184 protein-coding genes and 1 pseudogene (1 of these 185 cut by a window edge) are annotated in these 230,686 nt (G+C 69.4%); 85 read left to right on the top strand and 100 right to left on the bottom strand.

All coding sequences use genetic code 11. From position 1 onward, the window contains the following. The 3 genes from PV762_RS06950 to PV762_RS06940 form a co-directional block, all read right to left on the bottom strand. A protein-coding gene (locus PV762_RS06950; RefSeq protein WP_421034296.1) for a hypothetical protein crosses the window boundary here: on the bottom strand, positions 1-519 show its 5' portion. Its footprint begins 12 nt before the window's first position; only the first 519 of its 531 coding nucleotides appear in the window; the start codon lies at positions 517-519; the stop codon falls past the left edge of the window. 331 nt (positions 520-850) lie between these two features. Next, positions 851-1,252, bottom strand: a complete 402-nt coding sequence (locus PV762_RS06945) for a hypothetical protein (RefSeq protein ID WP_421034295.1) — start codon at positions 1,250-1,252, stop codon at positions 851-853. A gap of 273 nt (positions 1,253-1,525) precedes the next feature. Next, the gene (locus PV762_RS06940) at positions 1,526-1,930 is read right to left on the bottom strand and encodes a hypothetical protein (RefSeq protein WP_421034294.1); all 405 of its coding nucleotides are present in this window, start codon (positions 1,928-1,930) and stop codon (positions 1,526-1,528) included. Positions 1,931-2,109: 179 nt separating this feature from the next. Between PV762_RS06940 and PV762_RS06935 the strand changes: the two genes are divergently transcribed. The 3 genes from PV762_RS06935 (at position 2,110) to PV762_RS06925 (ending at position 7,555) form a co-directional block, all read left to right on the top strand. Next, entirely contained in the window at positions 2,110-4,272 is a 2,163-nt protein-coding gene (locus tag PV762_RS06935) for an ATP-binding protein (protein ID WP_421034293.1), read from the top strand. 278 nt (positions 4,273-4,550) lie between these two features. After that, positions 4,551-6,494 carry a S8 family serine peptidase gene (locus tag PV762_RS06930; RefSeq protein WP_421034292.1) on the top strand — a complete coding sequence of 648 codons (1,944 nt, stop codon included), beginning with the start codon at positions 4,551-4,553 and terminating at the stop codon, positions 6,492-6,494. A 56-nt stretch (positions 6,495-6,550) separates the two neighbouring features. After that, positions 6,551-7,555 (top strand): alpha/beta hydrolase, encoded by a 1,005-nt coding sequence (locus PV762_RS06925; RefSeq protein WP_421034291.1) that lies wholly within the window; start codon positions 6,551-6,553, stop codon positions 7,553-7,555. Positions 7,556-7,706: 151 nt separating this feature from the next. Here the strand turns inward: PV762_RS06925 and PV762_RS06920 are convergent, their stop codons facing one another. Together PV762_RS06920 and PV762_RS06915 are read right to left on the bottom strand one after the other, a co-directional pair. Next, complete coding sequence (locus PV762_RS06920) at positions 7,707-9,146, bottom strand: beta/gamma crystallin-related protein (protein WP_421034290.1); 1,440 nt, start codon at positions 9,144-9,146, stop codon at positions 7,707-7,709. A 189-nt stretch (positions 9,147-9,335) separates the two neighbouring features. Continuing rightward, complete coding sequence (locus PV762_RS06915) at positions 9,336-9,989, bottom strand: mechanosensitive ion channel domain-containing protein (protein ID WP_421034289.1); 654 nt, start codon at positions 9,987-9,989, stop codon at positions 9,336-9,338. Positions 9,990-10,136: 147 nt separating this feature from the next. Between PV762_RS06915 and PV762_RS06910 the strand changes: the two genes are divergently transcribed. From PV762_RS06910 to PV762_RS06880, 7 genes and pseudogenes are all read left to right on the top strand, one after another. After that, positions 10,137-10,430, top strand: a complete 294-nt coding sequence (locus PV762_RS06910) for a hypothetical protein (RefSeq protein ID WP_421034288.1) — start codon at positions 10,137-10,139, stop codon at positions 10,428-10,430. 289 nt (positions 10,431-10,719) lie between these two features. Further along, positions 10,720-13,044 (top strand): ATP-dependent DNA helicase, encoded by a 2,325-nt coding sequence (locus PV762_RS06905; RefSeq protein ID WP_421034287.1) that lies wholly within the window; start codon positions 10,720-10,722, stop codon positions 13,042-13,044. A 43-nt stretch (positions 13,045-13,087) separates the two neighbouring features. Then, a complete protein-coding gene (locus PV762_RS06900) occupies positions 13,088-14,170 on the top strand; it encodes a zinc-binding metallopeptidase family protein (RefSeq protein ID WP_421034286.1) in 1,083 nt (360 codons plus the stop codon). After that, entirely contained in the window at positions 14,167-15,060 is an 894-nt protein-coding gene (locus PV762_RS06895; RefSeq protein WP_421034285.1) for a transglutaminase-like domain-containing protein, read from the top strand. Before PV762_RS06900 ends, PV762_RS06895 begins: the two co-directional genes overlap by 4 nt. Positions 15,061-15,102: 42 nt before the next feature. Beyond that, positions 15,103-15,207 (top strand): hypothetical protein, encoded by a 105-nt coding sequence (locus PV762_RS06890; RefSeq protein ID WP_421034445.1) that lies wholly within the window; start codon positions 15,103-15,105, stop codon positions 15,205-15,207. Between the two features lie 46 nt (positions 15,208-15,253). After that, positions 15,254-15,886, top strand: a pseudogene (locus tag PV762_RS06885) (transporter substrate-binding domain-containing protein); the annotation flags it as partial. Positions 15,887-15,961: 75 nt separating this feature from the next. Continuing rightward, a complete protein-coding gene (locus PV762_RS06880; protein WP_421034284.1) occupies positions 15,962-16,192 on the top strand; it encodes a DUF2789 domain-containing protein in 231 nt (76 codons plus the stop codon). A gap of 91 nt (positions 16,193-16,283) precedes the next feature. On the opposite strand, the gene PV762_RS06875 is transcribed toward PV762_RS06880, so the two are convergent. Both PV762_RS06875 and PV762_RS06870 read right to left on the bottom strand, forming a co-directional pair. Continuing rightward, entirely contained in the window at positions 16,284-16,541 is a 258-nt protein-coding gene (locus PV762_RS06875) for a MerR family transcriptional regulator (protein ID WP_421034283.1), read from the bottom strand. A gap of 30 nt (positions 16,542-16,571) precedes the next feature. Next, positions 16,572-17,546 (bottom strand): YihY/virulence factor BrkB family protein, encoded by a 975-nt coding sequence (locus tag PV762_RS06870; protein WP_421034282.1) that lies wholly within the window; start codon positions 17,544-17,546, stop codon positions 16,572-16,574. Positions 17,547-17,729: 183 nt separating this feature from the next. Here PV762_RS06870 and yqhD point away from each other — a divergent pair, with 183 nt between their 5' ends. The 3 genes from yqhD (at position 17,730) to PV762_RS06855 (ending at position 20,398) form a co-directional block, all read left to right on the top strand. After that, entirely contained in the window at positions 17,730-18,893 is a 1,164-nt protein-coding gene (gene yqhD, locus PV762_RS06865) for an alcohol dehydrogenase (RefSeq protein ID WP_421034281.1), read from the top strand. A gap of 9 nt (positions 18,894-18,902) precedes the next feature. Then, positions 18,903-19,820 (top strand): AraC family transcriptional regulator, encoded by a 918-nt coding sequence (locus tag PV762_RS06860; protein ID WP_421034280.1) that lies wholly within the window; start codon positions 18,903-18,905, stop codon positions 19,818-19,820. 167 nt (positions 19,821-19,987) lie between these two features. Next, positions 19,988-20,398, top strand: a complete 411-nt coding sequence (locus tag PV762_RS06855) for a response regulator (protein WP_421034279.1) — start codon at positions 19,988-19,990, stop codon at positions 20,396-20,398. 314 nt (positions 20,399-20,712) lie between these two features. On the opposite strand, the gene PV762_RS06850 is transcribed toward PV762_RS06855, so the two are convergent. From PV762_RS06850 to PV762_RS06835, 4 genes are all read right to left on the bottom strand, one after another. Further along, positions 20,713-25,929 (bottom strand): hypothetical protein, encoded by a 5,217-nt coding sequence (locus PV762_RS06850; RefSeq protein ID WP_421034278.1) that lies wholly within the window; start codon positions 25,927-25,929, stop codon positions 20,713-20,715. 100 nt (positions 25,930-26,029) lie between these two features. Further along, positions 26,030-27,169, bottom strand: coding sequence for a hypothetical protein (locus PV762_RS06845; RefSeq protein ID WP_421034277.1), 1,140 nt, complete (start codon positions 27,167-27,169; stop codon positions 26,030-26,032). Positions 27,170-27,286: 117 nt separating this feature from the next. Further along, positions 27,287-27,835 (bottom strand): hypothetical protein, encoded by a 549-nt coding sequence (locus PV762_RS06840; RefSeq protein ID WP_421034276.1) that lies wholly within the window; start codon positions 27,833-27,835, stop codon positions 27,287-27,289. 177 nt (positions 27,836-28,012) lie between these two features. Next, positions 28,013-29,563, bottom strand: coding sequence for a helix-turn-helix domain-containing protein (locus PV762_RS06835; RefSeq protein WP_421034275.1), 1,551 nt, complete (start codon positions 29,561-29,563; stop codon positions 28,013-28,015). Between the two features lie 315 nt (positions 29,564-29,878). Between PV762_RS06835 and PV762_RS06830 the strand changes: the two genes are divergently transcribed. From PV762_RS06830 to PV762_RS06790, 9 genes are all read left to right on the top strand, one after another. After that, positions 29,879-30,601: a GNAT family N-acetyltransferase gene (locus PV762_RS06830; protein WP_421034274.1), complete on the top strand. Its 723-nt coding sequence runs from the start codon at positions 29,879-29,881 to the stop codon at positions 30,599-30,601. Positions 30,602-30,604: 3 nt separating this feature from the next. Then, positions 30,605-31,711, top strand: a complete 1,107-nt coding sequence (gene sctU / locus PV762_RS06825) for a type III secretion system export apparatus subunit SctU (protein WP_421034273.1) — start codon at positions 30,605-30,607, stop codon at positions 31,709-31,711. Next, entirely contained in the window at positions 31,708-33,774 is a 2,067-nt protein-coding gene (sctV, locus tag PV762_RS06820) for a type III secretion system export apparatus subunit SctV (protein ID WP_421034272.1), read from the top strand. The genes sctU and sctV overlap by 4 nt, the downstream gene beginning before the upstream one ends. A 62-nt stretch (positions 33,775-33,836) precedes the next feature. Continuing rightward, complete coding sequence (locus tag PV762_RS06815; RefSeq protein WP_421034271.1) at positions 33,837-34,628, top strand: type III secretion HpaP family protein; 792 nt, start codon at positions 33,837-33,839, stop codon at positions 34,626-34,628. After that, entirely contained in the window at positions 34,625-35,737 is a 1,113-nt protein-coding gene (locus tag PV762_RS06810) for a FliM/FliN family flagellar motor switch protein (protein WP_421034270.1), read from the top strand. The genes PV762_RS06815 and PV762_RS06810 overlap by 4 nt, the downstream gene beginning before the upstream one ends. Further along, on the top strand, positions 35,715-36,383 hold the full coding sequence (gene sctR, locus PV762_RS06805; protein ID WP_421034269.1) for a type III secretion system export apparatus subunit SctR: 669 nt from the start codon (positions 35,715-35,717) through the stop codon (positions 36,381-36,383). Before PV762_RS06810 ends, sctR begins: the two co-directional genes overlap by 23 nt. 7 nt (positions 36,384-36,390) lie before the next feature. After that, positions 36,391-36,654: a type III secretion system export apparatus subunit SctS gene (gene sctS / locus PV762_RS06800; protein ID WP_421034268.1), complete on the top strand. Its 264-nt coding sequence runs from the start codon at positions 36,391-36,393 to the stop codon at positions 36,652-36,654. Then, complete coding sequence (locus PV762_RS06795; protein WP_421034267.1) at positions 36,651-37,529, top strand: hypothetical protein; 879 nt, start codon at positions 36,651-36,653, stop codon at positions 37,527-37,529. The genes sctS and PV762_RS06795 overlap by 4 nt, the downstream gene beginning before the upstream one ends. Then, complete coding sequence (locus PV762_RS06790) at positions 37,526-37,981, top strand: CesT family type III secretion system chaperone (protein ID WP_421034266.1); 456 nt, start codon at positions 37,526-37,528, stop codon at positions 37,979-37,981. The genes PV762_RS06795 and PV762_RS06790 overlap by 4 nt, the downstream gene beginning before the upstream one ends. Positions 37,982-37,985: 4 nt before the next feature. Here the strand turns inward: PV762_RS06790 and PV762_RS06785 are convergent, their stop codons facing one another. The 30 genes from PV762_RS06785 to PV762_RS06640 form a co-directional block, all read right to left on the bottom strand. Continuing rightward, entirely contained in the window at positions 37,986-38,507 is a 522-nt protein-coding gene (locus PV762_RS06785) for a hypothetical protein (protein WP_421034265.1), read from the bottom strand. Continuing rightward, entirely contained in the window at positions 38,504-39,250 is a 747-nt protein-coding gene (locus tag PV762_RS06780) for a hypothetical protein (protein WP_421034264.1), read from the bottom strand. Before PV762_RS06780 ends, PV762_RS06785 begins: the two co-directional genes overlap by 4 nt. Continuing rightward, a complete protein-coding gene (locus PV762_RS06775) occupies positions 39,234-40,889 on the bottom strand; it encodes a GspE/PulE family protein (protein WP_421034263.1) in 1,656 nt (551 codons plus the stop codon). The genes PV762_RS06780 and PV762_RS06775 overlap by 17 nt, the downstream gene beginning before the upstream one ends. Then, the gene (locus PV762_RS06770; protein ID WP_421034262.1) at positions 40,886-42,109 is read right to left on the bottom strand and encodes a type II secretion system F family protein; all 1,224 of its coding nucleotides are present in this window, start codon (positions 42,107-42,109) and stop codon (positions 40,886-40,888) included. Before PV762_RS06770 ends, PV762_RS06775 begins: the two co-directional genes overlap by 4 nt. Positions 42,110-42,129: 20 nt before the next feature. Continuing rightward, a complete protein-coding gene (gspG, locus tag PV762_RS06765; RefSeq protein ID WP_421034261.1) occupies positions 42,130-42,561 on the bottom strand; it encodes a type II secretion system major pseudopilin GspG in 432 nt (143 codons plus the stop codon). Positions 42,562-42,575: 14 nt separating this feature from the next. Next, positions 42,576-43,037 carry a type II secretion system protein gene (locus PV762_RS06760; RefSeq protein WP_421034260.1) on the bottom strand — a complete coding sequence of 154 codons (462 nt, stop codon included), beginning with the start codon at positions 43,035-43,037 and terminating at the stop codon, positions 42,576-42,578. Continuing rightward, the gene (locus PV762_RS06755) at positions 43,024-43,407 is read right to left on the bottom strand and encodes a type II secretion system protein (RefSeq protein ID WP_421034259.1); all 384 of its coding nucleotides are present in this window, start codon (positions 43,405-43,407) and stop codon (positions 43,024-43,026) included. The genes PV762_RS06760 and PV762_RS06755 overlap by 14 nt, the downstream gene beginning before the upstream one ends. Positions 43,408-43,421: 14 nt before the next feature. Further along, positions 43,422-43,964: a type II secretion system protein gene (locus PV762_RS06750; RefSeq protein WP_421034258.1), complete on the bottom strand. Its 543-nt coding sequence runs from the start codon at positions 43,962-43,964 to the stop codon at positions 43,422-43,424. Between the two features lie 2 nt (positions 43,965-43,966). Further along, positions 43,967-46,408 carry a secretin N-terminal domain-containing protein gene (locus PV762_RS06745; protein ID WP_421034257.1) on the bottom strand — a complete coding sequence of 814 codons (2,442 nt, stop codon included), beginning with the start codon at positions 46,406-46,408 and terminating at the stop codon, positions 43,967-43,969. 12 nt (positions 46,409-46,420) lie between these two features. Beyond that, on the bottom strand, positions 46,421-47,026 hold the full coding sequence (locus PV762_RS06740; protein ID WP_421034256.1) for a hypothetical protein: 606 nt from the start codon (positions 47,024-47,026) through the stop codon (positions 46,421-46,423). 10 nt (positions 47,027-47,036) lie between these two features. Further along, positions 47,037-47,768 (bottom strand): hypothetical protein, encoded by a 732-nt coding sequence (locus PV762_RS06735; RefSeq protein ID WP_421034255.1) that lies wholly within the window; start codon positions 47,766-47,768, stop codon positions 47,037-47,039. A gap of 331 nt (positions 47,769-48,099) precedes the next feature. Then, positions 48,100-48,579 (bottom strand): SMI1/KNR4 family protein, encoded by a 480-nt coding sequence (locus PV762_RS06730; RefSeq protein WP_421034254.1) that lies wholly within the window; start codon positions 48,577-48,579, stop codon positions 48,100-48,102. 139 nt (positions 48,580-48,718) lie between these two features. Further along, a complete protein-coding gene (locus PV762_RS06725) occupies positions 48,719-49,156 on the bottom strand; it encodes a hypothetical protein (protein ID WP_421034253.1) in 438 nt (145 codons plus the stop codon). Beyond that, positions 49,153-57,111 carry an Ig-like domain-containing protein gene (locus tag PV762_RS06720; protein ID WP_421034252.1) on the bottom strand — a complete coding sequence of 2,653 codons (7,959 nt, stop codon included), beginning with the start codon at positions 57,109-57,111 and terminating at the stop codon, positions 49,153-49,155. The genes PV762_RS06725 and PV762_RS06720 overlap by 4 nt, the downstream gene beginning before the upstream one ends. Before the next feature lie 217 nt (positions 57,112-57,328). Next, the gene (sctT, locus tag PV762_RS06715; protein WP_421034251.1) at positions 57,329-58,297 is read right to left on the bottom strand and encodes a type III secretion system export apparatus subunit SctT; all 969 of its coding nucleotides are present in this window, start codon (positions 58,295-58,297) and stop codon (positions 57,329-57,331) included. Next, a complete protein-coding gene (locus PV762_RS06710) occupies positions 58,294-58,839 on the bottom strand; it encodes a hypothetical protein (RefSeq protein ID WP_421034250.1) in 546 nt (181 codons plus the stop codon). Before PV762_RS06710 ends, sctT begins: the two co-directional genes overlap by 4 nt. Positions 58,840-58,870: 31 nt before the next feature. Then, a complete protein-coding gene (sctN, locus tag PV762_RS06705) occupies positions 58,871-60,220 on the bottom strand; it encodes a type III secretion system ATPase SctN (RefSeq protein WP_421034249.1) in 1,350 nt (449 codons plus the stop codon). Positions 60,221-60,292: 72 nt separating this feature from the next. Beyond that, the gene (sctL, locus tag PV762_RS06700; RefSeq protein ID WP_421034248.1) at positions 60,293-61,027 is read right to left on the bottom strand and encodes a type III secretion system stator protein SctL; all 735 of its coding nucleotides are present in this window, start codon (positions 61,025-61,027) and stop codon (positions 60,293-60,295) included. Next, positions 61,021-61,680: a type III secretion protein gene (locus tag PV762_RS06695; RefSeq protein ID WP_421034247.1), complete on the bottom strand. Its 660-nt coding sequence runs from the start codon at positions 61,678-61,680 to the stop codon at positions 61,021-61,023. Before PV762_RS06695 ends, sctL begins: the two co-directional genes overlap by 7 nt. Further along, complete coding sequence (sctJ, locus tag PV762_RS06690; RefSeq protein WP_421034246.1) at positions 61,677-62,555, bottom strand: type III secretion system inner membrane ring lipoprotein SctJ; 879 nt, start codon at positions 62,553-62,555, stop codon at positions 61,677-61,679. The genes PV762_RS06695 and sctJ overlap by 4 nt, the downstream gene beginning before the upstream one ends. A gap of 1 nt (position 62,556) precedes the next feature. After that, positions 62,557-62,949, bottom strand: a complete 393-nt coding sequence (locus PV762_RS06685; RefSeq protein WP_421034245.1) for a hypothetical protein — start codon at positions 62,947-62,949, stop codon at positions 62,557-62,559. A gap of 9 nt (positions 62,950-62,958) precedes the next feature. Beyond that, positions 62,959-63,435: an HrpB1 family type III secretion system apparatus protein gene (locus PV762_RS06680; protein WP_421034244.1), complete on the bottom strand. Its 477-nt coding sequence runs from the start codon at positions 63,433-63,435 to the stop codon at positions 62,959-62,961. Positions 63,436-63,634: 199 nt separating this feature from the next. Beyond that, positions 63,635-64,900 carry a hypothetical protein gene (locus tag PV762_RS06675; RefSeq protein WP_421034243.1) on the bottom strand — a complete coding sequence of 422 codons (1,266 nt, stop codon included), beginning with the start codon at positions 64,898-64,900 and terminating at the stop codon, positions 63,635-63,637. 55 nt (positions 64,901-64,955) lie between these two features. Then, positions 64,956-65,171, bottom strand: coding sequence for a hypothetical protein (locus PV762_RS06670; RefSeq protein WP_421034242.1), 216 nt, complete (start codon positions 65,169-65,171; stop codon positions 64,956-64,958). A 69-nt stretch (positions 65,172-65,240) separates the two neighbouring features. Next, complete coding sequence (locus tag PV762_RS06665) at positions 65,241-65,441, bottom strand: hypothetical protein (RefSeq protein WP_421034241.1); 201 nt, start codon at positions 65,439-65,441, stop codon at positions 65,241-65,243. Positions 65,442-65,541: 100 nt separating this feature from the next. Next, positions 65,542-65,988 carry a hypothetical protein gene (locus tag PV762_RS06660; protein ID WP_421034240.1) on the bottom strand — a complete coding sequence of 149 codons (447 nt, stop codon included), beginning with the start codon at positions 65,986-65,988 and terminating at the stop codon, positions 65,542-65,544. Positions 65,989-66,006: 18 nt separating this feature from the next. Continuing rightward, on the bottom strand, positions 66,007-66,270 hold the full coding sequence (locus PV762_RS06655) for a hypothetical protein (RefSeq protein WP_297524110.1): 264 nt from the start codon (positions 66,268-66,270) through the stop codon (positions 66,007-66,009). Then, on the bottom strand, positions 66,270-67,325 hold the full coding sequence (locus tag PV762_RS06650) for a hypothetical protein (protein WP_421034239.1): 1,056 nt from the start codon (positions 67,323-67,325) through the stop codon (positions 66,270-66,272). The genes PV762_RS06655 and PV762_RS06650 overlap by 1 nt, the downstream gene beginning before the upstream one ends. Positions 67,326-67,382: 57 nt before the next feature. Continuing rightward, entirely contained in the window at positions 67,383-69,479 is a 2,097-nt protein-coding gene (gene sctC / locus PV762_RS06645) for a type III secretion system outer membrane ring subunit SctC (protein ID WP_421034238.1), read from the bottom strand. Positions 69,480-69,500: 21 nt separating this feature from the next. Then, positions 69,501-69,692, bottom strand: coding sequence for a hypothetical protein (locus tag PV762_RS06640; RefSeq protein WP_421034237.1), 192 nt, complete (start codon positions 69,690-69,692; stop codon positions 69,501-69,503). A 198-nt stretch (positions 69,693-69,890) separates the two neighbouring features. Between PV762_RS06640 and PV762_RS06635 the strand changes: the two genes are divergently transcribed. Together PV762_RS06635 and PV762_RS06630 are read left to right on the top strand one after the other, a co-directional pair. Beyond that, positions 69,891-70,718 (top strand): lytic transglycosylase domain-containing protein, encoded by an 828-nt coding sequence (locus tag PV762_RS06635; protein WP_421034236.1) that lies wholly within the window; start codon positions 69,891-69,893, stop codon positions 70,716-70,718. 94 nt (positions 70,719-70,812) lie between these two features. Further along, complete coding sequence (locus tag PV762_RS06630; RefSeq protein ID WP_421034235.1) at positions 70,813-71,511, top strand: response regulator transcription factor; 699 nt, start codon at positions 70,813-70,815, stop codon at positions 71,509-71,511. Between the two features lie 6 nt (positions 71,512-71,517). Here PV762_RS06630 and PV762_RS06625 read toward each other — a convergent pair whose 3' ends face one another. Beyond that, entirely contained in the window at positions 71,518-72,606 is a 1,089-nt protein-coding gene (locus tag PV762_RS06625; RefSeq protein ID WP_421034234.1) for a hypothetical protein, read from the bottom strand. 70 nt (positions 72,607-72,676) lie between these two features. Here PV762_RS06625 and PV762_RS06620 point away from each other — a divergent pair, with 70 nt between their 5' ends. Further along, positions 72,677-73,147 carry a hypothetical protein gene (locus PV762_RS06620; protein ID WP_421034233.1) on the top strand — a complete coding sequence of 157 codons (471 nt, stop codon included), beginning with the start codon at positions 72,677-72,679 and terminating at the stop codon, positions 73,145-73,147. A 175-nt stretch (positions 73,148-73,322) separates the two neighbouring features. Here the strand turns inward: PV762_RS06620 and PV762_RS06615 are convergent, their stop codons facing one another. The 12 genes from PV762_RS06615 to PV762_RS06560 form a co-directional block, all read right to left on the bottom strand. Continuing rightward, on the bottom strand, positions 73,323-75,869 hold the full coding sequence (locus PV762_RS06615; protein ID WP_421034232.1) for an ATP-binding protein: 2,547 nt from the start codon (positions 75,867-75,869) through the stop codon (positions 73,323-73,325). A 397-nt stretch (positions 75,870-76,266) separates the two neighbouring features. Next, a complete protein-coding gene (locus PV762_RS06610) occupies positions 76,267-77,175 on the bottom strand; it encodes a hypothetical protein (protein WP_421034231.1) in 909 nt (302 codons plus the stop codon). Between the two features lie 92 nt (positions 77,176-77,267). Beyond that, the gene (locus PV762_RS06605) at positions 77,268-78,479 is read right to left on the bottom strand and encodes an ABC transporter substrate-binding protein (protein ID WP_421034444.1); all 1,212 of its coding nucleotides are present in this window, start codon (positions 78,477-78,479) and stop codon (positions 77,268-77,270) included. Between the two features lie 155 nt (positions 78,480-78,634). Beyond that, the gene (locus PV762_RS06600; protein WP_421034230.1) at positions 78,635-79,561 is read right to left on the bottom strand and encodes a carbohydrate kinase family protein; all 927 of its coding nucleotides are present in this window, start codon (positions 79,559-79,561) and stop codon (positions 78,635-78,637) included. A gap of 28 nt (positions 79,562-79,589) precedes the next feature. Continuing rightward, complete coding sequence (locus PV762_RS06595; RefSeq protein WP_421034229.1) at positions 79,590-80,867, bottom strand: AGE family epimerase/isomerase; 1,278 nt, start codon at positions 80,865-80,867, stop codon at positions 79,590-79,592. 18 nt (positions 80,868-80,885) lie between these two features. Next, the gene (locus tag PV762_RS06590; RefSeq protein WP_421034228.1) at positions 80,886-81,875 is read right to left on the bottom strand and encodes a LacI family DNA-binding transcriptional regulator; all 990 of its coding nucleotides are present in this window, start codon (positions 81,873-81,875) and stop codon (positions 80,886-80,888) included. 156 nt (positions 81,876-82,031) lie between these two features. Continuing rightward, the gene (locus PV762_RS06585) at positions 82,032-82,607 is read right to left on the bottom strand and encodes a hypothetical protein (protein WP_421034227.1); all 576 of its coding nucleotides are present in this window, start codon (positions 82,605-82,607) and stop codon (positions 82,032-82,034) included. Next, positions 82,604-83,383, bottom strand: a complete 780-nt coding sequence (locus tag PV762_RS06580; RefSeq protein WP_421034443.1) for a DeoR/GlpR family DNA-binding transcription regulator — start codon at positions 83,381-83,383, stop codon at positions 82,604-82,606. The genes PV762_RS06585 and PV762_RS06580 overlap by 4 nt, the downstream gene beginning before the upstream one ends. Positions 83,384-83,438: 55 nt before the next feature. Continuing rightward, a complete protein-coding gene (locus PV762_RS06575) occupies positions 83,439-84,563 on the bottom strand; it encodes a hypothetical protein (RefSeq protein WP_421034226.1) in 1,125 nt (374 codons plus the stop codon). Then, the gene (locus tag PV762_RS06570) at positions 84,560-85,033 is read right to left on the bottom strand and encodes a type III secretion system chaperone (protein ID WP_421034225.1); all 474 of its coding nucleotides are present in this window, start codon (positions 85,031-85,033) and stop codon (positions 84,560-84,562) included. Before PV762_RS06570 ends, PV762_RS06575 begins: the two co-directional genes overlap by 4 nt. Positions 85,034-85,115: 82 nt before the next feature. Next, the gene (locus PV762_RS06565) at positions 85,116-86,108 is read right to left on the bottom strand and encodes a Bug family tripartite tricarboxylate transporter substrate binding protein (RefSeq protein ID WP_421034224.1); all 993 of its coding nucleotides are present in this window, start codon (positions 86,106-86,108) and stop codon (positions 85,116-85,118) included. Positions 86,109-86,153: 45 nt separating this feature from the next. After that, positions 86,154-87,227: a tartrate dehydrogenase gene (locus tag PV762_RS06560; protein ID WP_421034223.1), complete on the bottom strand. Its 1,074-nt coding sequence runs from the start codon at positions 87,225-87,227 to the stop codon at positions 86,154-86,156. Between the two features lie 127 nt (positions 87,228-87,354). Between PV762_RS06560 and PV762_RS06555 the strand changes: the two genes are divergently transcribed. Then, positions 87,355-88,296, top strand: coding sequence for a LysR substrate-binding domain-containing protein (locus PV762_RS06555; RefSeq protein ID WP_421034222.1), 942 nt, complete (start codon positions 87,355-87,357; stop codon positions 88,294-88,296). 48 nt (positions 88,297-88,344) lie between these two features. On the opposite strand, the gene PV762_RS06550 is transcribed toward PV762_RS06555, so the two are convergent. After that, positions 88,345-89,037, bottom strand: coding sequence for a hypothetical protein (locus PV762_RS06550; protein WP_421034221.1), 693 nt, complete (start codon positions 89,035-89,037; stop codon positions 88,345-88,347). A gap of 246 nt (positions 89,038-89,283) precedes the next feature. Here PV762_RS06550 and PV762_RS06545 point away from each other — a divergent pair, with 246 nt between their 5' ends. Together PV762_RS06545 and PV762_RS06540 are read left to right on the top strand one after the other, a co-directional pair. After that, positions 89,284-90,765, top strand: a complete 1,482-nt coding sequence (locus PV762_RS06545) for a serine hydrolase domain-containing protein (RefSeq protein WP_421034220.1) — start codon at positions 89,284-89,286, stop codon at positions 90,763-90,765. A 146-nt stretch (positions 90,766-90,911) separates the two neighbouring features. Further along, positions 90,912-91,118: a hypothetical protein gene (locus PV762_RS06540; RefSeq protein WP_421034219.1), complete on the top strand. Its 207-nt coding sequence runs from the start codon at positions 90,912-90,914 to the stop codon at positions 91,116-91,118. 69 nt (positions 91,119-91,187) lie between these two features. On the opposite strand, the gene PV762_RS06535 is transcribed toward PV762_RS06540, so the two are convergent. Continuing rightward, complete coding sequence (locus PV762_RS06535) at positions 91,188-92,297, bottom strand: S-(hydroxymethyl)glutathione dehydrogenase/class III alcohol dehydrogenase (protein ID WP_421034218.1); 1,110 nt, start codon at positions 92,295-92,297, stop codon at positions 91,188-91,190. 115 nt (positions 92,298-92,412) lie between these two features. After that, positions 92,413-93,303 carry a c-type cytochrome gene (locus PV762_RS06530; protein WP_421034217.1) on the bottom strand — a complete coding sequence of 297 codons (891 nt, stop codon included), beginning with the start codon at positions 93,301-93,303 and terminating at the stop codon, positions 92,413-92,415. 187 nt (positions 93,304-93,490) lie between these two features. On the opposite strand from PV762_RS06530, the gene PV762_RS06525 reads away from it, so the two are divergent. Genes PV762_RS06525 through PV762_RS06515 form a run of 3 tightly spaced genes read left to right on the top strand, consistent with a single transcriptional unit; the run spans position 93,491 to position 97,400 of the window. After that, positions 93,491-93,865, top strand: coding sequence for a c-type cytochrome (locus PV762_RS06525; RefSeq protein WP_421034216.1), 375 nt, complete (start codon positions 93,491-93,493; stop codon positions 93,863-93,865). A gap of 11 nt (positions 93,866-93,876) precedes the next feature. Beyond that, positions 93,877-94,905: a cytochrome c oxidase subunit II gene (locus tag PV762_RS06520; RefSeq protein WP_421034215.1), complete on the top strand. Its 1,029-nt coding sequence runs from the start codon at positions 93,877-93,879 to the stop codon at positions 94,903-94,905. Next, positions 94,902-97,400, top strand: a complete 2,499-nt coding sequence (locus PV762_RS06515; RefSeq protein WP_421034214.1) for a cbb3-type cytochrome c oxidase subunit I — start codon at positions 94,902-94,904, stop codon at positions 97,398-97,400. The genes PV762_RS06520 and PV762_RS06515 overlap by 4 nt, the downstream gene beginning before the upstream one ends. A 139-nt stretch (positions 97,401-97,539) precedes the next feature. Here PV762_RS06515 and PV762_RS06510 read toward each other — a convergent pair whose 3' ends face one another. Beyond that, positions 97,540-98,985: an NAD-dependent succinate-semialdehyde dehydrogenase gene (locus tag PV762_RS06510; RefSeq protein ID WP_421034213.1), complete on the bottom strand. Its 1,446-nt coding sequence runs from the start codon at positions 98,983-98,985 to the stop codon at positions 97,540-97,542. 111 nt (positions 98,986-99,096) lie between these two features. Continuing rightward, the gene (locus tag PV762_RS06505; protein ID WP_421034212.1) at positions 99,097-99,831 is read right to left on the bottom strand and encodes a hypothetical protein; all 735 of its coding nucleotides are present in this window, start codon (positions 99,829-99,831) and stop codon (positions 99,097-99,099) included. 184 nt (positions 99,832-100,015) lie between these two features. On the opposite strand from PV762_RS06505, the gene PV762_RS06500 reads away from it, so the two are divergent. Then, on the top strand, positions 100,016-102,460 hold the full coding sequence (locus PV762_RS06500; protein ID WP_421034211.1) for a DUF3772 domain-containing protein: 2,445 nt from the start codon (positions 100,016-100,018) through the stop codon (positions 102,458-102,460). Positions 102,461-102,635: 175 nt separating this feature from the next. On the opposite strand, the gene PV762_RS06495 is transcribed toward PV762_RS06500, so the two are convergent. Further along, positions 102,636-103,538 (bottom strand): SDR family oxidoreductase, encoded by a 903-nt coding sequence (locus PV762_RS06495; protein WP_421034210.1) that lies wholly within the window; start codon positions 103,536-103,538, stop codon positions 102,636-102,638. A 105-nt stretch (positions 103,539-103,643) separates the two neighbouring features. Between PV762_RS06495 and PV762_RS06490 the strand changes: the two genes are divergently transcribed. After that, a complete protein-coding gene (locus PV762_RS06490; protein ID WP_421034209.1) occupies positions 103,644-104,552 on the top strand; it encodes a LysR family transcriptional regulator in 909 nt (302 codons plus the stop codon). Positions 104,553-104,567: 15 nt separating this feature from the next. Here PV762_RS06490 and PV762_RS06485 read toward each other — a convergent pair whose 3' ends face one another. The 3 genes from PV762_RS06485 to kbl all read right to left on the bottom strand — a co-directional run bounded on the left by PV762_RS06485 (position 104,568) and on the right by kbl (position 108,027). Further along, entirely contained in the window at positions 104,568-105,263 is a 696-nt protein-coding gene (locus tag PV762_RS06485; RefSeq protein ID WP_421034208.1) for a hypothetical protein, read from the bottom strand. Between the two features lie 585 nt (positions 105,264-105,848). Beyond that, on the bottom strand, positions 105,849-106,787 hold the full coding sequence (locus PV762_RS06480; RefSeq protein WP_421034207.1) for an NAD-dependent epimerase/dehydratase family protein: 939 nt from the start codon (positions 106,785-106,787) through the stop codon (positions 105,849-105,851). Between the two features lie 22 nt (positions 106,788-106,809). After that, the gene (gene kbl / locus PV762_RS06475; protein ID WP_421034206.1) at positions 106,810-108,027 is read right to left on the bottom strand and encodes a glycine C-acetyltransferase; all 1,218 of its coding nucleotides are present in this window, start codon (positions 108,025-108,027) and stop codon (positions 106,810-106,812) included. Between the two features lie 127 nt (positions 108,028-108,154). Here kbl and PV762_RS06470 point away from each other — a divergent pair, with 127 nt between their 5' ends. Next, positions 108,155-108,733 carry a helix-turn-helix domain-containing protein gene (locus PV762_RS06470; RefSeq protein ID WP_421034205.1) on the top strand — a complete coding sequence of 193 codons (579 nt, stop codon included), beginning with the start codon at positions 108,155-108,157 and terminating at the stop codon, positions 108,731-108,733. A 121-nt stretch (positions 108,734-108,854) separates the two neighbouring features. Next, positions 108,855-109,175 carry a hypothetical protein gene (locus PV762_RS06465; RefSeq protein ID WP_421034204.1) on the top strand — a complete coding sequence of 107 codons (321 nt, stop codon included), beginning with the start codon at positions 108,855-108,857 and terminating at the stop codon, positions 109,173-109,175. Here PV762_RS06465 and PV762_RS06460 read toward each other — a convergent pair. Continuing rightward, the gene (locus PV762_RS06460) at positions 109,159-110,511 is read right to left on the bottom strand and encodes a YihY family inner membrane protein (protein WP_421034203.1); all 1,353 of its coding nucleotides are present in this window, start codon (positions 110,509-110,511) and stop codon (positions 109,159-109,161) included. The genes PV762_RS06465 and PV762_RS06460 overlap by 17 nt on opposite strands. 19 nt (positions 110,512-110,530) lie before the next feature. On the opposite strand from PV762_RS06460, the gene PV762_RS06455 reads away from it, so the two are divergent. After that, the gene (locus tag PV762_RS06455; protein ID WP_421034202.1) at positions 110,531-111,034 is read left to right on the top strand and encodes a DUF2069 domain-containing protein; all 504 of its coding nucleotides are present in this window, start codon (positions 110,531-110,533) and stop codon (positions 111,032-111,034) included. Further along, positions 111,031-112,443 carry an FAD-binding oxidoreductase gene (locus PV762_RS06450; protein ID WP_421034201.1) on the top strand — a complete coding sequence of 471 codons (1,413 nt, stop codon included), beginning with the start codon at positions 111,031-111,033 and terminating at the stop codon, positions 112,441-112,443. The genes PV762_RS06455 and PV762_RS06450 overlap by 4 nt, the downstream gene beginning before the upstream one ends. Positions 112,444-112,476: 33 nt before the next feature. Here PV762_RS06450 and PV762_RS06445 read toward each other — a convergent pair whose 3' ends face one another. From PV762_RS06445 to PV762_RS06435, 3 genes are all read right to left on the bottom strand, one after another. After that, positions 112,477-113,490 carry an NHL repeat-containing protein gene (locus PV762_RS06445; RefSeq protein WP_421034200.1) on the bottom strand — a complete coding sequence of 338 codons (1,014 nt, stop codon included), beginning with the start codon at positions 113,488-113,490 and terminating at the stop codon, positions 112,477-112,479. A gap of 835 nt (positions 113,491-114,325) precedes the next feature. After that, positions 114,326-117,559 (bottom strand): efflux RND transporter permease subunit, encoded by a 3,234-nt coding sequence (locus tag PV762_RS06440; protein ID WP_421034199.1) that lies wholly within the window; start codon positions 117,557-117,559, stop codon positions 114,326-114,328. Between the two features lie 20 nt (positions 117,560-117,579). Continuing rightward, a complete protein-coding gene (locus PV762_RS06435; RefSeq protein ID WP_421034198.1) occupies positions 117,580-118,830 on the bottom strand; it encodes an efflux RND transporter periplasmic adaptor subunit in 1,251 nt (416 codons plus the stop codon). A 413-nt stretch (positions 118,831-119,243) separates the two neighbouring features. Between PV762_RS06435 and PV762_RS06430 the strand changes: the two genes are divergently transcribed. Next, a complete protein-coding gene (locus PV762_RS06430; protein WP_421034197.1) occupies positions 119,244-120,320 on the top strand; it encodes a glycosyltransferase in 1,077 nt (358 codons plus the stop codon). Next, positions 120,313-121,242: a glucosamine inositolphosphorylceramide transferase family protein gene (locus PV762_RS06425; protein ID WP_421034196.1), complete on the top strand. Its 930-nt coding sequence runs from the start codon at positions 120,313-120,315 to the stop codon at positions 121,240-121,242. Before PV762_RS06430 ends, PV762_RS06425 begins: the two co-directional genes overlap by 8 nt. 7 nt (positions 121,243-121,249) lie before the next feature. Here the strand turns inward: PV762_RS06425 and PV762_RS06420 are convergent, their stop codons facing one another. Together PV762_RS06420 and PV762_RS06415 are read right to left on the bottom strand one after the other, a co-directional pair. After that, positions 121,250-122,665, bottom strand: a complete 1,416-nt coding sequence (locus PV762_RS06420) for an MFS transporter (RefSeq protein ID WP_421034195.1) — start codon at positions 122,663-122,665, stop codon at positions 121,250-121,252. 48 nt (positions 122,666-122,713) lie between these two features. Next, positions 122,714-123,508 (bottom strand): inositol monophosphatase family protein, encoded by a 795-nt coding sequence (locus PV762_RS06415; protein WP_421034194.1) that lies wholly within the window; start codon positions 123,506-123,508, stop codon positions 122,714-122,716. Positions 123,509-123,610: 102 nt separating this feature from the next. On the opposite strand from PV762_RS06415, the gene PV762_RS06410 reads away from it, so the two are divergent. The 3 genes from PV762_RS06410 to PV762_RS06400 all read left to right on the top strand — a co-directional run bounded on the left by PV762_RS06410 (position 123,611) and on the right by PV762_RS06400 (position 125,838). Beyond that, complete coding sequence (locus PV762_RS06410) at positions 123,611-124,045, top strand: response regulator (RefSeq protein WP_088404349.1); 435 nt, start codon at positions 123,611-123,613, stop codon at positions 124,043-124,045. A gap of 103 nt (positions 124,046-124,148) precedes the next feature. Continuing rightward, on the top strand, positions 124,149-125,114 hold the full coding sequence (locus PV762_RS06405) for an alpha/beta hydrolase (RefSeq protein ID WP_421034193.1): 966 nt from the start codon (positions 124,149-124,151) through the stop codon (positions 125,112-125,114). Positions 125,115-125,154: 40 nt separating this feature from the next. Next, positions 125,155-125,838: a DUF6928 family protein gene (locus PV762_RS06400; protein ID WP_421034192.1), complete on the top strand. Its 684-nt coding sequence runs from the start codon at positions 125,155-125,157 to the stop codon at positions 125,836-125,838. 11 nt (positions 125,839-125,849) lie between these two features. Here the strand turns inward: PV762_RS06400 and PV762_RS06395 are convergent, their stop codons facing one another. Then, positions 125,850-126,374, bottom strand: coding sequence for a VOC family protein (locus tag PV762_RS06395; protein WP_421034191.1), 525 nt, complete (start codon positions 126,372-126,374; stop codon positions 125,850-125,852). A 580-nt stretch (positions 126,375-126,954) separates the two neighbouring features. Between PV762_RS06395 and PV762_RS06390 the strand changes: the two genes are divergently transcribed. The 8 genes from PV762_RS06390 to PV762_RS06355 all read left to right on the top strand — a co-directional run bounded on the left by PV762_RS06390 (position 126,955) and on the right by PV762_RS06355 (position 150,387). Further along, complete coding sequence (locus PV762_RS06390) at positions 126,955-136,410, top strand: hypothetical protein (protein WP_421034190.1); 9,456 nt, start codon at positions 126,955-126,957, stop codon at positions 136,408-136,410. 146 nt (positions 136,411-136,556) lie between these two features. Then, entirely contained in the window at positions 136,557-141,098 is a 4,542-nt protein-coding gene (locus tag PV762_RS06385) for a hypothetical protein (RefSeq protein WP_421034189.1), read from the top strand. Positions 141,099-141,347: 249 nt separating this feature from the next. Next, positions 141,348-145,070, top strand: coding sequence for a hypothetical protein (locus PV762_RS06380; RefSeq protein ID WP_421034188.1), 3,723 nt, complete (start codon positions 141,348-141,350; stop codon positions 145,068-145,070). 116 nt (positions 145,071-145,186) lie between these two features. Then, positions 145,187-146,341, top strand: coding sequence for a glycosyltransferase (locus PV762_RS06375; protein WP_421034187.1), 1,155 nt, complete (start codon positions 145,187-145,189; stop codon positions 146,339-146,341). 1 nt (position 146,342) lies between these two features. Further along, a complete protein-coding gene (locus tag PV762_RS06370; protein WP_421034186.1) occupies positions 146,343-147,113 on the top strand; it encodes a DUF5672 family protein in 771 nt (256 codons plus the stop codon). Beyond that, positions 147,110-148,117, top strand: coding sequence for a hypothetical protein (locus PV762_RS06365; protein ID WP_421034185.1), 1,008 nt, complete (start codon positions 147,110-147,112; stop codon positions 148,115-148,117). The genes PV762_RS06370 and PV762_RS06365 overlap by 4 nt, the downstream gene beginning before the upstream one ends. A gap of 193 nt (positions 148,118-148,310) precedes the next feature. Further along, positions 148,311-149,885, top strand: coding sequence for a methyl-accepting chemotaxis protein (locus tag PV762_RS06360; protein ID WP_421034184.1), 1,575 nt, complete (start codon positions 148,311-148,313; stop codon positions 149,883-149,885). Positions 149,886-150,162: 277 nt separating this feature from the next. Further along, a complete protein-coding gene (locus tag PV762_RS06355) occupies positions 150,163-150,387 on the top strand; it encodes a hypothetical protein (RefSeq protein WP_421034183.1) in 225 nt (74 codons plus the stop codon). Positions 150,388-150,436: 49 nt separating this feature from the next. Here the strand turns inward: PV762_RS06355 and PV762_RS06350 are convergent, their stop codons facing one another. The 4 genes from PV762_RS06350 to PV762_RS06335 all read right to left on the bottom strand — a co-directional run bounded on the left by PV762_RS06350 (position 150,437) and on the right by PV762_RS06335 (position 154,556). After that, the gene (locus PV762_RS06350) at positions 150,437-151,042 is read right to left on the bottom strand and encodes a hypothetical protein (protein ID WP_421034182.1); all 606 of its coding nucleotides are present in this window, start codon (positions 151,040-151,042) and stop codon (positions 150,437-150,439) included. Beyond that, positions 151,032-152,423, bottom strand: coding sequence for a hypothetical protein (locus PV762_RS06345; protein ID WP_421034181.1), 1,392 nt, complete (start codon positions 152,421-152,423; stop codon positions 151,032-151,034). The genes PV762_RS06350 and PV762_RS06345 overlap by 11 nt, the downstream gene beginning before the upstream one ends. After that, on the bottom strand, positions 152,420-153,436 hold the full coding sequence (locus PV762_RS06340) for a phospholipase (RefSeq protein WP_421034180.1): 1,017 nt from the start codon (positions 153,434-153,436) through the stop codon (positions 152,420-152,422). The genes PV762_RS06345 and PV762_RS06340 overlap by 4 nt, the downstream gene beginning before the upstream one ends. Before the next feature lie 103 nt (positions 153,437-153,539). Next, positions 153,540-154,556 (bottom strand): phospholipase, encoded by a 1,017-nt coding sequence (locus PV762_RS06335; RefSeq protein ID WP_421034179.1) that lies wholly within the window; start codon positions 154,554-154,556, stop codon positions 153,540-153,542. Here PV762_RS06335 and PV762_RS06330 point away from each other — a divergent pair. Further along, positions 154,546-154,740 carry a hypothetical protein gene (locus PV762_RS06330; protein ID WP_421034178.1) on the top strand — a complete coding sequence of 65 codons (195 nt, stop codon included), beginning with the start codon at positions 154,546-154,548 and terminating at the stop codon, positions 154,738-154,740. The genes PV762_RS06335 and PV762_RS06330 overlap by 11 nt on opposite strands. Positions 154,741-154,751: 11 nt before the next feature. Here the strand turns inward: PV762_RS06330 and PV762_RS06325 are convergent, their stop codons facing one another. From PV762_RS06325 to PV762_RS06295, 7 genes are all read right to left on the bottom strand, one after another. Then, positions 154,752-155,402: a superoxide dismutase gene (locus PV762_RS06325; protein ID WP_421034177.1), complete on the bottom strand. Its 651-nt coding sequence runs from the start codon at positions 155,400-155,402 to the stop codon at positions 154,752-154,754. 157 nt (positions 155,403-155,559) lie between these two features. Further along, the gene (locus PV762_RS06320) at positions 155,560-156,768 is read right to left on the bottom strand and encodes a patatin-like phospholipase family protein (RefSeq protein ID WP_421034176.1); all 1,209 of its coding nucleotides are present in this window, start codon (positions 156,766-156,768) and stop codon (positions 155,560-155,562) included. Between the two features lie 53 nt (positions 156,769-156,821). Beyond that, positions 156,822-157,679: a substrate-binding periplasmic protein gene (locus tag PV762_RS06315; protein WP_421034175.1), complete on the bottom strand. Its 858-nt coding sequence runs from the start codon at positions 157,677-157,679 to the stop codon at positions 156,822-156,824. A gap of 182 nt (positions 157,680-157,861) precedes the next feature. Continuing rightward, positions 157,862-158,902 (bottom strand): TRAP transporter substrate-binding protein, encoded by a 1,041-nt coding sequence (locus tag PV762_RS06310; protein ID WP_421034174.1) that lies wholly within the window; start codon positions 158,900-158,902, stop codon positions 157,862-157,864. Positions 158,903-158,948: 46 nt separating this feature from the next. Further along, positions 158,949-160,241 (bottom strand): TRAP transporter large permease, encoded by a 1,293-nt coding sequence (locus tag PV762_RS06305; protein ID WP_421034173.1) that lies wholly within the window; start codon positions 160,239-160,241, stop codon positions 158,949-158,951. An 18-nt stretch (positions 160,242-160,259) separates the two neighbouring features. Then, positions 160,260-160,802, bottom strand: a complete 543-nt coding sequence (locus PV762_RS06300) for a TRAP transporter small permease (RefSeq protein WP_421034172.1) — start codon at positions 160,800-160,802, stop codon at positions 160,260-160,262. Next, on the bottom strand, positions 160,799-161,347 hold the full coding sequence (locus tag PV762_RS06295; RefSeq protein WP_421034171.1) for a gluconokinase: 549 nt from the start codon (positions 161,345-161,347) through the stop codon (positions 160,799-160,801). The genes PV762_RS06300 and PV762_RS06295 overlap by 4 nt, the downstream gene beginning before the upstream one ends. 221 nt (positions 161,348-161,568) lie before the next feature. Between PV762_RS06295 and PV762_RS06290 the strand changes: the two genes are divergently transcribed. Continuing rightward, on the top strand, positions 161,569-162,591 hold the full coding sequence (locus tag PV762_RS06290) for a LacI family DNA-binding transcriptional regulator (RefSeq protein ID WP_421034170.1): 1,023 nt from the start codon (positions 161,569-161,571) through the stop codon (positions 162,589-162,591). Here the strand turns inward: PV762_RS06290 and PV762_RS06285 are convergent. From PV762_RS06285 to surE, 10 genes are all read right to left on the bottom strand, one after another. After that, positions 162,588-163,298: a hypothetical protein gene (locus PV762_RS06285; RefSeq protein WP_421034169.1), complete on the bottom strand. Its 711-nt coding sequence runs from the start codon at positions 163,296-163,298 to the stop codon at positions 162,588-162,590. The two genes, PV762_RS06290 and PV762_RS06285, sit on opposite strands and share 4 nt — an antisense overlap. Before the next feature lie 122 nt (positions 163,299-163,420). After that, on the bottom strand, positions 163,421-166,675 hold the full coding sequence (locus PV762_RS06280) for an efflux RND transporter permease subunit (RefSeq protein ID WP_421034168.1): 3,255 nt from the start codon (positions 166,673-166,675) through the stop codon (positions 163,421-163,423). Positions 166,676-166,724: 49 nt separating this feature from the next. Then, positions 166,725-167,879 carry an efflux RND transporter periplasmic adaptor subunit gene (locus tag PV762_RS06275; protein WP_421034167.1) on the bottom strand — a complete coding sequence of 385 codons (1,155 nt, stop codon included), beginning with the start codon at positions 167,877-167,879 and terminating at the stop codon, positions 166,725-166,727. A gap of 168 nt (positions 167,880-168,047) precedes the next feature. Further along, entirely contained in the window at positions 168,048-169,253 is a 1,206-nt protein-coding gene (locus PV762_RS06270; RefSeq protein ID WP_421034166.1) for an MFS transporter, read from the bottom strand. A gap of 32 nt (positions 169,254-169,285) precedes the next feature. Further along, the gene (gene aroC, locus PV762_RS06265) at positions 169,286-170,395 is read right to left on the bottom strand and encodes a chorismate synthase (RefSeq protein WP_421034165.1); all 1,110 of its coding nucleotides are present in this window, start codon (positions 170,393-170,395) and stop codon (positions 169,286-169,288) included. 103 nt (positions 170,396-170,498) lie between these two features. Next, positions 170,499-172,028: a 23S rRNA (uracil(1939)-C(5))-methyltransferase RlmD gene (rlmD, locus tag PV762_RS06260; RefSeq protein ID WP_421034164.1), complete on the bottom strand. Its 1,530-nt coding sequence runs from the start codon at positions 172,026-172,028 to the stop codon at positions 170,499-170,501. 47 nt (positions 172,029-172,075) lie between these two features. Further along, on the bottom strand, positions 172,076-172,999 hold the full coding sequence (gene rpoS, locus PV762_RS06255) for an RNA polymerase sigma factor RpoS (protein ID WP_421034442.1): 924 nt from the start codon (positions 172,997-172,999) through the stop codon (positions 172,076-172,078). 333 nt (positions 173,000-173,332) lie between these two features. Further along, the gene (locus tag PV762_RS06250; protein ID WP_421034163.1) at positions 173,333-174,214 is read right to left on the bottom strand and encodes a peptidoglycan DD-metalloendopeptidase family protein; all 882 of its coding nucleotides are present in this window, start codon (positions 174,212-174,214) and stop codon (positions 173,333-173,335) included. 91 nt (positions 174,215-174,305) lie between these two features. After that, positions 174,306-175,151 (bottom strand): protein-L-isoaspartate(D-aspartate) O-methyltransferase, encoded by an 846-nt coding sequence (locus tag PV762_RS06245; protein WP_421034162.1) that lies wholly within the window; start codon positions 175,149-175,151, stop codon positions 174,306-174,308. Next, a complete protein-coding gene (surE, locus tag PV762_RS06240; protein ID WP_421034161.1) occupies positions 175,148-175,903 on the bottom strand; it encodes a 5'/3'-nucleotidase SurE in 756 nt (251 codons plus the stop codon). The genes PV762_RS06245 and surE overlap by 4 nt, the downstream gene beginning before the upstream one ends. 127 nt (positions 175,904-176,030) lie before the next feature. Here surE and PV762_RS06235 point away from each other — a divergent pair, with 127 nt between their 5' ends. Then, entirely contained in the window at positions 176,031-177,008 is a 978-nt protein-coding gene (locus tag PV762_RS06235; protein ID WP_421034160.1) for an NADPH:quinone oxidoreductase family protein, read from the top strand. Between the two features lie 93 nt (positions 177,009-177,101). Next, on the top strand, positions 177,102-177,842 hold the full coding sequence (locus PV762_RS06230) for a LuxR C-terminal-related transcriptional regulator (protein WP_421034159.1): 741 nt from the start codon (positions 177,102-177,104) through the stop codon (positions 177,840-177,842). A 25-nt stretch (positions 177,843-177,867) separates the two neighbouring features. Here PV762_RS06230 and PV762_RS06225 read toward each other — a convergent pair whose 3' ends face one another. After that, a complete protein-coding gene (locus PV762_RS06225) occupies positions 177,868-178,311 on the bottom strand; it encodes a hypothetical protein (protein ID WP_421034158.1) in 444 nt (147 codons plus the stop codon). Between the two features lie 259 nt (positions 178,312-178,570). Between PV762_RS06225 and PV762_RS06220 the strand changes: the two genes are divergently transcribed. After that, positions 178,571-179,077, top strand: a complete 507-nt coding sequence (locus PV762_RS06220; protein WP_421034157.1) for a hypothetical protein — start codon at positions 178,571-178,573, stop codon at positions 179,075-179,077. A gap of 28 nt (positions 179,078-179,105) precedes the next feature. On the opposite strand, the gene PV762_RS06215 is transcribed toward PV762_RS06220, so the two are convergent. Further along, positions 179,106-179,618, bottom strand: a complete 513-nt coding sequence (locus PV762_RS06215) for an OmpH family outer membrane protein (RefSeq protein ID WP_421034156.1) — start codon at positions 179,616-179,618, stop codon at positions 179,106-179,108. A 131-nt stretch (positions 179,619-179,749) separates the two neighbouring features. Between PV762_RS06215 and PV762_RS06210 the strand changes: the two genes are divergently transcribed. Then, entirely contained in the window at positions 179,750-180,349 is a 600-nt protein-coding gene (locus PV762_RS06210) for a YceI family protein (RefSeq protein WP_421034155.1), read from the top strand. A 38-nt stretch (positions 180,350-180,387) separates the two neighbouring features. Here the strand turns inward: PV762_RS06210 and PV762_RS06205 are convergent, their stop codons facing one another. Both PV762_RS06205 and PV762_RS06200 read right to left on the bottom strand, forming a co-directional pair. Then, entirely contained in the window at positions 180,388-184,122 is a 3,735-nt protein-coding gene (locus tag PV762_RS06205; protein ID WP_421034441.1) for a hypothetical protein, read from the bottom strand. Between the two features lie 288 nt (positions 184,123-184,410). Further along, entirely contained in the window at positions 184,411-185,187 is a 777-nt protein-coding gene (locus PV762_RS06200; protein WP_421034154.1) for a DUF72 domain-containing protein, read from the bottom strand. Positions 185,188-185,362: 175 nt separating this feature from the next. Between PV762_RS06200 and PV762_RS06195 the strand changes: the two genes are divergently transcribed. The 7 genes from PV762_RS06195 to PV762_RS06165 all read left to right on the top strand — a co-directional run bounded on the left by PV762_RS06195 (position 185,363) and on the right by PV762_RS06165 (position 189,927). Beyond that, positions 185,363-185,671 carry a hypothetical protein gene (locus tag PV762_RS06195; RefSeq protein ID WP_421034153.1) on the top strand — a complete coding sequence of 103 codons (309 nt, stop codon included), beginning with the start codon at positions 185,363-185,365 and terminating at the stop codon, positions 185,669-185,671. 98 nt (positions 185,672-185,769) lie between these two features. Beyond that, the gene (locus PV762_RS06190) at positions 185,770-186,093 is read left to right on the top strand and encodes a hypothetical protein (RefSeq protein WP_421034440.1); all 324 of its coding nucleotides are present in this window, start codon (positions 185,770-185,772) and stop codon (positions 186,091-186,093) included. Positions 186,094-186,188: 95 nt separating this feature from the next. After that, positions 186,189-186,713 carry a hemerythrin domain-containing protein gene (locus PV762_RS06185; RefSeq protein WP_421034152.1) on the top strand — a complete coding sequence of 175 codons (525 nt, stop codon included), beginning with the start codon at positions 186,189-186,191 and terminating at the stop codon, positions 186,711-186,713. Next, positions 186,713-187,759 (top strand): acyl-CoA dehydrogenase, encoded by a 1,047-nt coding sequence (locus PV762_RS06180; RefSeq protein ID WP_421034151.1) that lies wholly within the window; start codon positions 186,713-186,715, stop codon positions 187,757-187,759. The genes PV762_RS06185 and PV762_RS06180 overlap by 1 nt, the downstream gene beginning before the upstream one ends. Beyond that, the gene (locus PV762_RS06175; protein ID WP_421034150.1) at positions 187,747-188,388 is read left to right on the top strand and encodes an SAM-dependent methyltransferase; all 642 of its coding nucleotides are present in this window, start codon (positions 187,747-187,749) and stop codon (positions 188,386-188,388) included. Before PV762_RS06180 ends, PV762_RS06175 begins: the two co-directional genes overlap by 13 nt. Beyond that, positions 188,385-189,038 (top strand): glycosyltransferase, encoded by a 654-nt coding sequence (locus tag PV762_RS06170; RefSeq protein WP_421034149.1) that lies wholly within the window; start codon positions 188,385-188,387, stop codon positions 189,036-189,038. Before PV762_RS06175 ends, PV762_RS06170 begins: the two co-directional genes overlap by 4 nt. A gap of 10 nt (positions 189,039-189,048) precedes the next feature. Further along, positions 189,049-189,927 carry an SDR family oxidoreductase gene (locus tag PV762_RS06165; RefSeq protein WP_421034148.1) on the top strand — a complete coding sequence of 293 codons (879 nt, stop codon included), beginning with the start codon at positions 189,049-189,051 and terminating at the stop codon, positions 189,925-189,927. A gap of 360 nt (positions 189,928-190,287) precedes the next feature. Here the strand turns inward: PV762_RS06165 and PV762_RS06160 are convergent, their stop codons facing one another. After that, positions 190,288-192,504 carry an acyl-CoA dehydrogenase gene (locus PV762_RS06160; protein ID WP_421034147.1) on the bottom strand — a complete coding sequence of 739 codons (2,217 nt, stop codon included), beginning with the start codon at positions 192,502-192,504 and terminating at the stop codon, positions 190,288-190,290. Positions 192,505-192,679: 175 nt separating this feature from the next. On the opposite strand from PV762_RS06160, the gene PV762_RS06155 reads away from it, so the two are divergent. Then, the gene (locus tag PV762_RS06155) at positions 192,680-193,912 is read left to right on the top strand and encodes an EAL domain-containing protein (protein WP_421034146.1); all 1,233 of its coding nucleotides are present in this window, start codon (positions 192,680-192,682) and stop codon (positions 193,910-193,912) included. Then, positions 193,909-194,427 (top strand): GAF domain-containing protein, encoded by a 519-nt coding sequence (locus tag PV762_RS06150; RefSeq protein ID WP_421034145.1) that lies wholly within the window; start codon positions 193,909-193,911, stop codon positions 194,425-194,427. The genes PV762_RS06155 and PV762_RS06150 overlap by 4 nt, the downstream gene beginning before the upstream one ends. Positions 194,428-194,451: 24 nt before the next feature. Here PV762_RS06150 and PV762_RS06145 read toward each other — a convergent pair whose 3' ends face one another. From PV762_RS06145 to PV762_RS06135, 3 genes are read right to left on the bottom strand one after another with little or no spacing between them, the layout of a single operon-like run. Next, positions 194,452-194,991, bottom strand: a complete 540-nt coding sequence (locus tag PV762_RS06145; protein WP_421034144.1) for a hypothetical protein — start codon at positions 194,989-194,991, stop codon at positions 194,452-194,454. 15 nt (positions 194,992-195,006) lie between these two features. Beyond that, a complete protein-coding gene (locus tag PV762_RS06140) occupies positions 195,007-195,540 on the bottom strand; it encodes a hypothetical protein (RefSeq protein ID WP_421034143.1) in 534 nt (177 codons plus the stop codon). Next, positions 195,537-199,010 carry a winged helix-turn-helix domain-containing protein gene (locus tag PV762_RS06135; RefSeq protein WP_421034142.1) on the bottom strand — a complete coding sequence of 1,158 codons (3,474 nt, stop codon included), beginning with the start codon at positions 199,008-199,010 and terminating at the stop codon, positions 195,537-195,539. The genes PV762_RS06140 and PV762_RS06135 overlap by 4 nt, the downstream gene beginning before the upstream one ends. A gap of 240 nt (positions 199,011-199,250) precedes the next feature. On the opposite strand from PV762_RS06135, the gene PV762_RS06130 reads away from it, so the two are divergent. From PV762_RS06130 to PV762_RS06040, 19 genes are all read left to right on the top strand, one after another. Beyond that, the gene (locus PV762_RS06130) at positions 199,251-199,823 is read left to right on the top strand and encodes a DUF4255 domain-containing protein (protein ID WP_421034141.1); all 573 of its coding nucleotides are present in this window, start codon (positions 199,251-199,253) and stop codon (positions 199,821-199,823) included. Between the two features lie 16 nt (positions 199,824-199,839). After that, positions 199,840-200,778, top strand: coding sequence for a hypothetical protein (locus tag PV762_RS06125; protein WP_421034140.1), 939 nt, complete (start codon positions 199,840-199,842; stop codon positions 200,776-200,778). A gap of 18 nt (positions 200,779-200,796) precedes the next feature. Continuing rightward, positions 200,797-202,413 carry a phage tail sheath family protein gene (locus PV762_RS06120; RefSeq protein WP_421034139.1) on the top strand — a complete coding sequence of 539 codons (1,617 nt, stop codon included), beginning with the start codon at positions 200,797-200,799 and terminating at the stop codon, positions 202,411-202,413. Positions 202,414-202,516: 103 nt separating this feature from the next. Beyond that, positions 202,517-202,975, top strand: coding sequence for a phage tail protein (locus PV762_RS06115; protein WP_067270800.1), 459 nt, complete (start codon positions 202,517-202,519; stop codon positions 202,973-202,975). Further along, the gene (locus PV762_RS06110; protein ID WP_421034138.1) at positions 202,975-203,556 is read left to right on the top strand and encodes a phage tail protein; all 582 of its coding nucleotides are present in this window, start codon (positions 202,975-202,977) and stop codon (positions 203,554-203,556) included. Before PV762_RS06115 ends, PV762_RS06110 begins: the two co-directional genes overlap by 1 nt. Before the next feature lie 54 nt (positions 203,557-203,610). Continuing rightward, on the top strand, positions 203,611-203,778 hold the full coding sequence (locus PV762_RS06105; protein ID WP_421034137.1) for a DUF5908 family protein: 168 nt from the start codon (positions 203,611-203,613) through the stop codon (positions 203,776-203,778). A gap of 1 nt (position 203,779) precedes the next feature. Continuing rightward, the gene (locus PV762_RS06100) at positions 203,780-204,508 is read left to right on the top strand and encodes a peptidoglycan-binding protein (RefSeq protein ID WP_421034136.1); all 729 of its coding nucleotides are present in this window, start codon (positions 203,780-203,782) and stop codon (positions 204,506-204,508) included. A 1-nt stretch (position 204,509) separates the two neighbouring features. Further along, complete coding sequence (gene vgrG / locus PV762_RS06095; protein WP_421034135.1) at positions 204,510-206,303, top strand: type VI secretion system tip protein VgrG; 1,794 nt, start codon at positions 204,510-204,512, stop codon at positions 206,301-206,303. Between the two features lie 19 nt (positions 206,304-206,322). Beyond that, complete coding sequence (locus PV762_RS06090; RefSeq protein ID WP_421034134.1) at positions 206,323-206,622, top strand: PAAR domain-containing protein; 300 nt, start codon at positions 206,323-206,325, stop codon at positions 206,620-206,622. Position 206,623: 1 nt separating this feature from the next. Beyond that, positions 206,624-207,064: a GPW/gp25 family protein gene (locus tag PV762_RS06085; protein WP_421034133.1), complete on the top strand. Its 441-nt coding sequence runs from the start codon at positions 206,624-206,626 to the stop codon at positions 207,062-207,064. Beyond that, positions 207,061-211,047 (top strand): hypothetical protein, encoded by a 3,987-nt coding sequence (locus PV762_RS06080; protein ID WP_421034132.1) that lies wholly within the window; start codon positions 207,061-207,063, stop codon positions 211,045-211,047. Before PV762_RS06085 ends, PV762_RS06080 begins: the two co-directional genes overlap by 4 nt. Further along, positions 211,044-211,844, top strand: a complete 801-nt coding sequence (locus PV762_RS06075; RefSeq protein WP_421034131.1) for a hypothetical protein — start codon at positions 211,044-211,046, stop codon at positions 211,842-211,844. Before PV762_RS06080 ends, PV762_RS06075 begins: the two co-directional genes overlap by 4 nt. Continuing rightward, a complete protein-coding gene (locus tag PV762_RS06070; protein WP_421034130.1) occupies positions 211,841-214,540 on the top strand; it encodes a hypothetical protein in 2,700 nt (899 codons plus the stop codon). Before PV762_RS06075 ends, PV762_RS06070 begins: the two co-directional genes overlap by 4 nt. Beyond that, on the top strand, positions 214,533-216,440 hold the full coding sequence (locus PV762_RS06065) for a contractile injection system tape measure protein (protein ID WP_421034129.1): 1,908 nt from the start codon (positions 214,533-214,535) through the stop codon (positions 216,438-216,440). The genes PV762_RS06070 and PV762_RS06065 overlap by 8 nt, the downstream gene beginning before the upstream one ends. After that, a complete protein-coding gene (locus PV762_RS06060) occupies positions 216,424-217,824 on the top strand; it encodes an ATP-binding protein (RefSeq protein ID WP_421034128.1) in 1,401 nt (466 codons plus the stop codon). Before PV762_RS06065 ends, PV762_RS06060 begins: the two co-directional genes overlap by 17 nt. A gap of 5 nt (positions 217,825-217,829) precedes the next feature. Next, positions 217,830-220,670: a putative Ig domain-containing protein gene (locus PV762_RS06055; protein ID WP_421034127.1), complete on the top strand. Its 2,841-nt coding sequence runs from the start codon at positions 217,830-217,832 to the stop codon at positions 220,668-220,670. Positions 220,671-220,740: 70 nt separating this feature from the next. After that, positions 220,741-221,364 (top strand): DUF4157 domain-containing protein, encoded by a 624-nt coding sequence (locus PV762_RS06050; protein ID WP_421034126.1) that lies wholly within the window; start codon positions 220,741-220,743, stop codon positions 221,362-221,364. Between the two features lie 103 nt (positions 221,365-221,467). After that, a complete protein-coding gene (locus PV762_RS06045) occupies positions 221,468-222,877 on the top strand; it encodes a phosphatidylinositol-specific phospholipase C domain-containing protein (RefSeq protein WP_421034125.1) in 1,410 nt (469 codons plus the stop codon). Positions 222,878-223,230: 353 nt separating this feature from the next. Beyond that, entirely contained in the window at positions 223,231-225,321 is a 2,091-nt protein-coding gene (locus PV762_RS06040; protein ID WP_421034124.1) for a TonB-dependent siderophore receptor, read from the top strand. Between the two features lie 98 nt (positions 225,322-225,419). On the opposite strand, the gene PV762_RS06035 is transcribed toward PV762_RS06040, so the two are convergent. Continuing rightward, the gene (locus PV762_RS06035; RefSeq protein WP_421034123.1) at positions 225,420-227,603 is read right to left on the bottom strand and encodes a hypothetical protein; all 2,184 of its coding nucleotides are present in this window, start codon (positions 227,601-227,603) and stop codon (positions 225,420-225,422) included. A gap of 526 nt (positions 227,604-228,129) precedes the next feature. On the opposite strand from PV762_RS06035, the gene PV762_RS06030 reads away from it, so the two are divergent. Beyond that, on the top strand, positions 228,130-230,670 hold the full coding sequence (locus tag PV762_RS06030; protein ID WP_421034122.1) for a glycosyl hydrolase family 18 protein: 2,541 nt from the start codon (positions 228,130-228,132) through the stop codon (positions 230,668-230,670). Positions 230,671-230,686 lie beyond the last annotated feature (16 nt).

Genomic DNA, 230,686 nt, shown 5'->3' with positions numbered 1-230,686 from the left:
CGCCGCGCGCGGCAGCCGCTCGGCCAGATGTTTCACCAACGCCTTGGCCTCTGCCTCATCCGTGCCTTGCAACAGTCGGATCGTCTTGGCCCCGTAGTCGAAGACCAGAGGTCCGAAGGCCTTTCCGAGGAAAGGGGGCATGCCGGCGCGGTTGAACGCAGCCCCTTCTGCCGTGATCGGCGCGACCCGCAGCGCGCGGATCTGATCGGCCGCATAGACGCGGGTGAGACCGATGCCGAAGAGCTCCGCGCGATACGTGAGCGACGCGGCATTGGCCGTCAGGAGCTCGCGCCCGCCGAACTGCCAGAGCAGGGAGAGCACGGCGAACAAGCCGCCGCAGGTCCAGGCGGTCAGCCAGACGGCCAGGAAAACAGGCGTCTCGGCCAGCCCCGCGCGGAACACCTTGCCAGCCACATCGTGCCAACCGTAGGCCCATCCGCACAGCCAGACCGTCATGAACAGCATGGCGAAGAAGCTTCGCTTCACGGGAATGAGGGCCTGCAGGCCGTCGGCCGTCACGGCGATCTGGAATCTTGGCGCCGAGGGTTGCACTTGCATGCGCGCAGTCTACGGACGGCGATCGGCAAGCGCTTCGGCATTAGCTCCGAGTGGACGAAGAATCACCACACGACTACTGCTGCCGCTCCGCGCTCAATCGCCCGATGGCGCGGATCCCCGCTTCCATCTTCTCGCGCACCGAAGAATTGGCCGAATGCGCGCCCATCCGCGGCGGAATGAACCCGTGGAGCGCCACGGCCTCCTCGACCCACAGAGCACCACGTCGTAGCCCGTCCCGCGCTCATCGTCGCCCAGATCGTGATCCCGGCCGAGCTCTGCGACGCCGCCGGCCTCACGCCTGCGGCGACACCGTCCCCACCGCCTTCAACGCCGCGATCACGCCCGCATGCGCGTTGACGAGTTCGGGCGACTGGTCGAAGCGCTCCGCGTAGCGGCGCATGAAAGGATCCGCGCTGTCGCGGTCCAGGCTGAGCAGCCCGCGCAGGCGCTGCGCCACCGGGAGCGGCGTCTCCTTCGCATCGGCGGCGCCATCGATCGCCTCGTCGAGCATCGTGATCAGCCGGCTCAACGGCTCCAGCCACTTCATCTCGTCGCCGAAAGCCATGACCTGGAGGAACTCTCCCGCGCTCTGCGGGCCGTGGGTCTTCTGATAGTCGCCGCGTTCGAGCTCCACCAGCGAACGGTGGAGGTCGAGCAGGCTTCGGCGGAGCTGGTGGCAGGCGTCGGTGGTCATGTCGTTGAAGGTTCGGGCTGAGAAAGCCCGAGCCTACCTGCGACAGCCGCCCTGCGCCTGCCCCATTGGGGGGGCGCCACCGGACATCACCTGGGTTGGGACCGCCCCTGCTCCCCGAAACGGAGCGAGATGATCCGCCCCTCGCGCATCCGGATCACGGCCGGGAGGTAGCCGTCGCCGCGCTCGTGGAGCCACTCGTCCGTCATCACGCAGGGGATGATGTCTACAGGAGGGACATATCCGAGGTCGGACAGATTCATTGATGGCGGGACGTCAGTTCCGATCCGGCCTCACCGGCAGTCCGCCGGAGGAGCCATCGGCCTCGGTCACGCGCCCGCTCGCTCGACGGCTGGCGCGACTGCCCGCGGCAGGCCGGGCGGATTCCGCCGGCGCGGTGGCTGGAGGTGGCGTGGTGTCGGCCGGCTCGACTTCCGGCGCCTGAACGGGCGCTGGCGCGGCAGCCGGCGGGGGCGCCGACTGGGCCCCCGTCGGCCTGCCCGGTCGCGACGACGACGCGGCCGGCTGGTTCATGGAAGCCGCATCGATCGGCGGTCCCACGGTCCCCGACTGCCGCCGGCTGGCGTTGGTCGAGACCGGCGATTCGGTGGTCTGCGCGATGGCGGCGGCAGCCAGCAAGGTCGCGCAGAACGCGCTCAGGAAGATGCTGAATTGCTTCATCGTCTGTCCTCCAGAGGAACAAAGTGCCATGCAACGCGCGAAAAGCGGCGCCGGACAGTCAATGCGGCAATCCGTGCGCCCGACCGGCCTTCGGCCCTCGAACCCGCATCTCCGGGTCCCTGCGAGGTCGGGAGAGAGCTGGCGGCGGGTAAAGTCCGGTACCCCATTGCGCACTTCCCATGGAACGTATCGAGCCTTCGTTTCCGACGCTGCAGTCCTGCGCCGACGAACCCATCCACATTCCTGGTTCCATCCAACCGCACGGCCTGCTGATCGCCTTGCGCGAGGGGCGCGTCGCGGCGTGGAGCGACAACGTGCCCGCCCTGCTCGGCCTGCAGCCGGCGCTCGGCATGGCTTGGCAGGATCTGATGCTGCCCGGGGCGGTCCATGGCGAGCTGACGCTGCTCGCCGACGAAGCCGCGCTCACACCCGGCATGCCGGCCTTCTGCGAGGTCGAGATCGGCGGCCGACCGCACGACGCCGTCGTCCACGTGCACGACCACCACACCCTGATCGAGATCGAGCCCCGCACCCAGCCGCTGGCGCCGCTGAGCTCGCAGGCACGGGTCTACGACCGCGTCCGCCGCGCCGGGTCGATGGAGGCCGTGCTGCAGGTGGCCGTCGACGCCATCCGCGCCTGGACCGGCTTCGACCGGGTCATGGCCTACCGCTTCCGCCACGACGACAGCGGCGAGGTCGAGGCCGAAGCCAAGTCCGACGCCCTCTCCTCCTACCTCGGCCTGCGCTACCCCGCCAGCGACATCCCGGCGCAGGCGCGACGGCTCTACCTGCTCAACACGCTGCGGCTGATCCCGCACGTCAGCTACCGCGCGGTCGCCCTGGTCGGCCATCCGGAGGCGCCGCCGCTGGACCTGACGCATTCGGTGCTGCGCAGCGTCTCGCCCATCCACGTCGAGTACCTGCACAACATGGGCGTGGGCGCGTCGATGAGCGTCTCCATCGTCGTCAACGACAAGCTCTGGGGCCTGATCGCCTGCCACCACATGAGCTCGCTCCAGGTGCCCTATCCGGTGCGCTCGGACTGCGACGTGCTGGCCCACATCCTGTCGTCGGCGATCGCGACGATCGAGGCCCGCGAGTTCGCCCGGCGCCAGGCCGACACGGCCTCTCTGGTGGCCGGACTGGCGGCCGACATGGGCATCGCGGACGACGCCATCACCGCCCTGCTCGGCCAGTCGGCGCGGCTGCGCGACGTCCTGCGCGCCGACGCGCTGGTGCTGACTCAGCAGAGCAAGGTGGTGCCGGACGGCGATCTGCCGCAGGAACTGGCCGTGGCCATCGCCACCGTGCCCTGGACCGGCGACATGCCGGCCCTGCGCTCCTGCAGCGACGACTGGCCCGAGGCGCTGCGCCCGCAGCTCGGCCACTGGGTCGGCGCCATGTGCCTGCCCTTCGACGCCAGCAACGGCGGCCGCCTGATCGTGCTGCGCAAGGAGCAGCGCGAGACGGTCCGCTGGGCGGGCCAGCCCGACAAGGTGGTGGCGCGCGGCCCGAACGGCCCGCGGCTGACGCCGCGCGGCTCCTTCTCGGAATGGCGCGAGCAGGTCAAGGACTGCGCCGAGCCGTGGACCGAGACGGACCTGCGTTTCGGCAAGCAGCTGATGCTGGAGCTGCAGCGAACGGCCGCGGCGCGGCATGCCGAGGTCGAGGCGGCTCGGCGCAACCTGCTGGCGATGCTCGGCCACGACCTGCGCGATCCGCTGCAGGCCATCCAGATGGTGGCGGGCGTGCTCAAGCGTGAACCCGATCCCGCGCAGACCGGTCGGCTGGGCGCGCGCCTGGACGCCTCGAGCGGCCGGATGCACCGGTTGATCACCCAGGTGCTGGACTTCAGCCGGGCCGAGGTCGGCATGCAACTGCACACGGAACAGCGTCCGCTGGATCTGGAGGCACTGCTGCTGGACCTGGTCGAGGAAGTCCGGATGGGTCATCCCGGCTTCGAGATCGTCGCCCGTACGGCGGGTCCGGCCGCCGTGACCGGCGATCCGGGGCGGCTGGCGCAGGCGATGTCCAACCTCATCTCGAACGCGCGTCACTACGGCGCGCCGGGACGGCCGGTGGTCGTCGCCCTGGCGCCGACCGGCGACGGCGGCCAGCGGTTCAGCGTGGCCAACGAGGCCGAGGAGATTCCGCCCGCGGTGGCCTCGGAGCTGTTCGAGCCGTTCAAACGCGGCCTCGAACGCGGCACGCCCAATCGCAGCGGTCTGGGCCTGGGGCTCTACATCACGCGCCGCATCGTCGAGGAGCACGGCGGCACGCTGGGCTACCGGTATGAGGCGCCGAACGTGGTGTTCGAGTTCACGGTGGCGGACCAGACCTGAATCGCCGACACGGCTGCGGCGCCGGGAGGCGCTGCGGACGGAGAGTGCCCGGCACTCGCCTCCTCCCCTTCAATCCCACCGATGGGGTGATCCTGTCCCTTCAAATCTCGAGAACCGATGTCGGTTTTTTTCCTCGTGTTCATCGGCATCTCCGCGCTTCCTTCGTCCTAGGGATGAGTTGATTTCCTAGGGATGCCCGGACCTTTCCAGCCGCCACACCATGCGCCCCGGTTGGATGTGAAGGACGCATCGGACCTTGTCTTACCCAGGAGATCGAGATGACACGAGGACTGAACACGCGGCGACTGAGCCGTCTGGCACTGAGCGCTTCGGCCGCGATGATGACGCCGCTGCTGATGATCGGAACGACCTTGCCCGCGACGGCGCAGAACCGCTCGCTGGTGCTGCGCGAGAGCGCGGATGCCGCGGATGTGATCCACGGTGCGCTGCTGTCCGACGGCAAGACCGTCACCTACACCGCCCGCCAGATGCCAGCGGACGCGAGCACGCGAGTGGACTTCAAGAAGGACAAGCCGGAACCGCCGCGCGAGCAGGTACGCGACAAGCTCAATCCCCGGCTGCAGCGCCTGCTGGCCAAGGACCCGGGCGCCACGGCGCTGCTGGTCGTGAACTTCCGCGACAGCCTGACGATGCCCTTGCTGCCCGAGCCCGATACCGATCAGGGCCGCGATGCCGAGGTGAACCAGGCGGCGATGAAGCGGGCCGACGCCATGCTGGGTGAATTCCGCGCGCGCCGCGATGTGCAGCAGCGCGAGCTGGTCTCGCTGCTGGGCGATCGCTACGGCGGCAAGGTGCGGGAGCGCTTCTGGCTGGTGAATGCGATGGCCGTGGAGATGCAGCTGGGCATGGCCAAGGAACTGGCCGCGCTCGACGACGTGCTGTCCATCGAGCTCGACGACACCGGCACGATCCCGCCGCAGAACGCCAACAACAATGACGACGTGCAGGACGGTCGCGCCCGCATGGTCAGCGACCCCTACTTCGGGCTGGGTCTCACGGGCGGCTGGATCGGCCTGCTCGACACCGGCGCGCGCTTCAGCCACAACCTGTTCAACAGCCCCTCGCACATCGACTTCCGCTTCGACTGCGTGAACGGCGGCGCCAACTGCAACAGCGGCAGCGCGTTCAATCCGAACGACGACTGCTGGGACCACGGCACTTCCAGCGCCGCGATCATCACCGGCAACAACCGCAGCGGCGATGCCTTCCGCGGGGTCACCGGCATCACGCTGGACAGCTTCAAGGTCTACCCCACCACCTTCGACAGCAGCAACCAGTGCAGCGGCAACCTGAGCGTCAGCGCCTCGGTGCGCGGCTTCCAGCGCGCGGTCGCGGTGCTCGACCGCGTGATCGTGGCCGAGATGCAGGCCGGCGGCAGCCACACGGGCACGATCTCCGTGGCGGCGGACAACGCCTTCGATGCCGGCGCCGTGATCATCGCGGCCAACGGCAACAACGGCTCGGCGGCCAGCACGGTGAACGAGCCGGCCGTCGCGCACAAGGTGATCGGCGTCGGCAACTTCGACGTGCAGACCGGCAACCAGGTGGACAGCCAGAGCCGCGGCCCGACGCCGGACAACCGCATCAAGCCGGACATCCAGGCGCCCACCAACACCGAGACGGCGGGCAACGGCTGCGGCTGGCGGCAGAACTGCACCAGCGGCGGCTCCGATACCGCCTTCCGCGTGTTCGGCGGCACGAGCGGCGCCACGCCTTACGCCGCGGGCGCCGCCGCGCTGCTGCGCAACTGGCTGCGAGGCACCAGCTTCAGCATCGATCCGGGGCAGGTGTATGCGCAGCTGATCCTCTCGGGCCAGCAGCCCTACCCGTTCAACAACACCAGCGGCGCGGGCAAGCTGAACCTGCCGACCAACGGCTGGGCCTGGTGGGGCAAGGTGACCATCACCAACGGCGGGACGATCGATATCCCGATCGAGGTGTCCGGCGGTTCACCCAACAACTTCGACGCCGCGCTGTGGTGGCCGGAGACCGCCACGCAGGCGCACAACGATGTGGACCTGAGCCTGATCGATCCGTCCGGCGTGGTGCGGGCGTCGAGCCTCTCGATCCCGAGCGTCTTCGAGCGCGTGCGCGCGGCGGGCGCGGTCAAGCCCGGTCCCTGGAAGCTGCGGGTGCGCGGCTACAACGTGCCGACCGGCGGGCAGACGGTCTACTGGGCCGCGCATGTGCGCCTGTACTGAGCGGTGAAGCGGCGCTGCCGCCATCGAGCGGGCGCGTTGGGATTAGCATCGCACGCATGCACAAAGATCCCAACACGCCCGCCGGTACCGTGCACCGCCTGAGCCTCGACAGCGAGGTCCTCGCCGGCAACCTCGTGAACGCCCCGACGAATCGCCGCGTGGACGTCTACATCCCGCACGGCCACGACGGCCGCGGCCTGCCGCTGCTCGTGGACATCGTCGGCTTCACCGCCGGCGGCCCGGTGCACACCAACTGGAAGAACTTCGGCGAGAACCTGCCCGAGCGGCTGGACCGCCTGATCGCTTCCGGCGAGATGCCGCCGGTCGTCGTCGCCTTCCCCGACTGCTTCACCCAGCTCGGCGGCAACCAGTACGTCAACTCGGTCGCCATGGGCCGCTGGGACGACTTCCTCCGCGAAGCAGTGGTGCCCTTCGTCGAACAACGTTTCGACTGCGGCGGCGACGGCCGTCGCGGCCTGTTCGGCAAGTCCAGCGGCGGCTACGGCGCGATGGTCCATGCCCTGCTCCATCCCGACTTCTGGTCCGCCGCGGCCGTGCACTCCGGCGACATGGGCTTCGAGCTGCTCTATCGCCACGAGTTCGTCCCGGTACTGCGCGCACTCGCCAAGGAGCCCGACATCGGCCAGTGGATAGCCGCCTTCTGGTCCGCGAGGAAGCCCAAGGACAGCGACGTCCACATCCTGATGATGTTCGCGCAGGCCGCGAGCTTCGACCCGGATCCCTCGGCGCCCTATGGCGTGCGGCTGCCGGTGACCCTCGACACCTGCGAGCTGATCCCGGAGCGCTGGGCCAACTGGCTGGCCTGGGATCCGCTGACGCTGGTCGAGACGCACGGCCCCGGGCTGTCGAAGCTCAAGGCGCTCTACATCGACTGCGGAGACGTCGATCAGTACAACCTGGTCTACGGCGCCCGCCGCATGCACCGGCGGCTGGAAGCGATGGGCGTGGCCCACCGCTACGAGGAGTTCGACGACAACCACACCGCCGTCGACTACCGCATGGACATCAGTCTGCCGGTGCTGGCGAAGGCGCTTTCCTGAGCATCCGTGACATCACTCCCCGCCCCTTCGACCGACCTGCCGCCTGGTTCATCGACGACGGCAACGATCGAGGCGCCGTCATCGATCTCGCCATCAACGCCAATGCGCGTCGCCTGTTCCACCTCGGGGGTGCCTCACCGCAAGGCAAGCCTCACGGCGCCTGACTCGCGAGCAACTGCCGATACGCCGTCTCCTGCAACGCCGTCGTCTGCGCCGCGGTCAGGTTCATCGCCTGCGCCGCCACGCTGCTGGCGCCCAGGCTGCGCGGATCGCGGCCCGTCAGCCGGCCGAAGGCCATCAACGCTTCCAGGTAGCTGCCCGCCGCGCTCGCGTGGTGGTTGTCGCCGAGCCAGAGATTGAGCTTGCCGCCGTCGATGCCGTCGTACGGATTGCGGTCCGCGACGCCCTGCCCGATCGCCCGCACGAAGGCGTCGCCGACCGGGATCATGCCGGCCGTCCCACGGTTTTGCGTGGCCGCGGCCTTGTAGCCGTTGCTCAGCACGGCGGCGGCCTGTTCCAGCGTCTGTCCGTACCAGTGCCCCCCGGGCTGGTAGATCTGGTCCGGTCGCGGCCAGGTGGCCAGCAGCCACACGTTGGTCTTCAAATCGGCGTTCGCATTGGCATTCACGTCGACGCCATGGAAGAACTTCTCCAGCAGGCCAGAGTAGGTGATGAGGTTGGCCGGATTGCCCGGCGCATTGGGATCAAGGTTGCTCTGGTCCTGCATCACCACCGCATCCCAGCGCTGGTTGTCGAGCACCGCCCGCTTGCTCGTGTAGTGGAACTTGAGCGTTTGCGAGCTGACGGCCTCGATGGACACCTGGTAATTCAAACCGGCCTCCGCCGTCAGCTGCTTGAAGATCCCCGGCATGCCGCCGTAGCCGGTGCCGTTCAGGTCGGTGACGTAGGCCGAGTTGTAGTGCAGCACCGGATTGGCATTGCCGTGCGTGAAGCTGTTGCCGATGAAGACGACCTGCAGCGCACCGGTGGCCGTGCTCTCACGTCTGAACGACGACGTCAGGTTGTTGAAGCCCGCCATCGCCAGGTTGGGCGCGTCGCCCGACAGCACGAGCATCCGCCCCGACGCGGCCCCGTTCTCGTAGAGCGAGAGCTTCACGCCGGCCGGGACCTTGACCGAGGACACGCGGTCGAGGACGACCTGGATGTCGCCGCTGGTCGCGGTGGTGCATTCGCTCTCGCCGCGATAGTCGTAGTCCTCGTAGAAGCACACCGGCGCGGCCACCGGCGGCGGCGTCGTGGATGCAACCTGGAACGACGAGGTCAGGTTGTTGAAGCCGCGCTCGTTGAGGTTGGGCGCGTCGGCGGTGAGCTCCAGCTTGCTGCCGCTGAAGCCCGGACGCTGATACAGCGTGACCCGCGTGCCGGCGGGCACGCGCACCGATGAGATGCGGTCCGTGACGGCCGCCCCGACCTCGCCGCTCGCGGCCGAGGTGCATTGGCTCGCGCCCTGGTAGTTGTAGTGCTCGAAGAAGCAGACGTCCGCGGCGGACGCGGCGAATGGCAGCCACAGCAGAGTGGCTGCGGCCACCGCCTCGAACGGGGTCTTCAAGGCGACGCGACGGGTAGGCATGGCAATCCTCGCACAGGCTTCGGGATGAAAGCGGCGAGTCTAGGGACGCGACTCTTTCAAAGCCAATACGACGACACGTCGACGCCATACGAAAAATGTATGGCGCAGCGCGCGGACCCGCCGGCGAGCGGTTCCCCCAACGGCCTGTCCCGCCGCGTTCACCGGTTTGGTGACAAGCCTTGCATCCCGCTACACCATCCGTCCGATGGAAGGCGACACCGGCGGCGCGCGATCCGTCGGAACGTGCAGCACGGGCGACAGCGCCGCTTCGGCCGCGGCGCCGTTCCACCGCCTCAGCGCGCGTTGGAAGAACAGGCTGTTCGGGAGCTGCAGCGTCGTGCCGCTCTGCGCGTCGCCGCTCTCCAGCAGCGTGGTGTAGACCAGGTTGATGTCCAGCACCCTGCCCTTCACGCCGGGTCGATCGCCTGCTTCCAGCAGCTCCACGACATCCCCGATCCGGAACGCCTGCGTGATGTAGATCAGCAGCGTGCAGAAGAGGTTGGACAGCACGCTCCAGGCGGCGAAGAACGCGACGGCGCCGACGGCCGCGAAACCGGTGAAGGCCGTCCACAGCACCGAGCCCGAGACGCCCAGGCGTTCCAGCGACCACAACACCGCGCCGCCGTAGACCAGTACGCCGATGCTGCGCAGGAACAGCGAGGCGACCTTCACCGGGAAGCCGTAGCGGGTGGTCAGGCGCCGCGAGATGAGCGCCGCCACGCGCATCACCAGCCACGCGCCGAAGCCGATGACGGCGACCTCGAGCACCGGGACGAAGATGTCCAGCCATTCGGCCAGCCAGAGCGGAAGACGGTCGTGCAGGGATTGGTAAAGCTTGTTCATGGCGCGGGAGGTTAACGCGTCGGGACCCCTGCCCGCCCCCTGGCAACGCCTGCAAGTTCTCAAGGATCGCTTCTTGCCAGAACAGGTGGCTCGCAGTCCGGCGACCCTGTCGCCGGACACCATTCTCAAGCTGACAAGGAGATATCCATGAAGCGTTCCCTGATCGTTGCCGCCACCGCTGCTGTTATGTCCCTGGGCGTCGCCACCGGCGCCATGGCGCAAGCCGCCTCCAGCCCGACTTCGGGCTCCGTGGACCAGGCCAAGGCGCTGAAGAAGCAGGCCGATGCCGACTACAAGGCGGCCAAGAAGGCCTGCAACGCCATGAAGGGCGATGCCGAGAAGCAATGCGAAAAGGACGCCAAGGCGACCCACGAGAAGGCCGAGGCGGATGCCAAGGCCATGAAGGAAAAGGCTGAGGCCGACAAGAAGGCGATGAAGTAACCGACCGGTTCTTCCCGTCCCCTCCTGACGCCGGGCGCCGCAGATGCGGCGGCGCCCGGCGTCGTCGCGTCACGTCGTCGCGGCGCGTCGGTGCACCGCGTCGCGTTGCAGGAAAAGCCCCGGCGACTCAAGCCCGACGCGCCGCGACGGCCCGGTCGTCCCTTCCCCGTTGGTATCGCCCCATCGTGGCGAGCAGTGATAGCGCGGATGTCGCGGCCTGATGTCAGCGGCGACACACAAGGATTTGAGATACTGTACGCATCCACAGTGATCAAGCCTGACCCTCCCCGTGCCCTACACCGTCGCCGTACGCGAGCTCTGCGAGTTCACCGCCAAGCAGGGCGACCTCGATCTGCGCTTCACGCCCGCGCCGACGGCGCAGGAGGGCATCGCGGGCCATGCGCTTGTCTACGAGCGCCGCGGACCGGACTACCGGCGGGAAGTGACGCTCAGCGGCGAGTTCCGCGACCTGCACGTGCGCGGTCGCGCCGACGGCTTCGATCCGGGGCGCCGCCGTCTGGAGGAGATCAAGACCTTCCGCGGCAGCCTCGATCGCCAGCGGCCCACCCACCGACGGCTCCACTGGGCGCAGGCCAAGGTCTACGCGTGGCTGCAGTGCCAGGCCGAGGACCTGCCCGACATCGAGGTCGCGCTGGTCTACCTGGAGCTCGGCAGCCAGGAGGAAACGCTGCTGACCGAGCGCTGCACGGCAGAAGTCCTGCGCGTGCATTTCGAGTCCCTGTGCGAGCGGTTCCTCGCCTGGGCCGTCCTCGAGCTCGAGCACCGGGAGCGGCGCGATGCGGCGCTCCAGGCGCTGCAGTTTCCGTTCGGCGATTTCCGTGTCGGACAGCGTCCCCTGGCCGAAGCGGTGTATCGCGCAGCGACCTCGGGCCGCTGTCTGCTCGCGCAGGCGCCGACCGGCATCGGCAAGACGATGGGCACGATCTTCCCGTTGCTCAAGGCCGCCCCCGGGCAGCGGCTGGACAAGGTGTTCTTCCTGGCGGCGAAGACCTCGGGCCGGCAGACCGCGCTGGATGCGATCGAGCGCCTGGCGCCTGCCATGCCGCTGCGCGTGCTGGAGCTCGTCGCCCGCGACAAGGCCTGCGAGCATCCGGACAAGGCCTGCAACGGCGAGTCCTGTCCGCTGGCCAAGGGCTTCTATGACCGCCTGCCCGCCGCGCGCGCGGCCGCCGTGCGCATCGGACACGATGACAAAGCAGGCGCAAGCGCAGGCGGAAGCGACCACGAGCGCGGAAGCATCGCGTTGACGCGCGCCGCCGTGTGCGAGGCCGCGCTGGCGCACGAGGTCTGCCCGTACTACCTGAGCCAGGAACTCGCGCGTTGGGCCGACGTGGTGGTCGGCGACTACAACTACTACTTCGATCACGGCGCCTTGCTCCACGGCCTGACGCAGGTGAACCAGTGGCGCATCGGCCTGCTGGTCGACGAGGCGCACAACCTTGTCGAACGCGGCCGCAAGATGTACAGCGCGACGCTGTCGCCGGAACGGCTCTTCCAGGCGCGCCACTCGTCGGGCGCGTCGGCCTCGCCGCTCGTGCGCAGGGCCCTCGACAAGGTGCGCCGGAGCTGGCGCGCGATCGACAAGGCGCAGGTCGAGCCCTACGCGGCCTACGAGGCTTTCCCCGAGTCCTTGCTGAGCGCGCTCCAGCACGGCATCGGCGTGGTCGCCGAACACCTCGCGGCTCATCCCGACGACATCGACGAGGCGCTGCTGGACTTCCATTTCGAGGCGATGCATGTGGCGCGCGCGGTGGAGTCCTTCGGACCGCACTCGCTGGTCGATGTCCAGAAACCGGCCAGCGTCAACGGCAAGGCGGCGCCGTCGATCATCTGCATCCGCAACATCGTCCCCGCGCCGTTCCTGAAGCCGCGTCTGGCGGCGGCGCACACGAGCACGCTGTTCTCCGCGACGCTGCAGCCGCAGGCCTTCCATGCCGACCTGCTGGGGCTCCCCGAGAACCACGCGAGCGTCGAGGTGCCCTCGCCCTTCGACGCCAGCCAGCTGCAGGTGCATGTGGCCTCGCACATCTCGACCCGCTACCAGCACCGACGGGCCTCCGTGCAGCCGATCGCGGACCTGATCGCCGCGCAGTACGGCCGTGCGCCCGGGAACTACCTGGCCTTCCTCAGCAGCTACGACTACCTGGAACAGGTCGCGGCGCTGCTCGCCGAGCGCCATCCCGAAGTGCCGCAATGGCGCCAGTCGCGCCGCATGAGCGAGGGCGAACAGCGCCAGTTCCTCGACCGCTTCACCGTCGACGGCCGCGGCGTCGGCTTCGCGGTGCTGGGCGGCGCGTTCGCGGAGGGCGTCGACCTGCCCGGGCGGCGGCTCATCGGCGCCTTCCTCTCCACGCTCGGGCTGCCGCAGGTCAACGCGGTCAACGAGCAGATCCGGGCGCGCATGGAGACACTCTTCGGCGCGGGATACGACTACACCTACCTCTACCCAGGTTTGCAGAAAGTCGTGCAGGCGGCGGGTCGGGTCATCCGCACGACCGAGGACCGCGGCGTCGTCCACCTGATCGACGACCGCTTCGCTCGGGCGGAGGTGCAGCGCTTGCTGCCGGCGTGGTGGGCCCCACCCCCGGTCTAGCCAGCCCCGGTCAGGCCCCATGTTTGCCAAGGGACCCTTGACCATGACTTCCCCTCGCGTCTATCGCTGCACCTGCGGCCATCGCCTCTACTTCCGCAACAGCGCCTGCCTGGCCTGCGCGGCACCGCTCGGCTTCCTGCCGGACGACCTGACGCTGCACGCGCTGCTGCCCGGGCCCTCTCCGGCGACCTGGCGCATCGGCGGCGTGAATGGCCTCTTCACGCGTTGCGCGAACTTCCACACCGCCGCCGGCTGCAACTGGCTGCTGCCGCTCGATGACCGCCGTCGCGGTCCGCTTTGCGTCGCTTGCGCGCTCAACCGCACCATTCCCGATCTATCGGACCCGATCAACGCCGAACTCTGGGGTCGCCTGGAGCGCGCCAAGCGCCGGCTGGTGTCGCAGCTTCTCGGCCTGCGCCTGCCGGTCGCGCCCAAGTCGGAGGCCGGCGACCGCGGCCTCGCTTTCGACTTCCTTCGCACGCTGCCCGGCCAGCCGCGCGTGATGACGGGACACGCCTGGGGCGTGATCACCATCAACATCGAGGAAGCCGATGACGCGAAGCGCGAAGCCGCCCGCCAGCGCATGGGCGAGTCCTACCGGACGCTGCTCGGGCATTTCCGCCACGAGATCGGTCATTACTACTGGGACCGCCTGGTCGCCGGCACGACCTGGCACGAGCCCTTCCGGGCGCTGTTCGGCGATGAGCGCCTGAATTACGGCGGCGCGCTCCGGCGTCACCACGCCGCCGGCCCGCCGCCGGACTGGGCGCGGCGCTTCATCACCTCGTACGCCAGCGCGCATCCCTGGGAGGACTGGGCCGAGACCTGGGCCCACTACCTCCACCTGCGCGACACCATCGACACCGCCGGCAGTTTCAAGCTGCTCAGCACCGTCGATGAGGCACGGCCCCTGCCCTATGGACCTGAGGACCTCTGGTCGCCGGGACACGCCACCGGCCCCGACTTCCTGCGCCTGCTGCGCGACTGGCTCGCCATCACCAGCGTGATGAACGAGATGTCCCGCGCCATGGGCCAACCCGACTTCTACCCCTTCGTGCTGCAGCGCCAGGTTGTCCCCAAGCTGCACTTCATCCATTGCGTCGTCGAGAACGGCAGGACCCCATGATTCGCCTCGATCTGCACTTCGAACTGGACTACCGCATCGATTCGCCCTTCGGCGATTTCGTGTTCAACATCCAGCCGGCACAGACGGCGGCGCAGCGCGTGCTGCAGGAGCGCGTCGTCGTGACGCCGGACGTGCCGTGGCGCTCGGACACGCTGGCCGGCAGCCGCAACCGGCTGCTGCGCGCGCGAGCGCCGCAGGGGAACTTCCACCTGACCTACACCGCGAGCGTCACGATCGAGCACGGCATCGGCGATCCGGCGCTGATCGAGGAAACGCCGGTGGACGAGCTGCCGAGCGAGTTCCTCTGCTATCTGGCGCCGAGCAGATACTGCGAGTCCGACCGCCTGCTGTCCTGGGCCGATGCCGAATTCGGCCACCTGCCGCCGGGTTACGCGCGCGCCGCAGCGGTCGCGCGCTGGGTGCAGCGGCACATCGCGTATTCGCCGTACGGGTCGACCACGCAGACCTCCGCGCTCGACACGCTGACGGATCGCGTCGGGGTGTGCCGCGACCAGGCGCACGTGATGATCGCGCTGTGCCGGGCGCTCTCGATGCCGGCGCGCTACGTGACCGGCACCGACTACGGCGCGGATCCGACCAAGGCGCCCGACTTCCACGCCTATGTGGAGGTCTACCTCGGCAAGCGCTGGTACACCTTCGACGCGTCCGGAACCGGCATCCCGATGGGCTTCGTGCGCATCGGCACGGGACGCGATGCGGCGGACGTGCCGTTCGCGACGCTGTTCGGACAGGTCCAGGCGCCGTTCGCGCCGCTGGTCCGGGCGACGGCCTGCGGCGGACCGGGCCTCCAGCTGCCCGTCGACGTGGGCCACGCCTTGTCCACCGACGGCGATTCGGCGGGGTGTCACCTCGCGCCGATCGCGGCCTGATCCTTACCGACGACGGCGAAAACCGCTGACGCGCACCTCCCCGTGGTGGACCGCGTCTTCCGTTTCGAGGCACTGGCCCAGGCCAAGGCCTCGATCGAGCACGCCGAACATCTGGGCAAGATCGTGCTGGCGGGCAGCTCGGACTGATCACCAAGGACATCGCCATGAACGTTCAACGTCGTGGACTCTGCGCGGCGTCTCGGTCGACCTGGCGCGCGAGGCCGCGCGACGCCTGAACATCGGCATCGAGCTCGTCCCGTTCAATGCTGCGGGCAAGGTCGTCGAGGCGATCAAGGAGAAGCGGGTCGACCTGGCCTTCGTCGCGATCGATCCGCTGCGCGGCGCCGACACCGACTACACCGCGCCCTACGTGATCATCGAAGGTGCCTACCTGGTCCGCAACGAGTCGCCGCTGCGGCACAACGAGGAGGTGGACCGCACCGGCACGCGCATCGTGGTCGGCCGCGGCAGCGCCTACGACCTGTACCTGACCCGCGAGATCAAGTCCGCCACGCTGGTGCGCGCGCCGACCTCGCCGGCGGTGACCGACATGTTCATCGCCGACACGCTCGAGGTGGCGGCGGGGGTGCGGCAGCAGCTCGAAGCGGACGCGCGTCGCGTCGGCGGCGTGCGCCTGCTGCCCGGCCGCTTCATGGTGATCGAGCAGGCGATGGGCGTGCCCAAGGGACGTGTCGCCGCGCAGCGCTGGCTCAGCGCATTCGTCGAGGAGATGAAGTCCTCCGGCTTCGTCGCCGAGGCGCTGCGCCGGCATCGCATCGAAGGGGCGCTCGTGGCGCCGCTCCGGCGCACACCGGCGTTGCCCTGAATGGAACACTGTCCTACACCGGCGCGATCCGCCAGACGTTAATCTCCAGGGCAACCGACCCCTGAAGGAGACGCCATGGAATCCACCAACCACCAGTTCCACGATCTGTTCGACCAACTCGGCCTGCCCTCTTCGGAGGCGGAGGTCCGCGAATTCATCTCCGTCCACCGGCCCCTGCCTGGCGACGTGAAGATCACCGAGGCGCCGTTCTGGACCGACTCTCAGAAACGACTGCTCAAGGAACTCCTCTTGCAGGACGCGGATTGGGCAGAGGTCGTCGATCAGCTCAACGTGGCGCTGCACTGACCAAAGCGGAATCGGCGCCGTGGCGCCGATTTCGCTTTCGGAGAGCCCTTGACCCTCGCGGGTGGCATTCCGACCTCTGCGTTGGTCTGCCTCAGTTCAGTTGCTTGGGGTCCATGGGTCCGAGGCTCTCGCGCACATGGGCGAGCGCCGCGACCACCTTGTACGACGGGACCCCCGAGTCGAGCAGCCGGCGCGCAGCCTGGAGCAGCACCAGATCCTGGAACGAGAACCGCAGGTCCCGGCTGGGCGCGAGCAGGTCCTCGGAGATCAAGGCCTGGATGTAGCTCCTGGGCAGGCCGGTGATCTGGCCGGCCTGGCTCATCGAGAACGGGGCGGTCGCTGCGGTCATGGACGTACTCCTGTGTGCGGTGCCTCCACCTTACGGTCTGCCGCTGCGCGCCGGGACCGGAGAACGGTCCGATGCCTTGTAGGACAAGGACGTGGATGCTTCCCGCCCACGCCGCGAGCCGAGCCGCTGCGCGTAGAGCCAGGTGAATTCCGCGCCGACCAGGAACACCTGGGCCGAGTAGTACACCCACACGAACACGACCGCGACCGAGCCCGCCGCGCCGAAGCCGCTGGCCACGCCGGTCTTGCCGATGTACAGGCTGATCAGGAGGCGGCCGATGGTGAACAGCGACGCCGTGACCGCGGCACCGACCCAGACATCGGACCAGGCCACCTTCACCCGCGGCATGACCTTGTAGATCAGCGCGAAGACCGCCGTGGTCATGGCGAAGCCGACGACGGCGTTGAGGCCCTGCAGCAGCCATTCCCAGCCGCCGAACCAGCCGCCCCACCACTTGCCCAGCGCCGCGACCACGGCACCGGTCACCAGCGAGACCAGCAGCAGGAAGGCCACGCCCACGATCATCCCGAAGCTGAGCAGCCGCGCGCGCACCAGCGCCCAGAGGCCGCTGGTCCGGTGGCGCACCGGTGCCCGCCAGATCCGGTCGAGCGCGTCCTGCAGTTCGCCGAACACGGTCGTCGCGCCGATCAGCAGCACGGCCACGCCGAGCACGGTGCCCAGGATGCCGGTGCTGGGCTTGCTGACGTTGCTCAACACCTCCTGGATGCCCTTGGCCGCCTCGGGCCCCATCACGCCGTCGATCTGGCCGAACAGCTCCCCGCGCACGGCGTCCTCGCCGAAGACCAGCCCCGCGATCGAGATGACGATCACCAGCAGCGGCCCCAGCGAGAACACGGTGTAGTACGACAGCGCCGCGCCCATGCTGGGGGCGTAGTCGTCGATCCAGGCCGACAGGGAATCCTTCAGGAGGGACCACCAGGTCTTGGGCGAGCGGCCCGACCAGGACGGGACGACGATTTCGGCGTTCGGCGTTGAAGCAGTCATGCCGTCCTCCGGCAACGGGCGCGCCCAACGCCGACGCCGCCCGATCGCTTGCCCATTCATCCACACCTCGGCAGGATTGGGCAAAACTCCGGCAGCTTCGTGCGTTGCCCGGATCAGCCCCTGAGCGAACAATCCGCTCCATCGACACCAATCCTCCTTCACCCCCTTGCGGAGCCGAAAGCCATGAACAACTTCAGCCTCAACACGCCCACCAAGATCCTGTTCGGGAAGGGCCAGATCGCCGAGATCGCCAAGGAGATCCCCGCGGACGCCCGCATCCTGATCACCTACGGCGGCGGCAGCATCAAGAAAAACGGCGTGCTGGAGCAGGTCCGTACCGCGCTCACCGGCCGCACGGTGTTCGAGTTCGGCGGCATCGAGCCGAACCCGACCTTTGAAACGCTGATGAAGGCCGTCGAGGTCGTCAAGGCCGAGCACGTCGACTTCCTGCTGGCCGTCGGCGGCGGCTCGGTCGCGGACGGCACGAAGTTCATCGCCGCCGCGGCCCGCTACGACGCGGCCAAGGACCCGTGGGAGATCCTCCTGACCCGCGGCTCTCAGGTCACGGGCGCCGTGAAGATGGGCGTCGTGCTGACGCTGCCGGCCACCGGCTCGGAGTCCAACAACGGCGCCGTGATCAGCCGCCAGGCCACGGGCGACAAGCTGCCCTTCTTCTCGGCCTTCACCTACCCGGTGTTCGCGGTGCTCGATCCGGTGACCACCTACAGCCTGCCCGCGCGCCAGGTGGCCAACGGCGTCGTCGACGCCTTCGTCCACACGGTCGAGCAGTACCTGACCTACCCGGCCGAAGGCCGCATCCAGGACCGCTTCTCCGAAGGCATCCTGCTGACGCTGATCGAGGAAGGTCCGCGGGCACTCGCCGAGCCGGAGAACTACGACGTGCGCGCCAACGTGATGTGGAGCGCGACGCAGGCGCTCAACGGCCTGATCGGCGCCGGTGTTCCGCAGGATTGGGCAACGCACATGATCGGCCACGAACTGACCGCCATGCATGGCCTGGACCACGCGCAGACCCTGGCGGTCGTGCTGCCGTCGGTGCTCGAGTACAAGAAGGAGCAGAAGCGCGCCAAGCTGCTGCAGTACGCGGACCGCGTCTGGGGCCTGCGCGACGGCACCGAGGAGCAGCGCATCGACGGCGCCATCGCCGCCACACGCGCCTTCTTCGAGAAGCTGGGCGTCGGCACGCGCCTGTCGGCCTACGGCCTGGACGGCAGCAGCATCCCGGCGCTGATCGCCAAGCTGGAGGAGCACGGCGGCAAGGCGCTGGGCGAGCACCAGGACGTCCGTCTCGACGACAGCCGGCGCATCCTCGAAGCCGCCCGCTGATCGCCCCGCATGGCCACCAGCCTCAACGACGGGATCCGCCGGCGGATCATCGAGACCGCGGTCCGCTACAAGTCGGGCGCGTTCTCGACGCCGTCGCCGGTGGCCGGCGTGCGCATCCTCTATTCCGAGAAGTCCCACCCGCGCACGCCGGTGCTGTACGAGCCCTCGATCGTCATCGTGGCGCAAGGGGCGAAGGTGGGCTACCTCGGCAACAAGACCTTCCGCTACGACGCGGACCGCTACCTGCTGTTGACGGTCCCCCTGCCCTTCGAGTGCCAGACGATCGCGAGCCCGGCGGAGCCCTTCGTCGGCGTGTCGATCGACATCGACACGGCGGTGCTCCAGGAGCTGCTGATCGAGCTGGAGGACGAGCGTCTCGACCGTCCGGCGAGCCTCGACTCCGCCGGCGTCAACAGCGCGGCCTTCACCGAGGACGTGCTCTGCGCGCTCGAGCGGCTGTTCGACGCGATGCACCGCCCGCGCGATGCGAAAGTGCTGGGCAGGCTGATCCTCAAGGAGATCATCTATCACGTGCTCTGCGGCGACAGCGGCGCGGCGCTGCAGGCGCTCGCGAACCGGCACTCGCACTTCGCGCAGGTGACGAAGGCGCTGCAGCACATCGAGTCGCACTACGCCAGGCCGCTCAGCGTCGAGCACCTGGCCGGTCTGGTGAACATGAGCGTGTCCGCCTTCCATCACAACTTCAAGGCGGTGACCAACACCTCGCCGCTGCAGTACGTGAAGAGCTACAAGCTGCACCAGGCGCGGCTGATCATGCTCAACGAAGGCGTGAAGGCCGGCGTCGCGGCGACCCGCGTGGGCTACGAGAGTCCGTCGCAGTTCAGCCGCGAGTTCAAGCGCTACTTCGGCGCCACGCCGGTGGACGAGGTCGCGCGGCTGAGGGCGTTCAGCCCGTCGGCGTCGTAGGGCACGGAAAGCACCGGTAGCGCCGCCCGTCCCGCTGATAGCACGGTGTGGGTGTTTTCCCGACACGCAATGCAGGGCAAGCCGGACGCGGCGCACCGAAGTCCGGAGATACCGCGCCCGGGGGTGTCACGTCACACTGCGGCAACGCAATCGCTGGACGCCCCGCCATGAAGATCCTTCTCGTTGACCCCTCGCCGGCCTGGATCGCCACCCTCCGTTACCGCCTCGCCGAGGTGCCGGGTGCCGTCGTCGTTGCCCAGTGCGCCTGCGAAGAGCACGCCGTGATCACCGCCGCGCTGTGCCAGCCCGACGTGGTCCTCTGCGACGTCGCCCTGAGCGAAGGCTCCGGCCTGAACATGGTTGCCCGCATGCGCAAATCGGGCTTCCGCGGCGTGGCCTTCGCGATCAGCAACGCCGACGAGGCGCTGTTCGGACCGCGCTGCATGGAGGCCGGTCTGAATGCCTTCTACAGCCGCGAGTTCGAACTGGACATGCTCCTGGACACGCTGCGCGAGTTCTCGGACACGCCGCTGACGTTCAATCTGCCGAAGCTCCGGCAACTGGCCGTGGCCGCTTGATCACGCTCCCCCCTCAAGGGCGCATGATCCCCGTTCCATCGCGCGTCGGCGTCGAAGCGTCGGCCGGCGCGGACCACGAGCGATTCGTACCAGCGGCAGCAGGAACGAACAGCGACTTGGTCAGCGCCGTTTGGCACCATCCCTCCACGTGAAAACCACTGAAGGGATAACCATGAAAAGGTCCAATCGGCGGGGTTTCCTCGCCTCCTCCGGCGCAATCGGCGCAATCGGCGCTTCGACCGTACTCGCTGCTCCGGACGCCTTGGCCCAGGCCAATCAAGGCAGGACTCGTCTGTTCGGCGAGGGAGCAGGAACTACGCACGTACCGGCTGCGCGTCGATCGTGATGAGGTCGCGGCCGCCGTGGGCGGTGTTGATCTTTCCGCCCAGCGTGATCCTGCCGCCGCCGAGGAAGCGTTCGGCGAAACCTTGCGGTCCCGCGTCCTTGTCCTCGGGCGACTTGGGCGTGGCCCGGAACTCGCCGCCCAGCGACGAGTCCCTGGACCGCTGATTCGACTCGTTGACGAAGAGCCGGAACGGCTGCCAGCTCGATTCGTCCGCCACATGCGCGGCGATCTGCTTCTGCAGATCCTTGACCTGCCCGGCCGTCCCCTCGTCCGCCGGCGCGCCCGGCCGCTGCAGCACGTTCAGGCGCTCCAGGCAGGCGTTGATCGTGTCCGCCGCCTCCGGCGTGAGGCACTTGCGCTCGATGAACAGCCGGTTGTTGCCCGGCGGCAGGTTGACCATCTGCTGCACGAATCCCTTCAGCGCCTCGTCGCCGCCGCGCAGCACGCCATCCGGCCCGCGCTGGCCGAGCCGCGCCTGCCAGGCGCTGCTCTCCTTGTTGACCAGCTTGATGAAGTCATCCTGCACGGCGTACTCGCGGTGCTTGTAGGAGATGTTGGGCTTGACCTTGCCGTCCTCCGTCGTGATGCGCACGAAGCCGTTCTTCGCCTGGATCACCAGTTCCGTCTCCACGCCGACCTTGTGGCGCGAGAAGACGCCGACGTCGGGCTGATCGTCGCGCTTGATCGTCGGGTGCGAGACGCCCACGCTCGCCGCCGCGCCCAGCGAGGTGCGCGACCCGCTGCCGGCCTGCACCGTCTGCATCCCGCCGGCCTCGTCCTTGGCCTTGCTGCGGTTCATGAAGGTGTGCTTGAGCCCGATGCCCGCCGTGCCCGATGCGCCGAAGCCCTTCCCCAGCTTGCCGCTGCCGATGCCGTCCAGCCCGACCGAGCCCGTCACCTGGTGCGACTTGCCCTCGTTCCAGCCGAAGGAGATGTCGCGGTAGTCGCCGACCTTGCCCACCATCTGCGCCCACATTTCGCCGCCGTTGGCGGGCCGTGCCGGCCGTCCCTGCTGACCGTCCTGCCCCGCGAGTTGGAAGACCGAGTCGACGGTCAGCTCGCTCATGCGCTTCCAGCTGCCTTCGGGCGCCTGCATGGCCGCGGACTGCGCCGCCGTCAGCGAGGCCGTCAGATCGGCGTGCTCCACGCCCGTCTTGTTGGTGCGGATCATCAGGCCCTTGCTGAAGAGGTGCGCCCCGCCGAGCCGGCCCATCACCTGCGCCGTCGCGCCCAGGTGCCCGACCTGCGCGCCGAAGCGCACGCCGGCGCCGCCCATCTCCGTCACCTTGGTCTCGTTGCCGAGGAAGATCACCCCGGTGTTGGACGCCACGCCCGCCTTCAGCACCGCCGTGCGGCTGTGGTCGACGTTGAACTCGCCCACCGGTGTGATGCCGGTGGTCAGTCCGCCGATGCCCTTCACGCTGGCCGCGCCATAACCGAACACGCCGCCGATGCCGTTCTTGCGTCCGTCGCTGTAGTCCGTCATGTCGCCGCCCGCGACGACGGTCACCAGCACCTTGCGCAGGATGTCCTGACGGCCCTGCGGCGTGGCGGCATCGAAGTCGCGTTGCAGCTGATCGAGCTCGCCGTCCATCGCCGCCTTGCCGCGCAGGACCTTCAGATCGCCCTGGAGCTGCGCGACCGCCGCCGCGCCGCCGGCCGGGACTGAGCCGGCCGCGCCCGAGGCGCTCAGCCGTCCGGCCCCCACCCAGTCGTTCAGCGTCGAGGGCAGCAGCGTCTTGTCCGCATGAGCCAGGGCATCGGCGTCCACGAGGGTCTGGTTCAGCGCCGGCGGCACGACCCGCGCCGGCGCCGGCGCGCCGGGCGCCGGGGGGACCGCGGGCGGCGGATTGGAAATCTCGATGTTGACGCGATCCGCGGCCGCGCCGATCTCGGCCTTCGTGAGCCGCAGCCCCTGCGTCAGGTCGATCAGGGGATCGGCGCCCGCGGGCACCTTCGCCTGCCACGCGTCCATCACGGCCAGTCGCATCACCGCTCGGGTGCGCTCGTCGCCGGTCATGGCCGCGGCGTTGGCCCGCACGTCGTCGAGGAGCAGCGTCCTGCTCCGGTCCAGCGCCCCCTTGAGCCGCTTGGCATGCTCACCCGGCACCGTGCCGATCTCCGATCCCAGCGGTCCGGCCTGCATCAGCGTCTTCAACGGCGTCTTGTCCTTGCCGATCTTGCGCCGCAACCCCGCGCCCGCCGTGGTGAGCGGGTGGCTCTTCCAGTCCTGCAGACCGGGGCCGGACACCCCCGTCTTGCAGGCGAGGTCGATGTACTTGCAGAACTTGTGCAGCCGCTTGGCCATCAGGTGGAAGTCGGTGCCCGAGCCGCTTTCGGTGAAGCCGTTGCGCAGCGCGACGTATGCCGGTTTCATCGCCGCGTTCGCCTCGGGCCCGCCCTGCGCCCGGGTCTGGTTGGCCTCGGCGTAGAGGAAGGCCTGCGCGGCCAGCGTGGACCGGTGTTCGGGATCGCGCGCCCGCGTGGGGCCGCGGCGCATGTTGCCGGTGCCCAGGCGCGCGGGGTCGATCAGCTTGGCGTGCTCCGCCGCCGCCGCCGCACTGGCGCCCGGCGGCGCATTCGTGATCGCGTGGCGGAAGTCCCCCGGCGTCTGGTCCCCGCCGACGTGGAGGCCCTGCGCGAGCAAGGCGCTCTCGGCGCGCAGACCGAGCTTGTAGTGCTCGACCGCATGCTCGGCATGCCGGCGTGTCTCGAAGGCCGTCATGTCCGCGGCGTGGGTCGCCTGTTCCGCCGGCGTGGCCTGAGGGCCGAGCGCTGCGGGCCTCGCCGCGGCCGGCGGCAGCGACAGGCCCTGCAGGTCCAGCAGGGCCTGCATTCCGCCGGAGGTCCCGGCGAGCGAGCGTTTGGCGGCATTGGCGAGTCTGGCCACGTCGGGGCCTGGTGCGGCCGCCGTCACGTCGGCCAGCGGCGACGGCGTGGCGGCGCGCGTTCGCATGCCCGGCAGCGCCGGTCCGCCGCCGCTCCACAGCGCGTTGTAGACCTGCGCGGCGACGGCCGGGTCGTTGGTGACCGTGCGCAGCGTCGTCGCGATCAGCAGGGCCTGCTCATGCCGCAGCGGATGACCGTCGGGTCGTCCCGTCGGATCGGGATTGGGATGGTCGAGCAGCGCCTGCGCGAGTCTCGTGCCCACCGGCGTGGACTCTGTGGCGTGCGTGTCGCTCGCGAACATGCGCCCGACTTCGGACGCGAAGGCCTCCGCCTTGCCGAAAGCCGGCGGCGTCTGCGCCGGGCGGTGCGTCTTGATCGACGCGTCCGTCAGCAGGTTCGCGGCGCCGCCGGCCGCGACCTTCACGTGCCGGTCGACCCGCTTGAGCGCGCCGTCGCTCAGGACCTTGTCCGTGGGTTGCCGGACCGGCGGCACGCCGTCGTTGAATGTCGTCGGCGCGGTGCCGCTCGACGAGCCGCTGAACGGCCCCGCGGTGAAGTCGTACTTGGCCGGCGCCATGCGCCGCTCCATGGCGGCGAGCGGGCGGCTCAGCAGGTTGTCCTTGGCCTGGTGGCCGATGCCGCGTTCGTCCGGAGGGGGCAGCTCGGGCTTGGGACGGATCTCTTCGCACAAGGCGTCGATGGCCCGCTCTATCCGTTGCTTCGCCCGATCGGCGGCGGGCGCGCTGTCGTTCTGCGCCTGCGCGCTGAGGCGGGCGGCGTTGTCCGCGAGATCGGCCGCCGTCTGATGCTGGTCCCGCTGCAGGTTGGCGGCGGTCTCGAGCGGCCCGCTCGTCGCGACGTCGTGCTGGCGCGCGGCCAGGGCGGTCTGCTGGGTGTTCGCGTCGGTGAGGAGCAAGGCCACCGAGGCCCGCTGCCGCGTCATGGCCGCCTGCGCCAGCGCCAGGTCGTCGGAGGCTCGCCGGAAGGCCCGGCTCGTCGGCGGCGGCGCGCCGGGTGTCTGCGGCGGCAACGCCGCCTGGGCGGCGTTGAGCGCCTGCAGGCATGCCTGCTCGTGATTGTGCAGATCGCCGCCGGGCTGCAAGCGGGCGTCCGCCTGCGCATGGTTGTTGACCGCCGCGTCGGTGACCGCCTGCTGCTTCGCCAGCGCGTCGCGATGGGTGGCGGCGGTGCGGGTGCGCTCCGCCGCCTGGGCCGTGGACTGGGCGAGCGTGCGATGCGCCTGCGTGGCGGCGAGCGCATCCGGCACCGCGGTCTGCGCGTCGGTTTCATGGGCCCGCAGGTGCCCCTGTTCCGGCGCCGTCGCGACGGTCAGCGCGTTCAGGTCGTTGCTGGCCGCGTCCAGCCGCGTGATCGCCGCTGCGGCCGCCGCCACCCGCGCCCGGGCCGCGCCGTCCGCCGCGATGCCCGTCCGCTCGTTCTCCGTGGCGGTCCTCAGATGGTCGGTGTGCGTGCCGATCGCGGCCGTGTTGAGCCTCTTGTCGTTCTCCGCGTCGGAGACCGCCTGCCTCAGCTGCTGGAGCCGCGTGTTCGCCGTGGCCCGGTCCGCGGTCGCCTGCGCGATCCGCTGCGCGCGGGTCGGCGGCACGGGTGTTCCGGGTGGGACGGGCTGAGCCGGAGCCGGCGGATCAGGCGGCGAGCGTACGGCGCGTCGCAGGGCGCGCTCGGCGGCGGCCAGGTCCGTCCGCGCCGTGCCGATGGCGGGATCGTCGCGGGCCGTGCGCACCGCGGCATCGAGCAGCGGCGCCTGCCTCCGCGCCGCATCCAGCAAGCCTTGATGTCGCTGGACTTCCGCACGCAGCGCAGGCAGGGCGGCGGCGGTCTGCGTGGCCTCCGTCTGCGCCGTCGTCAGCGCCGTCTGGCGAAGCGGCCCCTCGAGCACGGCCGCAGCCGCGGCCGCGGTGCCGCGCCGCTGGAGGTCCTGGATCGATTGCTGACGCTTGTCGAGCGCGGCGTTGGCCGAGGCCTCGGCGTCCACATGCGCCGCCACCTGGCCGTGCGCGCCGTGGGCCTGTCCCATCGCCGTCGCGATCTCCGGTAACACGGGCGGTGTCCGCGGCTGGGCCTGCGATGGCGCGCCGCGGCCGAACAGGTTCATCCGCGGTCGCTGGCTCTGCCGCGTGGCCGCGGCGCCGCCGGCGGGGGTCAGGCCTTGCAGCGCGCCCGTCGTCGTGGCGTTGTGCGGGGTCGCGTTCTGCGCGCCGCCCGTCGTGGGGGCCGGTGTCGTCGGCGGCGGCGGCGGCATGCCGCCACGGCTGCGTGCGAAGAACTGGACCATCGACCGTCCCCTGATGTCTTTCGCAAGACTGTGGGGCGTAGTCCTTTCGGTGAATCGCGGCGGGCCGAAGCGGCTGTCGACGATCCGAAGACGGCCGCGGTCAGGCCCGGGGCGGCAGGTCGGTCAGGACCTCGCGCAGCCGCTGGATGGCCCGCTCGATCGTGCCCGCGGCCGAGTCGGCCGCCTCGCGTTGATCGTCGAAGGCCCTGGCGCTGATCTCCGCACGCTCGTCCGCCTTGGCCGCCGCTCCCCGGCGCGCATGCCGGTTCTGCACGGCGGCCGCTTCGGCGCCCTGGTGGCGCATCAGGTCGTTGCGCCGCATCACCACGACGATGTGTTCCGCGTCGACTTCGCCGGCGCGCCGACGGACCTCGACCCGCTGCACCGCGATGGCCGCGCCGCAGTCCTGCGCCTGCCACTGCAGGCGCGCGCCCGGCGCGATGGCGGCCACCGCGTCGGCATGGGCCTGCACATGACGCGCATGCTGCGCCAATTGAAGCGTCAACGCGTCGATGGCCGCATCCGTCTGGCCGATGTCCTCCACCACCCGCGCCGACGCGGCGACCGCGCGGCGGTGGTCCGACAGCGCCTTCCTCGCATCGTCGAGCGCGGTCTCGGCCGCGTCGCTCAGCGCGGCCAGGGCCATCGAATGCATGCGGGCGGTCCGGTGCAACGCGCCGATCGCGTCGCGCAGCCGCATCTCCGCCGCCCGAGCCGCGTCCCGGCGCGTCAGCGCGGCCGCCTGCGCGTCCCGGTACGCGCCCGTCGCCCTCGCCAGGGCGGCGGCATGCTCCGACAGACCGGGAGATCGCCGGCTCATGCGTTCCTCGCTGCGCCGCAGGCTGCCCGCGGCGTCGTCCAAGCCCTCCTGGGCGCGGCTGGTCGCGGCCTGACGCGCAATCAGCTCCGCCCCGGCGGCGCCGAGCGCGGCCGTCACCTGCTGCTGGATCACCAGGATCGCGCCCTCGCACTCGGCCTGGGCCGCCTCCGCCGCCAGCACCCGGTCCATGCGCATCGGCAGCGCCTGACGCGCGTCCTGCATCGCCGCGATCGCGGCGGCCAGCTCCTTCACGCGCAAGGCCTTCCGGGCCTGCATCATCTGCGCGGCCTGCCGCGCGCGCAGCCGGGCGGTGACAGAGGGTTGCGGGGTATTGGAGGTAACGAAGAGCCCTGCGGCGTCGTTGCTCGCGGCCGCGCCGTTCGGCAGCGCAGGCGCCATCCCCTGGTGGAAATCGAACATCAAGCTTCCTCCCGTAACGCTTTCACACCACTGTGGATGTATTCGCATCCGAAGGTAACCGTGAAACGAAGCGTCCTTCGACCATGCGAAGGGGGCACGACGTCCCTTGATCGAGGCTCACGGGAGGCTGCGGACCTCTCCTTGCCGATGGCTCTCCCCAGCCGCCTCCCCGGATGCCTGCTGAGGCCCGATGTCCAGCCACCCCGCCGCGATCATCACGACCAGCGCCGCCACCGCCGCGAGCAAGGCGCCCCAGCTCGCGATGCGCATGCGCGGCGAGCGGCCGATGCGCTCCATGGCTTCGGGCCGGGCGCCGTCGATGCGCGCGGTGCTGCGTCCCGGCTGGATGCGCGACTCCGGACCGACGATGCGCCCCGTGCCGTCCGCCGCGTCGACGCCCTGCGCCCACACGTCGTCTTCCGGCGGCGCGGCGCGATGGGCCGACGACCCGCCGCGACGTGTCACCGGTCCGGACGTGCCGCGCGGCGGCGCCTTGCCCTTGCCGCCGCTGCCTGACGTGCGCGCCCCCGCCTTCCCGGCGCTGCTTTTCCCCGCGCCCTCCGATCCCGGGGCAGACGCCGTCGGCGTCGCCCCCGAACCCACATCGCGCGACGATTCGCCGGTGACGCGCTCCTCCTCGGCCTCGTCCAGCAGATGTCGCGTCACTGCGCCCATCAACCGGCTGGCCGACGCGTGCCGGCGACCGCTGGCCTCATCTCTCCGACGTGCCGAAGGATCCCCGGGCAGCGGTCGGATCTCTTCAGCGGAAGCGGCCGAGGACATCGCCGGCGACGCGACGGATCGCGCCGGCAGCCGGGGCGGATCGCCGCGCATCGCGCGGCCTCAGACGCCGTCGACGGAGAACTCGCGCCGGCTGGTATCGGCAGCGGCGACAGCGACGGCCACCATCCCGCTGCCCGCCCCGCCGCCGGAGACCGCCGCCGCGACCGTTGCCGCGATCGAGGGCAACTCGGCGAAGCTCGGCAGGCTGGCCGTGGCGCTGGGGGTCTCGCCGAACTGCTGCCGGTAGTTGTGCGCCAGCGTCGAGCGGTTGGCCATGCCCCAGCGCGCGGCGACCGCCAGCACGCTGTCCCGCCCCGACATCTGCTGCAGCTCGGTACGGATGCAGGCCATGCGCAGCTTGCGGATCACTTCGGCCGGCGTCAGGCCGAGATTGGCGCGGAAGGCCATCTGCAGCGCGCGCTCGGTGACGTCGATCTCCGCGGCGATGCGCCGCACCGACAGCGCGCGATCGTGCAGGTGGTCGAGGATGTATTGATAGGCGCGGCGATAACGCGGCGGCAGGCGCAACTGGTCGGCGTCGGCCTGCTCGGCGCGTTCCTGCTGCTCGAGGAAGCGCGAATACGGCACCCGCGTCAGCTCGAAGCGCAGCCGCGCCAGCGAGAGCTGCGCATGCTGGCGATAGCAGCGCAGCGCGTCGGAGTGGCGGCCGTTCATCGCGTGCAGCTTCGAGGCGCAGTAGCGCAGCTCGATCGCGTGGCGGTGATGGAGCTGGCGCGCATCGTCGATCGCCAGAGGGCCGAGGATGTCGTAGGCCGTGCGCGCCTGGCCTCGGTCCAGCAGCGCCAGCGCGGCTTCCACGCGCGCGCGCTCCTCCATCGGCGCGAGCCGCCGATCGCGATACCAGCGCACGCCGTCGAAAAGTCCATCCACGCCTTCCGCGCCCGCCAGCGACGGTTCATGCGCCACGAGCGCGAGCAGGAACTCGATCCGCGCGACCACGCCCGGCATGGCCGCCAGCGTGACCGCCGACGATCGCAGCGCGCCGCGCACGTCCCGGTCGCGCGGCAGCTCGGCGGCGGCGACATCGTCGTAATGCCGCAGGGCGCGGCAGACCTGGAGCTCCAGCTCGATCGCCGTCAGCAGCGGCATCATCAGGCGCGGCGCCGCGGCGGCTTCGGCCAGCGTCATCGCGAAGGCCAGCGTGCGCGCGGCGCGGCGGTGTTCGCCCATGGACTGCATCGCCTGCGCCATGCCGGCCAGCGCCTCGACCCGCAGCGCCAGCGGCGCCTCGTCCGCGTCGGCGACGACGTTGAAGGTCTCGGCCGCGCGGCCCGGCTTGTTCAGGTGCAGGAACAGGAAGCCCCGGTCCATGGACGACAGCCAGCGCACCTGCGCGCGCGGCAGGCCTTCATACAGGCGCAGCTGCTTCTGGAAGAGTTCCTCGGCCTGTTCGTCGCGGCCTGCCGCCAGCAGCGCCTGTCCGAGCACCTGGCCCAGCGCCGCGAGCCGGTCGGGATCGCCGCCTGCCCCACGATCGAGCCGGCCCAGGCCGAGCCGCAAGGCCTCCTGCACATCGCCGCGCGCCACCGCGTCGGCGACGTCGGCATCCTGTTCCACGAGCCTGAGACTGCCCAAGGTCAACAACAACATGTGAACTCCTCTTCCATGCGTATCGGGTGCGTCGTCGGATACATCCGGATGCGCCTGAACGTGCATTGATCACGGATTCATCGCGGAGGTATCGCCCGCCGTGTTCGTTTCGGCGTGGGCTCATGCTAGGCAGCGGTCCGCGTCGGCAGCCTCATGTCTTCACGATGAAATCCTCAACAATCCTCAACACGAAGTGATGGGAGGAGCAGAGGGAGCAGGACGGCGCGATTTCGCATCCGCGCCAATCGCTTCGCCCCCTCCCCGTCCGCCATGGCCGCCCGCAGGGACAGTGCGCCTCAACCCCGAGGAGCCCCCGTGTCCCTAGCCCTGCCGATCGCCGAGAAGAACGCAGAGAAGAACGCCGCCGCGATCGCCGATCCGGTCCCGGACACCCTTGCGCTGCGGCCCGCGACGACGCAGGACGCGACCTCGGTCGCCGCGATCTACAACGCCTCGCTGCGCACCCAGCCCTATCAGCCCGACGGCGTGACCGAGACCGACGGCGCGCGCTGGTGCGCCGAGCAGCTCGCCAAGGTCAAGACCAAGGACGCCGTCGCCGAGGCCAACTACTTCGGCCCGATGAGCGTGCCGATGGCCAAGCTGCAGATCGAGCTCCACCAGTTCTACCGACGCCCCATGGTGATCGCCACGCAGCATGGCGAAACCGTCGGCTGGATGGGCACGCTCGGCCTGAACGACCGGCCGGGCATGTCCTCGCTGTACGAGCTCTCGTACTACGTCGCGCCGCGCTGGCGCGGCCGCGGCGTCGGCACGCGGCTGATCCGTCACCTGATCGCGCAGGCGCCCGTGTGGCGCGTGGACCGCCTGATGGCCATGGTCTGGAGCGACAACGCCGCCAGCCTGTCGGTGCTGCGCCGCGCCGGTTTCAGCGCGTGGGGCGAGCTGCCCGGCGCGATCACGGCCTTCGGCAAGCGTCGCGACATGGTGCTGCTGGGCATGACCCTGACGGACATCCCGCCGGACGTCGGGGACACGCAGCCGGCGGACACCCACGACGCTGCCGCCGCCGCGTCCTGAGCCATGGGAGAAAAGACCGAACAGCCCAGCCAGAAGAAGCTGGACGATGCGAAGAAGAAGGGCCAGTCGCCCAAGAGCCAGGACATCAACGCCGCGGCCGGGCTGCTGGTCATCACCGTCTGCCTGAGCGCCGCCAGCGCCACGGCGCTCAGCCATCTGGAGCGCCTGTTCTCGCTCGCCAGCGGGATCGGGCTGCAGGCCAAGACCGACAGCGACATGTTCGCGGTCGCCTACGACATCGCGATCGAGGGCCTGTGGATCGTCCTGCCCTTCGTTGTCGCGGCGATCTTCGTCGGGCTGATCGCGTCCTTCGCGCAAGTCGGCTTCAACATCACCTTCGAGCCGATCTCGCCCAACTTCGACAAGGTCAATCCCGGTGCCGGGCTCAAGAAGCTGATCTCGGTCAAATCGATCGTCGAGTTCCTGAAGACCGTGTTCAAGGCGATCCTGGTCGGCAGCGTGGTCGCCATCATCACCATGGGCCTGATCCCGCTGATGGTCGGCGCCGCGACACAGACGCCGACGGGCGTGGCCACGGTCGCCTGGACCGCGATGCTCAAGCTCTTCGTCGCGGCGGTGATCGCGCTGGTCGTGCTCGGCCCCGTGGACTTCGCGCTGCAGCGCTGGCTGTTCATCCGCGACCAGCGCATGGACAAGGACGAACTCAAGCGCGAGTACAAGGAAATGGAAGGCGATCCCATGATCAAGGGCCAGCGCAAGCGCCTGGCCTTCGAGATGGCCAACAGCGATCCGAAGAAGACGGTGCCCACCGCGACCGTGGTCGTCACCAATCCGACGCACTTCGCCGTCGCGCTGCGCTACCAGCCCGGCGTGACGCCGCTGCCGCTGATCGTCGCCAAGGGCGCGGACGCGCAGGCGATGGAGATCCGCCGCATCGCCGAAGCCTCGGGCGTGCCCATCGTCGGCGACCCGCCGCTGGCGCGCGCGCTCTTCAAGATGCCGGTCGACGAGACGGTGCCCGAGGCGCTGTTCGAAGCCGTCGCCACCGTGCTGCGCTGGGTGGCAATGCTGGACGGCGTGGGCGGGAAGCCCGCGGGCAATGCGGGCGGTGGCGGCAGTGGCGGTCAACCAAGCGGGAGCAAGGCATGAGCAAGGCATTGGGTGACAAGAGCACCCTCGGCAACGACCTCGCGATGAGCTTCCTGGTGGTGGCGATCGTCGGGCTGATGATCCTGCCGCTGCCGACGGTGATGATCGACAGCCTGCTGGCGGTCAATCTGGCGGTGAGCGTGCTGCTCCTGATGACCTCGCTGTTCATCCCGAACGCGGTGGCGCTGTCCTCGTTCCCGTCGCTGCTGCTGTTCACGACGCTGTTCCGGCTGTCGCTCAACATCGCGTCGACCAAGTCCATCCTGCTGCATGCCGACGCCGGTCACCTGATCGAGAGCTTCGGCGAACTGGTCGTGGGCGGCAACCTGGTCGTCGGCATCGTGGTGTTCCTGATCATCACGGTGGTGCAGTTCATCGTGATCTCCAAGGGCTCGGAGCGCGTGGCCGAGGTCGGCGCGCGCTTCACGCTGGACGCGATGCCGGGCAAGCAGATGAGCATCGACGCCGACCTGCGCGCGGGGCTGCTCACCGGCGACGAGGCGCGCCGCAAGCGCGCGCTGCTCGGCATGGAAAGCCAGATGCACGGCGGCATGGACGGCGCGATGAAGTTCGTCAAGGGCGACGCGATCGCGGGCCTGATCATCACGCTGGTCAACATCCTGGCCGGCATCGTCGTCGGCATCATGTACCACGGCATGACCGCGGGCGAGGCGGCCAACCGCTTCGCCGTGCTGTCGATCGGCGACGCGATGGTGTCGCAGATCCCGTCGCTGTTCATCTGCGTGGCGGCCGGCGTGCTGATCACCCGCGTGGCCGACGAGCATCAGAAGAAGCCGCGCTCGCTGGGCCAGGAGATCGTCGCGCAGATGACCGCCAACGTGCGGGCGATGTACCTGGCGGCGGGGCTGACGGTGGCCTTCGCGGCGATTCCCGGTTTCCCGGCGATCCAGTTCCTGGCGCTGGGCGTCGGCCTGGCGCTGGCGGGCCGCTACCTGCAGCGCCAGCGCAAGAGCGGCGAGGCGCAGAGCGTCTCCGCGCCCATCGCCGCGCTGCAGCGCGAAGGTGCCAAGGGCGACGCGCCGTCCATCATGCAGGAGGCGCCGCATTTCTCGCGGCCGCTGGCCGTGCGCATGTCGCCGGCGCTGGCGGCGTTGCTGCTGCCGCACATGCTCGATCAGGCCGTCGAACGCGAGCGGCTCCAGCTGCAGTCGATGCTGGGCGTGCCCTTCCCCGGCGTCTGCATGTGGGTGGAGGCGACGCTGCAGGATCTTCGATTCGAGGTGCTGATCAACGACGTGCCGGTGCGTCACATCGAGCTGCCGGGCCGGCTGATGCTGGTGCCGTCGGCGCTGGCGGGCGAGCCGTGGGCGGCGTCGGCCGCGACACACGGCGCCCTGCTCGACCAACCCGATTCGCGCTGGCTGCCGCCCGCGCAGGTGCCCGAGGCCGAACGCGCGAAGTGCCTGGACATCGAGCAGGTGATGGCGCGCCAGGTCATGTTGCTGCTGCGCCGCAACGCGCACCAGTTCATGGGCGTGCAGGAGATCCAGTGGATCGTCGACAAGGCGACGGCGGACTATCCGGGTCTGGTCGCCGAGGTGCAGAAGATCCTGCCGGTGCAGCGCATCGCCGAGGTGATGCGGCGGCTGCTCGAGGAGCAGGTGCCGATCCGCAACGTGCGCACCATCTTCGAGAGCCTCATCACCTGGGGCCCTAAGGAGAAGGACATGCTGCTGCTGACCGAGTACGTGCGCGGCGACCTCGGGCGCTACCTCGCGTTCGAGGCCAGCGGCGGACGCAATTACGTGTCGGCGATCCTGCTGGACGCGGGGGTCGAGCAGGCGATCCGCCAGTGCATCAAGCCGACGCCGACGGGCAACTACCTGGCCATGCCGCCGGAGAGCGCCGCGGCCATCACCGAGAAGGTGATGCGCATCGCCGGCGAGTCGCCGGAAGCCGGTGTCGCGGTGATCACGTCGATGGACATCCGGCGCTACGTGAAGAAGATCATCGAGTCGCGGATGGAGGGACTGCGCGTCTACTCCTACCAGGAGCTGGGCAACCAGGTCGAGCTGCGGCCGCTGGGCCGCGTCGCGGCCTGATCGGCCGGTCCTGAAACTGACGTGACGATCGTGACCGCCTTCCCGACCGTGACCGGTTCGCCATGAGCGACGAAGAGATCCGCCGCATCCGGCGCCTCGTCGTCGCGGATCCGCAGATCCCGCCGCTGCCCTTGCCCGTGGACGCGCGCCAGGTGGAGCGCTTCCATCGCGCGCTCGGCACCGTGCGGCGAGCGACCTCGACGACCGACGCCGCGCCTGAGGCGCCGGGATCGGCCCCGCCCCCTCCCCCGGAGTCCGCCACGTCCCCTCGTCACGAGGCGACGCACGCATCGATCGTGGCGGTGCCCTCGCCCACGCGCGAGCGCACGGACCGGGCGGAGCGCCAGGATCGACGTGAGACCGGAGCCTCCTCACGCAGGAAAGAGTCGTCCCGCCACGACGACGCCCTCCTGGTCGACGGTCATCGACCACGTCTGCCCGTGGCTGCCTCAGCGGGCACCGAGGCGCGCGAAGCCGGCCAGGCGCAGGAGGCGGACGCGGAGCAGGCGGCGATGCTCGACCAGACCGTCACCGCGCCGCCAATGCCGATCCCGCACGTGGCCTGGACGCCGCTGCCCGAGGGCTGGGAGCGCGAGCTCGCCGACACGGTCGCGACGTTGTGCCGCAGCAGCGAACCCAACTTCCACAGCTGGACCATCCAGGTGCCGGTGGACGCCGAGACCCTGCCCCACACCGAGCTTCGCCTGTCGTTTTCGCCTCACCAACTGACGCTTCGCTTCAGCACGCAGTCGACGCGCTCGCTCGCCCTAATTTCGGCCCACCAGTCGCAGCTGCGCGCGTTGCTGGTCCGCGCGCTGCCCGGCGACCGGCACATCGAGATCGACATCACATGAACTGGCCGACCTCCCCCGCCTCGACGCCCCCGGCGAACGCCGCCGGCGCTGCCATCGCCGCCACGGACACGCACGCGGACACGGACACGGACACGGCGACGCTCGCAGGACGGTTGCCTGCGATGAGCGCGGAGGACGCGTCGCTCTCCCGTGTGGCGCACGACGCGCGTTTCGCCGACTGGCTGCGTGGCACGCTCCAGCACGCGGGCATCGGCATCGCCCGGCAGCGCGAAGCGATGCCGTGGCGGCTGACGGTCGAATCGATCCACGGGCGCTTCCAACTCGGACTCGACGCCGTCGATTCGCCGGCGCTGCTGCTCGCCTGCGCGCACCAGCCGCGCGACACCGCCTGCGCCGTCGTCACGCTGCTGCTCGCGGGCTGGGCCGAAGCCTTCGCGCCGCTGCTTGGCGCGCTGCGCGTCGTCGATATCGAGCCGCTGGACGGCGTTGCTGCGAGCGCATCGCCGCGTCTCGTTCCCATCGTGCTCGGCGGCGCCATGCCCGTCGCGCTGCTGGACGCCGATCCGGCGGTGCTGGAACGCGTGCTCGTCACCGTCGCCGCGTCCGGCGTCGATCTCAGCCCGCTGGCGGGACTGCCGGTGCGTCCGGTGATCCGTCTGTTCACGCGCGCCCTGCCGCTCGAGGCGCTGCGCGGCCTGCGGGCGGGCGACACCATCCTCACCGGCGGCCAGCCGGCGCTGCTGCGCTGCGGCGTCGGGCGCGCGCTGCGCGCCACCCTTCACATCGATCCCCAGGAGTTCACCGTGCACCTTGCCGAGCCGCCCGCCATTTCCGACGACCCGGCCGCCTTCGAGGCCGCGCCTGCCTCCTTGGAGAGCGCCGAGGCGCCGCAGTCCGCCGGCTCGCTGGACCAGCTGCAGCTGCCGGTCGCCTTCGAGCTGGACACCGCGCGCGTCAGCCTGGCCGAGCTGGCCAGCATGCAGCCGGGTTATGCCGTCGAGCTCGACGTACCGCTGCGTGAGGCCACGGTGCGCCTGGTCTGCCACGGCCGCACGCTGGGCACGGGACAGCTGATCGCCATCGGCGACCACCTCGGCGTGCGCATCACCCGGCTGGAGTTCGCGCATGACGCCCCTGCAGCACGCTGATCCGGTTGCGCTCTTCCTGGTCCTGTTGGCGCTGGCGGCGCTGCCGTTCGCAGCCATGGTGGTCACCTCGTACACCAAGATCTCGATCGTGCTGGGCCTGCTGCGCAATGCGATCGGCGTGCAGCAGGTGCCCCCGAACATGGTGCTCAACGGCGTGGCGATCATCATCTCCTGCTACATCATGGCGCCGGTCTTCATCGAGGCCACCAAGGGCATGAGCGCGGCCTCAAGTGCCTCAGGCGGCGGCGGTTCCAGCACGCAGACGTTGATGGAAGCGGCGAACTCGGCGCGCGAGCCTTTCCGCAAGTTCCTCGACAAACACGCCGAGGAGCGCGAGAAGCAGTTCTTCCTGAAGTCGGCGGCCATCATCTGGCCGGCGGACCAGGCCGCGGCGCTGAAGAAGGACGACCTGATCGTGCTCGCACCGGCCTTCCTGCTGAGCGAGCTGACGGCGGCCTTCCGCATCGGCTTCCTGCTCTACCTGGCCTTCATCGTGATCGACATCGTCATCGCCAACGTGCTGCTGGCGATGGGCCTGTCGCAGGTGACGCCGACCAACGTCGCCATCCCGTTCAAGCTGCTGCTCTTCGTCACGATGGACGGCTGGTCGCGGCTGGTGCACGGGCTGGTGCTGACCTACCGCTGAGGCCGCGATGAACTACGACGTGGTGGTGCAGCTGACCTCCGAGGCGCTGATGATGTGCGTGATGCTGTCGCTGCCGGCGGTGGTGGTGTCGGCGCTGATCGGGCTGATCGTGTCCTTCTTCCAGGCGATCACCTCGCTGCAGGATTCGAGCATCTCGCAGGGCATCAAGCTGCTGGCGGTGACGGGCGTGGTCGTGGTGACGGCGCCCTGGGCGGGGTCCACGCTGATGAAGTTCAGCGAGAACCTGTTCACCGCGGTGTTCCAGAAATGAAGCTCGACCGCGCGCATCAGGGCGCCGAGGCCCAGCAGGCGCGGGAAGCGCAGGAGGCCGCGGGCAAGGGGCAGGCGCGGGGCAGCGGCTCGTCCGGCTACGCGGGCGGCATGCACAAGGGCAATGCGTACCGGCATGCGCCGCGCGCGCAGATGCCGGCGCGGCGCAACACGGGTCCGGCGCCCAAGCCGAGGCCGCGTCCGCCGTCGAACGGCGCGCAAGGCGCGCATCCCGAGGACGAGCATCCGCAGATGCCGATGGACGATCCGAGGCAGATGGCCATGGGTGGAGCCGGCCAGAACACGATGCGCCCCGTGCAGGGCGGCGGCGCCAAGGCGCAGCAGCAGGACGTGGGCGAGCGCCAGGAGAAGGGCTCGATGAGCTCGCCGCCGCGAGCGCGCATGCCGCCTCCGCCGCCCGAGGTCCGCGAAGGCGCGGCCTTGCGGCGGAGCGCATTGCCGGCCGCGGTGATGCTGCGCGCGACGCCGACGCCGGAGGGCAAGCCGCCCGCGGTGCTGCTCGATGCGCTGGCCTCCCTTTACTTCAAGGGCGGTGGAGGCGGCATTGCCGTCGGCGCGATGCGGCTCGCCGCGATGACGGCCGTGGCGCGGCATCTGCCTGCGGACGCGGCGCCATCGCTGTCGGTGGTGAAGGCCGCGGCGGTCGCCTGGTGCGCGGCCAACGGTCCGCCGCCTTCGGCGACCGAGGCGCAGCGCAACGCCAATCTGCTGTTCCCGCTGAACGGCCTGCGCGCCCTCTTCCGCCCGATCGATGCGCTGCGCGACGGCGCGGAGGTGCGCAGCAGCCAGCTGCAACGCGCGCTGACGCCGACGGCCGCCGTCGAGGCCTTCCTCAACAAGGGTTCCCCGTCATGAGCTTCGAGCACTACCAGCACCTGATCGTCGGCCTGTGCGAAGCGGTAGGACTGCCCGATGCGGAGACGGCGCTCTCGCGCAGCGCGATCGAGGTGGAGGGCTTCGAGGTCCTGCTCGGCTACTACGACAACGACCCCGAGGCGATGTACCTGAACTTCACCTTCGGGAGCGTGACCTCGGGGCGCAGCCTGCGCGTGTACCGGCTGATGCTGGAGGCCAACTTGAGCCTCTACGCGCAGGACCAGGCGCAACTCGGCCTGGACGCGGACTCGGGCGTGGTGCTGCTGGTGGTGCGGGTGCCGATGCTGGACGGCGTCGACGGGGCCTACCTCGCCGACACCATCAACCACTACATCGAGCACGGCCGCTACTGGCGCGAGAACATCCTGCTCGCCGAAGACGAGATGTTCGAGAGCTTGTCGTTGGGGGAGTACACGTGGATGCGGGCGTGATCCCTCACGGCCAGTTCGACCGGATCACCGCCTGCCGCCTGGCACCCGACGCTTCGGCCCTGACCAGCGTCCAGCGCTGCACGCTCGCGCCTTCGTTGAGCTGCTCCAGGTAGGCGAGCAGCGCCTTGTAGTCGTCGAACTCCAGCGTCACCTCGGCCGCGCCGCGCGCGGCGTTGAGCTCGATGCCGCCGACGCGCACGCCGTCGACGGCCACGGTCTCCAGCGAGCGCAGCACCGGCTGCATCGGGAACGCCGCCGTGCGCGCCACCGTCAAGGCATCGCGCGCATAGGACGGCGGCACGGCATCGGCCGACGCGCGGTCGGCGCGCATGCGCAGCACGTCCTTCAAGCGCGCGATCTCGGCCGCATCCACATCCGTCCGGGCGACGCGCGCGGTCCGTTCATCCCACGCCAACCAAGCAACCCCGCCCAGCCCCGCCGTCGCGACGGCGCAGAGCGCGCCCCAGAGCGCCAACGCAGCGACAGGCCGCCGCGCCGGCGCGAAGTCCACCTTCAAAGCCCTCATGCCGGAACCCCCTTACGGAAGGGCAGCACGGCATCGACCTGCTGACCCGGCAGCGCGCCGGTGTCGAATTCGATCAGCTCGATCCCGCCCGACGGCAGGTCGTGCGTCACCAGCGCCCGGTTGAGGACGACCGTCGCGGACTCGCCGTCCAGCGGATAGGTCTGCGCCACGCGATACGTGTCGCCCTCGGCGATCAGCAGCACCAGCTCGTCGCTGTCCGCCACGGCGAGACCGGCGGCCACCGTGGACACCGACGTGGACACGGCACGGCCTTCAAGCGTCGATTCGATCGCCAGCGCCCACCAGGGGCGCACGCTCTTCAACGAGCGGCCGTCGAGCGCCACGAGCGCATCCCGCCACGCCGCATCGATGGCCACGGCCATCTTCGGCGACGACTGACCGCCGTCCAGCCACACCGGACTGCCGGCGGGCAGTCCCACCCGGTCCTCGACCAGGGCCGCCGCGATCGCCGTCCATTCGCTCTTTCCCGCCACGCCCTCCCCCGCCACGCCGGCCACCTCCGGCAGCAGGAACGGGCGGCAGACCGCGCCGCTCACCGTCACCCGCAGCGAAGTGCCGCGCGGCAGGTCCCGAATCCCGGCGGACAGGGCCGCCAGCGCCGACTCCCGTCCGTCGACGTCCGCCGCCACCAGCAGCGCGCCGCCCAGCGACAGCCGCACCGCGCGCTCGCCCGCATAGGCGATCGCCGTCCGCGCCGACGCGCGCTTACCAGCCCACCACACGCTTGATCTCCTCAGCGCTCGATTCGCGCCGGCTCACCATGTCCGCGCCCAGTTGCGACAAGGTCCGGATGCCCTGCCGATAGACGTGCTCCCGCAAGGCCGAGACCGGCGCGCCGGTCGTGACCAGGTCGCGGAAACCGTCGTCGATCGTGTGCACCTCGGCGATCACCCGACGGCCCTTGTAGCCGGTGCCGCCGCAGCGCTCGCAGCCGACGGCCATCGGCATCGTCTCCGGTCGAGCGAGCCCCATGTCGACGAACCACTGCTGCTCGCGCGGCTGCGCCGGCCGGTCGCCCACGCAATGCGGGCAGATGCAGCGCACCAGCCGCTGCACGATCACGCCGTTGAGCGCCGCCATGAAACCGAACATGTCCAGGTCGAAATGCTTGAAGCGCCCCGTCACGTCGAACACGCTGTTCGCATGGACCGTCGTGAGCACCTGATGCCCGGTGAGCGCCGACTGCACCGCGATCTCGGCCGTCTCCGCGTCGCGGATCTCGCCCACCAGGATGCGGTCGGGGTCGTGACGCAGGATGGACCGCAGCCCCTTGGCGAAGGTCAGCCCCTTGCGCTCGTTCACCGGCACCTGCAGCACGCCGGCGAGTTCGTACTCGACCGGGTCCTCGATGGTGATGATCTTCTCGATGCCGTTGTTGACCTCGGACAGCGCCGCGTACACCGTCGTCGTCTTGCCGCTGCCCGTCGGTCCCGTCACCAGCAGCATGCCGTGCGGCAGGCCGGCCAGTTCGCGGATCATCGCGGCACCCGCCGCGTCGAAGCCGAGCAGGTCCAGCGACACCTGGTCCGCCGGATCGCGCAACTGCGCCTTGTCCAGCAAGCGCAGCACCGCGTCCTCGCCGAACACGCTCGGGATGACGGACACGCGCAGATCGATCTCCCCGCCGCCCAGCGCGATGCGGAAGCGCCCGTCCTGCGGCAGCCGCCGCTCGGTGATGTCGAGTTGCGCCAGTACCTTGATGCGGGAGATCGCCTCTTCCGCGCCGCGCGAGCCCTCCAGCCGGCCGTGCGGCATGAGCACGCCGTCGCGGCGCAGGCGCACCGTCACGCCCTGGCGGTCGCATTCGAAGTGGACGTCGCTGGCGCCGACCTCGTACGCGCGGCGCAGCGCCTGATCGACGAAGACCACCACCGGGCCGTCGGCCGCAGTCGCGCCATTCGACGATCCCTCCGCAGAACTGTCCGCCGAGCCGGGCGCGCGGGTCGCCGTCGCGGCGCTGGCACCAGACCACGCATCCAGCTGCGCGCGCGTGACCGCGATCGCCGCGATGCGCCGGCCCGCCGCCTGCGTCGCACGCCGCAGCGCGGCCTCGTCCCAGGGATCGGCCATGGCCAGCCGCAGCCGGTCCGGATCGCCGTCCAGCCGCACTGGCACCGCGCACAACTGCCGCGCCAGCGCAAGGCCGCCCGCGCCCAGCAGCGCGGGGTCCGCGACGGCGCGATCCGCGGCGGCGCCGTCCAGCATCTCCATGCCGCCGGTCTCGCGCAGCAGCGCGCGCAAGTCCTGACCCCAGCTACCGCGCAGCAGCAGGTCGAGCACGGCGTCCGCGCCGGCCTGGGCGGCCTGACGACGCGCGGCCTGCAGCGCGGTGCGGAAGTCGGAACGGGAATCGGTGTTCATCGGATGCTGCTCGCGATGTCGAAGATGGGCAGGTACATGAGCACGACAATGCTGCCGACCAGCAGCGAGACCAGCAGCAGCATCACCGGCTCCACGATGCGCGTGGCGCGATCCATGAAGGCGGCGAAGTTGCCGGCGTGGCGCTCGGCGATGGTCTGCAGCACGCGCTCGAAGTTGCCGGAGCGCTCGCCCACGGCCAGCAGCCGCTGCGTGACGGTGTCGGTCAGGCCGTACTCGGAGAACGCGCTGGACACGCGCACGCCGCGCGTCAGCGCCAGGCGCGCGTCGCGCATCGCGTGGTCCATGTCGGCGCCCAGGGCCAGGCCTTCGCAGCGCAGCAGCGTCTCGTCCAGCGTGTAGCCGCCGCGGAACATCACCGTCATCGAGTGGTACAGCTTTGCCAGCCGGAACTCCCGCAGCGCGCGCCGCACCGGCGGAATGACCGCGGCGGCGCGCATCGCCGCGCGCTGGATCGCGCCCTGGCGCCACGCCACCACGCCCAGCGCCGCCAGCGCCGCCGCGCCGGCCAGCAGACCGAGGCGGTGTTCCCGCACGAAGGTACTGGCCAGCGTCAGCAGATGGGTGGACCAGCTCATCTCGCCGCGCAGGTCCGCATACATCGACGCGAAGCGCGGCAGCACCACGACGATCAGGAAGCCGCTCACCAGCAGGCCCAGGCCCAGCACCAGGCTTGGATAGATGGCGGCGCTGACGACCTTCTTGCGCAGTGTCTCGACCATCTCGTGGTATCGCAGGAATTCGGACAGCGCCTCGGCCAGCGAGCTGCTGCGCTCGCTGGCGCGCACGCTGGCGACCAGCACCATCGGGAAACGCCCCAGCGCCTCCATCGCCACCGACAGGGCCTTGCCCTGATGCAGCTGCGCCAGCAGGGACGACTGCAGCTCGGCGCGCGCGCCGTCCGCGCCGGACTGCGCCTGCAGCGTCTCGATCGCCTCGACCACCGTCATGCCGGCCACCAGCAGCGTGCGCAACTCCTGGCACCACCAGGCGATGTCCAGCGCGCTCGCGCGGGCGCCCGCGGTTCCCGCACTCGCGGTGCCGACGGCGCGCATTGTGGCGGGCTCCCGGAACGGCTCCGCGGCGAGCACCTTGCGGCCGTCGGGCAGCTGCGTTCCCAACGACTCGCGCGAGGTCACCTCCATCAGCTCCTCGCTGATGGACAGGTGCACGGGGTCGAGCAGGCGGACGCGGAGCTTCATGTCTGGACCGTGTCAGGCACTCAGAGCTGGACGTCGGCGTCGTCGCCGGTGCCACCGGCGACGCGGTCCCGGCCGAAGCTGAACAGCTCGTAGTCCTTGCCGGGCTGCTGCGACGGGATGCGGTACTGGTAGGCCATGCCCCAGGGGTCGTTGGGCAGCTCGCCCTTCAGATACGGGCCGCGCCAGCGCGGATCGTTGGCGTCGCTGCGCACCAGCGCTGCCAGGCCCTCGCCCGTGTCGGGAAAACGCCCCATGTCGATGCGGTAGGCCTGCAGCGCCTTGTCGATCGCGTCGAGCTGCGCCTTGGCCGTCGTCACCTCGGAGCGCGAGATCTGCGCCAGGAAGCGCGGACCGACGATGCCGGTCAGCAGGCCGATGATGAGGATCACCACCAGCAGCTCGAGCAGCGTGAAGCCGTGGGAACGATGTGAACGACGGGCGATGGGGGTCATGTTGCTCTGGTCTCTCATTTCTCGGAGTCCACGACGAACTTCCAGTCCGAATAGCGTTGGGCCGGCTGCAGCAGCAGACCGGGGCGGCGCACGGCGCCGGCGATCAGGGGCGTTTCCTCGCTGAGGCTCTGGACGCCGCGGATGCGGCCGTCTTCGCCGCGCACGACGCTCCACCGTCCGGTGGCGCCCACCGGATCGGGATAGAGGCGGCGAAGATGCCTCACGGTGCCGACGAAGCGCTGATCCAGCAGCAGTTCCTCAAGCTCCTGAGGCAGACGCTTGTCGGTGCCCGGCGAGCTGCGACGGTACCGCTCCAGCGCTTGCACGTAGAGCGCGCCGACGCGCAGCAGCTGCTGTTCCTTGTCGCGCCGGGCCGCATCGGCCCAGGACTGCGCGGCCACCGACAGCGCCGCCGACGTCAGCGCCACCAGCACCAGCACCGCCACCAGACCGAAGCCGCGATCACCACGAGGCATAGCTGCTCCCGTCCGCGGCGATCTCGCGCGCGCCGCTGCGCACGTCGAAGACGCCCTCGCCGTCGGCGTTGCCGGCGCGCGGCGGCAGGGCGACCCAGGTGTCGGCGCGGCTCGTCACCGGGTCGACGGGAATGGCGCGCAGGTAGCGCCGCTCGACCAGTTCGGGCAGTTCCTTCGGATAGCGGCCCTGGTCGCTGTAGAACTTGTCGATGGCGTCGCGCATCGCATGCAGGTTGTGGCGCAGCGCGGTGTCGCGCGCGCGGTCGACGTGCTGGACGTACCGGGGCGCGGCCACGCTGAGCAGCAGCGCCAGCGCGGCCAGCACCACCAGCAGCTCGATGACGGTGAAACCCCGCGCGGTCCGCTTCATGATGTCGCGCGCCTTCACCATTGCTTCAGCGGCACGCCGTTGAGACCTGTCGCCGGGGACTTCGAATACACGTCGTAGACCTCCGCGCCGGGCTGGGGGTTGTCGGCATCGGACTGGTAGCCGCGCAGGCCCCAGCTGTCCTCGGCGGACACGCCGGGATCCGCGAACGGGTCGCGCGGCACGCGGCGCAGGAAGCGGATCGTCTGGCCCTGGTGCTCGGTGCGCGCGTCGGCGACTTCAAGCGTCAGGCTGTGAAGCGTCTCGGGATACGGCGGCCGGTCGCTGGGGCCCAGCACCGCGCCGGACTCGCGCGCGACGCGGTAGGCGTCCAGCGCATCGCGGATCTCCCACAGCGCGCGCTTGAGTTCGCGCTCCTTCTCGCGCTGCGCCGTCATCTCCGCCATGGGCAGCGCCAGCGAGGCGAGGAAACCCAGGATGCCCAGGCACACCAGCAGCTCGATCAACGTGAAGCCGCGCCGCTTCCGACGCGCGCTCGCACCGACGCCACCGACGCGGCGGCCGACGGCGGCGCAAGCAGGCGCGCGATGCGACCTCATCGTCACTTCACCTCGATGACGGCAGGCGCCGGCAGCGTGGGCCGTTCGCCGTTGGGTTCGAGTGAGACCGGCTGCGCGGTGCCGACGCGCACCTCGGCGCGACCGGCGGCCGCGGTCTTGAAGCGCAGCTTGAAGACGCTGCCCGCGCCGTCCGCGGCCGTCGCCTGGTTGCGCAGCACGCTGAGGTTGACGCGACCGGATTCGACGCGCTTGCTGAAGCTGGTGACGGCGCCGCCCTTGCGGAAGAAGTCATCTTCGTCGGCGTCGACCAGCGTCAGCTTGTCGGCGCTGTACTGCAGCTCGGTCATGAGGCCGCGCAGGTTGGCGTCTCGCAGGTCCAGGCGAACTTCGACGGTGTCGCCGACCTTGGCCTGCGGCGGCGCGGTCAGCGACAGCGCCGGCATCTTTCGCATCGATGGGTCGGCGGCGCCGGGCTGACCCGATGCCGGCAGCGCACCGACCGCGCCGGACGGTCCGGCGACGCCAACCGTTCCCGGCGCTGGGACTCCCGGCGTTCCCGCCGCACCGGGTGCAACGGGTGCACCTGAAGCGCCAGGTGCGCCCGGCACGGCCGGCTTGGCTTCAGCCTGCGGCGTGTTGAACTGCAGTCCGCCGACCTGGCGCAGCTTGGGCGACGCTTCTGTGCCGACCCACATCTCGGACTCGCTGGCGTTGAGGCGCTTGACGTTGCGCAGCACACGCGGCGTGATGGCGAGCAGCAGTTCCGAGCGTTTGCCGTCGTCGAGCTGGCTGGAGAACAGCCGTCCGAGCACCGGCAGGTCGCCGAGGCCGGGCACGCGGCTGGAGGTCGCGCGCTCGTCGCGGCTGATGAGTCCGGCCAGCAGCTGGGTTTCGCCGTCGCGCAGGCGCAGCAGCGTCGTGGCGTTGCGGGTGCCGATCTGGTACGCGATGGAGCCGGCGGAGGTCTTGATCGACGTCCCGAGCGAGCTGACTTCCAGCGCGACCTTGATGGCGACCTCGTCGTCGGCGAAGACGGTGGGCTCGACGTCGAGCTTGAGGCCGACGTCCAGGTAGCTGATGCTCTCCGAGATGAAGTTGCCGGTGCCCGTCGTGGTGGACACGACCGGGATCTTGTCGCCGATCATGATCTTGGCCTTCTCCTTGTTGCGCACGCGCAGTTTCGGATTGGCCAGCGTGGAGCTGTCGCCGACCTCGCGGCGCAGGTTGACCAGGATGTTGTTCGGGTTGAGGCCGACGCCGATGCGGTTGCGGCCGAGGTTCTCGAAGTCCGCGAGCGTCAGCTGCGAGCTGTTGCCCGTGGGCAGCGGCGTCAGCGAGAACGAGGTGGGCAGCTTGACGCCGAGTTCGGTCAGACGCGTGGCGTTGACCTCCAGCACCTCGACCTCAAGCAGCACCTCAGGCTCGGCGCTGTCGAAGACGGCGAGCAGGCGTTCGGCGAGCTGGATGTTCTCGGGCGAGTCGCGCAGCGCGAGCAGGTTGGAGCGTTCGTCGACGAAGGGTTCGCGGATCTTGAGCATCGCCTTGAGGAAGGCGGCGGCGCCCTTGGGATCGCTGTTGGCGAGGTTGAACACGCGCACCAGCTGCTCCTGGTACTCGCGGTGTTTCTCGGCGGTGTTGGGATAGATGACGATGGTGCGCGGATCGATGACCTTCTTGGCCAGCTGGTTGGTGGACGTGATCAGGTCCAGCGCGTCCTCGACCTTGGCCTGGCGCAGCAGCACGGTGACGCGGACGTCGGCGCGCACGTCGCGGTCGAGCACGAAGTTGATGCCGCTGTGGCGGGTCACCACGTCGAGCACGGTGCGCAGGCTGGCGTCGCGGAAGTCCAGCGAGATCGGACGGGATTCGGTCAGCGCGCCGTTGAGCGCCTGGACCTGCGCGCTGCGCTGGTCGCTGAGCAGCCGGCGCTGCAGATCCTGCAGGCCGCCGTGGCGGGGGTTGTCCTTGAGCGCCTGCTCCAGCACGCGCAGGGCGCGCTCGGGCTGCTTGGCTTCGACCCACTTCTGGGCGGCGGCGAGGTCCGCGGCGCCCTTGCGTTCGAGCTCCATGTCCGAGAGCAGCGCCTGCACGCGGGCGTTCGTCGGATCGAGCTCGAGCGCCTGGCGCAGCGTGGCGGCGGCCTCGTCGAACTGGCCCGCGGCGCGCTGGGTCAGCGCCTGCGAGATCAGCCGCATCTGCGCTTCGGAGCGCGCCTGCAGCAGCGTGGTGCGCAGGGCGGTGCTCTCGGGGTACTCGCGCAGGCCGTTCTCGAGCGTGCTCATCGCCTCGCGGTACTGGCCACCGGCGAGGGCCTTGCGGGACTCGTCGCGGATGCGGGTCTCGGCGCAGCCGGCCAGGAGCAGCAGCAGTGCGAGCGCGCCGGCGACGAACGGGGTCGTCGAGGCGGCGCGTCGGGGTGCGCTGGAACGATCGAGGCGATCGAGGCTAACGAAGCGATCGGAGCGAACGGAACGTTGGAACATCGGGCGGGCGGATCAGGGTGACGGCGCGGCCGCGGGAATGCGGATCACGGCGCGCTGCTGGAGGGGGTCGTGGATGAGACGGATCTCGTCGTCGGTGATCGCTTCGACGCGGTAGCCCTCGTCCAGGCGCGTGCCGGTCTCGACGAGCAGGTCCTTGTCGGCCCGCGCGAGGTAGACCTTGCGCTGGCCTTGGGGATCGATGAACTGGCCGAGGAAGCGGTAGTTCAGCGCTGGCGCCTGCGGTGGGGGCGGCGGCGGCGGAGGGGGTGGCGGCGGAGGCGGCGGCGGAGCCGGCGGCTGCGGGATCGAGAACGGGTCGCGGTCGGCGGCTTCGAGCGGCTGCTCGGGCAGGCGGCCGGGGACGGCGGCCAGGGCGAGCGGCTGTCCGGGTCCGACGCTGCGCGCGGTCGACGGCATCGGGGGGCGCGGCGCGGGCGAACTCGGGCCGCCCTGCCCGGCCGGTGCCGGCGCGGTGGCGGCGACGACCGGCGGATCGGCCGGAGCCAGCATGGCCCAGACGCTCGCGACGGCGCTCAGACCGAGCGCCCAGCGCAGACCGGGGCGAAGGCCTTTGGTTGGAGCGGTGGTCGTGGCCGAAGTGGAAGCGCGCTTGAACATCGATGCGCTTTCAGCGAGAGGTCGACGACGCGGAGGCCGGCGACGCAGGTGACGCAGGCAATGCTGCCGACGCAGGCGATGCGGCATCCGCCAACGGTCGGCTCAACCAGGTCGCGACGACGCGGGCTTCCAGATCGCCGCCGGCGGGTGCGGCTGGGGTGCGAGCCGCATTCATCGTGTTGATCGCATTCGCCGCGTTCATCGGCGCAAAACCGCCGGCCGCATTTGGAGCAGCGCCGGCAGCGCGACGCAGCGAGATCTGCTGCAGCACGGCCTGCTGCGCGTCGCGCGTGAGGAGCTCGGCCAGCACCGTCTTGATCGCGGCGTAGCTGCCGCGCAGGTTGACGTCCAGGCTCATGCGTCCGAGCGTGTTGGCGGTCGGCGCCTGCTGAGCGGTAGAGATCGCGGTGACGAGGACCGACTGCGACTCGGCGGCCTCGCGCAGATGCGTGACGGCGCGCGCGGACGATTGCGTCAGCGGCAGGCGTGTGGCGAAGGGCGAGACGTCGGCGGCAGGCGCGGCGGCGGCCTTGGCGCGCAGCGCGGTCAGCTCGGTGCGTGTGGCCTGCTCATTCGCGAACGCGCGGTGTTCGGCCTGACGGGCAAGGACCAGCAACGCGGTCGCGACGAGCGGCGGCACGAGCGCGGCGACGACCCACACGGCAGTCGGCGCGTGCACGAGGCGCTGCTTGAGCGTGCCCAAGTCCGTCAGCGCACGCCAGTCGATGGCGGTCAGGCGCATGACGGGCTCGACGCGGGAGCGGGACGGAGGGACGCGGCCAGAACTGCTGCCGGATGCATGACAGGCTCCGGGCTAGCCGAACGACTTCGAAGCAGGCGCAGCGCGCCGCAGCGCGTCAGATGCGCGCACGACAGAAAACTTCATGGGTTCCTCCCTGATCCGCGGCGCTGGGCGCGCCGCGCGGCCTGATTCTTTCTTTTGGCCGGACGCGACTTTACCGTGACGGGACGGCAGAAGGTCTGAGGCGATGCGGGAGGTGGGTAGAGGATTGCCCTAGGTGCGCGGGAGCGGCTTCTTCGCCTCCTGGCATTGTGGCTTCACCGCTCAACCCTCAATCGTACGCGTCTCCAAGACTCTCAAATTGCGGATCCAGCCAATACAAGCCACGCCCTCCATATGCGATTGTCTTCTCGAGAAAATCAGCAAAGCTTGTGGCAACCACCGAACAAGATCCAGCGACGGCATGTCGATCGATGTAACTGTCATAACACCGACCCATTCGCTCAGGATGCAGATCTATGGATACAAACTGGTCCGCCCCTGAGGTGGCCACAATGTACCAATAGTCCGATCGGTCATCTTGCGGGCCCAACCCCAGAATCGCCAAATTTGCAGGCTCGAATTCCGCTGGGCCAACTATTTCAAAGGGAAACAGTGATTTATTAAATAGGCACAAGCCACCGCAAAGACTGTAGAAATCTGCGAGCTCACTCGAAAGTTCCAGCCCGGTAACCCTCTTTGGCCACCCTACAGGCGAATGAACAATACACCCATCGAGTCCTCGAAAATATTCGAGCTTATTTCGAAACATTATTTCAAGAATAATCCCGAGAATGAGTCAGACAACCTCGCTTGAATCTCCACAGGCGGTCGACTCCGAGTCCAGCGCCGCAGCTTCTTCTCGCAGAACTCTTCAGCGATGACTTCTATGCGCGCCGCAATTTTCTGGGTCACTGTTCTGCAAATTTATCAATCCGCTCGATCAAAGAATTTACAAGTTGATCCAAGCCCGCTACACCGCCAAAAGAGCTCAATTCCCCCGGCACATCTTCGAGGCCTCGCGTGGAGGCCCTTCTTTGAGGCTTCAACTGATACTCAGAACCATCCCAAAGTATTTTCCAGCATTGCACCTTTTTTTCAAAAGTAGACCAAGTTTTTACTTTTGCATAAGGGAGCACCACCGGCTTCGGAAAATTATCCCTACTTGGCGTTTCGATAAGCGGATTGCCTCTTTGAATATTTGCCTTGAGTGCGCGAGCAATGTCCTCTAGCTTATCACTCCTGACCACAGACACAGGTTCCACCTCAATGAAGAAGCCTGCATCGGTTTTTGCCATGGTTGGCATTAATACCAACCCTTCCCTCAGATAGACGTTCCAAAGCATCATGGGATTATTACGGTCGAAAATTGAATACCCAACCGCTGCGCGCGCGCAGATGAATCAGCAATTGCCGCCTGTTGGGAAGCAGACCCTGCGTTCGGAATTGCAACTTGAAGCTGGCGTGCCGAAATTTGCGAGCCTTCCACGACGGAGCCCGCCCATGCTCGCCCTCTAAATGCCGCCAATGCATCAACGTATCGATCGAGGAGACGTCCTAAGGCGTTCGCATCCTGATACGTTTTCGCACCAAGGTCTACCGACTTTATGCTTGTCGCCATCCCGTTGGCAAAGCGATCAATTGTAGGGAAGTTTGATGGCAAGTTTGCGCCTAGCGACTGCTCAATAGCTCGACCTCGTGCTGCAGGCGAGAGACTCCAGACGCTGCCCAACGGCATCGTAACCTCGCTCAGAGGCGCTGTAGCCAAACCAAACAGCCAGGCCGAAGCCCTTCCGACGGCGGTTGAGAGCAAACTGCTTCCTGCGCCAAGAGCAACGGGCGCGGCGGCCGCTGTAGCACAAAGACCCTCACTCCCCACGCACGCCGACATTTCCGCGACTGCTCTATTGGGACTCGCTGCAAAAGCTGCCCGAACAATGTCGTTTTGCGACGCCTTATCCGTTATGACGACTCCATTTGGCGCAACAAACCCCTGTGTGCTCCCCGCTTTGATCTCAGGCGAACTCACTTGCATGGACGAGCAGTAAGCCCCGCCGAAAGCACATGGGCTGTTCAGCGTCACCTTCTGCTTATGTTCCTGCAATTTCGAGTCACCCGTCGGACTCAATCCAGTCGGATCGGTAAAAGCGAGCGCGTTGTTCAGCACATAGCTGTATCGATTAAGCGCTTGTCCATTCTGAGGATCCGGGACAGTGGGATCGGCACTCGTATGCCTACCCAAGATCGGGTCATATAGGCGCGCGTTCATGTGCACCAGACCCAACTGATCCAGGTGCTCGTGCCCCGTGTAGCCGCTGTTGTCCTGGTTGTTGGCGATCGTGCCGAGGCTGGCCCAGTTGTCGTCAACACCGTTGGTCTGGCGGCGACGTCCCCACGCGTCGTAGCTCATCCGCTGAAGGACATTGCCGCTGCCGTCCACCACCCCCAGCACCGAGCCCAGGTGATCCTTCAGATGCATGCGCACGACGCTTGTCCCCGCCGCTGTAAGGTCCGCCGAAGTGCCAGGCAGGCGCTCCTCGATGTACCCCAGACCCAACGGCAGTTGGGTTCTCACGGTCGTGACGTTTTGTGCCGCCTCGATCTGCTTTTCCTGTGCACCGGCGTAGTAGATCGTCGTGGTCGCCGCACCCGGCGCACCATCCGACATCGGCTGCACCATCTGCAGGCGACGCTCCTTGTCAGGCCCGTAGACGAAGGACGTCCGCTCGACCGATATTCCGCCGGACAGACGATCGATGGTCCGCGGGACGTCGCCGGCCATCCACGTGTAGCCGCGATTCAGTCCCTGAACAAGGTTGCCGTTGTCGTCGTAGCTGAACGTCGGGTTCTGAATGCCAGCCACCGTCCCCGCAATGCTCGTCACCGAATGCGGTCTCACGCTCCCCGCACCAGACGCCGGATAGCTATAAGTGCCCACGTTGCTCTTGGACGAAAGACTTCCGATCTCGTCGTATCGCGTGCTGCTCACGACGCTGTTGAGCGTCACATCCTCCAGTCGGTTGAGAGCGTCGTAGGTGAAGTTCTCCTGGAGCAGCGAGCCCGACTCCGTCATCTGCGCGCGATACCGCAGATTTCCGATCGTGTCGTAGAGGTAGACGTCGTTCTGATGGGTTGCGTTCGGCGCACCCAGCCGCGTGGGCGTGCCAGTGATGACACTGCTCAAGCGTCCCGTGAACGACGAGTAGCCGGTGTGCTGGATCAGCCCTCCCGAAAGGAACTCCTTCGTGTCGTTTCCTTCCGCATTCCGCGCCACCCCTTGCCATACCGTGGTGTTCAAGCCACCGCCGGCAACGCTCACGCTCGCTGCATAGCCCAGCTCGTTGTAGTGCAGGCCGATGGTGTTGGTCGCTCCACCCGTACCGCCTCGCGCCGAACGACGGTAGACCGTGCCGGCGGGTCGACCGAAGGTGTCATAGCGATAGACCTCCTGGTAGTCCCCGTCCAATTGGAAGGTCTGACTCTCCGGTCGGCCTTTCGCGTCGTACGTGAACACGTGTCGCGCGTCCTTCGTACTATTGGCCCAGTTGTACGCCTCGTCCAATTTCCCTACGCCATTGAGCGCGGTATCGAAGACCCAGCGACTGTCCTGATCCGGCGCAAGGCGCCTCGTGGTGCGATTCAAGTCGTCGAACTCGAACAGCGTTTTCTGACCCTTCGCATCCGTCTGCGAATAGGTCCGACCCAAAGGATCGACCTTGTAGTTCCAAGTTCCCAGATCGGGATCGCGCAGCACCGTCTTGCGCCCCAGCCGGTCGACCGTCACGTCGATCACATTCGACTTCGCGTCGGTCACCTTCAGGAGATGGCCGAAGCCGTCGTAGCCGTAACGCGTCGTCCGTCCCAGCGCATCGATGACGCGCGAAACCTTGCCCAACGCGTTCGCCACCCGCGTGGTCGATTGCTGCTTCGCGTCCGTCTGCTTGATTTCCAAACCGTTGTACGCATAAGTCGTGGTCGCCTCGACACCCTCGTCGTCAGGCGCCCGAAGCGCCTTCAGGCGGCCGATTGCATCGCGATCGCGATGTGTCCACACGGGCGATGCGCCCGCGTAGTACGGACGACTCAAGGACTGCAGATAGCCGTTGGTGTCGTAGCGGTTCTCCGTCAGCACCTCGGTGCCCGAGAAGCCCCAGCTCCGCGTCAGGACCTTGCGGTTCAACGCATCAAAGAGCTCCTCGACAGGCGCGGCCGTCTGCTGCGTGCCTGTCCATTGCTGCGTCACGATGGTCGAGATCGCGTTGTTCAGACAGCCCGCCACACAGGAGCGATAAGCCCACGACGTTGCCGTCCCATCGGGTCGCGACTCGCGCGTCTTTCGTCCCCAAGCGTCGTAGGACCACTGCGTCAGCTGTTGATTGACATCCGTGTGCAGCAACGGTTGTCCGTGTGCCGCGTCGAACACGCGGCGCTCCACGTGCGCCTTGGCGTTCGTCGCGACTTCAGGGAAGCGTCCCACGGCGTCGTACTCCGTCGCCTCGACGACGAGGGATCGATCTGTCGGCGTTCCCGGAACCCGCCAGGTAATCGTCTTGGACGTGACGCCGCCATGAATCGGATGTCGACCCAACTCAGTGATCACCCTCAGTTCGGGCGCATCCGGTTCCACTGTCTCGCGCCAGACACCGCCCAGTGCGTCGTACTCGCGCGCCGTGGTCCTGGTCACCGCCGCCACTCCCGGCGCCGTGGCCGTCGTCGCCTCCGTCCGCATCAGACCGATCAGCCAATCGGCCTCCAGCGTGTCGAACGTCCGCGTCGTCGACGTCACATAGCTCACGCCAGGTTCAAGCGCCGACGTCATCGTCTGGACTATCGACTTCACGTTACCAAACGCATCGATGCCGCCGTCTGGCACCTTCAACGTGTTCGCGAGCATCGCGGCGCCGTTGAGGTCCGTGGTCGCTTGCATGGTCGACCGCTGGAACACATGCTTCGTAGCGCCCCCCGCGGTGGTGGTCATTGACTCCCACTCGACGCTGCGCGACGACATCTCCACACCGTTGGTGTGCGTGATCGTTTCCGCAGTCACTTGACCGATGGTCGGGTAGTCCTGGCTGTAGACGCTTCGCGTCTTCAGCCCCTTCAGCGTGTCCGTCCGCTCCGTTGCCGCGAAGCCCAAGGAGCCTCGGCCGGTCAACTCGGTCCGCATGCCTTCATAGCGATAGGTCGTGACGTGAGAGCCGCCCTGGCCGTTGCCCACCTGGAGGCGGGTGACCACAGGCGCACCGCTCTGGACGTTGCGCTTCGGATACCCAGGATCGACCCCTTGCGCGTGCACGGTGGCATCGTTCAGCGCGCCGTAGCCGAACGTCGACGTCTGCCCCGCGCCGTTGGTCACCGAGGTCATCAGATCCGGCACAGGTGCCGCGCCCGCCAGATAGACGCCCCAGGTCTTCGCGTCCGGGTTGTACTGCGCGATGTCCATCCGGCCATCGCCGTTGAAGTCGCCATACACCGTGGTGGTGTGCTGCAGCGTGAACGCGCGGCTTTCGCAACGCAGTTGCCCACCGGCGATACGGCACAGGCGGCCATTTGCGCCGATGCCCAACAGCTCAGGTCGCCCGTCTCCGTCGATGTCCGCCACCGTGGAGAAGGCATGCTCATCGGGCGTCGCGCCGTTGGTGTAGTCTCGGCAGTCCGTTCCGCCAGCGCCGTTGCCATAGCAGACCTTGAGCACGGTCGCATTTTTCAACCCGCTGAGCGCGAAATCGGTGATGCCATCGCCGTTGAAGTCGCCCGTCATCGAGGCGCCCTGCCCGGCGAAGCCGGTATCCAGGCCAAGGTTGGCCACCGCGGTGCGGCATCCATCTCCGCTGGCGCTGCACATCTGGAAGCTGTTGTCCGGCGTCGTCTCCCACATGCGCGAGCAGTTGGGGTTGTAGACGGTCGCAGTCAGCGCATCTGTCTTGCCGTCGCCGTTGAAATCGCCCATGAAAGGACGCCAGCGCGTCAGGCTGATCGTGCAGCTGGCTTCAGTCGGCGCTTCGAAGTAGCGATACGCGTAGGGATCGAAGAACCCTCCCGCACCGCCCGTGTAGGTGCAAGTGAAATTCGTACCGTCCGACAGGCACGGTCCCGTGCTTCGCACGACGACGTCGTCCCGTCCGTCGCCGTTCGCGTCCGCCACCACGAAGTTGTTGGTGACGCCAAACTGCGGCACGTCAGGCGTGGGCGAAGACGGGAATCTCGTCGACGGCTGGCAGTTGAAGCCAGTTCCGGTCGATAGGCACAGCAGGGATCCCGCTGTGCCGCTCGACGGCTTCAACAGGTCGGTGCGACCGTCGCCATTGAAGTCGCCCGTGACCAACTGAGACATGAGCGCGTCTGGACCCGTCCACGTACTGCAAGAGAATGCGGCGCCCGTCGACAGGCACACCTGCCACGAGGTCCCACCCAGGTTCTGCAGCAAGTCGCTCTTGCCGTCGCCGTTCAAGTCGACGACGGACATCACCTCCAGCAGCTTGGGCAGCCCACGTTGAGCGGGGTTCCTGAACAATACCTCCGGTCCGCCGGCCCACGTACCGCCGCTGAACGTGTTGTCCGCCTCGCTGCGCTGCGAGTACTGGAAAGACGTGGCCGGCAGGCATTCGCCCGGTCCGCAATCGGAGACGGACTGCACGAGGCTGAGCCCGGTCGTCGTGCTGGTCGTGTACGCAATCGCCCAGCGCCGCGCCAGCGCGCCGCCGGAGCCATCGGCCGCGATGCCCGTCCACGTGGAAAGACCCGAGAGGCGCTTCGTGATGACCGTGCGGGCGCCCGCGAGATACGCGAACGACGGATCGGGACGCGCGGCGTCGTCGTACTCGAAGCGCAACGCCGCGTACGGTGCGAACGCCGTGCCGTTGCCGGTGTACCGGATCGCCTTGGGCAGATGCTCGCCGGTTCCACTGTCCTTGAAGTAGTCGTAGGCGATGTAGTTGCCGCGTCGGTCCTCTTCGCGGCTCAACGCCCAGAACAAGGCCTTGCCCGCGGATCCCGGCGTGTCGACGAACGAATCCGCCGTCGTTCCGAAGTACTGGATGTCCCCGGACTTCAACTCGACCTTCCACGAATCAGGTCCGCGGTCGGCGTCGCTGCCGTACGAGGTGATGCGAGAGAAGTGATCGATTTCGGTCCGATACGTCGCACTCGCGCCTTCCACGCCGCTGACCACGATCAGACGCTGACCGTCCAGGCAATAGCGGGTGTTCCTGTCGAACCGAGCGCGGTTGCGCTCGCCGTCCGTGGCGATGGTCGCCGCGCAGCGCGTGATGCGCGAGAGTCCGCTGACGTCCCAGCCCAGGCCGGAGAGGCCTTCCTTGGCCTGGCTGTCGTAATGCAGCGTCACGCTCGGCACCTGCCCCGCGGTCCCAGGAGGCAGCGCGATCGGCAGCTCGTAGGTTGCGGATCCCTTGGAGGACACCGAGGCCTGCCCCGCCGCCGTTCCCGTGATGCCGCCCGACAGGTTCGGCGGCACGATCGTCACCGCCACTGGATCGGTGTGCGACACGATGACCGCCACCGCCGCGGACGTGTTCTCGCGTCCATCCAGGTCGGTCGCCCGCGCGGCCAGCAAGTAGGTGCCGGCCGGGCGATTCGTCCATGAGAACTGATAAGGCGGCGTCGTCACCGTCGCGATGGTTTCAGCGCCTGACAGGAACTCCACCTTCTGGATGCCCGTGTCGTCCGTCGCCGTGGCGGCCAGCGTGATGGTGGCCGAAGGTCCCTGGTGAACAGCACCCGGTGCGGGCGCTGTGAGCGTGATATCCGGAGGCGCGTTCACCCGCACGGAGCTGTTTCCGGAGATCGTCGTTCCGCCATCGTTGTCCACGGCACGAACGGCCAGGACATGCGTGCCCACCCCGGGAGCCACCCAGTCCCAGACGAAGGGCGCAGCGGTGACCGTACCGGCGACCTGGCCGTCGACCAGGAACTCGACGCGCGCGATGCTGCCGTCCGTGTCGCCGACGGACGCGCTAAGACGCCACGGCGTCGGCGATGTGTGGTCGACCCTGACTGCCCCGTTGGCGGGAGACGCCAGGCTCGCGGACGGCAACGTGTTGACGCGCACGAAAACGCCCGCCGAATCGCGCACGCCGCCGTCGTTGTCCACGGCTCGAGCCACGATCGTGTACCCGCCCGCGCCGACGCTTGACCAGGTCATCGCGAACGGCGCGGAGGAGCTCGTACCGATGTGCGAGCCGTTGGCGTAGAACTCCACGCGCTGGACGCTCCCGTCGCCATCACTCGCTCCGGCCGAGATCGCGATCGAGGCCGTCGGACCTGCGAACACCTGGTTGTTGGCCGGGGACGCCACCGTGGCGGAAGGCAGCGCATTCACGCGGAAGACCATCGGCGCCGATGTCGTCATGCCTCCGTCGGTATCGACCGCACGTGCTACGACGCCGTGTGTACCGGACGGAATACCCGGCCACATGAATTCGTACGGCGCCGCAGTGGCTGTTGCGATGTGGGGACCTGCCGTGCTGTAGTACTCGACCCGCGCGATACCACTGGAATCGCTGTCGGAAGCCGCTGCGGCGAGCCGGACCGTCGCGCTCGGCCCTGCCAACACGGCACCATTGCCCGGTGAGGTCATGGATACGGCCGGTGGCGCGTTGACGCGCATTGTCATGGTGGGCGAATCCGACCAGGCACCGTCGTAATCGTGGGCCCTGGCCCTCAGGCGATGGACCCCGACGCCAACGTTGGGAATACCCAGCGTGAACGTCGACGGAGAGAACGACAGCGGGACGGCGCTGCCCGCCAGCACGTCGTTGAGATAAACGTCGATGCGCTGCACACCGGAGTCGTCCGCAATCGACCCGACGACGCCGACTTCGACCGGTCCCTGAGGATAGACCTGACCCTGGCTGGGCATGAGGATCCCCACACCGGGCGGTGCATTGACCCGGACCTGGACCGGCGCCGACATGGTGGTGCGACCACCAGCGTCGTAGACCTTGCCGCGGAAGGTGTACACCCCCGGCGCCAGACCGTTCTGCGCGAAAGTGGCGTCGGCCCGCTTCGTGTTGGGATAGAACTCCTGCATCGCGACAGGTACGTCGTTGCGGTGCAACTCGACCCGATAGATCAGTTGCAGGGTGTTCTGCGAGTCTTCCGATCCAATGACCCTGATCTGGAAATTCCCACCCGTGGGCACGACTGGCCCACCCGGTGCGGAGATGGTCGAGTAGGGCCAGGAGCAGATGGTCTCGCGCACATCCTTGTAGCAACCGGCCTGCGCTTCACCGAGTGCGCCGGCAAGCATGGCGCCGCCGACGAGACATTTCCACAACGCGGCCATGACACCGCGCGACCAGACGGCCGCCCTGACTCGAAGCATTCCCGATTCCTCCCTGCCAGCACGTGAGGGACACGATGCCGTGGTCGCGGGAGCACCTCGACAGTGGGGCTCTCCGCAAAGGCGCGGAGCATAGAACCGCCGCTTCAGCGGATCAGGGGGTAAAAACCATGATTCTGAAAAGAGACCATCGCCGTTCGGAAATGCCGAACCAACGAGATCAACGAGTGGGCGTCGATGCGCGATCAGATGTCGATCCGGACCCGGATCCGGATTCGGATTCGGCAGACGATGCGGGCGTCCCCGATGTCGGCGTACTCGCGCTGGCCGGCGCCGGAGAAGAAGCCGCCTCCGGCGCATGCTTCGCCACCTCCGCCGCCCTCGCCCACTTCGCCATCTCCGCCGACAGGTTCTGCATCGACAGCGCCGGCCGGACCTGGTCGAAGAACACCGCCACCAGCAGCGACAGCAGCGCGATCGCGACCGCGCCCTTCACCGGCTGCGCGAGGTTGTTGGGCTCGAGCTTCTCCGCCGTCTTCGACAGGATGCCGAAGCCCAGGTCGATCAGCATCAGCACCAGCAGCGCCGGCGCGGCAATCTTGATCATCAGTTCCAGGTAATGCCCCGTCTGCACGCGGACGAAGTCCTCCAGGATCGTCGACCACGCCGGCGACAGGCTGCCGATCGGCCACCAATGGAAGGAGTCGAACAGGATGCCCGTGAGCATCAGCATCCCGCCCAGCAGGTAGAAGCCGGTGATCGCCAGCTGCGACAGCAGGTTGCCGATCGGCGTGCTCTGCTCGCCGCTGAGCGGGTTGGTCTGCTGGACGTTGTTGTAGCCGGCCTGGTTGTCGATCAGCACGCCGACACCCTCCGCCACCCAGAACACCGTCGACGCGGCGAAACCCAGCACCACGCCGATCAGCGCCTCCTTCGCGATCGTGGCCACCAGCTGGACCATGTCCATGCCGTGCACCAGCCCCGCCGGCTGCCCCCATGCGATGAACAGCGCCAGACAGATGCACACGCCGTTGCGGATCGGCCCCTGCAGCACCTGGTCCGTCGTCGCCGGCAGCACCAGGAACACCGCGTAGACGCGCAGCAGGCACACCGCCAGCAGCATCACGCCGTCCTGCAGCGTCGAGCCGAAACCGATCACCCCGGCGAAGGTGTTGAACATCTCGTTCATGCGCCCGCCTCCGCGCCCAGCGCCGATCGATCCGCCCGCGCCGCCGCTTCGGTCGCGCGCCGCTGTGCGACACGGCGCGCGACCGCGGCCTCCTCGCTCTCTTCGTCCTGCGTGTCCTCGGCCTCCTGGTCGATCTCGACCAGGCGCTTGCGGCGTCGTTCCTCGAGCTGTTCGATCTGCTGCTCCGCGCGCTGCAGGACCTGCTTCGCGGCCAGCACACGAGCCTCGGCCTGCGCCACTTGCGTCGTCGCCGTCCGCACGCCCTCCTCCGCTTGACGGACCAGGTCTTGCAGGCCTTCGCGAACGTAGGTCAACGTCACCGCGTCTTGCGGGTTGAACGACTCAGACGTCGCGAGCGCCTCGATCTTGGCCGCGCAGGACTCCTCGTCCGCGACGCAGCCCTCGTGCCGCGCCACCGCGGCCTGATACGCGCCCACGGCCGCGTCGCGCTGCGCGGTCTCGGCCTTGACCTGCAGCTCCATCGGTTCGAGCCGACGGCGCTTGGCCCACAACAACAACTTGAGCGAGCGCAGGTCTTTCATCAATCGTTCAACCGTTCAACCGCTTAACCGCTTAGCCGTTCACCAGCGCCTGCAACTCGGCGACCGTCTGCTCGATCGGCCGGAGGTCCGAGGTCGCCTGGTTGAGGAACTCCCGGATCGCGCCGTGCTTGCGCACCGCCTCGTCGGCGAAGGCGTCGTTGCCGGGCTTGTACTCGCCCATCTGGATCAGCAGCTCCATCTCGTCGTACTTGGCCATCAGCTTGCGCAGCCCGCCGTTGGCGGCCTGGTGGTCCTTGGGCACGATCTGCGACATCACCCGGCTCAGGCTGCCCAGCACATCGATCGCCGGGTACTGGTTGCGCGCCGCGATCTTGCGCGACAGGATCAGGTGGCCGTCGAGGATGCCTCGCACCTCTTCGGCGATCGGGTCGCTGCCGCTGTCGTCCTCGGCCAGCACCGTGTACAGCGCGGTGATCGAGCCCTTCGCGCCCATGCCCGTGCGCTCCAGCAGCCGCGGGATCTCCGCGAAGACCGACGGCGGATAACCGCGCCGCGCCGGCGACTCGCCCGCCGCCAGGCCGATCTCGCGCTGCGCCCGGGCGAAGCGGGTCAGCGAGTCCATCATCAGCAGCACGCGCAGGCCGCGGTCGCGGAAGTACTCGGCGATGGCCGTCGCGACGTGCGCCGCCTTGGCGCGCTCGATCGAGGAGCGGTCCGAGGTCGCGCACACCACCACCGAGCGCGCCATCCCCTCCTTGCCCATGATGATCTCGATGAACTCGCGCACCTCGCGGCCGCGTTCGCCGATCAGCGCGATGACGCTGATGTCGCACTGCGTGCCGCGCGCGAGCATGCCCATCAAGGTGCTCTTGCCGACGCCCGCCGGCGCGAAGATGCCCATCCGCTGGCCTTCGCCCAGCGTGATCATCCCGTCGATGATCTTCACGCCGGTGGGCAGCGGGTGCTCGATCATCTCGCGGTCCATCGGGCTGGGCGGCATCGCGAAGACGGGCCGCCGCTCCTCGCAGACGATCGGCGGGCCGCCGTCCACCGGCTGTCCCAGGCTGTCGACCACGCGCCCCAGCAGTTCGTCGCCGACGGCGATGCTCTGGATCTCGCCCAGCCCCACCACCTGCGTCTGCCCCGCGGCCACGCCCAGGATGGAGCCGAACGGCGACAGGATGGTCTGGCCGTTGGAGAAGCCGATCACCTCCGCCACCTGCAGCAGCCCGCCGTTGGCGTCGAGCAGGTGGCACATCTCGCCGAGCTTGGCCGACAGGCCGCTCGCGCGCACCAGCGTGCCGATCACCTCGACGACCTTGCCGGTGCGGCTCAGCGTCTCGGCGCCGGCGAGCTCGAGCTCCATCCAGCGGCCGAGATCGTCCAGGTTCAGCGGTGCGAGGCGGTCGGGAGCGTTCATCGCGGAGGCAGTTTTCTGGGGATGAACTCGGTTGAGGGCTGAGGTCAGTTCGAAGTGGCGATCAGCGCGGGGTCAGCTCTCGGCGACCGCGCGCTTCACGGCGCGCGACATCGCGGACCGCAGCGCGTCGAGCTGCGTCTTCAGGCTCGCGTCGACGACGCCCATGTCGGATTCGAAGAGGCAGCTGCCGGCGGGCAGCGCCGGATCGACGATGACCTCGACGGAAAGTCCGGCCGATTGAAGTTCGGGCACCGCGGCGATGCCGTCGCGCGCGGCGTCGAAGTCGGCACTGCTGACCTTCAGCGTCAGCGCCGTCGCCGAACGCGACAGCGCCTGCACGCTGCGCAGCGCGCGCTGGTACAGCGCGGCGCGGCCCTCGGTCTGCACGATGCGCTCCACGGCGCTGGTGACAACTTCGGCCATGCGTTCATGCAGACCGCGCACGGCGTCGGCCTGGTCCACGGCGCGGCCGGCCTGGCGTTCGTGCCAGGCGAGCGCGGCTTGGCGTTCGCCCTCGGCGCGGCCGCTCTCGCACGCAGCGTCGATCTGTGTCTGAGCGTCCCGCAGCAGCGCCTCCGCCCGCGCCTGCGCGTCGGACAAGATGCGCTCCGCTTCCGTCTGCGCCTGCGCGATCAGCGCCTCGGCGCGCGCGGTCGCCGCCTGGCGGATCTCGTGGTCGTGCCTCAGCAGCGTCACCTCGCTCGCGCGGAGGATGCCGTACGGCGCGCCGGCAGCGGGCCCGTCGTCGTGCGCTCGGGGAGAAACCTGCGGCGACGGCTGCGTCGACGTCTTCCACCAGATCAGCATGGCCACTCCACTTCGGCTTCCGCGAGCGCCGCGATCGACACGGCCACGTTGCGTTCTGCCGCCACGGGCGCGGCGGCGAGGACGCCGTCCACGGCCGCGCGCGGCAACGACCAGCGCACCAGCTGCCGCACCGGCTCATCCTGCGTGGACAAGGCCGCGGACCAGTCCGCGAAACCGACGCACGCCCACTGCACCGGCGACCAGGCGGCCTGCTCGGCCTCGACCGGCCGGCCTCTTGCGCTCATGGCCACCAGGGGCGCGAAGTTGTCGGCGAGCGCGCGTTGCAGCGGCGCCCGGACCGATCGATCGATGCAGCAGCGCAGTACGCCCGGGCGTCGCGCCAGCGCCAGCGTGCACAGACGCTGCAGCAAGTCGCCGCGCGGCAGCAGTCCGAGCCGGGGCAAGGGATCGGCGAAGCGGCCCAATGCGGGCAGACCGCCGCTGGGCGCCATCCGGTCCCGCCACAGGCGCGGCCACAGCGCAGCGGCACTCTCGGGCGGCAGCGCATCGAGGAAGGACCACGGACCGAGCAGTTCGTCCTGCCAGCTCGCATCCAGGTCGTCCACGAGTCCGCGCAGCTTGCCGTCGAAACTGACGGCCCACGCCGCGAGCTGCTCAGGCGCGGCCGGCGTGGCGGACACAACCATGGTCATGCGCCGCCGACTTCGGCCGCGGGCACCGCAGCCCCAGCGCCGCCCGGCGACAGTCGACGCGCCAGACCCTGCGGCAGCAGTCCCGGCTTCTTCCACGCGATCACGCCGATCGCGCCGCCGACCAGCAGCAACATCGCCAGCAGTCCGCCGGCGACCCACGCCCAGGTGGCGTCCGCCACCGCATGGCGCGGCGAGGTCGGCAGCATCGCCCCCGGCACCAGCGTCACCGTGACGTTCTCGTAGGTCAGGCCTTCGACACTGCGCGCGACCATGCTCTTGATCGACGGCGCCAGCTGCGGCACGTCGATCTCCGGCCGGTACTTGACGAAGACCGACGCGCTCGACGGCTTCACCGTCGTGGCCATCGGGTCGTTGTTGGGCAGCACGATGTGGACCTTGGCCACGATGACGCCATCGATCTTGGACAGCGTGCTGGAGAGCTCCTGCGACACGCCGTGGATGAAGCGCACCCGCTCCTCCGTCGGCGTGGAGATCAGCCCTTCCTTCTTGAACATGTCGCCCAGCGACACGTACTTGTCCGACGGCAGGCCGTTGGCGCGCAGGATGTCCAGCGCGTTCACCACCTCCTGCTCGTCGACGGCGACGTTCCAGGTCTTGCCGCCGTCGCCGCTTTTCTTCTCCGCTTCCACGCCGCGCTGCAGCAGCGCGGCCACCATGTCGTTGGCCTCCGCCTCGGTGCGCTTGGTGTAGAGATCGGTCTTGCAGCCCGCCAGCAACGTGATCAGCAGGACCAGCACCAGCATGTAGAGCACATGACCCGAGGCCCAGGATCGGCCCGGCGTGCCGGACGCGCCGCCCCCGCCGGCAGGGCCGGCCGCGGCACCGCGTGGATCCGCAAGAGGATGGGCGCTCATGTCACTGGTTCTTCATCAGGGTCTGCAGGCCGTTCTTGCTGCTCTGCGCCACCGAGGTGCAGGCGGAGAACTGCAGCCCCTGCGTGGCCACCTGCAGGTTCAGCTCCATGGAGCGCGCGGTCAATTCCTGCAGGTTCATGTTGGGCGCGTCGGCGACGTAGCGCTGCATGTCGGCGGTGACCTGACGCGAGGCGTCGTCCAGCGTGTGCAGCGTCTTGGACATCGTCGAGTCCGTGTGGCCGACCGCGTTCGCATGCGCCGCCGACGGATCGGGCTGCGGCTCGCGCGCCATCAGCTGCTCGAATTTCTGCGTCTGCGCCTGCAGGTCCGGCGTCGGGGACGCGGCCTGGCGGATGACGTCGTGGGCGGAAATGGCTTGGATCGGATCGGTCATGGCTGCTCCTCAGGCCCGCATGTAGGCCATCTGCGAGAGGTCGATCGTCAGGGCGGGCGGCGTGGCCGCCTCGGACCCGCCGTCCGCGCCGGAGGACTCCGGGGCCTCGTCGTCCGGATGCAGCAGCGAGCGCACCATGTCCAGCGCCTCGGGGTTGGTGGACGTGTGCAGCACGTCTTCCGCGGTGGCGCGCCATCCCATGTCGCCGGTGGCGAACTGGCAATAGGCGAGGAAGGCCTTGGCCGTCGACCACTCCGGCGCCGTGGCGTCGAGGTTGCGCAGCGTGCGCATCGCGTCGGTCCAGTGGCCGCGTTTCATCGCGATCCAGGCTTCGAAGAAATCCAGCTGCGACACCTTGGGACGCAGCAGGCGCACGGCGCCCAGCAGGGTCTCGGCGTCGTCCAGCAGCTCGCGGTCCACCGCCAGGCTCACCAGGCCGACCAGGCCGGAAACGAAATCTTTGCGTTGCAACGAGGAATCGATCATGTCTGCTCCATGGCTGTGTCCGGCACGGCCGATCTCAGGAAGGCATTGGGGCTGCGAGTCGAAAGAGGCTCAGTGACCCATGGTTGACGAGGCCCCGATTGGGGATGCGGCGCTCGGCGCAGACCGGAGCCATAGCGGGGCTATGGCGAGGATCTGCAACGACGCGCCGCGCCCCAAGCGGGGCCTCGGCGGCCGTGGGTCAGCCTCGTGCCAGCGTCTTCTCAAGGTCAGCCATGCTGAACTTGTTGTCGCCTTGCTGGTCGAACTTGCCTTGGGAAGTCTGCAGCGCGACGTCCGTACCCTTGCTGAGCGCGGTGTCGTTGACGAACTTCTGGGCGGCCTGTTGCAGCTCGAACGACGGCAGGATGCCGTTGGGCATCTGCTTGCCTTGCGCGACGTCCTTCATCGTGTCCAGGTCGAAGGTCTTGCCGTCCTTGGACAGCGCGTCGAAGTTGTTCTTCAACGTCGAGATCGTCGAGTGCTGGTCCGAGTTCAGACCCTGCTTCTGGATGGACGCGGTCAGATCGCCGATGCCGATCTTGTCGTCGCCGCCCTTGTCCTTCAGGGCCAGGCCCATCTTGCCGAGGGCGTTGTCGCGGTCGGCCGTGTCCAGCTGACCCATCTTCTTCTCGCCGGCTTCGCTGCGCAGGAACTTCGCGGCCTGCTGGAACTCGGGCGTGAAGTCCTGTTGACGCATGCCCTTGGGGCAGATGCCGTTGGCGGCGTCGTCCAGTTCCTTGCCGCTGATCATCTTCATGCCGGAGTCCGACATGGCCTTGAACAGCGCGCGTTCCGCGCGATTGCCGTCCATCGGACCGGTCTCGCCCTGCGGGCTGATCGATCCGCCCAGCGGTGCGGCACCCCCCGCGCCGCCGGCGCCGGCGCCAGCCAGCGCACCGGCCGCGCCCAGGGCGCTGCTCAGCCCGCCGATGGCCTGGCTCAGGCCGCCCAGCAGCTGGTTGGCGCCGCCCATGGCGGACGGGTTGCCCAGGCCGCCCGCGGCCATGCCCAGACCGCCGGCCGCCTGACCGAGACCGCCGAGGGCCTGGTTCAGGCCGTTGAGGCCCTGCGTCAGACCGCCCAGCGCGCCCATGGCCGCGCCGAACGGGTTGGCCGCGCCGCCGCCCTGACCGCCCAGGGCGTTCAGCCCTTGCGTCAGGCCGCCGAGCGCCTGCCCGATGCCGCCCAGGCTCTGGCCGATGCCGCCCAGCGCCTGACCCAGTCCGCCCAGCGGCGAATTCGCCAGCTGGCCCATCTGGCCGATGGCCTGGCCGATGCTCTGACCCGCGCCGCTCATCGCGGCCTGGATCGGGTTCTGCATCAGCTGTTCCAGCGGCCGCAGCAGCTGGGTCAGGCCTTGCAATCCCTGTTGCAGTCCCTGCAGCGCCTGCTGGATGCCGGCCAGGGGACTCTGCGCCCCTTGCAGCATGTTCAGCGGCGATTGCATCAATTGTTGAATGCTCATGTATGTCGCTCCGACAGAGGTTGGATGCGGTGACGCGTCGTGCGCGCAGCGCGGGTCACACCAGTCCCTTGACGCTGTCGCCGCCGGCCTTGAACTTCTTGCCCAGCGCTTCCGACATGGCGGCCTGCTGGCTCATGCGGCCCATCTCCAGGTTGTTGGCGATGGTCTGCTTGCTCTGGGCCTTCAGCTCGGCCATGAACATCTGCGACGACGCGGAGGCCTCGGCCGACTGGGCCTGAGCCATGGGCGCTCCCGGAAAGGTTGCGGACATGGGGTTCTCCTTGCGGGGCACGGAGCGGCCGCGACGGCCCCGCGAAGGTCCCTCGCGGCCGCCGCGGCGTCAGACCAGGCCTTTGACGCTGTCGCCGGAAGCCTTGAACTTCTTGCCCAGCGCTTCCGACATGGAAGCCTGCTGGCTCATACGACCCATTTCCAGGTTGTTGCGCATCTGCTCGGCGTTCTGCGAGCGCATTTCGCCCATCATCTGCTGCATGTCGGCGGAAGCACCTGCACCTTGTGCGCTAGCGTTGTTGACAGCCATGGTTCTCTCCTGATGACCGGAAGTTCAATTCCGGAATTGAAGGTGCGCGAGGCACCGGATAACCGTGGGACGAGTCCTTCGTCCCATCGGATGGGGGGAATTACTGCAAGGTCGCGGCGTACTCGAGCACGCCGTTCGCGGCCTGGCGCACGTTGTGGTCGGCACTGGTGGCCAGCACCTCGTCGAGCACGCCCTTCCAGCGCGCGTCGCGCGCCAGCAGGAAGGCCGTGGCCAGCGCCACCTTCGCGCCCTCGTCCTGCGGGTGGTCCTCGACGTGCTGCACCAGCGTGGCCGAGGCGTACTCCGCGTCGCCGCCGATGCTGTGCGCGATGGCGCGGCAGATGCGGAACGGCGACGGATCGGCCATCGTCAGCTCCACCGCCGCGCTCACCACCGCGGCGTCGTCGCGGGAGCGGTACACCGCGCCCAGCAGACCCACCGCCATGAGGTTGCGATACACCAGCGGATAGGTGGCCGTCGCGTCGGTCACGCCGACGGCGCCGGCGGCAGCCGAGAAGGTCGAGGCATCAAGGGGCAACGCGGACATCGAGGGCTCCTTGTGCGCTCAGGCGGGCAGCGACGCGGTGTGGATGGTTTCCCACACGTGCCGCACGATGCGCTGCGAGGCGCGGAAGCCCTCGATCAGTTGCGAGCTCAGCTGGCGCTCGGCGTCGGCCAGCGGCGTCTGCAGGTGGGCCTCGGTGCTCTGCGCGACCTGGTCGAAGTAGCTCAGCATCGCGCGGGTACGCTCACCGCTGAGGTCGTCGGTCAGGGTCTTCTCGATGTGCGCGAGATCCGCGAACACGGTCTGTTCCAGGGGGTTGTCCATCACGGTTCTCCGGTGGGGGATGAGGAAGACGGATCCCCGGCGGCGACGGTCTCGTCATCCACGGGAGTCCGGAGCGAAAGGTGCTTGGTGCCGTCGGCCGTCTGCACGTACTGCAGGCCGTCGCCGGCCAGCATGGAGCCGACGCGCACGCGCGCCGTCGGCGAGGTCTGCTCGACCGCCACGTCCACGCGGCGGACCAGCGGGCCGATGTCGTCGGCGATGCGGCGGACCTCGTCCTGCAACTGGGCGGGGTCGGCCGCCTGGCCTTCGACGGCGAAGACGCCCTGGCCGCGGTGGACGACGCGCACGCCGGGCCGGTTCAGCGCGTCGCCGATCTGGCGCACGATGTCCGCGGCGGAGGCATAGCGGTGCAGCAGCTGGCCTTCGCCGAAGGGCTGCAGCGCGGCGCGGGCGCGGGCCATCTCCGCGCCGCCGGGCAGCAGGCCCTCGACGACAAGCCGGCGGTCGACGCGGCGCACGACGAGGCCGTCGATGCCGGCCTGCTGCAGGGCGCGCGTCACCTGTTCCATCGGGCTGACCGGCGGCGCGGTCGAGGCGGCGGTCTGCGTGCTGAGCACCGAGGCCAGCGCCGCGATCAGCGCCGCGGCGGCGACCAGCGCGCTCAGCTTCAGGCCCATCGCCGCCCTGCCGCGCGGGGCAACGACCTCCGCGCCGGCGCCGGCCGCCGCGGCCACGGTCGCCTTGAGCTTGGCGACGGGTCGCATCAACGCGTCCATCAGCGACAGGTCGCTGGGCCACGCGGCCGCGCCGGGGAAGGCGTCGGGACCGGCGCACAGCACGATGTCGCCGAAGCGCCGGGGCAGGAAGTCCTCCATCGGCCCCAGCGCTTGCGCGGGCGTTCCGTCTTCGGCGATGAGGTGGAGCGTGGGAGACACGTCGGAGCCTTCTTCCTGGAACGTCAGGATCAGCGGGGCGTGGGCCCAGTCGCTGATCTGGAGATCGGCGTCCTCATCGCTGGCGATGCGGTACTGCCGACGGGTCAACCGTAGCTGGACCCCGGCATGCAAGCCTGTGAGGATGCGAAGCTGCTTCATGGTTTGCGAATCCCGAACTTCTTGTCGCTTCGTGGTGGATCGGAGGGGCGTCGCGGCTCAGCCGCCGCTGCCGCCCTGCAGGAAGGAATCGGGCGCCGACGACGGCGTTCGGGACGTCGACGACGGACCGTTCAACTGGGATTGCGACGGCGCCTGCGGCGGCACTGCCGATCCCGACGGCGATTGCGGCGCGCGACCGTCCGCCGTCATCGCCATGGCGCCGGTCGTCGCGGCGCCGTACGGCCCCGACGGAAAGGTCGGCTCGCGGATGATCCGCGGCGAGATCAGGAACAGACGCTCGGTCTGCCCGTTGCTCTCGCTGGTGTGGCGGAACAGCCCGCCGACCAGCGGCACGCGGCCCAGCACGGGCACCTCGTCGCGCTGCGAGGCCTGGCTGGTCGTGGTGATGCCGCCGATGAGCAGGCTCTCGCCCTCGCCCACGTGGGCCTCGGTCATGATCTCGGTGCGCTTGACGATGGGCACGCTGTCGACGCGCTGGTCCTCGAAGCTGCCGTCCTCGATGTAGAGCGACAGCTTGATGCGGCGCGAGACGCCGCCGTTGTCGGGCACCGAGGTGATCTGCGGCGTGACCTGCAGCAGCGTGCCGGCCTCGACCTGGAAGAGGTTGGCCTCGAGGTTGCCGGCGACCTTGACGGTGACGACGCGCTTCTCGCGCATGACCGCGGGGCGGTTGGCCACGCCGAGGACCTTGGGTTTGGCGATGACGCGCGCCTTGCCGCGCGCGCTGAGCGCGTCGATGCGCGCCATCAGCTCGCGGCCGGCGTTGGACCACAGCGTGCTCAGCGTGAAGGTGCCGGCGTTGTTGGCGGTGGACGGCTGCGTGACGCCGAAGCTGCCCTTGCTGCCGCGCACGCTCCAGTCGATGCCCAGCGAGTCGATGCTGTCGCTGCTGACGTCGATGATGGTGGCCTCGAGCTCGACCAGCACCGGCTGAACGTCCAGGCGGCGGATCAGCTCGACGTATTCGTCCATGCGCTGGGGACGGCCGTGGATGATGACGGTGTTGGTGCCTTCGTCGGCCTGGAACATCGGTGGCGCGTCGTCGTCGACGGGGCTCTGCAGGCCGCGCGCGCTGCCTTGCGAGGCCGCGCCGGCGCCCGACTTGGCCGACTGTCCCGCCGTGACCTGGTTGGGCTTGCGCGCCATGATGTCGGCAAGCCGCGAGTCGCGGCCCATCACGCCCTGCAGCGCGGTGAGCTTGCCCGGATGGACCTCGGCCATCGACGGCGTGTCCTCGTCGCCCTGCGCACCGCTGCCGCCGCCGCTGGTGCCGCCGCTGTAGAGCGACGTCAGCACCGAGGCCACGCCGCGGATGCGCGTCTGGCCGAACGTGCGGTCGCCGGCGGAGGCGAAGCGCAGCGGCACGACGCGCACCGCCTTGCGGTTGCGCTCCATCGCGCCCACGTCCAGCGACTCGACCGCCGCGGCGATCAGCTCGACGTGGCGCGGCGGTCCGTAGACCAGCAGTGTGCTTTCGGCCGCGTTGAAGCGCAGCGGGAAGCGCGCGTCGCCGAGCTGCAGCGAATCCAGCAGGTCCGTGACCTGTTCGCGGCGGAAGCCCTTGAGCCGGAAGAGCCGGCTCTGCACGGCGCCCGCCGGATAGAAATACAGTGCGGTGCCGTCGTGGTACCAGATGACACCGTAGGCCCGGTTCATCGAGTCGAGGAACTTGTCGGGCGTGGTGTCGAAGTTGGCCTGCACCATGCCGTCGATGCCGTCGGCGAGCACGGCCGGCAGGCCCTGGCTCGCGGCGAAGTCGAGCAGCACCTCGTTCACGCGCTTGCCTTCGGCCTTGTAGACGAAGCGCGGGCTGCGCCATTGGCGCGAGACGTTCTTCGTGGCCACCCGGTCCGATCGGACGGACTTCGCCGCGGGCGTCGAGGAGGTCGGTGCCGATGTCGTCTGCGTGAGGGTCGGTGTGACCGTCTTCGTGGGCGGCGGCGACGCCAGGGGCACCGCGATCGGGCTCGCTCCCGGTGCAGCCGCCGCGCTGGCGCCGGAGGTCGACGTCGGCGGCGCCGACTCGCCGACACGCGCCGCCCAGCTGAGCGGCGCCGCGGCGCAGAGCACCAGCGCGACCGGCAGACGGCCCATCCGCATCGCGCGGCCCGGAGAACGAAGACGTCGGGTCATGAGGATCACGATGCGGCGCGCTTATTCCTCGTCCTGCATGGACGCCTTGATCTGGTCCGACACCTTGGTCATGGACTTGCTCAAGGCCTGCTGGCCCTGCTGGATGCCCATCATCATCCGCTGGGCCATCATCGATTCCATCTGCTGCATGTCGGTGGGTCCGGCGGCGGCGGCCGGCGTGGACGGGACATTGGCGGCGATCGGTGCGGTCATGGCGCTCTCCGTTGATGCGATGGAGCGGAACATAGGGACCGGCCGCCCGGCAGCATCGGGACCATGCGAAGGCGCTGCGTGGGATGCGAAGGGGCCGTCGCGCGTTCGGCCCGTCGTCGTGCCCTTCGCATCGCGGGAAACCGCCCGCCTCCTCACGGCCTAGCGTCGCGCCCTTCGCAGTCTTCGATGGAGCGCCACATGAACGATCGTTCGTTCGTTTCCTTCCTCCGCCTGGCCGCGGTGACGACGCTCGTCGCAAACGCGGCGGGCGCGACGGCGCAATCCATCGGTGCCACCAGCGTGGCGAGCGCCGCGAGTTTCAGTGCCGCCAACGATCGCCCCGCCGAGCAGGTGACCCGCTACCGCTGCACGCTCATCGACGGCAGCACCCGGCTGCTCATCGAAGATCCCCGCGAGCGCCATCCCGGCCTGGCCGAAGACTGCACGATCGTGCGCGTCGCCGTGGCGCCGCTGCGCCCGGGCGCGACCGACGACACGCCCCCCTGGGTCGGGTTTGCCGCCCGGCTCATCCAGGGTCCTCAACAAGACGCGCGGGGCGCGGGCGGTCCGCTGCCCGATCTGACGTCCTTCCTGCGCGACGCCGCACGGCCGATGCCGGCCGGGATGGCCTCGCTGGTGCGCGCGGCCAGCGACCGCCACCGCCTCGACCCGGCACTGGTGTCGGCGCTGATCTTCGTGGAGTCGCGCTACCGCGCCGACGCCCGTTCGCCCAAGGGCGCGATGGGCCTGATGCAGCTGATGCCCGCGACTGCGGCGCGTTACGGCGTGTACACGCGCGCCGACCTGCTGGACCCGCGCGTGAACGTCGACATCGGCGTGCGCCACCTGCGCGCGCTGCACGACCGCTACGACGGTCGCGTGGACCTGATCCTGGCCGCCTACAACGCGGGCGAAGGCGCCGTCGAGCGCTTCGGCCAGCGCGTGCCGCCCTTCCCCGAGACCGAAGATTACGTGCGTCGGATCACGACCTTGGTTGGCGTGCCTGAAACCGCTTTCACCCCCTGAACGAGGGGGCATAAATGAAAATGAATGTTCCGTAAAGGACATGAAACGCCGGCGTTGGCGACAGTGTGGTCGTCCCCCGGTTTTCAAGGTCCACGTGAAAGTCGCCACCCTCTGCCCCTCCCGCTCGCTGGAACATTTCGCCGCCGCCGCGCTGCGCGATGCCGGCTACGACCCCACCCCCCACACGCACCTGAGCAGCCTGATCGCCACGTTGCGGACACCGGGCGCCGACGCGGTGCTGCTGGAGGACCACGACGCGCACATCGACGGCTGGCTGGCCGCGCTGCGACTGCATGCGGGACGTCACGTGCCGATCGTGGTGCTGGGCCTGGGCGATTCGGTGGGGATCTCGCGCGCGCTGCAGGGCGGCGCGGATGACTATGCGGTGATCGCGGACGGCGCGGGGCCCTTGATCCATCGGCTGCGCGCGCGCATCCAGACGCGCACCGAGGGCGTGCGCGCCACATCGCTGCGCGCGGGACCGTATGCGCTGAACGCGTCGACGCAGAGCCTGTCGACCGGCGCGCGCGAAGTCAGCCTGACGGCGCGGGAGTTCGCGCTGGCCTGGACGCTGTTCGAGAACCTCGGTCGTGTGGTCAGCATGCAGACACTGTCGACCGAGATCTGGGGCCGCTCCAGCGACATCGGCAAGCGCACGCTGGAGCAGCATGTGTACAAGCTGCGGCTCAAGCTGAACCCGGGCGGCCCGCGCTCCCGCGCCCGCACGATGGACGGTACGCCGGTACCGCGCATCCAGACGGTCTACGGCGTGGGGTATCGACTCGACGTCTGAAGACGTTCAGGGCTGCGCGCCTCGCGCCGCGGCGCGCTGCGAGGCATTGCGGCTGCGCACGGTGTCGTTGAGCTGATACGACGCGACGGTCAGCGCGAGCAGCGCGCCGCCTACCAGCCCCGCGACCGCCGCATGCACGCCGGCTTGCGCCGCCTGGCGCTCAGGGGCACTGACGCCGGGCTGGCTCAGCGTCGACTGCAAGGCCTGCACCACGCCGAGCGCAATGAGACCCGGCACCATCGTGTTGAAGATGCGCGTGTCGGCGCGTTCGGCCTGCCGGCCGAGTTCGTTGCGGGTGAACGGGTTGCGCAGATCGATGTGGATGTGACGCACGTGCGATTCGCTCCCAGCGGCGCCCGCCGTCGTCTGGCGCATGCGCAGCGCGGACGCCGTGTCGACCAGGTGATCCTCCACCGACGAGGTCAGCATGTTGCCCGCGCCCGCGATGGCCCCCGCCCGGACGGCCAGACCGCGCGCGGCCTGCCAGGCCGGCTGCCCGCCGAGCTGCTGCTGCATCAGCAACTGCGTCCCCAGGTCGATCGCGGCCGCGGCGGCGCCGAAAGTCCCGCGCATCCCCCAGGTCACATCGGCCTGGCGCAGGTTGCGGCCCTCCGGCGGCTGAGCCACGTTGCGGTCGCCGTTGCCGACGTGCACGGTGTTGATGGCGGGACGCAGCGCCTCGCGGAACTGCGCCTGCAGATGCGCGATCACCTGGATCGCCGCCGCGGCCTGGGCCACGCCGGTCAATGCCGGGTTGCTGCGCGCGGCGATCGTCAGCGCCAGCGCGGCGAAGTCGCCGCCCGCGATGCCGGCCGACTGCACACCCTGCCAGACGCGACGCGGCAGGCTGTTGTCGCGCTGCGCCGCGTCGCCCGAGAACGCCTGGTTGGCGACCTGCGCGCTGCTCTCGCTGTGGATCTGCGACACGATGCGCCGCCCCAGCGAGTAGGCCGTCAACGCGGTCTGCGCCGCCAGCGCGGCATCCGGATGCGAGGCCACCGCCCGCGCGAGTTCGGGCGCGATGACGCCCTGCACCACCGTCCGCACGCCCGCCACGGGTAGCGCGTGGCGCACGTTCTGCATGAGGAAGAACATGCCCGCGCCCGCTTCGCGCGGGGCATGACCGTGATCGGTCGTCGTCGCCGCAGGTGTGGTCGCTGCGGGTGTGATCGCTGCGGGTGTGATCGCTGCGGGTGTGATCGCTGCGGGTGTGATCGCTGCGGGTGTGATCGCTGCGGGTGGTGTCAGCGCGGTCGTGGCCGGCGCGATCGTCGTCGGCGTGGGAGACGAGCTGCGTGTCGACGGCACCGTCGGCGGCGCGCCGTCCTCTTGGGGCGAGGCCGACCGACGGAGCTGTTCGAGGGAGCGCCGCGGCGCGCGCGCCGAGTCGGGTCCGCGCGAAGGGCCGGCGCTCGAATCGGCGGGGCGCCGTGCGCTCAAGCCGCCGAGCTCCGTCGACAGCCGCCGCGGCGGCGTCGCCCCGCCCGTGGTCGACGCCGGCGAGCCGGGCGTTGCCGGGGACGTGGGTGTCGGCGCGCGATCGAGCCGATCGAGTGCAATCGCGCCGGTGTTGGTCGTCAGCGGCGGCAAGCCGGCCGGCGGCGTGGTGATGGTCATGGGAGCGGTCCTGCAATGAGCAGCAGCCACTCTCGACAGCCCGCGTGACCCTCGCGTGACGCCCGGGCCGGTACGGGCATGGTCCCCGCGCGATCGCTTCGCGCGGCAAGGAGCCGCTTCGCTCCTCAGTGGCCCTCGCACGGGCCGAGCGCCGGGCCGCCCGTCGTCAGTCGCCCGTCGTCAGTCGCCCGTCGTCAGTCGCCGTACGAGGCGGCGATGCCGGCCGTCCGCGCCAGCGCGGCGACCATCGCGCGCGGTTCGTCCCAGCGGCTGCCCTCGTCCTGCAGCCGCGCCATCGAGAAGCCGTCCAGCCGCGCGCGCATGCGCTGCACCAGGCTGCCCCACGGCGGCAGCGGATCCGCCCGGATCGGCGAATACGCCTGGCCCGCATACCCCGTCAGGCGCGCCGCGTCCTGGTCGCGTCCTTCCTCGAACGCGAGCCAGGCGAAGACCGGCAGCAGCCGCTCGAACGCCTCGCTCGGGCTTTCGCCCTGCCCGTCCCCGCGCCGGGACCTGGGCGCGACGAGGCCGGTCAGCACCTCGCGCGCATCTTCCACGTGTCCTTCCGAGAGCAGCACGGCCGCCAGGCAACCGAGCACGCGTTGCAGGAACTCGCCGTTGGCGGTGTTGATGCCGCTGGCGCGGCTGGCGCCGTCCTCCCACTGGCGCACCAGCGCCGCGGACCGCAGCGGCGCGCCGTGTCCGACCTGCAGGCTCATGAGCCGGTCGAGATCGTCCAGCACCCATCGCGACGCGCCGACCTCCTGCGCCAGCTGCAGCGACGCGCACATCGCCTCGTCGGCCTCGTCCGCCTGGCCCTCGACGCGCCACACGTGCGCCCGCGCCGCGAGCCCCCACAGCTTCAGGCGCGCCGCGTGCGCGCCCTCGCACCGGCCGGCGAGCGCGACCAGCTCGCCCATCGCGTAGCGCATCGCGGCCTGGCTCAGTTCGCGGTCCTCGACGACCTGCCGGCACAGCGCGAGATACCGCAGCGCCGGATCGTCCGCCGTGCGCGACACCGTGACGCCGCGCCGGTACCAGATCGCCGCCCGCTTGGGATCGTGCGGCACGAGCAGGCCGGCGTGATCGATGCAATACCGCGCCAGCACCGCCGGCGGCAGCTCCGCCGGCAGCTCGGCCTCGTAGGCCGCATGGCGCCACGCGGATTCGGGCATCAGCGACAGCAGCTCGAACAGCGCGCGCGAATGTGCGAGCAGGCCCAGCCCCCTCACCGGCTCATGCTCCAGACACCAGTCGAGCGCGGCGCGCACGTTGGCGAGCTCCGGCGAGAACTCCGCGATCCAGCGCGCGTCCGGCATCATCTGCAGCGCCCGCTCGGCGCGGTCGAACAGCTGGCTCATCGCGCGCGCATGCTGGCCCCGCGCGATGTCGACCTCGCCGGTCTCCTCGAGCAGCAGCAGGCCGTAGGCGCGCATGCCGTCGAAGAGCCGGTACCGCGGCCGGTCCTCCGCGTCGACCTGGACCAGCGAGTGGTCCACCAGCCCTTCCAGCGCCTCCGCCACCGTCCATGCGTCGAGCTGCCGGTCCGACAACGCGGCGGTCGCCATCTCCAGCGTGAAGCCGCCTTCGAACGGCTCCAGCCGCCGCAGCACCAGCTGCTCCACGTCGTCCAGCAGCGCCAGGCTCGCGTCCATGCAGGCGCGCAGCGACTCATGCCGGCGCGGTCCCGCCTGCGTGCCGCGGGTCAGCAGCCGGTAGCGGTCGCTGAGCCGCTCGCACAGCTGATCGATGCCGAACATCGCCAGCCGGCCCGCCGCCAGCTGCAGCGCCAGCGGGATGCCGTCCAGCCGGCGGCACAGGCCCGTCACCTGCGCCACGTTGTGCGTTCCGAGCGCGAAGGGCTGACCCAGCGCCCGCACCTGATCGACGAACAGCGCGACGCTGCCGTGCATCAGCGATTCGTCCACGCCAGCGCCGGGCGGCGGCACCGACAGCGGCGGCGTACGCAGCACGCGTTCGCCGGGCACGCGCAGCACCTTGCGGCTCGTCACCATCAACGCCACGTCCTCGGTGTTCTCGAGCACCGCGTGGCAGAAGGTCGCCGCGCGCGCGCCGGCGATCTCCGCGTTGTCCAGCACCAGCAGCAGCGACATCGGACGCAGCAGGGCCAGCAGCGTCTGCAGATCGATGCCGGGATCCAGTCCCAGCGCGGCCGCCACCGCCGGCAGCGGATCGGAAGGATCGTCGCCGTGCAGCAGGTCCACCCACACCGCGCCGTCGCGCGCCGCCTGACGGCGTTCATGCGCGCAGGCCAGCGCCAGGGTCGACTTGCCGACGCCCGGCGCGCCGACCACCGTGACCAGGCGATGACGCACCAGCCGGCTCAGCAGCGCCTGCAGATCGGCGCCGCGGCCGTGCATCGCCGCCGGCGCGGAGGGCAGCGCACGAGGCCGCACGACGGGCACGATGGGCGCCGGGGCCTCGACCGCCCGGTCGGTCGGATCACGGGGCGCGTCCTCGTCGGGCCGCAACGGCAGCGCGAACCGATAGCCCTGCCCGGCGACCGTGGCGATGGCGTCGCGCCCCAGCGCGCGCCGCAACGCCGACACATGCACGGCGGCGTTGTTCTCTTCCACGGCCTGTCCGGGCCAGACGCGATTCAACAGCTCGTTCTTGGAGACCACCGCGCCGCGATGCGCGACCAGCACGCCGAGCAGATCCAGCTGCCGGCCGCTGAGCGGCACGGGCACGCCCTCCGACAGGAGGACGCGCGAGGCCATGTCAAGCACGAACCCTTCGAAGCGAAAACGACTCGTCACTTCAGCTTGCCCTTCATGGCTGTCACCGACGGCAGGACCCTGCACGCCGTACGCCAACGCACCCCGGAAAATCCTCGCGTCCTGCGAGGAAGGGGTCACGAAAGTGGGCGCGAGTTTAAGGGTGCGTCATGACAACGTCCAGGGAACTCGGGACGTTCCCCAAGGGGGTCAGGCCTTGACAGCGTTGACTGTCGCGCACATGTCGGCGGCGTGACGATCGAGGCCGGGCCATGCGTGCGGATTCCCGCACGGCTGTCAGGAGGATGTCAGAGTCCTGGCGCGCAGAAGGGCCGCGATGTGCGTGTTCATGGGGCATCCGGGCGGGCGTGTGCTCGCCCGTGGTGCAACTTTGGTCATGTCAGCGCGAACCGCCGAGGTCGTAGTTCCAGCGCAACTCGCGGCCCGCGGGAATGTCCTCGGACGCGCGGAAAGCGTGGATGCGCGCGGTCCAGCCGTGACGCAGGCGCGCCGGGAAGGATTCGCCGCGCACGTTGTAGCCAGCGCCCGGATGACCGGCGGGAACGCCTTGTGCATCGAAGAGAAACAGGGTGTTCATCAGCGACAGCAGGTTCTCGCCGTTCACGGCCACGGAGCCGATGGGATCGGAGGCCGACATGAGGTAGCGGTCGTCGTCCAGCAGGAACAGGTCGACCTCGTCGAGCAGCTGTCCGCCGTAGACGCCCAGGCAGGTGCCCCGCTCGATGTCGTGACGCGCGAACAGGCCGCGTTGGCCGATGAGCGCGGCCTCCTGCGGCGAGCGCAGGTCGGCCGCCGTGATCACGCGCGGCTCCAGCAGCCGCAGCGCATGCGCGGCGCGGGCGCGTCGGCCGACGCGCGCATCGACGTAAGGCGCGATGTCGGCGAAGGCGTCCGCGCGATCGAGCACGTCCACGACATGCACGACGCCGTGGTCCGCATCGCGGAACGGCGGATCGCCCGCGTGCTCGAGGACGTAGTCGCGACGCGCGACGCGGTCGCGATGGCGCAGCCGCACCTGCGCGAGCAGCGCGAGCCAGCGCTCGGTGCCGTAGGACATCACCGCGAGCTGGCGCGCGCGGTCCTCGGTCGAGGCGTCCCCGCCGTCCGTCGGCATCAGTGCGAGCACACGGTGCTGGCAGTCCAGCACGTGGGCCATGTGCGCGCGGCGGCGGCGCGGCGAATCGGGCATCGCGTCGATGCGCCGGTAGCCGTCCCACAGCCAGCGGTCCACGTCCGCGCGGTCTGCGCCGTCGTGGGGCCGGACCGTATCGATGAGCACCTCGTCCATGCAGCCTCCGGAGGATGGAGGACCGAGTCTGGCCCGCCGCCCGCCGGAAGCACCGTCGCAGGCGAAGCGAACGCCTCGCCCGCGAAGCCCGCTTACTGCGTCCTGGACGCCGTCACCAGCCGATCCATCGCCTGCGCCGGGGTGATCGAGTCGCTGTTCCAGAACTGGCTGACCACGTCCTTGATCGCGCCTTCCGCCGAGGCCCGGACGGCCATGCCGTGGGCGATGGACGGCAGCAGCGTATTGGCCTTGCCGGCTTCGGCGAAGTCCGCGGCCGAGGCCTTGGCGCAGTCGTCGTACTTGGCCAGGCTGACGCCCTTGCGCACCGGGATCGAGCCCTTCTCGAGGTTGAAGGATTCCTGCACCGCCGGCGACAGGATGGCCGAGGCCATGTCGCGCTGGGCCTGCTGGTTGGCGTCGCCCTTGACCTTGAACATCGCGAACGAGTCGACGTTGAAGGTGTAGGACTTGGCCGTGCCCGGCGCGGGCACGCACAGGAAGTCCTTGCCCGCGGTCTTGCCGGCGGCCAGGAACTCGCCCTTGGCCCAGTCGCCCATGATCTGCATGGCCGCCTCGCCCTTCATGACCATCGCGGTGGCGAGATTCCAGTCGCGGCCCGGCGCGTTGCGGTCGGTGTAGGCCTTCAGGCGGCGGAAGGTCGTCAGCGACTTCTCCATCGTCGGGCTCTTCAGGCTCGCGGGATCCAGCTGGATCAACGCCTTGCGGTAGAACTCCGGCCCGCCGGTGCCCAGCACCACGGTCTCGAAGGTGGTGAAGTCCTGCCACGACTGGCCGCCGTGCGCCAACGGCGTCACGCCGGCCTTCTTGAGCGCGTCGGCGGCGGTGAAGAACTCGTCCCAGGTCGTCGGCGGCTTCACGCCGGCCTTGCGCATCACCTCGGGGTTGATCCACAGCCAGTTCACGCGGTGCACGTTGACCGGCACCGCGATGTAGTGGCCCTTGTACTTGACGATGTTGCTGATCACCGGCAGCAGCAGGTCGTCCCAGTGCTCGGCCTTGGCCACGTCGTCGATGTTGGCCAGCATGCCCTCGGCCGCCCAGTCCTGCAGCAGCGGCCCCTTGATCTGCGCGGCCGTGGGCGCGTTGCCCGAGATGGCGCGCGACTTCAGCACCGTCATCGCCGCGTCGCCCGCGCCGCCCGCCACCGCGAAGTCCTTCCACTTGTGGCCCTTGGCCTGCAGTTGGTCCTTGAGGCCGGAGATGGCTTTCGCCTCGCCGCCGCTGGTCCACCAGTGCAGGACCTCCAGGTCGCCCGCGCGTGCGGGGCCGGCCACGACGGCCATCGTCGCCATCGCGGCGGTGGCCAGCAAGGCACGGCGGGTCCACGGGGTGTTCGTCGCTGTTTTCTTGACCGGTGTCTTCTTGATCGATGTCTTCATCGTTGTCTCCTCTTGTCTCCGGGGATGGAGGGGTTGTCGTTGATCGACGGGATGGAAGGTCAGGCCGCCCCTTCCGCTTGAAGCTGGTCATACAGATGCGAGACGGTCGCCGCGTCCGGCGGCGTGGCGCCGCGCTGCAGGCAGGCGGCGGAGCCCGCCGCGAGCGCCGCGTGCAGATGCGCGCGCAGCGGGCGTTCCGGATGCCGGTGCAGGCTGTGCAGCAGTCCCGCGACCGCGGCATCGCCCGCGCCGACGGTGTCGGCGACGGTCACCGCCGGCGCGCGCGCCATGCAGGCCGCGTCGCCGCGCGACAGGTAGGCCACGCCGCCGCCGCGCGTCAGCAGATAGAGCGCGTCCGGATTGAACGCGCGCAACCGCGTCATCGCGTCGTCGAGTTCGAGCCCGGGGAACAGGCCGCGCAGGTCGTCGTCGGACACCTTGATCACGTCGGCCAGTGCGCACATGCGGCGCAGCGTCGGCTCGTAGCCCTGCGCCATCAGGGTGCGGAAGTTGGGGTCGTAGCTGATGCGCACGCCCTGCCCCTTCAGCCGTTGGGCCAACGCGACCAGCCGCGAGGCCAGCGGCTCGCGCGCCAGGCTGATGCCGCCGAAGTGCGCGCGGTGCGCTTCGCCGGACCAGCCGTCAGGCAGCGCGTCCGGATCGAAGTGCAGGTCGGCGCTGTCGCCGCCGACGAAGAAGTAGCGCGGCGGCTCGCCCTGCTCGACGATGGCCAGCAGCGGCGCGCGGTCGACCTGCTGCATCAGCCGCGTGTCCAGGCCGACGGCGGCGCTCGCCCGCACCAGCTCGTCGCCGAACAGGTCGCGGCTCACCGCGCCGGCGAAGGCCGTTCGCGCCCCCAGCGCCGCCAACGCGCGGGCGACGTTCCAGGTCGAGCCGCCGACGCGGCTGATCCATTGATCGGGCGCCTGCTGCAGCATGTCGGTCAGCGCCTCGCCGAGGCACAGCAGTTCGGGGGCGTCAGTCATCGCATCCGCCGTCGCTCGGGCATCCGCATCACGCATGACCTGCCCCTTGATCGATACCCCGCATGCCCACGCCGTCCAGCACGTCGACGATGTCGTAGCACGCGCCCATGGTGTGGTAATCGACCTTGCCCGCCGGGCTCTTCTCGTCGCTGTACTTGCGGTTCGCGCCGTCGAGGATGCGGTACCAGGCGCCGTGCGCGTGGTCGACGAAGTGCGTCCAGCTGTAGGCCCACAGGCGCTGGTACCAGTCCCAGTAGACCGGATCGCCGGTGCGCGCGGCCAGGCGCGCGGCGGCGGCGGCGCTTTCGGCCTGCACCCAGAAGTACTTGTCCGGATCGCAGACGCTCAAGTCCGGCGCCAGCGAGTAGCACAGCCCGCCATGCTCGGCATCCCAGCCGCGCCGAACGGCCACGAGGAACAGCTTGGTGGCGGTCGGCAGCACCCAGGCCAGGTCCTGGTCGAGGTGCTCCGCGCGGGCTTCCAGCTGCAGCAGCAGCTTGGTCCACTCGGTGAAGTGGCCCGGCTGGTAGCCCCACGGACGGAAGAGATTGGCCGGATCGTCGCGGTTGTACAGCCAGTCCGGCTGCCAATGCGCGTCGTAGTGCTCCCAGACCAGCCCGCCGCAGCGCTCGGCCTGGCGGCGGGTGATGTGCTGCGCCACGAGCGCGGCGCGCTCCAGGTAGCGTCGCTCGCCCGTCGCGTCGAAAGCCGCCAGCAGCGCCTCGCACGCATGCATGTTGGCGTTCTGGCCGCGATACGGCGACAGCACGTCCCACTGCGGGCTCGCCTCGTCGGCGTAGAGGCCGGCGGCCTCGTCCCAGAAGTGTTCCTCCATCAGCGCGAAGGTCTCGGCGATCCACGGCCGGACCTCGTCCACGCCGGCCATCGCCGCATGCGCGTAGGCCAGCAGCACGAAGGCCAGACCATAGGCGTGGCGCGTGCCGTCGAGCACCTCGGCCTTGCCGTCGCGCCAATCCAGCAGCCACGCGTAGCCGCGCAGCGCGCCGTCGACATGGGCCTCGCGCAGGAATCGCACGCCGTGCCGCACGCCGTCGAGGTAGTTCGCGTCGCCGAAGCGCCGGTAGGCCATCGCGTAGGTGAACACGTAGCGCGTGCTGCTCACCAGGTGCCGCTGGTGCGCGTCGTAGACGGTGCCGTCGTCCTTGAAGAAGTGGAAGAAGCCGCCGCTCGGGTCGATGCAGCGCGGATGGTAGAAGTCCATCGTGTGCCGCGCGTGGGCCAGCAGCACGTCGCGGGAACGGAAGTCGGGCAGGTCGCCGGGCGCGGGAGCGTGGGTGTCGGTCATGCGGTCAGTGTGGGGGGGTCAGTCGTTGCTGCTGGTGCTGTCGCGCACGATCAGTTCCACCGGCAGGGTCAGTTCTTGAGGCTCGTCCGCCGACGTGGCCAGCAGCAGCGCCACGCCCTTGGCGCCGAGCGACTCCTTGTCGACGCGCACGGTGCTCAGCGGCGGATGGGCCACGGAGGCGCCGCCGATGTCGTCGAAGCCGACGACGGCGATGTCCTCGGGAATGCGCAGTCCCTCGTTCAAGCACTGGCGCATCGCCACCAGCGCCGCGCTGTCGTTGAAGCACACGACCGCGTCGGGCCGCTTGCGGCGTTCGAGCAGCAGGCGCATCGCGGCGATGACGCCGGCCTCGCCGTCGCCCAGCTGCGGCGCGATGACCTCGAGGTCGGGATCGGCCTGCACCTGGGCCTCGAACAGCGCACGCCGGTAGCCGCGCGCGCGCTGCTCCAGGCTGTAGTGCGCCGGCGATCCGGAGATCAGCCCGATCGTGCGCCGACCGCTGCGCAGCAGGTGGCTGGTGGCGAGGAAACTGCCGTGCTGGTGATCCGGATTGACCGAGGTCATTCCGCGGCGGTGCAGGTCGACGAGCACCGTCGGCTTGCCGCTGCGCTTGAGGGTCTCCAGCACCTCCGGCTCGAAGTAGCCGACGCACAGGAAGGCGTCCAGCTGGTGGCCGCGGGTCTGTTCCACGATCGGCTGGCCCGGCCCGGCGACGATGAAGGACAGCGACAGGCCTTCGCGCCGGCAGACCTGCTCCGCGCCGTGCAGCACGGCGGAAAAGAACGGGCTGGAGGCCAGCGTGTTGTGCTGGCTGTGCAGCAGGAAGCCGATGCGGCGGATCCTGTTCTTGCGCAGCTGCGCGAAGTCGTAGCCCAGCCGCAGGGCGGTGTCGCGGACGACCTGGCGGGTCTCTTCCGACAGCCCGGACTGGTTGCGAAGCCCGCGCGACACGGTGCCGATGGACAGGCCGGACGCCTTGGCGATATCGCGGATGGTGGTGCTGCTCATGGGTGGCGACGATTCTTGAAGGGCCCTTTTCAGGGGTCAACGAAGTCGCGCCAGTTTCCCAATTGTTTAGGGCCGTCCGGTAAACAAGCGTTCGCGGCGGGCGTCCGGCGGATCGCCTCTCGTGGCTGTCGAGCCTCGGCGGAACTCAGGCCGCCGTCACGCCGGTCGTGACGCCGCCGGCATGTAGGGCCAGGCGACCACGGCGGCGATGGTCATCGCAGCGCTCAGGATCAAGGTCGCCAGCACCGGCTCGAAACCGACGGACTGGAGCAGCGTGACGAGCACGGCGCCGGCCAGGACGCCGACGGCGCGCGGCGCGTGAAGACCGCCGCGGATCGGGCGGTGGCCCTGGCGACGGATGACGTCGGCGGCGGAGCGGGCCGTCGCGTCCAGCGTTGCGGCGAAGGCGCCGAAGACGAACTGGACCAGGCCGAGCCACGCCGGCGCCCCGGCCAGCGCGATGAGCGGCAGGAGCGCCGCCAGACCGATCCCGCCCATCAGCACGATCGTCGCTCCGCACGGGCGTCGCGGCGCCGTTCCGGCGACCGAGACGGCCGCCAGGGCGCCCAGGATCGACAGCGTGAGGAGCGGCGCCGGCGTACTGGTCGCCAGCGCGGCCCAGCCGCCGACACCGAGCCCGGCGACAAGCGCCGCGAGCCGGACCGCCAGGGCCGCTTCCGGTCGTTCCTCGGCAGGGTTCATCGGTGGCCAGCGGCTCGAGAGCGCGCTCACGATCCGGGGTCGACCGGCACCACGGTGGCCCCTGCCTCGCGGAGCGCCTTCATGACGGCGGCGCCGACGTCGCGCTCGACGACCACCGTGTGCAGCGCTTCGATCCCGGCGACACGATGCGCCGCGGCGGCCTGCAGCTTGTCGCTGGTGACGAGTCCGACGACGTGGCGGCTGCGTTCGACGAGGGTGCGCTTGAAGGCGGCCTCGCGGAAGTGCGTCGTGAGGAGGCCGTCGCTCATCGACAGCGCGCACACGCCCACGAAGCCGCGATCGACGCGCAGGCGCGAGAGGCTGTCCACCGCGGCCGCGTCGACGCAGCCGCCCAGGTGCGGATCGACCTCGCCGCCGATCATCAGCAGGCGCAGGTCCTGGCGCCGCAGCACCGCGGCGGCGACGTCGACCGCGTTGGTCGCGACCGTCAGGTCCGCGTCCTCGGGCAGGAACTCGACCAGCGCGAGGTTGGTGGAGCCGGTGTCGAGGAACACCAGTTCGCCCGCCTGCACCGTGGCGGCGCCGGCGCGCGCCAAGGCGGACTTGCGGTCGGGCGCTTCCTTGATCCGCGCGGCGAGCGGCCGGTCGTTGGCCGCGATCGGCACCGCGCCGCCGTAGACGCGCCGGCACAGGCCGTCCGCGGCCAGGGCGCGGAGGTCGCGGCGGATGGCGTCCTCGGACAGGTTGAACTCCGCGGCGAGATCGGCCGCGACCACGGCATGTCCGGCGGCGAGCCGCGCCGCGATGACACGGCGGCGGGCGTGAGGAAGATCGACAAGCGACATGGCGTCCCAGCAGGCTGAGACGCGATTCTGCACGTTTTCAATCGTTCATGCACACTCATGCACGATTTTCCGCCTGCTCGCAGTAATGCAGTACGTGTTTGCGGAACTGGCTGTGCAGGCTGGCCGCGCCGCTGCCGGGAATGCCTTCGAAGTGGTGTCCCGTCCCCAGCCCCGACAGGCCCGGCAGCTTGCCGCGCAGGCCTGCGACCGGATCGCCGTAGGGCGAGTAGGCATGAATCAGGGACTTGGCCTGCGCGACGTTGCCCTGCGGCAGCTGCTTGATCAATCCGTCGCTGAGGTGGGCGGGACAGAACGCGGTAACGGGGACCGGTCGCTGGGACTTCAAGGCGGCGAACATGGCCTCCCCGCCGCCCTTGGAGTGCCCGACGACCCGCACCGTGTATCCGGAGAACGACTGGTCCGACGCCACGCGGTCCTGCAGCGCGGCCAGCAGGTCGGCGCCCTGGCGATAGCTCTTGGGCGTGCCGCCGAGGCCGGCGTGGACGTTGGCCCCCCACTGCGACAGCGTCGACATAAAGTTCCCTTTCGGCGCGGATCGCTCGGCCAGCGGGCCCTTGACCTTCTTGCCGGACGAAGTGCCGCCGAAGGCCAGCACCAGTTCACGCGTCGTCCGGTTGTGCAGGACCACCGCCGTCAATCCCGTGTCGCGATCGACGATGGCCCCGGCGCCGCGCTCGACGCCGGACAGACGCAGGCCGATCCCGTTGCGCAGTTGATCGGCTAGCGCCACCTGCGGCGACCAGCCGTCGGGCAGGCTGTCGGGATCGCGCTTGTAAGGGAAGCTCGCCAGTTGCGCGTTGCAGCGCAGCGTCTCCAGCGCGGACGGATCGTTCGGCATCGGGCGTTTCTCGTAGTGCGGGGAGGCCGCCCGCGGCGGCTGCCACTGCGCGGACGACTGCGCGGACAACGGCACACCCGCCGCCGTCGATGAAGGCGACGCCGCTGCAGACATCGCCCCCGCTCGCACCGCCTTCACTTGGCCGCGACGCATGGCGCCTCGCCGCACGAAACGTCCGTGGGCGTCGTCTGCCTGACGCAGACCGGCCAACGGCGACCCAGGTATGAACGACGTGGACTGCGGCTCCGGTCCCGCGAGCCGCTCCGGATCGGACGGGATGCCGCCGGAGACCGGGTTCTGCGCAGGGCGGATGCCGGTCATCGCGCGCTCCCGTGCGTGCGCATCAGCAGCGCGGCAGCGCCCGCCCCGGTGGGTCGGCCGACTTGGGTTTCGGCTCGCACCGCAGCGGCCAGGTCGAGCGTGGCTTCGACGACGTCGGCGAGCGCATCAGGGTCCTGTGCGATGTCCAGTTCGCGGATGAGCACGAACTGGCGTCGCAACGGATCGGCGGCGATGACGGCGCCCTCCAGCGCGTCCCGATCCGCATTGAGGCGCAGCAGACGCAGCGCGAGCATCCCCGCGGGATCTTCCTGCGGGATCGCCATCACACGCGCCACCAGCATCACGCCGGCGCCGGTGTCCGTCAGTTCCAGCACCAGCTGGACAGTCTCCCCCGCGTCCATCAGCACCAGCAGGCCGTCCCGGGCCTCCCAGGCCGCGCCGGTGGTGCGCCGCGACAGGGCGGCCACGAGCCGCGCGAAACGCGCGGCGGCTTCCGAAGGTTGAATCATGGCGAGTTCGGAGGATGGAAAACCGTGTCAGTCGCTCGCCGAACGGAAATGTTCGGACGCCGACACGGCCCATCCCTCGAATTCACTCGATCTGCACGTTCGCTTCCTTCACGAGCCTGGCGAACTTGCCTGTCTCATTGCGGATCTGCGACGCCAGTTGCTCGCTGGTGCCGCCGGTGGTCTCGGCGCCGATTTCCTCCATGCGCTTGCGGAACTCGGGCGCCTGCAGAACCTTGACCATTTCGGTGTTCAGCTTCGTCACGATGTCCTTGGGCGTGGCCACCGGCGCGAGCACGCCGAACCAGGTCCCGATGTCGAAGCCCTTCAGGCCGGCCTCCTCCAACGTCGGCACATCGGGCAGCGCGCTGGAGCGCCGCGCCGTCGTCACCGCCAGCGCGCGCAGCTTGCCAGCCTTGATGTGCGGCAGCACCGGCGTGACGGTGTCGAAGGACATCTGGATCTGGCCGCCGAGCAGGTCCGTCGCCAGCGGTCCGCTGCCCTTGTAGGGCACGTGCAGCAGCGTCGTGCCGGTGAAGTTCTGGAACTGCGTGCCGATCAGGTGCTGCGCGGTGCCGTTGCCGTTGGAGCCGTAGGTCCATTCGCCGGGCTTGGCCTTGAGCTGGGCGACCAGTTCCTGCACCGTCTTCGCCGAGGTCTGGCTCGCGTTGACCACCAGCACGTTGGGGACCAGCGCGATGCCGGTGATCGGCACGAAATCCTTCTGGAAGTCGTAGGGCAGCTTCTTGTAGACGCTGCTCGCGATGGTGTGGTGGACGGCGCCGATCAGCAGCGTGTAGCCGTCGGGCTTGGCCTTGGCGACGTCATCCGCGCCCAACGTCGCGCCGGCGCCGGGCCGGCTTTCGACGATCACCGGTTGGCCCAGGCTCTGCTGGAGCTTCTCGGCCAACGCACGGGCGAGCACGTCGGTCGTGCCGCCAGCGGGGAACGGGACGATCAAGGTGATCGGCTTGGCGGGCCAGGGTTGGGCGAAGGCGGGGATGGCGAGGCCGAGGGCGGCAATCGCCGAGACCGCGATCCATGACCGGCGGCGCGAAGAGGTCGGAACTTGGCTCATGGCTTGTCTCCTGGTCGATGGCTCTGACGGCCATTCGACGCAATGTCAGCGGGGTTGGTGAAGCGCGGCGATGACGGCGGCGGTGACGTCGGTCGTCTTCGCCTGGCCGCCGAGGTCGCCGGTATGCAGCGAGGGATTCGCCGTGACGGACTCGATCGCGCGCATCAGCCGCGCGGCGGCGTCGTCCTCGCCGAGGTGCTCCAGCAGCATCACGGCCGACCAGAAGGTCCCGACGGGATTGGCCAGGCCCTTGCCCATGATGTCGAACGCCGAGCCGTGGATGGGCTCGAACATCGACGGGTAGCGGCGTTCCGGATCGATGTTGCCGGTCGGCGCGATGCCCAGGCTGCCGGCCAGCGCGGCCGCGAGGTCGCTGAGGATATCCGCGTGCAGGTTGGTCGCGACGATAGTGTCCAGCGTCGCCGGCTTGTTGACCATGCGCGCGGTGGCCGCGTCGACGAGTTCCTTGCCCCAGGTGACGTCAGGGAACTCGGTCGCGACCTGCGCGGCGATCTCGTCCCACATCACCATCGCATGGCGCTGCGCGTTGCTCTTGGTGATGACCGTCAGCAGCTTGCGGGGACGCGACTGCGCCAGCTTGAACGCGTGGCGCATGATGCGCTCGACGCCGGTGCGCGTCATGATGGACACGTCGGTCGCGGCTTCGATCGGATGGCCCTGGTGGACGCGGCCGCCGACGCCGGCGTATTCGCCTTCCGAGTTCTCACGCACGATGACCCAGTCGAGGTCCTTCGGGCCGCAGCGCTTGAGCGGCGCGTCGATGCCCGGCAGCACGCGCGTCGGGCGCACATTGGCGTACTGGTCGAAGCCCTGGCAGATCTTCAGCCGCAGGCCCCACAGCGTGATGTGGTCGGGGATGTCGGGATCGCCGGCGGATCCGAACAGGATGGCGTCCTTGGCGCGCAGCGCGTCAAGGCCGTCGGCCGGCATCATCTCGCCGTGCGCGCGGTACCAGTCGCCGCCCCAGCCGAAGTCCTCGAACTCGAAACGGAAACGGTCGGTCGTCGCGGCCAGCGCCTCGAGCACCTCGCGGCCCGCGGGGATCACTTCCTTGCCGATGCCGTCACCGGGGATGGTGGCGATGCGATAGGTCTTCATGGGGGTCTGTCTCCAGAGGCTGTCGGGGAAAATTCCTGGCTCGACTCTAGGAGAGCCCTCCCCGCCGGATCGCAGCTAAAGTCAATCCGTCTTCAACCTGGATTCAACAATCCACAGGACGTTCCCCATGGCTTCAAAGACCGCTCACGGCAACGGCGCAACGGCGATCGCGCCAGCCGATCTCGGCTTCTTCTCGGCGCTGTGCAGCGCCGGCAGCCTGAGCGCCGCGGCGCGCGAACTCGGCATCACGACGGCGGCCGTCAGCAAGCACCTGACGCAGATGGAGAGCCGCCTGGGTACGGCGCTGCTGAGCCGGACCACACGACGGATGAGCCTGACGCAGGAGGGCGAGCTCTACCTGGAGCACGCGCGACGCATCCTCGCGTCCATCGACGACTTGCAGGAGGTGATGCGCGCCAGTGGCGGCACCGCGAGCGGCCTGCTGCGGGTGAACGCGACGCTGGGATTCGGACGGACGCACATCGCGCCGCTGATTTCGGGGTTCGTGCGCCAGCATCCGAAGCTGCAGGTCCAACTGCAGTTGTCGGTCAATCCACCGCCGTTGAACGAGGACGCCTTCGACGTCTGCATCCGCTTCGGTCCGCCGCCTGACGCCAGGGTCATCGCGCGCCGGATCGCGCCGAACCGGCGGCTGCTGTGCGCCTCACCGACCTATCTGGGCGCCCACGGCACGCCGAAGACACCGGCGGAACTGGTGCGCCACGACTGCATCGGCATCCGCCAGGGCGAGGAGGCGTACGGTTTGTGGCGCCTGTCCTCCAAGCGTGGCCGCAAGACGGTCACCGAAGCGGTCAAGACGCGCGGCGCGTTGACGACCAACGATGGCGAGATCGCGGTGAACTGGGCGCTCGACGGGCACGGGATTTTGATGCGCGCGGAATGGGACATCGCACGCTACCTGGCGAGCGGCCGTCTGGTCCAGGTCTTGCCGGAGTGGGAGACACCCGATGCGGACATCTATGCGGTCTACCCGCAGCGGGTCCAGGGCACCGCGCGGGTGAGGCAATTCGTGGCGCATCTGGCCAAGGCGTTGGGGAAGCCGGAGTGATCGGCGTCCCGACCGGCCGAGCGAAGCGGCTCATGTCACTCGCCGTTGCTAATGCAACTTGATGAGCGGAGACACGGCGGCGACGACCGTGGCCATCAAGCCGACCAGACCGAACGTGAAGCCGACCGCCCACTTGATCGCACCGAAGATCACGCCCTGCGTCTCCAGATGACGGTCAGCGGTCGTCTTGTACAGCTCCGCTCGATTGGCGCCGAGCCCCTCCTTGATCTCCGCGCGCAGCTCGCCGATCGTCTGATTGACGGCAGCATTGCCATCCTTCATTTCCGCGCGCAGCTCACCGATCGTCTGATTGACGGCAGCATGGTTATCTTTCATCTCCGCGCGCAGCTCACCGATCGTCTGATTGATGGCAGCATGGCTATCTTTCATCTCCGCGCGCAGCTCACCGATCGTCTCGTTCACCGCTGCAAAACCATCTTTCATCTCGGCGCGGAGATTTCCGATCTCTCCCTTCGTTTCGGCACGGAGCGCGCCGATCTCTGCCTTCAGCGCCACACGAACCGCGCCAATGCCTTCCTTCATCTCTCCGCGGAGCTGCTCCAGCTGAACGCGCGTGGCCAGCGTCGGCAGGACCGTCTCGATGGTCTGTGCCCGTGCCATCAGGTCCGGATCAGACCGCGCGGCGCGCTCGGCCGCGCCGCTCTCATAGGGTTTCATTTGCATCACCTGTTCCTCGATCAAGAGCGGACACCGGCCCGCCATGGAGAGCAACTCTGCCACCGCTGATCGAGTCCAAAATCGAAATCGACCCCGCTTCCCCCATCAGTTGGTCTCAAACTGGAATCTCATTGCCGCACGTCAAAGGATGACGAGACATCGTCGTCCAGATGGGGGTGTGAATCGGTCGCGACGCCGGCCCCATTGGGGAATGCAGGCAATCCCTGCCCCCCCTTACACTCTTCCGGCACACGGTCCGCGGCGACAGCGAGTGGCAACCAAGAGACCGACATCCAGGGAGTGCTTCACATGCCCAAGATCACGCGTCGCGCCGGCTTGCGCGCCTCGGCGGCGCTGGCCGCGGCGAGCCTGTCGGCTCCATGGCGCGCCTTCGGGCAATCTCCGGCGCCATCCTCGACGCCAGCAGTCGATCGCGCAGCGACCACCGCCAATGCCGCCAGTGCCGCGGCCTCAACGCCCAGCGAACCGCCGCGGCACGAAGGCCCGGAGGGCGCCCTGCTCGCCGAACGGTTGAAGTACGAGGGCGTCGCGCTCGCCGCGATGCGCATCCGTGATGGTGCGACCACCTTCAGCGGCGCCAGCGCCCTCGGTCCGGTACCCGATCCGCGGACGCTGTTCGAGCTGGGCTCGATCACCAAGACCTTCACCGCGCTGCTGCTCGCGGACGCGGTGACGCGCGGCCTGATCAAGCTCGACGATCCGGTCGAGACCGCCCTGCCCGACCGCCTCAAGCTGCGCGACAGTCAGGACGCGCCGCTGCGCTGGGTGGATCTGGCGACCCAGCGTTCCGGATTGCCGCGGCTGCCCGCCAACCTCGTCGTCCGCCCGGACCTCACCGATCCCTACGCCACCTACGACTGGACGCTGATGGCCGCGTTCCTCTCCGGATGGAAAGCGGACAAGCCGCGCGACACCGCCTACGAATATTCCAACCTCGGCTTCGGCCTGCTCGGTCAGGCGCTCGGTTTCCTGCAGCAGCGCGACTACGCGACGCTGCTGCGCGAACGCGTGCTGGTGCCGCTGGGACTCGAGGACCAGATCTTCCTGCGCCCGCCCGCCGGCAGACGCTTCCTCGACGGGCACGACAAGGCCGGCAAGCCGGTCGACCATTGGACCTTCCGCCCGGCGATGGCGGGAGCCGGCGCCCTGCTCGGCGGCACCGGCGGGCTGGCGCGTTACGCGCAGGCGGCACTGGGACAGTTCGACCATCCGTTGAAGGCGGCCTTCGCCCTGTGCCTGCGACGCCATGGCGCACGCGACATCCCGGGCGCGGGCATCGGCCTCGCCTGGCACGGCGGCGCGCTGCCCGGGCGCGTCGCGTTCAACCACGACGGCGCGACCTTCGGCTTCAGCAGCTCGCTCTGGCTGGATCCGGTCAATGGAAACGCCTCCGCGGTGCTGGCGAACGCGGGGGTGGGCGTCGCGGACCTGGCGCTGCATCTGCTGGAACCGGCGATCCCGGTCGCGGACATGTCCCTGACGCGCCAGGCCGCGGTGTCGCTGACGCCGGAGCAGCTCCAGCCGCTCGTGGGCATCTATGTGCTGTCGCCCTCGATGAAGATCACGGTGCGCGCCGAGGGGAACCGGCTCTTCGCGCGAGCCACCGGCCAACAGGGCTTCGAGCTCTTCGCGACATCGCCGCTGGTGTTCTTCGCGAAGATCACCCCACTGGAGATCGTCTTCGACCCTGCCGAGCCCGACGGGCGAGGCGCACCGGCGCTGACCATCAAGCAGTCCGGAAGAAACACCCGCGCGTCGCGCGAGCCCTGAGCCGATCCGCCGCCTTGCATCCTGGGCGCTCCGTTCCACGGTCTGTCGCGTCTCTGCGGCGATGACCCGTTGCGCGCGCTAAGGTGACACCAGGCCGTGTGGATCCCTCACGGCCTGGTGTCACCTCATGCATCAAGGAGTGCGTCATGGGCTTCGTCGGCCTGCTGTTCTGGTTGGTCCTGTTCGTGCTGTGCTGGCCGCTGGCCCTGCTCGCGCTGGTGATGTGGCCGATCGTCTGGCTGCTGACGCTGCCGTTCCGGCTGATCGGCCTGAGCGTCGACGCGGTGTTCGCGCTGCTCAAGGCCGTCCTCTTCCTGCCGGCCCGCCTGCTGGGCGGGCGCGAGCCGCGCTGATCACGGACAGCCGCCGCATCCCGCGGCGGCTTCGGCCTCAGCGCCGACTCAAGTCCTTGAGTCCAGTTCTCAGTAGTGCACCACCGAGCGGATCGACTTGCCCTCGTGCATCAGGTCGAAGGCGTCGTTGATGCCGGTCAGCGGCATCGTGTGGGTCACGAACGGGGCGAGCTGGATGTCGCCGCGCATCGCCTCTTCCACCATGCCCGGCAGCTGCGAGCGGCCCTTGACGCCGCCGAACGCCGAGCCTCTCCAGCTCCGGCCGGTCACAAGCTGGAACGGCCGCGTCGAGATCTCCTGACCCGCGCCCGCCACGCCGATCACGATGGACTGGCCCCAGCCGCGATGCGCGCACTCGAGCGCCGCGCGCATCACGTTGACGTTGCCGATGCACTCGAACGAATGGTCGACGCCCCAACCGGTCATTTCCACGATGACCTGCTGGATCGGCTTGTCATGGTCCTTCGGGTTCACGAAATCGGTGGCCCCGAAGACCTTGGCGAGTTCGAACTTCGACGGATTGGTGTCGATCGCGATGATGCGGCCGGCCTGCGCCAGCTTCGCGCCCTGGATCACCGCCAGGCCGATGCCGCCCAGGCCGAACACCGCGACGGAATCACCCGGCTGCACCTTGGCGGTGTTCTTCACCGCGCCCAGGCCGGTCGTCACGCCGCAGCCCAGCAGGCAGACCTGCTCCGGATCGGCCTCGGGGTTGATCTTCGCGAGCGAGACCTCGGCCACCACGGTGTACTCGCTGAAGGTCGAGCAACCCATGTAGTGGTAGATCGGCTTGCCTTCGTAGGAGAAGCGCGTCGTGCCGTCCGGCATCACGCCCTTGCCCTGCGTCGCGCGCACGGCCACGCACAGGTTGGTCTTGCCCGACTTGCAGAACAGGCACTCGCCGCATTCGGCGGTGTAGAGCGGGATCACGTGGTCGCCGGGCTTGACGCTGGTGACGCCCTCGCCCACCTCGACGACGATGCCCGCGCCTTCATGGCCGAGCACGGCGGGGAACAGGCCCTCAGGGTCGTCGCCGCTGAGCGTGAACGCGTCCGTGTGGCACACGCCGGTGTGGGTGATCTTCACCAGCACCTCGCCCTTGCGGGGCGGCTCGACATCGATCTCGACGATCTGCAGCGGTTGGCCAGCGGCGAAGGCGACGGCGGCACGGGATTTCATGGGGGGCCTTTCAGGAGAGACGCAGTGAGGACGCAGCGAGGACGCAAAGCAGACGCGCCCGTGAAGGCGCGCCGATGCGGACGAGTCTATCCCGCGACGGCGGCACGATGGGCGCTCAGTGCGCGAGCAGGTAACGCGCCATCAGCCGCGCCTGCGTCTCGCTGACGCCCAGGGTCGGCATCGCGTTGTGCGCGTCGATCGCCTGCGGATCGCGGATCCAGGCGGTCAGTCCGTCCTCGGTCGGGTGCGCCTTGCCGCCGATGCGGTCCCGCCCCGCGAGACCGCTCAGGCGCGGCCCGTTGGACGTGTCCGGTCCGACCACGCCGGGAATGGTGTGGCAGGCGGTGCAGCCGTGCTGGCGGAACGCGCGCTGCGCGAGTTCGACCGTCGCCAGCGGCGGCGACAGCGGCGCCGGCGCGTCGACGATGCCGTCGCATCGCGCCGTCGTCCTCATCTGCACTGCGTCGCCGGTTTTCCCGACCGGCACCGGAGGATTTTCCGGGGGCGCGGTCAGCGTCCGGTACTGGTCCGGCGTCATCAGCGGCAGCGCGTCCAGGAAGGCGACCACCGCCCAGAGTTCCCCCTCTTCCAGGCGGTACTCCCACGCCGGCATGCCGCTCATCTTGATGCCGTTGCGCGTGATCCAGTAGAGGTCCTGCGGACGCCAGTGGCGGGTGGCCTCCACCAGCGAGCTCGGCACCGGCTGCATACCGAGCGCGAATGACTCGGGCGCCACGCCCGGTGCGCCGTGGCAGGCCACGCAGCGGTCGCGGAAGCAGGCGGCCCCCTGGGTCACGCGCTCGCGGGTGATCAGGTCACGCGGCGGCGGGTGGGCGTCGGCGCGATGCTGCACCGCCCGTTGCAGCGCGATTTCCAGCAAGGAATGCACCGGCTGCAGATGCGGCCCGGTCGCGGAAACGTCGTACACGCCGAACCAGACGAACGCGGCCGCGCCTGCCGCCCCGAGCACGCCCGCCGCCGCGCCCGCGGCGAGGGCGGCTTTCACTGGGGAAACACGGGGCTTGGGTTCGGGCATGGCCGCAGCAAGGCAAGCGCGATGCCGGGGCGATGCCGGGGCGATGCCGGGGCGATGCCGGGGCGATGGTGGGGCGAAGACGCGCCTGCGTTCCGCCCGCCACAGCCTCTGCGATGACCGATCCCGGGGCGGGCACTTCGTGTGCCAGGGAGCGCGCATGACGCCCCCCCGCCTCCTGTCGATTTCCCTCGGTCTGCTGCTGTCGGCGTGCGGGCCGGCCCCGGACCAACCGTTGCGGCGCTGGCAGGTCGACGCCGCCGATGTGGAGCGCGGGCGCCACCTGATGTCGCAGTTCCAGTGCGGCAGCTGCCACGCCGTGCCCGGCGTGCCGGGCGGCGGCCAGCGCGCGCCCGCGCTGGAGCGCTTCGGCCGGCGAGCCTACATCGCCGGCCAGTTGCCCAATTCGCCCGACATGCTGCAGCGCTGGCTGCTGGACCCTCAGGGTCTGCTGCCCGGCACGACGATGCCGCGACTCGGCCTGTCGGAGCGCGACGCGCGCGACGTCGCCGGCTACCTGCTGTCGCTGCGATGAGCGCGGGCGGCATGCTCAGTCCCGCGGGTCCGCAAGCCGAGGCCCTGGCCGGCGTCATGAACACGACGCTGGTCGTCTGCTCCTTCGCTTTCGTCTTCGCGATGGTGTGCCTGGGCGCGGCGCTCTGGTGGAAAGGCCGCCGACCGGTGTCGACCGCGCTCTGGCTCTGGGGCGGCGGCCTGGTGCTGCCGGTGCTGGTCTTCGGCGGACTGCTGCTGCACGGCGAGCGGCAGGCCTACGGCCTCGACGATCCGTCGCCGCCCGGCGCCATGCGCGTGGCCGTCACCGGCCATCTCTGGTGGTGGGCGATGCGTTACGAGGCCGAGGCCGGCCAGGGTCCCGGCGCGCCGGCGTTGCCGGCCTTCGCCACGGCCAACGAGCTGCGCGTGCCCGTGGGCCGGCCGGTCACCCTGACGCTGGCCTCGGAGGACGTGATCCACAGCTACTGGGTGCCGGCGCTCGGCGGCAAGGTCGACATGGTGCCGGGACGGCTGAACCGGCTCACCTTCACCGCGTCGCAGCCGGGCGTCTTCCGCGGGCCGTGCTCGGAGTATTGCGGCACCCAGCACGCGGCGATGGTGCTGCAGGTCGTCGCGATGCCGCCGGACGACTTTGCGCGATGGCGGCAGGCCCAGGCCGGCGCCGCGCCCGAGCCTGTCTCGCGTCAGGCCCTGCGCGGCGCGGCCCTCTTCCGCGAACATGGCTGCGTCGCCTGCCATGCAGTGCGGGGCGTGAATGACGGGCGCGACGGAAGTGGCGAAGACCTCGCCAAGGCGCCGCCGCTCGGGCCCGATCTGACGCACGTGGCGACCCGGCTGTGGCTGGGCGCCGGCGCGCTGCGCAACCGCGATCCCCTCGGCGATCCGCGCACGGCGCTGCGCCAGTGGATCCGCGACGTGCAGCAGGTCAAGCCGGGCGCGCGCATGCCCGCCTACCGGCATCTGAGCGCCGACGAGATCGACGCGCTGGTGGCGTTCCTCGCCGGGCCGCCGGTGGCGGGGAGCGACGCCGAACGACCGCTGGTCGCCGCCGCGCCATGACGCGCCCCGACAACCGCCTGCCGCGGCCCGATGCCGAACTGGAGCGACTGCGCGCCGCCTGGGAGCCGCCCAAGGGCTGGCGCGTCATCGGCAGCGTCAACAACGTCTTCATCGGCAAGCTCTACATCGCCACCGCGTTCGTCTTCCTGCTGCTGGGCGGCGTGCTGGCGCTGCTGATGCGCGCGCAGTTGGCCGCGCCGGACCAGACGCTCTTCAGCGCGCCGGTCTTCCAGCAGCTGTTCACCATGCACGGCACGGTGATGATGTTCCTCTTCGCCGTGCCCATGGTCGAAGCCATCGCCGTCTTCCTGCTGCCCAACATGCTCGGCGCGCGCGACCTGCCCTTCCCGCGCCTCTCGGCCTACTCCTACTGGATGTACGCCATCGGCGGCCTGGCCTTCTACGCCACGCTGTTCTGGCAGCTCGCGCCCGACTCGGGCTGGTTCATGTATCCGCCGCTCAGCAGCGCGAAGTACTCGCCCGGACTCAACGCCGACTTCTGGCTGCTGGGCATCGGCTTCATCGAGATCTCCGCCATCGCCGGCGCGATCGAACTCATCACCGGCGTCCTGATGACGCGCGCGCCCGGCATGACGCTGGGCCGCATGCCGGTCTACGCCTGGTCCATGCTGGTCGTCGGCCTGATGATCGTCCTGGCCTTCCCCGCGGTCATCGCGGGCACCGCGCTGCTGGAGATCGAACGCGCCTTCGACTGGCCCATCTTCGACGCCACGCGCGGCGGCGATCCCCTGCTGTGGCAGCACCTGTTCTGGTTCTTCGGCCATCCGGAGGTCTACATCATCTTCCTGCCGGCCGCGGGGCTGGTCTCGACGATGGTGCCCGCGCTGGCGCGCACCACCCTGATCGGCCGCCACGCCGTCAGCGCGGCGCTGGTCGCCATCGGCGCGGCCAGCTTCCTGCTCTGGCTGCATCACATGTTCACCGCGGGCCTGGGCGGACTCGGGCTCAGCCTCGTCTCCATCTTCAGCGTCGCCATCGCCATCCCCGGCGCGCTGCAGATCTTCGCGTGGATAGGCACGCTCTGGCGCGGCCGGCTGCAATGGACCACGGCGACCTGGTTCCTCATCGGCTTCCTCGTCACCTTCGTCGTCGGCGGCCTGACGGGCGTCATGCTCGCGCTGCTCCCCATCGACTGGCAGGTCCACGACACCTACTTCGTCGTCGCGCATTTCCACTACGTCCTCATCGGCGGCATGGTGCTGCCCATGTTCGCGGCGCTCTACCACTGGATCCCGCTGTGGAAAGGCCGCGCCATGTCCGAGCGCGCCGGTCGCTGGGTCTTCGGACTCATCTTCGGCGGCTTCCACCTGACCTTCTTCCCCATGCACATCGCCGGCATGCTTGGCATGCCGCGCCGCGTGCACACCTTCCCGGCGGGACTGGGACTGGAACTGCCCAACCTGCTCTCCTCCGTCGGCGCCGTCGTCATCGCCGCGGGGGTGCTGCTCTTCGTCATCGACCTGGTCCGCAGCCAGCGGGGGCCGGAGCAGGACCACAACGATCCCTGGCGATCCTCGACGCTGGAGTGGCTGCCCAGCGAGCCCTACGGCACCCGCAGCATCCCGCACGTCGAGCACCATGAGCCGCTCTGGCATCGTCCCTCCCTGCACCAGGAGGTCGAGGCCGGCGGGCACTGGCTGCCGGGCTCGATCACCGGCGGCCGTGAGACGCTGCTGACCAGCCCCGTGCAGGCGCACCCGCTGCGCGTGGTGATGATGGCCGGAGACAGCCTCTGGCCGGTACTGGCGGCGATCGGCACCGCGGCGTTCTTCCTGCTGATGACGGTCAAGCATGTCAGCGGCACGGTCGCGGGCGGCGTGCTGGCGATCGTCGCGATCTGGGCGTGGTTGTGGCAGACCGACCGTGCGCCCCCGGTCGAGGACGCGGAGGTGGCCGACGGGGTGATCCTGCCGGTGGGCGTGAGCGGGCGGCAGGCGCCGTCGTTCTGGGGCGTGGTCATCCTGATCGTGGTCGAGGCGACGATCTTCGCGTCGATGGCCTTCGCGCATCTGCATGCCGCGATGAAGCTGGATGTCTGCCCGCCGCCGGGCGTCGGACTGGCGAGCAACGCCACGCTGATGCTGCAGACCCTGGGTTACGCGCTCAGCCTGGTCTTCGTGACCTGGGCGGGCATCGGTGCCTGGCGCGCACCGGTGTCGAGATGGCGCGCGGTGCTCCTCGCACCGGCCTTCGGCCTCGCCGTGGTGGCTTTCTACAGCGGGCTGCAGACCGCATGGCCGGCGGAACGTCCGCCGACCTTGGATGCCTGGACGGGCACGCTCGCCGCGCTGCACAGCCTGCAGGGATTGCAGATCGCCGTTGCGCTGATGCTGGCGCTGTACTACGCGACGAGGATCGGATCGGGGCTGATCCGGCCTCGGCAGCACGCCACGCGCGAGGCGGTGGTGCTGCTGTGGGGATGGATCTGCATGCAGGGCGTGATCACCGTGTGGTGGCCGCGCCTCGTGGCATGACACCGAAGTCAGCGAGCGTCGAGAACAACGCGCGAGGTCAGTGAGCGTGGGTGGGGCCGGAAGGGGGCTTGGGGTTCGCGGACGCGAGGCCCCATGCCCCGTGGAGAGCCCGCGCCTGGCCTCTCGGCGTGATCTCCGATCAGACCCCGAGCAGCGACACTGCCTTGGTGTTGAGATAGGCCTCCAACGCTTCGGGGCCGCCTTCCGAGCCGTAGCCCGAGTCTTTCACCCCGCCGAACGGCATTTCGGCCGACGGTGTGGCGGGCTGGTTGACCCACAGCATGCCGACCTCCATGCGTTGCGCCAGCAGGTGCGCGTTCTTGATCGACTTCGTGAACGCATAACCTGCGAGTCCGAACGGCAGCCGGTTGGCTTCCGCGATGGCCTCCTCCAGCGTATCGAACCCACGCACGGCGGCGATCGGCCCGAACGGTTCGTCGTTGAACACGGACGCGTCCAGGGGCACGTCGGCCAGCACGGTGGGGGCGAAGAAGTTGCCCGCGTTGCCGACGCGTTCCCCGCCGGTGGCGATCTTGGCGCCACGTTCGCGGGCTTCCGCGACGATCTTGGACATGGCGACGACGCGACGTTCGTTCGCGAGCGGGCCGAGGGTGGTGCCGTCGGCGAGGCCGTCGCCGAGCTTGAGGCCTTGCGCGTGCTTGACCAGCGCGGTGGTGAACTCGTCCTTGAGGCTGTTGTGGACCAGGAAGCGGGTCGGCGAGATGCAGACCTGGCCGGCGTTGCGGAACTTCGCGGCGCCGGCGGCCTTGACCGCGAGGGCCACGTCCGCGTCCTCCGCCACGATCACCGGCGCGTGGCCGCCGAGTTCCATGGTGACGCGCTTCATGTGCGCGCCGGCGAGGGCGGCCAGCTGCTTGCCGACCGGCGTGGAGCCGGTGAAGGTGACCTTGCGGATGACCGGGTGCGGGATCAGGTAGCTGGAGATTTCATGCGGGTCGCCGAAGACCAGGCCGACGGTCCCCGGCGGCACGCCCGCGTCGACGAAGGTCTGCAGCAGCGCTGCCGGCGATGCGGGGGTTTCCTCCGGCGCCTTCACCAGGAAGGAGCAGCCGGTGGCCAGCGCCGCGCCGAGCTTGCGCACGATCTGGTTGACGGGGAAGTTCCAGGGCGTGAAGGCAGCGATCGGGCCGACGGGTTCCTTCAGCACGAGCTGCTGCGCGGCCAGGTTGCGCGACGGCACGATGCGGCCGTAGACGCGGCGGCCTTCGTCGGCGAACCACTCGATGATGTCGGCGCCGGCGAGGACTTCCACCTTCGCTTCCGCGACGGGCTTGCCCTGCTCCTGGGTCAGCAGCTTCGCGATCTCGGGCGCGCGCTCGCGCAGCAGCGCGGCGGCGCGGCGCATCGTCGCGGCGCGTTCATGCGCGGACACGTTGCGCCAGGCCTCGAAGCCCTTCTGCGCCGCCGCCAGCGCGCGGTCCAGGTCCGCCTTGCCGGCGTGCGCGACCTTGCCGATCACGGTGCCGGTCGCGGGGTTGCGCACGTCGATGGTCTTGCCGCCGGCGGCGTCCACCCATTCGTTGGCGATCAGCAGGCGGGTATCGGGATAGGAAGCGGTGGTCATGGCAGGTCCTCGTGAACGTTGAGGCTGACTCTACCCGTTGCCCGCGCGCGCCGGGGCCGCGCGGGCGCTAACCCGACGGATCACCGGCCCATTGGACGCAAAGCGCCCGACTCAGCGCTTGCCGGACTTGCCTGCCCTGGCCGATGTTCCCGGCTTCGGCAGCTTCAAGGCCTTGACCCCGCCGGCGACGTCCTCGACGCGGGCGTCGATGCGGCTCCAGTCGACACGCTCGGAATAGCGGCGCTCCTCCAGGTTCATCAAACCGCGCGGCTTGAGGGCGATCTCATATCCCTTGTCCGACAGCGCGTCGCGGATCGTGTCGCTCGCCTGTCCCCAGTTCTGGGCGAAGCGCACCAGCCGGACCATCTCCGCCGCCGGGTCCAGCCCCAGGACCTTGGACGTCGACTGCTTCTGCATGAAGTCGATGCTCATCGCGACGGTGTCGCTGCGCAGCGACTCGGCGACGCAGAAGGCGATCAGCGTGCGGTCCTTCAAGAGTGCGCCGGACGTCGGGTCTTTCTTCACCGCCTGGATCGCGCCGTCGAGCGACAGCATCGTGGGCGTCAGCCCTTCCAGGATGCCGCCCTTGGGGTACTGGCCGTTGTTGAAGACCAGTTGCCCGCCCATGCGATGGATGTAGAAGTCGCTCTCCTGGAGGCTGAGCACCAGGTCGGTGGCCGGCGTGAGGCGCGAGGTCCGCAACGCCACCTCGACGGTCCGGCCGCTGTTGCGGCACAGGCGGAAGAAGCTGTTGTCGCGGCGGATGAAATTGCTGTCATCGGTCAAGGTGTCCCGCAGCCGGTTGATCTGCTGCGTCCATTCCGCGCCTACTTGCAACACAAACATGTCGTTTCTCCCTGAAGGTGCTCGGACGCGAGCGTAGGGACTTGTCCGCTCGGGGCCAGTGACCAAAGTCGACTGCGGGGCAAATCGCCGCCGGGGTGTGATGCCGATGTAGCCAAACGTTCAACCGGGCAGATGGATTGCCCTCCTGGCCCACCCTCCACTTCCGGCCCTTCCACGCCTCACGATGCGACGGATCAAGGACCTCACCGCGGACGTGTCGCGGATCTTCGCGACATGGCTGCTCTGCGTGGCGGCGGCGCTCGCGCTCTCCGCGCTGCCTGCCCACGCACAAGACCCGGCGCCCGAACCCACCGATCCGGCGAAGCTGCTCGACCTCGCCCGCGCGGACATCAGGCAGCTTGAAGCGAAACAACGCAAGGAACTGTCCGTCGAGGAGCAGCGTGACTTCAAGGACAAGGTCTCGCGGGTGAAGTCGCGCGCGGATGCGGCGGAGTCCGCGCTGCGGCCTCAGTTGGACGACGTCAAGGCCCGGCTGGCCCAGTTGGGTGAACCGCAGGCCGACGTGAAGGAGACGGGGGAGGTAGCGCAACTGCGCGCGCAACTGACGCGCGAGGTCGCGACGATCGGCGGATTGGTGACGGTCGCGAACGACATCACCGGACAGGCCGACCGCCTTCAGCGCAATGCCGATCAGACGCAAAGGCTGCAACTGAGCGCCCGTCTCGGAGAGCGCGTGCCGTCCCTTCTTCAATCGGGATTCTGGCGTTCGCTGCGCACCGATGGTGTGGCGGATGTTGAGCGCGCCCGCGCGTTCAGCATCGAGCTCGGCGCGTTGTGGTCTTCGGTTCCGGCCTCGGCCTGGGCGACCTTCATCGCCGCCGTGGCGGCGTGGCTGGTGCTGTGTCTTGGCGCCCGTCGGCTGACCGCCCGTCTGTGCGCGACGCGCATTCCGCCGGGACGGCTGCGTCGATCCCTGTTCGCCGTCAGCGAGGTGACGCTACGCACCTTGCGCCCTGGCCTGATCGCCCACGGCCTGGTGCTGACCTTGACCGGCAGCCTCGTCGACGGCGCGCCAGATGGCCCCGGCTCGCTCGCCCAATGGCTGGACACGGCCGAGATGATCGTCTGGTTCGGCGGCTTCATCGCCGGTCTGGGCGCCGCCCTGCTGATGGCGCGCAAACCGTCGTGGCGGCTGCTGCCGGTCCCCGACGTCGCCGCATCGCGCCTGGCCTGGCTGCCGCGCACGCTCGCGGCGGCGGTGGTGCTGGGCTGGCTGTCATCCCGCACGGCGGCGGCGCTGGACCTCAGCGCCCCCGGCGGCAGCGCCGTCCAGACGCTTGCGTCGTTGACCTTCATCGCCGTCCTCGGGGCGGCCATCGCGCAACTGCGACGGCATGCCGGCGGCAAGACCGAAGACCAGGACGCCGTCGCCGACGCCGGCACCGGCCAGCTCCCCGAGCTCACGATCCGGCCGCTCTGGCTGTCGGTGCTGCGCGCCGCCGCCTGGCTGACGCTGGTCGGCGCGACGCTGGCGCTGATGACCGGCTTCGTGTCGCTGGCGATGTTCGTGCTCAACCAGGTGATGTGGGCGCTCATCGTGATCGGCGCCGCCTACCTGCTCACGGTCGTGGTCGACGACCTGTTCATGACGCTGCTCGCGCCCTCGCCCGCCGCGGCCTCGGGCGACGGCAAGAGCGAGAAGAAGACCGCCGAAAAGGACGACGCGCCCGCCCCGCCGCGCACGCGCGAGCAGACCGCGCTGCTGCTGTCCGCCGTCTGCCGCATCTCGATCGCCTTCTTCGCGCTCTTGCTCCTGCTCGCCCCCTACGGCGAGGGGCCGATGGACCTGGTGCGCCGGTCCGGCAGCCTCGCCGACGGCCTGAAGGTCGGTACCCTGACGCTCAATCCGATCGAGCTGCTGCAAGGTCTGGCGGTGCTCTTCGTCGGTCTGGCCGCGGTGCGGCTGCTCAAGGGCTGGCTGTCCGAGCGCTACATGCCCACGACGCGCATGGACGTCGGCATGCGCTCGTCCACGACGACGCTGTTCGGCTACGTCGGCACCGTCGCCGCGATCGCCGCGGCGCTGACCGCCGTCGGCTTCAGCCTGCAGAGCGTGGCCTGGGTCGCCAGCGCGCTGTCGGTGGGCATCGGCTTCGGCCTGCAATCGATCGTGCAGAACTTCGTTTCCGGCCTGATCCTGCTGGCGGAGCGGCCGGTGAAGGTCGGCGACTGGGTCTCGCTGTCCGGCGTCGAGGGCGACATCCGCCGCATCAGCGTGCGCGCCACCGAGATCCAGATGGGCGACCGCTCCACGGTGATCGTCCCGAACTCGGAGTTCATCACCAAGATCGTGCGCAACGTCACCTACGGCGAGTCGCTCGGCATGGTGCAGTTCAAGCTGCCGATGCCGCTGGCCACGGACACCGACCGCGTGAAGGCGCTGGTGCTGTCGGCCTTCCAGGCGCACGGCGGCGTGCTCTCCACGCCGGCCCCGAACGTGCAGCTCGACGGCGTCGACGGGACCAACCTGATCCTCAACGCGTCGGGCTTCGTGAACTCGCCGCGCGCGGCCTACGGCATCAAGAGCGAGCTGCTCTTCGACGTCCTGTCGCGCCTGCGCGCCGAAGGCCTGCTGCCCGGACAGACCTCGCCGCCCGCACCGGTCTGAACGCCTCCTCGCGCCGGTGGACGGCTGCGCCGCGTGGCTGGTGTGCCGGGTCTTGCCGCACGCTGCACGACATCGCGGGCGGCCAGTTCTACGCGATCGGGGAATCGATCGTCGTGCCGGACACGCCCGCGGCGAGCTGAGGCCGTCCCAGCCCACCGCGGCGGCTTCAGGCCATTCAGCGCGCGCCGGCCAATTCCTTGACCAGGTCCTCGTAACGCCGCAGCGGGCGTCCGAGCAGGGCTTCCAGGCGCTGCGTCGTGCCGGCCGCCGGCTTCATGCCCTGCTGCTGGATGCGGGCCATCATCAGGCGCATGTCGTAGGCCATCCAGGACGGCATCGCCTGGGCCAGTTGCGCCTCGAAGGCCTTCAGGTCGTCGCCGCCGTAGTGGATCTCCCGTTGCAGCGCGCGGCCCCAGATCCCGGCCGCGGACGCGCCGGTCAGTTCCTCGGGGCCGACGACCTCCAGCGTGACGCGCGGCAGCGGCCCCGGCGCGGCGTCACGCCGGAGCAGTTCCGCCACGGCGACGTCCGCCAGGTCGCGCGTGTCGATCATCGCCACGCCTGCCTCACCGATGGGCATCGGATACACGCCGTAGCCCTCGACCACCGACTGCACCTGGGCGTCGTTCTGCATGAAGTAGGCCGGGCGCAGCACCGTCACGGGCAGGTCCAGGCGCTCGATCATCCGCTCCACCGTGTGCTTGCCGGTGAAGTGCGGCACGTCGACGAACTCGTCCGCGTGGATCACGGAGAGGTAGACGATGCGTTCGATGCCGGCCTCGCGCGCCAGGCTCAGCGCCTGCAGGCCCTGGGTGACTTCATCCGGCGTGACGGCGTTGAGCAGGAACAGCGTGCGCACGCCCGACAGCGCCGCGCGCATCGACGGGATGTCGGACAGGTCGGCGACGACTTCGGCGACGCCTGGCGGGAGTTGCGCCTTGCCCGGCGTGCGGACCAGCGCCTTCACGGAGGCACCCTGGCGCGCCAGGCCTTGGACGACGAGGGAACCGATGGTGCCGGAGGCGCCGGTGACGAGGATGCTGGAGGAGGATTGCAGGGAATCGGTGTGCGTGGTCATGGTTCAGTTCTTTCCATCAGGGGTTGCGATGGATGAACGATAGTCCGTTGCGCTTCATCAACACAGACGCCAAAATCGATACCTGCTGTCTCAACGGTGGAACACATGGACTTGAACGCGCTGGCGGATTTCAACCTGGTCGCGACGCACGGCGGATTCGGGCGGGCCAGCCGAGCCAGCCGACGGTCGAAAGCGACCTTGTCGCGGCGTGTCGCCGATCTGGAGGAGCAGCTCGGCGTGCGCCTCATCGAACGCAGCACCAAGGGGCTGGAGCTGACCGAAGCGGGTCAGGCCTTGCTCAGCCGGACGGAAGGTCCGATGAACGAGGTGGCCGACGCCTTCACGGCCACGGCGGAGGGGTCGGACCAGGTACGCGGACAGCTCCGCGTCGCCGCGCCGCTGCTGTTCTCGCAGCTCGCGATGGGACGCCTGAGTGCCGAGTTCCGTGCGCTGCACCCTGGGGTGACGGTCGACGTCGTCGGGGAGGATCGCGTAGTCAACCTCGTCGACGAACGATTCGACGTCGCGATCCGGCCGAATCCGCGCATGGACAGCGCGCTCGTGGGACGCTGCTTCGCGAAGGACCGGCTGGTGGCGGTCGCCGCGCCGGCGTTCGCGATGCCGGCCTCGGGAGAGACGAAGTCCGGCAAGACGGCGTCGAACGAACCGGCGGTGGAGGTGCCCGCGGTCGTGAGCACGACGCGCGAAGGCGAAGTCTGGGCGCTCGACGGCGGCGCCCTCACGCTCGCGCCGCGGCCGGTGCTGAGGCTGTCGTCCATGTTGATGGTGCGGGACGCGACGATCGCCGGCGCGGGTGTCGCGCTGCTGCCTCAGTCCATCGTCTGGAGCCAGCTGACGCGCGGCGAACTCGTCCAATGGGGCGACGTGCGCGGCAAGGAGGTCGAGCTGTGGGTGCTGCACACCTCGCGCCGCCTCGCGAGTCCGAAGGTCAAGGCCTTCGTGGACTTCATGTGCGCCAGGTATCCGGACGGGGTGTTGACGTTGTCGGGGTGACGTTCGCTTGCGCGATCAGGTGCGCGGCAAGAGCGCCTTCGCCGCCTCCATCCTCAGCGCCATCGGCACGGTCGCATCGTTCATCACGTGGAGCAGGAACGCGCGCGGATCGCTGAAGGCGGTCGCCGGGGAATGGGTGGACAAGACCGGCGCGACGTCGGACGACGGCGACGCCAATGCGGGTGCCAGGTATTGCGGCGTGGGCGGCGTGGGCGGCGCGAGTTGCGCCAATGCCTCCCGCCACGCCTGCGTGGTGATGCTCTTCAGGGACTTCAGCAGATCCGCCTGTCCTTCCACGCCGGGCGGGATGTCGAGCCAGGTCGCCTCGACGAACACCGGCGCCAGGTCCGGCGCGACGAACGCGGACCATTGGCCTTCCCTGACCTCGGCCGGCACTACAGGAACTTCCTTCAGGCAGCGGATCCGGGGCGCCGCGACGCCGCTCAGATAGCGCGCTTTCACCCCGTCGAAGAACACGCCCGCCTCGACATCGGAGCAGCCTTGCTGCAGCGAGAACCACAGCTGGTAGCTGTTCTCCCCCGCGATGGCGATGCCCGGTGCAGGCAGCGACAGATCGAGCTGCACGCCGCGCCAGACGGCGCCGAGCAATTCCCAGTCCGAGGGGCGCCCGACATCGAGTACGAGCGCGCGCACCGACCCTTCAGGACCAGAGGCGTAGAGACGTTGGAATTCGGTGGCGAGTCGGGACATGCGTGCACTCAGCAGGTTCGTCGGAACGACGACGGCGCCATTGTCTCGCGGGAACTCGCGTGGAGTCTTGCCCCACCAACCCCACCCTTCGGCGCCACATCAACGATTCGACGGGCGGCCTATCCGATTCACAACTGAAAGCCTTCTCCGATGCAAGTCACCAGCTCTTCGCATACCGTGCCGGTTCATGACGCGACATCTCCCACCTCGGATCGAGAGGCCAAACTGTCAGGGACCGGCGATCCGACGTCGAGCCTTCGGACCTCGACGACTCTGCCGTCTCCCTCGCTCAACGGCACAAGCCACGTCGAACCGCGAGATCGAGACGCTCTGGCACTCGCGCTTGGAGCCTCGTCTTCTTCCAGGGCGTTGGGCCGGACAGCCAGAGGCAGCGACGTCGAAGATGGGGAGATCGACTCCCTCGCAACGCCCAGTTCCGAAAATGAATGCGCGGATCAGGACCGCGCCGACGAACAGGAATTCGACACCATGTCTTTGACCGACCCGGAGATCCCCTACCTGGACCATGAGACCGTCCTCACAGGCGGGATGAAGCGCGATCTGAGCAGCCCTGCGCAGCCCTGATCAGCCCTGCGCCTTCAGGGACGCCAGCATGTCGTCCGCCATCGCATCCAGGTCGTAGCCGAGCTTCCAGCCCCAGTCGCGTTGCGCGACCGAGTCGTCGATCGACTGGGGCCAGCTTGCCGCGATGTTCTGGCGGAAGTCCGGCGCGTAGTCGATCTCGAAGCCCGCGATCCTGCGGCGGATCGACGCGGCGATCTGCTCCGGCGTGAAGCTCACGCCGGCCAGGTTGTAGCTGCCCCACTCGGTGATGCGCTCCGCCGGCGCTTCCATCAGCTCCAGCGTCGCGCGGAGCGCGTCGGGCATGTACATCATCGGCAGCGCCTGGTCTTCCTTCAGGAAGCAGGTGTAGCGGCCGTGCTTGAGCGCCTCGTGGAAGATCTCGACCGCATAGTCCGTCGTGCCGCCGCCCGGGGGCGTCTTCCAGCTGATCAGGCCCGGGTAGCGCAGGCTGCGCACGTCCACGCCGTGGTTGGCGTGGTACCAGCGGCACCAGCCCTCGCCCGCCAGCTTGGAGATGCCGTAGACGGTCGACGGGTCCATCGCCGTGGTCTGCGGCGTGTCGCGCTTGGGCGTCTGCGGACCGAAGGCCGCGATCGAACTCGGCCAGAAGATGCGTTCCAGCTTCTCCGTGCGCGCCAGCTCCAGCACGTTGAGCAGGCCCTTCATGTTCAGATCCCAGGCCCACATCGGGTGCTTCTCGCCGGTCGCCGACAAGGCCGCCGCGAGGTGGTAGATCTGCGTGATGCCGTGGCGCTTGACCACCGCCGCCAGCGCGGCCGCATCGGTCACGTCCAGCATCTCGTGCGTCAGCTGCGGCACGCGGCCCTGCGGCGCCACGTCGCTGGTGATCACGTTGGCGTTGCCGTGGCGCTTGGCGAGCTCCACCGCCAGTTCGGAACCGATCTGGCCGTTCGCGCCGATCAACAGGATCTTCGTCATGGGGATCTGCTTCTGACTCTGCTTACTTCACCAGGCCCAGCTCGCGGCCCGCCTGCGCGAAGGCGGCGACCGCCTTCTCCAGATGTTCGCGCTCATGCACGGCGGAGATCTGCACTCTCACCCGGGCCTGTTCCTTGGGCACCACGGGATAGAAGAAGCCGACCGCGTACACGCCCAGTTCCAGCAGGCGCGCGCTCAACTGCTGCGCCTTGACGGCGTCGAACAGCATCACCGGCACGATCGGATGCGTGCCCGGCTTGATCTGGAAACCGGCCTGCTGGATCGCTTCGCGGAAGTAGGTCGTGTTGGTTTCGAGCTTGTCGCGCAGCGCGGTGCTGCCTTCGAGCAGGTCCAGCACGGCGATGGACGCGCCGACGATGCTCGGCGCCACCGTGTTGGAGAACAGGTAGGGCCGCGAACGCTGGCGCAGCAGTTCGATCACTTCCCTGCGGCCGGTCGTGAAGCCGCCCGAGGCCCCGCCCAGCGCCTTGCCCAGGGTGCCGGTGATGATGTCGACCTTGCCGAACACGCCCCGATGCTCGTGCGTGCCGCGACCGGTCTTGCCCATGAAGCCGCTGGCGTGGCATTCGTCGATCGCGAGCAGCGCGCCGAAGCGGTTGGTGATCTCGCGCATCTTGTCCAGTTGCGCGATCGTGCCGTCCATCGAGAACACGCCGTCGGTGAACACCATGACGTGGCGGGCGCCGGCGGCGCGCGCGGCGACCAGTTGCGCCTCCAGGTCGGCCATGTCGTTGTGCTTGTAGCGGAAGCGCTTGGCCTTGCACAGCCGGATGCCGTCGATGATGGACGCGTGGTTCAGCTCGTCGCTGACGATGGCGTCCTGCTCGCCCAGCAGCGGCTCGAACAGCCCGCCGTTGGCGTCGAAGGCGGCCGCGTACAGGATGGTGTCCTCGGTGCCCAGGAAGCGCGCCAGGCGCTGTTCCAGTTCCTTGTGGATGTCCTGCGTGCCGCAGATGAAACGCACCGACGACAGGCCGTAGCCGTGCGTGCGCAGCGCCTCATGGGCCGCTTCCACGACCTGCGGATGCGAAGACAGCCCCAGGTAGTTGTTGGCGCACAGGTTGATGACCTCGCGGCCGTCGTTCGTCGTCACGATCGCGCCCTGCGGGCCCGTGATGATGCGTTCGCTCTTGTAGAGGCCGGCGTCACGGATGCCCTGCAGCTCGTTCTGCAGGTGGCGATAGAAGTCGTCGGTGGACGGGGGGACGATGTTGGTCATGCGGTGCTCCTGCGGCACAATCCGTTAAATCGAACGTGTTCGTTATATCGAACAGCCGTGCAGTATCAAGGAAGGTCGACACCGGGTCAAGGCGTCGCCGCCCTGCCCAACCGTAACGTCATCGCCGATGTCCGCCAACCCTTCCGAAAAACTCGAACCGCCCAGAGTCGGCGCCACGCTGCAGACCCTGCGGCAAGCGCAAGGCCTGTCGCTGGACGAACTGTCGCGAAGAGCGGGCGTGTCCAAGTCCATGCTCTCGCAGATCGAGCGCAACCAGGCCAATCCCACGGTGGCCGTGGTGTGGCGGCTGGCCAATGCGCTGCGGGTGGAGTTGTCGGAGCTGCTGGGCGGCGAAAGACCCGCCGCGCCGACGATCGAGGTCGTCGCGTCGCACGGGACGCCGGCCTTGTCGAGTCCCGACGGCCTGTGCCGGCTGCGCATCCTCGGCCCCATCGACCTGGCGGGCAATTTCGAATGGTACGAACTGACCGTGCAGCCCGGCGGCGCGCTCGAGTCGGCGGCGCACGAGCCTGGTTCGCGCGAGCACCTGAGCGTGCTGGGCGGTGAACTCGAGGTGACCGCGGGCGGTAGCCGCCAGACGGTCAAGACCGGCGAGACCGCACGCTACGCCGTCGACGGCGCGCATGCGATCCGCAACCTGTCGAAGAAGGCGGCGACCGCGTTGCTTGTCGTGCTGCACGCCTGACTGGGCGAGCCTGCGGCTTTCCCCTCGCCCGCCCCTACCTCCTGTTACTTGACCCGCGCGACGAGGTCGTGACAATGGGCCGCATTCGCGGAGGCGAGGGAGCGTAGTCAAGGCAGTCCATATGCAGCAACGCTCGTTTTCAGAGAAGCATCCCCACATCCCTACCCCGACCCAGCCGGCCACCATCGACACCGAAACCCAGGCGAAGCAGCTGCAGCTGCTGGATGGATCCGCGCGTCTGCGCGTGGCCGAGCAAAGAGCGCGCGAGCACCGTTCCACCCCCCTGATCGACAAGGCGGCGTTGCCGCTGGGCGCGACACCCAAGTACGGCATGAAACCGACCGGCGCGACGCGGCCCAAGCCGCCGTACCGGCGCGCGATCTATTCGGTGGTGGCGCTGCTGGCCGTGATCGGCGGCGTGGCCGTCACCTACCTGCGCTAGCCGGCATCGTCGACGACGCCGCCGGCGTCAGGGCGATCGCGGACACGGCCTGTCCGCCGATCGCGGCGGACGACGCGATGGCGATCACGTCGGGCGTCACGCGCCCGATCAGCGTGCCGACGGTCGTCTGCTCCCAGCCGGCGTTCTCCCACAACGCCGCCAGCCCTTGCTGACGGTCCGCCAGCAGCGCGCGGATGAGGGGTTCGGCGATCGTCGAGGCGGGGTCGCACAACAACACCAGGCGTTGCGCGCCCTCCTCCTCCAGGCGCCCGATCCAGTCCAGCTTCTGCAGGTGCTGGATCACGGGCTCCAGCTGCAGCGGGTCGACCGACATTCGCTGCGAGAGGCCGATCATGGACAGTCCCGATTCGCCCCCGGTGCGCGACGCGTCGAGTTCGCGGATCACGTCCAGCGCGAGCGCCAGCTGCATGCCGGGCTTGTTGGCCCGCACGCTGACGCCACCGGCCAGGGCCGGCGCGTTGGCCGCCAGGATGGCGCCGAGCAGCACGATCGACCAGCCGACGTAGATCCAGATCAGGAAGATGGGCACGGCCGCGAACGCGCCGTAGAGCGTCGAATAGGTCGGCACCTGCTTCACGTACCAGGCCAGCGCCAGCTTCGCCAGGTGGAAGGCCACGGCGACGAAGGCGGCGCCGGTGAGCGCATGGCGCCACCGCACGTCCGTGTTGGGCACGTAATGGAAGAGCCCCGCGATCGCGGCCCAGAGCACCAGCAGGTCCACGCTGTTGAGCAGCACGACGAGCCCGCGCGGCATGTTGTCCACCAGGTTCTGGCTGGCGGAGATCAGCAGGCTGGTGACCGTCAGGCTGCCGCCCAGCAGCAGCGGCCCGAGCGTCAGCGCCGCCCAGTACACCAGCACCCGCTGTGCGATCGGCCGCGGTCGCTGCACGCGCCAGATCTGGTTGAGCGTGCGATCGATCGTCAGCATCAGCGACAGCGCCGTCACCGCCAGCACGACCAGGCCGACCACGCCGAGCCGGTTCGCCTTCGCCGCGAACTGCGTCAGCGACATCAGCACCGGGCGGGCGATGTTGTCGGGGATCAGCGACTTGAGGAAGTACTTCTCCAGCGCGGACTGGAAGCTGGAGAACATCGGGAACGCGGTGAACAGCGCCAGCGCGACGGTCAGCAGCGGCACCAGCGAGATGAGCGTCGTGAAGGTCAGGCTGCCGGCGGTCAGGCCCAGGCGCTTCGCGCGGAAGCGCTGCACGAACAAACGCAGCGTGCGCGCATACGGCCACGTCAACAACTCGCGTCCGAGCTCCCGGATTCCTTCGCGCCAGCTCTGCGTCTGCGCCCGAACTTCACTGATCATGCTGGCTATGATGCCAGCCATGTCAAGCCTCGACGCCGCCCCTTCGATGAGCTCCGCGCCGGCTACGCAGTCGACCCCTGCGCCGACCCATGCGCCGACGCCACGCTCGGCGCCCACCGCGCGCGAACGCGGCAGCCGGCAACTGGCGTTCTTCGCCACGCTGGCGCTGGCCGTCGTGTGCCTGGCCTGGGAACTCTGGCTCGCGCCGACCGGGCGCGGCACGCTCGCGATCAAGGCCTTGCCGCTGCTGCTGCCGCTGGTCGGCCTGTGGCGCTACCGCATGTACACCTACCGTTGGGTCAGCCTGATGATCTGGCTCTACGTGACCGAAGGACTGGTGCGCGGCACGTCCGAAGGCGGGTTCGGCATGGTGCTCGCGTGGATCGAGGTGGTGCTGTCGGTGACCATCTTCGTCGCCTGCGCGGCGCAGATCCGGCAGCGACTGGCTGAAGCGAGATCGGCTGAAGCGCAGCGGCTCGACGACGAGGCGGCGCAGTCCGCAGCCTCGAAGGATGAACGATGAGTGCCGCCCTCGTCGACGCCCTGCGCGCCACGCTGGGCGACGCCCATGTGCTGCTGCCCGCCGGACACGACCTGTCCGGTTTCGAGCGCGACTGGCGCAAGCGCTACGTCGGACGTGCGCTGGCGGTGGTCCGCCCGGCCGACACGGCGCAGGTCGCCGCGGTCGTCACACTCGCGCGCGAACACGGCGTGGCGCTGGTGCCGCAGGGCGGCAACACCGGACTGGTGGGCGGCGGCGTTCCCGACGATTCGGGGACGCAACTGCTGCTGAGCCTGCAACGGCTGAACCGCGTCCGCCAGATCGATCCCTCGAATCTGACGATGACCGTCGAGGCCGGCTGCGTGCTGCAGCACGTGCAGCAGGCGGCGCGCGAGGCGGGCTGGCTGTTCCCGCTGAGCCTGGCGGCCGAGGGCAGCTGCACGATCGGCGGCAACCTCGCCACCAATGCCGGCGGCACGCAGGTGCTGCGCTACGGCAACGCGCGCGAGTTGTGCCTGGGCCTGGAGGTCGTGACCGCCGACGGCACGGTGTGGGACGGACTGTCCGGGCTGCGCAAGGACAACACCGGCTACGACCTGCGCGACCTGTTCATCGGCTCCGAAGGCACGCTGGGCGTGATCACCGCGGCGACGCTGAAGCTGCATCCGCTGCCGCGCGCGCGGATGACCGCGCTGGCCGCCTGCGACACGCTACGCGATGCCGTCGCGCTGCTGGACCTGGCGCGATCGCGCTGCGGCGCGGCGCTGACCGGTTTCGAGGTGATGAATGCGCTGTCGCTGGCGCTGGTCCGCAAGCACTTCCCGCAGCTGGCGCAGCCGCTCGGCCCTCGTCCGTGGACGGTGCTGCTGGAGCTCTCGGACAGCGAGGGCGAGGAACACGCCCGCACGCAGTTCGAGGGTTTGCTCGAGGAAGCGCTGGAGCGCGGCGCGATCGACGACGCGGCGGTGGCGGAGAGCCTGTCGCAAAGCCAGGCGATGTGGCACCTGCGCGAATCCATCCCGCTGGCGCAGAGCGAGGAAGGCCTGAACATCAAGCACGACATCGCGCTGCCGGTGTCGCGCATCCCGGACTTCGTCGAGCGTTGCGACGCGCTGCTGGCGGAGCGCTTCCCGGGTTCGCGCCTGGTGGACTTCGGCCATCTGGGCGACGGCAACCTGCACTACAACCTGCAGGCGCCGGAAGGCATCACCGCCGCCGATTTCCTCCGCGAACACGAGGCCACGGTCAACGAGGTCGTTTACGACCAGGTGACGGCGCACGGCGGCTCCATCTCCGCCGAGCACGGCATCGGTCAGCTCAAGCGCGAGGAACTCTCGCAGCGCAAGAGCCCGGTGGCGATGCAGCTGATGCGGCAGATCAAGCAGGCGCTGGATCCGCGTGGGTTGCTGAATCCGGGGCGGGTGGTCTGATCGGCAAGACCTGACCCACCGCCCCGTTCCAATTCAAGGCGCAAGCGAACTTGTGATTCTGCGGATCAGGTTGTTGGCCCCATCTCCCACGTAGACGATGCCACTGCCATCGACTGCGACACCGCTTGGCGAGTAGAAGCTTGCCGTCGCGGCGCTACCGTTGGTCGAACCGACTGCGCCGGTGCCGGCCAGTGTCGTCACGAAGCCGAGCGGACTGATCCTGCGGATCCTGTTGTTCCCCGAATCCGTCACGTAGACATAGCCGGCACGGTCGACTGCGATACCGAATGGGCGGAAGAACGATGCACTGGCGCCGACGCCGTCCGCCGCCCCCTGCAGGCCGGAGCCCGCCAACGTCGTGACATTCCCTGCCGGCGTGATCTTTCGAATCCGGTTGTTCCGGGCGTCCGCCACATAGACGTTGCCCGCGCTATCCACCGCGACATCGACGGGTTCCGAGAATGAAGCCTGAACGCCGCTTCCGTCGGTGGACCCCTCCACGCCCGAACCGGCCAGCGTGACGACATCGCCTGCCGGGCTGATCTTGCGGATCCGGTTGTTGGCACGATCCGCGACATAGAGATTGCCAACCGCATCTACGGCAAGCCCCGCCGGCTGGCCGAAGGTCGCCGCGGCGCCATGACCGTCGGCGGAACCGGCGATCTCGGAACCCGCCAACGTGGAGACCACGCCGGCGGGCGTGATCTTTCGTACTCGATGCGACAACTGATCCGACACGTACACGTTGCCATCGGCATCCACGGCAACGGATGTCGGGCCCTTGAACGAAGCGGCGTAGCGGTCGCCATCCGCCGTGCCGGTCGAGCCGGAATGGCCTGCCAGTGTCGTCACATTCCTTGCCGGGGTGATCTTTCGGATCTCCTGGTTGGCGAGATCGGCCACGTAGACATTGCCTGCACTGTCGACCGCAACACCGCCCGGCTGGTTGAATGACGCCTGACTGGCGATGCCGTCGGACGCCCCCCGCGCACCGGATCCCGCCAAGGTGTCGACGACCGTCTGCGACGCGCTGCAGACGACCGTCACCCGATCCCCCGCGCCGCCGCCGCTGGCGATCGCACAGCGCTGCCACTGGGGTTGGCCCTTGACGGAGACGACGTATGGCGTGTCGCTGGCGATCGGCGCGGAGAAGCGGAACTCTCCGTTCGCAGTGACGCTCAGATCCTCGCTGTCGTTTTTTCGCAGCAGCAGGATGTTGCCGGGCTCAAGACCACTGACGGCCCCGCCAACGATGCGAGCCGGGGCCGGGGCCGGAGCCGGGGCCGGAGCCGGAGCCGGAGCCGGAGCCGGAGCTGGAGCTGGAGCTGGAGCTGGAGCTGGAGCTGGAGCCGGTGCCGGAGCCGGAGCCGGAGCCGGAGCCGGAGTCGGAGCCGGAGCCGGAGCCGGAGCCGGAGCCGGGGCTGGGGCTGGGACCGGAGCTGGCGTTGGTTCTGGAACGGGGACTGGCGTCGGTGTCGGTGTCGGTGTCGGCGCGAGGCTCGGATTCGAAGGCGTCGTCACACCTGAGGGCGTACCGCTTGTGGGTGCTGAAGCATCGTCCCCGCCTCCACCACAAGCCGTCAGGCCGGCCAGAAGACAGATCGACACAGCCAGTTGCACAGGGTGCCGTGCCACTCGTCGCGGCGCGTTTTCTCGTACCAAATACATCGCGATGCTCCAGGATTGCTGAGGGCTACTCCAGTCGCGGCTGCCGCTTGCGAAGTTCTTTGCATGAATCTCCGCTCTGCCAAAAATGAACGACGGCACCGTCCACGCGCGCCCCGACGGAACGACGCGACGAAAAAGGGCGCCTCGATGAGGCGCCCTTTCGCTCTGCTCCGGTGGCGGGTGGCCCCATCACCGGCTGCATCCGGACCACGCGTCAGTCGTCGCCCGCGCCGTGGGTCGTCAGATCGACCGGACGGCGGTGCTTGCCGCTGACCATGCCCCAACCGCGCATCACCAGACGGAACACGAAGCGCACGAAGGTCAGGAAGAGCACGAACTCGACGATGCCCGCCAGCAGCGCGCCGGCCGTCGTCCAGCGCGCCTCGCGACGGTGGAACTTCGCCAGGAAGCTGTCGCGCTTGATCTCGATGCTGTCGTAGAAGCTCGGCACCATCAGCAGCGTCAGGAAGGTCGACGTGATCGTGCCGCCGATGATGGCCACCGCCATCGGACGGTAGAACTCGCCGCCCTCGCCGATGCCCACCGCCACCGGCAGCATGCCGGCGATCAGCGCGAAGGTCGTCATCAGGATGGGACGGAAGCGCTTGCGGCCCGCGTGCATCAGCGCCTCCTCGCGCGGCACGCCGGCCGCCTCCTCCTGGCGCGCCGCGTCCAGCAGCAGGATGGCGTTCTTCGCCACCAGGCCGGCCAGCATGATGATCCCGATGAAGCTCATCAGGTTCAGCGTGCCCTTGGTCAGCAGCAGCGCCACCACCACGCCGATCAGCGACAGCGGCAGGGACAGCATCACGCCCAGCGGCGCGGTGAAGCTGCCGAACTGCATCACCAGGATGAGGTACATCAGGCCGATGCCCGAGGCCAGCGCGATGCCCATCGCGCTGAACACCTCCTGCTGGTCCTTGGCCGCGCCCGCCAGCTCGATGCCGTAACCGGGCGGGAAGTTGATGGACTTCGCCAGCTTCAGCGCGTCGCTGGTGACCTCGCCGGGCGATCGGCCGTGCGCGTTGGCCGACACCGCGATCATCCGCTTGCCGTCCGCATGCTGGATCTTGGCCGGACCCTTGCCCATGGTCACCGTGGCGATCTGCTCCAGCGGCACCATCACGCCGGCGCCGCTCACCGCGATCGGCAGGCGCTCGATGTTGCTCGCGTCGACGCGGTCTTCCGGCGCCAGCCGCACCGCGACGTCGCGCGTCTCGCTGCTCGGGTCGATCCAGTCGCCGACCTCCACGCCGGCGAAGGCCACCCGCAGCGAGTTGGCCGCATCGCCCACCGAGATCCCCAGCGTATTGGCCAGGCCGCGGTTGAGCTCGATCTGCAGCTCGTTCTGCGGATCCTGCTCCGACAGGCCCACGTCCACCGCGCCCGGCACTCGGCGCAGTTTCTCCATGTAGTCGGTGGTGATCTCCATCAGCTTGCGCGAGTCCGCGCCGGAGAACCGGATCTGCACCGGCTTCTGCGCGCCGTTGTTCAGGTCGTCGAGCACCACGTACTCCGCCCCGACCAGCCGCGCCACCCGCGTGCGCAGGTCGGCGGCGATCTCGGCCGCGCTGCGCTTGCGCTGGGTGCTCTTGCCCAGGTCCACGTAGACGCGGCCGCCGCTGGCGTTCACGCTCTCGTTGGTGGCCACCGTCTCGGGCATCTCGCGCGCCAGCGCGGACGCGGCGCCCATCTTGAGCCGTGCATATTCAAGACTGGACGAGGCCGGCGTGCGCACCTCGATGGCGATGGTCCCGGAGTCGGAGGCCGGCAGGAAGCTCGTGCCGCCCATCGTGACCTGCAGGAAGATCGCCAGCACGAAGCTCAGGACCGCGAACACGGCCATCCAGGTGCGGTGGTGCAGCGCCCAGGCGATCACATGGCCGTAGCCGTCGGCCTGGCGATCGAACCACTCGTTGAAGGCGTGCAGCTTCTTCGACACCCAGTTCGTCTTCGGCGCTTCATGGTGCCCCGGGGGGTCGCCCCAGAACGCCGACAGCATCGGGTCCAGCGTGAACGAGATGAACAGCGACACCAGCACCGAGGCCACCACCGTCAGCCCGAAGGGCCGGAACCATTCGCCGGACACGCCCGGCATGAAGGCCACCGGGATGAACACGGCGACGATCGAGAAGGTCGTCGCCGCGACGGCCAGGCCGATCTCGGCCGTGCCCTTCAATGCGGCCGTGCGGCGGTCGGCGCCGCGCTCCATGTGACGCACGATGTTCTCGCGGACCACGATCGCATCGTCGATCAGCACCCCGATCGCCAGCGACAGGCCCAGCAGGCTCATGAAGTTCAGCGTGAAGCCGCACAGCCACACCGCAATGAACGCGGCGATCACCGAGGTCGGCAGCGACAGCGCCGTGATCATGGTCGAACGCCAGGAATTCAGGAACACGTAGACCACGAAGATCGTCAGGCCCGCGCCGAACACCAGCGCGTGGATCACGTTGTTCAGGCTGTCCTGCGCGTCCTGCCCGCCGTCCTGCACCACCTCGAGCTTGGTGCCCTGGGGCAGCGTCTTGCCGATCTCCTCGACCAGCTGGCGGACCTCCTTGGCCACGCTCACCGTCGACGCGTCGCGCGAGCGCGTGACCATGATGCCGACGTTCGGATGGCCGTTGCGCACCGACAGGCCGGTCTGTTCCGCGAAGCCGTCCTGCACCGTGGCCACCTGACCCAGGCGGATCAGCTCGCTGCCCGAGCGCTTCACCACGATCTGGTTGAAATCGGCCGGCGACTCGATGCGGCCCAGCAGCCGGATGCTCTGGTCCTCGAGCTGCCCGCGCACCTTGCCCACCGGCGCCGTCGTGTTCTGCATGCGCAGCGCGTTGACGACCTCCGTCACCGAGACGTTGAACTCACGCAGCTTCTGCGCGTTCAGCAGCACCGACAGCTCGCGCTTGAGCGAACCGTTCACCGTCACCGTCGCGGCGCCCGGGATGGCGCGGAAGCGGTCGGCGAACTGGTCCTCGGCCATCCGCGAGATCTCGGCATGCGACTGGCTGCTGGACGACAGCGCCAGCTGCATGATCGGCTGCGCCGACGGGTCGACGCGCTGAAGCACGGGCTCGCGCATCTCGGTCGGCAGCTTGTGGCGGACCGCGGCGATCGCGTTGCGGACCTCGTCGGCCGCCTCGATCATGTTCTTGTCGAAGTTGAAGAACAGCAGCAGCTGCGCCGACCCTTCGCCCGAGGTCGAACGCACCTCGTTCACGCCGGAGATGCTCTGCAGCGACTTCTCGATGCGGTTGACGATCTCGCGCTCGGAGGTCTCCGGCGACGCGCCGGGATAGCTGATGCTGACCACCAGCAGCGGCAGGTCGACGTCGGGCCGCTCGTTGACGCGCAGCTTGGACAGGGCCAGCAGGCCCAGGGCCATCAAGCCGATGATGATCACGATCATCGCGATCGGCTTCTTGACCGAGAAATTGGAGAGGAACATGGTTCAGGCTCCTGTGCGCGTCAGGGGGCCGAGGCGGCGGAGGCCACCGGCAGCACGGGCAGCGGCACCACGGTCGAGCCCGCGGAGGTCGAGGTCGAGCCCGAGTTCGTCAATCCGGTCGGCGGCGTGCCGCTGGCGCTGGTCATGGCGGGGGCCGCGGTGGCCGCGGCGGCCTTGCTGAGCTCGACGCGCTGACCGTCGAGCAGCGTGCTGGTCGGGCTGCGCAGGATGCGGTCGCCCTGCTTCAGGCCGCCGGTCACCACGTAGAGGCCCTGGCGGTCGTCCCGCGCACCCAGGTTCACCGGGGTCTTCGAGACCTTGCCGGCGTCCACGCGCCAGACGAAGGACTTGTCGCCCTCGCGCACCAGCGCGCCGTCCGCCACCATCAGCGCCGAGACGCTGTTGGTTTGCACGCGCCCTTCCGCATAGAGGCCGGCCACGCCGGGCTGCTGCGCGCCGGCGAAGTCGACCAGCACCTCGACCTGGCGGGTGTTGGCGTTGGCGGCCTGCGCGATGCGGCGCACCTTGCCCTGGAAGTCCACCTGCGGATAGCCGTTGACCCGGAAGTACACGACCTGCGCAAGCTTGAGCTCGGACATGCGGTCGGCGGACACCAACCCTTCGAAGCGCATCGACGCCGGGTCCATCACCTTGATCAGTTCCTTGCCGATCTGGGCCGAATCGCCCGGCGAGACCTTTCGATCGCTGACGACACCGTCGAACGGCGCGCGCACCTCGGTGCGCTGCTGCTGCTGGCGCGCGGTGGCCACACGGGCGCGCGCGGCGACCAGGTCGCTCTGCGCGTTGTTGCGGCGGATCTCGGCGTCTTCCATCGCCTGGATGGAGCTCATGCCCTGCGCCTGCAGCGTCTTCAGGCGCTGGTACTGGCGCTCGGCCTGTTCGAAACTCTGCGAGGCCGCCCGGGCGGATTCGTCGGCGGACTGGACCGTGTCGCGGATGGCGGTGTCGTCCAGGCGCACCAGCAGGTCGCCGCGCTTCACGCGCTCGCCGTTTTCCTTGTAGACCTGCAGCACGATGGCCTGCAGTTCGGCGCGCAGGTCGGCGCGACGTTCCGGCTGGATCGAGCCGGTGATCACCGGGCCGCTTGCGTAGGCGCTGACACCCAGCGTCTGCACGTCCTCGGCGGCCACCAGCAGGCTGGGCGCGCTGGCCGCCTCGGCCGCGGGCGATGCCTTCTTGTCGGGGGAGGATTTGCCGCAACCGGCAAGCAGGGATGCAACGACAAGGGCGATCAGCGACAGACGCAGCATGAAGCGGGCTCCGAGGGAACGAGGCAGGGGGTGGTCACGAGGTGTCCTTCGTGCGAAAGCCGCAAAAAGGCGCGCTAGCTTAACTTCAATGACCCTGCATGCAGGTGGTCACATCCTGCAGTTCATCCCAGGGAAACAGCGCTTCGTCGCCCCGAAGCGTGCCCGGCCGTCACTGCCGGTTTGGTTACGTGGCGTTTCGTCCCCGCTTCAGTCACTACGTCCCGCCGGCGACCGTTGCGCGCCCCAACGTCGTCCTGATTGTTCAAGTGGCGTCAATGTCACCCATGAAATTGCGCACAGCTTTGCTATTGACCCACCGTACACCCCACGATCCTGGGGGAAATCCCGCTTTATTGCTGAATGTTAAGAAATAGACTCCAGACGTTATTTATCCTTTTTGCCGATTCGACGTGATGCGCGCACTTTCAATCGTCCACGTGGTTTTCTCATCTCGCCTCGCCGGGGGCGAGCATCACTGTGTCGACCTGGCCAACGCGCAGGCCGCGCTGGGCCACAGCGTGCATGTGATCGGGCAGGCGGGATCGGCTGTCCGCCATGCACTGGACCAGCGCGTCAGCTTCCACGGCCTGCGCCTGCCCGTGCTGCGTGCCGCGCGCGTGCGGCGGCTGGCCGCCAAGCTGGGCGCGGACGTCGTCCACGGTCACCTCGGTCCTGCCTGCAAGGCGGTGACAGCGGCCAAGCACAGCGCGCGCGTCGGCACACTGCATGTGGGATACAAGACGCATCACCATGCGCGGATGGACGCGCTGGTGTGCGTCAATTCCGCGCAGGTCGGTCATCTGAAGGAATTCGGCGGCCTGCATCGCGTCATCTACAACTGGGCCCCGGAACGCAGCGCCGGATCCTGCGCCGCGAAGGCGCCGTCGGGATCGCTGCGCATGGAGCTCGGCATCCCGCACGCCGCGCCGGTGATCGGCTGCGTCGGCCGGCTGCACGCGGCCAAGGGCATGCACACCCTGATCCAGGCCTTCCGGCAGCACGCGCCGGCGAACGCCCACCTCGTGCTGATCGGCGAAGGCCCGCAGCGCGCCGAGCTTGAAGCGCTGCGCGGCGACGACGGGCGCATCCATCTGCTCGGCTTCCGCTGGAACGTGGACGAACTGCTCGGCGAGATGGACCTCTACGTGTCCTCGTCGCGCGAGGAGCAGTTCCCGCTGGCGATCCTCGAAGCCATGCGCGCGCGACTGCCGATCGTGGCGACCGCGACCCTGGGCGCGAGCGAGATGCTGGATCCTGCGCAATCGGCCATCGTGCCCATCGACGACGCGTCGGCGATGGGCCGGGCGATCGCGGCGGCGATCGAGCAGCGCCAGCGCGACCAGCGCCGCCCGGTCGACTACGACATGCAGCGCTACGACCGCTCCACCGCCGTGCGCGCCACGCTGGGTCTTTACCAGGACGTGCTGACGCGTCAGGGCGCCCGGGTGCACGACCTGACCGGGCTGAGCGTCGAAGACGCTCATGGTTAAACGTCCGAAGTCCGACTTCTGGACTGTCGGCGTCGTTCCCGAACGCATCGATCGGCTCACACCCGAGCGTCTGCACGAACTGCGGGACCGCATCGTCTGGATGCCCGAGGCCGGCGACTGGCGCTATTACGCCGATCCCTTCGCCCTGCGCGAGGGCGACGCCCTGCATGTGTTCGTCGAACACTTCGACTACCGCACCAAGCGCGCCGACCTGCAGCGGCTCACGCTCGATCTGGGCAGCGGCGCGTGGAGCGCGCCCAGGCCGGTGCTGCGAACGCCCTTCCATCTGTCCTATCCCTTCGTCTTCGAGCACGAGGGTCAGGTCTGGATGGTCCCCGAGTCCAGCCAGGCCGAGGAAGTCGCGCTCTATCGTGCGGTGGACGGCGCCGAGCGCTGGGAACGCTGGGAGCGGGTCTGCGCGCTGCTGCCCGGCGTGCGCGCGGTCGACGCCTCGCTGCTGCGGCACGACGGGATCTGGTGGATGTTCTACGCCGTCATCGGGCCGGACAAGCGCGATCAGCGGGAACTGCATGTCGCCCATGCACCGTCGTTGCAGGGGCCATGGACGCCGCACCGCGCCAATCCGGTGAGGTTGGCGCACGACGGCGCCCGCCCGGCCGGCACGCCCTTCGTCGGCGCGGACGGTCTCGTCACGCTGCCCGTGCAGGACAGCCGCAATGGCTACGGAGGTGCGACGCGCTGGCTGCGCTTCACGCGCCTGTCGACGGAGGCCGTCGAGGTCCAGGCCTTGCCCGAGACTTTCACCGGCGACCTCGCCCATCGTGACTTCGCGTGCGGCCTGCACACCATGTCCGCCTGCGGCGACATCACGCTCATCGACGTGAAACGCATCGACCGCTCCCGCCATCGGCAATGGCTGGACTGGCAGCGTCGCGTCAGGCGCTGGGTCGGGAAGCGCTGAGGACCGGTCAACTCGACGGCGCGATGTCCTCCAGCGGTTTGCGCTCCGCATCAACGCCGAAGCGCAGCGCGAGCAGCCCCGCCACGATGACCAGCACCGCGCCGACGCCATAGCCGATCGCCACGTTGCCGCGGTCGGCGCTCTCCACCAGCCATCCGAACAGCAGCGGCGCCGCGAAACCGCCAGCGCCTGTCCCGACCGCATAGAAGATCGCGATGGCCATCGCGCGCATCTCCAGCGGGAACACCTCGCTCACCGTGAGGTACGCGGAGCTCGCCGCCGCGGAGGCGAAGAAGAACACCGCCGACCAGCACAGTGCCTGCGAGCGCGCGTCGAGCACGTCCGCGACGAAGGCCACGCCGGTGGCCGCCAGGCCCACCCCGGCCAGGCCGTAGGTCAGCGCGATCATGCGACGGCGCCCCACCCGGTCGAACAGCGGTCCCAGCAGCAACGGTCCCAGCACGTTGCCCAGCGCGAACGGGAAGATGTAGAGCGCCACCCGATGGTCGGCGACGCCATAGAAGCGCGTCAGCACCAGCGCGTAGCTGAAGAAGATCGCGTTGTAGAAGAAGGCCTGCGCCAGCATCAACGACAGCGCCACACCGCTGCGCACGCGATAGCGGCGCAACAGCACATGCAGCACCTCACGCATCGTCGGCACCGGCCGCTGCTCCCGCCGGTCCTTCGGCGCCACCGCGGGGAGCGGTGGCAGCGGACCGTGCTGGGCGACGACCTCGGCCTCGATGGCGTCGAGGATCCGGCTGGCTTCCTCCACGCGTCCGTGGCGCAGCAGCCAGCGCGGGCTTTCCGGCACGTGGCGGCGCACCAGCACCATGCCGACCGCCAGCAGCGCGCCCATCGCGAAGCCCACGCGCCAGCCCTCCACCGGTCCCAGCACATCCGGATGCAGCAGCAGCAGGCTGGAGGCGGCGCCCAGCGCGGCGCCGATCCAGAAGCTGCCGTTGATGGCGAGGTTCACGCGACCGCGCACGCGGGCGGGGACCAGTTCGTCGATGGCGGAATTGATGGCGGCGTACTCCCCGCCGATGCCCAGGCCGGTGATGAAGCGGCACAGCGCGAAAAAGGTGAAGTCGGTGGAGAACGCGGTCGCGAGCGTGGCCACGGCGTAGATTGCGAGCGTGGCCAGGAACAGCCGTTTGCGTCCGAGCCGGTCCGACATCCGTCCGAAGACCAGGGCGCCGACGATCGCGCCGGCGAGATACAGCGAGCCGGACCAGCCGACCTGGACGGCCGAGAGACCGAGGGTGTCAGGTCTTTCCAGCACGGCGCCGACGGAGCCCACGAGGGTGACCTCCAGGCCGTCGAGCACCCAGGCCACGCCGAGGGCGAGCACCACGCGCCAGTGCCAGCGCGACCAGGGCAGCCGATCCAGTCGGCGTGCGATATCGAGGGAATCCGTCATCGACGGCGAACGCGGCAATCCGCGTTCCGGACGGATCTGCGTCCAGCCCTACGAAGTCCTCTTCCATGCAGCGGCGGCTTCCTCCCACACCTCCCGGCTGCGCGCCACCAGCAACCCAGGGTGGCGATCGCCCGCGCGGTAGGGCGTGCCGTCGAGCCGCGCCGCGACGCCGCCGGCTTCGGCGATGAACAGCGAGCCCGGCGCGTGGTCCCAGGCGAGTTTGCGCCAGTAGAGCGTCGCGTCGAACGCGCCTTCGGCGAGTGCGGGGTACTCCGCGCCGGCGCAGTTCAGTCCGGGCAGGATCTCCGCGCCCGGCCAGGTCGCGACCCGTTCCTGATGTTCTTGCGGCAGGAAGCGCGTCTTGACGACCGCGCGTTTCAGTCCCGGTCCAGCGGCCGCGCGCAGCCGCTCGGACTCCCGCCAGGCGCCCTGCCCGCGCCGGGCGTGATGGAGCACGCCCGAGATCGGGTTGAGCATCCACGCCCCCACCGTCACGCCGTCTTCCAGCAGCGCGACCATCGACGACAGCGGCTCGCGCCCCGAGATGAAGTTGAAGGTGCCGTCCAGCGGATCCACCAGCCACACGGCGCCGTCGTCGAGCTGGTCGAGCAGTTCCGGCGTCTCCGCGCACTGTTCTTCGCCCACGACGCGTGAACCGGGCACCAGCGCGCGAAGTTCGGGGGTGAGGAAGGCCTCGACGTCGCGATCCACCGTCGTGACCCACTCGCCGGGGGCCTTTTCCATCACCTCGTCGTCCGCCAGATGGCGGAAACGCGGCGCGATCCAGGTGGCGGCGGCGTGGCGCAGCAGCGCGGCGACGGGGTCAGGCGTTGTGGAGCTCATCCGGGCATGCTACCCGGAGCGCCATGACCCCGAAGCGAGCCCCTTTTCAACCGATACGCCGGTGCCCGCTCGCGCTAGCATTCTGGCCTGAAGGGGTTGCACATGGTCACGACGATCAAACGCGAAGAATTCTGTTTCCTGGTGGTCGACGACTTCTCGACCATGCGCCGCATCATCTCCGGGCTGCTCCGGGAACTCGGCTTCAAGAAGATCCTCGAGGCCGAGGACGGCAAGGCCGCGCTGCGCCAGCTCGAGATCTCGGCCGAATCGGGTGAGCCGGTCCACTTCGTCCTCAGCGACGTGAACATGCCGGTGATGAACGGCTTCCAGTTCCTGGAAGCCCTGCGCGCCAGGCCGGAATCCGATCCCTTGCGCAAGGTGCCGGTGCTGCTCGTCACCGCCGAGGGCCGCAAGGAGGACATCATCCGCGCCGCCCAGCTCGGCGCCACCGGGTACATCGTCAAGCCGTTCAACAAGGACACGGTCGGCGACAAGATCCATCTGACGCTGAAGAACCGGAACATCCTGGTCGATTGAAGGCGGCAGGTCCGCGCCCGTAACTCCCGTAACGCCAAGCGGACCGCGTGACCCTGCCTCGGCGCGGGACACTCGCGCCCCAACGCCACTCCCGCTCCCCCGCATGACCGACCGCCGGCATCTTCTCGCCGCGGCGTTGGGCTCGCTGCTGATGCCGACCGCCCGGTCCATCGCGGCGCCCGCGTTGCCGGACCCCACCGGGCCCTACGCCCTCCCCGGCACCTTCGTCCATCCGCTCCCCGATCCGGTCACCGGCCGCCGGTATGAGGTCTGGGTCGACCTCCCGCCGAATCCACCGGCATCCGCATCCGCATCAGCAACAGCGACGACAACAGCGACCGTCGGGCCTCGCCCGGCCGTGTTCGTGACCGACGCGCCCTACGCCTTCCCGCTCGTGCGGGCGCTGCGCAACCGCGTCGGTCAGCAGGGACGCAACCTCGCCGACTTCGCCGTCATCGGGCTGGCGGGACCGCCGGATGAATCCGCCGTCGACATGCGCTCGCGCGACTACACCCCGAGCGATCCCCGCACCCGGCCGGGCCGGCCCGCCGATCGCTACGGCGCGCCACGCTACGGGGAAGGGGCCGCCTATCTGAAGTACCTCGCCGACGTCGCGGTACCGGCCATCTCCGAGCGGTACCGCATCGATCCGGACCGCCGGGTCCTGCTCGGTCATTCCTATGGGGCGCTCTTCGCCGCGCAGGTCCTGTTCGCACAGCCCGCGCTGTTCAGCCATTACATCCTCGGCAGCCCGTCGTTCTGGTTCGACCGGCGACTGATGTTCGAGCGCGAAGCCGCGTACGCGAAGCGTCACACCGACCTGGCCGCCCGGATCTTCCAGTACGTCGGCGCCTACGAGGCCGTCGCGCCGGGACCGCGCTTCAACAAGGACGCCGACCTCGTCGCCGACGCCCGCCGGTTCGAGGCGCTGCTGCGCAGTCGCCGCTACCCGTCGCTGCGCATCGAGACCCGCGTCCTCGCCGGCGAGGACCACCTCACGGTGGCGCCGGCCGGGGCGACGCTCGGCCTGCTCCGGGCGCTGCCCGGCAAAGGGCCTTACGAGGCCTGAGGCGATTACCATCCTCGCCACTGCATGGAGAGGATGTCGCATGGGGGCGAAGACTTGGATGCTGGTCATCGCGGACGGCGACGCCCGCGCGGCGCTGGAAGCGCAGCCCGCGCTCGATCGCGAGGCCTCGCGCGCGCTGGCCGAGCAGCTCTTCCCGGGCGAGACGCTGGAACTGATCGGCGAAGGCGATCTGAGCTACACCAATCCGCCCGACCCGCTGATGTTCATCGGCTGCTTCCCCGGCGTCAGCGTGATCGCGGCCAGCGAGTTCGCCGTCGACCATCCGTCGCAGTTGCCGGGCCGCTTTCTCGACATCGCCGGCAGGCGCCGGATCACCCTGCATGCGATGCACAGCGTGGTCGACTGGTTCGCCTTCGCCGTGTGGGAGGACGGCCGGCTCATCCGCTCCCTGAGCCTGGCGCCCGACAGCGGCATCCTGGAGGACATCGGCGAGCCGCTGCCTTTCGAGGCCCCGTTCTGGGCGGAACAGCAGCGCGCGACCGTCGGCGGCAAGGACGAGGACGCCTACCCCCTGCCCTTCCATCCGCTGGAACTGGGGGAGGCGGTGCTGCTCGCCCGTTTCGGGTACCAGCTCGAAGGCGGCGGCAAGGCGAGCGTCGATCCGTGCGCCATTCCGCTGCTGCACTTCCAACGCGCCGGCATGCGACGCAAGGCAGCGCCCGAAGCGCCGGAGACACCCGACCCCTGGTGGAAGTTCTGGTGAATCGGGCGGGTTCAGGCTTCGCCCGCCCCCCCTGATCCGCCGGGCCTGCAGGAACCGGCAGGTCCGCCCAAGGCCGTCACCACCTCTGGCGGCGCCTGCACCAACTCGATCAGCACCCCCTCCCCGCCGATGGGGAACTCGCCGCTGGACTTGGGGTGGATGAAGCAGATGTCATGGCCCGCCGCACCCTTGCGGATGCCGCCAGGCGCCAGGCGCACGCCGTTCGCGGTCATCCATTCGACGGCCCTGGGTAGATCGTCGACCCACAGACCGACGTGATTGAGCGGCGTCGCATGGACCGCCGGCTTCCTGTCCGGATCCAGCGGTTGCATCAGATCGACCTCGATCCGCCGCGGGCCCTCGCCGATCGCGCAAATGTCCTCATCGACGTTTTCCGACTCGGACACGAAATGCCCGATGACCTGCAGTCCCAGCACGTCCACCCATAGCCGACGCAGCGCCGTCTTGTCCGGTCCGCCGATCGCGATCTGCTGGATGCCGAGGATCCGATAAGGCCGGATCGCATTCGTCGTCATATTAATCAGCCGTCAATTACTAATAGAAGGGATTCCCCTTCGAAACTGAGCGCAGCCGCCCGCTGGAAACCCGTGAACTTATCACGGCTGACACGCCCCGACTTGCCTGGAACCCCAACCCGGCTCCCGGCGTCGGCGGACTTCGTTCACACGATTTACGTCGTGTTGCATCTATGCAAGGCGATAACCCGACGTCCCCGCTCCCTGTCGATGACAGGGGCCCGGACTTCAGGATCCCGCCTAAGTGCCGATCACCATTGGATGTCTGCCACGTGACAAGCGCACGATCGTTCGATGACTTGGCCTGGACTCCTTGCCGGGGCAAGCATCTCCTCCCCCGCGTTTGCGGGCTTTACGCCGCTTCTGTAACCGTGAACTGAGGCCGACTCCCGGCCCTTTTGTTCCGTTCACGTTAAGCGAGCCACCAATAACATTTCCGGGCTAGCTCAAGTTTGTCATTCGGCGTCCGAAAACCGACTGACGGCATCCGGAAGTTCGGCTGCCTGCCAACAACAAGCTGACCCAAATCCACCTCGCGCCTATGGGCGCATCCGCCCCCATAGGTTCACGGAGTTCCAAGATGGCATCGCTGATTACCAACCTGACGACCGACCAGATCGCCGCCCTCACGTCGACGACCCTGGCGCGCCTGACCAGCGAAGACTGGGCTGCGTTCACCACCGAGCAATTCCAGGCGCTGACGACCTCGCAGTTCGCGACGCTCGGCACCAAGGCCGTCTCGCTGTTCACGACGACCAACATCGCGGCCATCGAGTCTGACGATCTGCGCGCCCTGTCCACGGCCGCGGTGCAGACCTTCACCAGTACCCAGTTGAACGCCCTGGGCTCCGACCAGTTCGGCGCGATGACGACCAAGCAGGTCGGCGCGATGACCACCAGCCAGGTTCGCAACCTGGAGTCGGACGACCTGAACGCCCTGGCGTCCGACCAGATCCGCGCGCTGAGCACGCAGCAGGTGGCCGCCATCGCCACCAGCCTGATCGGCTCGCTGGCCTCCGACGACCTGCAGGCCCTGAAGACCGAGCAGATCAAGGCCCTGAGCTCGCAACAAGTCGCCGCCCTCTCCACCGAGGGCGTCGCCGCTCTGGCGACCCACCAGGCCGCCGCGCTGAGCAGCACGCAAGCCGCCGCGCTGACCTCGGACCAGGCCGCCGCGCTGACCTCCGACGCCGTGCATGCGCTGAGCACCGCCGCCGTCAAGGCGCTGGGGACCGACCAGGTAGCCGCCCTGAATTCCGACCAGATCGCCGCGCTGACCACCGCCCAGATCGGCGCGTTGTCCACGCAGCAGATCCGCCAGCTGGCCAGCGATGAAATCGCCGCCCTGGACACCAACCAGATCCGCGCCATCACCACGCAGCAGATCGCCGCGCTGACGACCGACCAGCTGGCCGGCGTCAACAGCACCGACGTGCAGGCGCTGACGACCGCCCAGGTCCGCGCGCTGAGCTCGTCCCAGGTCGGCGCCCTGAGCACCGACTCGATCGAGGCGATGAGCTCCGGCCAGATCGGCGCGCTGAGTTCCACCCAGGTCAAGGGCCTCACGACCGACCAGATGGCGGCCATCAGCTCTGACGACATGAAGGCGCTGTCGACCGCGACGATCCGCGCCCTGACGACCGACCAGGTCCAGGCGCTGAGCTCGGACCAGGTCTCGGCGCTGACCAGCACCCAGATCGGCGCGCTGACGACCGGCCAGGTCGCCGTGCTGTCCACCGATGAACTGAACGCGCTGAACAGCGCGCAGATCCGCGCCCTGGGCACCGCCCAGATCGCCGCGCTGTCGACCGACCAGGTCCAGGGCATGGAGTCCGCCGACATCCAGGCCTTCACCACCGGCCAGGTCGCCGCGCTGAGTTCGGCCCAGATCGCCGCGCTGTCCACCGACGCCATCGTCGCGCTGACCTCGGGCCAGTTCGCGACCCTCACGTCCAAGCAACTGGCCGGCCTGTCGACCGACCAGATGGCCGCCATCGAGTCGCAGGACCTGCGCGCCCTGTCTTCCGCCGCGATCCGCTCGCTGACGACCGACCAGTTCGACGCGCTGCATTCCGACCAGGTCGCCGCGCTGACGACCCAGCAGGTCTCCGTCCTGACGACGGGCCAGGTCCAGGCCATGTCCAGCGACGACCTGAACGCCCTGGGTTTGGCCCAGATCCGCGCGCTCGGCACGGCCCAGGTCGCCGCCCTGTCGACCGCCCAGGTCTCCACGATGGAAAGCGCCGACGTCCAGGCGCTGACCACCGGCCAGGTCCAGGCGCTGAGCTCGGCCCAGGTGGGTGCGCTCTCGACGGAAAATATCGCCGCGCTGAGCTCGGCCCAGGTTGCCGCGCTGTCGACCAAGCAGATCGCCGGCCTGACGACCGACCAGGTTGCCGCCATCGAGACCGCCGACCTGCGCGCCATGTCGACGGCCGCGATCCGCTCGCTGACCACCGAACAGTTCGACGCACTGAACTCCGACCAGGTCGGCGCCCTGTCGACCGGCCAGATCGCCGCGCTGACGACCGGCCAGGTCCAGGCGATGTCCAGCGATGACCTCAACGCGCTGGGCTCGGCCCAGATCCGCGCCCTGGGCACCGCCCAGGTCGCCGCCCTGTCGACCGCCCAGATCTCCACGATGGAAAGCGCCGACGTCCAGGCGCTGACCACGCAGCAGGTCGTCGCGCTGGGCTCGGCCCAGATCGGCGCGCTGAGCACCGATTCGATCGTCGCGCTGAGCTCGACCCAGGTCGCCGCGCTGTCGACCAAGCAGATCGCCGGTCTGACGACCGACCAGATGGCCGCGATGGAAACGCAGGATCTGCGCGCCCTGTCCACGGCCGCGATCCGTTCGTTGACCACCGACCAGTTCGACGCGCTGGGCTCCGCGCAGGTCGGCGCACTGACGACCCAGCAGGTCGCCGCGCTGACGACCGGCCAGGTCCAGGGCCTGACCAGCGACGACCTGAACGCGCTGGGCTCGGCCCAGATCCGAGCCCTGGGCACCGCCCAGGTCGCCGCCCTGTCGACCGCCCAGGTCTCGACGATGGAAAGCGCCGACGTGCAGGCGCTGACCAGCGGCCAGGTGCAGGCGCTGAGCTCCGACCAGGTCGGCGCGCTGTCGACCGAGAACATCGTCGCCCTGACCTCCACGCAGGTCGCTGCGCTGTCGACCAAGCAGGTCGCCGGCCTGACCACCGACCAGATGGCGGCCCTCGAAACGGGCGACCTGAAGTCGCTGGGCACCGCGGCCGTCCGCGCGCTGAGCACCGACCAGATCGCCGCGCTGGGTTCCGACCAGATCGCCGCGCTGACGACCACCCAGGTCGCCGCGCTGACGACCGCGCAGATCGCCAACCTGACCTCCGACGACCTGAACGCGCTGACGAGCGGCCAGATCAAGGCGCTGTCGACCGCCCAGGTCGCCGCCCTGACGACCGCGCAGATCTCCACGATGGAGAGCAGCGACGTCCAGGCGCTGACCACGCAGCAGATCGGCGCGCTGAATTCCGACCAGGTCGGCGCGCTGTCGACCGAGAACATCGCCGCGCTGAGCTCGCAGCAGGTCGCCCCGCTGTCGACCAAGCAGGTCGGCGGCCTGACGACCGACCAGGTCGGCGCCATCGAGACGGTGGACGTCCGGGCCCTGTCGACCAACGCGCTGCGCGCCCTGACGACCGCCCAGATCGACGCCCTGAACTCCGACCAGATCGCCGCGCTCACGACCGCCCAGGTCGCGGCGCTGACGACGGCGCAGGTCCAGGCCTTGGCCACGGATGACCTGAACGCGCTGGGCTCGGCCCAGATCCGCGCGCTCTCCACCGCCCAGGTCGCCGCGCTGACGACCGGCCAGGTCAACGGCATGGAATCGGCCGACGTGCAGGCGCTGACGACCCAGCAGGTCGCCGCGCTGGGCTCGGCCCAGATCGGCGCGCTGTCGACGGAAAACGTCGCCGCGCTGACCTCCGCGCAGGTGGGCGCGCTGACGACCAAGCAGGTCGCCGGCCTGACCACCGACCAGATGGCCGCCCTGGAAACGGGCGACGTGAAGGCGCTGTCCACCGCCGCGCTGCGCGTGCTGGGCACCGACCAGATCGAGGCGCTGGGTTCCGACCAGATCGCCGCGCTGTCGACCGCCCAGGTCGCCTCGCTGACGACCGGCCAGATCAGCAACCTCACCTCCGACGACCTGAACGCCCTGACCAGCGGTCAGATCAAGGCGCTGTCGACCGCCCAGGTCGCCTCGCTGACGACCGGCCAGATCGCCACGATGACGAGCGAGGACGTCGCCGCGCTGACCACCGCGCAGTTGCAGTCGCTGGGCTCGGCCCAGATCGGCGCGCTGAGCACGGACGCGATCGTCGCCCTGAGCTCCGCCCAGGTCGGCGCGCTGACGACCAAGCAGGTCGCCGGCCTGACCACCGACCAGATGGCCGCCATCGAGACCGGTGACCTGCGTGCGCTGAGCACCACCGCGCTGCGCGCCCTGACCACCGACCAACTGAACGCGCTGGGTTCCGACCAGGTCGCCGCGCTGAACACCGTCCAGGTGGCCTCGCTGACGACCGCCCAGGTCGCCGGCCTGACCAGCGATGACCTGAACGCGCTGAACAGCGCGCAGATCAAGGCGCTGGGCACCGCGCAGGTGGCCGCCCTGACGACCGCGCAGGTCAACACGATGGAATCCGCCGACGTGCAGGCGCTGACCACGCAGCAGGTCGCCGCCCTCGGCTCGGCGCAGCTCGGCGCGCTGAGCACCGATGCCGTCGTCGCGCTGACCTCGCAACAGGTCGCCGCCCTCAACAGCAAGCAGGTCGCGGGCCTGACCACCGACCAGATGGCTGCCCTCGAATCGGGCGACCTGAAGGCGATGGCCACCAACGCGCTGCAGTCGCTGACCTCCGCGCAGTTGGAGGCCCTGGACAGCAACCAGATCGCCGCGCTGTCGACGCAGCAGGTCGCCGCGCTGACGACCGGCCAGGTGAGCAACCTGACCTCCGATGACCTGAACGCGCTGACCAGCGGCCAGATCAAGGCTCTGTCCACGCAACAGATCGTCGCCCTGTCGACCGCCCAGGTCTCGGCGATGGAATCCGCCGACGTGCAGGCGCTCGCCACCCAACAGGTCGCCGCGCTGAGCTCGGCCCAGGTCGGCGCGCTGAGCACCGACTCGATCGTCGCCCTGACCTCGGGCCAGGTCGCCGCGCTGACCAGCAAGCAGGTCGCCGGCCTGACGACCGACCAGATGGCCGCGATCGAAACGGGCGACCTGAAGTCGCTGTCCTCCGCCGCCCTGCGCGCGCTGACCAGCGACCAGCTTCAGGCCCTGTCGACCGACCAGGTCCAGGCGCTGACGACCCAGCAGGTCGCCGCGCTGACGACCGGCCAGGTCAGCCAGCTCGCGACGGACGATTTCGGCGCCTTCACGTCCGGCCAGTTGCGCGCCCTGGGCACCGCCCAGATCGCCGCGCTCGGCACCGCCCAGCTCGACGCGCTGAGCAGCGACCAGGTCGCCGCGCTGACCACTCAGCAGGTCGCCGCGCTGACGACCGGTCAGGTGAGCAACCTGTCCTCGGATGACCTGAACGCCCTCACCAGCGGCCAGATCAAGGCGCTGACGACCCAGCAGGTCGCTGCGCTGACGACCGGCCAGATCAACACGATGGAATCGGCGGACGTCGCCGCGCTGGCGACCAACCAGATCGCCGCGCTGAGCTCGTCGCAGGTCGGCGCGCTGAGCACGGAATCCATCGTCGCCCTGACCTCCACGCAGGTCGCCGCGCTGACGACCAGACAGGTCGCCGGTCTGACCACCGACCAGATCGCCGCGATCGAGACGGGTGACCTGAAGTCGCTGTCCACCGTCGCGCTGCGCGCCCTGGGCACCGACCAGCTCGACGCGCTGGGCTCCGACCAGATCGCTGCGCTGACGACCGTGCAGGTCGCGTCCCTGACGACCGCGCAGGTCGGCAACCTGTCCTCGGACGACCTGAACGCCCTCACGAGCGCTCAGATCAAGGCGCTGTCGACCCAGCAGGTCGCCGCGCTGTCGACCGCGCAGGTCTCGACGATGACCAGCGAAGACGTCGCCGCGCTGACCACCGCGCAGGTGCAGGCGCTGGGCTCCGCCCAGGTCGGCGCCCTGAGCACCGAGGCGATCGTCGCCCTGGGCTCGGCGCAGGTCGCCGCGCTGACCAGCAGGCAGGTCGCCGGTCTGACGACCGACCAGATGGCCGCCCTTGAAACGGGTGACCTGAAGGCCCTGTCCACCGCGGCGCTGCGCGCCCTGGGCACCGATCAGCTCGACGCGCTGGGCTCCGACCAGATCGCCGCGCTGACGACCGCCCAGGTCGCCTCGCTGTCGACCGCGCAGGTCGGCAACCTGTCTTCCGATGACCTGAACGCTCTCACCAGCGGCCAGATCAAGGCGCTGTCGACCCAGCAGGTCGCCGCGCTGTCGACCGCGCAGGTCTCGACGATGACCAGCGAAGACGTCGCCGCGCTGAACTCGCAGCAGGTCGCCGCGCTGAGCTCGGCCCAGGTCGGCGCGCTGAGCACCGACGCGATCGTCGCGCTGAGCTCGACGCAGGTCGCCGCGCTGAACAGCAAGCAGGTCGCCGGCCTGACGACCGACCAGATGGCCGCCATCGAAACGGCTGACCTGAAGGCCCTGTCGACCAACGCCCTGCAGGCGCTGACCTCCGCCCAGCTGGAAGCGCTGGGTTCGGACCAGGTCGCTGCGCTGACGACCCAGCAGGTCGCCGCCCTGACGACCGGCCAGGTCAGCAACCTGACCTCGGACGACCTGAACGCCCTGACCAGCGGCCAGATCAAGGCCCTGTCGACCGCCCAGGTCGCCTCGCTGACGACCGCCCAGGTCGCCGCGATGGAGTCCGCCGACGTGCAGGCACTCGCCACCCACCAGGTCGCCGCGCTGAGCTCGGCCCAGGTCGGCGCGCTGAGCACCGATTCGATCGTCGCCCTGACCTCGGCGCAGGTTGCCGCGCTGACCAGCAAGCAGGTTGCCGGCCTGACGACCGACCAGATGGCCGCGATCGAAAGCGGTGACCTGAAGTCGTTGTCCACGGTCGCCCTGCGCGCCCTGACCAGCGACCAGCTGCAGGCCTTGAGCTCCGACCAGGTCGAAGCGCTGACCACCGCCCAGGTGGCCGCGCTGACGACCGGCCAGATCAGCCAGTTCGCCACCGACGACTTCGCGGCGCTGACCACCGGCCAGCTGCGCGCCCTGACCACGGCTCAGGTGGCGTCGCTGACCTCGGCTGAACTCGACGCGCTCGACAGCAACCAGGTCGCCGCGCTGACGACCCAGCAGGTCGCCGCGCTGACGACCGCCCAGGTCAGCAACCTGACCTCCGACGACCTGAACGCCCTGACCAGCGCGCAGATCAAGGCGCTGAGCACCGCCCAGGTGGCCGCCCTGACGACCGCGCAGGTGTCCACGATGGAGACCGCGGACGTCGCCGCGCTGGCCACCAACCAGGTCGCCGCGCTGAGCACCGACCAGGTCGGCGCGCTGACGACCGAAGCGGTCGTGGCCCTGAGCTCGCTGCAGGTCGCCGCGCTGACCAGCAAGCAGGTCGCCGGGCTGACCACGGACCAGATCGGTGCGATCGAGTCCGGTGACCTGAAGGCCCTGTCGACGGTCGCGCTGCGTGCGCTGACCAGCGACCAGCTCGCGGCCTTGGGTTCCGACCAGGTCGCTTCGCTGACGACGCAGCAGGTCGCCTCGCTGACGACGGCGCAGGTCAGCAACCTGACCTCGGACGATCTGAACGCCCTCACGAGCGGCCAGATCAAGGCGCTGACGACCCAGCAGGTCGCCTCGCTGACGACGGCGCAGGTCTCGGCGATGGAGAGCAACGACGTCGCCGCCCTGTCCTCGCAGCAGGTCCAGGCGTTGAGCTCGGCCCAGATCGGCGCGCTGAGCACCGACTCGGTGGTCGCGCTGACTTCGGTCCAGGTGGCCGCGTTGTCCTCGGCGCAGGTCAAGGGTCTGACGACGGACCAGATGGCCGCGATGGAAACCGACGATTTGCGTTCGCTGTCGACGGTCGCCCTCCGCGCCCTCGGCACCGACCAGATCGAAGCGCTGGACAGCAACCAGATCGCCGCGCTGACGACCGCGCAGGTCGCCTCGCTGTCGACCGTCCAGATCGCCAACCTGAGCAGCGACGACCTGAACGCGCTGACCAGCGGCCAGATCCGCTCGCTGAGCAACGCCCAGTTGCAGGCCCTGACGACCGCGCAGATCTCGACGATGACGACGGAAGACGTCGCCGCGTTGACCTCCGCGCAGTTGCAGGCCTTCGGCTCGGCCCAGATCGGCGCGCTGAGCACGGATGCGATCGTCGCGCTGAGCTCGACCCAGGCCGCGGCGCTGAGCTCGGCGCAGGTCGACGGCCTGACGACCGACCAGATGGCGGCCTTCGAGACGGCCGATCTGCGCAGCCTGACCACCGCGGCCATCCGCTCGCTGGACAGCGCGCAGCTGGAAGCCCTGGACAGCAACCAGATCGCCGCGCTGACGACGCAGCAGGTCGCCGCGCTGAGCACGCTGCAGGTGAGCCAGATGGCCACCGACGACGTGCAGGCGCTGACCTCGCAGCAGATCGTGTCCATGAGCTCGGCCCAGTTGCACGCCTTCACCACCGACCAGGTGCAGGCGATCGACTCGGGTGACCTCGCGGCGATCAGCAGCGCGAACATGGTGGCCTTCGGCTCGGCGGACTTCGAGGCCTTCACCTCGGATCAGATCCACGCCCTGACCTCGCAGCAGTGGAGCGCCGTGGGCGCGACGCAGGTGGCCGGCATCGAGACCGCCGACATCGCGGCCATCACCACCGCCGGCATCCATGCGCTGAGCACCGCGGCCGTCCACGCGTTCAACACCGACCAGATCGCGGCCCTGACCAGCGACCAGGTCCATGAATTCAGCACCGCGCAGCTGCGCGCGCTGGGCACGGACCAGATCGCGGCCCTGACCACGGACGACATCGGCGCGCTGACCAGCACGCACTTCGGCACCCTGACCTCGGCGCAGTTCCACTCGTTCACGACGGAACAGATCCTGGCCCTGGACTCCGGCGACATCCATGCGCTGACGTCCACCCAGATCCTGGGCCTGTCGACGGACCAGATCGTGGCGATGACCTCCGACCAGTTCATCGGCTGGGACACGCAGGATCTGGCCGGCATGAGCATGGACCAGGTCCTGGCGATGACCTCCGACCAGAAGGCGGGCTGGAGCAACGAGCAGATCAACGCCCACTTCCTGGCCACGCCGATCGTGCTGGACCTGGACGGCAACGGCGTGCAGACCCTGTCCGCGCAGAACGGCGTCAACTTCGACCTGAACGGCACCGGTCACAACGACAAGTGGGGCTGGGTGGGCGGCAACGACGGCCTGCTGGTCATGGATCGCAACGGCAACGGCACGATCGACAGCGGCGCGGAGCTCTTCGGCTCCGGCACCGACGTCAACGGCCGCAAGGGCCTGGACGGCTTCGCCGCCCTCGCCTCGATGGACTCGAACCATGACGGCCACATCAACGGCAAGGACGTGGACTTCAGCAAGCTGCAGGTCTGGGTGGACGCCAACCACGACGGCAAGACCGACGCGGGCGAACTGCACTCGCTGGCCCAGCTCGGCATCTCGGACCTGAACCTCCAGGCGAGCAAGGGCACCGACGTCGACAACGGCAACCTGATCGGCCTGGTGTCGAGCTACACCAAGACGGACGGCACGACGCACGAGATGTCGGACGTGTGGTTCGCCAAGGACGGCGCGACCCAGCAGGTCCACGGCACGACGCGGGAAGCCGCGCCGCAGCTGGGCGACCTGCTCGCCCAGCCGGAAGCCAACCTGCTCGGCGGCGGCACGGCCGCCACCGCGACGGCGGTCACGGCGGCGACCACCGCCGCGGCCACCGACACGGTGAACCACGACGTCATGAGCGCGGCTTACAAGAAGCTGCATGACGACGACCAGAACGGCGCTGTCCCGCTGATCTAAGCGGCAGTCCGGAACCGGGGGCCTCGCGCCCCCGGTTTGCCGTTTGTCGTTTGCGGCTCTGGCTTGCGGCCCTCGCCCACCCGGCGCAGGTCGTGGGGCTGCAAACGACAGACCAGACAGGTTTCAGAAGTACCCTCCGTTCCCGCATGGCCACCTTCGACGTCGGTTCGCTCACTCCCGAGGAGATCGCAGCGCTCACCACCACGCAGCTCGCAACGCTGACGGGGTCGGAGTGGGCCTTGCTGACCGCCAAGCAGGTGGTGGCGCTGACGACCTTCCAGGTGTCGGCGCTGTCGGCGCGCCAGCTCAACTACCTCGCGTCGGGACAGCTCGGCGCGATGGAGCTGCAGGACGTCCAGGCGATCAACACCGCGGCGATCCGGACGCTGACGACAGCATCGCTCGCGGCGCTGACCACCGACCAGATCCATGCGCTGACGACGGCGCAGATGCCCGCGCTGACCGTGGACCGGCTGCGCCGCATGGACAGCGGCCAGTTCACCGCGCTGGACAGCACGCAGATCGCGGCGCTGTCGTCGGTGCAGGTGCGCGGCCTGGGCAGCCAGCAGATCGGCATGCTGTCCACCGACGAGGTGGCCGTCTTCAGCACCGCTTCGATGCAGGTGCTGAACACGGTGCAGATCGGCGCGCTGAGCGTCGATCAACTCAACGCTTTCAGCACCGCCCAGATCGGCGCGCTGCGCGGCAACCAGACCAAGGGCCTGAGCGGCGACCAGCTCAGCGCGCTGAGCACCGACGCGCTGCAAGCGCTGAGCACCGGCGCGGTCCGCGGCCTGAGCACGGCCGCCGTGTCGCACCTGTCGTCCGACGCGGTGCAGTCGCTGGACAGCAGGCAGATCGCCGCGCTGACCAGCCAGCAGTTCCGCACGCTGAGCACCGACGCGCTGGTCGCGCTGACGACCGAACAGGCCGGCGCGCTCAACACGCTGCAGATCAAGTCGCTGAACACCGCGCAGGTGGCGGCGCTCGAGGGCGAGGACCTCGCCGCGATCGGCACCAAGGGCCTGCGCGCCTTGAATTCGCAGCAGCTGGGCGCACTGTCCTCGGACCAGGTCGACGCGCTGAGTTCTCGCCAGGTGCAGAGCCTGACCTCGACCCAGCTGATCGGCCTCACCAGCGACCAGTTGCCCGCCTTCAGCACCGACGAACTGCGGCTGATGAGCAGCAGCGCGCTGGTCGGCCTGAAGCCCGAAGTGCTGGCCGCCATGAGCGCCGAGCAGCTCGGCGCGCTCAAGACGGTGCAGATCGCGATGCTGACCACGCGCCAGTTGGCGGCGTTCGACACCGACGACCTGGCCGCGCTGTCGACCGCGCAGATCGCGGCGTTCAGCTCCAAGCAGCTGCAGTCGCTGACGCCGGAGCAGTTCCACTCGCTGGGCACGGAAGACCTCGCCGCGCTCAGCAGCACGACCCTGCGCGGCCTGACCCCGGCGCAACTGGCCTCGCTGAGTTCGGAACAGCTCGCCGCGATCAGCGGCGCGCAGGCCGGATCGCTGTCGACGACGCAACTGCGCGACCTCAGCGACGAGCAACTGGCCGCGCTCGGCACCGGTGCGATCCAGGCGCTGACCACCCGCGTGATCGCGACGCTGACCGGTCACCAGCTCGACGTCCTGAACTCCGACCAGCTGCAGGCGCTGACCACCAACCAGATCCGCGCGCTCGGCACCGCGCAGCTGGCGGCGCTGACCGTCGAGGACCTGAACACGCTGACGACGGGGCAGTTCGCGGCCTTCACCTCCGCGCAGTTCCGCGGACTGACCACCGAACAGGTGTCGCAGCTCGAGCCCGAAGACTTCGGCGCGCTCAACGCGACGGTGATCCGCTCCTTGAGCAGCGCGCAGGTCCAGGCGCTGGACATCAACCTCGTCGCGGCCTTCAGCACCTCGCAGACCTTTGCGCTCAACGCGGCGCAGATCGGCGCGCTGACCGCGGGCCAGTTGCAGGCGCTGTCGCCCCAGGCGTTGCAGGCGATCTCGACGCTGGCGATCCGCGGCCTGAGCGCCGATCAGCTGGACGCGCTGGGTCCCCTCGGCGTGGCCACGCTGCGCGACGCCCAGCTCGCCGCGCTGAGCACGGCGCAGGTGCGCAGCCTCAACCGCGACGACCTGAACGCGCTGGGCTCGGTGCACTTCGCAGCGCTGACCTCGTTCCAACTGGCGGCCATCTCCACCGACGAGATCGGCGCACTGGCGCCGGAACTGCTCGCCGGCGTCAAGCCGATCTACCTCACCGCGCTGACGACCGCCCAGATCCACGAACTGAGCCGTGAGCAGGTCGGCGCCTTCGGCAGCGCGCAGACGGCGCTGCTGGGCACCGGCCAGGTGGCGGCGCTGACGCCGTCGCAGATCGACGCGCTCTCGACCGACGGCGTGCGCGGCCTGACCGTGCAGTCGCTGCAGAGCTTCACCACGGACCAGCTCAACGCCCTCGTGCCCGAGCAGTTCGCGGCGATGCGCACCAACCAGATCGCCTCGCTGACGACCACGCAGCTGTCGGCCATGGAACAGGCCGACCTGAACGCGCTGGACTCGGCGCAGTTCGCGGTGTTCTCGTCGAAGCAGCTGGCGGCCTTCACGACCGACCAGATCAGCCAGCTGGAGTTCCAGGACATCGTCGGACTGAACACCCGGGCGCTGCTCGGGCTGAGTTCGGCCCAGATCGGCGCGATGAACGTCGACAGCATCGCTTCGCTGAGCAACGCGCAGCTCGCGGCGCTCAGCTCGAAGCAATTGCTGGGTCTGACCGCCGACCAGATCGACCACCTGAGTACCGCCCAGCTCGCAAGCCTGGGCTCGCAGGCCCTGCTCGGCCTCACCAGCGACCAGTTCGGCTCGCTGGACCTGGACCAGATCGCCGCGCTGTCGGCCAGGCAGATCGCGGCGCTGACGTCGCTGCAGATCGCGGCCATGGACCCCACGGCGCTGACGGCGCTGACGACCCTGCAGTTCGCCGCCTTGCGTTCCTCGCAACTCGCCGGGCTGAGCGGCGCGCAGCTCGCCGCGCTGGAGACGCAGGACCTGGCCGTCCTCCACACCACCGCGCTCAAGGCGATGGGCTCGGACCAGATCGCGCTGTTCAGCACCGACCAGATCGCGGCGTTGCGGCCGGACCAGGTCGGGTCGCTGACCTTCCAACAGGCCGCGGCGATGCACACGGACCAGATCCAGGCGCTGGGCACGGCACAGATGCTGGGCCTGACCAACGTGCAGGTGCTGGCCTGGACGAGCGACCAGATCGCGGCGCTGGACGCGCAGGACGTGGCCCTGTTGCCCGGCCGCGCGATCCGGGTGATGGACGCCGGCGACTTCGCCGCGCTGTCCACCGACCAGATCCACGCGATGACCAGCACGCAGCTGGTCGAGATGACGGTCGCGCAATTGAACGGATTCGGGACGGAGGACTATGCCGCCCTGACCTCGTCGGCCTTCCGCGTGCTGGGCACGGCGACGCTGAACGCGCTGTCGACGGACGTCTTCGCGGCGCTCGGCGCGGAGCAGATCCACGGCCTGACCACGCAGACGCTGCGCGCCTTGCACACCGAGGCCTTCGCGGCCATGAACTCCGTCGCCGTCGAGGCGCTGGACAGCCGCCAGGTCGCGTCGCTGACGACGCAGCAGTTGGCGGCGATCACGTCGGAGGCCTTCGCCACGATGTCCAGCGACGACCTGACGGCGCTGAGCCGCGACCAGGCCAAGGCCCTGACGGTGGACCAGATCCACGCCATCGGCAGCGACGCGATCGTCGGCTTCGAGACCCGCGACCTCGCCGTGCTGAGCATGGACCAGGTGCTGGCGTTCAGCACCGAGACCATCCATGCGATGTCCGGCGCGCAGCTGGACGCGCTGTTCCTGGCCACGCCGATCATGCTCAACCTCGACGGCCACGGCCTCGGGACGGTCTCTGCGGCGCAGGGCGTCAGCTTCGACATGAACAACACCGGCCACGCCCAGCAATGGGGGTGGATGGCGCAGGGCAACGGCCTGCTGGCGCGCGACATCAACGGCAACGGGCAGATCGACTCGGGCGCGGAGCTGTTCGGCACCGGCACCGTGCTGGCCAACGGGAAGCATGCCGCCAACGGCTACGAGGCGATGCAGGCCCTGGACGCCAACAGCGACCACGTGCTGAATGCGCTCGACGCCGGCTTCAGCCAGTTGCGGATCTGGGCCGACGCCAACGGCAACGGCAAGACCGACGCGGGCGAGCTCAAGTCGCTGGCGGAACTCGGCATCGTCGAGCTGGACCTGAACGCGCAGGCCAGCTCGACCGTCGATCACGGCAACCTGATCGGCCTGATCTCCGGCTACAAGACGGTGGACGGCGTGACGCACCAGATGGGCGACGTCTGGTTCTCGAAGTCGACGGACGCCGCGGGCGCCTCGGCGGCTTCGGGCCTCGACGCGCAGGCCGCCAAGGCGCATCTCGCCGCCGAGGACCTGCTCGCGGCGCCGTCGGCCACCACGACCGCCTTGCCGACGGACGCGACGCACACCGCCGCGGCGGCGGCCAGCGCGTCCGGCACGGACAGCGCCTCCCCGGCCCCCTTGTCCACCACGCCGGCCGCCACGGACGATTCGGCACAGGTCGTGCATCACGCCGCGATGGCGGCGCTTCACGCCACGGCCAGACGCCTCGAAGACGACAGCGCCGCGCCGCTGCTCTGATCGCACGCCGCCGAGCGCGTGACCTGCCGCCCCAGCCGTTCGCACCAGCGGCCGTTCGATGCCGCTGCGACACCTGTCCGCTCCCAGGACCTCACCCGTCTTATGCATCTTTGAGTGGTTGTCACGACGAACCTCGAACGACAACTATCCCACTCTCGAACTCATCTTCGGCCAATGACGGGCCCGTGAGCGACGGTCCGCCGTGGTGGCGAGACGGTCGGACCCGTCGTCTCGCGAAGGAGCTCGATGATGCGGTTCGGTCTCTTCGGCAGCAGTTCCACGCGGTCCTCCGCCGCGATCCCGTCGACGTGCCCGACGACGGAGTCGCAACCCGGCATCGCGGCTGGGACGCCGCAACCCACCGAGGGCGCCTACGAGACGGACCTTGCAGGTCAGACCGGGCAACAGGCGCACGCGCGGGTCCTGACCGCGATCGACCGCCAGTCCGCCGATGCGGCGGTGCTGTCGAGGGCCGATCAGGACTGGGAAACGCTCAACCGGCGGCGTTTCGCCGTCGGCGATCGGATCGACGCCTCGAAAGCGGCGACACTGATCGAGACGCGGCGACAGCTGGATATCGACTTCGCCCGGCACTGCGGTCTCATCCAGGCGCATCGGGAGGCGGCACAGGTCGCCGCAAAGGCGGCTACGCAGGCCACCCAGGCTCACCGGGCGCTGGCCGATGCGACGCTGGCCGCGATCGACAACGGGACTGACAGCCGCCACATCCACGCCGCGTTGGCCGGCCATGCCGGCATGGCCGAGCACATGGCCTCGCAGGCCCGGCGCCGGCGTGACGAGCTGCAGTCGGCCGCCGACACGGCGTTGCAAGCACTGGATGACGCCGTCTGCGCGCTGGCCGACCGCTGTCACGCGATGTCGTCGCTCGACGCGGGCACCGGCATTCCGGGCGACGACGAATCGAGCGCCGCCTCGGCGAGCGCCTCCGCCCGCCGGGGCGGCCTCGGCGAGGTCCTGCGCCGCCCGCTGGACGGCCTGCGCGAGCGCCTCGCGCCAGTGAAGGTGGACGCGGCGGTCGGACCGTTCGCCGTCAGTTCGACCATCAAGGCGCCCACGTCGACACCCGACGTCGAAGCGACGGCGCGACGTCCGACCACCGCCGCCAGCCCGCGCGGCCTCCAGGCGATCGACGGGAAGGCGCGCACGGCCGGCGGCCGGGTCGCGGCGCTCCTGACGAAGGGGGCGTCGAAGCGATCGAGCCACGACGCCCCGCCGGTGCGCGCGCCTGCAGCGTTCGGCAGCGCGGTGGCGTTCAGCGCCGAGGTCGACCGCCTGTTCGCGCCGCTCCCTTCGATCGGAGAACGCCCCGGATCGCGTCTGCGGACGGGCACGGACGCCGCACGTCTGGCGCAGGTCCTGCTCGACCATTCGAAGCGCGAGGTCGACGGACGGCCGGACGGTCATCCCCTGCGCCATGAGCAGGCGCTGCTGATCGCCTCGACGCTGCGCACGGTGACCGCCGATCCGGCGCGCGCGCTGCAGGTCCATGAGTTCCTGCGCCACGACCTGCCGCCGGCGCTGGCAGGTCTGTCGACGGGCACGGCCGCCGGCGGCAAGGCGGCCGAACGCGCCGCGCGTCACGACCCCGCCATCGAACGGATGGCCAACGCGGCCCGGCGGACGCTCGCGGCGACCGCCGGCGGTTTCCAGACGCTGCTCGATCTGCAGGGGATCGCCCCGCCGGCGCCGGTGCTCGGCCCCGACGCGCGACGATACGCGGAGCAATCGTTCGAGCATTACAAGCTCGGGCTGCGCGCCGAGGAGGCGCTCCTCACGCTCGGCATGAAGGTACCGGGGCGGCAGTCGACCACCGACATCAGGAACGCCCTGGAGGATCACCCGGACAGCGCGCGACTGCTGGATCCCTCGCGCCTGGGCACCGGCAATGCCCGGCACCGCCCCGGCGGTCCGCGCGAGGCCGAGCATCCCGCGACGCTGGCCGCGCAGGCCTTCCTGTACGCGACGGAGAACCTGGATCGACCGTTCCGGGCGGCCGAGGCCCGTCCCGACATGAAGCCCGCCTACGTCGCGCTGCGCAACGGCTTCACCGAGAGCGGCCAGGGCTCCGACTTCCACCTGATGGCCAAGCGGCTGCGCAAGTTCGTGACCTACATCGACCTCGCCTGCAAGACGCCGGAGGGTCGGTCGCCGACCGCCCTGGACAGGTTGCGCGCGCCGGTCCGCGCCGTGCGCCGCCTGATGGGGAAAGACAAATCGCCGTTGCGCACCTTGCTCCAGGCCGGGCCGATGGGCGCGGACCTGGGACCGGTGGCGCGGGTCGGCATGACCGCGGATACCGCAAAGGCAGGGACGGCGGTCTCATGGATCGCGAAGCTCGAAGCGGACCCGGCGGGCGGCCCGTTCACGTCCGACGAAGAACGGCGATCCCTGCTGGCCGACTTCGACCGGGCGACGCCGGCCCGACGCCGCGACATCCTGCGCCAGGTGATGCTCCCGATCGTGGCCGGCAACGATTCGTCCTCCTACAGCGACGGTCGCAAGTACGGGCTGGGCGGCACCTTCGGCTACGGCGTGGCGAGCGTCGGCGGCTTGGGCGGCATGACGGCCGGCGTGACGCCGGTGGGAGAGTTCAACCTGGACCACAGCCGCGCGGCCGTGTTCCGCACCGGCGTCGCGCCGACGACAGGACTCATTTTCCTGGGCAATGAACGCAAGGTGACCGGTTCGATCGGCGCCGGCGTGCGCGTCGGCGCGCAGGCGGGGCCGGTCGTGAACCTCACGGCCCAGGCCATGGCCCGGCTGGGCGGCTCCCACCTCGTGTCCAAGGGTCTGATGATCCGTACGAAGCGCGACGCCACGATCGCGACGAAGTCGGCGGAGGCCGCCGGCGCGGCGTCGGCGTTCTGGAATCCCGCCAGCGCCGACGTCGTGAACGCGATCTTCGAGATCGCCGAACAGCCTGCGGCGCAACGACCCGCGCACGGCGGCGCGATGTGGCGGCAGATGGTGGACCGGATCGGCGACCTCTCAACCGTCTCCTTCGGCTGGAACGCCGGGAAGACGCGCACCGCCGACGTGTCGGTGTCGCTTGAGGGCACCTTGGCCGCGAAGCTGGGCGCCGGCGTCGGCGCCTCGCTGGTGGGCGGCGTGGGCCTCAAGCACACCCTGCTCAACAAGAGTGCATCGCGTGACACGGCCGGCGCCCTGCGCAGCCTGCAGGCGGGCAGCGGCTCGCGCACGGCGCTGGGCGCCGGGGTCAGCCTGGGGATCAGCCATCCGGCGCTCCAGGTGCCCGGGGGACCGAACGTCGCGCTCTTCGGGCGACACAAGGTCGGCGTCGACACCGAACTGGTGATCCATTCGACCAACGGCATGGTGCGCATCACCACGGAGGACGGCAAGGTCCTTCCCCGGCTGTCGTTCAAGCACCGTGAATTCGGCGTGCGCGACGACTTCATCAAGGTCCTGAACACGCAGCGCGAGGTCTGGGCGGCCCGCCTGGGCGAGCGCGGCCCCGACGGCCGGCTGCGCGACGGCGACCGGATGCTGGACGACTTCCTCACCCGTCTGGTCAACCTGCCGCCCGGCGGCAACCGGGTCTTCATCGAGCGCAAGTGCCTCACGGCCGAGGCCGCCGAGACCATCAACGCCTGCATGGACCGGCTCGCGGTGCTGCAGCGTCCGCTGCCGCCCGGCATGCCTCCGGACGCGGGTGTGGAGGAACAGGTGACGATCCTGCAGCGGCAGATCGCCGCGACGGCGGCCGACGAATCCAGCTGGCAGCCTTTCAAACTGGTGGTCAACGAGACCGTCCAGCGGGTGAAGGAACGCGGGCTCGGTGCCGACGTGCGCGCCACGCCGGGCACCGGCGAAGACGATTTCGCCGACCGCTTCCTCGGCGGGGGACGGGTGACGCTGGGCGGCCACGTCGACACGGCCCTCGGCGGCCGGGATCTGCTGACGATGGACGCCTTGCCGGCGACGGTCTGACGCCTTCCCGGCAAACGCGGTCCGACGCGCGGCCCGGCCGGTCCGGACCGAGTTGGCCCGGACCTGTCCCCCTTATCCGGGCATGGTCGGCGTGAGGGGCGCGACACAATGGCCCGATGAAGACACTGTGCATCGAAGGCTGGCGGGGGGTGAACCACTCCATCGCGATGGTCAACCAGAACCAGATCCTGGAGATGGTGAAGGACCCGCGGTTCGAGCTGTTCCACAAGGACGCCCCGTTCTTCATGCCGCACTGGGACAAGAGCAAGCTGGATTCCGGCTTCGCGCCCGAGGAGCGGGCGATCATCGACGGCCTGCCAGATCCGGGCGACCGCGTGATGGACGCGCGGCTGCGCATCGCGTCGCCGGTGCGCCTCACCGACCCGGCGGCCGCGCGCCGCAACGCCACCTTCGTGGTCACCGAGTTCGGTCTCTCGGGCAAGAGTTTCGATCCGCCCGAGATGGCGCCCTCCGCGCTGACGCAGGGCGACGACTTCGTCGTCACGCCGACCCGCTGGTCCAAGGCCCGGCTGGTCGACTACGGCTTCGACGCGGACAAGGTCCAGGTGGTGCCTCACGGCTACAAGACCGACACCTTCTTCCCGATGACGCCCGAGCAGCGCCAGGCCGCGCGCGCGGCGCTGGGCATGGCGCCGCACGAGACCGTCTTCACCAACGTGGGCGTCGCAACCTGGAACAAGGGCATCGACCTGCTGCTGCTGGCCTTCGCCGAACTGCGCCTGAAGGGCCTGCCGGTGCGCCTGATCCTGAAGGACCACCAGGGCCTGTACGGCATCGGCGTCGAGCGCGTCTTCGCCGAGCTCGCGGCACGCGCGCCGCTGCTGAACACGCCGCAGGTGCGCGACGGCATCGCCATCCTGTCGACCAGCCTCAACCTGCCGCAGCTGCGCTCGCTGTACGCGCTCTCGGACGCCTACGTCTCGCCCTACCGCGCGGAAGGCTTCAACCTGCCGGTGCTGGAGGCGATGGGCTGCGGCACGCACGTGATCGTCAGCGGCGGCGGCGCCACCGACGACTTCACGCCACCCGAGCTCTGCCACCGCCTGCACAGCCGTCCCGGCACCGACGCGGATGCGCCACAACCGGTCGGCGCCTTCGTGGTCCCCGACCTGGACGACCTGCGGGAATCGATGCTGCAGGTCGTCGAGCAACGCCTGACCCCGGCGCCGCGCCGCGAGGCGGCCCGCCTGCGGCTGGCGCAGCGCTTCTCCTGGGCCACCGTGACGAAGCAGCTGCTGGACCTGATGTGACATGAGCGCGCCGTCCGTTCCGAAGCCGAGCATCGCCGTCGCCATCGTCGACACCGACCTGCACGTGCTCGCGCGTCAGGCGCTGCTGCACAGCATGCGGGCGATGGAGCAGCAGGGACTGCCCTTCAGCCAGGTGCTGATCTACTCGGACAAGCCGGAGCTCTGGCCCGGCCTGCCGGTCATCCCGGTGCCGACGCTGCGCTCGATCGCGGAGTACAACCTGCTGATCACGCGCGAGCTCGCGAAGCACCTGAGCGCCGACCATGTGCTGGTGATCCAGTACGACGGCTTCGTGCTCAACGCCGACCAGTTCTCGCCGCACTTCCTGCACTACGACTACATCGGCGCGCCCTGGCCCAACTACCCGGTCAACGAGGTCGGCAACGGCGGCTTCTCGTGGCGCTCCAGGCGGCTGGTCCACGCGGTCGCGCAGCTCGACTACCCGGATCCGACCGAGGCCGAGGACCTCTTCATCTGCCGCACCATGCGCGAGACGCTGGAGCGCGCCGGCTGCCGTTTCGCGCCCAAGGCGATCGCCTCGCACTTCTCGGTGGAGTTCCCGGCGGTGCCCTATCCCACCTTCGGCTTCCACGGCATCTTCCATCTGCCCAGCGTGTACCGAGAGATGCCCGATTTCCTGCTGGACCACCTCTCCGACCGCATCGTCAAGAGCCGCAGCGGCTTCCTGATGCCCGGGCTGCAGGCGGTTTCGCCGGCCGCGGCGCAGAAGCTGCAGGCGCGGCTGGACTCCCTCTCGAAAGCCTCCCCATGAACGCGAAGAAGCAGATCGTCATCCTGATCCCCCACGGCGTGCAGACCGGCGGCCCGGAGGCCTTGCACCAGCTGTCGGACTCGCTGATCCGCCAGGGCCACGATGCCCGCGTCTGGTACGTCCTGCCGACCGACCTGCCGGCGGTCGACGACCTGTTCCGCCGCAACGGCCTGTCGGCCGGCACCGCGCTCAAGCTGCAGCCGCGGCCCAACACCGTGGCCGACTACCAGAAGTACCAGGTGCGCCTGGCCGAGGAGATCGCGATGACGCCGGACACCTGCGTCGTCCTGGCCGAGACCTATGTCCACTGGCTGCGCTACTTCCAGCCCTGCACGCCCATGGTCTGGTGGCTGAGCATCGACAACGCCTTCGAGTACCTGTCGGTCAACAAGATCAACCTGAACCTGTTGCGCAGCGAGCGGGTGCTGCACACCTACCAGTCGGGCTACGCCCACGACGTGATCCGGGCGCTGGGCTGCGGGCGCACGCTGCCGCTGTCGGACTACACGCCGGGCAAGCCGGCGCCGGCCGAAGGAGAGCCCGTCTTCGAGACCGCCGCCAAGACCGACATCGCGCTGAACGCCAACCACAAGGTCGTCTACGACGTCGGCGCGATCGCGGCGCGACTGGAGGCCGAGAACGGCTGCAAGGTCCACCTGATCCGCGGCATGACGCGGGCGCAGGTCTACGAGGCGCTGGGGCGCAGCCGGCTCTTCATCGACCTGGGCACCTTCCCCGGCAAGGACCGCCTGGCGCGCGAGGCGCTGATGCGCGACTGCTGCGTCTTCGCGCTCGACGTCGGCGCCGCCCGCGACTACGCGCTGCCCGACGAGTGCTACTTCAAACCGGACCAGGTCGACCAGGTCTTCGCCGGCGCGCACGAACTGATGCGCCACTTCCCGCTCTACCTGGAACTGTCGCGCCCCGCCCAGCAGGCGGTGCAGCGCGAGCGGATGATATTCGAGCGTGAAGTCGCCGGCCTGGCGCACGCCTTCGGCGCCTGAGGCCGCCGGGCCCCTGGACCACCGGGCCGGACATCATCGGGTTTTCCCTGGATGCCTGGGGCCTTCCTCTCCTTGATGTAGGTGATCGCAGCACACGGGATTCGGCGCGTCGCCAATTGAGAAACCTGCGCATAGCGCCGAAGATCACCTGGGGATCGCAGCCACGGTTCCACATCCATCAGGGGGATAACAAATGAACTTCTCAGGCCTCAAGGTCAAGACCAAGCTGTGGGCGGGTTTCGGCGTCATGGCGCTGATCGTCGCTGCTGTGTCCGGCGCGGCGCTGCACTGGCTGAACCAGTCGAGTTCGCGCGTCGAGAACTACCTGAGCGGCGTCGCCGCCCGGGAACGCATGGTGATCGCGGTGCAGTCCGCGGCGAAGTCGCGCGCCATCGCGGCGCGCAACCTGGTGCTGGTCACCACGCCGGAGGACCGGACGAAGGAACTGGCCGCCGTCACCAAGGCGCATGAAGAGGTCGGCCAGTCGCTGGCCACGCTGAAGTCCCACCTGGCGGCCGCGAAGGACGCGACGTCGCAGGACCATGCGCTCTTCGACAAGGTCGCCACCATCGAGGAACAGTACGGCAAGGTCGCGCTGATGATCGTGGGCCTGGCCAGCGACGGCAAGCGCGATGACGCCGTGGCCAAGATGAACGCGGAATGCCGCCCGCTGCTGGCGGCGCTGCTGAGTGCGACGGGCGACTTCATCAGCTATGAGGACGAGCGCTCCGCCGCCGAGACCAAGGAGGCGACCGAGCTGTTCGCCACCGACCGCATGCTGCTGATCACGACCGCGGTCCTGTCGGCGGCCGTGGCCGGCCTGCTGGGCTGGCTGATCAGCCGCGCGGTGACGGCGCCGCTGAACCGCGCGATCAAGGTCGCGCAGTCGGTGGCCGACGGCGACCTGCGCGACGAGATCGAGGTCGACGGCCGGGACGAACTGAGCCAGCTGCTGACGGCGTTGAAGGCCATGAGCGGCAACCTGTCGACGATGGTGACCCACGTGCGCCAGGCCGCCGACGGTATCGCCACGGCGTCCACGCAGATCGCCAGCGGCAACCAGGACCTGTCCAGCCGGACCGAGACCCAGGCCAGCGCGCTTCAGGAGACGGCGTCGTCGATGGCGCAGATGACCGAGACGGTGCAGGTCAACGCCGAGTCCTCGCGCAAGGCCACCGGCCTGGCCGATGCCGCGGCGCATGTCGCCGGCCAGGGCGGCGAGGTGGTCCACCGCGTCATGACGACGATGGAAGCCATCACCGGCTCCAGCAAGCGCATCGGCGACATCACCAGCGTGATCGACGGCATCGCGTTCCAGACCAACATCCTGGCGCTGAACGCGGCCGTCGAGGCGGCCCGTGCCGGCGAACAGGGCCGCGGCTTCGCGGTCGTCGCCAGCGAGGTCCGTGCGCTGGCGCAGCGCAGCGCCCAGGCGGCCAAGGAGATCAAGACGCTGATCTCGGACTCGGTCGAGAAGGTCGACGCCGGCGCGGTCCAGGTGCAGGAAGCCGGCCGCACGATGGACGAGGTGCTGACCCAGGTCCGCAAGGTCACCGACCTGATGGGCGAGATCAGCGCCTCCACCGACCAGCAGACCCACGGCATCGTGCAGGTCAACGAGGCGGTCGCCGCGATCGACCGCGGCACGCAGCAGAACGCCGCGCTGGTGGAGCAGAGCGCCGCGGCGGCGGAAAGCCTGCGCCAGCAGGCGATGGCGTTGACCGAGGCGATCGCCCGGTTCAAGGTGCGCGGCATGGCGGTCGCCTGACCCCGGCGCGATCGGCCCCTGGCGGACGATCGCAGAAAAGGCTTCGGCAAAGGTCTCAGCAAAGCCCCTCAGCCAGCGCCGCCAGGAAAATTCGGAAAAAGCGGAACGGGAGTCGATAAGACTCCCGTTTTTCTTGTGATGCCGCGTTCAATGTGGTGCGCTTCCACGGCTCGTGCGATCGCCGGACGCCATGGCCAGAACTTGTTGGAAGCGGCTTTGAACCTGCTGCTATGCAGCATAGAGTGTCCCGGTGTTCAGCCCGCTCGTGAGGTCCAGCATGAGTTCGATCGCCATGACGATGTTCCTCGACTCCACGCCCGGGGAGCTCGTCGACCTGCCGCACGCCGGCTCCGCCCTGGAGCATCCGCTGGTCTTCGACAGCGCCGCGCGCGAGATCCAGCAACTCGCCGCCGAGGGCCGGGCCGAAGTGGTCCAGCAGCGCGTGAGCACCGTGGGCGACAAGTCGCTCATCGAAGAACTGCGCTTCCGCCGCATCGCCTGAGGATCCGACCGCAGCTCGCGGCGCCCTGGCCGGGGTGCCATACGCCGCATCAGGGCGCAGCCGCGCTTGCCCCCAGGCTCGCCTGCATCCGTTCGCGCATTTCCGCGATGCGGCGCCGCTTTTCCTCACCCTTGGCGAGTTGTTCGGGCGGGAGGCCCATCGCGCGACCCTGCTCGATCTGACGGTCGAGCAACGGCAGTTCACGGTCGGCCGCGTCGACGAAGGCTCGCTGGACCGCCTGATGCCTGTCCTGCTCGCGTTGCGCATAGGCCTGATGGTTGTCGAGTTGCCACGCCGGTGTGGGCGATTCCTCGCTCGCCCGCTGGATCGGCGGCGCGCGGTCGTCCCCCGTGACGCGCGAGTCCGCGAGACTCCAGGCGGCCGGGACCTCGATGCCCGCTGAGGACGCCGGCGCGGAGGCGGCGTCCGACCCGGCAGCCGCTGGCGCGATCAGCTCCAGGTTCGAAGGCGGGAGGTCCGCATCGCGCGTCGGCGACGCGCCCTCAGCCATCAGGCTGGCGGCAGAGGCCGGGTCCGCGTGGGCAGCAACCGGCACCGCGGGCTCCCTGTCGCCCGAGCCGACTGACGCGTTGAAGGCGCCCCACGCGACCGCGGCGACCGCCAGCGTGATGGCCGCTCCGACGTCAATGCGCATGTCCGTGCTCCCCGCCCGCAGGCGTCGCTCGTTGCGGCTCGAACGGCACCTGCGGCTCAGCGATGCCAGGCGCCCAGCGCAGTCCCGCGGACGCCAGCAGCTCGACCTGACGTTGCTGCCAGCGCGCTTCCAGCTTCTCGAGGGCGACCGCTTGCCGGGCCTCGTGTCGGACGGTCTCACTGTCTGCCGGGTGATGCCCACGCTTCACCGAGAGCGCCTGCACCCGCTCCCAGCCGTTGCCGTCCGGATGACGTATCGGCGGCGAGGCCGTGCCCGCGGGCCAGGCCTGCAACAGATCGAGCACCCAGGCGTCGACCTCGGCTGACGGTCTCGCATCGCCCAGGCGCCAGGACACCCGCACCGCACCGGGCCGTCCTTTCAGATCCGCTCCCCGCGCCTCGTCCGCGCAACCGGCGGGCGCGCAGCGCAGACGCAGGCCCTCGACGGACTCCAGGCGCTCGAAGCGGTCGAGATGCGCGCGGTAGTAGGCTCCGATCTCGTCCGCGGTCACCGACGCGGCCAGGGCGTCCCGGGGCGGTGCTTCCGCGTGCGGGTCGCCGCTCAGGCCCTGCCATCGCTGCCAGGCGAGCTTGCGTTGCCGGGCCTCGATGACCCGATGGATGAACTCGAGTTCCGACCGGCTCCATCCGCTCTCGCGGCGCGACCACTGCTCGACGAACCGTTCGCGCAGCAGTTGCCGCGCCTGGGCGCGCGCGTAGTCGAGATCGCCGTCGCGCAGGAGCCGGCGCCCTTGGACGTTCTGCACCGGCCAGACATCGGCCAGCGTGATCGCGCCGGCTGGCGTCTGGCCGAATGCCCGATGTCGCAGCAGGACAAGCCGCGCCGCGCCGTCGCGCTGCGACTCGTCGAGGTCCTCATTCATCCGCAGGCTTGCGCCCGGTACGGCCGACCACAGCGCGCGCCATGCGCGTGCGTCGACCGTCGACGGCAGCTCCGGCGTCGCCGCCTGCCAGTCGCGCTCGATCCGATCGGGCCAGAGCTGCTGCAGCGTCGCGAGCCATTGACGCCGCGCGTCCACCTCCGGTGCGAATGCGACCCGCCGACTTGCGAACAGCGTCGCGTCGCCGACCTCGCGCGACGCCGCCTCGCCCATGAGCAGATCGATGGCCAGCCGGCGTGCAAGCTCCTGCAGCGTCAGGTCGGGCTGCTCGCGCCGGGCGAGCATCAACAGCGCCTGCGTGGGCCGCCGAAGGATCACCTCCCCGCCTGCCCGCGCCACCCACGCCGAGTCGGCGAGGGGCTGCGACGCCGGTTTGCCCGGACCGTCTTCGGCACGCAGGGGACCGGCGCCTCCGACCCATGCCGCGCAGACGAGCGCGCCCTGGACGGCGCGCTTGAGCGATCGACGACATGCGCTCATAGCCGACCGGCCGCCGAGCCGAGCAGGTGCACCACCATGGCGATGGCATGCGGAACGACGAGGCGTCCCACTTCTCGACGGACCGCATGGTCGGTCGTCGACAGCACCCGACCGCCGCGGCTGTAAGAGATCTTCCCGCCTTCACGCACGATGCCGCGGACGTCGGCGGCGGGGGATGGCAGCGGCGTGTAGCTGAGCAGCGCCGCCGTCACCCGCGCCTCGTCGTTGAGGGCTTCCTTGTCGTAGTAGTCCCGCACCCATCCCTCCCAACCGGCGTGATGATGGCCCGACGTCGTCCAGGTGTGATGCGGCTGGAGGACATCGTTCACATGCAGGACGAAACCGAGGCTCTGTGCCGTCGGCCGGGCGAGGAACTGCAGCCACCAGTACTGCCCGAGGTTGTCGATGGGCTGGAATGGCGACGTCTCGAAATCGGCGTACATCCTGGGCGTGGAATGCGTGCCGAGCCGATAGCGGGCCTCGGTCAGGCCGTAGCTGTCGTAACGGGTGCCGTCGCGAAACCAGCCGCGATGACCGCCCGGGCCGTCATCCAGATGATCGTCGGTCAGCCAGGCCGCGGCCAGGCGGTCGATGTCTCCCTTGAACTTCAGCTTCGAGAAGTTGTAGCCGCCGAACGGGTTGCCGTGGACGTCCGGTCCCTGCGTGCGGTTCTGGAAGTGCCAGTACGAGGTGTAGTTGACGGAGGCTCCGGCGACGCCCCATGCGGGCGCACTGGCGCAGCGCCCGGAAATCGCCCCGCACAGATAGGTGTCGGAGAATCGGTCGACGTCCGCGGCGGCGCGGCTCACGGCGTCGGTGAACGACTCGATCGTGTAGCCGGCGCGCGTGACGCCGCTCAGGAGCCGCGCATAGTTGGTCGCATCGGGATGACGCTGCATGTAGTGCACCGCATCGACGACGATGCGTCGATGCGTGTCCTCCTTGAAGGCTTGGGCGTTGGTCATGGTGGCGAGGCCGATCAGGACGGCGGTCGGGAGCAGCAGGTTCTTCATCCCCGCTACGTCGAGCCAGCGCGACACCTGGTTCTCGGCCGACGCGTTCCGACGCCTGCCGCACGACGATGCGCGGCAGGCGTCGATTGACGGTCCTGCAGCCTCACAGCCGTTCAGCCGCGCGATTCAGCAGATGCACGACCATCGCGATCGCGTGCGGCACGACGACGCGCCCCACGTCGCGGCGCACCGCGTGATCGGTCGTCGACAGCACCTGCCCGCCCCGGCTGTACGAGATCTGTCCGCCCTGGCGCAGCAGCGGACGGATGTCGGTGGCGGTCGCCGGCAGCGGCGTGTAGCTGGCCAGCGCCGTGGTGACGAGCGCATCCGCGTTCAGCGTCTCGCTGTCGTAGTAGTCCTTGACCCAGGTTTCCCAGCCGGAGTGGTTCAGCGCCGACGTCGTCCAGGTGTGATGCGGCTGCAGCAGGTCGGTCGTGTGCATCACGAAGCCCAGGCTCTGCACCGTTGGCCGCGCCAGGAACTGCGACCACCAGTATTGGCCGAGGTTGTCGATCGGCTGGAACGGCGCCTGCTCGAAGTCCGCGTACATCGACGGGCTCGACGAACCGCCCTGGCGGTAGTTGGCTTCGGTCAGGCCGTAGGCGTTGTACTTGCTGCCGTCGCTGAACCAGCCCTTCATGCCGCCCTTGCCGTCGTCGAGGTGGTCGCCGACCAGCCAGGCGGCGGCGAGGTCGTCGATGTCGCCCTTCACCGTCAGCCTGGCGTAGTTGTAGCCGCCGAAGGGATTGCCATGGACGTCCGGCCCCTGCGTGCGGTTCTGGAAGTGCCAGTACGACGTGTAGTTGACGATGCCCGAACCCAGTCCCCAGACGGGCGCCAGCACGCAGTCGCCGGTCACGGCGCCGCAGAGATAGGTGTCGGCGAAGTCGTCGACGTCGTAGGCGCCCTGGCCGAGCTGCTCGGCGAACTGGTCGATCGTGTAGCCCGCGCGCGTCACGCCGGCCAGCAGCTTCGCGTAGTTGGTGGTGTCCGCATGCCGCTGCATGTAGCGGACCGCATCGATGGCGATGCGCTTGTGGGTGTCCTGGGCGAAGGCCTCGGCATCGGTCGCGTGGACGAGGCCCGCCGCCACGGCGGTCAGAAGCAGGATGGATCGCATCGAAGTCTCGCTGATGGTCCCGAGTGCCGCGTGCTTTCCGCACGTCGAAATATGGGGACCGATGTTCGAGCAGACGGATGACGATCCGGTGAAGACATCGTTCGGCGCCGGGGTTCCTGCTGTCCCCCGGCGCCGGGACACCGACCGGCGCACGCGGTCGATGGCCGACGGCCATGCCCGCTGAGCGTCAGAGGGTCAGGACTTGCCCCTCGCGCCCGCGCGTGCGGCCTCGAAGCGGCGTGCCACTTCGTCCCAGTTCACCACGTTGTAGAACGCCGCGATGTAGTCGGGTCGGCGGTTCTGGTACTGCAGGTAGTAGGCGTGTTCCCACACGTCCAGGCCGAGGATGGGCGTGCCGCCGGAGCCGATGCCGACCATCAGCGGACTGTCCTGGTTGGCGCTGCTCTCGACACCGAGATGGCCGTTCGCGTCCACCGAGAGCCAGGCCCAGCCGCTGCCGAAGCGGGTCAAGGCCGCCTTGGTGAACTTGTCCCTGAAGGCGTCGAGACCGCCGAGATCGGCGTCGATGGCCTTGGCCAGGTCGGCCGTCGGCGCGCCGCCACCGCCCTTGCCCGCGGGCGCCATCACGGTCCAGAAGAGGCTGTGGTTGGCGTGTCCGCCGCCGTTGTTGCGCACCACGCCGCGGATGTTCTCGGGCAGCGCGTCCAGTTGGACGATCAGCTGTTCAGCGGGGATGTCCGCGAACGCGGTGCCCTCCACCGCGCCGTTCAGGTTGTTGATGTAGGTCTGGTGGTGCTTGGTGTGGTGGATCTCCATCGTGCGCGCGTCGAGGTGGGGTTCGAGCGCGTCGACGGCGTAGGGCAGCGGCGGCAGGGCATGAGGCATCGTGAGACTCCGGAGGAGCCCGTCGCGTCGTGCTGCCGGCAGGGTCGCTGGTGCGGGGCGGTTGAAGGATGAGAACACCCATTCTTGTCGCTCCGCGCGAGGCGCTCAAGTCGCCGGAGGAGAAGGCCCCGTCCGCACGGGGTCATGCGCCCCCGTGTCAGGTCTTGCCCGGCTTGCCCATGAGCTTGCCGACCGCCTTGTCGACGCCCTTGTCCACGCCCTTGTCCACGCCCTTGCCGGGGGCCTTGTCCGGCGCCTTGATCGCCGGCCGCGCGTTGCGCACGCGATTCGCCAGGAACACCTCGCCGATGTCCAGGGTGCTTTCGTGCCCCACGTGCTTCGCGCACGTGGACAGCCAGCCGTCCGCCGCCGTCCGGCCGAGTCCGAAGAGCGTCGTCAGCAGGCGCGGATCCGTGTTGAGCTTGCTGGACGCGCCGAACTGCGCCAGTCCGCCCTCGTCGGCCACGCGGTGCAGCCGCATCTGCTTGTAGCGCGTGGGATCGACGCGCTGGTCGCGCAGCAGGCGCTGCACGAAGTGGATCGCCCGAAGCTCGGCGACGAGACTGGCGTTGAAGGTGATCTCGTTGATGCGATCGTCGATTTCGGTGGACGTGCGCGGGATGCCGTCGTGCTGGCGCGGGTTGATCTGGATCAGCAGCACGTCGTCGGACCCGGTGCCGTAGACCAGCGGCCACAGCGCGGGATTGCCGGAGAAGCCGCCATCCCAGAACGGCTCACCGTCGATGACGACCGTCTGCGCGCTGTGCGGCAGACAGGCCGACGCCATCAGTGCCTCGATGCTGAGATCGTCGCCGCTGAACACGCGCGGCTGGCCGGTGCGGACCGAGGTCGCCGTCACGAAGACCTTGATCGGCCCGGCGTGCACCGCGTCGATGTCGACGTGGCGGCGGACGATGTCCCGCAGCGGGTCGAGGTTGAAGGGATTCAGCTGATACGGGCTCCACAGCCGCAGCCAGGCGTCCCAGGCGGCCATCCCCGGCCAGGCGCTGCGGTTGAAGACCCAGGCGGGCGTCTCGAACGGCACGGCTTCGGCCGGGTCCTTCGCCTCGCCCACGACGCCGAAGCAGGCCGGCACGCCGGAGACGTCCTGCCAGAAGCGCGACAAGGCCTGCCGCGCCCCCAGCGCCCCGCCCTGCGCGAATCCGGTCGCCATCACCGCGGCATTCATCGCGCCGGCGCTGGTGCCGGAGACGCCGTCGATGCGCAGCGAGCCGTCCTCGAGCAGCCGATCCAGCACGCCCCAGGTGAAGGCGCCGTGGGAGCCGCCGCCCTGCAGGGCGAGGTCAATCGATCGGTCGGTGGGTCGATCGGTGGTTCGATCGGTCGGTCGGGGCGCTGTCGGCATGGCGTGAACGCGCGCGCGGCGAGGCGGCGCGAGGCGACGGTGGAAGCCGCAGCCTACCTCGGCGGCGTGTCGTTCGGCAGCCAGCGCTTGTGGATCGCCAGGAAACTGCCGTCGCGCTTCATCTCGTTGAGCTGCGACTGCCAGGCGTTGATCGTCCCCATCGGCGTGCTGCGCGAGAACGCGATGTAGCCGTCGCTCGCGGCGAAGCTGAAGACTTCCTCCAGCGCGTCGCTCCGGACGCCGGCCTGTACCAGCGTCTGCGGCATCGACAGCTTCTCGGCCGCGAACAGCGGCGCGCGTCCGGCGGCCAGCATGCGCACGCCCTGGATCGGATCGCTGATCTGCTGCAGGTTGCGCAAGCCGGCGGACTGGAGCTGCGCCAGCGTGTACCAGTCCCGCACGACCAGCACCTTGGCCGCGCGCCGCGCCTCCGCGAGCGAGCGCAACCGGATGCCGCTGCCCGCCTTCGCATAGAAAGTGCTCCGAAGTGTGATGATCGGGCCCACCCACTGGAAGAGATGCTCGCGCTCGGGGATGCGTGCCATCGAGAACAGCGCCGCCGGCGGGCCGTCCTGCGCTTCGCGGAACGCCCGGGCCCAGGGCATGAACTCGATCGGCAGCGACTGGCCGAGCCGCTTCTGGATCGCCTGCACGATGTCGACGGCGAGGCCGCGCGGCTGGCCGGCCTCGGTGAAGTTGATCGGCGGGAATTCCTCGCTCAGCAGACGGAGCGACGCGGACGCCGCACCGCCGGAGGCGGTCGTCGTGGGCGCCGGCAGCGGCGCGGGCGGCGTGTTCGATGCCGGGGCCGGCCGTGGTACCAAGGCCGGAGGCGACAAGGGGGCATGGCCGGCGGCGTGTGCGCCGCTGAGCCAGGCCAGACCCGCCAGGGTCAGGTGTCGTCGATGCATCCGCAAATCAGGTCAGGCGTTTGAACCATGATAGGCGGCGGTAACGAAACGTCTCCGGCGCATCGGGGAGAAAGCGACAACCGCGACGCGCATTCGTGCGCAGACGCGGACGGGGAAAACACCGAGCCGCGCTGTCGCCCGCGCGTCACGGACGCACATCATGCGCATCAGGCCTCATGCGCTCACTTGCCGCCGCGCAGCTTCACGAGCTGTCCCTGCGTCTCGTTCCACAGGTCCATGCCCACCTGCGCCGCGACGCCCGCATTCACGCGCGTCAGCTTGTCGCGCATGCGCGCGGTTTCCGCCGGGCTCAGCTCGTTGACCGTCATACCCTTGGCCTTGAGCTCGGCCAGTGCCTTGGCGGCCTCGTCGCGGGTGTCCTTGCGTTCGAAGTCGCGGCTCTTGACCGCCGCCTGCTGCAGCACCGCCTGCTCGTCCTTGGACAGGCCGTCCCAGAACTTCTTCGACACCGTCACGATCCACGGGCTGTAGACGTGGTTGGTCACCGTGAGGTACTTCTGCACCTCGTAGAACTTGGCCGACAGGATGGTGTTGTACGGGTTCTCCTGGCCGTCGACGGCGTTGGTCTCCAGAGCCGTGAACAGTTCCGAATACGGCAGCGGCACGGCGTTCGCACCCAGCTGCTTGAAGCTGTCGAGGAACACGTTGTTCTGCATCACGCGCAGCTTGATGCCGCTGAGGTCTTCGAGCTTGTTGACCGCGTGCTTGCTGTTGGTCAGGTTGCGGAAGCCGTTCTCCCAGTAGACGAGGCCGACCAGGCCCTTGTCCGTGAGCTTGGCCTTGACCTTGTCGCCCACGGGTCCGTCCAGCAGCGCGTCGGCCTCGCGGACGTTGTTGACGAGGAAAGGCGTGTCCCACAGCGCCATCTCCTTGGCGATGCCGACCAGCGTCGCGGTCGAGCCGACCATCATCTCCTGCGCGCCGCCGATCAGCGCCTGCTGCATCTGGTTGTCGGGGCCGAGCGCGGCGCCGCCGATGGCGCGCACCTTCATCTTGCCGCCGGAGAGCTTCTGCACCTCGTCGGCGAACACCTTGACCGCGCGACCCTGGTTGCTGTTCTCGGCCAGGCCGTAGCCGAAGCGGATCAACCGCGGCTTGATGTCGGCGGCCTGCGCGGGCAGCGCGGCGGCGATCAGGGCGACGCCCAGCGCCGAAGCGGCGGCCAGGATCTTGCGGCGGGTGTTCAGGCTCTTCAGGCTCATGCTTGTCTCCTTGGGGGAACGGGTCTCGACGGGAAGCCGGGCGGCGTCAGCGCATCCACTTGATGGGCGCGGTGACCAGCTCGGGGAACGCGGTGAACATCACCAGGATCAGCGCATAGGTGATCAGGAACGGATTCACGCCCTTGATGACCTGGTGCATCGACAGCCGGCCGACGCCGGCCACGACGTTCAGCACCGTGCCCACCGGCGGCGTGATCAGGCCGATGGCGCCGTTGAGCACGAACATCAGGCCGAAGTAGACCGGATCGATGCCGGCCTTGACCGCGATCGGCAGCATCACCGGGGCGAAGATCAGGATGGTCGGGGTCAGATCGAGCGCGGTGCCGATGACCACGAGGATCAGCATCATCAGCGCCATCAGCAGGCGCGGCGATTCGATCAGCCCGCCGAGCCAGCCGCTCAGCACGCCCGGCAGGTCGGCCAGCGTGATCATGTAGCTCGCGACCTGCGCGCCGGCGCACAGGAACATCACGATGGCCGTCGTCTTGGCGGCGCGCACCAGCACGCCGTGCAGGTCGCGCAGGCTCATCTCGCGGTGCACGGCGAAGCTGATCACCAGCGCGTAGAACGCGGCCACGACGGCGGCCTCGGTGGGCGTGAACACGCCGGTCTTCATGCCGCCGATGATGATCAGCGGCATCAGCAGCGCGAAGAAGGCCTTGGCGGTGGCCTGCAGGCGCTCGCTCATGGGCAGCGGCGTGCCCGGCGGCAGGTCGATCCTGCGCAACTGCAGCTTCCACGCGATCAGCAGGCCCAGGCCCATGACGAGGCCGGGCACGATGCCGGAGATGAACAGCGCGGAGATCGAGGTGTTGGTCGTCACGCCGTAGATCACGAAAGGCATCGACGGCGGAATGATCGGCGCGATGATGCCGCCCGACGCGATCAGCCCGGCGGAGGTGCCCATCGGATAGCCGTGGCGCCGCATCATCGGCAGCAGGATGGTGGCGAGCGCGGCGGTGTCGGCCAGCGCGGAGCCGCTCATGCTGGCCATCAGCACCGAGGCGCCGATGGCGACGAAACCCAGTCCGCCGCGGATGTGACCGACCCAGGCCTGCGCCATCTGGATGATGCGCCGGCTGATGCCGCCGGCGTTCATCAACTCGCCGGCGAGGATGAAGAACGGGACGGCCAGCAGCGGGAAGCTGTCGATGCCGGCGACCAGGTTCTGCGCCAGCAGCTGGGTGTCCCAGAAGTCCAGCGCCCAGGCCATGCCGGCGCCAGTCAGCACCAGCGCGAAGGCCATCGGGATGCCCAGACCCATCAGCAGCAGCATGCCGCCGCAGAAGACGATGAAGGAGAGTGCTTCGTTGCTCATGATGGAGGCGCCCTGCCCTTACTCGACGTCCGACTCGTGCTCGAGGTCGATCGGCTGGTTGCGGATCAACTCCCACAGCGCCATGAGCGCGATCGCGGTGCACGACAGCAGCGCGGGCAGCGGGAGCAGCGCGTTCGAATAACCCAGCACGACGGAATTGCTGTCCAGCCCGACGACCACCTGCTGCCAGGCGCCCCATCCGACCAGGCCGGCCGCGACGATGACGGCGATGCGGATGAACACGGTGATGACACGCAGGGCGACGGGTTTCCGGCGCAAGGGCAGCAGCAGGCTGGTGAACGCCATGTGCTCGCCGAGCGGATAGGCGGCGGTCGCGCCGATGAAGACCATCCAGACGAACAGGAGACGGGACAGTTCTTCGCTCGCGTTGATGCCGCTGCCGAAGCCGTAGCGCAGCACGACGTTGATGAACACGGCCAGCGCCATCACGCCAAGGCACAGCGCCATCGCGCCTTCGCTGAGGATCTGCAGGCGGGAGCGAGGCGCGGAGGCCGCCGTGGCGGCGGAGGCGGCGGGAGCGTCCGAGGCGGGGTGCGTCATGGTCCGGTTTCCTGGTTGTTCTTCGGGGTCAGCAACGCGAGCGCGAGATCGACCTGCGCCGACGGCGTCAACGCGGCAGGCACCGTGATGACGCCGGGTTCGCCGACGGGCGATTCCAAGGTGGCGAACTGGCTGTCGACCAGAGTCGTCGAAAAGAAGTGTCGATCGGCGCGGTCGGCGACACGCTGAAGCGCCAGGGCCTTGTCGATGTCCATGAACACGAAACGCAGCGCCGGGCAGGCGCGGCGCAGACGGTCGCGGTAGGCGCGCTTGAGCGCCGAACAGCTGAGAACGGCCGGCGACTGCTCGGCGAGCATCTGGCCGAGGCGCTCCAGCCAGCCCCAGCGATCTTCGTCGGTGAGCGGCTGACCGGCCTGCATCTTGGCGATCGAGGCCGGCGCGTGGTGGGCATCGCCTTCGATGAAGGGCCAGTCGAGCGACTGGGCGAGCGCCTGTCCGACGCTGGTCTTGCCGCAGCCGGCAACGCCCATCACAACGATGGCGCGCGCGGAAATCGAAGCGGCGGTGACGGTCGACGATGTCATTGGATAGCGCTATCCCAAGTTCTGAAAAGAGACGGCGATCGGAGGATCCGGGGTCGCCGTCGAGTCCGCGTCGCACAGGAAAGCAGACGGGATAGCGCTATCTTAGGTGGTGCATGCGGGCACCAAATCAGGGATTACTCGGGGTTTCATGATGAGCCGGCGCACGATCCTGGGGTCCGTCCGGGCTTCTTTCCCAGGGGGACAGCGCTATCCTCCTGACCATGAACGCGCCCTCCTCCAAACGCCGTCGCGCCACCGGGCGAGCCACGCTGCAGGACGTTGCCGCGGCCGCCGGCGTCAGCCCGATCACCGCCTCGCGCGCCCTGCGCGGCGAGCGCAGCGTGGCCGCGGAACTGGTCGAGCGCGTCACCGCCGCTGTCGCGCAACTGGGCTACGTGCCGGATCCGGCCGCGCGCGCGCTGGCCTCCGCGCGCAGCAACCAGGTCGTGGTGCTGATCCCGCTGCTGTCGAACGCGCTGTTCGTCGACCTGCTCGACGCGGCCCAGCGCACGCTGCTGGCCGCCGGATACCAGAGCCTGATCGGCGTCACCCATTACGACCCCCAGGAGGAAGAGGCGCTGCTGCGCACCTATCTCATGAACCGGCCCGCGGGGCTGCTCGTCACCGGCTTCGACCGGACGGACGCCGCCCGCGCGCTGCTCCAGGGCAGCGGCGTCCCGTATGTCCATGTGATGGAGAACCGCCTCGACACCGCGCTGCATTCGGTCGGCTTCTCGCAGCAGGCGGCCGGCCAGGCGATGACCGCCGAACTGGTCCGGCGCGGCTACCGCCGCATCGCGTTCGCGGCGGCGCAGCTGGATCCACGCACCCTGCAACGGGCCGAGGGCTATCGAGCCGCGCTGGGCGCCGCGCACGATCCCGCGCTGGAGTTCATGGATGCCGCCCCGTCGTCGCTGGCATTGGGCGCGGTGATGTTCGAACGCGTGTTGCGCGAGGCGCCCGGCGTCGATGCGATCTTCTTCAACAACGACGACCTGGCGCAAGGCGCGCTGCTGCAGGCGCTCCGCCAGGGCGTGAAGGTGCCGGAACGGGTGGCGGTCGTCGGTTTCAACGACCTGACCGGCGGCGACCAGATGCTGCCGCCGTTGAGCACGGTGCGAACGCCGAGACGGGAGATCGGGCTGGAGGCGGCCCGGATGCTCGTCGCGCTGATGCGCCGGGAGGCGCTTCCCGAGGCCAGCATGGACCTGGGATTCGAACTGGTGTTGCGCGAGAGCTGTTAGTCGCGGAGCGAAACCGCGGCCGACGTGCCGCCGCACGCCTGCGGCCGTTCGACGACCAGCAGGCTGACGCGCGGCGCCCAGTACGCGCTGACGCGGACCAGCCCGAAGGGATGCTGCGTCTCGAGACGGATCAGCGGCAGCGGTTGCCGACCGCGCACCGCCGCGACCAGCGGCAACAGCAGCTGGTGGCGGCAGCGTGGCGCGAGATCGATCCAGCCGTTGCCGCCCGGTGGCGCGGTCAGTCCCAACGTCACGGCGATATCCCAGCGCGAGCGACCGGCGGGATTCCCCACCTCGAGATCCACCATCACCCGGTCACCGGGGAAACACGGCGGCGGCGAGCTGCAACGCAAGCTCAGCCCCCTCAGCGTCTGGATTCCGTGCCACAGGCAACCCAGCGCGGCGATCAGCAGCAGCGCGCCTGTGACGATGGACGGCAGCGAATGCATCGCCACGCCCAGCATCAGCAGCGGCACCGCGCAGGCGAGCACAGCGAAGAACAGCGGCGTCGGCGCGAGATGGAGGTCCTGCCAACGCAGGACGGCGTGGTCCTGGTCGCCCGCCTTGAAATCGGCGTCGTTGGCGGCCGGCAGGGCGACGTTCGGCGCGGGAAGGAATCCGGCGGGGTACGCGCTCCTGGCGGTGACGGCCGTCAACTTCAGCGCGCGGCGGCGCGGCAGTGGGATCGGCGGATGGGGCGGCGGCATGGACACGGGCGTGAGCGGCAGAGCGCGTTGAAAACGATGCCGCCAATTTGCCCGCCCGCCCCGGAGAGGCCCATCGCCTCAACAGGCCATCCCGTTACGCCCACCAACCTATTGTTGCAGTCTCAGTCTGCGATCCCAGGGGTCGGCGTGACAGGCATCACGACCGGCCGTCCGTGCCCGGACGCCAGATCCGAAGGCTCCGCCGCGGCGTCGTCCGCCGAGAACACCTTGCGTCCGCGCACCAGGTAGGAATAGATCACCGGCACGACCACCAGCGTCAGGATCGTCGACGTGATCACGCCGCCGATGATCGCGCGGCCCATCGGCGCCTGGATCTCGCCGCCCTCGTTGAGCGCGATCGCCATGGGCAGCATGCCGAACACCATCGCCGCCGTCGTCATGATGATCGGCCGCATCCGGATCAGCCCCGCCTGCAGCAGCGCTTCCGGGATCGACAGGTGCTGGTCCTTGCGCGCATGGTTGGCGAAGTCGACCAGCAGGATGGCGTTCTTCGTCACCAGGCCCATCAGCATCACCAGGCCGATCATCGAGAAGATGTTGAGCGTGGTCTTCCAGAGCAGCAGCGCGACCATGACGCCGATCAAGGCCAATGGCAGCGAGGCCATGATCGCGATCGGCTGAACGAAGCTGCCGAACTGGCTGGCCAGCACGATGTAGATGAAGATCAGCGCCAGGCCCATCGCGATCATCAGGCCGTTGAAGGCTTCCGCCTGCTGCTTGCCGTCGCCGTCGACCATGAAGCTGATGCCCGGGGGCAGCTGCGTCTCCTTGATCAGCTTCTGCACGTCGGCGTTGACGTCGCCGCCCGGGCGCCCCTGCACGCCGGCGTACACGGCCTCGCGGCGCTGCAGGTTCTGGCGGCGGATCACTTCCGGGTTGAACACCGGCTCGATCGTCGCGACCTGCTCCAGCGAGATCGGCGAACCGTCCTTCGCGAAGGCCACCGGCAGGTTGCGCATCTGCTCGATGCTCTGGCGCTGCGCCTTGGGCAGGCGCAGCAGCACCTCCACCTGGTTGCCGTCGGGCGTGGTCCAGTAGGTCGCGATGTCGCCGTTGACGTAGGCGCGCAGCGACGAGGCCACCTGCACCGCATTCAGCCCGAGCTCGCGCACCGCGTTGTCGCGCAGCTTGACCGCGAAGGCCGGCAGGCCGGGCTTGACGGTGGTGTCGACATCCACCGCGCCCTTGATCTTCTTGACCTTCTCGGCAAAGTCCTTGGCCACCTGCGTCAGCACCTCCGGATCGGAACCGAGGATGGTCACCCACACCGGCCGGTTGAAACCGACGCTGACCTCGACGCCGGGGATGCGCGCGATCTCGGCGCGGATCGCGTCCTCGACCTGGGTCTGGGTGCGCTTGCGCTGCTTGCGGTCGACCAGCGCGATGTCCAGATTGGCCTGGTTGCGGCCGGTCGCCAGACCTTCGCCGCTGCTGCCGACGACCGTCGCGACCGTCTTGATCTCCGGGAAGGTGGCGAGGATCTCCTCGACCTGCCGCACCTTGGCCTCGCCGCGTTCCAGGCTGGTGGCCACCGGCATGCGCAGCGTCAGATGGGTGAAGCCCTGGTCGATCTGCGGCTGGAACTCGCTGCCCACCGCCGGCACCAGCAGGATCGCCAGCACGAAGCTGCCGACGCCGGACCAGGCGACGATGCCGCGCGGCGTGATCGTGGCCATGCGCAAGCGGCGCGGCTGGTCCTTCAGGCGCTGCGTGTCAGGTCCGAACGGCCGGCCGAAGGCCGGCAGCGGGATGCGGAAGCGGCGCGGCGAGAACACCCAGCGCAGCGTCTTCTCATAGACCGTGTGCAGCATGTCCATGCCGGCGTCGGTGGCGCGGATCAGGTGACCGATGACGGGCACCTTCTTGACGTAGGTGCTGGGCGGATCGGGCCACACCGACGACAGCATCGGGTCGAGCGTGAAACTCACGAACAGCGACACCAGCACCGCCACCGCGACGGTGATGCCGAAGGGATAGAAGAACTTGCCGACGATGCCGCCCATGAACGCGACCGGCACGAACACCGCGCAGATCGCGAAGGTCGTGGCCATCACGGCCAGGCCGATTTCGTTGGTGCCGTCCTCGGCCGCGCTGTGATGATCCTTGCCCATGCCGACGTGGCGCACGATGTTCTCGCGCACGACGATCGCATCGTCGATCAGCAGCCCGATGCACAGGCTCAGCGCCATCATCGTCATGAAGTTCAGCGTGAAGCCGAAGGCGTAGATCGCGATGAAGCTGGAGATCACCGAGATCGGCAGCGTCAGCCCGGTGATGATGGTGGAGCGCCAGCTGTGCAGGAACAGGAACACGATGGCGATGGTCAGCAGCGCGCCTTCGATCAGCGTGTGGCGCAAGCCGTCGAGCGAGTGCTTCACGAAATCGCTGTTGACGTAGACCAGGCGCAGCTCCATGTCCTTGGGCAGCGTCTTGCGCAGCTCCTCGACGGCGGCCTTCACCGCCTCGCCGGTCTGGACGATGTTGGCGTCCTGCTGCTTGAAGATGTTGAAGGTGACCGCCGGCTGGCCGTTGATGCGGGCGATGGAGTCGAGCTCGCGCTCGCGCTCGCTCAAGGTGCCCAGATCGCCGAGCGTCAGCGCCAGGTCGCCGCGGCGCGCGACGACGACGTTCACGAACTGCTTCGGGTCCTTGACCTTGCCCTCGACGCGCAGCATCGCGTCGTCGTAGCGGTTGGAGATCAGCCCCACCGGCGCGTCGGTGTTGGCCGCGTTCAGCGCGGTGGAGATTTCCGCCGGGGTGATGTTGTAAGCGCGCAGCCGGGTCGGGTCCAGGTCGATGCGGACCTCGCGCACGGCCATGCCGCCGACGTCCACCTTGGCCACGCCTTCGACGCGCCCCAGGCGCTTGGACACGTTCAGGTCGGCCAGCATCGACAGCTCGCGCAGCGTGCGGTTGGAGCTCATCAGCGCGGCCACGATGATGGGCTGCGCGTTCTCGCCCTGGAAGCGCTGCACCATCGGCGGCTTCACCTCGCGCGGGAACTGCGCCTGCGCGATCGCGACGCGGTCGCGGATCTCCTGCATGCCGCGGTTCATGTCGGCGCTCAGCGAGAACTCGACCGAGGTCTGCACGCGGCCTTCGAAGCTGCGCGACTGCACGCGCTCGACGCCGGCGATGGTGTTGAGCGCCTCCTCCAGCGGCTTGGCGACTTCACGCTCGACGGCCTCGGGCGAGGCGCCCGGGTACTGGATGTCGATCTGCGCGCCGGGGAAGGTGATGTCGGGCGACTGCTCGACGCCCAGCTTGGAATAGGCGACCAGCCCCAGCACGCACAGCGCGACCATGACCATGGTGGCGAAGACGGGGTTGCGGATCGAGACGCGGGTCATCCACATGGGAAGCTCCTCGGCAGGGTAGTTCCTGCCGCTGTTTTTGTTGTCGTGCTTACTGCGCGGCGTTGCCGCTGGCGGCGGCGCTGGCCACGGCGGCCTTGGGCGCGCGGATCTCGGCGCGTTCGCCTTCCTTGAGGTTGTCGAAGCGCGCTCCCAGCACCTGCGACTGCGGCGTCACGCCGGCGAGGATCTCGACGCGTCCTTCACGCGGATCGCGGCGGCCGGTGGTGACGATGCGGCGCACCAGCGTGCCCTTCTCGATCAGCCAGACGTGCTCCTGGCCGGACACGGCGCCGATGGCGGTCACCGGCACCGTCAGCCGCGGCTTGTCGTCGGCCAGCTCGACGCGGGCGACCGCGTACTGGCCGGCACGGAAGCGCTCGCCGGGGTTGTCCAGCGACAGGGTCACGCCGATCGAGCGGGTCCCCGGTTCGGCGGCCGGCGAGATGCGCGCGATGCGGGCCGCGACCGGATCGTCGAAGCCTTCGATCCGGAGCTGCACCGTCATGCCGGGCGACAGCTTGCTGACCTCGTGCATGCCGACCAGCCCGGCAAGTTCCAGCTTGGACAAATCGACGATGGTCAGCACCGGCTGTTCGGCGGCGACCTTCTCGCCGGGCAGCGTGTGCCGCTTGGCGACGATGCCGCTGATCGGCGAGACCAGCGCGGCCTGGCGCAGCAGCACCTCGCTCGTGCCGAGCTGCGCCTTGGCCGACAGCATCTGGCCCTTGGCCGATTCGAGCTGGGCGCGGGAGTTGTCGAGCGCCGTCGGCGCGATGAAGTTCTGCGCCGCCAGGCCCTGGTTGGCCTTGTACTGGCGCTCGGACTGCTCGTACATGGCCTGCATGGCCTCGACGCTGGCGCTGCGTTCCGCGACCTTGTGACGCAGTTCTTCCAGGTCCAGTTGCCCAAGCGACTGCCCGACGCTCACGCGGCTGCCTTCGGCGACCGCGAGACGGTCCAGGCTGCCCGACGCCTTGGCGCGGACGATCACGGTGTTGGGCGCGACCAGCGGACCGGAGAACTCGATGACGCCGGGCATGGGCGCCATGGCCGGCCTGACGATCTCGCCGGCCTGGAACTCCAGGGCGGGTTTGGTCTCGTCCTTCTTCGCGGCGGGCGCATGGCCCCCGCTCGTGGCGTACACGCCGGCGCCGACCGCGAGGATCGCCACCGTGACACCACCCAACCACCATTGCTTGCGCATGATCTCCCCCATCCGTCGACACGGGATCACCCAATTGATGATCCTTGAATGCGGCGGAGTGTAGGAATCCCCAAATTGAAGCGAGGGCCGGACGCGACGAATTGCAGATTGCGCGTCATGGCCTGCTTTTCTCCGGGACTGAAATTGGCGCGGTCAACGCCCGATGCGTCAGACCGCGCGCAGTGGATCCCGCTTCGCGCAGCGCCAATGGCTCCACGCGCCGATGAGCGCGAAGATCGCGCCGGCCCAGAAGCAGGCGGCATACCCATGACTTTCGGCCAGCCATGCGCCGCCCAGGCTGCCGAGCACGCCCGACACGCCGTAGCCCAGCACCGCGTAGAGCGCCTGCCCCCTGCCCTGCAGGCGGCCAGGGAAGTAGCGGCCGATCAATCCGATGCAGGCGGTGTGCTGCGCGGCGAAGGTCACGGCATGGCAGCACTGCAGTAGCACCATCGCGGCGAGGCTGGCGCCCAGCCACGCCGTGCCCGCCATGCGCAGGGCCGCCAGCAGCGCGGCGGCGACCAGCCAATGGTGCAGGTGATGCTGCCGCACCCAGCGGCCCTGGAACGCGAACCAGCAGATCTCCGCCGCCACCGACACCGCCCACAGCGCCCCCACCTGACCCTTGCCGTAGCCGAGCCGGTCCAGGTAGAGGCTGTAGAACGCGTAGATCGCCGTGTGCGCGAGCACGGTGAAGAACATGCCGAGGAAGAACCAGCCGACCTCGGGTCGGCGCAGCGTGTCGGCGATGGAGACCGGTTCCGCCGCGTCGTGCTGGATGGCCGCGCGCCTGGGGAGCCGCCAGGCGGCGATGACGAGCGCCGACAGCCCGACGACGATGGTCAGCGGGAACACGGACATTCCCGCCCAGTCGAACCACCAGCCGCCGCCGACGACGGTCCCCAGGAATCCGACCGACCCCCAGAGTCGAACGCGTCCGTAACGCTTCGGATCCATGCCGCCGCTGGCGGCAAGTTCATGCGCGATCAAGGCCTCGTTGAGCGGCGTCACGCAGGCGTTGAAGAAGTACATCAGGAAGACGACCAGCGTCAGCCCGATCACCGGTGCCGCGCCCGAGGCCGAGGCCGTGGTGCCGGGCACCAGCAACAGTCCGAACGCACTGACCCAGCAGGCCACCGCCGCGGCGCGGATCAGCTCGACGCGCTTGCCGCTGCGATCGGCCACCAGGCCCCAGAGGTAAGGCGCGAACAGCCGCGTCCAGCTCTGCATGGACACCAGCAGCCCGATCGCGACGACCGGCAGGCCGAGGGACTTGTACCAGAGCGGCGCGAACGGATTGAACAGGCCGATGCTGCCGTAATAGGCGCAACCGAGCAGCGCGCTGGCGCGCAGCACGCCGCGGCTGTCAGCCACCGTCAGCCACCGTCAACCACCGCCAGCCACCGTCACCCACCGGTGGCACGTTGGCCCGCGATGGCGGGGATGGGGAGTTCGACGTCCCCGCACTGCGCGCGGTCCATCAGCACGTGGTCCATGACGACCAGCGCCAGCATCGCCTCGGCGATCGGCGTCGCGCGGATGCCGACGCAGGGATCGTGACGGCCGAAGGTCTCGACCGTGGTCGGTTCGCCGGCGCGGTTGATCGACGCCTTGGGCGTGCGGATCGAGCTGGTCGGCTTGATCGCGATCGAGACGCGCAGGTCCTGCCCGCTGGAGATCCCGCCCAGCACGCCGCCGGCGTTGTTGCTGGCGAAGCCCGCGGGCGTCAGCTCGTCGCCATGCTGGCTGCCGCGCTGGCGCACGCTCTCGAAGCCGGCGCCGATCTCGACGCCCTTGACCGCGTTGATGCCCATCATCGCGTAGGCGATGTCGGCGTCGAGCTTGTCGAACAGCGGCTGGCCCAGACCGGCCGGCATGCCGGTGGCCTCGACCATGAGCCGCGCGCCGACGGAGTCGCCGTCCTTGCGCAGCGCGTCCATGTAGTCCTCGAGCGCCTGGATCTGCGAGACATTGGCGGCGAAGAACGGGTTCTGGCCGACGTGTTCCCAGCCCTCGAAGGCCAGGTCGATCTCGCCGAGCGCCGTCATGCAGCCGCGCAAGCCGATGCCGAGCTCCTGCTGCAGCCATTTGCGGGCGACCGCGCCGGCCGCCACCATCGGCGCCGTGAGCCGCGCCGACGATCGCCCGCCGCCGCGCGGATCGCGCAAGCCGTACTTGCGCCAGTAGGTGTAATCGGCGTGGCCTGGTCGGAAGGTGTCGAGGATGTTGCCGTAGTCCTTGCTGCGCTGGTCCACGTTGCGGATCAGCAGGCAGATCGGCGTGCCGGTGGTCAGGCCTTCGTAGACGCCGGACAGGATCTCGACCTGGTCGGGTTCCTGGCGCTGTGTCACGTGGCGCGAAGTGCCGGGACGGCGGCGGTCCAGCTCGGGCTGGATGTCGGCCGCCGACAGCGCGAGCCCCGGCGGGCAGCCGTCGATCACGCAGCCGATGGCCGGACCGTGGCTCTCGCCGAAGTTGGTGACGCGAAACAAGCTGCCGAAAGTGCTGCCGGACATCTGGAGGACCTGCCGAGGCGGGAGAAACCGAAGCCGTCGATTCTACGAGCGGCCCCTGCCCTCGCGACTCGTCATGCGCCCCTCTGCCGACCTCGCGACCTCATTAAGCGGTCAACTCAGCGCTCGACGATGACGATGCGTCGTCGCCGGCGTCGGTATCGACACGGAGGGTGACATCCGAGCCGGCGGCGGCGAGGAGCGCGGCGCCGATCCCTGCACCGACGGCGGTCGCCGTTTCGCCGCGCGCGATGCGGGCCTGCGCCTCGGGATCGCGCTCGAAGACCGCGATCGATTCGACGTGCGCGGTGTGCGGGAACATGTTCACCGCGCCCGCCTTCGTGCAGCGGTAGCCGGCCACGTGGACCAGCAGCCCCGCATCGCGCGCCAGCGTCGACGGCGCGCAGGACACGTAGACGATGCGCTCCGGCGGCGTCCAGCCGGGTGCCAGCGACGGATCCTTGACCAGGTCGGCCAGCGCCTTCACCAGCGCGAACGCGCCTTCGCGCGGCGGATCGATCAGCCAGCGGTCGGACACGCCGTCGGCAGCCAGCAGCTGCGGGGTCATCTCGAACAGGTTGCGGGCGACGAAGCTTGCCTTGGCGTCCAGGCCGTTGCGCACCGCGTTCTCGCGCGAGCGCTGCACCAGCGCCTCGCTGCCTTCGATGCCCAGCACCTCGCGCGCCTGCGTGGCCAGCGGCAGCGTGAAGTTGCCCAGGCCGCAGAACCAGTCGATGACGCGCTCCTCCTTCTGCACGCCCAGCAGCCTCAGCGCGCGGCCGACCAGCACCGTGTTGATGTGGTGGTTGACCTGCGTGAAGTCGGTCGGCTTGAACGGCATCACGACGCCGAACTCCGGCAGCGTGTAGGCCAGCTCGGGTCCGTCCTTGTCGAGCAGATGCACCGTGTCCGGCCCCTTGGGCTGCAGCCACCATTGCACGCCGTGCTCCGCCGCGAACGCGCGCAGCTTGGCGAGATCGCCCGGGCTCAACGGTTCCAGGTGACGCAGCACCAGCGCGATGACCTGCGTGCCGTCGGTGTCGCCGATGGCGAGCTCGATCTGCGGCAGCCGCTCGCGCGCGTCCATCGCACCGACCAGCTCGCGCATCGGCATCAGCATCGCGCTGATCTTCTCGGGCAGCACCTTGCAGACCTGCATGTCGGCGATGTAGCGGCTCTTGCGCTCATGGAAGCCGACCAGCACCTGGCCCTTCTTCGGCACGTAGCGCACCGACAGGCGAGCGCGATAGCGGTAGCCGGTGGCCGGGCCTTCGATCGGACGCAGCAGCGCCTCGGTCCTGACCTTGCCGAGGTGCCAGAGATTGTCCTCGAGCACGCGCTGCTTGACGGCGACCTGGGCGCCCGGATGCAGATGCTGCATCTTGCAGCCGCCGCAGGCGCCGGGGTGCAGGCCGAAATGCGGACAGACGGGGCGCACGCGCTGTGAACTCTCGCGACGCATCGCGACCATCACGGCCTGCTCCCACTTGTTCTTCTTGCGGCCGACGGCGACCTGGACTTCCTCGCCGGGCAAGGCGCCCTCGATGAACACCACCTTGCCTTCGCTGTTGTGGGCGACGCCCTGCGCTTCCAGGTCCAGCGAGTCGACCTTCAGCCATTCCGATACATCAGTCATGGGGGAGCATTATCCCAGCGCCCCGCACACGGGTCCGGAGGACCGCCTCAGAAGATCGAATCGCGGCTGATGCCCTGCCGCATCATGTTGCGCTTGAGCTTGGCCAGCGCCTCGATCTGGATCTGCCGGATGCGTTCGCGCGTCAGGCTGAGCCGCACGGCGAGGATGTCCAGCGTCTCGGGTTCGCGGTCCGCGAGGCCGTAGCGGCCGGCGAGCACCTCGCGCTCGCGGTCGCTGAGCGAGGCCAGCCCGCCCTTGAGCAGGTCCTCGAGTTCATGGCTCAGGCGATGTCCCGCCGGATCGACGGCCTGCTCGTCCGCGACCAGGTCCAGCATGGACTCGCCGCCTTCGCCGTTCCGGTCGACCGGCGAATCCAGCGAGCTCGGCAGCTCCGCATAGGCCAGCAGCTCGGCGACCTCCTGGACCGGCCGCCCCAGCGCCTGCGCGACGTCCTCGGCCCGGACGCCGCCTTCGCCGCCACGCTGCGCCGCCAGCGACTCCAGCGCGCGGCGCGCCTTCAGCACCTGGTTGAGCTCGCGCACGATGTGCACGGGCAGCCGGACCAATCGCGCCTGATGCATCAGCGCGCGTTCCACCGCCTGCCGGATCCACCAGCTGGCGTAGGTCGAAAACCGGAAGCCGCGTTCGGGCTCGAACTTGCCGATCGCGTGCATCAGGCCGAGGTTGCCTTCCTCGATGAGGTCGCTCATCGGCAGACCGCGGCCCAGGTAGTTCTTGGCGATGCTGACGACCAGGCGCAGGTTGTGCTCGATCATCGCCTGGCGCGCCTCGAAATCGCCGGCGCGCGCCTTCACGGCGGTGTCGTACTCTTCCTGCGGCGTCAGCAGCGGGGTGCGCCGGATGTCGCGCAGGTAGGCCTGCAGCGCGTTGGTGGCGTCGCCGTCGGCCGGGCCGAGATCGCCCTTGCCGGCCTTGGCCTTCTTGCCGTCCTCGGATTCGACGCCGCGCAGCACGCGGACGTCGTCGTCATCGTCTGCGGCCGCCTCGGCCGCGCCGGAGGCGTCGGCCTCGTCGCGCGACGCGGGTTCGCGGTCGCCGTCATGATCGTGGCCGTCGTGCCCGTCATGGCCGTCATGGCCGTTCCGGCCCTCCTGACCCTCGCGGTCATCGTCATGACCCGCCGCGTCCTGCCTGGCGTCGTGACCATCGTGGCCATCGGCGGCCAATTCAGGCGGCAGCTTGAAACGGCCGGGATGAACAGGTCGATCCAGGCCGTCAGGCAGAAGTCCGTCAGTCGAAGAGGCGCGATGCAAGGTCATGTTGCGGCGCCTCCTTGAGCGCCCTTAGCGCGCGGGCAACAACTTGGACGGATCGATCGGCTTGCCTTGCTTGCGCACTTCGAAGTGCAGCTTCACCGAATCCGCGTCGCTGGAACCCATCTCGGCGATCTTCTGGCCCTTGCGCACCACCTGGTCTTCCTTGACCAGCAGGGTCTGGTTATGCGCGTAAGCCGTCAGATAGTTCGTGCTGTGCTTGATGATGATCATGTTGCCGTATCCGCGCAACCCCGCGCCCGCATACATCACCTTGCCATCGGCGGCGGCGAAGACCGGATCGCCGGCCTTGCCGGAGAAGGCCATGCCCTTGTTGCGGACCTCGTCGAAGCCGGCCGACACGGTGCCGGCCGCGGGCCAGCCCCAGCTGATCTCGTCGTCGTCCTTCATGACGACCGGGGCGCTCGGCGTCGCGGCACCGCTGGCCGGTGCGGACGCCGCCGCGACGGTCGTCGTCGCCGGAGCCGGGGACTTGCCATCCAGCGGACGCGTCTCCACCTTGGAGGTCGTCAGCGGTCTGGTCGTCGCCGCGGTCGGGTCGAGGCCCGGCGGCACCACGCGCAACACCTGACCCACCTCGATCAGGTTGGGGTTGTCCATGCCGTTCCAGCGCGCCACGTCCTTCCAGCCCTGGCCGTTGTCCATCGCGATGCGGATCAGCGTGTCGCCGGGCTTGACGGTGTAGTAACCCGGTTTGCCGGCGTTCTCGGCGCCGGGCAGCGGCTTGGACTCCGGGGCGGGCGTGATCGCCGTGCCGGGGATGACCGGCGCGGACGTCTTGCCGACGGGCCGGTCCTCGACCGGCGCGCGGTGCGGGGTGTTCTGGCAGCCGGAGAGCGCGAGCACCGCCACGGTGACCCAGAGCAGCGGGGAACGGAAGAGTGGTTGCATGCGCGAAGTTGTCATGTGGGAAGCCGAAGCGCGGGGCGGGAAGTGGTGCGGGAGAGGAACGCAGGCGGGAGGCAAGCGGGAGGCCGGCGCGCTACAGGACGCCCGATTTTAGGGGCACGAACAGGACGGCCTCATGCAGGCTGCGCAGGAAACGCGAGCCCGCGGCGTCGCGGACATGATCGATCAGGACCAGGACTTGCCCCCGGCCGCTGGGCGCGGTCATCGGCGCGACCAGCCGGCCGCCGGGCGCGAGCTGGTCCAGCCAGGCCTGCGGGATGTCGTCGCCGCCGGCCGCGGAGATGATGCTGTCGTAAGGGGCCGACGGCGGATGGCCCAGCATGCCGTCGCCGTAGACCAGCCGGATCTGGTGATGGCCGACGAGATTGGCGCGTGCCTTGTCATGCAGCGGCCGCAGCCGTTCCACTGACACCACCTGTCTGGCCAGCTGCATCAGCAGCGCGGCCTGGTAGCCGCAGCCGGTGCCGATCTCGAGCACCTTGCCCAGATGGCCGCGCTGGCGCGCGCCGGGGGCGTCGAGCATCAGGGCCATCATCCGCCCGACGACGGACGGCTTGGAGATCGTCTGCCCGTGGCCGATGGGCAGGCTGGTGTCTTCATAGGCCTGCGTGGCGAGCGCGGAATCGACGAAGTGATGGCGGTGCACGGTGGCCAGCGCCTGCAGCACGCGGTCGTCGGACAGGCCCTCGCGGCGCAGCCGCTCCACCATGCGCTGACGCACGCCGGCCGAATCGAGGCCCAGCCCGATCGGCGTCGTCTGCCGCGCCTTGATGGCGGCGGCCTGCTGCCAGTGGCCTTGCGGCTTGAGCGGCTCACGCGCCTCGGCGGCCGCAGCCGCGCTCGACGCGCCGGGTCGGTTCGATCCGAGCTTGTCCAGCGACAGCGGGAAACGCTTGGGCCGGGGCGGCAGGGAACTCATGGACGGCCGTCGGTCTGCAGCTGCTGGCGCCAGTGGCCCAGCGTGGCGTGTTCGGTGAGGTCGACCTGCAGCGGCGTGACCGACACGGCGCCGTTGGCGGTCGCATGGAAGTCGGTGCCCTCGCCCGCTTCGCGCTCGGCGCCGGCGGGGCCGATCCAGTAGATCATGTCGCCGCGCGGGCTGCGTTGCTGGATGGTGGCTTCGCTGGCGTGACGGCGGCCCAGCCGGGTGATGCGGCGCGGGAGCGAGGCGGCGTCGGCGCGGTTCGGGATGTTGACGCTCAGCAGGAAGGGCTGCCCCAGACCGCCCGCGACCACGTCCTGGATCAGCGCCCGCATGACCGCGGTGGCCGCATCCAGGTGGCCCCAGCCCTTCTCGACCTGCGAGAAGGCGATGGAGGGCACGCCGAAGAGGTAGCCCTCGGTCGCGGCGGCGACGGTGCCCGAATAGAGCGTGTCGTCGCCCATGTTGGCGCCGTTGTTGATGCCGGAGAGCACCAGGTCGGGCTTGTAGTCCAGCAGCCCGGTCAAGGCCAGGTGGACGCAGTCGGACGGCGTGCCGTTGACGTAGCGGAAGCCGTTGGAGGCGGTGTAGACCGACAGCGGCCGGTGCAGCGTGAGCGAATTGGACGTGCCGCTGGCGTTCTGCTCGGGGGCGATGACTTCCACGGTGCCTAGCCCTTCGCAGGCGCGGACCAGGGCGGCGAGTCCGGGGGCCAGGTAGCCGTCGTCGTTGGCGATGAGGATGCGCATGGGCGGCATTGTAGGCAGGCCGTCACCCCGGCGACGCGAGGGTCCACCCGTGCTGCCTATCATGCGCCCGGCGACCCCGCGGCGGCCCCGCCGAGGGGGCGGATTCATCGGAACCAGGAGACGAGACATGAAGGCATGGCTGTGCGAGAACCCGGTCGGCGTCGAGGCGCTGCAGTGGAAGGAACTGCCGTCCCCGCAGCCCGGTCCGGGCCAGCTGAAGGTGACGATCAAGGCGGCGAGCCTGAACTTCCCGGACCTGCTGATCGTCCAGAACAAGTACCAGATGAAGCCGCCGCTGCCCTTCGTGCCGGGCACCGAGTTCGCCGGCATCGTCGAGGCGGTGGGCGAAGGCGTGACCGGCTTCAAGCCGGGCGACGCGGTGGCGGCCTTCACGGGCACGGGCGGCTTCGGCACCGAGGCGCTGGTCCCGGCCGCGCTGGCCTTGCCGCTGCCGCCCGGATTCCCGTTCGAGGGCGCGGCCGCCTTCATCTGCACCTACGCGACCAGCCACCATGCGCTGATCGACCGCGGCGCGCTGCAGCCGGGCGAGACCGTGCTGATCCTGGGCGCGGCGGGGGGCGTCGGCACCGCGGCGATCCAGATCGCGAAGGCGGCCGGGGCGCGCGTGATCGCCGCGGCCTCGTCGGACGAGAAGTGCGCCCGTTGCCGCGAGATCGGCGCCGATGCCACCATCAACTACGCCAGCGGCTCGCTGCGCGACGAGATCAAGGCGCTGACCGAGGGCAAGGGCCCGGACGTCATCTACGACCCCGTGGGCGGTGATCTGTCGGAGGCGGCGTTCCGATCGATCGGCTGGCGCGGGCGCTACCTGGTGGTCGGGTTCGCCCAGGGCAGCATCCCGTCGCTCCCGCTGAACCTGGCGCTGCTCAAGGGGGCCTCGTTGGTGGGGATCTTCTGGGGGGAGTTCGCCAAGCGCGAACCCAAGCGCAACGCCGCGATGATGATGACGCTGGCCCAGTGGTACGCGGCGGGCAAGATCCGGCCGGTGATCGACCAGGTGCTGCCGATGGAGGAACTGCCGCGGGCATTCGCGCGGATGGCTTCGCGGCAGGTGGTGGGCAAGCTGGTGGTCGTGAACGGCTGACCGCCGGTCGACCGTCCGCCGACACCCTGTTTCACGGGGCATGCAAGCCCGGGGGGCGCTGCTAGGATGCGGCCAGCTATCGCTCCCCATACCATGGCCGTCAAAGTTCTCATCGTCGAAGACAACCCCGTCGCCCGCAGCTTCCTGTGCCGCGTGGTGCGCGAAAGCTTCAGCGACGGCATGGAGATCACCGAGGCCGGGGACCTGGAAGGCGCGCGCCGCCAGCTGGCCAAGGTGGAGGCCGAGTCGCCCGCCACGGGCTACAAGCTCATCCTGATCGACCTGGAACTGCCGGACGGCAACGGCATGGAGTTCCTGGGCGAGCTCGCCGGCAAGCCGGCGGTCAAGATCGTCACGACGCTCTACTCCGACGACGACCACCTCTTCCCGGCGCTGCAGCGCGGCGCGGACGGCTACCTGCTGAAGGAAGACCGCTTCGAGGTGCTGGTGGAAGAGCTGCAGCGCATCGTGCGCGGCCAGCCGCCGCTGTCGCCGGCGATCGCGCGCCGGCTGCTGTCGCACTTCCGTCCGGGGTCGACCGGCGATTCCGGTCCGATGGGGCTGAACTCCGGATTCGGCAGCCTGACCTCGTCGGCCACGCCGAGCACGCGCGGCGTCACGCTGGATCCGGTGCCCGAATGGGAGCGCCTGACCCCGCGCGAGAACGAGGTCCTGACCTACCTCAGCAAGGGTTTCACGATCAAGGAGATCGCGAACCTGATGGGCATCAAGTGGTTCACGGTCAACGACCACATCAAGTCGATCTACAAGAAGCTGAACGTCTCCAGCCGTGCCGAAGCGGCGGTGCTGGCGTCCAAGCAAGGCCTCGTCTGAGTCCTGCGTTCACGTCGGGCGAGCGTCAGTCCCGGCAGTAGCCTTCTCCCGGATGGACGGTCAGGCAGGTGCGCTTGCCCGCCAGCCATTTCATGCCCGTGGCATCGCCGTCCGTGGCCTTGATCGACTCCTGCTTCCCGTCCCGCTCGAACTGCACGGCGCCGTCCTTGACGGTGGCTGGAAACCTCCGTTCGGCATCCAGGTCCTTGATGCGGACCTCGTACCTTCCTCCGCCATCGGCGTCCAGCTGCAGGTAGGTGCCTTCGGGACCGTTCCAGCGACCGAGCCAGGCCTGTACGGGGTCAGGCCTTGCCGCCGAGGCGGACGAGGCCACCGGAGCCGCTGATGCTGGCGCGGATGTCGTCGATGCGGATGTCGCGGTCGACGTCGAACGCTCCGCGCGATCGCAGCCCCCGAGCGCAACGGCCAGGACAACGATCGGTACGGCAGTCAGCTTCATCATGTTCATCGGCACCTTCCAGACAGTTTGCCGCGACCGGTTGATCGGGATGGGCGTCATGCGAGCAAGCCAGGTGCCCGCTCGTCCGCAGCCCGGCGCTCGCCCCATGGGCGTGCCGACCGCGCCTCCCCCTGGAGTAGGAAGCGCTGTCGTTTCCCGCGCCAAGCGTGACGGAGTACCCGGGCGGAATTCGTCGAGGCTGCGAGCATGCCGACCGGTTCCGACGCCGGACGCTTCCTCCGAGGAGCCAACCGGAGGGGCCGACTCCATGCCACTGATGCCCGCCACCATGTCCTTCTTCCGCCTCGCATCCATCCTCCTGACCCTGTGCGCTGCGCTCGTGCTGAGCGCCTGCAGCACCCCCGCCAAACCCTATGTGCCGCCGACCGACGGCGATTTGGCACAGATCCGCAGCGCGATCTACATGAGCAGCGGCGACAGCGCCGACCTGTACGTGCAGGTCGGCCTCGACGCCAAGGAACCGTTCACCCGCTTCTACTCGCTGTACGGCGTCGATAATAAGGTGACGGACTTCATCAACATCCGCGCCGGCCAATACATCCGGGTGAACTACTTCGAGAAGCTCTCCGCCGGCCGCACCTGCGAGATCCGCGTGGCTTTCATGCTGGAGCCGGGCAAGCGCTACTCGCTCATCGGCGGCGCCCATTTCGAGCCGGGCACGGTGCTCAAGTTCCTGCCGGTCCGCGGATGCCAGCTCGGACTCAAGGACGAAAGCACCGGTGCGCCGGTGCCGATGCTGCCGCGTCGCGACTGAGACCCGGCGGAGTGCCGAACAGGCGTGCTCAGCGCTGCGCGTTCACCGCCTCGATGACGAGGGTCGAGATGTCGATGCCCTCCCTGGCGAAGGCGACGTGCTCGACGAAGACCATGTCGATCCCGCGCTCCTGCGCCACGGCCTTGATCGCGCGCTCCACGCGCTCCTTCAGGGCGTCGTGTTCCTGGCTTTTCCGGAATTCGAGATCACTGGCGAACTCGCGCTTCGCGCGGTCCAGGGCGCGCCCCTGATCCGCCAGTTCCCTGGCGCGCCGCGACCTCTCCGTGTCGGTGAGCGACGGCGCGTCCTTGTCCAGCAGCGCGGCCGAGGCGCCCAGCGCGCCCTCCATATCCAGCAGGTTCTTCTGCCGCTTGCTGAATTCCTCCTGCAAGCGGCTCTGCGCGGTCTTCCCCGGCACACTGTCGTTGATGACGCGCTGCGTATCCACGTAACCGACCTTGAGCTGCTGCGCCTGCGCGCAGAGCAGGCCGCCCCACAGCAGCGCCGCGCAGGCGAGGGTCCGTCCGAATCTGTTGTTCATGATCGCTCTCGATGGATCGCGCATTATGCGCACCGGCCCGCGGCCCGGGCGATGATCCGGCCGTGTCGACAACCGCCCCCGCGACTCGTCGTCAGGGTGGCGCCCCGCCAAAGCCTCATCAAGGACCCGCGATGAAACCGCTGCTGCCCGTTCCCGCCCTGCCCTCGCTTCCCGCGCTCGTCGCCGCGGCGCTGTTCGCCGCCACGGCGCAGGCCGCTCCCGCGACCTACGACATCGAGCCGACGCACACCTATCCCAGCTTCGAGGCCGATCACATGGGGCTGTCCAACTGGCGCGGCAAGCTGAACAAGAGCGCCGGCACCATCGTCTACGACAAGGCGACCGGTGCCGGCAGCGTCGACGTGACGATGGACCTCGCCAGCATCGACTTCGGCCTGGAAGCCATGAATGCCTGGGCGACCGGCGAGAAGTTCTTCAACGTCGGGAAGAACCCCAGCGCGACCTTCAAGGGCCGTTTCGACGGCATCAAGGCCGGCGTGCCGACGCAGGTGGTGGGCGAGCTCACGCTGAACGGCAAGACCCGGCCCCTGACGCTGGCCGTCCACCAGCTGAAGTGCGTCCCGCATCCGATGCTCAAGCGCGACCTCTGCGGCGCCGACGCGTCGGGCAGCTTCAACCGCGAGGAGTTCGGCCTCGGCGCGGGCAAGGACTGGGGCTTCAAGATGGATGTGAACCTGCGTATCCAGGTGGAAGCCATCGCCAGGGAATGACGGCGATGGCCTCCGGCCCCTGCTGAAGCGCGACGTCGTCAGAACGCGACCACCGCCCCCACCGAGACCGAGCTGTCCGTCCGGCGCTCACGGCTCAGCCCGTTGACGCCGGCATAGACGTACCCGCCCGGCATGACCAGCCAAGTGCCGGTCAGCTCCGCGCGCAAATACTGGCGGCTGGCGCGGGGCGCCTGGATCTCGATCGCCGTGCCGGCCAGGCTCGCGTCGACGCTGCCACGTTGCAGCGAGCCCGTGTCGCGCCCCACGGCCAGGCGGCCGCCGAAGGTGAAGCGCGACTTGCCGGGATCCTTGTCTGCCGCTCCCAGATCCACGCCGACTTCCACGCGCCCGCCGCTGGCCGACAGCCGACCCAGGCTCAACGCGGCGATCGACCCTGAATCCTCGACCACGGCGTCGCGCCGGATGCGCTGGGTTTCCACACGCGCATAGGGCTGCACACGGATGGTCTCGAAGTTCAGCGCCGCGCGCATGCCGACGCCGGCGAACACCTGACGCGTCGAGGCGTCGGTCGTCAACTGCCCCTGGCTCAGGCCGAGCGTGGCCAGCGGGTCGTCCCGGCTGCTGGTCGCCTTGCCGCCGCCGCCGCCGATCCGGCCGTCCAGCGTCACGACATCGCCCAGCCCGAGCTGGCCGTAGACCATGCCCAGCGTGTCCTTCACCTCGCCGTTGCCGCCGCTGTCGGAGCGCAGCTTCTGGTTGGACTGCGACACCGCCACGCCGACGCCGTTGCGGCCGTCGTTCAGGATGTCGAAGCCGACGGTCACCTGGCTGCGGCTGGTCGCGCGTGCCGCCGACGAGACGGCATCCGACGTCCATCGGGTGGTGCCGCCGCTGTAGTCGATCCACAGTCCGCGTTGCCGCGTTTCCAGCGCGGCCACGTGCCGCGAGGCAGCATCCTGGAGGCGCTGGCCGGCCGACGGCAGCGCTGCGGCGAGGGCGCCGTGGAGCTCGCCGCTGAGCGCGCGCATCGTGCCCACCAGTCTCGCGCTGTCGAGCCCGGCGACCGTGCCCTCCAGCGTCGTCTGTGGCGCGGTCGCCGAGGCGTTCCCCTGCGCCGCCACCATCGCATCCAGGGCCGCGGCGACGGACTGCGTGTTCAGGTTGGCGCCCTGCCCGCGGGCATAACCCAGGTAGGCGCTCGGCACGACCAGCAGTTCGACGCCGTCGACCAGATAGAGCGTCCGCAGGCGCGTGCCGGCGGCCAGGCCGGTCGGCTGCGAGAAGGCGCCGAAGGTCGTGGCATCCAGCCCGCCCTCTGCCGTGACGATGCGGAAACGCTGTCCCAGCGTCGGCGCATACGGCGTGTAGGTGCCCAGGCCAGAGATCCCGACCAGGTTGACCGTGAGCTGCGCGCCGCCCGCGCTGAACTTCGAGCCTGCGCCGGTCAGTACGAGCTGGTCATGGTGACCCGCGCCGTTGCCCGGCGTGGCGCCGTTGATGTCGACTTCGAAGCTCGAGCCGGCCGCCAGGGTCACGCTGGCTCCCACCGTCATGACGCCGGGCGAATTGCCCGGAGAGAGCTTGCCGCCCGCGGCCACCGTCACCGGGCCTGCGATCGCGCCGCTGCCTTGCAGCACGGCGCCGCTGCCCACGTTCACGCCGCCGGCCAGGCTGCCGTTCACGTGCAGGGTGGCCGCCGCCAGCGAGGTCAGACCGGTGTAGGCCTGCGCGTTGTCGACGGTCCATCGTCCGCCATTGAGCTGCACCCCGCCGCTGCCGCTGATGGCGCCGCGGAAGGCGTCGGCCATCGTGTCGACCGTCAGCGTCCGGCTGCCCAGCACCACGTTGCCGGTGCCGGTGATCGTCTTCAGGCGCGCGCCGGCGCTCGTGCCGGAGATGTCGAGCGTGCCGTCGTTCGCGAGACCGTCGGACGCGGCGATGCTGCCAGCGCCCGACAGGGCCAGCGTCGCGCCGCCGGCGAGCGAGGTGGCGCCGGTGAAGCCGTTGACGCCGGAGAGCGTCTGCGTGCCGCCCGTGACGACCAGACCGCCGGTGCCGCCGATGGTGCCGGCGTAGTTGCCGCCGGCGTCGGCCAGCGTCAGCGTCCGCGCGCCCAGCACGACCGTGCCGCTGCCGGACAGGCTGCCCAGGGTGGCGCTGGAGGTCGTCCCGCCGATGTCGAACGTGCCGTCGTTCGTGAGGCCGCTGGAGGCGGCGATGGCGCCTGCGCCCGTCAGGATCAGCGTCGCGCCGCTGGCGACGGTGGTCGCCCCGAGGAAACCGTTGGCACGGGTGAGCGTCTGCGTGCCGCCGACGACGGCCAGCCCGCCGCTCCCACTGATGGCGCCGCCAAAACTGCTGCTGCCCGTGTTGGCCAGCGTCAGCGTCTGCGCGCCCAGCAGGACCGAGCCGTCGCCGGACAGACCGCTCAACGTCGCTCCGGCCGTCGTCGCAGCGATGTTCAGGATGCCGTTGTTCACGAGCCCGCTGGAGGCAGCGATGTTGCCGGCGCCCGACAGCACGAGCGTCGCACCGCTGACGACCGAGGTCTCGCCGGTGAAGCCGTTGACGCCCGACAGCGTCTGCGTGCCGCCGGCGACGGTCAGCCCGCCGCTGCCGTTGATGCTGCCTGCGAAGGTGTCCGCGGCATTGGTGAGGGTCAGGACGTGTGCGCCGAGCTGGACCGTCCCGGCGCCGGCAAGGCTGATGAGCGACGCGCCCCCGCTGGTCCCGGCGATGTCGAACACGCCGTCGTTCACCAGCCGGCTCGAAGTGGCGATGCTGCCCGCGCCGGCCAGCGCCAGCGTGGCGCCGCTGCCGACCGTCGTGTGGCCGGTGTAGGTGTTGACGCCGGTCAGCGTGATCGAGCCGCCGCTGGCGCCGGCGTTGACGAAACTCATCGCGCCGGGCGTCCCGGTCGTCTGGTCGGACAACACGCCGGAAAAGGTCGAATTCAGGCCGTTCTGATCGATCGTCCCACCGGTGCCCTTGATCGCGAGGTTGGCGCCGTAGACCCCGTTGTTGACGTCGGCCTGCAACGTGCCGCCGTCGAACACCGGATTGACGGTGCCGTTCACCAGATCGGACCCCGAGAAGCCCGTCGTGATGTCCGGCGTGGCGGGCGGTGCACTGGTGCCCGCCAGCGGATTGCCCGTGTAGGTGCCGATGGTGCTGGCCAGGAAGAAGTTGGGGGGGACGGCGAGGTCGCCCCAGTTGTAGTCCGCGAAGCTGACCTTGTAGGTCCCGGTCGTCGCGATGTTGAACGTCGTGGTGAGCCAGGGCGTGACACCGTTGGCCGGGTCGTAGACATAGGCCACGTAGGTGTTCGGGGACGGACCGGAGGTGTCCCCCGGACCGCCCGCGCGCGCCAGCGACTCGAGGTATTGCATGCCGTTGCCCGACAGCGAGAAGAGCGCGCCGTCATTGAAACCGGGATCGGTCACGTTGAGCGCCCAGGCGAACGAATACGTGCCGGCGTTGAGCGTCATCGTCTGCGTCAGCACCGAGAAGTTGGTGACGCTGCCGGAGAAATTCGGGTTGTGATTGAGGAGCGCGTCGACGGTCCCGGTGGTCAGCCCGAGCGCGGCGTCCGCGGCTGAGGCGCCGTTCACGGTGCTGCTGACCGGCGTCAGCCGGTACATGCCCTGACCTGTCGGCGCAGTCAAGGTGAATGGCGTGTTCTTGCTGGTCGTCGTGAAAGGCGTCGTCTGATAGGTGACGTTGGCGCCGACGCTGGTCCAGCCGGTGGAGAAGTCGAGGGTCATCTGCGCATGGGCCGCGCCGGGCAACGCGCCGACGACGGCGAGATACACCAGACTCAAGCGGGGCTGTCGACGCAGACGGTTCGCAAGACGCACCGCAGCGGAAGCGGCCGGGGGCAGCGCGCGTGTTGAATGAAGGTTGTCACGCATCACTTGACTCCTGTTTTTCAATCCCTGAGCACGCCAGTCTTGCATGGCAGTGTGGCTGGGCACCACGCTCACAACGCAGGGATGAGTCTCTTCGCGTCAATTGCACGCGAGACAACGTACGGCTGCTCGCGATGCGGCGGCTGTCGGGGTCGGCTGTTGCGCAAATGCGCCAGCGCAAATACGCCAGCGCTAACGCGGCTCGTGCGGCTCGTGCGGCTGGTGCATCAGCGCCCGCAGACGCAATGCGTCGTCGGCAGCGGCTCCGGCGGCGGTGTTGTCGAAGACGCACCAGACGTCCGTAGCCGCCGGCCAGCGGGCGATCTCCCGCGTCCGTGATGCGAGCCACTCGTCGTCGTAGCGGGACCAGTACATGCGCGGCGAACCGTGCCAGCGGTAATACACCGTGGCGCCTCGCCCGTCCCCCGCGTCGCCGAGCCACCCGCCGGGTGACGCCGCGCCTGGTGGCCTGGCCGGATCGGCCGCGACACGTCCCACCCGTTCCTCGACGAGCAGCCGCTCGGCGGCAGCGGTGAACCAGCTCGGGTGCCGCGGCTCGCACAGGACCGCCCCGTCGAAACCGGCGTGGACCGAGCGGAAGAATGCCCGCGCGGTCCTCGTCTCCAGATCGAGTGACGGCGGAAGTTGCACCAGCAATGCGGCCAGCTTGTCCCCAAGCCCGGCCAGCGACGCCGTGAACGCCCTGACCTCGGCGCGAGGGACTTTCAAGCGTGCGCCGTGCGTCATCGCTTCGGGCAGCTTCGCCGACAACCGGAAGCCGTCCGGCGTCTCGGCGGCCCAGCGTTCGAGCGTCGTCGGCCGATGCACCCGGGTGAACGTCGAATTGATTTCAACACAGCCGAGCACGCGGGCATAACGGGTCAACTGGCTCCCGCCGCCGGGGAATGATCCCGCGACGGCCTTGGGAATGCTCCAGGCGGCGGTGCCGATGCGGACGGTGGCGGACATGCGGAGGTGGCTCGTCAGAGGCGTTCAAGGCGATGCGCGAATGTTTCGCCCACCGGCAATCGACGCACCTTTCGGCGAAGTTCGCAGGGAGTGCGGACCGCTACCGCAGCGGCATGCGCATTGCCACATGACTGGCGTCGGTGTCTTTGCCGACGCGCACAACGTGGAGACCACCATGGCTCAGCAACCCAACGCGCAGAACCCGCAGCAGTCCCAGAGCGGACAAGGCCAGCAGAAGCAGCAGCAACAGCAGCAGCATCAACAAGGCCAGCAAGGACAGAACCAGCCCGGCGGCCAGCAGCAAGGCTCGGGATCGCAAGGTCAGCGGCAATCGCCGCAGCAAGGTCAGCAAGGCGGCGGACGTCAGGGCCAGCAAGGTCAGGGCTCGCAGCAGCAGAACCCGCAGACCTCGCGTGATCAGTCCAATCGCGCTTCCCGCGACGATCAGGACCAGGACAGCGATTCCTCCCGCGACGACCGTTGAAGACCCTCGGGGCAGATGGCTCTGACAGCCCCGGCCTGCCGGGGCTTTTCTTCGTCCTCGATCGCGCGCCGCGACCGCTGGCGAGTCGCTTGCCTTCGATGGCCATGGACGAACTGCTCAACGCGCTGCAATGGCCCGCGATGGTCGTGACCCTCGCCGCGGCGTGGCTGGTCGGCGGTCGCAGCGCGACGCGCCGGACCTGGGGCTTCTGGGTCTTCGTCCTCAGCAACGTGCTGTGGTGCATCTGGGGTGCGGTCACCCAGTCGTATGCGTTGATCGTGCTGCAGGTCGGACTGTTCGCGATGAATCTCCGCGGCGTCCGGAAGAACAAGGAGGAAGAGCACGCGGAGCCAGGCGCGAAGCACCGTTGCGCGTCGCCTCTGGACGCCGGTGGAACCGCGCGGAAGCACGATGCCCATTGACATCCCGGGCACCCGAATTGCCAAGTGAGTTGGTGCGATGTGCCGTTGCGGCACGTCGTTCCCGCCACCCCAGCCATCACCGCCAGGAGACTGTCATGCCTTCCACGACCACCATCGCCAGCACCAGCCGCAAATCGACCACCCGTCGCACGACAGCGGCCCGCGCGAAGTCGCCGGATGCCGTGAGCCTGCTGCGCGCCGATCACAAGCTGGTCGCCGGCCTCTTCGAACAGTTCGAGAAGTCGCGCTCCGTCGCGAAGAAGAAGCAGCTGGTCGCGCAGATCTGCCTGGAACTGACCGTCCACGCGCAGGTCGAGGAAGAGATCTTCTACCCGGAGGTGCAGGCCGCGCTGAAGGACAAGGAGCTGGTTCCCGAGGCCCGAGTCGAGCACCAGAGCATCAAGGACCTGATCGCCGCGGTGGAAGGCGTCGAGCCTGGCGGCGACGACTATGACGCGAAGGTCAAGGTCATGAGCGAGTGGGTCAAGCACCACGTCAAGGAAGAACAGAACGAGATGTTCCCCAAGGCGAAGAAGGCCGGCCTGGACATGGCCGATCTGGGTCAACGGATCCAGCAGCGCAAGGACGAACTCATGGCGCAGGAACAGGCCAAGCATTGATGCAGCAGTCCGCCGTCATCAAGGCCATGGGCAGCCGCCTACGCGCCTTGATCGATGCCGGGCGCGCCGATCTCCCGCTGCCCGGCGGCGGGCGAACGCTCGAACGCTGGTCGGCTCTGGCGGCCGTCGCCGCGCAGGATCTGTCGCTCGTGAAACTCTTCGAGGGCCACACCGACGCGATGGCCATCCTCGCAGAAGCGGGAGGGAACGACGCTCGCGCCACGCGCGCTGACGTACCGATGTATGGCATGTGGGCCGCAGAGCCGCCCGGCGCGCGCGTGGTGTTCCGGCGCAAGCCCGACGGCACGGTCGTCCTCTCCGGCACCAAGGCCTGGTGCTCCGGCGCCGCGTCGCTGGATCGCGCGCTATTGACGGTGTGGCCGGAAATCTCTGACCCCGCCGGGCCGGGCGACGCCCGATCTGGCGACGGTCCCTGGCTCGCGGACGTCGATCTCCGGCAGCCCGGCATCTCGATCGACGCGGCGCGCTGGAAAGCCGTCGGCATGGCGGACTCCGAGAGCGCATCGGTGGCCTTCGAAGCCGTCTCGGCGCGCCTGGTCGGCGATGCTGGGTTCTACCTGTCCCGACCCGGGTTCTGGCACGGCGGCATCGGCATCGCCGCGTGCTGGCACGGCGCGGCCTGCGCGGTCGCCGAGGTCCTTCGGACTCAGGCGGTCGCCATCACCGGCGGGAGCGCTGGGCCAGATCCGGGTTGGCACCGCGCGTTGGCGCTCGGCGAGGTCGATCGCGTCTTGAGCGCGAACGCCGCGCTGCTGCGCGAGGCGGCCGCGTGGGTCGATGGTCGTCCCCAGGCGGACGCGCGGGCCTGGGCGCTGCGCACGCGCGCCGCCAGCGACGAATGCGCCCAGCAGGTGCTGCGGGCCGCAACGCGCGCGATGGGAGCGGGACCGCTCTGCCACGACGGGACCTTCGCGCGTCTGGCAGCGGATTTGCCAGTGTTCATCCGTCAGTGCCACGGCGACCGGGATCTCGTCGCGCTTGGCAACGAACTCCTCAAGCACACCGACACGACATGGACACTGTGACCCCTCCCCCCGAGCCGGCGGCGCTGGCCGACCACTTCGAGGCGCTCTTCGCCGACGACGACGACCCCTGGGGATACCGCACCCGGTGGTACGAACGGCGCAAACGTGCGCAGCTGCTCGCCAGCCTGCCGGCGGAGCGCTATGCCAGCGGCTTCGAGCCCGCCTGTGCGAACGGCGAGTTGAGCGCGGAACTGGCGGCCCGCTGCGATCGGCTGCTCTGCAGCGACGGCAGCGCGGCGGCGATCGCGCACGCGAGGCGGCGACTCGCCCACCTGCCGCAGGTCGACCTGAGGCACGCGCCGATTCCGGCGCAGTGGCCGGAAGGCCGATTCGACCTGATCGTGCTGAGCGAGATCGGCTATTACCTCGACGACGACGCCTTCCACGCCACCATCGACCGCGCGGTGGCGAGCCTGGCCGACGGCGGCACCTTGATCGCGAGCCACTGGCGCCATCCGGAAGGCGACTACTACCGCAGCGGCGACGACGTGCACCGTCACATGGCCGTCGCGTTCGAACAGCAGTCCGGCTGGACGCGCCTGTCGCGGCATGAGGAAGACGACTTCCTGGTCGATGTCTGGAGTTCCGACAGCCGTTCCGTGGCGCGGCGCGAGGGTCTGCGGCCATGATCGGCGCGGTGGTGCCCGCCCATGACGAGGAGTCGCTGATCGGTCGCGCCCTCCAGGCACTGATCGCCGCGGCCGCGCATCCCGACCTGCAGGGCGAGGAGGTCCGCATCGCCGTGGTGCTCGATGCATGCCGCGACCGTACGGGCGACATCGCCCGCGCCCTGGGCGTGCAATGCCTGGCCGTCGAGGCGCGCAATGTCGGGTTTGCGCGCGCGGCCGGCGCGCAGTCCTTGATCGAACAAGGCGCCCGTTGGCTGGCCTTCACGGACGCGGATTCGGTCGTCGCGCCGTGCTGGTTCTCGCGCCAGTTGGCCTTGCGGAGCGAGGCGGTCTGCGGTGTCGTCGAGGTCGACGACTGGACCGGCTTCACCGCCGAGGAACGGACCCGCTATGAACTCGGCTACACCGATGCCGAGGGTCATCGCCACATCCACGGGGCCAACCTGGGCGTGAGCACGAGCGCCTATCAGCAAGCGGGCGGGTTCTCGCAGCTGTGCAGCCGCGAGGATGTCGACTTCGTGGAGCGGCTGCACGCGCTCGGCATGCGCATTGCCTGGACCAACACCGTCCGCGTGGTCACCAGCGCCCGTCAGGACGGCCGGGCGCCGAATGGATTTTCAGCACACCTGGAGCGCCTTCGCTCCGCCTAGGAGATTTCCGATGAGCTCATCCGACGACGAGAAGTCCGGGACGATCGCGTTCCAGAAGCAGTCGCAGCCCTGGCCCGGTCTGGCGCGCGACATGATCCCGCCGCCCGATCACGGCGAGAAGACCTATGTGGGGCACGGCCGCCTCGCCGGCCGCCGCGCGCTGATCACCGGCGGCGACAGCGGCATCGGCCGCGCGGCCGCGATCGCCTTCGCCCGCGAAGGCGCCGACGTCGCGATCAACTACCTGCCCGACGAGGAGCCCGATGCCCGCGAGGTGATCGAGCTGATCCGCGAGACCGGACGTCAGGGCATCGCGCTGCCGGGTGACCTGCGCGAGGAGGCGTTCTGCCAGAAGCTCGTGACGGACGCCGTGCGCGAGCTCGGCGGCCTGGACATCCTCGTCAACAACGCGGCCCGGCAGCAGAGCCACGAGTCCATCCTGGACATCAGCACCGAGCAGTTCGACTGGACTTTCAAGACCAACATCTATGCGCCGTTCTGGCTGTGCAAGGCCGCGATCCCGCATCTGAAGGCCGGCGCGTCCATCATCAACACGGCGTCCGTCAACTCCTACGACCCGGGAGAAAACCTGCTCGACTACGCGACCACCAAAGGCGCGATCCTGATCTTCACCAAAGGGCTCGCCAAGCAGCTGGCCAAACAAGGCATCCGCGTCAACGCGGTCACCCCGGGCCCCTTCTGGACGCCGCTGCAGGTGTGCGGCGGCCAGACGCAGGAAAAGCTGCAGAAGTTCGGCGTCGACACCCCGATGGGGCGGGCGGGCCAGCCCGCGGAACTCGCGGCGGTGTACGTCCTGCTCGCGTCGTCGGAGTCCAGCTACGCCACCGGCCAGGTCTACGGCGCATCGGGCGGACGAGGCGACCCATGAGGGGTCGCTGATCATGACGCCTTCACGCAAACACTCGCGCGCGATCGACGGCGAGACGGCCAGCGGCACGGGCATGCCGCGCTCGCGCAGGGTGCTGCTGGTGGACTTCATCAAATGCTCCGCGATGGATGCCTATGTCCGCGGCTATCGCGTCGCCGTGCCCGCCGACTGCACTGCCGCAGAGTCGGAGCAGCGCAAGGAGGCGGCGCTCAGGCTGTGCGGGGCTATGAGGTCTTCAACCAGAAGGAAGAGGACTGCCGCAAGGTGGTGCTCACGCCCTTCGCCGATTGATGCACATGCGGACGACGGGACGAGGCCTTTGGGGCTGACAGCACACGATCCAGGCCGGGCTGGCCAACCTCACGCCAGCTGAGCCGCTCGCGGAGCAGCATCGGAAGACGGCCGAGCCAGGGAGCGGGAAAAAGGGCTGAAGGTATCGCTGGCGCCCTGATCCTCGTCGACCGCGATGACCTGCTCCGCAGCTCGCAGGTAGGTCAGCGCGGCCTCAGGGTCGCGAGCACCTCGCGCGACTTCCTCCAGCGATCCGGAACGGCGGAGCGCCTTGTTGAGCGCAGGCACTTCATCGCCCAGCGCCCGGGCCGCTTCGAGCGCGCCCATCAGGTCCAGCAGGCCGCCGCGCTTCGGCCGCGAAACGTCGGGGCAGAGCCGGCGTACCAGTTCCGGCTGCGTGCGCAGCGCATCGGCCAGCGCGATGGATTCCTTATCCCGCAACGGCGCGAGATGTCCGGTGCCGTGCAGGAGTATCGGCGCCATCACGCGCAGGAAGCGCGACGGCAGATTGGCGTAGAGATCGTGCAGCAGCGTTGCGGCCTCGTGCAGCTGAAGACGGATCGCCGCGCGCGCCACCGGGCGCATCGCCGGATCCTTTTCCATCTGGTAACGCCACACGCAGGCGGCGGCGAGGTACAGCGCAGCGAGCACATCGCCCAGTCGCGCCGACAACAGCTCCATGCGCTTGAGCTTGCCGCCGAGCAGTCCCATGGCCAGGTCGGCCGTGAGCGCATATCGGGCGGACAGCGACGCGATGAGTTTCGCCTCGGCGCGCAGGTCGTCCGGCACCTGCCCGACCACCGGCGCGTGCGCCAGGCTGCGCCAGAGGTTGCGCATCACATGGCCGACATGGCCCGACAGCGCGCGGCCCAGTCGTTCCGGATCGTTCGCGTGCACGGCCGACATCTCCTCCAGCACGAACGGATGGCAGCGCGTCGCGCCCTGCCCGAAGATGATCAGCGCGCGCGACAGGAGATTCGCGCCCTCCACCGTGATGGCGATCGGCGCATGGCGATAGGCCACGCCGAGCAGGTTGCGCGGGCCGGAGATGATCCCCTTGCCGCCCAGCACGTCCATGCCCTCATTGACCGCGCGGCGGCCGGCTTCGGTAAGCTGCACCTTGAGGATCGCGCTGGCGACGCTGGGCTGTTCGCCGGCGTCCAGCGCGGCTGCCGTGTAACGCCGCGCGGCATCGGTCGCATAGAGCCGCGCCGCCATCTGCGCGGTGATGCCCGCAATGGCGTGGAATCGTCCGATGGGCAGGCCGAACTGCTCGCGCACCTGGCCGTAGCCGTTGACCACGAACAGCGCCGTCTGCTGCATCGCCGCGCCCAGCGCGGGCAGCGAGATCGCGCGGCCCGCCGCCAGGCATTCCATCAGCATGCGCCACCCCTGCCCCACCCGCTCCTCGCCGCCGATCACCCAGTCCATCGGCACGAAGACGTCTTGGCCGCGGATCGGTCCGTTCATGAACGCCGAGTCCATCGGATGGTGGCGATGCCCGATCTCCATGCCGGGCGTGGGCACGGGAAGCAGCGCGCAGGTGATACCGAGCTCCTGCTCGCCCTCCCGTCGCGTGGGATCGATCGCCTGGAAGGCAAGCCCCACCACGCTGGCCACCGGCGCCAGCGTGATGTAGCGCTTGTCGAATCGAACGCTGAAGCCGCGCACGGTCTTGCCGTCGATGATGCGCTCGGTGAGCACGCCGCGATCGGGAATGGCGGCGGCGTCCGATCCCGCATGCGGCGACGTCAGGCCGAAGCAAGGCAGCTCGCGGCCGTCGGCCAGACGCGGCAGGTAATGCTGTTGCTGTGCCGGCGTGCCGTAGCGCAGCAGCAGCTCGGCGGGGCCGAGGGAATTGGGCACCATCACCGTCACCGCGCAGGCGGTGTTGACGGTGGCGATGCGGGTCACGACCTCGGCGTGCGCGTAATGGCCGAAGCCCAGCCCGCCGTACTCTTTCGGAATGATCATCCCGAAGAAGCGGTGCTCTCGCAGGTAGGCCCACACGTCGCGCGGCAGATCGCCGGCCTCGTCGATGGCGTGGTCGTCGAGCATGCCGATGAGCGTGGTCACCTCGTTGTCGAGGAAGCGACGCTCTTCGTCGGTGAGGCGATTCGGGCCCCGCGCGATCAGTGCGTCGAAGTCGGGCCGGCCGGCGAAGAGCTGGCCTTCGAAACCGACGGTGCCGGCTTCGAGCGCCGCACGTTCGGTGTCGCCCATCGCGGGCAAGGCCTTGGAGAATGGCGTCATCGCGAGACGCCCGAGCAGTCGGTGGAATCCCATGAAGCTAGCCTAGGAGGGGACACTCGCCGGCGACGTCAGCCTGCGGCGCGGTCGTGCGTAGGACGCGATGCCGCTGTAGGTCGATTGCGGACACGCCCTTGAGTGCGCGTCCTCTCCCGGAAAACCCTGATCCCTCCGATGATGCAGGCATGAAAGCTGCCAATCCATCGTCGCGATGAACCCCATCCTCGAAGGGTCGGCGACCTGCGAACTCGCCACGGCGTTCCAACCGGTCTTCAGCCTGACCCATGGCCGTCTGGTCGGGCATGAGGCGCTGCTGCGGGCCCGCGACGGCGAGGGTCGACCCATCGCGCCCAACCTGCTCTTCGACGGCTTGCCGACGCACCAGGCCCGCGCGGACCTCGACGTGCGCGCCGTCCGGCAGCACCTCCAGGCTTACGTGGCCATGGGCAAGCACGACGCGCCGGAGTGGCTGCTGCTGAATCTCCATCCGGCGACCCTGCTGGAATCCACCGGCGCGCTGCATGAGATCGAGCGCGCGATCGACACCAGCGGCATCCGTCCGTCGCGCGTCGTGATCGAGGTCCTGGAATCCCCGCTCTTCGAGGACGAGCGCGTCTATCCCGCGCTGCAGCGGCTGCGCGCCAAGGGCTGCCTGATCGCCCTCGACGATTTCGGCGCCGGCCATTCGAACTTCGAGCGTGTCTTCGACCTCGACCCGCACCTGGTCAAGCTGGACCGGCGCGTCCTCATGCGGGCCAAGCGGGACCCGAAGGCGCTGCGCATCCTCCAGCGCATGGTGTCGCTGCTCCAGGAGTGCGGTGCGCTGGTCCTCGTGGAAGGCATCGAGACGCTGCAGGGGGCACACATCGCCCTCACCTGCGACGCCGACTTCGTCCAGGGGTACTACTTCGGCCGACCCCAGGTGGCGACGCTCGCGCCGGAGGACGGGAGCGCGGCGCTGGACGCCGCGTGGAGCAGCTTCGACGAGGCGCAGTCCCGCAAGGACGACCGCTGGCGCGAGTCCATGGCCCTGCATTGCGACCGCCTCCGCCTGGCCAGCATCGCCCTGGCTGCGGGGCGGCCGATGGACGAGGCCTGCGCGGACTTCCTGTCTGCGCCCAACGCGACCATGTGCTACCTGCTCGACGACCAGGGGCGGCAACTGGCCGACATCGCGTTCCGGGACGACGCGGCCCGGGCAAAGCTGCAACGGGCCGAGCAGTTCGAGCCGCTGCACAACTGCGCCGGCGCCCGCTGGTCGCGGCGCCAGTACTTCCGCCGCGCGGTGACCTTCCCCGGGTCGGTCCAGCTCACCCGGCCGTACCTCACGCTGCAGGGCGGCTGGATGTGCCTGACCGGCTCCATCGCCTTCGAACTCGAAGGCCGCACGGCCATCCTGTGCGGCGACCTGCGGGTCCACGTTCCCGCAGAAGACACGCCATGATCTGCGCGCCCTACCCCGAGGACGAGGCCTGGCGGCTGAGCACACTCGCCCGGTTCGGGCTGCTCTCCGACTCGCACGATCCCTTCCTCGACGCACTCGCGATCACCGTGGCGAGGGCCTTCCAGGCGCCGATCAGCGCGGTCTCCTTCATCGACCGCGAGCGCCAGTTCTTCAAGGCGATCACCGGGCTGGCCGTGCGCGAGACCGCGCGCAGCTGCTCTTTCTGCGCCCATGTGCTGTGGTGGCCGGAACCGATGGTGGTGCTCGACGCGCGCGAAGATGAACGCTTCGCCGGCAATCCGCTGGTGGTGGACGCGCCCCACATCCGGTTCTACGCCGGCGCACCGATCTACCTGCGCGGCGTGTGCCTCGGCTCGTTATGCGTCCTCGACCATCGGCCGCGCGCCGATTTCGACGATGCCCAGGTGCGCATGCTCAAAGGCGCCGCGACCGCGGTGGAGGAGCGGCTCATCCAGATGGCGGCCGCCCACGTCCCGGCGACCGGCATGTCCTGACCCCGGCCGCGCATCTTCCCCGACTTATGTCGCCGTTCCCGCCGTGGCGCCCAGGAAATCCACCCTGTCGCCGCTCGCCGGCGAGCGGAACACCAGCACGATGTCGCGCGCCGTGTCCGGCAGCACCGGCACGATCAGGGAGGTGGCGCGCGGCGACCCTGAGGCGATGAAGCTGTTGTTCAGGTTGCCCAGGGCATGCAGCGGTGTCGTCGCCTTCATCGACTTGGGGGACTTCCGCGTCTTCGCCACCGCCGACATCAGCGTCAGGTCCAGCGCCGCCGGCGGCTGCTCGCCGCGCTTCGGCACGGCGCATTGCGTCAGTCGGAAGAACCCATGATCGCCGCTCAGGGGCGGACGATCCACCCGGTCCCAGCGCTCGTCGAAGTAACGGCACTCCACCAGCGTCGTCTCCACGCCGCCGTCACGCACCGTCCGCAGGGCCCAGGGGACCACGTAGAACTGCGTCAAGCCCGGCGTCGCGGCGACTGCGGCGCGCATCGCGTGGGTGGCGTTCGCGACGTTCGTCGCCTCCCCTGTCTCGCCGCTCGTTGCGAATTCAGTCATGGCACGGATCTCCTGTCAGACCCGACGGTCAGACGTGTCGCTGCTGTTTTTGATCTCGGGATCGGACGTGGCCACCAGTCCGCGGACGTCGCCGGAGGCCGGATAGCGGAACACGAGGATCACCCCGCGCGTGGACGCCGGCGCCACGGGCAGCACGACCGAAGTCGCACCGTCGCGTTCCGTCGCCAGGAAGCTGTTGTTGAGCTGGCACGAGGTCGTCAGCGTCTTGGCCACTGCGGAGAAGAGACTCACATCCACCGGATCGGGCGGCATGGGCAATGCGGGGACCGTGTCCGGTCCGCCTTGCGTGAAGCGGAAGAACGCATTCGGCGAGGCCATCGGCTGCGAGTCGACCATCCTGCCGCTCTCATCGAAGTAGAGGCACTTCAGGGAGATCGGCTCTCCCCCGCTCTTGGTCAACGCCCAGGGCACGACGTAGTACTGCGCCGGCTGCAGGGGCGGCGCGGGAGGCAGTTCGGCGGAGGCCGCACTGCGATCGGACTCGGTATCGGAATTGGCGGCAGTGCCGGTGTTGGCAAGCGAACTCATGAGGACTGCTTCCTTCTGGTCGAGGGTGTGGAGGAGAAATCGAAGAGACCCGGCGCATAGCCGCCGGACCGCAGACGCGCCGCCGCCGCGGCGTCGTCGGCGTCCTGTTTCGTGCAGCGCCGGGCGGCCAGCCAGGCCTCGAGCGCGAGCCCGGCCTGACCCGCCGTCACCGCCGGCGCCAGCGTGTCGCGCAGACGCTCGCACGTCGCGCGAGCACCGGCGGCGCCCTGCGAGGCCGGCGCGTCCGGCCTCGGCATCGCCAGCGCGATCAGGCCCAGACGGGCGACGAGTTCCAGGTTCTGCCACTGCCTGGGCGACGACGCGAGCAGCGTCTCCAGCTCCGCGCCGGCCGCGGCCTGCAGCCGATGGAAGGCCGCAACGTCGCCCGCCCGCGCGGCCATCGCCGCCTCGGCCACCGCCAACCGCGCCAGGATCTCGCGTCGCAACCGCTCGCGTCCGGGATCGGACTCCGGTCGCGACGGCACCTCCGCGCGGAGCGCGTCCAGCGCCGCGCCCACGTCCATGCCCGCGTCGGTCTTGAGCAGCAGCAGGTTGGCCTGCGCATGGCGCCGATCGGTCGACCAGTACCGGTTGCTGGTGTCGCGACGCTCCGCGTCGTGCAGCAGAGCCACGCCCGTGGCCGTCACGGCCACCGCTTCCCCCAGCCGCCCCGACGCCCGCAGCGCATCGCCGCGCCGCAGCTCGACCATCGCGAGATCCCGCTGCCGCACCAGCGCATCCGGCGTGCGCGCCGCCAGCTCGGCCAGCGGCTGACGGGCGACATCGAACAGCGTCAGCGCCTGCACCGGCTGGCCGCGGATATGCGCCACCCGCCCCAGCCAGACGCGCGAGCTGGCGACCGCCTCCTGCGCATCGGCGTCGCCCGGCTTGCGCGCCAGCGCCGCCAACTTCAACGCGAGGGCCTGCTCGAACCAGCGCTGGGCCTCGTCCCAGGCCGCGCGCCGGAACGCGATGGAGCCCAGGCTGTTCACCGCGAATCCGAGCTCGGCCCGGGCGTCGACGTCCTCAGGCAAAACCTGGCCCCAGGTCTCGGAAGCCTCGCGGTAGCGCGCCATCTCGCGCGCGGCCGCGTCCAGGTCGCCGGCGTCGAAGGCCATCTGGCCCAACCAGAACGACGCCGCCCCCAGCGTCTTGTAATACGCGGCCGGATCCTGCTGCGCCGCGCGATCCAGCGGCAGCAGCAGGTTCAACGCCGCGTGCAGCGCGTCGGCGGCGATGTCGGTCCGCCCCTGCCCGCGGCTGCTGTTGACCTCGCCGATGACCACCAGCGCCCGCGCCCGCTGCAGCGCGTCGGCGGGGGTCTCCTTGCCGCCCTCCGCCGGCGCGAGCAGCTTCAGGCCCTGCTCGCCGATGCGGCTGAGCACGTCGAGCTGTCCCATCGGCCGCAGCTTGTCGGCGAGTTCCCCCAGCATGAACGACGCCAGTTGCCGGCTTTGCCGTTGCCGCTCAGCGGCGACATCGGCCTGCCGCGCGTAGCCGAGCGCCGCGACACCGGCGAAACCCGCCAGCAGGAAAGCGCCGACGCTCGCCGCGCCCAGGCCCCAGCGCTGGCGGCGCAGGCGCCGTTGCGAGCGCTCGATGAACGCCCGCTCCTGCTCGCCGAACAGCTGCGGCGCCTCCGCGAGCGCGCGCGCCGCCGTCCATAGCGTCGAGCCGCGCGGCATCAGCAGCGGGCCCGCCCGGTCCGCCTCGATCCATCGCGCCACCCAGGGCCGCAGTTCGTCGCGCGCCGCCAGCGACGCCCGATGCTGCGCCACCCACGCCGTCACGCGCGGCCAGCGCCGCAGCAGTGCCTCGTGCGCGACGCGGTAGCCATTGACGCCGCCCGCCAGATCCGCCACCAGCAGTCGTGCGTCGACGAAGGTGCGCACCAGCGCCTGTTCCTGAGGATCGGTCAACGCCGACGCCGCGATCCATCGGCTGGTCGGCGACGCTTCCTCGCCGCTCAGCATCACGAGCCGGGGCAGCAGCCGCGGCAACGCTTCCTGCTGTGCCACCGGCAATTCGCTGAGCAGCGCTTCCGCGCGGCGCCCGATCGCGCCCTCCAGGCCGCCGAGCTCCTCGTAGGCCGACCACGACAGCACTTCGCCCGGCCCGCGGTGCAGGTAGAGCTGCTGCAAGGTGTACTGCAGCAGGGGCAGCGCGTCCGCCGCCTGCATCGCATCGATGCACAGCCGGTCGTCCAGGCGGTTGAGGCCGCTCTCGTCGGCGCCATAGCTCAGCCCCGCGGCCCGCGCGGGCAGGCGGATCATCTGCGCGATCGCGCGCGCGTCGGGCGGGGCCAGGTCCAGGTGGGCGCCCTCCTCCTTGCCGCGCATCAGCGCCGGCCAGCGCGCCAGCGCGGCGTAGAAGTCGTTGCGGCAGATCGCCAGCACCACCAGCCGCGCGCTGCCTACCAGCCGGTCGAGCATGGCGAACCACGCGCCGAGTTGACCCTCGTCGTCCTGGACCTGGAAAAGCGCCTCGAGCCGGTCCAGCACCAGCAGCGGCGGCGCCTGCCCGCCGCCGCCCATGCCGCCCTCGCCGCGTGAAGCGCCTGAAGTACCTGAAGTGCGCAGGGCGCGCGTCGCGTCCAGCCCGATCGAGAGCTGCCGCAGCACCTCGCCCGGTGACTCGCGCAGGTCCGCGGCCAGGGTGTCGATGCTGTAGCCGGACAGCAGGGGCACGCCCTGGCACTCCCAGTCCAGCATCGCCCCCGCGACACCGGCCCAGGCATCCAGCCCGCCCAGCGCGCCGAGGTCCACCAGCGCCGCGGCGCCGACGCGCAGCAACGCCGCGCCCGGGTCGTTGTCCGGCGCCGGCCCCGACATGGGCGGCCGCATCAACGCCGGCATCAGCCCGGCCTGCACCAGCGAGGTCTTGCCCGACCCGCTCGGCCCCAGCAGCACCACCAGCGGGTGGCCCAGCCGCCACTGCCGCGTCAGGCGCGCGTGCAGCGCGGCGACGGCGTCGTCGCGGCCGAAGAACACGCTCGCGTGTGCCGCGTCGAAAGGCTCCAGGCCGCGGAACGGCGACAGCCCCCGCCAGCCGCCGGCATGGCTGCGCGGCCCTTCCGCCGACAGCACGCCGAGGCTCGCCACCAGCCGGTAGCCCTGCTTGCGGATGGTCTCCAGGTATCGCGGCGTGGTGGCGCTGTCGCCCAGCGCGCGCCGCAGCCCGGCCACGACCTTGTGCACCGGGTTGTCCCCCAGCGCCGTGGCCTCCGGCCAGCAGTCCTGCAGCAGCGCCTCGGCGGACACGACCTCGCCGGGATGGCGGCACAGCGCCACCAGCACCGCCATCGGGCGCGGCTCCAGTGTCACGGTCTCGTCATCCCGCTGCGATCGTCTCAGCCGACGCGTCGGCACGTCCACGATCCAGTCGCCGAGCAGGAAGCTCAGCGGCTCGCCGGCCTTCGTCCCGCGCACGGTCGTCGCGGGCGGCGGCCCCTCCTCGATGCTCGGATCCATCTCTCACCTCCTGCACCGGCCTCTTCGGGCCGTGATGGCGCGGAGTCTAGGAGCGACGGCCTCGCGCGTGTGCATCTCCACCCCGCAAGGGTTGACAGCTTGACAGGGGACCGCGCGGGCTGGCGCCGGAGCCGCGCGCCGCCCACCGGGGCGCGACGAGTCGAATCTCCGCATTCCTGGCGCCCGACATCGGCATCCGTCGGATGGGACGCCGCGGCTCGCGCTCCTATCGTTCAACCCATGATCGATGCCGCCCTCCTCCACATCGCCGGCCACCTCAACGCCGTGCTGCGCCGCTCGCACCAGTCGGCGGAGGACCTCGTCGCCGTGACCGCCCTGCACGAGGCCGACGGGGCGCCGGCCGCCGGCGCCGCGCACCGGCTCTGCGCCTTCCTGGTCAACCTGGAGCGCGACGCCGTCCCCGGCATGCCCTCCCCCACGCTGGGCGGCGGCGAGCGCCTGGCCCGCGTCGCCCCGCCGGTCCAGCTCAACCTGCTCGTGATGATCGCGGCCAACTACGGCGGCAGCACCTATCCGGAGGCGCTCAAGCTGATCGGCAGCGCCATCGCCTGCTTCCAGGCGACACCGGTGCTCGACCCGCAGAACACCCCCGGGCTGGATCCGCGCATCGACAAGCTGACGCTCAACATCGAGCCGCTGGGCCTGCACGACCTGGCCACGCTGTGGGGGGTTCTCGGCGGCCGCTACGTGCCGTCGGTGCTCTACCGCGTGCGCCTGCTCTCCATCGACGCCCGCAAGCCCGACGCGCAACTGCCGTCGGTGCGCACGCCGGCCGTCGGCGTCCACGGCTGAACGGCGGGAGCACGACATGGGACCCTATCACCCGCTGCTCCAGGTGGACGTCGCCCACGGCTACTACGCCGACGGCCGCTGCCGCGGCCTGCGCTTCGTCCCGGCCGGCACCACCGCCGAGCGGCTGCGTCGCGCCGACGCGCTGGTGCGCGCCGACGGCGGCTCGCTGCGGGTCCACGGCCCGGCCGAGGCGATCGATCGCCTGCGCGCCGACGCCGAGGACCTCTCCGGCACTTTCGAGGAAGGCGCCGCGCTGAGCTGGGCCGTCTTCGCCACCGACGACGATTTCGCCTGCGGCACCGAAGACGCCGCCGACCGCCCGCGCGAGCTGCTGTGGGTGGAGCCGCCCCCCGCGGGCCATGCGGTCGATGCCGACCATGCGGACAGCACGGTCGATGCGATCGGCACGCTCGAGGCCCGACCGAAGGCGCTCGACGCATCCGAACTCACCCCGCTGCTGACGCCGCACGACCGTCGCGTGATCCCCTTCGCGCTGCTGAGCCTGCCGCTGTCGCGCCTGCCCGCGCATGGCCCGTCGCGCGATCCGGCCGGCTGGCCGGTGCGCTACCGCTGGCCGCTGGCGCCGCGCGCCACGGTCTGGAAGTACTGCCTGCTGGGCGACTGGACCGAGCCCGCGCTCGCCGTCGTCGACCTGGCCGGCGAGACCGGTTTCACCGCGCCCGTACCGGAACGCCTGGACGACGGCACGCCCATGCTGGCGATCCGCTCGCGCGGCCTGGTGCCGCTGGCGCAGCGCCCGGCGCACCGGTTCCAGCTGCGCAGCCGTCCCGACGGCGCGGCCGGCGACGGCAGCGCCAGCGCAACCCACGGGACCCCCAGGACCCACGACAAGGTGCTGATCCGCCGCCTGCCCTCGGCGGCGGCGCAACGGCTCGCCCGGGAAACGATCGCCGGCCAACCGGCGCTCGTCTCCGAGATTCACGTGCATCGCTAACCCGCAGAGGAGGCCGCCATGGCTATGAAGACACCCGGTGTCTATATCGTCGAGAAGAATGCGTTTCCGAACTCGGTCGTCGAGGTGGCCACCGCGGTGCCCGCCTTCGTCGGCTACACCCGCCGGGCCGAGAACGGCGGCAAGTCGCTGCTGAACAAGCCCTGGCGCATCAGTTCGATGGCGGAGTACCACACCTACTTCGGCCACGGTCCCGATCCCCACCTGACCATCGCCGAGGCGCCGGCCAACACGCGCTCGGACTTCCGCGGCGACGACAAGGACTACGCGCTGACGCAGGCCGACGGCGCCGACGGCGGGCGATTCCTGCTGTACCACGGCATGGTGCACTTCTTCCAGAACGGCGGCGGGCCCTGCTACATCGTCTCCGTCGGTTACTACGACGGCCTGGTCGAGGCGCAGAAGCTCACCGACGGCATCGACACGCTGATCAAGGAGCAGGAGCCGACCATGCTGGTCATCCCCGACGCGGTGCTGCTCAAGCGCGCCGACTGCGTCGCGGTCCAGCAGGCCATGCTGCAGCACTGCGGCGGCCGCATGCGCAACCGCATCGCCATCCTGGACGTCTGGAACGGCTACCTGGACCGCAAGGACCCGGGCGGCGATCCGATCGAGGGCTTCCGCAACGACCTGGGCGTCAACTTCCTGGACTTCGCCGCGGCCTATTACCCGTGGGTCAACACGACCGTGGTGCAGGACAAGGACCTGGACTACACCCGCATCGCCAACCCCGCGCTGCTGGCCCAGCTGCTGCGCAAGGAGCTGTCGCTGCCCGACGCCGTCGACCCCGCCATGCCGCCGCGCACCGCGCAGCAGACGCAGGCCGTGGCCGACATCGTCAAGACCGACGACGACTGGACCAAGTACGTGACCGACCTGGTCAACACCTCCACCAAGTCCGACCTCGAGAAGCAGAAGGCGCTGACGCCCGCCGCGCTCGCCGTCGCGGTGGAGACGCACAAGTCGCTGCTGCACAAGAGCCTGGTCTCGATGAGCCCGCTCTACAACACCGTCATGACCGAGGCGCGCAACCGGCTCAACCTGCTGCCGCCCTCGGCCGCGATGGCGGGCGTCTACACCATGGTCGACAACAGCCGCGGCGTCTGGAAGGCGCCCGCCAACGTCAGCCTCAACGGCGTGGTCTCGCCCGAGGTCACGATCTCGCACGAGGACCAGGAAGACCTCAACGTCACCACGCAGGGCAAGTCGATCAACGCGATCCGGTCCTTCATCGGCGAAGGCGTGCTCGTCTGGGGCGCGCGGACGCTGGACGGCAACAGCCTGGACTGGCGCTACATCAACGTGCGCCGCACGATGATCATGCTGGAGGAGTCCTGCCGGCTCGCGTCCAAGGCGATGGTGTTCGAGCCCAACGTGGCCAATACCTGGGTGACCATCAAGAGCATGATCTCCAGCTTCCTCACCGGGATCTGGAAGCGCGGCGGCCTGGCCGGCGCGGTCCCCGACGACGCCTTCAGCGTGCACGTCGGCCTGGGCGAGACGATGACGCCCGAGGACATCCTCGAAGGCATCCTGCGCGTGACCGTCCTGGTCGCCATCAGCCGCCCGGCCGAATTCATCGAGATCACCTTCCAGCAGCAGATGCAGAAGTCGTGAGCGTCGAGGTTCCGACCCGCAACACGCAACACGCAACACGCAACACGCGACACGAAACCCGCAACTCCAACTTTCGACCTCATAACCCTCGCGGAGGCAGGCAATGGCAGACGACGGATCAGCGCAATCGGCCACGGTATGGCCCCTTCCCAAGTTCCGCTTCGAAGTGAAGTGGGACTCGGCGGTGATGTCCTTCCAGGAGGTCTCCGGACTGGACGTGGAAGCGCAGCCCATCGAGTACCGGCACGGGGACAGCCCCGCGTTCTCGGTGCTCAAGATGCCGGGCATGAAGAAGTACAGCGACGTCACGATGAAGAAGGGCGTCTTCAAGGGCGACAACAAGTTCTGGGACTGGTTCAACGAGATCAAGATGAACACCATCAAGCGCAAGCCGGTGACCATCAGTCTCCTGGACGAGGCCGGCAAGCCGACGATGGTCTGGACCCTGACCAACGCCTGGCCGACCAAGATCACCAGCACCGACCTGAAGTCCACCGGCAACGAGGTGGCGATCGAGACCATCGTGATCGCGCACGAAGGCCTCGTCATCGCCAACGCCTGATGGCGGTCCCGCCCGCCCCGCCGCTGCCGCCCGCGGCGCGACCGTCCGCCCGGGTGACCCGGGCGCCGGCCCCGCGACCGGCCGGCGCGACGGGGGCGCCGCCCTCGCAGGGCCCGCAGGGAAAGCAGGCCGAGGCGCTCTACCCGCCCCCGGCCTTCCATTTCGCGGTGACCTTCGGAGCCAATGCGAAGGACGCGGACGGCGCCTTCCGCGAAGTCACCGGCCTGGGGCCGGAGATGGAGACGGAAAGCGTGGTCGAGGGCGGTCAGAACGCCTTCGTGCATCAGCTGCCCAAGGCGGTGAAGCATCCGAAGCTGGTGCTCTCGCGCGGCATCGCGACGATGGAGTCGCGGCTGCTCCTGTGGTGCCAGTCGGTGCTGGAAGGCGGACTGGCGCAGCCCATCTTCCCCAAGCAGCTGCACGTCTTCCTGCTCGACGAACAGGGCGGCCCGTTGCGGGTGTGGTCGGTGCAGAACGCGTATCCGGTGAAGTGGTCGGTGGAGGCCTTCCAGGCCACCCGCAACGAGGTCGCCATCGAGCGCATCGAGCTGGCCTACGCCGGCTCCAGCCGGTTGATGTGAGCCAGGGCTCGACGCCCAAGGAAACGCCCCAGGAAACGCCCAGGATCGGGAACCATGAGCATCGAAATCCGACAACTGCTGATCCGTTCGCAGGTGACGCCCGCGCCGGCGCCGCCGGCGCCCGCGATGACGCCTCGCGACCTGCAGCGGCTGCGCGAGCAGCTGCTGGCCGAATGCCGCGCCTGGCTGACCGACCGGCTGCGCGCGCAGCGGGAGCGCTGAGATGGCCGCCGCCGCGTCGTCCGCGGGCGCCTCCGGCACGAGCGGCTCGGCCGAACTGACCCGGCTGCTGCTGATGCGCTACAGCATCCAGCGTGACGGCACGATGCAGCTGGACCGCGACACCACGTTCCAGGCGCAGATCAACCCGGCCGACTTCAGCCACAGCTTCGGCATCCACTACGACAAGAGCAAGTCGCTGGGCTCGGCGGGCGAGGAGCCCAAGTTCAGCGCGATGGACGACGAACGCGTCAACTTCAGCATCGTGCTCGACGGCACGGGCGTGGTGCCGGCCGTGGCTGGCCAGCCGCCCGACGTCAAGGGGCAGATCGCGCAGCTCAACAAGGTGGTCTACGACTACGTCGACCTCTACAGCGAGACGCCCTACACCCGCGTGCTGTGGGGCACGCTGATCTTCTTCGGACGCCTGGAGTCGCTCAAGACGCAGTACACCCTGTTCAAGCCCGGCGGCGACCCGCTGCGGGCGAAGGTGGACCTGAGCTTCGTCGGCGCGATGAGCAAGGAGGAGAACCGCCGCGTGACCAGCCGCCGCTCGACCTCGGACCTCACGCGCAGCGAGAAGCTGCTGCCCGGCGAAACGCTGCCGCAGGCCTGCCAGCGCATCTACGGCAACCCGCTCGTCTTCCTGCAAGTCGCGCGCGTCAACGGGCTGACCAGCGCACGCGACGTCAAGCCCGGCCAGACGCTGATCTTCCCCCCGCTGAGGAGATGACATGCCCGCCGTGTCCCCGCTCCAAGAGACCGTCGGCGTCGTGTCGATCAGCGTGCTGCTCGACGGCGAGCGCCTGCCCGAAAGCGCCGACCTGATGTCGGTCACCGTGCGCCGCGCCGCCAACACCGTGCCCAGCGCGCGGCTGGTGTTCAACGACGGCGACATGCCGGAGCGCGAGTTCCCGCTCAGCGACGCCGCCCACTTCAAGCCGGGCGCCGCGCTGACCGTGCAGGCCGGCTACGGCCAGCAGGAGGAGACCATCTTCGAAGGCCTGGTCGTGCGCCACGGGCTGCGCGTCGAGGGCGAGAACGACGCGCGCCTGATCGTCGAGTGCCGGGACAAGGCGGTGAAGATGACGGTCGGCCGCCGCAACGTGAACTACGTCGACCAGCTCGACAGCGACATCATGAGCACGCTGGCCGGGGCGCACGGCCTGGCCGCCGACATCGAGGCGACCACGATCACCCATCCCGAGCTGGTGCAGCACTTCTGCAGCGACTGGGACTTCCTGCTGACGCGCGCGGACGCCAACGGCATGCTGGTCTCGGTCAACGACGGCGCGCTGGCCGTCGCCTCGCCCAAGGCCGCCGGCGAGGCGGCGCTCTCGGTCACCTACGGCATCGACCTGATCTCGTTCGAGGGCGACGTCGACGCGCGCCACCAGTACGGCAGCGCGATGGCGGTGTCCTGGGATCCGAAGGCGCAGGCCGCGCTCGAAGGCACCGCCGCCGATCCCGCGACGCTGCCGGTGCAGGGCGACCTGGACACCAGCACGCTGTCGGAGGTCATCGGCCTGGCCAGTTTCCGCCTGCAGGCCGGCGCGCCGCAGTCGCGCGACATGCTGACGCAGTGGGCCAAGGCCCAGCAGCTCAAGTCGGGGCTGGCGCGGCTGCGCGGCCGGCTGAGCTTCCAGGGCAGCGCCAAGGCCAAGGTCGGCGGACTGATCGACCTCAAGGGCGTCGGCAAGCGCTTCAGCGGCTCGGTCTACATCACCGGGCTGCGCCACCACATCGAGGACGGCGCGTGGACGACCGAGGCCGACTTCGGCCTCGATCCCGACTGGTTCAGCGCACGGCCCGACGTGCCGGCGCAGCCGGCCGCCGGCCTGCTGCCGCCGGTACCCGGACTGCAGGTCGGCGTGGTGATGAAGCTGGACGCCGATCCGGCCGGGGAGCAGCGCATCCAGGTCAAGGTGCCGGTGCTGCAGGCCGAGACCGAAGGCGTCTGGGCGCGGCTGCTGCAGTCGCATGCCAGCAGCGGCTTCGGCGCCTTCTTCCTCCCCGAGGTCGGCGACGAGGTCGTGCTGGGCTACTTCGCCGGCGATCCCTCGCATCCCGTCATCCTGGGCAGCCTCTACAGCAGCAGCCGCACGCCGCCCTACGCGCTGGCCGCGCCCAACGACACCAAGGCCTTCGTCACGCGCTGCAGGCACAAGATCGAGTTCGACGAGAAGGACAAGGTCATCACCGTCACCACGCCGGGCAACAACCGCATCGTGCTGAGCGACAAGGACAAGTCCATCCTGCTCTCGGACCAGAACGGCAACACCGTCGAGCTGAAGCCTGCCGGCATCGCGCTCGACAGCCCCAAGGACATCACCGTGAGCGCCAAGGGGCAGATCCGGCTGGACGCGGTCGGCGCGGTGTCCATCACCTCCAAGGCCGACGTGAAGACGACCGGCCTGAACATCGCCAGCGAGGCGCAGATCGCCTTCTCCGCCAAGGGCAACGCCAGCGCGGAACTCTCGGCCGCGGGTCAGACCGTGGTCAAGGGCGCGATGGTCATGATCAATTGAGACCGAGGAAGGAGCTTCCGTGCCGCCCGCCGCCCGCCTCACCGACCTGCATGTCTGCCCCCTGGTCACGCCCGGCCTGCCGCCGATCCCCCACGTCGGCGGTCCGGTCATCGGACCCGGCGTGCCGACGGTGCTCATCGGCATGCTGCCCGCGGCCGTCGTGGGCGACAACGCGACCTGCGTCGGTCCGCCGGACGCGATCGTGAAAGGCTCGGCCACGGTGCTGATCGGCAACAGGCCGGCGGCGCGCGTCGGGGACACCACCGCCCACGGCGGCAACATCGCGATCGGCCTGCCGACCGTGCTGATCGGGGGCTGAGATGGACGCGGAACACGACTTCCTCGGCACCGGCTGGGCCTTCCCGCCGGCCTTCGACCGGCGCACCCGCGGCGGCGTGATGGTGTCCGGCGTCACCGACGTCGAGGAGAGTCTGCGCATCCTCCTGACCACCGCGCCCGGCGAGCGCGTCATGCATCCGACCTACGGCTGCGGCCTGCGGCGCATGGTCTTCGAGACCGTCAACGACAGCACGCTGACGGAGATCCGCAGCCTGATCCGGCAGGCCATCCTGTTCTTCGAGGCGCGCATCGCGCTCAACGCCATCGACATCGATGCCTCCGGGCTCTACGACGGCGTGCTGCGCATCCGGCTCGACTACACGCTGCGCAGCAGCAACAGCCGCTACAACGTCGTGTTCCCGCTCTACGTCCGCGAGGGCGAGGTGCTGGGACTCGAAGCGCCGGGGAGTCAGCCCGCATGAACACCGGCACCGAACAGCGCGACCGTTTCCCGCAAGCCCTGGCCCCCGGGTACTTCCGCCCGGACGACCTGGACTTCGAGCAGCGCGTCGAGATGACCTCGCAGCTGGCGCGGCACCTGCGCTTCATCGATCTGGACGACCATGACGCCGGGGACTGGAGCACGCTCTTCGCCACCGACCCGACGCTGGTGATGGCGCGCATCGCGGCGGTCGATCCGTGGCCGATGCAGCAGCACTTCGGACGCGAGGTGGACGCCGCGCCGCTGCCGCACCTGGCGCGCCAGGTGCTCACGCTGGCCGGCTGGCTGGACCTGTGGTGGCGCGCGCTGGCGGGCATCAACGACACCGCGCCGCGCGTGCTGCGCGAGCGCATCCAGCTGCTGGTCGACCAGCAGCTGGCGGCCGATCTGCGCTGGGTCGAACGACGCTTCCTGCTCGGGGCCGAAGCCGCCGCCGGGACGGGCGGACCCAACGCCGTCACCGCCTCGCCCCCGCCAAGCCCGGTGGAGCGTGAGCTCTCGCGCATGTGGCACCGCAAGATCGGCGAGGAGGCGACCCTCGATCCCGCCGCCGAGCGCGAGGACCGCGAACGGCTGCGCGAGCGCTTCTTCGCCTTCCTCAGCGCGGTGGAGGACGTGCGGCGGCTGGCGCGCGAACTGCTGCCCGACAGCATCGCCACGGCCAACCACGAGCCCGCGGCGGCGCTGCTCATCGCCTTCCTGAAGGTCTGCGAGACGGCGCAGCGCGAGGTCAACCGTTTCCCCGCCCGGCACACCGCGTTCTACTACCGCGACTGCCTGGGCTTCGATCTCGCGCCGTCGCGCGCGGACACCGTCCATCTCGCCTGCCAGCGCGACCTGCGCGCGCCCGGCGACGTGTTCCTGCCGCCGGGCACCGCCTTCGACGCGGGCAAGGACGCGGCGGGCCGCCCGGTGCGTTTCGTCAGCGACGGGCCCCTCACGGTCACCGACGCGCGGGTGGAGACGCTGCGCACCCTGCGGCTGGAACGGGACCGGCTGATCGCGCCCGAACGCGACCTGAACTACGTCACCCGCGCCAAGGTGGCGCAGCCGGTGGCCGACGGCCGCACCGTCTGGCCGCTCTTCGGCGCGGCGGGCGGCGCGGGCGCCGAGGACGCGCGCATCGGGCTGGCGATCGCGTCGCCGCTGCTGTTGCTGCGCGAGGGCCAGCGCGAGATCCGCGTGATCCTGCGCCAGACCTCGTCCGGCGCCGCGCCGGACCTGCGCCGTCTTCGCGACGCGGTCCTGCGCGCCAAGACCGCCGACGCCTTCCGCGACGCTTTCGGGGATCTGGTGCCGCAGTGGCTGCTGGCCGGCCGCGATGCCACGCAGGACCCGGCCAGGCGGAAACCGGCCAGCGAGGACACGGCCAGCGAGGACACGGCCAGCGAGGACACGGACAGCCGCGACCTTCGCGACACCGACTGGGTGTCGATGCGCAACGCGGCGCACCGGCTGCTAGGCACCGGTCTGCCGACGATGTTCGACGGCTCGGGCTCGCCGAACCGGGCGCTCATCTTCGACCGGTTGCTGCAAGGCGCCTTCCGGCTCAGCCTGAGCACGGCGACGGGCTGGTGGACCGTCGAGAGCCGCCTCGACCGCGCCGCCGGCGCGGGCCTGTCGCTGCTGATCCGCCTGCGCGCCGACGCGCCCCCCATCACCGGCTGCGATCCCGCCGTGCACGGCGGGGAATGGCCGACGCGGCTGCCGGTGCTGCGCCTGGAGGTCGCGACACAGGGGCGGCTGTACCCGTACTCGCTGCTCGCGCGGCTGCCGCTGGCGGAGGTCGATCTGCGCGTCTGCGTGCGGGGCGTGCGCGACGTGCGCCTGGCCAACAGCCTGGGGCGGCTGGATGCGTCCAAGGCCTTCGCGCCCTTCGGCCCCTTGCCGGGCCTGTCGTCCTATCTGGTGGTCGGCTCGCCCGAGGCGGCGCGCAAGACGCTGGACCGGCTGTCGCTGGACATCGAATGGGGCGGCCTGCCGCTGGAGCCTGGCGGTTTCGACACGCACTACGCCGGTTACGGCGGCGCGGCCGGCAAGGAACTCCGCCAGGGGCGCTTCACGACGGAGATCGCCTGGCTGCGCGACGGCTCATGGCAGCCGTGTGCGAACCGCTCGGCGAACCAGCCACTGTTCGCCGATCCCGACCCGGCCGGCGAACTGATCGCGGCGCAGCACATCGAGATCGATCCGGGTTCGGTGCGCAAGCTCAGCCGCGCCACGGACGAGGACTGGTCGACGATGCCCATCCCGCGCAACGGCCTGTGCCGGCTGCAGCTCAGCGGTCCGCGCGCGGCCTTCGGCCATGCGGCCTATCCGATCGAGCTCTCCGCCACCGTGGCCGCCAACGCGCGCACCAAGCGCCCGAGCCCGCTGCCGAATCCGCCCTACACGCCGGTCATCGAGCGGATCTCGCTGAACTACGAAGCGGCCAGCATCATCGCGCTGGACCGGGACGACGATCCGCCCGAAGGGGTCGACGGCGAGCGGCTCTTCCATCTGCATCCCTTCGGCCTGCAGACGCTGTATTCGGCGATCTCGGGCAGCGGGCACGACCTGCTCCCGCGGTTGGGCGCCGACGGCAACCTCTACATCGGCCTGGCGTCCACGGACCCCGGCGGCGTGCTGACGCTGCTGTTCCAGCTGCGCGAGTCCTCCGCGCGCAGCCTGCTCAACGGCGACCGCCCGCGCAGCGTGCAGTGGGCGACGCTCGCCAACGACGAGTGGCGCACGCTCGCGCCCTCGCGCGTGCTGGGCGACACCACGCACGGCGGTCTCACCTCCGGCATCGTGACGCTGGACCTGCCGCGCGACATGAGCACCGAGCACACCGTGATGCCGGCCGGGCTGTACTGGCTGCGGCTGTCGGCGCGCGCGGCCTTCGACACCTTCGCCGGCCTCGTGTCGGTGCGCACGCAGGGTCTGCGGCTGCGCCGGCAGATGCCGGGCGACGCGGGCGCGCCGCCGCCTCGCCACAGCAGCACGCCCCCCGCGCCGCCGGAGCCGCTGGTCGACGGCGTCATCGTGCGGTCGTCGACGACCGTGCCGGGGCTGGCCTCGGTGACACAGGTCGGGCGCTCCTTCAGCCTGCGGCGCGAGGAGGACGAGCGCGCCATGATCACGCGCGCCGGCGAGCGGCTGCAGCACAAGGACCGGGCCTCGGTGGCCTGGGACGTCGAGCGGCTGCTGCTCTCGCGCTTTCCCGACGTACTGAAGGCGCGCTGCCTCCCGGCGCGCGACGGCAGCGGCGGCGTGACCGCGGTCGTGATCCCGACGCTGCCGCGGAACCTCCCGGCGCTGGCCTGCGCCGCGCCGCGCTTCAACGCGGTGGAGCTCGCCCGCATGACGGCCGCGCTGGAGGACATCGCCTCGCCCTTCGCGCGCTTCCAGGTCCGCAATCCGGCCTACGACCGGCTGCAGCTGCGCGCCACGCTCGGCCTGACGCGCGGCGCGCACGAGGGCGCGACGCTGCGCCGCGTCAACGAGACCATCGTCCACTACCTTTCGCCGTGGTTCGACGACGGCTACGGCGCGCGCTTCGACTGGCTGGTGCGCAGCGAGGACCTCGAGGCCCGGCTGCGCGCGCTGGAAGGCGTGAGCTTCGTGACGCAGCTGTCGCTGATCACCGTGGCCTGCGACGACCGCGATGTCTACACGCTGGCCGACACGGCCCGCGCCCGGCCAGGCGCCGAGCCGCCCGGCCAGGACGGCCAGGACGGCCAGGACGGCCAGGACGGTGCGCCGCCGGCCACGGGCGCGGCTCACGCGCGCGCGCGACTGCCGTGGAGCATCGCGCTGCCGATGCCGCAGCACATCCTCACCGCGGTCGACCGCTTTCCGGAGACGGTGGCGCCGCGCGCGACCGGCGTGGACCGGCTGGCGGTCGGCAGCACCTTCGTGATCGGAGGTCCGGACCGGCAGGACGCCGGGCCGGCCTTCGTGATCGGCAGGGGCGCGCCATGACGACCCGCAACCGCGACACGCTCAAGCAGTTCTTCCAGGAGGGTCGGCTGCCCACCAGCGACCACTTCGGCGACCTGATCGACTCGATGCTCAACATGAGCGACGAGGGCTTCCGCAAGACGCCGGAGAACGGCTTCGAGGTCTCCACGCCGATCAGCCACGACGCGCTGGTCAGCTTCTACCGCGAGCAGGGCGGCCGCGAGGCGATCTGGTCGATGGCCTACGGCGGCGACCGCGACCAGCTGCTGTTCCATCACGGCGACGCGCGCTCGGCCGGCGCGAAGGATCCGGTGCTGGCGCTGGACACCGAGGGCCGTGTCGGCATCGGCACCGCGCGGCCGCGCCAGGCGCTGGAGGTGGCCGGGGTGATCGCCTCGTCGGGACGGCTCGGCGACCTGCGGCGCGAGACCGACACCGGCCAGCCGCTCAAGGCCGACGGCGAGTGGCATGACCTCACCGGCCCGCTGAGCGGCTGCCAGGCGTTCGAGGTGATGGCCGGCGTCGGTCAGAAGGACGGCGGACGCTTCGCGATGCTGCACGCGATCGCGATGAACACCTACAACCCGCTGCCGGGCTGGCTGGAGTTCCTCTCGCCGCGCAAGCGCATCCGCAGCCAGCACGCCTGGTACGGCCGCCGCTGCGACCGCCTCCAGCTGCGCTGGGCCGGCGGCCACGGCCGGCGCGCCAGTTACCGCCTGCAGATCCGCACGCAGTGCGATTACGGCGAAGGCAAGGTCATCCAGGCGTCGGTGTCCCAGCTGTGGTTCGACCCGGAAATGTCAGGAGGCACGCCGTGAAGTCCGCCAAGCTGCCGGCCGGGCTGGCGACCCACGCGCCGACCCACGCGCCGACCCAAGCGCCGTCCCAAGCGCCGTCCCATCTGCCGCCGATCACCGACGAGGAAAGCGACGCCGGCTTCGACGGCTTGCGCGCGCGCGGCATCACCTTGCTGCAGCAACTCAGCGGCGGCGTCTGGACCGACCACAACCTGCACGACCCCGGCATCACGATGCTGGAGCAGTTGTGCTTCGGGCTCACCGATGTCGTCTACCGCGCCGGCTTCCCGGTCGCGGACCACCTCACCGGTCCGGACGGCGTCATCGACTACGAGGCCCTGTCGCTGCATCCGCCCGCGGAGGTCTTCCCGTGCCGGCCGACGACGCCGGCCGACTACCGGCGCCACCTGCTCGACGCGACGCCCGGCCTGGACGACGCCACGCTGGTGCCGGAGCCGGGAACTGGTCTGTACCGGCTGCGGCTGCAGCTGTCGCAAGAGGCCGGAAGCGCCGGGGGGGAGCCGACGGCGGGCTCGAAGGGGCGATCGTCGGACAGTGCGCCCCTGTCCGGCGAGGTCGCGGCCGAACGCGTCGCCGCGGCGCGCGCGGCCTACTTCGAGCGTCGCAACCTCGGCGAGGACCTGCATCCCGACATCGTCCGCATGCGCGAGGTGCCCTGCGACCTGCACGCCGACATCGACATCGCCGGCCCGCGCGACGGCGTCGACATCCTGGCCGAGGTCTACGACCGCTGCGCGCGCCACATCGCGCGGGCGGCAGTCTCGCGCACGCTGGACGAGCTGCTGCGGGAAGGCCGCTCGCTGGAGCGCATCTACACGGGGCCGGCGCTGTGCAACGGCTTCATCGAGGACGCCCCCGCGCCCGAGGCGGGCTACGCCGCCGAACGGCTGTTCCTGTCGGACCTGACGACGGTGGTGCTGTCGGTGCCCGGCGTGGTCGACGCGCGGGTGGTCGCGCTGCGGGCCGAGGGCCGCGAGGCGGCGGCGGGCTCGGTCGAATGGCGCGGAGCGGACTGGGCCTTGTCGCTGCGCCTGCCCGACCGCGACGTGCCTTCGACCATCAGCGTGCGTCGCCGCGGCAACGTCGTGCCGGTGGCCTGGAACGATCTGCGCCGACGGCTGGAAGATCTGCGTTCCGCGGGACGATCGCACCGGGCGCGCGGGCGCAGCGAGCAGGCCGCGCGCGCCGCCGAGCTGCTGCCGCGCGGCGTGCACCGGCGCCTGGACGCCTACGTCTCGGTGCAGGACCACCTGCCCGCGATCTACGGCCTGGGACGCTACGGCGTGCCGACGTCCGCGCCGCCGCAGCGGCAGGCGCGCGCCAAGCAGCTGAAGGCCTATCTGGCGATGCAGGAACAGGCCATCGCGCAAGGCCTGGCGCAGCTTCATCATCTGCGCGAGCTGTTCGCGGTCACGCCGGGCGCGCGCCAAGGCCTGTGGACGCAGATGATCGGTGCCGACGCCGTGCCCGGGCTGGACAAGCTCTACGTCCAACCGCCGCAGGTCGTGGCCGACGCGGTCTACCGCCCCTTCGACCGCTCGACGCGGCGCAAGAACCGGGCGCTCGACCACCTGCTGGCGCTGCACGGCGAGACCTACACGCAGAACTCGATGCGGCAGTTCCTCGGCCATCTCAGCCCCGAGGAGGCCGAGACGCTGCTGCTCGAGAACAAGGCTACCTGGCTGCGCGACATCGTGCAGCTGACGCGCGACCGCGCCGGCGGATTCGATCCGTCGCGGCCGTCGTGGGACGCGGCGGACAACTGCGGCGGACTGCAGCGCCGCGCCAGCCTGCTGCTGGGCTTCCGGCAATGGCACGACCGGCCGCTGACGCGGGTGCTGCGCGAGCAGCGCTTCGCCATCGTCGCGAAGCCGGGCGCCGGGCATCAGCCTTGGCTGCTCGACGGCCAGGACGACGCGGTGCGGTTCGCCCCGTCCGCCGGCCATGCGGTGCAGCCGGCCGACCGCGCGCAGGTCCGCGAGGACCTGCAGCGCATGCCCTGGCTGCGGCTGCCGATCCCGGCCGGGCTGCTGCGCGCCGGCCAGCGCAGCGCGCGCTACCGGTTGATGCCGGGCGCCGGCGGCGCCTGGCGGCTCATCCTCGGCCCGGACGAGGACCAACGCTGGTGGCTGCTCGGCGAGTTCCCCGACGACGCCGCCGCGCGTCGCGGCGCGGCCAGCCTGCGGCTCTACCTGCGCCATCTGGACCAGGAGAGCGAAGGCATGCACGTCGTCGAACACGTGCTGTTGCGCCCGCTGCGGCAGGATGCGCTCGCGCATGCGCGGCTGGGTCTGTCGAAGGACTTCCATCAGCTCCGCGTGACGGTGGTGCTGCCGGGGTGGACGCAGCGCACGTCCCAGCCCGCCTTCCGCCACTTCGCGGAAGAGACGCTGCGCATCAGTTGTCCGGCCCACCTGACGCTGCGCTGCGTGTGGCTGGACGCAGAAGCGATGCAACGCTTCGAGGACACCTGGTCGGCGTGGCTGGCGGCGCGTCTGGCATGGACCGGCTCGCCGGACGACATGCGCGCGATGACGTCGGCGGACGAGACGGCCTGCCGCGTGATCGAGCGCCTAGGCATCGAGGACGACCCGGCGATGGCTGGCGGTGGCAGCGGTGGCAGCGGTGACGGCCGCGGCCGCGGATCGCGCGGAGAGGACGACGGCCACGGGCCCGTCGTGCAAGGCCATGCGTGAATCCGACGGCGCTTCCCCGCACCTCGTCGAGCGCATGACCATCGACGCGGACTTTCGCACCGGCCTGGTGAACGCTCCCGGCGCCGGACAGGGTCCGGGCATGACGCCGGGCAAGACGCCAGGCATGACGCCAGGCGAGATGGAAGCGCGCCTGGTCGCCTGCGTGCAGGGGCCGATGCTGCGCGTGATCGACGAGGTCTTCGACGCCTGCTGCCCGCCCGAGGAGCACTGGCGGCTGGACGAACTGGAGATCGACCTCGGCGAACTGCCCGCCGCGGAGTGGGAAACCGAGGCGCTCCGTGTGCTGCGCGAGCGCCTGCGCCGCGTGCTGGAGGACCTGCGCGGTCCCGGCGCCACCAGTGCCTCCGGCCGGGCGACCGGCCTGCGCGTCAGCACGCGGCCGCAGGCGCGACGGGACGCGCTGCTGCATTTCCTTCGTCACGGCCGGCTGCCCTGGCAGGGACGCGGGGACGATCCGGTCAGCCTCGCGCGGGACGCGTTGCGCGAGGACGCCGGCGCGCTCGTCGCCGCGTTGCGCGTCGCACCGGACCGGGCGGTGCTGCTGCAGCGGCTGTCGGCGCAATTCGACGACGACCTCCTGGGCGCGCTGGTCCACGCCTTCATGCCGGGCGAGCCGGCGGCGGCGACGCGGCTGCTCGACATCGTGGCGCAGTCCCGTCGCGACGGCCGGTCGCCGCGCACCCGCGCGGCGTTGTGGGAGTCGGTGCTCGGCCAAGCGATGGACCATGCGATCGCACCGCGACCGGCCGCGCTGATGCTGCTGCGGGCGCAGCTGCTCGCGGCGCTGGACGCCGGCGCGTCCTTCTCCAGCGGCAGCGATCCGCTGATCGCCGTCGCTCACGCGTGGGCGCCGCTGCTGCGCGAGGACCGCGACTGGCTGCGCGCCACGCTGCAGCGCGTCGGCGAGACGGCCACCGTGCGCGAGCGGCTGGTGTTGGCCTTGCCCGAGCCGCTGCTGCCGCGGCTGCTCAGCCTCTGGATGGCGGAACCCGCGGCGCGGGCCGTCGCCGCTTGGATCGCCGCGGTGGCGTCCGGCGCCTCGTCCATGCATGCGACGACTTCGGCGACCGGCAGCGCAACGGTTGAAGCGCGGCGTCGCCGGCTCTGGCAGGCGACGCTCGGACACGCGGTGCGCCATCCGGCTTCGAGCTTCGATCCGGCCCGTTACGAAGCGGAAGTCCGCGACGACCTGGAACGGCATGCGCCGCCCGGTTCGGAGCCGCCCGCACGATGGTTCGACCGTGCCGTGCGCGCGGCCACCTCGGTGCTGGCGGCCGCGCTGAACGTGCTGCGGCTGCCATGGCGCAAGGCCCCCGCCGCGCCGCGCACGTCCGAGGAGAAGCGCGCCGCCGACGCATCGGACACGGACCCGTCGAACGAGCAGATCGCCGTCGGCAACGCGGGCCTCGTGCTGGTGTCGCCCTACCTGCCGCGGCTGTTCTCGATGCTCGGTCTCGTCGACGATCGCGCCTTCGTCGGCCCGGAAGCGGCCGCGCGCGCCGCGCTGTTGCTGCAGGCGCTCGCGACCGGCCATGCGGCCGCACCGGAATCGGCGCTCCCGCTCAACAAGCTGCTCTGCGGCCTGCCGCTGGACTCGCCGCTGCCGCGCCTGATCGATCTCTCCGACGCCGAACGCGACGCGATCGACGGCCTGATCGGCGCGGTCATCCAGCACTGGCGCATCCTGGGCACGACCTCGATCGACGGGCTGCGCGGCAGCTTCCTGCGCCGCGCCGGCGTGCTGGAGCGCCGCGACGACGCCTGGCAGCTCTCGGTCGAGCCGGGGCCCTTCGACATGCTGATCGATCAATTGCCATGGGGCTACGCGACCGTGCGGCATCCGTGGATGGAAAGGGTGATTCATGTGGACTGGCGCTGACCCGTCGCCGCGCGCGACGACCAACGCGCGGGCCCTCGAAGCCGAACTGCAGTGGCTGGACCGCGTGCTGCAGCAGCGCCTGGCCGGGCACTTCGGGCAGGACGCCGCGGTGTCGTCGCCGCGCACCGCGGCGGATCGCGGCGAACTGCCGCTTCCTCCGCCACTGCCCGCGCCTTCGGTCGAGCCCGGGGACGACCTCTCGCGGCTGATCCATGAAGGCGATCTCGGGCCGGCCGAACGGCTGGTGCTCGCCCTCGCGCTGGCGCCGCACCTGCGTCCCCAGCTGATGGACCTGCTCTTCGTCAGCAACCGCAACCTGGACCGCGGCTTCTGCGAATTCGGCGGCTGGAAGGGTCGCCATCACGGTGGCTTCCTGCCGACGGTGGAGACGGCGGCCTTCCTGCTCGCGGGCGAGGACCTGTCGCGGCGCTTCGCGCTGCGTCAGATGCTGGACGAGACGGCGCCGCTGCGGCGGCTGGGGCTGGTGCGGCTCGCGCATGAGGCGCCGGGCGAACCCTGGTACGGCTCGGCGCTGCTGGCGGGCGCCGACACGCTGGACCTGCTGTGCACCGGTGAATCGCGCAAGCCCGACTACAGCACGCAGTTCCCCGCCAAGCTCATCGAGACCAAGCTCGGCTGGAACGACCTGGTGCTGGATCCCGACGTCATGGAAGAGGTCGAGGCCATCATCACCTGGGCCCGCCACGGCGACGCGCTGATGCGCGACTGGCAGCTGGAGAAGGCGCTCAAGCCCGGCTACCGCTGCCTGTTCTTCGGCCCGCCGGGCACGGGCAAGACGCTGACCGCCACGCTGATCGGCGACAAGGTCGGCGCGGACGTCTACCGCATCGACCTGTCGATGGTGGTGTCCAAGTACATCGGGGAAACGGAGAAGAACCTCGCGCAGGTCTTCGACCAGGCGCAGCACCGGCGCTGGATCCTGTTCTTCGACGAGGCGGACGCGCTCTTCGGCAAGCGGACCGCGACCTCCAGCAGCAACGACCGACACGCCAACCAGGAGGTCTCCTACCTGCTGCAGCGCGTCGAGGACTTCCCCGGCACGGTGATCCTGGCGAGCAACCTCAAGGGCAACATCGACGACGCCTTCGCGCGGCGTTTCCAGTCGGCGGTGTATTTCCCCATGCCGGACGCCGGGCAGCGGCTGCGCCTGTGGGAAGGCATGGTGCGGCACACCGGGCGGCTGGACGCGGACGTCGACCTGGCCGACTTCGCCGAACGGCACGAGCTGGCCGGCGGCGCCATCGCCAACGTGGTGCGCTTCGGCGCGATCAACGCGATTCAGGCCGGACGCGACCGCATCCTGGCCGCCGACCTGCGCCGCGGCATCGCCAAGGAACTGCGCAAGGAAGGACGCACGGTGTAGCCGCCATGGGAATACGCTCTTCCTTCTTCCAATCGCTGCGCCGCCGGTGGGGCGACGATGAATGGGCCGATGCCGCCGATGCCGCCGCCGACGCGAGGCCAGCGGCGCCGGACAACGCGCGACGCGCTCCATCGCCCCCCTGCCGCAACTGCGCACGGCTGCGCTGGTTCGTCGGCGGTGTGCTGCTGGCCGCAGCCTTGCTGATCCTGCACGCCAGCGCTCAATCGCCCGTGGGACCTTCCGCGCCGTCGCCGTCGCTTTCCGCATCGAAGCCGATGGGCGCGGCGGCCTCCGCAGCTTCGCCCGCGACGGACGCAACCGTCTACGTCGCGACGCCGCTCGCATTGCCGCCCCGGCCAGAGCAGCCGATCGCCTCCGCTCCCCTGCCCGCCCCGGCGGCTTCAATGACCGCCTCCTCGCCTGGCCGCGACCCGATGTGGCTGGTCTACCAGACGATTCCGCTGCCGTCGGCGCGGCTGAACCGCTCATACCAGGCGCGCGATCTGGTGCGCGGCGGCAAGCCGCCGTATCGCATCGCCATCGACGGCGAACTGCCGCCCGGCATGTTCGTCGAGGAAGACGGCGCGCTCGCCGGCACGCCGACGAAGACCGGCAACTTCCGATTCCTGCTCACCGCCACCGACGCCTCGCGCACGAGGAACCTGGAACAGGCGCTCTACGAGATCCGCGTCACCGATCCGAAGCCGGTGGCCGGGCCCGTCGGCGCTCCGGCGTCCGCGCCGTCCACGGGCAGGCCCAAGGCCAAGGCGCCGACGTCCAATCCCCTGAAGTCCATCACCGAGGACCAGACGAACCGCACCGTCCCGTCGGACCCGCCGATGCCGATGACCTATGTGCTCACGCAGGCGAAGCTGGACGAGATCTTCAAGAACGCGGAGGCCTCGACGAGCGCGTCGCTGGTGGTCGAGACCGCCTCGGGCGACGCCGATCCCGACGCCCGGAAGCTGCCGCCCAAGCCGATGGCGGTGGGGACGCCCGCCCTCGGGCCGACGCTGGATCAGCTGCGCGAGATGCTGACGCCGCTGAAGGACGTGGAGCATCCGACGCGCGCGGTCTTCCGGGACTCGCTGAGCGCGATGCAGTGCGCGTACTTCCTGCGCCATGTCAACGAGTTGTCGCGCGAGCTCGACCGGGACCAGGTCCAGCGTTGCCCGCGCAAGCCGGACCTGGCGGACCGGGAGTCCGCGGAGCCGCAGGCGCCGGGGGCATCGGTGCCTGTCGAGGCGCCGCGGCGTGGCGCGGGCCGGATCGAACAGCAGATCGGCGCGGCCATGGCAAAGCAGAAGCGGGAGGAGGCGCAGGACAAGGCGGCCGTCCCCGATCTGGTGCTGGCCCCGGGCAGCCTGGCGCTGGACAGGTTCCTCGACATGCTGATGCCGGCGCACCTGCGCGAGGAGATCACCGACGCGGCGGGCGAGACCCATCCGCTGGAAAGCGCGCGGCCGCTGAACCTGGTCCCCGAGGCGGACTGCGGCTGCGGCCTCCCGGACATCGAGAACGAGGTCTACGGCTTCCTGAGCTACTGGATGCAGGGCAAGGACGACACGCCGATCCCGGTCCGGTTCGACCGGTTCACGCGCCTGCAGTACATGGGCGCCATCCTTCGCAATGACGGCAGCTACCTGCAGCCGCCCGGCCTGCAGAGCCCGCGCGGCGGGTACGCGCGGCGCGTGGCCCAGCACAGCGCCGGGCTGGACCTGGTCCTGTACCGCCGCGATTTCCATGTGCTGACGAGTCTGCCGGAAGCGCGCCGCCAGGAACTGCTGGCGACCACCGCCGCGGGCGTCGGCGCCATGCTGGACCTGCGGCACAGCGACTGGCAGGGGGACCTGGAATTCCTCCTGCCGCCGGGATGGCGCGAGGAGGCGCACGTCTACGACGGCCTCACGGTGTTCTTCGAGCCGACGGACGAGGAGGCGAAGGACCCTCGCTTCGAGCGTTTCTTCATCGACTACGTGCAGGCCTTGCTGACCGCCATGCAGCGCCGCAAGGAGCGGGCCTTCCACCTGAACGTGGTGGTGCCGCAGCACCTGCTGGGCGAGTCGGCGACGGCGTTCCGGTTCCGGAATCTGCTTGCGATCATGAAGGCCGCGGAGCCGAGGCGGGACAAGCGTTCCGGCGTCGACTTCAAGGACCGCGGGGCCGCGGCCGCCTCCTACAAGTCGACGGACGAGTACGTGGGCAGTTCGCCCGTCACGGTGCATTTCATCGCGCCGCTGGGCGTGGGGTCGGACATGAACAAGATGCAGTTGCGCAACCGGACGGATTTCACCGACGAGCTGAGCGGGTCCGATCGCATGGCGCTGCTCGGCAGCGTCATGCCGATGCTGGTGTATCCGGGCGGCCCGGCCGAGGCGTTCAAGGGCAAGGACGCGATGGACCGGGACATGGTCTACATCGGCTGGTCCTTCGGCGGAGTGGCGCTGTGGCCCCTGCCGGTTGCGAACGCCGGCGCGGGCGCGGACGTGCTGGACGTGCTGCACGAACGCTTCTGGTCCTTCCTGGACCAGGACACCCGCTTCTGCAAGATCGTGTGTCCGATGCGCGTGCCGCTGCGGCTGGGGCTGGAGGCGCTGCTGGTGATCGTTGGCACGACGCTGCTGCTCTACGGCTGGAACTGCCGCGTGCGGCGCATGGGCAAGGTCATCCTGCTGGTGCTGTGGGCGGGGGCGCTGTTGACGCTGGCGATGGCCAGCGCAATCTTCTCCTGCGATCCCACGCTCAACCAGTTGAGGACGGGGAATACCTTGCTGGTGGGGATCGTCCTGCTCCTGATCGTGGGCGGGCTGGTCGTCACGTTCAAGCCCCGGGTGGAGTCGCCATGAACACGCGGAGACTTCGAGCAGGACAGCGGCGAGCAGGACGGCGGCGGATCGATCACGAGAGGAGCGACTGATGAAGGACTCGACCAACGACGGCGGCGCGTTCGAGCACGCGCCCGCAGCCGCGCCGCTGCAGCGGCGTGAACAGGACGGCGGAGAACTCTCCGCGGTGCTGGACGCATCGCCGCGGCAGCTCGCGCAGAGGCGGCGCATCGATGCGGCCTTCGGGCCGGTCGCGCAGCGCGAGACCGGGCTCGATGAGGACGAGCTGGGAACGACTCAGGCGAAGGCGGCTCAACGCGCGACCGGCGCGCTCGACGAGGAGGAGCTGGGCACTGCGCAGGCCAAGGCCGCGCCGGTGCAGCGCCAGGAGAACCGGACCGGCATGCCGGACGGTTTGAAGTCCGGCATCGAATCGCTGTCCGGGGCGGACATGTCGGACGTCCGGGTACATCGGAACTCGTCGCAGCCCGCGCAGCTGAACGCGCTCGCCTATGCGCAGGGGAACGACATCCACCTCGGGCCGGGTCAGGAAGCGCACCTCCCGCACGAGGCCTGGCATGTCGTGCAGCAGCGCGAAGGACGCGTGCAGCCGACGATGCAGATGGCCGGCGTCGACATCAACGACGACGTCGCGCTCGAAGCGGAGGCGGATCGGATGGGGGACAAGGCGATGAGCGTGGGGCGCTCGCCCTGACGAGGTGTGACTTATTCAACAAGCAGGCGGCGGCGCGGCGTCGAGGCGACGCATGAGTGGTGTCGGACGAAAACTAACTTCGTCCCAACTCTCTGTCGTCAACATGAAACCTATCTCCCTCAAGAAATCGCTGCAGTGGATCGCCGCGTCTGCGGCACTGTTTGCGTATCCGCTGGCCCACGCCCAATGGGCCTACAACAATGCGTACTGGCACGACGAGCTGTGGTCTGCGGAAACCACCCAGTCGACCTGGATGCAGACCGTCGCCGACCACGTGCCGCTCCTCAGGATGTCGATTCCCGGCACCCACGATTCCGCATCCGTCGGATACGGCGGGGACATCGCGCAGACGCAATCCATGTCGATCACGAAACAGCTCGTCGGCGGCGTCAGATACCTGGATTTCCGCTGCGATCTGGTGGACGGCCGACTGCAGCTCCATCACGGCTTCGTCGGGCTCGAGAAGACGTGTGACAGCGGCCTGGCGGACGTCGCGGCTTTCCTGAAGAAACATCCCAGCGAAGCTGTCCTGATCAAGATCCAGCAGGAGTACTCCACCGCCTCGAATCCGGACTTCCAGAAGGCCTTCGACAAGATGATCGCGCCGCTGTCGGGCGCCATCTGGCAGGGCTACACGCAGACGTCGAGTCCGACCTTGGGTGATGTCCGCGGGAAGATCGTCTTCATCAAGCGGTTCAATGAAGTCGTTCCCAACGGATTGAACTACTCGTCGTTCGCGGTCGTGGACAACTACAACATGACCACGAACTGGGACTTGTACTCGCATTGGGAAACGGTGAAGTCGGCTCTCTCGGATGTGACCCAAGGCAAGATGCCCGAGGCGACCATCATCAACATCGTGGGCTCCGGCGGGTCGTTCCCGTACTTCGTGTCCGGCGGACGTTCAAGCCCTCATGGCGGTCACCTCGTCACCGGACTGACGACGCCGGGGTGGTCCCACTCCTATCCCGATTTCCCGCGTGATTCGTGCTTCATCGGCATCTGCAGCATCTACTTCAAGGGGCTCAACGAGCTGACCGCCGAGTACCTGGAGAAGAACAAGCCGTCCCATGTCGGCATCATCGTCGCGGATTTCCCAGGTAAGCCGCTGGTCGACGCCATCATCGAGCGCAACGCGAGGACATGGCGATACAACGACACCGCCAGCGCCGGCGAAGTCTTCGTCTACCAGAACCCCTACCTGAAGACGACGGACTATTTCGCCGCCAGGAAGAGCGGCGCCTACTGGTATTTCCCGACGGACCACAGGGACAACGGCGACTGGATCTTCCTCGGTCACGATTTCCCCACGCAGTCGACGGCGCGGAGCTGGGTCCCGGACGGATACGCCCAGGTGGGAGACCTCTACGAATACCGGAATCCCTACAGCCATACGATTGACTACTTCAAGTCGCGTCGGGCCGGCTACTACGCCCAGGAGCGCCTCTGGTTCCCGATCAATCAGAAGTCGAACGCCTACTGGGAATACGTCGGTAGCAAGGTCCTGAACTGACAGGGGTCCGGTGCTGCGTCACGGCCCACGGCTCATCCCATCGCCATCGCGCTGGCGATCAGGCCTGCCGGCCGTGGCGCAGTCCCTTCCCTATCCCGTCATTTCCATCGCCAGCGCCAGCGCCATCGCCAAGCCCTGAGTGCCCAATCGAGTCTCCGACCTGCCGGAATCGACGGCAATGTGACGCCTTCCGCTCCCTATTTGCGCCATTCCGTCAGCACAGCCGCAATGTGGTATCGCTACCACGAGAGGAATGCATGGCACGTTTTTGTCATTTCACTTAATGCGAATCACTCTCACCTGCGTTAGAGTGCCGGCCGGAAGTCATCCTCCTACCTCTCCTGGACTACTCGATGAAGCAGCAATTCCTGTTGACCGCGTGCGCCTTGGCGGCATCCCTGGCGATCGGCGATCTGGCCCATGCGCAGGATGCCACCCTCGAAAAGATCACCGTGACCGGCAAGCGCGCGAACCGCGTTTCCAAGGGCGCGACCGGTCTGCCGATGGACATCAAGGACACGCCGCAGACGATCAGCACCATCGACCAGGAAGACATGGCCAACTTCGGCCTCTCCGGCAGCAACGAGGCGCTGGCGCTGGCGACCGGCATCAACGTCGAGCAGTACGAGACCAACCGCGCGACCTTCAACGCCCGCGGTTTCGAGATCCAGCTGACGCAGGTCGACGGCCTGGGGATGACCAACTCCTGGGGCACGGTGGTCGGTCGCGAGGACACCTTCCTGTTCGAGCGCATCGAGCTGATCCGCGGCGCCAACGGACTGCTGACCGGCGTGGGCAACTCGTCGGGCACGATCAACTACATCCGCAAGCGTCCGAAGAACGAGGACATCGGCGAGTTCAACGTCTCCTTCGGCTCCTGGGGCAAGAAGCGCGCGGCGCTGGACTACAACAAGGTGCTGACCGACGACGGCTCGTGGGCCGGGCGCTTCGTCGTCGCGACCGAAGACAAGGACTCCTACCTGCGCGACCTCAAGGACAAGCGCACCTCGGTCTACGGCGTCGTCGATGGCCAGATCGGCACGAACGGTGTGCTGACCGTGGGCATCACCGCCGTGGACGCGAAGCAGGACTCGCCGATGTGGGGCTCGCTGACGCTGCTCCGCTCGGACGGCACACAGGCCGACTTCCCGGTGGGCTCGTCGACCTCTCAGAAGTGGACCTACTGGAACACCAAGTCCTACAACGCCTTCGCCGAGTACACCCATCAGCTGGGCAGCAACTGGGAAGCCAAGCTCACCTACAACTACCGTCACAGCAACGAGGCGACGCGGCTGCTGTATGCCTACTCGCAGACCGGCGTGCTGAACGCCGACGACACCGGCCTGATCGGCTGGCCGTATCGCAGCCAGGGCAGCACGGACGACCGCATCCTCGACGGGAACGTCACCGGCCAGTTCAACGCCTTCGGCCGCGCGCACACGGTGCAATTCGGCGCGAGCCGCTCCAAGTCGACGAACGAGACCGACACCTACACGGCGCTCAGCAACAACTTCCTGCCGCTGCCCGCCTTCCCCTACGGCGGCGACGTGTACCCGGAACCCGCCTGGGGCGCCCGCGCCCCGGCCACCAGCGGCGGGCAGACGCTGACCCGCCTCTACGGCGCCACGCGCCTGTCGCTGACCGATTCGCTGAAGACGGTGCTCGGCGTGAACGCCGCGCGCCTCGTCCGCGAGGGGGGCTCGCGTTACGGCAGCAGCGGACAACTGCTGGACCCGAAGACGCAGAAGGTCAGCCCCTACGTCGGCGTCACTTACGACATCACGCCGGACCTGATGACTTACGTGTCCTACTCGGACATCTTCCAGGCGCAGGAGCAGTCCGACATCCGCGGCGACCAACTCGCGCCGATGAAGGGCGTCAACGCCGAGGCCGGCGTCAAGGCGGAATGGCTGGACAAGGCCCTGCTGACGACGGCGGCTGTATTCACCGCGAAGCAGGAGGGACTGGCGACCTTCGGCGGCACCTTCGTGGGCGGCGAGAACAACGGACAGAGCTGGTACGAACCCAAGGACGTGAAGTCCAAGGGCTGGGAAGTGGAAGCCACCGGACGCGTCGGCAAGGATACGAAGCTCACCCTGGGCTACACCCGCCTGATCCTGACCGGCCCGGACGGCAACGACATCTACGAATGGGTGCCGCGCCACACGGTGAACTTCCGCGCGGACACCCGCGTGCCGATGCTGCCGGCGCTGCGCGTCGGCCTGGGCGGCCGCTGGCAGTCGGCGGTGAGCAAGATCGGCAGCGCCACGCAAGGCGCCTACGTGGTGGCCAACGCCTTCGCGTCGTATGAGCTGTCGAAGGCCGCCACGCTTCGCGCCAACGTCAACAACCTGTTCGACAAGAAGTACGTCGGCGGTCTGGCCTACGGCGCGATCTACGGCGCGCCGCGCAGCTACGGCGTGTCGCTGGATTACAAGCTCTGATTCAAGAGCGATTGAGCCCCTCTCCCGCAGTGCGGGAGAGGGGCAAGAAGGCCGCCTCCCGGCGACCTCTCCGGCAGAGACATCTGGCCGATTCCCGCTCAGGGAAAGTTGGTCAGCGTCGGCGTGAACGACGCGTTGCAGCCGGTCTGCGCGCCGGTGTTGTTGATGACGTGCACGATGCCGCCGTTGTTGCTCAGGCACACCGAGATCATGTTGTGGAAGCGCACGTTGCCGTTGACCGGCGCCTCGATCGCGCGATCCAGCAGGATGCCGCCGTTGGTGAACACGCTGTAGACGCCCAGTCCCCACGCCTCGTGGCTGGTGACGTGGTCCGCCACCTTGTACGAGGCCCAGCCGCGGCCCGTCGGGCTGTTCCAGCCGGCCTGGCTCTGCGGGTCGTACGGGATCTCCGACTGGTAGAAGTAGACGCGGCCGCCGTTGCCGTTCCAGACCACCTGGTGCTTCTGGAAGTGCTCGACGAACAGGCCGTACATGGTCACGTCGTTGCCGTTGACCCAGAGGCCGTTCTCCGACGGGTTCTGGGTCCAGCCCACGCCCGCGCCGTGGTCCGCGCGCCAGACCCAGGTGTGATCGACGATGGTGTTGTTGGCGTTGACGCTCAGCGCGATGCGGACCTTGCCCGCCGCCGCGCCGCCGACGCGGAAGAACAGGTCGTGCAGCACCGTCGGATTGGCCGCGTGGTTGGCGGCGGCGCCGTTCGGACCAACCTCGAGCAGCACACCGGATTCCGTCGCGCCCGCGTCGAAGAACAGACCTGAGATCGTCAGCCCGTCGACGTCGGCCGTCTGCATCAGCGGCTGACCGTTGTCCGAGCGCAGCGTCGGGAAACCGATGCCCAGCACCACCGTGTCCGGGTTGTTGACCCGCAGCGTCTGCGTCAGCACGTAGGTGCCGGGGGTGAACAGCAGATGCTTGCCGGCCGCCAGCTGCGCGTTGATCGCGGCCGCGGTGTCGCCCGGCTTGGCGATGTGGAACTGCCCGATCGGGAGGGTGCGGCCCGGCGTCGCGCCGCCGTTGTTCCAGGAGATGCCGCTGCTGTTCTGCCGCAGCGCGGGCACGCGCACCGCGTAGCCGCCGTCGGTGTCGATGAACAGGAAGGGCTTCTCGCGGATCACCGGCGTCTGCGCGATCTTGGTGTAGCGCTGGCCCGCGGTCGGGAAGCTGCCCGCCGGCGCATTGGGCACGCCGACGAACACCATGTTCCAGTTGGAGCCCGTCCAGCTGCCCCACTGGCTGTTGCGCGAGATCCATTGCTGCTGGCTGGCGGAGTTCACCTGCCCGTCCACCAGCACGTCGGAGAACCAGCCGCCGCTGGACCAGCCGCTGTTCTGGTTGAGCTTGATGTTGCCGCGCACGTGCATGCGCCGGAACGGGATGGCCTGCGAGACCGCCCATTGCATCGTGTTGTTGCCGATGCCCAGGCTCGGGGTGACGGAGAAATTCTCGGCGCCGCGCCAGAAGTTCTGCGTCGCATTGTCGCCGCCGAGGAAAGCGTTGGAGCGCAGGTCGCCGTTGACGTGCACCTGATCCGGATGGCTGCCGAGCCCCAGCACTTGCGTGTAGAAGCCCACCGGGATGCGCAGGTTGTTGTAGGTGCCGGGCGTCAGCAGGATGGCGTCGCGGCGCGGACCGAAATGGTTGGGCTGCTGCGCGTTGTAGATGCCGTCGATGACGCCCTGCAGGTTGGGCGTGGTCGGGCTGACGATGTGCACGCTCGAACCCAGGTCCGGCGGCGTGCCGGTGGTCGGCGGATTCGTCGGCGGCGTGGTCGGCTGATCGGCGAGGACGAACTGCTCCCAGGCCTGCACCGCGTTGCGGTTGGCCACGAGCACGCCGCCGAGGTTCAGGTCGGCCGAGACGTAGAGCCCGTTGGCCACCGAGCGCAAGGCCACCGTCCCGTTGGACTGCGGCACGACAGTGAACTGCTCCCACGCGTCGGCGGTGCGCCGGTTGGCGATCAGGCGGCCGGCGTTGGGCGCGGCCAGACCGATGTCGGCAGACGCGAAGTTCCCGCTGATGCGCGCCCGGAACGACACCGTGCCGTTGCCGTTGTTGACGACGTCGAACTGCTCCCAGCTCTGGGCTGCGCCCGCGGTCGCCGTCAGATACGACGTGCCGGTCGCCGTCGCGCTGACGAAGTTGTTGTTGGCGACCGCGCGCAACGTGGCCGCGTCCGCGTCCGCCGACAGCGTCAATGCGGCGATCCAGCCCGCCGCCAGCAGCGCGTGCAAGGGCCACGCCCGTCCTTGATTCCAAGCCATGACGAATCTCCTTCCTGAAGTGCCGCGAGTCTAGAAAGAAGCAATACCAATCGAATACTTCGACCGTGTCCGGCTGTTTCCGATCAACGGTCGAAGATATCCCGAACGCCCCGCTCCTCCCCTTGGCTCGAGCGAAATATCGAGGTCGGCCGGAACAAATCTTTTCAAAGCTGTCAGCGTTTCGCCCGGAAGAGGTATTAAGATCCGCCACAGGGTTTCCCATCACGAGGCGCCGTTCATCGGATCGCCTTCAATCCCTTACACATCAAGTGCCTGCACCGCTCGTCGGCGCATATGCACCGTTCAGGTGCCGTCGTCCCATATTCCAGCCACAGGCCTGACATCAGCGCTGACGCCGCGCGATGTTTTGCAGTATCCGACACATTCCGACACCGCCTCGACATACTGCTTGTCACAGCGCCCACAGCCTGCTGTTCCTACATTCCGCCACTGGTTTCATGGTGGTTTTATCGCGAACAACATCCCACGCACGCCCACCTCGCGCGGGGACAGCAGGAGAGATTCAATGCTTGCCGGACAAATCGGACAAATCAAGGCGGTGGCGCTGGCCGCCGCGCTGCTGGCCGCGGGGTCGCAGGCTCAGGCGGGCACGGTCGTCGCGCCCTACTTCTTCACGTGGGGATTCGGCGGCGGCTCCTACGGCATCAAGACGCTGAGCGAAGCCAAGTCCAAGGCCGGCATCGATGCGGTGACGCTCGCCTTCGGCGTGTCCGGCGGCGGCTGCACGGTCGGCGGCGGTCTGGAAACCACCGTCAGCAACCCCAGCTTCCAGGCCGACATCAAGGCCTACATCAAGTCCGGCGGCCGGGTGATCCTGTCCTTCGGCGGCGCGAACGGCACGTACCTGGAGTCCACCTGCTCGGTGAACGACCTGGTGGCGCAGCTGCGCCGCCTGATCGACGCCAACGGCACGCGCGCCATCGATTGGGACATCGAAGGCGGCCAGCTCAGCGACACGCGCCTGAACGGCGTGCGCAACGCCGCGATCCTGCAGCTGCAATCGATCTATCCGGACCTCTACACCTCGTTCACGCTGCCGGTGGTGCCCTACGTCAACGCCAACGACACCGGCGGCCTGCAGCGCGAAGCGGTCGAGCTGCTGCGCGGCGCGTCGCAGTCGGGCGTGAAGATCAGCATCGTCAACCTGATGACGATGGACTACGGCAGCTACTACAGCGGCGGCAAGAAGATGGGCGACCTGGCCATCTCCGCCGCGACGCAGACCGTCGCTCAGCTGAAGTCGCTGTATCCCGCCAGGACCGACGCGCAGCTGTGGGCCATGATCGGCATCACGCCGATGATCGGCCAGAACGATGTGGCGTCCGAGGTCTTCACACCGGCCGATGCGGTGACGGTGGCCAACTTCGCCAAGCAGAAGGGCGTCGGCCTGCTGTCCTACTGGGCCGCGCAGCGCGACCGCGTCGGCAACGGCGCGCTCGGCGAATACAGCCGCGCCAACACCCGCGACTTCGAATACTGGCACGCCTTCGCCGCGGCGAAGAGCAACTCGCCCGCGCCGTCTCCGGCGCCGCAGCCGCCGGCACCCGCGCCGTCTCCCACGCCTGCTCCGAGCCCGAGTCCCGCGCCGAGCCCGTCGCCCGCTCCCGCGCCCAATCCCGGCACCTGCGTGGCCTGGGCCGAAGGCAAGACCTTCACCCTCGGCCAGGTGGTCAGCTATCAGGGCAAGACCTACAAGGCGCTGGTGGCCCACACCGCCTGGGTCGGCACCGGCTGGAACCCCGCCGCGACGCCGTCGCTGTGGACGCCGACCTCGGCCAGCTGCAGCGGCTCGCCGGCGCCTGCGCCCGCACCGACGCCGGCCCCGTCGCCTTCTCCGGCGCCCTCGCCGTCTCCGGCACCTTCCCCCGCCCCCTCGCCTTCGCCTGCCCCGTCGCCCAGCCCGGCGCCGGCACCCTCGCCCGGCGGCGCGCTGACGCTGCCCGAAGCGCTGAAGGCCACGCAGACGCGCCGCGTCTACGTCGGCTACTACCCGACCTGGAGCGACAACTGGTTCGACGCCACCGGCAAGTCGGCCAACGACGTCTACAAGGCCAGCAAGTTTGCGCGCACGCCGGCCACCTACACCCATGTGATGGTGTCCTTCGCGGATCCGGCCTTCTCGTGGGCGGGGCTGTCGGCCAACACCTTCTCCGGCACCGGCATCAACTTCAACGCGACGCCGCGTGACATCAAGGCCGCGATCGACGTGCTGCACCAGCGCAACCAGAAGGTCATCCTGGCCGTCGGCGGCGCGACCTACAACAACTGGGGCACGCTCGCCGCGGAGGGCGCGGCCGGCAACGGACCGACGATCAACGCGCTGGCGAAGATCCAGACCGAGCTCGGCTTCGACGGCCTGGACGTGGACTACGAGACCGACGGCGACGTCGACCGCTACGCCAACGTCATCAAGGCGCTGCGCCGCGCGGTGGACATCGCCGGCAACGGTCGCGTGCTGACGCTGGCCGGCTGGTCGACGGGCGCGGACTGCACTGCCGCGACCTCGGCCGACGCGTCCTGCGGGGGCCGGATCTCCTACTGGGGCGGCAACGCCGGCCGCGAACGCGCGGTGGTGCGCAAGTTCCCGGCGGTGGCGGGCATGCTCGACATGGTCAACGTGATGAGCTACGACGCGCGCTTCGAGAACTACGACGGCGTGACCGCGTACAACGACTACCGCTCGCTGTTCCCGGCCAAGACCATCGTGTCCATCGGCCTGGAGCCGGCGCCCGAAGGCTGGTCAGGGGGCCTGCTGGTGGTCAACGACGCGGATGCTCAGTGCGTCGGTTCGCGCAACCTGAAGAGCCAATACGGCGCCAACCTCAACCAGCCGTACTCGGTGCAGCGCTACACGACCGCGGTGCTGAACGGCAGCGCCTCCAACCGCAACGCGCGGGACGGCGCGATGCTGTGGGCCATCATCAAGACGGGCGGCGGCACCTGCGGCTCCGCGCCGCTGGCAACACCTGGCACCGTCGGCCAGAAGGTCGGCATCAGCTTCGGCCTGACGACGGATCCGCTGCTGCAATCGTCCGAATGGAAGTAAGGAGCTTCGCCATGAA

The organism is Mitsuaria sp. CC2 (assembly GCF_048957715.1).
Lineage (GTDB): Bacteria > Pseudomonadota > Gammaproteobacteria > Burkholderiales > Burkholderiaceae_C > Roseateles.
The sequence above is the reverse complement of the archived record's forward strand: the minus strand, read 5'-3'. Positions and strand labels throughout refer to the sequence as shown.

Excerpts from the sequence above, each read along its gene's own strand:
- PV762_RS06110 (WP_421034138.1), top strand. The coding sequence starts at position 202,975 with ATGGCGGTCCCGCCCGCCCCGCCGCTGCCGCCCGCGGCGCGACCGTCC.
- PV762_RS06320 (WP_421034176.1), bottom strand. The coding sequence starts at position 156,768 with ATGCCGACAGCGCCCCGACCGACCGATCGAACCACCGATCGACCCACC.
- PV762_RS06560 (WP_421034223.1), bottom strand. The coding sequence starts at position 87,227 with ATGAAGACCTATCGCATCGCCACCATCCCCGGTGACGGCATCGGCAAG.
- PV762_RS06745 (WP_421034257.1), bottom strand. The coding sequence starts at position 46,408 with ATGTTCCAACGTTCCGTTCGCTCCGATCGCTTCGTTAGCCTCGATCGC.
- PV762_RS06660 (WP_421034240.1), bottom strand. The coding sequence starts at position 65,988 with ATGTCCGCGTTGCCCCTTGATGCCTCGACCTTCTCGGCTGCCGCCGGC.
- PV762_RS06395 (WP_421034191.1), bottom strand. The coding sequence starts at position 126,374 with ATGACGACGAATGCGATCCGGCCTTATCGGATCCTCGGCATCCAGCAG.
- PV762_RS06425 (WP_421034196.1), top strand. The coding sequence starts at position 120,313 with ATGGTTAAACGTCCGAAGTCCGACTTCTGGACTGTCGGCGTCGTTCCC.
- PV762_RS06775 (WP_421034263.1), bottom strand. The coding sequence starts at position 40,889 with ATGAACACCGATTCCCGTTCCGACTTCCGCACCGCGCTGCAGGCCGCG.
- PV762_RS06455 (WP_421034202.1), top strand. The coding sequence starts at position 110,531 with ATGTCAAGCCTCGACGCCGCCCCTTCGATGAGCTCCGCGCCGGCTACG.
- PV762_RS06750 (WP_421034258.1), bottom strand. The coding sequence starts at position 43,964 with ATGAGGTCGCATCGCGCGCCTGCTTGCGCCGCCGTCGGCCGCCGCGTC.
- PV762_RS06385 (WP_421034189.1), top strand. The coding sequence starts at position 136,557 with ATGGCCACCTTCGACGTCGGTTCGCTCACTCCCGAGGAGATCGCAGCG.
- PV762_RS06755 (WP_421034259.1), bottom strand. The coding sequence starts at position 43,407 with ATGAAGCGGACCGCGCGGGGTTTCACCGTCATCGAGCTGCTGGTGGTG.
- PV762_RS06510 (WP_421034213.1), bottom strand. The coding sequence starts at position 98,985 with ATGACCACCGCTTCCTATCCCGATACCCGCCTGCTGATCGCCAACGAA.
- PV762_RS06340 (WP_421034180.1), bottom strand. The coding sequence starts at position 153,436 with ATGAAGAACCTGCTGCTCCCGACCGCCGTCCTGATCGGCCTCGCCACC.
- PV762_RS06045 (WP_421034125.1), top strand. The coding sequence starts at position 221,468 with ATGAAACCTATCTCCCTCAAGAAATCGCTGCAGTGGATCGCCGCGTCT.
- PV762_RS06925 (WP_421034291.1), top strand. The coding sequence starts at position 6,551 with ATGCACAAAGATCCCAACACGCCCGCCGGTACCGTGCACCGCCTGAGC.
- PV762_RS06540 (WP_421034219.1), top strand. The coding sequence starts at position 90,912 with ATGGGCTTCGTCGGCCTGCTGTTCTGGTTGGTCCTGTTCGTGCTGTGC.
- PV762_RS06650 (WP_421034239.1), bottom strand. The coding sequence starts at position 67,325 with ATGAAGCAGCTTCGCATCCTCACAGGCTTGCATGCCGGGGTCCAGCTA.
- PV762_RS06480 (WP_421034207.1), bottom strand. The coding sequence starts at position 106,787 with ATGACGAAGATCCTGTTGATCGGCGCGAACGGCCAGATCGGTTCCGAA.
- kbl (WP_421034206.1), bottom strand. The coding sequence starts at position 108,027 with ATGACCAACATCGTCCCCCCGTCCACCGACGACTTCTATCGCCACCTG.
- PV762_RS06495 (WP_421034210.1), bottom strand. The coding sequence starts at position 103,538 with ATGACCACGCACACCGATTCCCTGCAATCCTCCTCCAGCATCCTCGTC.
- PV762_RS06190 (WP_421034440.1), top strand. The coding sequence starts at position 185,770 with ATGGCCATGGACGAACTGCTCAACGCGCTGCAATGGCCCGCGATGGTC.
- PV762_RS06770 (WP_421034262.1), bottom strand. The coding sequence starts at position 42,109 with ATGAAGCTCCGCGTCCGCCTGCTCGACCCCGTGCACCTGTCCATCAGC.
- PV762_RS06485 (WP_421034208.1), bottom strand. The coding sequence starts at position 105,263 with ATGTCCCGACTCGCCACCGAATTCCAACGTCTCTACGCCTCTGGTCCT.
- PV762_RS06895 (WP_421034285.1), top strand. The coding sequence starts at position 14,167 with ATGATTCGCCTCGATCTGCACTTCGAACTGGACTACCGCATCGATTCG.
- PV762_RS06855 (WP_421034279.1), top strand. The coding sequence starts at position 19,988 with ATGAAGATCCTTCTCGTTGACCCCTCGCCGGCCTGGATCGCCACCCTC.
- gspG (WP_421034261.1), bottom strand. The coding sequence starts at position 42,561 with ATGACCCCCATCGCCCGTCGTTCACATCGTTCCCACGGCTTCACGCTG.
- PV762_RS06080 (WP_421034132.1), top strand. The coding sequence starts at position 207,061 with ATGAACACCGGCACCGAACAGCGCGACCGTTTCCCGCAAGCCCTGGCC.
- PV762_RS06060 (WP_421034128.1), top strand. The coding sequence starts at position 216,424 with ATGTGGACTGGCGCTGACCCGTCGCCGCGCGCGACGACCAACGCGCGG.
- PV762_RS06635 (WP_421034236.1), top strand. The coding sequence starts at position 69,891 with ATGAACGATCGTTCGTTCGTTTCCTTCCTCCGCCTGGCCGCGGTGACG.
- PV762_RS06200 (WP_421034154.1), bottom strand. The coding sequence starts at position 185,187 with ATGTCCGCCACCGTCCGCATCGGCACCGCCGCCTGGAGCATTCCCAAG.
- sctV (WP_421034272.1), top strand. The coding sequence starts at position 31,708 with ATGAGCAAGGCATTGGGTGACAAGAGCACCCTCGGCAACGACCTCGCG.
- PV762_RS06930 (WP_421034292.1), top strand. The coding sequence starts at position 4,551 with ATGACACGAGGACTGAACACGCGGCGACTGAGCCGTCTGGCACTGAGC.
- PV762_RS06175 (WP_421034150.1), top strand. The coding sequence starts at position 187,747 with ATGGACACTGTGACCCCTCCCCCCGAGCCGGCGGCGCTGGCCGACCAC.
- PV762_RS06345 (WP_421034181.1), bottom strand. The coding sequence starts at position 152,423 with ATGAGCGCATGTCGTCGATCGCTCAAGCGCGCCGTCCAGGGCGCGCTC.
- PV762_RS06035 (WP_421034123.1), bottom strand. The coding sequence starts at position 227,603 with ATGGCTTGGAATCAAGGACGGGCGTGGCCCTTGCACGCGCTGCTGGCG.
- sctU (WP_421034273.1), top strand. The coding sequence starts at position 30,605 with ATGGGAGAAAAGACCGAACAGCCCAGCCAGAAGAAGCTGGACGATGCG.
- PV762_RS06910 (WP_421034288.1), top strand. The coding sequence starts at position 10,137 with ATGAAGCGTTCCCTGATCGTTGCCGCCACCGCTGCTGTTATGTCCCTG.
- PV762_RS06505 (WP_421034212.1), bottom strand. The coding sequence starts at position 99,831 with ATGTTTGTGTTGCAAGTAGGCGCGGAATGGACGCAGCAGATCAACCGG.
- sctR (WP_421034269.1), top strand. The coding sequence starts at position 35,715 with ATGACGCCCCTGCAGCACGCTGATCCGGTTGCGCTCTTCCTGGTCCTG.
- PV762_RS06210 (WP_421034155.1), top strand. The coding sequence starts at position 179,750 with ATGAAACCGCTGCTGCCCGTTCCCGCCCTGCCCTCGCTTCCCGCGCTC.
- PV762_RS06235 (WP_421034160.1), top strand. The coding sequence starts at position 176,031 with ATGAAGGCATGGCTGTGCGAGAACCCGGTCGGCGTCGAGGCGCTGCAG.
- PV762_RS06740 (WP_421034256.1), bottom strand. The coding sequence starts at position 47,026 with ATGTTCAAGCGCGCTTCCACTTCGGCCACGACCACCGCTCCAACCAAA.
- PV762_RS06465 (WP_421034204.1), top strand. The coding sequence starts at position 108,855 with ATGCAGCAACGCTCGTTTTCAGAGAAGCATCCCCACATCCCTACCCCG.
- PV762_RS06845 (WP_421034277.1), bottom strand. The coding sequence starts at position 27,169 with ATGTTCGATTTCCACCAGGGGATGGCGCCTGCGCTGCCGAACGGCGCG.
- PV762_RS06665 (WP_421034241.1), bottom strand. The coding sequence starts at position 65,441 with ATGGCTGTCAACAACGCTAGCGCACAAGGTGCAGGTGCTTCCGCCGAC.
- PV762_RS06160 (WP_421034147.1), bottom strand. The coding sequence starts at position 192,504 with ATGGGATTCCACCGACTGCTCGGGCGTCTCGCGATGACGCCATTCTCC.
- PV762_RS06295 (WP_421034171.1), bottom strand. The coding sequence starts at position 161,347 with ATGACATCGTCGACCGTCACCGCCGCTTCGATTTCCGCGCGCGCCATC.
- PV762_RS06535 (WP_421034218.1), bottom strand. The coding sequence starts at position 92,297 with ATGAAATCCCGTGCCGCCGTCGCCTTCGCCGCTGGCCAACCGCTGCAG.
- PV762_RS06065 (WP_421034129.1), top strand. The coding sequence starts at position 214,533 with ATGCGTGAATCCGACGGCGCTTCCCCGCACCTCGTCGAGCGCATGACC.
- PV762_RS06145 (WP_421034144.1), bottom strand. The coding sequence starts at position 194,991 with ATGACTGAATTCGCAACGAGCGGCGAGACAGGGGAGGCGACGAACGTC.
- PV762_RS06075 (WP_421034131.1), top strand. The coding sequence starts at position 211,044 with ATGACGACCCGCAACCGCGACACGCTCAAGCAGTTCTTCCAGGAGGGT.
- PV762_RS06300 (WP_421034172.1), bottom strand. The coding sequence starts at position 160,802 with ATGACGCACCCCGCCTCGGACGCTCCCGCCGCCTCCGCCGCCACGGCG.
- sctN (WP_421034249.1), bottom strand. The coding sequence starts at position 60,220 with ATGAACGCTCCCGACCGCCTCGCACCGCTGAACCTGGACGATCTCGGC.
- PV762_RS06835 (WP_421034275.1), bottom strand. The coding sequence starts at position 29,563 with ATGTTGTTGTTGACCTTGGGCAGTCTCAGGCTCGTGGAACAGGATGCC.
- PV762_RS06040 (WP_421034124.1), top strand. The coding sequence starts at position 223,231 with ATGAAGCAGCAATTCCTGTTGACCGCGTGCGCCTTGGCGGCATCCCTG.
- PV762_RS06360 (WP_421034184.1), top strand. The coding sequence starts at position 148,311 with ATGAACTTCTCAGGCCTCAAGGTCAAGACCAAGCTGTGGGCGGGTTTC.
- PV762_RS06655 (WP_297524110.1), bottom strand. The coding sequence starts at position 66,270 with ATGGACAACCCCCTGGAACAGACCGTGTTCGCGGATCTCGCGCACATC.
- PV762_RS06815 (WP_421034271.1), top strand. The coding sequence starts at position 33,837 with ATGAGCGACGAAGAGATCCGCCGCATCCGGCGCCTCGTCGTCGCGGAT.
- PV762_RS06625 (WP_421034234.1), bottom strand. The coding sequence starts at position 72,606 with ATGTTCTTCCTCATGCAGAACGTGCGCCACGCGCTACCCGTGGCGGGC.
- PV762_RS06570 (WP_421034225.1), bottom strand. The coding sequence starts at position 85,033 with ATGATTCAACCTTCGGAAGCCGCCGCGCGTTTCGCGCGGCTCGTGGCC.
- PV762_RS06085 (WP_421034133.1), top strand. The coding sequence starts at position 206,624 with ATGGACGCGGAACACGACTTCCTCGGCACCGGCTGGGCCTTCCCGCCG.
- PV762_RS06370 (WP_421034186.1), top strand. The coding sequence starts at position 146,343 with ATGAGCGCGCCGTCCGTTCCGAAGCCGAGCATCGCCGTCGCCATCGTC.
- PV762_RS06410 (WP_088404349.1), top strand. The coding sequence starts at position 123,611 with ATGGTCACGACGATCAAACGCGAAGAATTCTGTTTCCTGGTGGTCGAC.
- PV762_RS06220 (WP_421034157.1), top strand. The coding sequence starts at position 178,571 with ATGCCACTGATGCCCGCCACCATGTCCTTCTTCCGCCTCGCATCCATC.
- sctS (WP_421034268.1), top strand. The coding sequence starts at position 36,391 with ATGAACTACGACGTGGTGGTGCAGCTGACCTCCGAGGCGCTGATGATG.
- PV762_RS06170 (WP_421034149.1), top strand. The coding sequence starts at position 188,385 with ATGATCGGCGCGGTGGTGCCCGCCCATGACGAGGAGTCGCTGATCGGT.
- PV762_RS06285 (WP_421034169.1), bottom strand. The coding sequence starts at position 163,298 with ATGCCGCCGCCCCATCCGCCGATCCCACTGCCGCGCCGCCGCGCGCTG.
- PV762_RS06215 (WP_421034156.1), bottom strand. The coding sequence starts at position 179,618 with ATGAACAACAGATTCGGACGGACCCTCGCCTGCGCGGCGCTGCTGTGG.
- PV762_RS06305 (WP_421034173.1), bottom strand. The coding sequence starts at position 160,241 with ATGAGCAACGAAGCACTCTCCTTCATCGTCTTCTGCGGCGGCATGCTG.
- PV762_RS06710 (WP_421034250.1), bottom strand. The coding sequence starts at position 58,839 with ATGAAAGACCTGCGCTCGCTCAAGTTGTTGTTGTGGGCCAAGCGCCGT.
- PV762_RS06405 (WP_421034193.1), top strand. The coding sequence starts at position 124,149 with ATGACCGACCGCCGGCATCTTCTCGCCGCGGCGTTGGGCTCGCTGCTG.
- PV762_RS06760 (WP_421034260.1), bottom strand. The coding sequence starts at position 43,037 with ATGCCTCGTGGTGATCGCGGCTTCGGTCTGGTGGCGGTGCTGGTGCTG.
- PV762_RS06670 (WP_421034242.1), bottom strand. The coding sequence starts at position 65,171 with ATGTCCGCAACCTTTCCGGGAGCGCCCATGGCTCAGGCCCAGTCGGCC.
- PV762_RS06440 (WP_421034199.1), bottom strand. The coding sequence starts at position 117,559 with ATGTTCCTCTCCAATTTCTCGGTCAAGAAGCCGATCGCGATGATCGTG.
- PV762_RS06400 (WP_421034192.1), top strand. The coding sequence starts at position 125,155 with ATGGGGGCGAAGACTTGGATGCTGGTCATCGCGGACGGCGACGCCCGC.
- PV762_RS06115 (WP_067270800.1), top strand. The coding sequence starts at position 202,517 with ATGGCAGACGACGGATCAGCGCAATCGGCCACGGTATGGCCCCTTCCC.
- PV762_RS06575 (WP_421034226.1), bottom strand. The coding sequence starts at position 84,563 with ATGACCGGCATCCGCCCTGCGCAGAACCCGGTCTCCGGCGGCATCCCG.
- PV762_RS06325 (WP_421034177.1), bottom strand. The coding sequence starts at position 155,402 with ATGCCTCATGCCCTGCCGCCGCTGCCCTACGCCGTCGACGCGCTCGAA.
- yqhD (WP_421034281.1), top strand. The coding sequence starts at position 17,730 with ATGAACAACTTCAGCCTCAACACGCCCACCAAGATCCTGTTCGGGAAG.
- PV762_RS06615 (WP_421034232.1), bottom strand. The coding sequence starts at position 75,869 with ATGGCCTCGCGCGTCCTCCTGTCGGAGGGCGTGCCCGTGCCGCTCAGC.
- PV762_RS06880 (WP_421034284.1), top strand. The coding sequence starts at position 15,962 with ATGGAATCCACCAACCACCAGTTCCACGATCTGTTCGACCAACTCGGC.
- vgrG (WP_421034135.1), top strand. The coding sequence starts at position 204,510 with ATGCCCGCCGTGTCCCCGCTCCAAGAGACCGTCGGCGTCGTGTCGATC.
- PV762_RS06250 (WP_421034163.1), bottom strand. The coding sequence starts at position 174,214 with ATGCAACCACTCTTCCGTTCCCCGCTGCTCTGGGTCACCGTGGCGGTG.
- PV762_RS06460 (WP_421034203.1), bottom strand. The coding sequence starts at position 110,511 with ATGATCAGTGAAGTTCGGGCGCAGACGCAGAGCTGGCGCGAAGGAATC.
- sctC (WP_421034238.1), bottom strand. The coding sequence starts at position 69,479 with ATGACCCGACGTCTTCGTTCTCCGGGCCGCGCGATGCGGATGGGCCGT.
- PV762_RS06280 (WP_421034168.1), bottom strand. The coding sequence starts at position 166,675 with ATGTGGATGACCCGCGTCTCGATCCGCAACCCCGTCTTCGCCACCATG.
- PV762_RS06165 (WP_421034148.1), top strand. The coding sequence starts at position 189,049 with ATGAGCTCATCCGACGACGAGAAGTCCGGGACGATCGCGTTCCAGAAG.
- sctL (WP_421034248.1), bottom strand. The coding sequence starts at position 61,027 with ATGCTGATCTGGTGGAAGACGTCGACGCAGCCGTCGCCGCAGGTTTCT.
- PV762_RS06245 (WP_421034162.1), bottom strand. The coding sequence starts at position 175,151 with ATGAGTTCCCTGCCGCCCCGGCCCAAGCGTTTCCCGCTGTCGCTGGAC.
- PV762_RS06490 (WP_421034209.1), top strand. The coding sequence starts at position 103,644 with ATGGACTTGAACGCGCTGGCGGATTTCAACCTGGTCGCGACGCACGGC.
- PV762_RS06610 (WP_421034231.1), bottom strand. The coding sequence starts at position 77,175 with ATGGACGAGGTGCTCATCGATACGGTCCGGCCCCACGACGGCGCAGAC.
- PV762_RS06795 (WP_421034267.1), top strand. The coding sequence starts at position 36,651 with ATGAAGCTCGACCGCGCGCATCAGGGCGCCGAGGCCCAGCAGGCGCGG.
- PV762_RS06125 (WP_421034140.1), top strand. The coding sequence starts at position 199,840 with ATGGGACCCTATCACCCGCTGCTCCAGGTGGACGTCGCCCACGGCTAC.
- PV762_RS06350 (WP_421034182.1), bottom strand. The coding sequence starts at position 151,042 with ATGCGCATTGACGTCGGAGCGGCCATCACGCTGGCGGTCGCCGCGGTC.
- PV762_RS06870 (WP_421034282.1), bottom strand. The coding sequence starts at position 17,546 with ATGACTGCTTCAACGCCGAACGCCGAAATCGTCGTCCCGTCCTGGTCG.
- PV762_RS06810 (WP_421034270.1), top strand. The coding sequence starts at position 34,625 with ATGAACTGGCCGACCTCCCCCGCCTCGACGCCCCCGGCGAACGCCGCC.
- PV762_RS06875 (WP_421034283.1), bottom strand. The coding sequence starts at position 16,541 with ATGACCGCAGCGACCGCCCCGTTCTCGATGAGCCAGGCCGGCCAGATC.
- PV762_RS06730 (WP_421034254.1), bottom strand. The coding sequence starts at position 48,579 with ATGTTTCGAAATAAGCTCGAATATTTTCGAGGACTCGATGGGTGTATT.
- PV762_RS06380 (WP_421034188.1), top strand. The coding sequence starts at position 141,348 with ATGCGGTTCGGTCTCTTCGGCAGCAGTTCCACGCGGTCCTCCGCCGCG.
- PV762_RS06055 (WP_421034127.1), top strand. The coding sequence starts at position 217,830 with ATGGGAATACGCTCTTCCTTCTTCCAATCGCTGCGCCGCCGGTGGGGC.
- PV762_RS06900 (WP_421034286.1), top strand. The coding sequence starts at position 13,088 with ATGACTTCCCCTCGCGTCTATCGCTGCACCTGCGGCCATCGCCTCTAC.
- PV762_RS06915 (WP_421034289.1), bottom strand. The coding sequence starts at position 9,989 with ATGAACAAGCTTTACCAATCCCTGCACGACCGTCTTCCGCTCTGGCTG.
- PV762_RS06640 (WP_421034237.1), bottom strand. The coding sequence starts at position 69,692 with ATGACCGCACCGATCGCCGCCAATGTCCCGTCCACGCCGGCCGCCGCC.
- PV762_RS06435 (WP_421034198.1), bottom strand. The coding sequence starts at position 118,830 with ATGCTGCGTCTGTCGCTGATCGCCCTTGTCGTTGCATCCCTGCTTGCC.
- PV762_RS06335 (WP_421034179.1), bottom strand. The coding sequence starts at position 154,556 with ATGCGATCCATCCTGCTTCTGACCGCCGTGGCGGCGGGCCTCGTCCAC.
- surE (WP_421034161.1), bottom strand. The coding sequence starts at position 175,903 with ATGCGCATCCTCATCGCCAACGACGACGGCTACCTGGCCCCCGGACTC.
- PV762_RS06545 (WP_421034220.1), top strand. The coding sequence starts at position 89,284 with ATGCCCAAGATCACGCGTCGCGCCGGCTTGCGCGCCTCGGCGGCGCTG.
- PV762_RS06420 (WP_421034195.1), bottom strand. The coding sequence starts at position 122,665 with ATGACGGATTCCCTCGATATCGCACGCCGACTGGATCGGCTGCCCTGG.
- PV762_RS06785 (WP_421034265.1), bottom strand. The coding sequence starts at position 38,507 with ATGAGGGCTTTGAAGGTGGACTTCGCGCCGGCGCGGCGGCCTGTCGCT.
- PV762_RS06150 (WP_421034145.1), top strand. The coding sequence starts at position 193,909 with ATGATCTGCGCGCCCTACCCCGAGGACGAGGCCTGGCGGCTGAGCACA.
- PV762_RS06140 (WP_421034143.1), bottom strand. The coding sequence starts at position 195,540 with ATGAGTTCGCTTGCCAACACCGGCACTGCCGCCAATTCCGATACCGAG.
- PV762_RS06725 (WP_421034253.1), bottom strand. The coding sequence starts at position 49,156 with ATGATGCTTTGGAACGTCTATCTGAGGGAAGGGTTGGTATTAATGCCA.
- PV762_RS06735 (WP_421034255.1), bottom strand. The coding sequence starts at position 47,768 with ATGCGCCTGACCGCCATCGACTGGCGTGCGCTGACGGACTTGGGCACG.
- PV762_RS06185 (WP_421034152.1), top strand. The coding sequence starts at position 186,189 with ATGCCTTCCACGACCACCATCGCCAGCACCAGCCGCAAATCGACCACC.
- PV762_RS06310 (WP_421034174.1), bottom strand. The coding sequence starts at position 158,902 with ATGAGCCTGAAGAGCCTGAACACCCGCCGCAAGATCCTGGCCGCCGCT.
- PV762_RS06580 (WP_421034443.1), bottom strand. The coding sequence starts at position 83,383 with ATGTCGCTTGTCGATCTTCCTCACGCCCGCCGCCGTGTCATCGCGGCG.
- PV762_RS06100 (WP_421034136.1), top strand. The coding sequence starts at position 203,780 with ATGGCCGCCGCCGCGTCGTCCGCGGGCGCCTCCGGCACGAGCGGCTCG.
- PV762_RS06695 (WP_421034247.1), bottom strand. The coding sequence starts at position 61,680 with ATGACCATGGTTGTGTCCGCCACGCCGGCCGCGCCTGAGCAGCTCGCG.
- PV762_RS06050 (WP_421034126.1), top strand. The coding sequence starts at position 220,741 with ATGAAGGACTCGACCAACGACGGCGGCGCGTTCGAGCACGCGCCCGCA.
- PV762_RS06515 (WP_421034214.1), top strand. The coding sequence starts at position 94,902 with ATGACGCGCCCCGACAACCGCCTGCCGCGGCCCGATGCCGAACTGGAG.
- PV762_RS06180 (WP_421034151.1), top strand. The coding sequence starts at position 186,713 with ATGCAGCAGTCCGCCGTCATCAAGGCCATGGGCAGCCGCCTACGCGCC.
- PV762_RS06680 (WP_421034244.1), bottom strand. The coding sequence starts at position 63,435 with ATGATCGATTCCTCGTTGCAACGCAAAGATTTCGTTTCCGGCCTGGTC.
- PV762_RS06685 (WP_421034245.1), bottom strand. The coding sequence starts at position 62,949 with ATGACCGATCCGATCCAAGCCATTTCCGCCCACGACGTCATCCGCCAG.
- sctT (WP_421034251.1), bottom strand. The coding sequence starts at position 58,297 with ATGAACGAGATGTTCAACACCTTCGCCGGGGTGATCGGTTTCGGCTCG.
- PV762_RS06230 (WP_421034159.1), top strand. The coding sequence starts at position 177,102 with ATGGCCGTCAAAGTTCTCATCGTCGAAGACAACCCCGTCGCCCGCAGC.
- PV762_RS06945 (WP_421034295.1), bottom strand. The coding sequence starts at position 1,252 with ATGACCACCGACGCCTGCCACCAGCTCCGCCGAAGCCTGCTCGACCTC.
- PV762_RS06430 (WP_421034197.1), top strand. The coding sequence starts at position 119,244 with ATGCGCGCACTTTCAATCGTCCACGTGGTTTTCTCATCTCGCCTCGCC.
- PV762_RS06195 (WP_421034153.1), top strand. The coding sequence starts at position 185,363 with ATGGCTCAGCAACCCAACGCGCAGAACCCGCAGCAGTCCCAGAGCGGA.
- PV762_RS06105 (WP_421034137.1), top strand. The coding sequence starts at position 203,611 with ATGAGCATCGAAATCCGACAACTGCTGATCCGTTCGCAGGTGACGCCC.
- aroC (WP_421034165.1), bottom strand. The coding sequence starts at position 170,395 with ATGTCCGGCAGCACTTTCGGCAGCTTGTTTCGCGTCACCAACTTCGGC.
- PV762_RS06315 (WP_421034175.1), bottom strand. The coding sequence starts at position 157,679 with ATGCATCGACGACACCTGACCCTGGCGGGTCTGGCCTGGCTCAGCGGC.
- PV762_RS06565 (WP_421034224.1), bottom strand. The coding sequence starts at position 86,108 with ATGAGCCAAGTTCCGACCTCTTCGCGCCGCCGGTCATGGATCGCGGTC.
- PV762_RS06605 (WP_421034444.1), bottom strand. The coding sequence starts at position 78,479 with ATGGCCGTCGTGGCCGGCCCCGCACGCGCGGGCGACCTGGAGGTCCTG.
- PV762_RS06355 (WP_421034183.1), top strand. The coding sequence starts at position 150,163 with ATGAGTTCGATCGCCATGACGATGTTCCTCGACTCCACGCCCGGGGAG.
- PV762_RS06365 (WP_421034185.1), top strand. The coding sequence starts at position 147,110 with ATGAACGCGAAGAAGCAGATCGTCATCCTGATCCCCCACGGCGTGCAG.
- PV762_RS06720 (WP_421034252.1), bottom strand. The coding sequence starts at position 57,111 with ATGGCCGCGTTGTGGAAATGTCTCGTCGGCGGCGCCATGCTTGCCGGC.
- PV762_RS06330 (WP_421034178.1), top strand. The coding sequence starts at position 154,546 with ATGGATCGCATCGAAGTCTCGCTGATGGTCCCGAGTGCCGCGTGCTTT.
- PV762_RS06920 (WP_421034290.1), bottom strand. The coding sequence starts at position 9,146 with ATGCCTACCCGTCGCGTCGCCTTGAAGACCCCGTTCGAGGCGGTGGCC.
- PV762_RS06675 (WP_421034243.1), bottom strand. The coding sequence starts at position 64,900 with ATGAGCATTCAACAATTGATGCAATCGCCGCTGAACATGCTGCAAGGG.
- PV762_RS06935 (WP_421034293.1), top strand. The coding sequence starts at position 2,110 with ATGGAACGTATCGAGCCTTCGTTTCCGACGCTGCAGTCCTGCGCCGAC.
- PV762_RS06790 (WP_421034266.1), top strand. The coding sequence starts at position 37,526 with ATGAGCTTCGAGCACTACCAGCACCTGATCGTCGGCCTGTGCGAAGCG.
- PV762_RS06470 (WP_421034205.1), top strand. The coding sequence starts at position 108,155 with ATGTCCGCCAACCCTTCCGAAAAACTCGAACCGCCCAGAGTCGGCGCC.
- PV762_RS06860 (WP_421034280.1), top strand. The coding sequence starts at position 18,903 with ATGGCCACCAGCCTCAACGACGGGATCCGCCGGCGGATCATCGAGACC.
- PV762_RS06525 (WP_421034216.1), top strand. The coding sequence starts at position 93,491 with ATGACGCCCCCCCGCCTCCTGTCGATTTCCCTCGGTCTGCTGCTGTCG.
- PV762_RS06555 (WP_421034222.1), top strand. The coding sequence starts at position 87,355 with ATGGCTTCAAAGACCGCTCACGGCAACGGCGCAACGGCGATCGCGCCA.
- PV762_RS06275 (WP_421034167.1), bottom strand. The coding sequence starts at position 167,879 with ATGCGCAAGCAATGGTGGTTGGGTGGTGTCACGGTGGCGATCCTCGCG.
- rlmD (WP_421034164.1), bottom strand. The coding sequence starts at position 172,028 with ATGACTGATGTATCGGAATGGCTGAAGGTCGACTCGCTGGACCTGGAA.
- sctJ (WP_421034246.1), bottom strand. The coding sequence starts at position 62,555 with ATGAGCGCCCATCCTCTTGCGGATCCACGCGGTGCCGCGGCCGGCCCT.
- PV762_RS06600 (WP_421034230.1), bottom strand. The coding sequence starts at position 79,561 with ATGACTGACGCCCCCGAACTGCTGTGCCTCGGCGAGGCGCTGACCGAC.
- PV762_RS06155 (WP_421034146.1), top strand. The coding sequence starts at position 192,680 with ATGAACCCCATCCTCGAAGGGTCGGCGACCTGCGAACTCGCCACGGCG.
- PV762_RS06390 (WP_421034190.1), top strand. The coding sequence starts at position 126,955 with ATGGCATCGCTGATTACCAACCTGACGACCGACCAGATCGCCGCCCTC.
- PV762_RS06500 (WP_421034211.1), top strand. The coding sequence starts at position 100,016 with ATGCGACGGATCAAGGACCTCACCGCGGACGTGTCGCGGATCTTCGCG.
- PV762_RS06590 (WP_421034228.1), bottom strand. The coding sequence starts at position 81,875 with ATGAGCAGCACCACCATCCGCGATATCGCCAAGGCGTCCGGCCTGTCC.
- PV762_RS06450 (WP_421034201.1), top strand. The coding sequence starts at position 111,031 with ATGAGTGCCGCCCTCGTCGACGCCCTGCGCGCCACGCTGGGCGACGCC.
- PV762_RS06135 (WP_421034142.1), bottom strand. The coding sequence starts at position 199,010 with ATGGATCCGAGCATCGAGGAGGGGCCGCCGCCCGCGACGACCGTGCGC.
- PV762_RS06290 (WP_421034170.1), top strand. The coding sequence starts at position 161,569 with ATGAACGCGCCCTCCTCCAAACGCCGTCGCGCCACCGGGCGAGCCACG.
- PV762_RS06225 (WP_421034158.1), bottom strand. The coding sequence starts at position 178,311 with ATGAACATGATGAAGCTGACTGCCGTACCGATCGTTGTCCTGGCCGTT.
- PV762_RS06375 (WP_421034187.1), top strand. The coding sequence starts at position 145,187 with ATGAAGACACTGTGCATCGAAGGCTGGCGGGGGGTGAACCACTCCATC.
- PV762_RS06130 (WP_421034141.1), top strand. The coding sequence starts at position 199,251 with ATGATCGATGCCGCCCTCCTCCACATCGCCGGCCACCTCAACGCCGTG.
- PV762_RS06940 (WP_421034294.1), bottom strand. The coding sequence starts at position 1,930 with ATGAAGCAATTCAGCATCTTCCTGAGCGCGTTCTGCGCGACCTTGCTG.
- PV762_RS06595 (WP_421034229.1), bottom strand. The coding sequence starts at position 80,867 with ATGACCGACACCCACGCTCCCGCGCCCGGCGACCTGCCCGACTTCCGT.
- PV762_RS06850 (WP_421034278.1), bottom strand. The coding sequence starts at position 25,929 with ATGGTCCAGTTCTTCGCACGCAGCCGTGGCGGCATGCCGCCGCCGCCG.
- PV762_RS06120 (WP_421034139.1), top strand. The coding sequence starts at position 200,797 with ATGGCTATGAAGACACCCGGTGTCTATATCGTCGAGAAGAATGCGTTT.
- PV762_RS06415 (WP_421034194.1), bottom strand. The coding sequence starts at position 123,508 with ATGAGCTCCACAACGCCTGACCCCGTCGCCGCGCTGCTGCGCCACGCC.
- PV762_RS06520 (WP_421034215.1), top strand. The coding sequence starts at position 93,877 with ATGCTCAGTCCCGCGGGTCCGCAAGCCGAGGCCCTGGCCGGCGTCATG.
- PV762_RS06030 (WP_421034122.1), top strand. The coding sequence starts at position 228,130 with ATGCTTGCCGGACAAATCGGACAAATCAAGGCGGTGGCGCTGGCCGCC.